Raw genomic sequence first — 216,702 nt, forward strand, 5'->3', positions numbered from 1 at the left:
TTGTGTCTCTCTCCTTCTCTGCTCTGCCAGCTTACGACAGGCTGGACATGTAGTCGTTGTAGCCAAATTCACGAACCACCTCGACGCTGCCGTCGAGCTGCTTCACCACGATGGACGGCATTTTCAAGCCGTTGAACCAGTTTTTCTTGACCATGGTGTAACCCGCTGCGTCGATGAACGACAGCCGGTCACCGATCGCCAGCGGACGATCGAATTGATACTCACCGAAGATATCCCCGGCCAGGCAGGATTTGCCGCAGACCATGTAGGTGTGCTCACCGGCGCTTGGCGCAAGCTTGGCGTTCAGGCGATAGATCAGCAGATCGAGCATGTGCGCCTCGATGGAGCTGTCGACCACGGCCAGGTGCTTGCCGTTGTAGAGGGTATCGAGCACGGTGACTTCCAGCGATGCGCTCTGGGTGATCGCCGCTTCGCCCGGTTCCAGGTAAACCTGCACGCCGTACTTCTGCGAAAAGCCCTTGAGGCGCTCGCAGAATGCGTCCAATGCATAGCCTTCGCCGGTGAAATGGATACCGCCACCCAGGCTGACCCACTCGACCTTGTGCAACAGATGACCAAAGCGCTCTTCGATGGTGCACAGCATCTTGTCGAACAGGTCGAAATCACCGTTCTCGCAATTGTTGTGGAACATGAAGCCCGAGATCTGCTCGATGACCTGCTCGACTTTAACCGGGTCCCACTCGCCCAGGCGGCTGAACGGGCGCGCCGGGTCGGCCAGCAGGTAATCGGAACTGCTCACTTGCGGGTTGACCCGCAGACCGCGCACTTTGCCCTGGGAGGCTTCGGTGTAGCGCTGCAACTGCCCGATAGAGTTGAAGATGATCTTGTCGCAATTCTCGAGCATCTCTTCGATTTCATCGTCGGCCCAGGCCACGCTGTAGGCGTGGGTCTCGCCGGCGAACTTCTGGCGACCGAGCTTGAGCTCATAGAGCGACGAGGACGTGGTGCCGTCCATGTATTGCTCCATCAGGTCGAACACCGACCAGGTGGCGAAGCATTTGAGCGCCAGCAGGGCCTTGGCGCCCGACTGTTCGCGCACGTAGGCGATCTTCTGCAGGTTGGTCAGAAGCTTCTGTTTATCGATGAGGTAGTACGGCGTTTTGATCATTTCGAGGCCCCAGGCCTGGCCAGCCAAAAAAAGGACACGCATTGTGCCCGCACTTACTACAGATCGGAAGCACAAAGCGCATTTCTGTAGGAGCCAGCCTTGGCTGCGATGGCCGCACCGCGGTGCATCAGGCAAACCGCGGAGATGCCATCGCGACTAAAGTCGGCTCCTACAGGGGCGGGGTGCGCGGTGGGATCATGCGCCTGGAACCTGTCGACTCGAACGCCGAGGCATAGGTCAACAGCGACGAATCGTCGTAGGCACGGCCTGCGAAGGTTAGCCCCACTGGCATACCGATGTCCGGCATGATGCCCATCGGCACGGTGACGGTAGGAACGCCCAGGTGACGGATGGCAAGGTTGCCATTGGCGACCCATACCCCATTGCTCCAGGCAATATCGGCAGCCGCCGGGTCAATATCGGCATTGGCCGGGGCCACATCGGCGACCGTCGGGAACAACACGGCATCGAGACCCAAGCGTTCCATCCAGTCTTCAAGGTCGATCTTGCGCGTGTGCTCAAGCCCTCGAAGGCCATCCGGCAGCGTAGCGATTTCGTTCCAGGGCGTGATGCCGCGCTCGGCCATGCGCACATATTCATCCATGCCAGCGGCCAGGTCGCCTTCCCGATTCGGTAACGTACCAGGATCATGAGGGAAGATCTTTGCCCCCTCCACATCAACCAGACGGTTGAGCTTGGGGTCGCCATTGGCTTGCAGGAAATCGTCGAACGCCCAGGCGGTCAGATCCCACAGCTCATGATGAAGGAATTCTTTGGAAACAATTCCGCGATTAAACACCGTAGGTGCACCGGGACGATCACCCTCGCAATTGGACACCAACGGGAAATCGACCTCGATGACTTCAGCGCCAGCACCTTCAAGTGCCTTGCGCGCCGCTTCCCACAGCCCTATGACCGAGTCACGGGTGATGATGCGTTGGCCGGTGGGGCCGCCAATGCCCGGCTCATCGGCCGTGCCCGCTTGCGGGTCGGCATTGATGTACATGCGCGGTATGCCGAAACGCTTGCCCGCCAAGGCAGATGAGTCGGCGGCAAGCGCAGGATAGGAAGCCGGCCGCACTGAAGCGACGCTGGGAATGGGAACCCAGGGCTGCAACCGCCACAAGTCGCCGCGGGTGTCGGGATCTTCCGCCACCACCACATCGAGCACTTGCAGCAAGTCCGCCATGGTTCTGGCAAACGGCACCACCACGTCCATGGTCGGTGTCAGCGGCCAATTGCCGCGCACCGATATCACGCCGCGCGATGGGGTATAGGCACACAGGCCATTGTTCGAGGCAGGGCCCCTGCCGCTCGACCAGGTTTCCTCCGCCAGGCCAAAGGCTGCGAAGCTGGCGGCCGTTGCGGTCCCTGCACCATTGGAAGAACCTGAAGCAAAAGGCGCCGTGAGAAAGTCTGCGTTGTACGGGCTCTCTGCACGACCATACACCCCACGCTGCATACCGCCGTTGGCCATGGGCGGCATATTGGTCTTGCCCAGGCAGATCGCCCCGGCGGCGCGAAGCCGTTCGATGGTGAAAGCATCGCGGTAAGCGATCAGGTTGGCGAAGGCGGGGCTGCCCGAGGCGGCCGTCAGCCCTTTGACCAGATAACTGTCCTTGGCTGTGTAGGGAATGCCATCAAGCGGGCCCAACGCCTGGCCCTTGGCACGACGAGCATCCGAGGCCCGCGCCTCCTCAAGTGCATCGGGGTTGCGCACCACGACCGCATTAAGTGCAGTGGACGTGTCGGCGCCGTCATAGCCGTCGATCCGGGCAAGATAGGCCTGGGCAAGCTCGAGCGCCGTGACCTGGCCGGATTCGAGCGCAGCGCGTAGCTGGGCAATGGAGACTTCGGTGACTTCAATCATGCGGTTGCCTGGGTATTCATATTGATTCTCGTTCTGCAGGAGCAGACCTTGGTCGCGATGGCATCACCGCGGTGCCCGTGGTATCGGTGGTGTCCGCGAGGAACCGAGATGTTCACGATGAACCGCGGTGATGCCATCGCGACCAAGGTCTGCTCCTACGGCCTGTCAAGCCATCACCCCTTCGCCCTGACGAATCCGCTCCATGAAACTCCCAGCGGGCAGCGGGTGCCCCAACAGGTAACCCTGCAGCGAGTTGCAACCCAGCTCGGTAAGAAAGCTTTGCTGACGGTCGGTCTCGACCCCTTCGGCAACAATACGCAGGCCCAGGGCCTGACCCAGGGCGACGATGGCCGAGACGATGGCGGCATCGTCGCTGTCCTGTTCCAGGTCTCGCACAAAGCCGCGGTCTATTTTCAGTTCGTTGGCCGGCAAGCGCTTGAGGTACATCAGGCTAGAGTAACCGGTGCCGAAGTCATCGATGGAGAGGTCCACGCCCATTTCCGACAGGCGCTGCAGCACCGTCATGCTGGCGTCCGCATCGCTCATGGCGGTGGACTCGGTGATCTCCAGGGTCAGGCTGTTGGCCCGCAAGCCATGCGTCGCCAGCGCGTTGGCCACGCCGTCGACCAGGCCGATGTGGCAGAACTGCAAGGCCGACAGATTAACGGCGATGCGCCAATGACCATAGCCTTGGTCGACCCAGATGCGCATTTGCCGGCAGGCCTCATTAAGCACCCAATCGCCGATGGGGATGATCAATCCGGTTTTCTCGGCCAGCACGATGAACTTGTCCGGCTGCAACAGCCCCAGTGTCGGGTGCTCCCAACGCAGCAAGGCTTCGGCGCCGATCGGCTGGCCGCTCAGGGCATCGAACTTGGGTTGGTAATGCAGCCGCAATTGGTTTAGCGATTCGGCGGCGCGCAAATCCTGCAACAGCTGCAACTGCTTGCGCGCATTGGTGTTCATGGAACCATCGAAAAAACTGTAGCCGTTCTTGCCCGCGCTCTTGGCGTGATACATGGCGGCATCGGCGTTCATCAGCAGTTCGTGCTGGTCGGTGCCATTGCCAGGGTACAAGGCAATGCCGATGCTGGCCGAGACTTGCAGCTTGTGCTCGCCGACCTGAAAGGGCTGCGAGACCAGATTGACCTGGTTGGCGGCAAGGCTTGGCGCGTCGTTGGGCTCGTCCATGCGAACCAGCAGGACGAATTCATCGCCGCCGATGCGCGCCAGGGTATCGAGACCACGCAGGTGTTCGCGAAGCCGCGCAGCAACCGCTCGCAACAGTTCATCGCCCATATGATGGCCAAACGCGTCGTTGACCGGTTTGAAGCCATCCAGGTCGATAAACATCAAGGCAAAGCAGCCGCCCGCCTCGTCAGCCTTGTGGATGGCCTGATCGATGCGGTCAGCCAGCAGGGTGCGGTTGGGCAGCCCGGTCAAGGTGTCATGCAGCGCCAGCTTGGTCAGTTCCTGATTGGCCAATGTCAGGGAGTTGGCCAAGGCGGCGGTGCGCACTTCAAGACGCGCATCCAACACGGAGGTGAGCAAGGCGATCAACAACACCGAAAGGCTGGTGATCAACACCAGATAGTCCAGGCCGTCGCCGCTCAAGCCACTCAAGCCCGCGCCACAAAAGCTGCCCTCGGGGAACTGGGCCGCCGCCATGCCAGTGTAGTGCATGCCGACAATGGCCACGCCCATGATCACCGCTGCCCCGCCCCGCACCAGCCGCACATAAGGCATCTGCTTGCGCAGCCTCGATGCGATCCACAGCGCCACCGCGGAGGCACCGCCGGCTATCAGCAGCGAAGCCACGAACAGCGCGGGGTCATACTCGATGCCGGGCTGCATCTGCAGCGCCGCCATGCCGGTGTAGTGCATCGAGCTGATGCCGGTGCCCATGATCAAGGCGCCAAACCCCAACTGGGCTACCGGCAACTTGGGTTGATTGACCAGCCACAAGGCAAACCCGCAGGACATCACGGCGATCAGCAAGGACAACAGGGTCAGGGTCAGGTCGTATCCGAGCTCGAACGGCAAACGGAAGGCCAGCATGCCGATAAAGTGCATTGACCAGACGCCCACGCCCATCGCCAAGGCGCCGCCAGCGGTCCACAACTGGACGGCTCGCCCGCTCGCGGTGGCGATACGCCCGGTCAGATCCAGAGCGGTATACGAGGCCAGGATAGCCACGCACAGAGAGATAAAAACCAATGAGGGAGAGTAGCTGCCGATCAGCATGAGGCATTCCGCGGGAAAAAACGTCGAACGGCAATCCATGCCAGAGATAAGGCAATAATTGTACTCAAGCTTTCAGGAAACGCACGTAAATCTCATTTGGCCATCACCCGGAATTCTCGCCCTCAGTCTTGCTTGGCGAACGCAGTTTCAGCCTCCCAGCCGCCACCCAATGCCGCAATCAACTGCACGCTGGCAATCAACCGGCCTTGCAGCAAGGTCAATACATTGCGCTCATTGGAGAGCGCAGTGGTCTGCACATTGACCACATCCAGGTAAGCGATCAGGCCCGCCTTGTATTGGTTGTTGGTCAGGCGCAGGGATTCACGGGCCGCGTCCAGCGCCTCCTGGCGAATACCCGCCTCCTGCTCGTAAACCTTCAGTTGCACCAGGTAATCCTCGACCTCACGAAACCCATCCAGCACCGTCTGGCGGTATTGGGCCACGGTCTGATCGTAGGCGGCCTCGGTACGGTCGACTTCGGCCGAGCGCTGGCCGCCATCGAACAAGGTCATTGCCAACTGCGGGCCGACCGACCAGAAGCGGTTCGGCAGGCTGATCAGGTTCTGGAAGGTGCTACTGCTGTAACCACCGCTCAGGCTCAAGGTCAGGTCTGGGAAATAGGCGGTCTTGGCCACGCCGATATCAGCGTTGGCCGCCATCATCGAACGCTCGGCCGCGGCGATATCCGGTCGACGCTCGAGCAACTGCGAAGGCAGCGCCAGCGGAATCTGCGGCAAGGCCGGGATGTCTTCACGCGCCACCAGGCTGAAATCGGCCGGCGCCTTGCCCAACAGGACGGCGATGGCGTTTTCCAGCTGCGCCCGTTGCCAGACCAAGTCGATCAAGTCAGCCTGGGTGCTCTTGAGCTGGGTTTGTGCCTGGGCCACTGCATCTTTGCCGGCCACACCCGCTTTGTACTGGTTCTGGGTCATCGTCAAGGAACGCTGGTACGCCTGCACGGTGGCTTCGAGCAGGCGCGTCTGTTCGTCCATCACCCGCAGCTGCAGGTAGTTCTGCACCAGCTCCGACTGCAGGCTCAGGCGCACGGCGGCCAAATCCGCAAGGCTGGCCTGGGCGCTGGCCTTGTCGGCCTCAAGGCCCCGACGCAGCTTGCCCCAGATATCGGCCTCCCAACTGACCCCCAACTGGGTGCTGTAGGTATTTTGGATGCCACTGCTGGAGCTGCTCAGGCTCGAACTGCTACTGCCGGTCCCCTGGCTTGAACGGGTTTTGCCCGCACTCAGATCCACGGTAGGCCAGAACGCCCCGCGAGCGCTGCGCACCAGCGCCTGGGCCTGGCGGTATTGGGCTTCTGACTGTGCGACCGTCTGGTTGGCGCTGTTGAGCTGTTCGATAAGGCCATTGAGCTGGGCATCGCCATACAGCTCCCACCAGGCACCGCGGGCCAGTGAGTCGGCCGGCTGGGCCTGGCGCCAGCCTTCGGCCTGCTTGAACTGCGCGGGCGTGGTGACTTCAGGGCGCTGGTAATCCGGGCCGATGGCGCAGGCGCTGAGCATCAGCACGCTCAGGCTCAGACTCAACAGGCGCGAGCCACGGGCGCAGAACAAGCGCTGCAGGGGCTGGCTGGCTACAGAAGGCAGGCGTTCGGTCATAGCGGGGTTTCCAGAGAAGCATCGGTGCGCACGCCACGCCAAAGATTGAAACGATGGCGCAGGCGGTCGAGGTAGAGGTACACGACGGGGGTGGTGTAAAGGGTCAGGACTTGGCTGAAGACCAGGCCGCCGATAATGGTCAAGCCCAATGGCCTGCGCATTTCGGCGCCCTCGGCGCTGCTGAGCAGCAGCGGCAAGGCGCCCAGGATGGCCGCCAGGGTGGTCATCAGGATCGGTCGCAGACGCAACAGGCAGGCTTGGCGGATCGACTCTAACGGCGAAAGGCCGTCGTGACGTTCCAGTTGCAGCGCCAGGTCGATCATCAGGATGGCGTTTTTCTTGACCACCCCAATCAGCAGGAACAATCCCAGCAACGAAATCAGGCTGAATTCGCTGCCCAGCACATAGAGGGTCAGCAAGGCCCCCACTCCGGCGGACGGCAAGGTCGAAAGGATGGTCAAAGGATGGATATAGCTTTCATACAGGATGCCCAGCACCAGATAGACCACCAGCAAGGCACCGAGGATCATGAACGGCTGGCTTTTCTGGGTGGCGGCGAACGCATCGCTGGTGCCGGCGACCTTGGCGATCACTTCTTCGGGCAAACCCACCTGGGCAATGGCACGCTCCACCGCGACCATGGCCTTGTCCAGGCTGACGCCCTCGGCCAGGTCGAAGTTGATGCTTTCGGACGCGAACTGGCCTTCATGGCTGACGCGGTCATTGGCCAAGCTGTTTTCGTAGCGGGCAAAGGTCGATAACGGCACCCTGGCGCCATCCGCGGTAATCACCTGCACCTGTTCCAGGGTCTGCGGGTCCTGGGCGTATTTGGGGTTGATTTCCATCACCACCTGATACTGGTTCAGGCTGTCGTAGATGGTCGAAATCTGCCGCTGGCTGTAGGCGTTGTTGAGCACGGTTGTCACCATGCTCATGTCGATACCCAGGCGCTTGGCCTGATCGCGATCCACCACCAGGGTGACTTGCTGGGTGCCGCCACCCTCACGGGCATCGATGGCCGCCAACTCCGGCAATGCTTTAAGCGCCGCGACCACTTTCGGGTACCAGAGCCTCAGGGAGGCCAGGTCACCGCTTTGCAGGATGTACTGGAACTGCGAAGTGCTTTGCTCGCGGCCACCGCCAAACTGCAAGTCCTGGTCGGCCATGAGGAACAACCGCCCCCCCGGCACCTTGGGCATCGAGTCACGCAGGCGTTCGATCACCTTCTGCGCCGACATCTTGCGTTCCTTGATGGGTTTGAGCCGCACCAGGATGAACGCGTTATTGGTACCGCTGCTACCCCCAATGAAGCCGGCAACGCTTTCCACCGCAGGGTCTTTGAGGATGGCCTTGCGGTAGATTTCCATTTTTGGCTGCATCACCGTGAATGACAGCCCGTCGTCACCGCGGGCAAAGCCTATCAACTGGCCGGTGTCCTGCTGGGGCATGAAGGTCTTGGGCACGACGACATAGAGGGCGACGTTGACCACGACGGTGACCAGCAGGGTGAACAGGGTCAAGCGCCGGTGTTCCAACACCCAACCCAGGCTGTGATCGTAGGCGCGCATCATGCGTTCGTTGAGAGTACGGCTCCATTGCTGCAAGCGGTTCTCGGTGCCCGGCACATGAGGCTTGAGCCAGCGTGCGCAGAGCATCGGGGTCAGGGTCAACGACACCACCAGCGAGACGATGATCGCCGCCGCCATGGTGATGGAAAATTCGCGAAACAGGCTTTCGACGATGCCGCCCATGAACAGGATGGAGACAAACACCGCCACCAACGACACGTTCATCGACAACAGCGTGAACCCCACCTCCTTGGCGCCCAGATACGCCGCGCGCATGGGCTCGATGCCTTTGTCGATGTGCCGGGAAATGTTCTCCAGCACCACGATGGCATCGTCCACCACAAGCCCCGTGGCCAGGATCAGCGCCATCAGCGACAGGTTGTTCAAGGAGAACCCGCACAAGTACATCACCGCAAAGGTGCCGACCAGCGACACCGGTACGGCCAGGCTCGGTATCAACGACGCTCGGAAATTGCCCAGGAACAGGAACACCACCAGGATCACCAGCGCCACGGCGATCAGCAGCGTCTGCTCGGCTTCGTGCAAGGTGGCCTTGATCACCGGCGAGCGGTCCATGGCGAGGTCCAGCTTGACGCTGGCCGGCAGCACCGCTTCAAGGGCCGGCAATTGCGCCTTGATCTGGGCCACGGTCTCGATGATGTTGGCGCCCGTCTGGCGGTTGATCACCAGCAGCACCGCGTCCTGGTCATTGAAGAACCCGGCGTTGTAGCGGTCTTCCACTGCATCGCTGACCTTGGCCACGTGGCTCAGTCGCAACACCGAGCCGTCGGTGTAGCGAATCACCAGCGGTTCGTAGTCCTTGGCCTTTTCCAACTGGTCATTGGCCTGCACCTGCCAACTGCGCTCGGCGTCTTCGACAAAGCCCTTGGGCCTGCGCACATTGGAATCGGCAATGGTCTGGCGAACTTCATCCAGCGAAACACCGTACTGGTTGAGCAGTTGCGGCTCCAGCTCGATGCGCACCGCGGGTAACGAACTGCCACCGATCTGCACCTCGCCCACGCCCGGCACTTGGGACAGGCTCTGGGACAAAATGGTCGAGGCCAAATCGTACAATTGACCTTTTTTCAAGACATCGGACGTCAGCGACAGCACCATGATCGGTGCCTGGGACGGGTTGATTTTCTTGTAGGTGGGCATGCTGCGCATCCCACTGGGCAGCAGGTTGCGCGAGGCATTGATGGCGGCCTGTACCTCGCGGGCGGCACCGTTGATGTCCCGGCCCAGGTCGAACTGCAGGTTGACCCGCGTCGAACCCTGGCTGGAACGGCTGCTCATGGTCGTGACCCCGGCGATATTGCCGAATGCGCGCTCCAGCGGTGTGGCGACGCTGGAGGCCATGACTTCGGGGCTTGCACCGGGCAAGCTGGCCGAAACCACGATGACTGGGAAGTCCATCTGCGGCAACGGCGCCACCGGCAACAGATTGAAACTCACCCCGCCCAATAGCAGGATCGCCAGGCTCAGCAGCATGGTCGCCACCGGGCGACGGATAAACGGGCCGGAGAGATTCATGCCGATGCCTGTTCGTTGCTCTGTGACTGACGCCCCCAGCGCCGCCCGAGTCGGTCAAAGTACAGATAGATGACCGGGGTGGTGAACAGCGTCAGCACCTGGCTGACCAGCAGGCCGCCGACCATGACCAGGCCCAGGGGTTGGCGCAGTTCAGCACCGGAACCGGTGGCGAGCATCAACGGCACGGCACCGAACAAGGCCGCCAGGGTGGTCATCAGAATGGGCCGGAAGCGCAGCAAAGCCGCCTCATAGATGGCCGTCTGCGGGTCCAGCCCACGCGTGCGTTCGGCCTCCAGGGCAAAGTCGATCATCATGATCGCGTTTTTCTTGACGATACCGATCAGCAGGATAATCCCGATAATCGCGATCATTCCCAGGTCGTTGCCACTGATCAGCAGGGCCAACAAGGCGCCCACCGCCGCCGATGGCAGGGTCGAAAGGATCGTCACCGGGTGGATATAGCTCTCGTAGAGCACCCCCAGCACGATGTACATGGTCACCACCGCCGCCAATATCAGCAGCAACGTGCTCGACAGCGACGCCTGGAAGGCTTCGGCGGCGCCCTGGAAGCGGGTCTGTACACCCACGGGCATGCCAATGTCCTGCTGCACCTGCTCGATGGCCTCAACGGCTTGCCCCAGTGCCACGCCGGGCGCCAGGTTGAACGACATCATCACGGCCGGGAACTGGCCGATATGGGCAATCGCCAACTGCGCCTGCTTTTGCTCGATCCGCGCCAGGCTCGACAGCCGCACCTGGCCGCCATCGGTGGTCTTGACATGAATCTGCTCCAGCGCCTGGGCGCCAAGCGTGGTCGATGCGGCCGCCTGTAGCACCACGCGGTACTGGCTGGCCTGGGTGTAGATGGTGGAAATCTGTCGTTGGCCAAAGGCGTCGTACAGGGCATTGGTGATATCGGACACCTGCACGCCCAGACGGCTGGCGGCGTCCCGATCAATGGCCAGGTACACCTGCAGGCCCTTGTCTTGCAGGTCGCTGGCCACATCAGTGAGTTCCGGGCGTTGCGCCAGGGCATCGGCCAGCTTGCCGCTCCACAGGGCGAGCAGGTCGGCATCCGGTGACGACAGGCTGAACTGATACTGGGTGCGACTGACCCGGTCTTCAATGGTCAGGTCCTGCACCGGCTGCATGAACAGGCGCACCCCTACCAGCTTGTCGACCTCCGGCTGCAGTCGGGCAATGATCTGCGTAGCGGTCAGGTCGCGTTCGGCATGAGGCTTGAGGTTGATCAGGAAGCGGCCGCTGTTGAGCGTGGCGTTGTCGCCATCCACGCCGATGTAGGATGACAGGCTGACCACGGCCGGGTCTTGCAGGATAACCTTGGCCAATGCCTGTTGACGCTCGCTCATGGCCGCGAACGACACCGATTGCGGTGCTTCTGAAATGCCCTGGATAACGCCGGTGTCCTGCACCGGAAAGAAGCCCTTGGGCACGACCATGTACAAAATCACCGTCAGCCCAAGCGTCGCAACGGCCACCAGCAGGGTCAGCGGCTGGTGCTTGAGAACCCACTGCAACTTGCGCCCGTAGGCTTGGATCATCCAGTCGATCCAGGCGCCGCTGGCACGGTAGAAACGACTCTGCTCGGCTTCTTTGGGCTCACGCTTGAGCAAGCGTGCGCACATCATCGGCGTCAGGGTCAGCGACACCACCAGGGAAATCAGGATGGCCACGGCCAGGGTAATGGCGAATTCGCGGAACAACCGGCCGACCACATCGGCCATGAACAACAGCGGGATGAGCACCGCAATCAACGAGAAGGTCAGCGAGATAAGGGTGAAACCTATCTGCCGGGCACCCTTGAGTGCGGCTTGCAGCGGTGTTTCGCCCTCCTCGATATGCCTGGAAATGTTCTCCAGCATGACAATGGCGTCATCGACCACAAAACCTGTAGCGATGGTCAAGGCCATCAAGGTCAGGTTGTTGACCGAAAACCCGGCCAGGTACATGACCCCGAAGGTGCCGACCAATGACAGCGGCACGGCAATCGACGGAATGATCGTGGCGCTGAACCTGCGCAGGAACAGAAAGGTCACCATCACCACCAGGGCAATGGCGATCAACAGCTCATGCTGCACATCCTTGACCGAGGCACGAATGGTCTGGGTGCGGTCGGTCAGTACCGTGACATCCAGCCCGGCAGGCAGGTTATCGGTGATCGAGGGCAGTAGCGCCTTGATGCGGTCGACCACCTCGATGACGTTGGCCCCCGGCTGGCGCTGAATATTGAGCAGTACAGCCTGGTTCTGGTTGGCCCACGCCGCCAGGCGTTCGTTTTCGGCGCCATCGACGATTTGCGCGACGTCCTTCAGGCGCAGTGGCGCACCGTTTTTATAGGCCAGGATCAGGTTGGCGTATTCCTCGGGGGAACGCAGCTGATCGTTGGCATCGAGCATCGAGACCCGGGTCGGGCCGTCGAAATTGCCCTTGGGCTGGTTAACGTTGGAGGCACCGATCAAGGTGCGTACATCGGAAAGGTTCAGGCCATTGGCCGCCAATGCGTCGGGGTTGACCTTGATCCGCACGGCCTGGCGTTGGCCACCGGCAATGCTGACCATGCCCACGCCGCTGATCTGGGCGATTTTCTGGGCCATGCGGGTGTCGACCAGATCGTTGAGCTTGGGCAACGGCATGGTCTTGGAGCTGATGGCGACGGTGAGCACCGGCGTATCCGCCGGGTTGACCTTGTTGTACACCGGCGGTGCCGGCAGGTCGCTGGGCAACAAGTTGCTCGCGGCATTGATGGCGGCCTGCACTTGCTGCTCGGCCACATCCATATTGATGTCCAGGCTGAAGCGCAGGGTCAGCACCGAAGCACCACCGGAGCTGGTGGAGGCCATTTGCGTCAGGCCGGGCATTTGCCCGAACTGGCGCTCAAGGGGTGCGGTGACGGCGCTGGTCATCACTTCCGGGCTCGCGCCAGGATAAAGCGTCATGACCCGAATGGTCGGGTAATCGACCTGGGGCAAGGCCGAGACGGGCAACAGCCGATAGCCAATCAGGCCGGCCAGGACAATGGCCAGCATACTGAGCGTGGTCGCCACCGGGCGCAGGATGAACAGCCGCGAGAGATTCATGCGCCCGCCTTGTCCTGTTTCGTCACTGCCGCTGAGTCGCCCTGCCCTTGCAAATGCTGGCCAGGGGTTGAGGGCACTTCGGAGCTATCGTTGACGATCTCGACATCACTGCCATCGCGCAGGCGGTCGGTGCCTTCCAGCACCAGGCGATCACCTGCAGCCAGGCCCTGAGTGATGACGGTGTGAACGCCATCGCTGGCACCCACGGTCAGCTTGCGAATCTTGACCTTCTTCTCGCCGTCCATCACATAGGCGAAGGTGCCATCGTTACCGAACTGGATCGCCGCCGTTGGGGCCAGCACCACGCCCTTGAGGGTGTCGGCCAGCAGTTTGACGTTGACGAACTGGTTGGGGAACAGTGCTTCGTCCTTGTTCTCAAAGCGCGCCTTGAATTTCAGCGTACCGGTGGTGGTGTCAATCTGGTTGTCGATGCTGCGCAGCACGCCGCTGGCCTGCTGCTTCAGATCACCGCGATCCCAAGCCTCCACTGGCAGAGCGGCACCGCTGCGATAACGCGCCAGCACCGGGCTCAGGCTGGCTTCGGGCAAGGTAAAACTGACCGTAATCGGCTGGACCTGCGTGATGACAACCAGTGCGGTCGCATCGTTGGCGGCGACCAGGTTGCCGACATCCAGCTGACGCAAGCCCACACGCCCGGAGATCGGCGCGCGAATACGGGTGAACTCAAGGTTAAGCTTGGCATCGCCTACCGCGGCCTGGTTGGTCTTGATCGTGCCTTGGAACTGACTGACCAGGGCGGCCTGGGTATCCAGGGTCTGTTTGGCAATGCTGTCTTCGGCATACAGGCCGCGATAGCGCTCAAGGTCCAACTGGGCGTTTTTCAGCTGCGCCTGGTTTTGCAGCAGCGTGCCTTCAGCCTGTTGCAGGGCTATCTGATAGCTGCGTGGGTCAATCTCGACCAGCAAGTCCCCCGCCTTGACCATCTGACCTTCCTGGAAGGCTACCTTGACCAGCTCCCCTGCTACCCGGCTACGCACGTTGACCGTATTGGTGGCGGTAACGGTTCCCAACGCCTTGTAATACACCGGAAAGTCCCCCTGGGTGGCTGCTGCCACGCGCACAGGGACTGCGCCGGCAAAGCCGCCGAAACCAGGACGACCACCGGCGCCTGGGCCTCTGCCCGAACCACCGGCCCGATGGGAGGGTGCCGCGGACGATGCAGCAGAGGTAGATGACTGGGTGGCCTTGGAAGCCGGCCAAAACCACCAGCACACGGCAGCCACAATCAACAGGATCAGCAGGCCAAACAGCCAGCGAGGGAATTTTCGGGTACCGGACGATTGCATGGAAGGGTCAACCATTGTGCGCGAGAGGCTTTTTCTGGGGGAGGCTGAACGATAAGCAGTTGGGCGGGATTAGCAAAGCGCCTTTACCGGCAATTTACGTATTGCTGACGCAGGCTAAGCATCTGAACTACAAATAAAAACGGCCTGGACAATGCCAGGCCGCCACAACTTGTATCACTTCAAGGGCTCTGTAGCCCTTTCGCGAAGCCTTACTTCAGAACGGCGATCGCTTCATCGTAGTTCGGCTCTTGGCCGATTTCCGACACCAGCTCGCTGTGCAGCACAGTGTTGTTCTCGTCCAGTACCACCACCGCACGGGCAGTCAGACCTTTCAGTGGGCCGTCAGCAATGGCAACACCGTAGTTTTCGATGAACTCACTGCCACGCAGGGTGGACAGGTTTTGAACGTTGTCCAGGCCTTCGGCACCGCAGAAGCGCGCCTGGGCGAACGGCAGGTCAGCCGAGATGCACAGCACGACGGTGTTGTTCAACTCATTGGCCTTGACATTGAACGTACGAACCGAAGTCGCGCAGGTCGGGGTGTCTACGCTTGGGAAAATGTTCAGCACTTTGCGCTTGCCGGCAAAATTCTCCAGCGACACGTCGGCCAGGCCTGCGCCCACCAGCGAAAACGCAGGCGCCTTGGCGCCGGGCTGTGGCAATTGACCATTGACCTGAACCGGAGTGCCTTTAAGAGTCACTTGAGCCATGAACGAAATCCTTGTGAAGGTTTTTGTAAGGGATCGGAAGTTAAACACAAATTATTCCGCCCCACCTATGGGAGCGGAATAATTTGTTGAACACGAGGCAATGTGGGCTTTGCGCGGCGCTGTCGATCAGCGGCCGGTGGCACGCAGCAGCTCACGCGCAGGCATCCTGGGGTGTTCCAGGCGCACGCGCAATTCAGCGATCAAGTCGGAAATATCGCGACTGCTGGCCAGGCGATCGGTGGAAATACCCTCGGCTCGCAACTGGACGCGGCCAGTCACAGGGTCCGAAATCTGGACGGTGAGCGTCTCATTCGGGCCGACCTCACAAGTGCAGTGTCGCGGCAGAAATGCGCATTCGATGATATTGCGAAGTTCGAGCGAACAAAGACCCAGGCACATCATGGTTCACTTCCTCAGGCAGAGAGACAGTAAAGGGGATGTCGTCTCTCTGTATATACCTGCCCAAACGGGCTCGCCAATACCCGTTGGGATGATTGATTCAATCAAAAGAAATATCGTGATTACTGCAAGCCATCATGCAAAGAATTAAACGATTCAGCCAAGACAGTTCCGTCGAACGCCCATCCCGACAGACCAAACCGCCCGTCGTTTTCTGTAGGAGCAGAGCTAGCTCGCGATGAGATCGACGCGGTCTACCTGTAAAACAGCGGCGCATTCATCGCGAGCAAGCTCTGCTCCTACCCGCGAGAGGTAATTCCAGATCGCCGCTGTTTCGGTCAGGCAGACAGGGAGTAGATCAACGCAGAAAGGGCGATCAACCCGATGACGACCACGAACAGGTTCGACATAGGCCCCGCGTACTGCTTCATCGCTGGCACCTTGCGGATGGCGTACATCGGCATCAGGAACAGCAACACCGCAATGATCGGGCCGCCGAGCGCCTCAATCATGGTGAGAATGTTCGGGTTCAAGGTTGCCACCGCCCAGCACACCACCAGCATAAAGCCTGCGGTCCAGCGGTCCAGGACTTTGGCCGATGGGCGTTTGCCGCTCTTGAGCACCAGGCCCTTGAGGCCTTCGCTGGCGCCGATGTAATGACCCAAGAACGATTTGGCAATGGCCACGAAGGCAATCAAGGGTGCGGCAAAAGCGATGGTCGGATTGCTGAAATGGTTAGCCAGGTACGAGAGGATCGACAGGTTCTGAGCCTTGGCTTCAGCCAGTTGCGCAGGCGAGAGGGTCAACACGCAACTGAACACAAAAAACAGCACCATGACCACCATCAGGCCGTGGGCCCGGCCCAGGATCTGGCTGCTGCGCTGCTCGGCATGCTCACCGTAGCGGCGCTTCTGATCCACCGCAAACGCCGAGATGATGGGCGAATGGTTGAAGGAGAACACCATGACCGGAATCGCCAACCACAAGGTATGCAGCAGCGCCGAGGACGATGGCACAGTGCTGGCGGTGGCCAGAATGCCGCCGGTCCAGTGTGGCACCAGGTACACCGCCAGAAACAGCAAGGCCACGATGAAGGGATAGACCATCATGCTCATGGCCTTGACGATGACCGTTTCCCCGCAACGAACCACAGCCAACAGGCCCAGGATCAGCACAAAGGCCAGCAGCGCACGCGGCGGGGGCTGGATGTGCAGTTGATGCTCCATGAAGCTGCCGACCGTGTTGGTCAGGGCAACGCTATAAATAAGCAGGATGGGGAAGATCGCAAAGAAATACAGCAAGGTGATCAGCGCGCCGGCCTTGATGCCGAAATGCTCCTCTACAACCTCGGTGATATCAGCACCTTCACGCCCAGACAACACAAAGCGGGTCAGGCCACGATGTGCGTAATAGGTCATGGGGAACGCCAGCAGCGCCAGGATCATCAGCGGCCAGAAACCGCCCAAACCCGCATTGATGGGAAGAAACAACGTACCGGCACCGATGGCGGTACCAAACAGGCCCAGCATCCAGGTGGTGTCATGACGACTCCAGGCACTCAGCTGCGCAGGTGTGGCTTCAAAGCGTTGTTCAACGCTTTGGGCTTGCTCATTCATCCGGTCGAATCTCCGCTTGCCGGTCATTGCCACCAGGGCCGGGAGCGGTCACAAACCGTAACAATCAAGCCCCCACCCTGAAGAGGGGCGCGATTGTCCGGGATTATGTAACAAAATTAAAGGCTTGGCTGAGGAGCGGTCGCGTCGGAACGTGCGCTGATCGCACACATGGGCGCACCGAGCGCTTTTTTTCAGCGCGCAGCTGCCATCAGCCTATTGACTTCACTGCGGACCATGTTGGCGTATTCAGGCGGCGACATGGCATCCAGCTCGGTACGCACCCACTCAGCCCATTTGCCCTTGCGCTTGGCCTTCTCGCCGATCAATCGCGCCGCATCGCCCTTGGCCTTGCCCAGGTTGGTTTGCCATAGCTCGAACAGACGGGACTTCTCGTCTTCGATCGTCGCCCGCTCTGCGAGGCTCTTGTTGGCCAGATTGAAGCTCATCGGTAACACCTGTTACTGGTAATTGGGCGATATCTTACACTGTCGTCGGCCATTTCCATGCCCCAAGGCAACGCAACTTTCTTCCCCCCGCGCTTTCCACTGAACAGTACCTTTCATAACCCACGGGAGTTTCAGCATGGCCAGGAAATCGGTTGCAGCAATGGAAGATCAAATGAAAGACCAGGCCTTCAGCGAATTGCAGGCGCTGATCGAGGAGTCGGAAAAACTGCTCAAGGACAGCGCCTCGCTGGTCGGAGATGAAGCCGAGACCCTGCGCGAACAGATGGCCCTGAAACTCAAGCAAGTCCGCGAATCGGCTTCAAACCTGGGCGCCCGCGCTCAACCTGTAGTCACCGCCACCCAGGACTACATAGGTGGGCACCCTTGGCAAACCGTCGCCATTTCGGCAGGTTTCGGGCTGGTGGTTGGCCTGCTGCTGGGCCGTCGAAACTAAGCGTTACCCTCCTTGCGAGCGGCTTTTGCCGCTTGCACCGCTCTAAATCAAGCCTACCTATGCGCCTACACACTTATTGAGGGTGTGAGCGCGCACCCGTAACAAGCTATTTGCATACAAAAGTAACATTTAACGCACCATTATGGTGCTCTTGGAGTAAAAATGGATCGGCACTACATGGCCAGATTCGCCTTCAAAAATTTATTCCTGATCAAGTAATCAGCTTAAAACTCTTTAAATTTAGTCACTTAAGAAAAATTACTTAAAAATCAAAAGCTAGTGACATTTGTGGGTGATTGAAACTGGCACACATATGGCTTTAGTCGATGAGCGTTTTGTATACATAATCCAACCACAATAAATACAAATGCTTTGCTGCCTTCACGTTCAGTGCGGGTAAGCAAGGGCCAAATCGACAAACCCCTGCTTCGGTGACAGCAGGGATCAGGAGCCAGCCGGCATGCCCATACAAAGTTCTGCGACTTCACTTGTAGGCAATACCACCGCTCTCACCCCCTCTCCTGTCAGCTCTCGCCAGGCGGCCTTGCCGTTGAGCCCGCGGCTGCACAACAACGACCTGGCACCTACCAAAGCGGAAGGAAGACGATGGGGCTTCTACAGCCTGTTCGCACTCTGGACCAATGATGTACACAACATTGCAAACTATTCGTTCGCAATGGGCTTGTATGCCATGGGGCTGGGTGGCTGGCAGATCGTCATGTCACTCGCCATTGGCGCGATGCTTGTGTACTTGTTCATGAACCTGTCCGGCTACATGGGCCAAAAGACGGGCGTGCCCTTCCCGGTGATGAGTCGCATCAGTTTCGGCATCCATGGCGCGCAAATCCCCGCCCTGATCCGTGCGGTCATTGCCATTGCATGGTTCGGTATCCAGACTTACCTGGCCTCTGTGGTGTTGCGAGTACTGGTGACCGCGGTGGCGCCAAGCTTGGGCGCCTTTGACCATGACTCCATTCTGGGCCTATCCAGCCTGGGTTGGGCCTGCTTCGTCAGCATCTGGCTGGTGCAACTGGTGATCATGGCTTATGGCATGGAAATGGTCCGCCGCTACGAAGGCTTCGCCGGCCCCGTTATCCTTTTGACGGTCGCAAGCCTGGCAGCCTGGATGTACTTCAAGGTCGATGGGAACATCACTTGGGCCAGCCGCGACCCGCTGACCGGGGCAGCCATGTGGCGCAGCATTCTCGCAGGCGGTGCACTGTGGCTTGCGATCTACGGCACGCTGATTCTCAACTTCTGTGACTTCGCCCGCTCCTCGCCGTGCCGCAAGACCATCCGGATTGGGAACTTCTGGGGCCTGCCAGTCAATATCCTGGTGTTTGCCACCATTACCGTGATGTTGTGCGGTGCTCAGTTCTCCCTCAACGGGCAGATGATCGAAAGCCCGACCGACATTATCCGCGCCATCCCCAACACGTTCATGCTGGCCCTGGGATGCCTGGCGTTTCTAATCGTAACAGTGGCAGTGAACATCATGGCCAACTTCGTGGCCCCGGCGTTCGTGTTGAGCAACCTGGCACCACGCGTCCTGAGCTTCAAGCGTGCCGGCCTGATCAGCGCCATGATCGGCGTGCTGATCCTGCCGTGGAACCTCTACAACAGCCCACTGGTGATCGTCTACTTCCTCTCGGGCCTGGGCGCCCTGCTCGGCCCACTGTATGGCATCATCACCGTTGACTACTGGCTGGTGCGCAAAGGCCGGGTCAACGTACCCCAGCTTTACACCGAAGACCCCAATGGCGCGTACTACTACTGCCGCGGCGTGAATCTGCGGGCCGTTGCCGCCTTTGTTCCCGCTGCCGTGATTGCCATTGCCCTGGCGCTGATGCCGATGTTCGAGCAGGTGTCCCCCTTCTCCTGGTTGTTTGGCGCTGGCATCGCCGGGGCGATCTACTACAGCATCGCTGACCGTCGCCGCGCCTTTGAAGAGCTGGACGGCGAATCCATCGCAGTCGCCAACGCCGCCCACTGATACGTGCCAGGGCCCTCGGGCCCTGGCTTACTTGTTTGTAAAGGATCATTTGCATGAGAATTCTGGTCGTTAACGTCAACACCACCGAATCGATCACTCAGGCTATCGCCGAGCAAGCCCGTCGCGTAGCCGCTCCCGGCACTGAAATCATCGGCCTGACACCGCATTTTGGCGCCGAGTCCGTAGAAGGCAATTTCGAAAGCTACCTGGCCGCCATCGCGGTCATGGACCGGGTAATGTCCTACGACGAACCTTTCGATGCGGTCATCCAGGCGGGCTATGGCGAACACGGTCGTGAAGGGCTCCAGGAGCTGCTCAACGTACCGGTGGTGGACATCACTGAAGCCGGCGCCAGCCTGGCGATGCTGCTGGGCCATGCCTATTCGGTGGTCACCACGCTGGATCGCACTGTTCCCTTGATCGAAGACCGGCTCATGCTGGCCGGGCTCTCGCAGCGCTGCGCTTCGGTGCGGGCCAGCGGGCTGGCCGTGCTTGAGCTTGAAGAGGATCCGCAACGGGCCGTGGAAGCGATCGTCACTCAGGCCGAGCTTGCGGTCAAAGAGGATCGTGCCGAAGTCATTTGCCTGGGCTGCGGCGGCATGGCGGGACTGGACGAGAAGATCCGCGAGCGTACGGGTGTGCCCGTGGTCGATGGGGTCACGGCTGCCGTGATGCTCGCCGAATCACTGGTGCGCCTGGGGCTTTCGACCTCCAAGGTCAGGACCTACGCTCAACCGCGTCCCAAGCAAATCCTGGGTTGGGCTAATCGCTTCGGGCGCTGATCGGCGCTCGCCCATTCGCGCGTAGCCAGGCTACGCGCGAATCACTCAAGGCTCAGTCTTTCTGGTCGCGCAAAACATTGCCCGACTGGCCATCAATCCGAAATTCGTATCTCAAACCGTCGGCCTTCTTCCCCTCGCCCTTCCAATAGCCATTGTGGTCCGCTTCGATTCCATGAATCGTGACGTAGCCCTTGGATTTGGCCGCTTCAATCGCCTTCTCGATAGAAATCCAGCCGGCACCCGGCTCATCGGCCAACACCACGCCCGCGCCTCCGACCGCCGCACCAATGTACAGATCAGGGAATTACTCAAGCATTTTGGCTTACGCACCAGCCTGATCCGCCTGAAGGTCATCGATGCACTGCTGCACGCCTCTCGGGAGGGCCGCTCGATTGGCGTGCGTGGCGTTCATAGTCAGTTGGCGGAGCTGGACATCCCGGTGTCATTTCTAAGCGTGCGTGAAGCGCTCAAGCGACTCAGCGCCGAAGGCGTCATCAGCCTGGGCAACGACAAGGCCTACAGCCTCAACCCGCAAGCGCGGGCGATGCTGGATGCCAGCTGAGCGCATCACCCGAGCCGCCTTCGACGAGGCGGCTCAAGGCTTCACTTTACGCCGCATGATGCCGTTGATGACCACCACCACTATCGCCACGCCAATGGCAATGTACTGGAAAACTTTTTCGCTGATCACACCCGCGGTCTGCAGATAGGAGAGCCCGAACATCATCCCCAGTACGATCAGGGAGATGAGGATGGAGTATTTCAGGCGTTGAGACTGATTCATTAAGGGTTTCCTGCTTGACGATTCAAAACGCACATATTACCTGAGCCTTGCCACTGAATCCTTTCCGGCTGTAGGGCAACATTTCAAGCATGCAAACATGCTTCTTCAAACCCTGAAGGAGTCCACCCATGCCCAGACACTTAATGGCCGCTGTTTTGGCCCTGCTGATCAGCCCAGCGCAGGCCATGCAAACCGAATCCGTCGACCCCGACACTTTATCTGCCTTTGCAGCAACGCTGGCAGCCAATGCCAGCGCCAGCCAGTGGCAGCAGCTTTGGCAGCGCACTCGTCAGGCGGGCCATTTCACATCGACGTCCAACCAGCCGTTTTTCAGCACAGCCTCCCATGAGCTGCCTGCCCTGGTGGCAACCACACTGGGCCAGGCTCAAAACGTGACCCCCCTCAAACGCACGCAGGCCCGCTACCGGCACGATTTCACCCCGCAAATCGTCGGCCAGCATCACGATCAACCGTTAACGGCTATTTGCATTTGGGTCGACTGGCGATCGGTGGCCGAAGGCGCTAACAGCCATGATGCGACGGCACTCAGCCAGGCCAGCCTGCTACTGACCAAACCCTGCACATGAGCCCTTCAAACTTTGCCTACCCGCACATGCAGGAAAAATTTCCCCTATCAATAAAACCAAGGCTTGCGCCGCCAATCAGCACCCAGGGACTTCGCGCACTTTGCACATTGCCTACCGGCTGAATGCCAAAACGGCTACTCACCGCAAGTCGCTTGCAGCCTAGATCTGCAAACAGGGCTTGGTCGAGAATCGACTCAGGGCCTCAGCCTGTTTTTGAGGGTGGAGGCAACCACGCCCGCGGCGCGAAACCGTTTGCAGGCCAATCATCGATACAGGAAGTCAACATGGACGTCACAGACCTCAAGCGAGTCGATATCTCCCAACTCCCGCACACTCTGCAAATGCTGGTCGACTGTATCGGCCTGGAACATGCCTACCGCCTGACCTGCATCTATGGCGGGCGCCCCAAGTACATCCCCAAACACGCTGAGCGCACCTCCCTGGCCGAAATCCTGCCCCAGGACGAACTCAAGGCCCTGATCAAGCGCTGCGCCGGAATGGCACTGGAAATCCCCAAGGCCGATCACTTTTTCCGGCAACTGCGAAATCAGCAAATTCAACAGGAGAGCTCCGACGGCTATTCACGAAGTGTACTGGCAGACAAGTACGGGCTTAGTTTGCGTCAGATCGGGAATATCCGCAGGCTGGCGTAGGCTGTCTGAGCGCTGTGTTACTGCGTGAAGCCTTGCGCAGTAACGCTCGCTACCGATCAGCGCAACGGTGCGACTGCCCCAATGCTCGCGAACAATCGATGTTGGGGTTCTGCTTTCATTTTGCATGTGCGCTGAGCGATTGCCTGGGTGATCCCTTCCTGCTGATAGTCCCTCTCTCGATGCTTGATCATGCGCTGGCTGAATTCTCAGACACAGACAAGGACATCTCCCATGGCAACAATCGATAACGGCTTGATCGGCTCGGTCATGAACGCATTACCGCTGGATCGCATGATCGGCGGCCCACTGCAAGCGATGATCACGGCGCAGATTTCGGCGAGCAAGTCATACGCCGACTTCCTGATGGGCGTGTGTATCCAGGATGGCAAAGCTGTCGCGATCCAGTTCGATTACGATGAAACCATCACCGATGAGCAAGGTGTCTATAAAGGCACTGTCTCCAAGAAAATGCAGATCCCGCTATTGGCGGCGATTACTCACCCCAACATTTGCATCGAAGAAGGCAATATCGAGTTTGAGCTGACCATCAGCCAACAAGCCGAGAGCATGTCTGAAACCGCAGGCGAAGCCTCGTTCCAGGCATCGTTGGGCTGGGGCCCGGTGCGTGTTTCGGTCAAGGGTCAGGTCAGCCATAAATCCAGCCAGACCCGCAAGACCGACACCCGCGCCCGATACGCCTTCAATACCCGCGTCGTACGCCAGGACCCACCGGAAGCCTTGCAGCGAGTGATCGAGTTTTTGACCGACGCCGCCACCAAGCCGACCATCATGAAAGATGCCGCGCCGCAAAACACCGAAGCCTTACCGCCGTCGGCGCTGCCGATGCCCGACCAAGAGCAACCGGCAGCCTCTTCCTGACCTCCACCTTCACCCCGCCCTGTTCAATGCCTCGCCCTTTGGCGGGGCTTTCTCGTTAGTTCAAGGAGCCGACTTTCGTGGCCTTCTATTCCCGCAAGAAAGAGCCGATGACCGCCAGCGACCTGCGTGATATCACCCGAGGCCTGCAAGAAGCCGCCGCCGCCACCAATAACCTGATTGCCCAGCAGTACATCAAGCTGTTCGATCAGTTTTTTGACTACGACGCTGATGACCTCGGCACGCCGATGAAAGCCAAGATGGTGGAGGTCGCACTGGATGATCACCACCATATGCGCATCCCGCTGGTGGCGCTGGTGGCGCCTCGCGGCCTGGCGCTGGAGCAGATGCAAGTGGATTTGTCGGTGCGAATTCAAGCCACGGAGCTGGCCAGTGCCAGCCATGAACTGGAAAACGGCAGCCTGCAAAGTGAACGCTTTTTCGTGACCGTTGGCGCCGATAAGCGCCGAAGTGATGATCGGGACCCCGACGAAGTACAGATCAGCCTGGTGTTCAAGGCGTGCGAGCCACCGGAAGCCGTGAACCGGCTGATCGAGGAATACACCAACCTGATCAGCCCCATTCGCATAGCACCGCCGCCTGCACCCACTGACGACTCCAACGAATTCATTGAAGCCGCCAAGGTTCGCTCAAACGATCAGAAGTCGCGCTTGTAAAAGATGTCCAGCGAGCTTGCCAGGCCGCTGGCCGCTTCCAGATACAGGCGCTTGCTCAACAGATAGCGCAGCGCGATGGTGTTGGCCGGCTCAAAGACGCCAACGCCATAGCGCAGGCTCAAGCGTTCGGACAGGTTACCGCTGGCCACCACGCTGGTGCTGTTGCCAGCCCCCTCGGTGTCCAATTGGAAGTCTTCGATACCGAGCCGGTTAGCCACCGCGCTGGTGAGGCCGGAGCTACCGGCCAACCCCAGGCCGAGAGCCGCCTGGGCCAACATGTTGTTATCTTCGCCGCTGCTGGCCAGTGGACGCCCCAGCACCAGGTACGACAGCGCCTGCTCCTGGCTCATGGCAGGCTCGGAAAACACTTGGGTGGTGGGTTGCTCGGCACTGCCCGTCAAACGAATACCGGCCACCACGTCGTCGGTTTTGCGAATGGCTTCAATGTCCAGGTAGGGCTGATCGATCGGGCCTGCAAACAGCAAGCGTGCACGGCGAATGGTCAGGCGCTGGCCATAGGCCCGGTAGCGACCATCATTGAGGTTCAGCTCACCGCGGGTATCCATGTTGTCGCCGATATGCACCTGACCTGCCAGGTTCGCGGTCAGGCCAAAGCCCTTGAACGACAGTTTTTCCTGGCCGACCTCGACGTCGATATCCATGGCCATCGGGATCGGCTTTTTGCCCTCTTCGGTTTGATGACCGACGATAACCGTGTCCTCTGAAACCTTGACCGTCGAAGGTGGCAACTCGCGAATGACGATCTCCCCCTTGGGAATCAGAACCTTGCCGGCAATGGCGATGCGTTCGCCATTGACCTGAATCGTCAGGTCCGGGGTGGCTTCAAGCACCGCGTAAGGTTCGACACTCACCGGCAGGCGGGTGCCTTGCACGCGCAGGTCCACATCCAGGGCTTGGGCCCAGCTGATTTGCCCGCTCACGTTGCCCTGGCCGGTTTCCCCGCCATTCCAGTGACCTTGCAGTTGCACGCTTTCACCGGCAATCAAGGCCTGGACTTGCAAGTCGTGCAGGGCGGTCGGCAACTCTGCGCCACTGATTTCGCCATCTTTCAAGGTCACGCTGCCGTTCACCAGCGGCGCCAGCAGGCTGCCGGACAAACGCCCCGCGCCATCGAGCTGGCCATTGAGGCGTTCGACCATCGGCACAAACGGTCTGGCGATGGCCAGGTCCAGCCCGCTCAGGCGGAAATCACCCGTCAGGGGTTTGTTTTTCTGCAATGGGCTGATCTGGGTGTTGACCACCAGCTCACCCAAGCGCGCGCCGATGAAGTCGAGCCGCGTGTCGATGCGTTTGGGCCCAAGCTTGCTGTCCAGACGCAGGGTCTGATAGGGGAAATCCAGCCACTGGCCTTTCTCGCGCAGGCGCAGGGTGCCACCACTGGCATCCACCAGCACTTGCCCCTTGGGGCCAGCGGCCGGCAGGTCAAGTTGCACATCGGCGTTCAGGCGACCCTGCCAGGCGAAATCCTTGGGCATCCATTGCGCCAGGCTTTCCAATGGGAATTGCTTGAGGTGCCAGCGCAGTTTCGGCCCCGGCAGCAGGCGCTGATCGTCACCACACAGGGTGGCGGTGCCTGCGGCCCAGCAGTGGGCCCCCAGGTCCACCTGCCCGTTGGCCAGCCGCGCTAGTTTTGCCGGGCCTTGAAGGCGCCAGTCCTGGCCACCGGTCTGTACATCGCCGCTGGCCAGGCGCCCGCGCCAATCGCCCTTGTCCAGGCGGCCATCAAACCCCAGGTCGAGCTTCAGTTTTGGGCCCTGCAGCGCCAGTGTCAGGGCCTGCTGGCGAATATCGCCCTGGCCTTTGGCGATGAGCGTCCCAAGGGAGGTGTCGCCGACGCGAATGCTGTTGGCGTCCAGATCAACCTTGGCCTGTTGGGCAGCATCCAGGATGGCCGACAATTGAAGGCTTTGAACACGGTTCTCCTGAAAGGCCAACTGGCTGCCTTGCAGCTTCAACTGCCCTTCAGGCTTGTCGAGGCTGCCAGCGACATCCAGGCGTCCTTTGACCTGGCCTTGCAGGCCGGGCCATAACTGGCCCAGGCGTGCCAGCTCAATATCGATCTGGCCCGCCAGCCGCTGCTGCAGGCTGCCGCTGCCATGAATACGATTGGCACCCAGGCTGATTTCCAGCGCAGCCAAGGTCCAGTGCTGGTCAGCGCCCTGGGCCTTGGCCTGCAGCACCGCCGGCTGACCGCGCAAACGTCCCTTGAGGTCCAGGTCGGCGTCGAGCTTGAGCTTGCCATCCTTGAATTCACCGCTGCTGCGCAAGGGCCCGGCCAGCGTGCCGGGCAGTTCGGCAAGCCAATAGGCTGGATTCAAGGCGCTCAGTTCCAGCGCTGTGTCCCAACCGATACCGTCGGCAAATTTCACATTGAGGTGCCCCGCCGCCTTGCCCTGCCCTGCATCGAGCTCCAGTTGCGGCAGGAAGACCTGGGTCAGATCGCCACTGACCGGGCTTTTGAGACTGAATGCGCCCGCCGGCCCCTGCAGATCGCCGCTGAAATTGCCCAGGTACTGGCCGTCTCGGTAATCCACTTGGGCGTTAAATCGCTTGACGCTGACGCCCGGCTCCTCGATCACCGGGTACAGTCGATGCCAGGGAAAGTCGAGCCAGTCAACCTTGGCCTGGGCAGCGAAGCCCTTTTCCCAATCAAGTTTGCCGATGACATTCAGGCGCTGCTCGGCACTGGCCGTCAGGTCCAGGGCGGCGATATCCGCCCCCTTGGCATCCACCCGCCCGCGTAGTAGCAATGCAACAGGCCCTTGCTCGGCGGGAAGGCTGGCCTTGCCATTGAGGATGTAACCGGCAGCCAAATCGCCTTCGGCCGTCAGTTCAAGCTGATTGAGTTGCAGGGTGTCAGGAAGGCTGGCTTCAGGCTTGAAGCCATCGGCTGTCAGGCGCAGGTGCGCCGGCAAATTTTCGGCCAACGGCTTGAGATCACCCTTGAGCTGACCCTGCAGATAACCGCTGCTGTCGGCTTGCAGGTGCAGGGTGTCGAGCAGATCGCCTGTTATTTTCAACGCTAATTGCCAGGACTGCTCGCCCATGGCCGGCAACTGCAATTGGCCGCTGGCTTCCAGTGGCCAACGACCGCCAGGTTTCAAGGTGCCGCGCAGGTCCAGGCGCAGGTCATCGCGTTGCAGGGTCAGCGATTCGAGTTGCAACCCCGCCACTGTCCAGGCGGCCGCCAATTGCAGCTGGCTCAACTGCTGGTTGCCGTCCAGGCGCAGGCTGCCAATACGCACATCCCCCAGTTCAATAGCCAAGGGCAGTTGCAGGTCGGGCAATTGCAGCGGGCCTTTGTCTGGCTGCGCCTCGGAGGGGGCCAGATCAAGGCTGATCTGATCCACATGCAACTGATCGATGCACAGGGTCATGCGCAACAGGCACCCCGGCGACCAGGCCAACAACGGCTTGTTCAGCTCAACCCGATTGGCACCTTGCTCCCAGAGCAGATGATCGGCCTGCCATTGGCCGCCCAACCGGCCGCTGTAACCTTCCAGCTGCAAACCTGGCACTCGGGCCAGTGCCCAGCGGCTGCCGGTTTCGGTGCCCAACACCAGGGCCAGGCCGACAGCCACCAGCACTACAAGGCCCACAAGCCCCAACAAAACAATCTTCAAACCCCGCTTCACAGCTCTGGCCCCATGGAAAAGTGCAAACGAATGCCACCCTCGTCATCCAGCGCATGGGCCAGGTCCAGGCGCAGCGGCCCGACCGGCGACACCCAGCGCAGGCCAATACCGACACCGGTATTCAGGCTTGGCAGTTCAAGCGTGTTGAAGGAGTTGCCCTGATCGACAAAAGTCGCCACCCGCCATTTTTCGGCGACTGAATATTGGTATTCGAGGCTGCCGGTCAGCAGATAACGGCCGCCGATCTTGTCACCGTCGGAGTTCTCCGGCGACAGGGATTGGTAGTCATAGCCACGCACGCTCTGGTCACCACCGGCATAAAAACGTAGGGATGGGGGGATTTTCTTGTAGCCATTGGTGGCGCTGCCGCCGAACTGCACCCGCCCCAGGAAACGATGATTCTGGCCGATGGTGGTCAAGCCCTTGACCAGCACGTTGCCGTGCAGCAGGTTGGTGTCCGACAACAGCCCTTCCTTGGCCACTTGCGCGTCGAATTGCAACCGATAGCCGTTGTGCGGATCGATTCGATTGTCGCTGCGCAGGTATGAGTAGCTAACACCCGGCATCAACAAGGTACTGAGGCCCGAGTCATCGCCCAGCTTGTACTCCTCGTGCTGCCACTTGAGGGAAATCACCCGCTGCCAGCCGCTGGGCAACTTGCTGTGCCATTCAGGGCCCAGGGTCAGTAATTTACTGACGCTGTCGGTGTTGGCAATTTCTTCATATTGATAGCCACCGGCAAAACGCAGCTTGTCGGTCAGTGGCGGGTCCAATGGAATGTCATAGAACAGGCCGACGTTCTGGCGCGGCGCCGACAGCTCCATTTCAGTGCCGTAGCTATGGCCTTGCGGGTTGGCCCAGTGCCGGGTCCAGTTGGCCTTGCCGCGCGGGCCGACGTCAGTCGAGAAGCCCAGCCCCAGCCCCATGGTCCGTGGCTTGCGAGTCTGCAATTGAACACTGACCGGAATCGTCTGGGCAGAGGCCGCAGTGGGCGCTGCATTCACGCGCACGCCCTCGAAATAGCCACTCGATTGCAGGGCCTGAGTCAGCTCGGCGATCAGTTGCGAGTCGTAGGGGGTGTTTTCCTTGAAGGGCACCATGCGTTGCAGCAGGTCTTCGTCGAACGGCGTGTCACCCTCGAAGCTGACTTTGCCCAGGGTAAAGCGCGGGCCGCTGTCGTAGATCAATTCGATATCCGCGACACCGGCCTGGGGATCGACGGCCAGCCGCTGGCGCACAAAACGGCCATTGAAAAAGCCGTAGCGCGAAGCCTGGCTCTGGATCAGATGCTTGGCATCCTCGTAATGACCATGGTTGAGCACAACGCCAGGTCGCAGGTCCTGGCTGTTGGGGATCCGAAAAGATTTAAGCTCGCTGGCAGGGCCCTGGATACGGAGGGTCACCTCGCGCAAGCGCACGGGCTCACCGGGCTCGATTGTCAGTTCCAGGTTAAGGTGCTTCTTGTCCTTGGAGGGTTTGACCTCGCTTTCTATATGCGCCTGGTAATAACCCAGCGCCTGGGCGGCTTTGCGCGCCTGCTCCTCGGCGCCGCGGCTAAACCGCAGCAACGCTTCTTCGTCTCGCTCGCCGAGGCTGCCGATGTACCCTTCGACATTGGTCTTGAGTTCCTTATTGGCAGGCTTGATCCGTACCACCAGCTCGCTTTCGGCATGGGCCGCCAGACTGCTGAGCGACAGGATAAGCGCGCTGAAAAATCGTCCTGAACATTTCATAGGCGCGGATGCTAACACGAGCAAAGGGCCGAAATAGAGCCCGAATTGACTGCAGCCTAGACCGCAACCTGTGGGTTGGGATGAAAAAACACATGCTCGCGTATCGGGCCGATGGCCACCTCACCGATCTCTTCATAGCCTTGGCGCTTATAGAACGCCAGGTATCGTGGGTTACCGGTATCAATCACGACCCCGTCGGAATGGGGATCCTGGGCACACCAGTTGTGAACCGCCGCGAGCAACAGCTCGCCGTAGTGCTGCCCCTGGAACTGTGGATGAATGCCCAACAGCGGCAATTGATGCACCGCGTCGGACGGCAGGCACGCCAAAACAGCCATGTGGTAATCCAGGTAACGCCGTGTGCAACGAAGGCCCGTGCTGAGCAACATCCGCAGGCGCCACGCCCAACTTTCAGTCACCTCCAGGCGCCGCTGCGGTGGCGCAATCAGGGCGATTCCGATCAGGCGATCATCGATCATCAGGCCCAAGGCCGGCAAATCCTGCAGAAAGTGCTGCTTGACGAGTTCGCGTACCGTGGCCCTCACCCGCTGTTCATAGCCGGACTTCTGGGCGTCGAACAAGTAGGCGAAGGTCGGTTCATGGCGGTAAGCGTTATAGAGCAGCGAGCGCGCCTCTCGGCTGTAGCCGCCATCGAGTAGGTGAATCGTGGCGACGGCATCAACAGTAGCAGTTTCGGACATGCACATGACTCCTCGATCCACAAGCGTGCGCTCGGTCGGCGCCTGAGCGCTCCTGCGACGTTAGCAGGCGATCCACTGGCCCGCCACGCTGGCAGGCGCCATCGATGTCGGCTAGCATCGTTTTTTTTGCACCAGGATTGCCGCCCCATGAAGATTGTCTCGTTCAACATCAACGGCCTGCGTGCCAGGCCTCATCAGCTCGCGGCGCTGATCGAAAAACACCAACCCGACGTGATTGGCCTGCAGGAAACCAAGGTCAGCGACGAGCAGTTCCCGCTCGCCGACGTCCAGGCCCTGGGGTATCACGTTCATTACCACGGCCAAAAAGGTCACTACGGCGTTGCCCTGCTGTCGCGCCAACCGCCCCTGAGCCTGGTCAAAGGCTTTAGCAGCGACGAGGAAGATGCCCAGCGTCGGTTTATCTGGGGCACCTTTGCCGACCACAACGGCCAGCCCGTGACCATCATGAATGGCTACTTCCCCCAGGGTGAGAGCCGTGCTCATCCGACCAAGTTCCCGGCCAAGGAACGTTTCTACCGCGACCTGCAAACCCTGCTCGAATCCGAGTTCAGAAATGACCAGGCGCTGATCGTGATGGGTGACGTGAACATCTCCCCTGAAGACTGCGACATCGGCATCGGCCCGGACAACGCCAAGCGTTGGCTGAAAACTGGCAAATGCAGTTTCCTGCCTGAGGAACGCGAATGGATGGCGCGCCTGAAAAACTGGGGCTTGGTGGACAGTTTCCGCCACCTGAACCCACAGGTGAGCGACCGCTTCAGTTGGTTCGATTACCGCAGCCGCGGATTCGAGGACGAGCCCAAGCGCGGGCTGCGCATTGACCTGATCATGGCCTCGCAAGCGCTGGTGCCACGGATCAAGGACGCTGGTGTGGATTACGATCTACGGGCCATGGAAAAACCAAGCGACCACGCCCCGATCTGGCTGGAACTGGCCTGATTCCATCTCCTTGAACTGGCCTGATGCCTATCCCTTTGTACCGCTCTGATGCCAATCCCTTTGTACCGGTCTGATGCCATCGCCTGTAGGAGCAGACCTTGGTCGCGATGGGATCGCCTCGGTGTCTGCTATGAACCGCGGCGATCCCATCGCGACCAAGGTCTGCTCCTACAACAGCCACGGCGATACCATCGCGATGGTCCGGCATTCCGGCAAGGTCGGTATCAGCTGTAACCCTTCGGTCATCTGACTGACTTATTCTCCCGGCACATCCTTCGAAGGTGCTGCCGCATGCTCCGCCCTCCGCTGCTTCCGTTGATTTTCATGCTGGCCGTGTCGTTGCTGACAGCCTCGGCAAACGCGGCATTGCCGCTCGCGCGGGGCGATGCGCCGGTGCTGCGGATTCAGGGCTCGAACACCATCGGTGCAGTACTGGGCCCAGCCCTGGTGAAAGGCCTGATGGAACAGCAAGGGCTGAACAATGTGCAGGTACTCCCTACCGAAGCCTTCAACGAGGTCAGGGTTCAGGGCACCACCGCTAAGGGCGAGCCCGTCTGGGTGGAGGTTGATGCCCACGGCTCCAGCACCGGCTTCCAGGCGCTGGAGCACGATCAGGCAGACCTCGCCGCCTCGTCGCGGCCGATCAAAAACAGTGAGCGCGATGCCCTGCTGGGCCTGGGCGACCTGCAAAGTCGCCAGGCCGAGCAGGTCATCGCCATCGACGGCATCGCCATCATCCTGCACCCGGACAACCGTCTGGCGCAGCTGGATACGCTGCAACTGGCCCGGATCTTTGCAGGCGAAGTGACCGACTGGAGCGAGCTTGGCGCCCCCCGAGGGCCGATTCACCTGTACGCTCGAGATGACCGTTCCGGCACCTTCGACACCTTCAAGTCGTTAGTACTGGACCCGCAGCAACAACAATTAAGCAGTAGCGCCAAGCGCTTCGAGTCCAGCGAAGCGTTGTCCGACGCGGTGGCCAATGACCCACAAGGCATCGGTTTTATCGGCTTGCCTTATGTACGCCGAGCCAAACCCATCGCCGTGTCCGACGGTGAAGGCCAACCACTGGCGCCCACCCCGCGACTGATCGCAACCGAGGATTATCCGCTGTCACGCCGGCTGTATTTCTACCTGCCGCAAACCACCCACAACCCTTGGGCGCAGGCCTTGGTGAGCTTTGCCCAAAGCCCGGCAGGCCAGGCGCTGGTCGCTGACGTGGGGTTTGTGTCGCAGACGGTACAGGCCATGAAGGTAGAGCCCCAGGCACAGATGCCCGTCGCCTACCGGCAACTGGCCCGTGATGCGGTGCGCCTGTCGGTGAACTTTCGCTTCGCCGAAGGCAGCGCCGAGCTGGACAACAAAGCCTATGCCGATCTGCAGCGAGTGGTGGACTACCTGCAGGCTCATGACAAGTCGGCCAGCCAAGTCAGCCTGGCCGGTTTCGGCGATGCCAAGAGTGACCTGGCTCGCGCCACGTTGCTGTCGAAATTGCGCGCCCTGACGGTGCGTCGCGAACTGGCTCGCCATGGACTGATCGTAAGCGACATTCACGGCCTTGGCGCCCATTTGCCGGTGGCCGACAACGACGGCGACGAGGGCCGGATAAGGAATCGTCGCGTCGAAGTCTGGGTCCGCTGATCAATGCTCGCTGCGCTGCATCTCCTTGGGCAGGTACTTGCCGATCTCGTACTTGCCAATAGCGGCGCGGTGCACTTCATCCGGGCCGTCGGCCAGGCGCAAGGTGCGCTGCATCGCATACATGTAGGCCAACGGGAAATCGCCGGAAACCCCGGCGCCGCCATGGATCTGGATCGCACGGTCAATCACCCGCAAGGCCACGTTCGGCGCCACCACTTTGATCTGGGCGATTTCGCTGCGGGCAACCTTGTTACCCACGGTGTCCATCATGTAGGCGGCCTTGAGCGTCAGTAGCCGGGCCATGTCGATCTCCATCCGCGAATCGGCGATCTTGTCGACGTTACCGCCCAAGCGTGCCAGCGGGCGACCGAATGCGGTGCGCGCCACCGAACGCTTGCACATCAGTTCCAGGGCGCGTTCAGCCATGCCGACCGAGCGCATGCAGTGGTGAATACGGCCTGGCCCCAGGCGCCCCTGGGCAATCTCAAAACCACGGCCTTCACCCAACAGCACGTTCTCGTAGGGCACTCGCACATTCTCGAACACCACTTCGGCGTGGCCATGAGGTGCATCGTCGTAACCGAACACTGGCAAGGGGCGAACAATCTTGACCCCAGGGGTATCGACCGGCACCAGAATCATCGAATGTTGCTGATGGCGCGGGCCATCGGGGTTGCTCAAACCCATGAAGATCAGGATCTTGCAGCGCGGATCACAGGCGCCCGAGGTCCACCATTTGCGCCCATTGATGACCCACTCATCACCTTGGCGCTCGGCCCGCGCCGCCATATTGGTGGCGTCCGAGGAGGCGACATCCGGCTCGGTCATGGCAAAGGCGGAGCGAATCTCACCCCGCAGCAACGGCTCCAGCCACTGGCGCTTCTGCGCTTCATTGGCGTAACGCACCAGTACCTCCATGTTGCCGGTGTCCGGGGCCGAGCAGTTGAACGGCTCGGGACCCAGCAGGGAGCGACCCATGATTTCCGCCAGGGGCGCGTACTCAAGGTTGGACAGCCCTGCTCCCAGCTCCGACTCGGGCAAAAACAAGTTCCACAAACCCTCAGCCCTGGCCTTTTGCTTGAGCTCTTCCATGATCGCCGTGGGCTGCCAGCGGTCGCCTTCGGCCACTTGACGCTCAAACACCGGCTCAGCCGGATAGACATAGGCATCCATAAACGCGGTGACACGTTCACGCAGCGCCTGAACCTTGGGGGAATACGCGAAATCCATGGCAGTTACCTACTCGAAATGAGGGAAGCGGGAGACATGGAAAAGAGGCTAGTGCAGTGATCTGGATTTACCTAGCCTATTCTCGGCGTGTATAAACATTCATCACCGATATATGATCGGCCAATAACACAACAAGAGGCGCCGCCCGTGAACCTGAGCAAGGTTGACCTGAATCTGTTCATCGTCTTCGATGCTATCTATACCGAAGCGAACCTCACCCGAGCCGGGCAGATCATCGGCATTACCCAGCCAGCCGTGTCCAACGCCCTCGCCCGCCTGCGCGAAACCTTCAACGACCCGCTGTTCGTGCGCACCGCCCAAGGCATGGTGCCCACCCCCATGGCGCAGAACATCATCGGGCCAGTGCGCAATGCGCTGTCGTTGCTACGGGTGTCGGTTCAGGAAAGCCGCATCTTCAATCCACTGCAAGCCAATAAGACGTTTCGCATCAGCATGACCGACCTCACCGAGGCCGTGGTGCTGCCGCCCCTGTTCCAGCGCCTGCGCCGGCTGGCCCCGACGGTGGCGATTGAAAGCTTTTTGTGCAAACGCCGAGAAACCACCAAGGAGTTGGCCGCAGGCCGCCTGGACTTTGCCGTTGATGCGCCGCTCAACACAGACCCGCAGGTACGTCACGTCAAGCTGATGCAAGATGCCTATGTGTGCGCCATGCGCCAGGGCCACCCACAGAACAAAGGCACGCTCAGCCTCGATGAATACCTGGCCCTGACGCATATTCACATTTCCAGCCGACGCAACGGCCTGGGTTATGTCGACCTGGCGCTGGGCAAAATGGGCTTGAAGCGCAAGATCGCCCTGCGTTCGCAACACTACATGATGGCTTCGCAAGTGATTGCGCACACCGACATGGTCATGACCGTGCCGGAGCGCTTTGCTCGTCACCACGGGCTGGCCTACGCGACGCTGCCAGTCAACGACGTACCCGCCGTTGAAACCCACCTGTACTGGCACGAAAGCACCGACCAGGACCCGGCCAACCGCTGGATGCGCGAGCAGATAATCGAGTTGTGCCAATGGGTGACCGCCCAGGATGACAAAGCGATCAAGGCGGCCGCGCCGGCTTGAATCAACGATGCGCCTTGACGTAAACGTCAAGCTGCAATTAGGTTAGTGCCACGCCTCTTTTCGAGCATGCCCATGAGCAGCCAGACCTACAGCATCTCCGATTTGTCCCGCGAGCTGGACATCACCACCCGGGCCATCCGCTTCTATGAAGAACAAGGCCTGCTCAGCCCCGAACGCCGAGGCCTTGAGCGCATCTACTCGGGCCGCGACAAAGTCAGCCTGAAACTGATCCTGCGCGGCAAGCGCATCGGTTTCTCGCTGGCCGAGTGCCGCGAACTGATCGAGCTCTACGACCCCACCAGCGGTAACCAGAAGCAACTCAACAGCATGCTGGCAAAAATCGCCGAACGGCGTGCCCAGCTCGAGCAGCAGTTGCTGGACATCCAGCACATGCAGCTGGAACTGGACACCGCCGAAGAGCGCTGTGTGATGGCGCTGGCCGAAACCGTGAAAAATCAGAACAACGGCCAGTAATGGCCCCTGCCACAGGAACCCCCGCAATGTCATTGCCCAGCAAGGTACGCCTGGTTGAAGTCGGCCCCCGTGACGGCCTGCAGAATGAAGCCCAACCCATCGCAGTCGCCGACAAGGTGCGCTTGGTCGATGATCTGACCGATGCTGGCGTCAGCTACATCGAGGTGGGCAGCTTCGTGTCGCCCAAATGGGTGCCGCAGATGGCCGGATCCGCCGAAGTGTTCGCCGGCATCAAGCGCAAGCAGGGAGTGACGTATGCCGCGCTGGCCCCCAACGTGCGCGGGCTCGAGGATGCCCTGGCATGCGGGGTGAAAGAGGTGGCCATCTTCGCCGCGGCGTCCGAGTCGTTTTCGCAACGCAATATCAACTGCTCGATCAGCGAAAGCCTGGAGCGCTTCATGCCCATCATGGACGCGGCGAAGGTCCATGGCCTGACGGTACGCGGCTACGTGTCCTGCGCGCTGGGGTGCCCATACGAAGGTGAAGTGAGCCCGGCACAAGTGGCCAGCATCGCGCGCGAGCTGTTCGCCATGGGTTGCTATGAAGTGTCGCTGGCCGACACCATCGGCACCGGTACGCCAGGGGCTACCCGCACGATGTTCGAAGCCGCGGCCGCCTTTGTGCCACGAGAAAAGCTGGCCGGGCACTTTCACGACACCTATGGCCAGGCGCTCGCCAACACCTATGCCAGCCTGCTGGAAGGTATTTCGGTGTTCGACAGCTCCATCGCAGGCCTGGGCGGATGCCCCTACGCCAAAGGCGCTACGGGCAATGTTGCCACTGAAGACGTCGTTTATATGCTCAACGGCCTGGGCATCGACACTGGCATTGATCTGGATCGCCTGATCGCCGCGGGCCTGCGTATCAGCGAGGTGCTCGGCCGCCCCAGCGGCTCACGCGTGGCCCGTGCGCGCAGCGCCGCACACTGAAACCTGCGGGGGTAACAGTCTGATTGCGTCAGAGTGTTACCTCATACCGACATGCCGAGTCATGCGGAAACAAATCGTCAGGATTTTTTTGCGTCGGCTGCGGAACTTTTGGCTGAAACCCCCGTTTTCATTGGGTTTTTAAAAGTTGGCACGGGACCTGCTATAGGTTCTGTACAACAAAAACAATAAATGCGACACACCAATAAAAACAAGATGAAACGACTCTGACATAACAAGAACAAGCACGACAGAGACGAAGCTAACAGATTTTTTTGGAGAGGATGTGCGTTCCAGGGGCTTGCCCCGCAGCCGGACAGAGAACAACAAAACTACCCCAAGGTAGCTCCCGAGTCGGTTGGACCAGCAGTGGTGAAGGCAGATCAGCGATCAAAAAAATACGTTTGCTCTTGACCCCGAATGGGGGTCACCAAGAACGCGGTAAAGGGTCACGGCCTACAAAAACAACAACAGACCGCCCCTCAATAAAAATAAAGAGCACGCGACAAATTTTGAGGGGAGCCTAGGCTCCCCTCAATGCTTTGCGGGATTTGTAGGAGCCCGGCTTGCCGCCGACGGTGATTTTCCGGGCGCCATCGCCGCGGTCCGGCGTTCCGGCAAGCCGTGCTCCTACAGGGTGACGCGTCTGTTACCGCAGGCTGTCACCTCCCCCGCGCAAACCGAGTCATGCGGAAACAAATCGTCAGGATTTTTTTGCGTCGGTCGCGGAGCTTTTGGCTGAAACCCCCGCTTTCATTGGGTTTCTAAAAGTTGGCACGGGACCTGCTATAGGTTCTGTACAACAAAAACAATAAATGCGACACACCCAATAAAAACAAGATGAAACGACTCTGACATAACAAGAACAAGCACGACAGAGACGAAGCTAACAGATTTTTTTGGAGAGGATGTGCGTTCCAGGGGCTTGCCCCGCAGCCGGACAGAGAACAACAAAACTACCCCAAGGTAGCTCCCGAGTCGGTTGGACCAGCGATGGTGAAGGCAGATCAGCGATCAAAAAAATACGTTTGCTCTTGACCCCGAATGGGGGTCACACAGAATGCGGTAAAGGGTCACGGTCGACAAAAACAACAACAGACCGCCCCTCAATAAAAACAAAGAGCACGCGACAAATTTTGAGGGGAGCCTAGGCTCCCCTCAATGCTTTCCGGGATTTGCTGCGCCGTTTTCCACACGGCAACTGGCTGACCTTGGCGCCCTTGTTATTAAGGTCGAGCGACCCGGTAGCGGCGATTTTGCGCGGGGATACGACCCTCACGCAGTTTCTATAAAGGCTTTATTGAAAACCACCTCAAGTCCTCCTGAATGGGCGCAGCCTTCGGCAGCGGCTATGGAAACCATCGAATCAAGGAAGGATTTTTCTCATTGGCTTGAAATCAGGGCATAAATGGAAAAATCTTTCTTCCCCTTCTACATACACTATTTTCGTTAACAGCGACTTCATCGTTGGATCTCGATCATAACTTCAAAAAGGGGCGGTCCATGTCTTACTCCAGCTACCACAAGAAAACCATCGGCAGCCATACGCTGCACCCCGAGACATTGATGATGTCTTATGGCTACGACCCATTCCTCTCGGAAGGCGCCGTCAAACCTCCGGTTTTCCTGACCTCTACCTTTGCGTTTCGCACGGCCGAGGACGGCGCTGAATTCTTCGATGTCGTGTCCGGTCGTAAACCGGTTCCGCAGGATTCGTCTGCCGGCCTGGTCTACAGCCGCTTCAATCACCCCAACCTCGAAATCGTCGAGGATCGCCTGGCGCTGCTGGACGGTTCGGAAGCGGCCGCCGTCACCTCCAGCGGAATGGCCGCCATCAGTGCTGTGCTGTTAGCCTTTCTGCGTCCCGGTGATCAGCTGGTGCAATCGGCACCGTTGTACGGTGGCACCGAGACTCTGATTGCCAAGATTCTTCCGCAATGGGGTATCGGCTCTCACGGCATTGCTGACGGCCTGTCCAGAGAATCCATGGCCGAGGCACTGGAAACGGCTGCCGCCAAGGGACCGGTTCGCCTCTGCTTTATCGAGACTCCAGCCAACCCGACCAATGCACTGTTGGATCTGCAGGGGCTACGCCTGGAAATCGACGCTTTCGAGACGCGCCATGGCTACCGGCCCATCACCGTCTGCGACAACACGCTGTTGGGGCCGATTTTCCAGAAGCCCATTGAGCATGGGGTCGACCTGTGCGTGTATTCGCTGACCAAGTACGTGGGCGGGCACAGTGACCTGGTTGCGGGGGGCATCACCGGCAACAAGGAGCTGATCGGCAAAGTACGCAGCATTCGTAGCGCGTTCGGTTCGCAACTCGACCCACACTCCTCATGGATGATCTCGCGCTCGATGGAAACCCTGGTCCTGCGCATGAAACAGGCCGCCAGAACCGGTTCTGCGGTCGCCCACTGGCTGGCCAGCAACCCCCATCAGAAAGTCGTCGTTCTGCATCCCGAGTTGATCCAGGATGACACCTACCAAGCGGTCTACCGTCGGCAATGCAGTGGACCTGGCTCGACCTTTTCGTTCGTGCTGGACGGTGGTCGCGAACGGGCCTTCCGCTTCATCAACGCCCTGCATCTGTTCAAATCGGCGGTCAGCCTGGGCGGCACCGAGTCCCTGGTCTGCCATCCGGCCTCAACCACGCAATCGGGCGTGCCGGAGGAACTGCGCAGCCAGGCCGGAGTGTCCGAAGGGCTGATCCGAATCTCGATCGGCCTCGAACATGAGGACGACCTGATCGCCGACCTGGACAATGCTCTGCGCCTTTGCTGAGTACGCGAGATCACCAGGAAAGGGCACTCGGCACGCTGCCGAGTGCTTTCCTCCAGCGCGCCTCATCGAGGTAATGGCAGCGCCGTGGTGTATTTGATCTGCTCCATCGCAAAGCTCGATGTGATGTTGGACAGCCCCTCGGTAGAGGTAATCAGTTTCTTGTAGAAGCTGTCATAGGCTCCAATGTCCTTGACCACTACCCGCAGCATGTAGTCCCACTCGCCAGACATCCGGTAGAACTCCACCACCTCCTCGAACTGCATCACAGTCTCGGCAAACTTCTCCAGCCAGGGACTGTCGTGACGCTGGGTCTTGAGCTGCACGAACAGCGATAACCCCAGGCCCAATCGGACCGGATCCAGCAAGACCACCTTGGCCCGGATATAGCCCTCCTCCTCTAGCTTCTTCACGCGTTTCCAGCAGGGAGTCGTTGAGAGGTTGACGGCTTCGGCGAGATCCTTGAGGGAAATGGAGGCATCGCGTTGCAAGAGCGAGAGGATCTGGCGATCGAAACTATCCATTCTTGTTATGGCCTATTTTGTAGGAAATTTTTCTACAAATTAGCGTGAACACTAGAAAAATGGAAATTCTTTTTCCCGCTGCCGGCAGTAATATTTATCCCCACAAGACCTGTCCGGAGACCCCCGAGATGAACAAGAAGATCATCGACACCCCTGCCGCGCCCACGGCGATTGGCCCTTATTCGCAAGCAGTGAAGTGCGCAGATACCCTTTATGTTTCCGGCCAGATCGCCCTCGACCCGAAAAGCATGCAAATGGTCGAAGGCATCGAAGCGCAGACCCGACAAGCCTTCGCCAACCTCAAGGCAATTCTCGAAGAAGCCGCGATGAGCTTCGCCGATGTGGTCAAACTGAACATCTACCTGACTGACCTGAGCCACTTCGCCCTGGTCAATGGGGTGATGGAAGAGCTATTTGTCAAACCCTATCCGGCGCGCGCGGCGATCGGTGTGAGCAGCTTGCCGCGAGCAGCGCTGGTAGAAGTGGATGCGATCGCGGTGGCCGCATGCTGAGCCAAGGTCCGACCATGATGAATGACTGGATCCGCATGGCCATTGGCAGTATTTCCTGCGACCTGCAACGCTCCGCCGACACCCATATCCACAAGCTGGACATCCCGGGCTTGAAGGGCGTCGACATCTATCTCAAGGACGAAAGTACCCATCCCACTGGCAGCCTCAAGCACCGACTGGCACGCTCGCTGTTCCTGCACGCCATCTGCAGCGGCAAGATCCGCGAGGGCACCCATGTGGTCGAGGCCTCCTCGGGTAGCACGGCCGTGTCTGAAGCCTATTTCGCCAAATTGCTGGGCCTGCGTTTCACCGCGGTCATGCCGCGCAACACCGCAAGCAAGAAAATCGAACAGGTCGAGCAACTCGGCGGACACTGCCATTTCGTAGATCACTCGTCCCATGTCTATGCCGAAGCAGAGCGACTGGCGCGCGAGAGCGAGGGCCACTACATGGACCAGTTCACCTACGCCGAGCGGGCGACGGACTGGCGCGGCAACAACAATATCGCCGATAGCATCTTCCAGCAGATGGCTGGCGAGCCGCACCCGGTTCCCCACGTGATTGTCATGAGCGCGGGCACCGGCGGCACCTCCTCGACCCTCGGTCGTTACATTCGCTACAAGGGCCACGACACCCGGCTGATCGTCGTCGATCCCGAAAACTCGGTGTTCTATGAAAGCTATCGTACAGGCGACTCGAGCCTGACCAGCCCCCATGGCAGCCGCATCGAAGGCATCGGGCGGCCCCAGGTGGAGCCGTCCTTCCTGCCGGACGTGATCGACGACATGCTCAAAGTGCCCGACGCGGCCAGCATCGCCACCCTCTACTGGCTTGAAAAACTGCTTGGCAAGAAACCCGGTGGCTCCACCGGGACCAATATGTGGGGTGCGCTGAGTGTTGCGCTGCGGATGCAGGAGCAAGGTCTACAGGGTTCTATCGTGACCCTGATGTGCGACAGCGGCGAACGCTATCTGGACACCTATTACGACCGTGATTGGGTCGCGCGCAATATCGGCGACATCACCCCGTATACCCAACAACTCAATCGCTTTCTTTAGCCCGCGCGAGGCATCCCCGACATGAGCAAGAACAACTTCTCGACCCAAGTGATCCACGCGGGCGAACAGTCGACCTACGCGGACAATACGCTTTTCCCGGCGATCGTCACCTCCAGCTCGTTCATCAAGCGTAGCCTCGACGACAGTCCAGACTACGCCTACGGGCGGGTCGGCAACCCCACCCGCCATGCCTACGAAACCTGCATTGCCCAGCTGGAACAGGGATGTGGCGCGGTAGCCTGCGCCTCGGGTATGGCCGCCACCGCTACTGTGCTTGAGCTCCTGCCCAAGGACTCCCATGTGATCGTGATGGCTGGCGTCTACGGTGGCACGTTCCGCCTGATGGAGGACTATCGCAGCAAGACCTCCGGGTTGAGCGCCAGCTACATCGACCTCAACGACCTTGAGGCACTGGCTGCCAGCCGTCGCGAAAACACCCGACTGATCTGGATCGAGACGCCAACCAACCCACTGCTGCAGCTGGTGGACATCCAGCGCGTCACTGACTTTGCCCGTGACCACGGTATCCTGACCTGCGTCGACAATACCTTCTGTTCGCCCTGGAACCAGCGCCCCATAGAGTTCGGCGTCGACCTGGTGATGCACTCGGCGAGTAAATATATCGGCGGGCACTCCGACCTGATCGGTGGTGTTGTTGTGGCGGCCGATGAGCACGTGTTCAACCGCCTGCGCGCCATCAGCATGGCCATCGGTGCAGTCCAGGGCCCATTCGACTGCTACCTGGCCCTGCGCGGGTTGAAAACCCTTGATGTGCGCATGGAGCGCCAGTGCAGCAATGCGGCGCAGATCGCGCACTACCTCAGCACCCACCCGCAGGTCGAGGCCGTGTTCTACCCGGGGCTGGAAAGCCATCCGCAGCACGCACTGTGCAAAAGCCAGATGCGTACCGGCGGCGCGGTGGTCTCGCTGAAATTGAAGGCAGACCGCAAGGCAATGGCCCCGTTCATCGAGCAGCTGTCGATCTTTGTGCTGGCTGATTCCCTGGGCGGGGTGGAAAGCATGATCAATCACTCCTACAGCATGTCGCACAACTCCTTGAGCCATGAACAGAAAATCAGCCTCGGCATCAGCGAGAACCTGGTCCGGCTATCCGTTGGCCTTGAGCACATCGACGACCTGATCGCCGACTTGAATGCAGGCTTCGAGCGGCTGCGCGACACCCGCGTCGACTAACAGAAATTTCCGATCCAACTACGAGAGGCCCCTGAAGTTCGTTCCACGCACACCCCGCTAAAACTGGCGTTCCGTTTCTCAAACAATAAGGTCAAAAAATGCAAACGAACGGCGTACTCAAAAACCACTGGAAAACTGCAGCACTGGCCCTGGCGCTTGCCACAAGCGTCTCGGCTTCCGCCGACCAACTCAGCGATATCAAGGCAAAGGGGGAGTTAGTCTGTGGCGTGCTAGGCACCGACGAGCCATTCAGCTTCATGCAGAACCCGGCGACTCGCGAAATCGTCGGTTATGACGTGGATATGTGCAACGCCATCGCCGCGAGCATCGGCGTCAAGCCGGTGCTCAAGCAGTTGGCGGTCTCGGCCCGCATCTCCGAGCTGCAGCAGGGTCGCGTCGACCTGCTGGCCGCCTCCTTGACCCATAACAAGGAGCGCGAGGCCTTGATCAACTTCTCGATCTCGACCTTCGTTACCGGCCAGAAGGTCATGGTCAAGGTTGACAGCGGCATTAGCCAGCTCGACCAGTTGGAAGGCAAGAAGGTGCTGACAATCAAGGGCTCGACGATGGAGCAGAGCGTCAGATCGGCTATCCCTGGCGCCCAGATCGTCTCGTTCGACAGCAACCCTCAGGCCTTGCTCGCCCTGCAACAGGGCAAAGGCCTGGCTTACGCCAACGACGAAACGTCATTGGCCGGTAATTTCGCCAAGCTCGGTGATGCGGCCAAGGAATATCAGCTTCTTGCCCAGTCCCTTTCCACCGAGCACATGGCGCTGGGCCTGAGGAAAGGCGAACCGGCCTTCCAGGAACAGGTGAACAAGGTCTTGCGCGAGCTGGAAACTTCCGGCAAAGCCAATGCGCTCTTCACCCAGTGGTTTGGCCCGGATACCAAAATGAAGTTCGCCAGCCGCTCGTTCAAGATCGAAACCGACAACATCAACTAACTTCGTTGGGGGCCCGACCTTCGGTCGGGCCACGGAGCTACTTATGAATATGTTTGATTTGTCGATCGTGCTCTCCGGGGAGTATCACGAATGGCTGGTCAGTGGCTTCCTGCTGTCCATCCAGCTCGCCCTGATCTCTCTGGTCATCGCCCTGCCGCTGGCGATTCTCATCGCCGTCTTGCGGCTCGCCCCCTACGCCCCGCTACGCGGCATCGCCATGACCTACGTGGAAGCGATCCGCAACGTGCCGCTGCTGGCGCACATGCTGTTCTGGTATTTCGGCGCACCGGAGCTGTTGCCGGCCGGCATCAAGGCATGGGTTTACCAACACAATATTGAAGCGATCAGTGCTGTGATCGCCTTGGTGCTGTACACCGCCGCCTATATGGCCGAGGACATCCGCAGCGGCTTGCGCTCCATTCCCAAGGAGCAGATGGAGGCCGGCCGCACCCTCGGCTTCGGTTTCATCAGCACCATGCGCCTGGTGATCCTCCCGCAGTCGCTGCGGGTGACGGTGCCACCGCTGATCAGCCAGACGCTGAACCTGTGGAAGAACACCAGCATCGCCATGGTGATCGGCGTCGCTGAAATGATGTATCAGGCCCAACAGGTGGAAAGCGCGACCTTCCGGGGGTTCGAGTCGTTCGCCGTGACCACTGCAGGTTACGTCAGCGTTTCGATCTTCATCACCTTGCTGTCCAGCTGGTACCAGCAACGCTATCCCGTGAGGAGTGCCTGACGATGCTCGATATCATCCAAACCTATGGGTTGTACTACCTGATCGGCCAGTACCCGAACGGCCCCTTGGGTGGCCTGTTGATGACCCTGATCCTGGCTGCGTCGGCTCTGGTACTGGCCTTCCCGGTCGGGGTGCTACTGGCGCTGTGCCGCATCAGCCCGTACGCGATCTTGCGGGTGCCGGTCACCGGCCTGGTGCATGTACTGCGCGGCACCCCCTTGTTGATGGTGATCTTCTGGGCCTATTTCCTCCTGCCGACTATTACCGGTCAACGCACCGATCAATTCGGCACCATGCTGGCTGCCCTGGTGATTTTCGATGCGGTCTACCTCGCCGAAATCATCCGCGCCGGGATTCTTGGCTTGCCCCGCGGACAAATGGAAAGCGCCCGTTCGCTAGGCTTTTCGTACCTGGCCGCGATGCTGCTGGTGATACTGCCCCAGGCCTTTCGTAACATGCTGCCCTCGCTGGTGAACCAGTTTGTCTCCACCATCAAGGAGACCTCGCTGGGCTACATCATCAGCCTGTCCGAAGTTTCGTTCGTCGCATCGCAGATCAGCGCTCAACTGCTGACCAGGCCCGTCGAGATCTATGCCGTGCTCGGCCTCACTTACTTCGTCATGTGCTTCAGCCTGTCGCGCTTCGCCTTTTGGCTGGAAAAACATCTCGCCGTCCGTTCTGCAAAGGTTTAATCCCATGATCGAACTGAAAAACGTCAATAAGTGGTACGGCAGCTACCATGCTCTGGCCGACATCAACGAAACCGTCGCCAAGGGTGAAGTCGTCGTGGTATGCGGCCCATCGGGCTCAGGTAAATCGACCATGATTCGAACCCTGAACCGGCTGGAAGCCATCCAGAGTGGCAACATTTTTATCGACGGCGTGGACATCCATGCGCGCGGCATCAGCGTGAACGCATTGCGCAGCCGAATTGGCTTCGTGTTTCAGCAGTTCAATCTGTTTCCGCACCTCACCGTGCTCGAAAATTGCACCCTGGCACCACGCCGCCTGCGCAAACTCCCCGCCAAAGAAGCCAACGACTTGGCCATGAGCCTGCTGGAACGCGTAGGGCTGGCCCACAAGTCTTGCGCCTACCCGGCCGAGCTATCGGGCGGCCAGCAACAGCGCGTGGCCATTGCCCGGGCACTGGCCATGAACCCGCCGGTGATGCTGTTCGATGAACCCACCTCCGCACTGGACCCGGAAATGGTCGGTGAAGTGCTGCAAGCGATGAAAGGTCTGGCCAAGGAAGGCATGACCATGGTGTGCGTCACTCACGAAATGGGCTTCGCCCGCGAAGTGGCCGACCGGGTCATTTTCATGGATCAGGGCAGGGTGCTCGAACGAGCGACCCCCGAGTCGTTCTTCCAGACACCGGAACACCCGCGCGCGCAGCGTTTTCTGTCCGATATTCGCTCCCCATGGGCCGGGGGTCTGTCACAGGCCTCTTGAACGACAAGGCAGAAATCAGTTCGACTATCGATTCAAATAGCCACAAGTCCCGAGGTTCAGCGAACCTCGGAGTAAGGCCTTAAAAACCAACAATAAATAACTCAATACGAGTGTAAGCAATATGTTTGATTTCGGTGTTTGGACCCTTATGCCCCCGATCGTGACCATTTGCCTGGCGGTGTTCACCCGTCAGGTTATCTTGTCGCTGCTCGCAGGGGTGGTCGCTGGCTTCCTGGTGCTTTCGAATTTCCAGGTCGGACATGGCTTGGGAAACTCGGTACAAGGCATGGTGGATGTGTTCAAGTCCGAGGGCGCGGTGAAAACCATTCTCTTCGGTCTGATGGTGGGTGGGGTCATCCACCTCGCCCGCATAACAGGCGGCATGGAAGGCCTGGTCAGGCTGCTCACCGAAAAGGCACGCATTGTTAAAGGCCCGGTCAGCTCACAGTTGCTTGGGTGCGCGATCGCCGGGCTGATCTTTATCGAGAGTAATCTGGCACTGCTCACCTCGGGCACCGTGACCGGCGGCCTGTCGAGCAAGTATCGGGTTTCCCGTGAGCAGATGGGCTACGTTATCCAGAACACCGGCCTGAGCGTGTGGTCATCTGTCCTGTTCAACGGTTGGGGCGCAGCAATGATGGGGGTGATCGCGGTGCAAGCCGGCAAGGGCTTCATCAGTGGAGAGCCCTTCAGCATCCTGGCTCACTCCATCGTCTACAACTTCTTCGCCTGGGTCACCCTGGCCTTCGTTCTGCTCAGTATCTTCACCCGTTTCTCCTTTCCCGCCATGCGCCGCGCCAATGCGCGTGCAGCCCAGGGTATCGAGTTGCGCGAAGGCGCCACACCATTGGTGACAGAGCTCGACGAAAGCCCAGTACAGCAAGGCCGTGCCCCTTGCACCTCAAACCTACTGCTGCCGTTGCTGGCGATGATTGTCAGCGTGCCAGTGGGTCTGTATATCACCGGTGACGGCAGTCTCAGCAAAGGCTCGGGCTCCACTGCAGTGCTCTGGGCCGTACTGGTGGGCCAAGTGGTCGGGGCGCTCCATTACATCCTGGTCAAACGCGTGTTGACCGTGGACCAGTATTTCCGCGAGCTGCTGATTGGCTACCAGTCGATGGTCCCGCTGGGTGTGGTCATGACCCTGGCATTTCTGATCGGCAATGTGTGCGGCGAATTGAACGTTGGCGGCTACCTCTCGGAGCACATCAATGGCTATGTGCCGGTGAGCCTGTGCGCCGCCTTTGTGTTTATCGTTGCCGCTGTGATTTCCCTGTCCACCGGGACATCCTGGGGCACCTTCTCGATCATGATTCCAATTGGTATCCAGATCGCCGCGGCCTCAGGGGCCGATCCCTACTTGATCATCGGTGCGGCCATCTCAGGCTCGATTCTCGGCGACACCATTTCACCGATCAGTGACACCGGTATCGTGACCTCAATGGCAACTCGCAACGACCACATGGACCACATGAAAACCCAGCTGCCGTACTGCCTGGCTGCGGGGCTGGTTGCGCTGCTGCTGTACATCGCAGTAGGCGTGACCCAAACGATTTGAGATTGGAAAAATGACTATGCCGTTTAACGTTGAACCTGTCTTCGACCCGCAGAGCTGCACCTATAGCTATCTGGTCAGCGACCCACTGACTCGCAGTTGCGCGATCATCGACCCGGTGCTCGACTACGACGCCGCCGCCGCGCGCATCTCGTACGCGAGTGCCAATCGCCTGATTGAGCATGTGCGCGACAACGGGCTTGTACTCGAATGGATTCTGGAAACCCACGTGCATGCCGACCACCTCTCGGCCGCCCGTTATCTGCAAGGGCAACTGGGCGGACAGATCGGCATTGGCGATCGCATCCCTCAGGTGCAGGACACCTTTGCCAGGCTGTTCGACGCCGAAGACGGGTTCAGGGTAGACGGCAGTCAGTTCGACCGTCTGTTCGCCGACGGCGATATATTCCATATAGGCGCGCTGTCCGTCCGGGTGCTGCACACTCCCGGCCATACACCGGCTTGCGTGAGCTACCTGATCGAAGATGCGGTGTTCGTTGGCGACACCTTGTTTATGCCCGACTGCGGCACCGCCCGCTGCGACTTTCCCGGTGGCGACGCTCATCAGTTGTACCGTTCGATTGGCCGGCTGTTCGAGCTGCCAGACGATACCCGCCTGTTCATGTGCCACGACTACAAATCACCCAGTCGTGACCACTACTGTTACCAGACCACGGTGGCCGAAGAGCGTGCGCACAACATCCATGTTGGCCAAGGCGTCGGCGCGGCTGATTTCGTTACCCTGCGCACAACGCGAGACAAAACCCTGAGCCAGCCCCGGCTACTGCTGCCGTCAGTGCAAATCAATATGCGGGCCGGCGGGACACCCGCCGCAAAGGCCACGGGTATCAGCTACCTGAAGATCCCGCTCAATATGTTCTGAATAGCTTCATGGCATTCAGGCAGAGCGACATGGATAACCTCTTTCAAGAGTCGAATTGGCATGCAAGTCACCACCCACAGCACAGAATTTTCAACAACCGCTCAAGTCACTCCGGAAGATCTGCACGAAGCAGCCAAGCTAGGGTTTCGCTCAATCATCTGTAACCGACCCGATCATGAAGGTGGCGCGGATCAACCTGCCAGCGCGACCATTCAAGCCGAAGCCAAACGGCTGGGCCTTGAGTTTGCCTATCTCCCGGTTCAGCCCAATGCCATCAACGACCGTGACGTACTAGGTTTTGGTCAACTATTGGACAGCTTGCCAGCACCGGTATTGGCCTTCTGCCGCACCGGTAATCGCTCAACCCAGCTCTATCAAAAAGCGTCCGCGAGCACCACTGCGGCCAACGCTACGCTTGGCGTCCCCGATATCACTGCCGACATCCTTGTTATTGGCGCTGGGTCGGCGGGCATCGGCGTCGTGGCCAGCCTGCTCAAGCGGGCTCCGGACCTACGGATCACCTTGATTGAGCCCAATGACCAGCATTACTACCAACCGGCCTGGACGCTGGTGGGCGGTGGGGCATATGACGTGCGCAAGACCGTCAGGCCCATGTCGCAAGTCATTCCGCGCGGCGTCACCTGGATCAAGGCCGCGGTGGTCGAGGTCCTGCCGGACAACAAGCGCTTGACGCTGAGCAACGGTCAAAGCGTCGCCTATCAAAACCTGATCGTCTGCCCGGGGTTGAGGCTGGCTTGGGAGAAGATCGAAGGGCTGGAAGAAACCCTGGGCAAGCATGGAGTGACGTCCAACTACCGCTATGATCTTTGCGCCTACACCTGGCAGTTGGTGCAGGGCTTACGCCGCGGCAAAGCGCTGTTTTCCCAGCCCGGCATGCCGATCAAATGTGCTGGCGCTCCACAAAAGGCGCTGTACCTGTCCTGTGATCACTGGCAAAAGGCAGGCGTCCTGCAGGATGTGGACGTCGAGTTCAATCTCGCCGGCGCAACGTTGTTCGGGGTAGCGGCCTTCGTCCCCCCATTGATGAAGTACATCGAGAAGTATCAGGCGCAGCTGGTATTTGGCTCGAACCTGGTCAAAGTCGACGGCCCGGGTAAAACCGCCTGGTTTGAAAGCCGGGACGAGCAGGGCAACCTCACTCGGCACGCCAAACGCTTCGATATGCTCCATGTGGTGCCACCTCAGGTAGCCCCCGAGTTCATTCGCTCAAGCCCCCTGGCGGACTCTGCCGGCTGGTGCGAGGTGGATCCGGGGACGCTGCAACACAGCCGCTATCCGGACGTATTCGCTCTGGGAGATGTCTGCTCCACCAGCAACGCCAAAACCGCTGCCGCCGCCCGCAAGCAAATCGTCGTGGTAGCCGAGAACCTCCTGGCTGTGCGCGGCCATCAGCTCATGCCGCTGCGCTACGATGGTTACGGGTCATGCCCACTCACGGTTGAAAAAGGCAAAGTGGTGCTGGCCGAGTTCGGCTACGGCGGGAAATTGCTGCCCTCATTCCCCCTGGACCCGACGGTCGCCCGGCAATCCGCCTGGTTCCTGAAAGCCAGATTCCTGCCCTGGTTTTACTGGAACGGCATGCTCAAAGGCCGTGAGTGGCTGACTCGTCTCTCACAGCCTGAGTGAGGGACGAACATGCTATTGGGTGGAATGTTCGGAATAGTCATCGGCATCATTCTTGGCCTTACCGGTGCAGGGGGCGGCATTCTGGCCATACCGGCGCTGGTGATCGGTCTGGGCTGGACCCTGACGCAATCAACCCCCGTTGCGCTGTTTGCCGTCTGCGCCGCCGCCACTGTCGGGGCCATGGATGGCCTGCGCAAAGGCCTGGTCCGCTATCGTGCCGCCCTGCTGATGGCGCTATTGGGGACGGTATTCGCGCCCCTGGGCGTGTACCTTGCCCATTCGCTACCCAACGCCGTACTGATATCCCTGTTCAGTCTGGTGATGGTCATCGTGGCGATGCGCATGATCCGGCAGGTGTGCGGCAGCCAGGCTAAAACCGCAGACGATGAACAGCCCTGGCAACACAAAAACTGCATGCTCAACCCCCAGACCGGCCGACTGCGCTGGACCCTGAAATGCTCAACCACCCTGGCCGCCGTCGGCTCAGTCTCAGGGGTGCTCACAGGGATGCTCGGCGTGGGGGGCGGGTTCTTGATCGTGCCGGCCTTTCAACAGCTTTCAGACATCAGGATGCATGGCATCGTGGCGACCTCGCTCATGGCCATTGCCCTGATCTCAGCCACTACAGTGACGGGCGCTATTCACGCCGGCGCACACATCACGGCGACCGGTGGCGTGTTTATCGCCGCCAGTGTCGGCGGGATGTTGTTGGGCAGAATTCTCTCCCCGAGGATTCCCGCCAAAGCGATACAACTCGGTTTTTCCGCAGTGTGCATTGGGGTGGCCTGCTACCTCATGCTCAAAACTTGGATGTAGAAAGCTTGCCGGGGTTTGGCCGTGTTCAGCCTATTAAGGAGTTTGAGTGTGTTGAACCGCTATGGATGGGAAATGGGGCAATAGTTGATTGCCCCCCATCCTGATGTGAGGAACCTCACCTTTGGCCTAAGCCAAATAGTCCTCCACCCACGCCACCCAGCAATCCGACCCCACCTTCACCAGCTCATCATTGAAATCGTAATGCGGGTTGTGCACCGAGCAGCCATGAAACTCGCCCGTGCCGTTACCCAACATGAAATAGCACCCCGGCCGGGCCTGCAGCATGTAGGCAAAATCTTCAGTGCCCATGACTTTCTTCGGCATCTGCGAAAGCAGTTCGCCGTCCTTGAACAGCGGCCGCAGGCTTTCACGCAGGAACTCGCTTTCCCGCTCCTTCCACCGCCTAGTTACGCGATTTGGTGATCTGGATGCTACTGATCAGGCTGTTGAGCGCCGAGATCAGGTCGACCCACAGCCCCGGCATCACGTCATGCCCTCCCTTGCCCAAGCCCATGAACCGAAAAATTACGCAAGAAACCCATCGCCTCAGGCTAATTATTGGATAAACCTGTAGGAAATTTGAATCTATCGCGCAGGAAATTTCGGAAGTTTCTGAAAATCGTACGGATCCCTTGATTTAAAAAAAACGACTTGAGGTAGTATCCCTGACGCACCTGATTTAAAAATAAAAATTAACAACCCATTAACAGCGGCCGAAAATTCTTAAACAAGAAAGGAATGCTCCGTCGGCCACAAAAAGCGCAGTTTAATTGAACACCTAGACAGAAAATATACCGCCTACACATTTTAGAAAAACCGAAGGTTTATCTTTAACACGGCACCCGCACAGCTGCCAAAAACACACACCACACGGACTTATATGAAATTTCCTCACGTCGAGTTTTCTGGAAAACACGCATTTAGTGAGCTTTACAATATTGACCCTCACACACTCAATGACATTAACTTCTTGACCGAACTTCTTTGCGCCGCCGCTAGCGAAGCGGGTGCAACTGTATGCGGAACCCTATCAAAAAAATTCTCACCTCAGGGAGTGACAGTTTTGGTTTTACTTGAGGAGTCACACGCCTCATTTCATACATACCCGGAGCTGGGATCCCTGTTTCTTGACATTTTCACCTGCGGGAGCAAGTGCGACCCAGAAAAAGCTTTTAACTATATACATGAATCACTCAACTGCATAGAACATCATACCAAAACCATAAAAAGAGGAATTCAACAGGACCAATAAAAGCATCACGGATGCACACTATAGAAAAACAATACATCAACGAGAAAGCATCATGCCTATAGAAAACCTTATCAAACTTCAAAAAAAATTAGAACTATTTAGCGACGACCTACACTTTCTCAACGCCCAAGTAGCGATAAAAAAAGGGTCGCCCAGTATAACGCCCGTACTGCTGGCGCAGTTTGAAAAATTTCAATTGGACTTTGAAAATTTACCTCTCGACCAATACATGAAAAATGGAGATACATACAGACAAAGACGCTTCAGTGAATATTTGCTAACGGAGTCAGAAGTCGACATAACCCTGCAGCTCCAACCACAGCAAGGCTTTTACCAATCCTCCGATATAAACAATTACTCGGGCGACTTGATACGAAACTACGAGCCACTGGAACAACAAACATTAAGGAGACGCTGAACAAATCACCGATTCATACCGAGCCCCATTTTCAAACCGGTTTTTTCGCCCTACCGGTCTTATTCCACGTTTCTGGGGCCGATTTCAGGCCCCATTTTGCTAATTAGCGGGCCAACCCCGCCTTTCAGACGGATTTATCCCGCCATGCGCTGGAAATACCGCTTGGCCAGCATCAGATTGGCCAACCCGAACAGACTAAACAACTGCGCGGTGTTCTTTTCCAGCCCGCGGTAACGCACCTTGCGATGATTGAAGCGCACTTTGATCACTTGGAACGGATGCTCTACCTTGGCACGCAGTTGCGCCTTGGCGTATTCGATCTTGCGCTTGGCCCTGTACAGCACGCTGTCTTTGCCGTGATGCTGGTAGCTGCTTGGCCGTGCTGCAATCGACCAGATAACGTCCCGTTCAGCATGCTCCGCTCGCTTGTCCGCACCGGTGTATCCAGCATCTCCCGAGACATAGGTTTCGGCACCGTGTAGCAGCTTGTCGACCTGGGTGACATCGGCCACGTTGGCCGCCGTCCCCACCAGGCTGTGCACCAGCCCCGACGTGGCGTCGACGCCAACGTGGGCCTTCATCCCAAAGTGCCACTGATTGCCTTTTTTGGCCTGATGCATCTCAGGGTCGCGCTTGCCTTCTCGGTTCTTGACCGAGGGCGGTGCGGCGATCAGGGTGGCATCGACAATGGTGCCTTCCTTGAGCAACAGACCACGATTGGCCAGATGCTGGTTGATCGTTTCAAACAGCACCCGTGTCAGCTGATGGGTTTCCAGCAAGCGGCGAAAACGCAGCAAGGTAGTGGCGTCCGGTGCCGACTCGCGGCCCAGGTCAATGCCCATAAATCCACGAATGGCCTGGCTGTCGTAAACAGCATCTTCGGTACCTTCATCGGAGAAACCGAAACACTGCTGCACGACATACATGCGCAGCATGCGCGACAACCCAATCGCGGGGCGCCCGCGCCTGCCTGTGGTGTCGCCGTAAAACGGCGCCACCTGCGCCTCCAATTGCGCCCAGGGCACCAACTGCTCGATATCAGTCAGGAAACGATCGCGGCGAGTTCGCTTTTTCTTGCCGGCGTATTCGAGTTCGGAGAAGGTCTTCTGCATGTCGGGTAACGAGGCTCACGAAGAGGATGGCTGGCTGAAGGTGTGCAGTGTGCCAAGGGTCGGGGGCGGTTGGCTATTTATGCAGCGTCTCCTTAAGCAACCTGTTTTTCAAACAATTAATTGTGGACATGTACCTCTTACTACCCTCCGACCAAAAACGATTGACAAACAGGTGGGACGTAGGGGTTCATCTTTATCGAATCACTGCAAAACAAGGGCAGCCGGGATTACCTGTACCAGAGGGTGCACACCGCGACGGGCATGCCTTCACAACGATTACGCTGATAAATAGAGTCAATGTCAAAGGAGGCGAAAGCTCGTTTTTAAACTTAGAACGCAACACACTGATAAAACATACTTTGCTAGCACCGCTTGAAAGCGCAATTTTTGACGACACAAAAGGGTTGCACGACGTCACGCCAATTTACTGTATTAATGATAAAAAAGATGGACACCGTGACATTTGCGGATTCTCCTTCAACCCTTCCTGTTAACACAATGATCCGCTGGGTCACGTAGGCATCTCATGAAAAACCCTCATCATTCGCATCATATGAATCATGTGTATGAATCCCTCTGGATCGGAGAGGTATGGAACAAAGGAAATACAAAACTAGTCGATTCTATTTTTTGTAGCAACTTTGAGGATCATAAACCAATCCCCCAGTTTCCTGGAAATATTGAGGGCCACAAAAAGATGGCAGCTGACTGGCACCAAGCTTTTCCCGATATGATTTTCAAAATACAAAAAACAGTCATTGAAAACAACACACTTGTCGGTCGATATATCGCTCAAGGTACTCATACTGGAGTCATTCTAGGGATTGAAGCCACCGGCGCAAAGGTCATTCTGACAGGTATAGATATTTTCGAATTTCAAGAGGGTTTGGTCCGACACTGGTGGCATGAAGAAGACTTTGACTCATTCATGGCCCCTATCATCAAGGCCGATGCCGATAGAAAAGCCAAAATTCAAACCTCATAAAAAGGTATTCCGCATGTCCATCCAGCCGTTGAAGCTTGCAAGCTTTAGGAAAAATGATTTTTCGATACCTGAAGACCTTATCTATCTTACCGGCAATTCACTTGGCCCCTGTCCTGTAAAAACGATGGCGCGGTTGCATTCAGCATGCACTAACGAGTGGACCGACAACCTCGCAGGGGCCTGGAAAAAAAACGACTGGCTCGGCACCCCAACATCCGTCGGCAAAAAAATACAACAGCTATTTAACGCTGAAGTCAATACAATCACCGTCTGCGATAACACATCAACAAACCTGTTCAAGTTATTGAGCGCCGGCCTTACTCTAAACAGCCCCAGAAAAATAATTCTTACCGACATTGCAAACTTCTCTACTGACATCTACATCGCCCAAGGACTAACGCTAGCCAACCAACACATTGAGGTCAGAATAGTACCTAGCGAGCATATAATCTCCACTATCAGCAACGATGTTGCCATTGTCCTGTTATCCCATGTGAACCATAGAACGGGTGAAGCTCATAGCATTGACTCCATCAATCAAAAAGCTCGAAATGAAGGCGCACTGACATTGTGGGACTTATCTCATAGCGCTGGAATTATGAATTTAGACTTCAACAGGCTGGACATGGACATGGCGGTAGGCTGTGGTTATAAATATCTCTGCGGAGGACCCGGCGCTCCGGCCTTTATTTACGTAAATTCCCGCTTGCAGAGTCAATTGAAAAATCCAATACAAGGTTGGCTGGGGCACGCCGAACCATTCAGCTTTAGTCCCACCTATGTACCGGCATCAGGAGTGACTCAATTCCAAGTTGGTACTCCGCCAGTGCTTTCTCTTATTGGATTAGACGAAGGCATGAATACGCTAAGAGAAAGCAGAATTACAGATATCGAAACGGACAGCAGAACGCTACAAAAAATATTTCTAGAGGAAATAAATACGATACTCCACAGAGGCAATGCTCGACTTCCCTTTCAGCCACATGACAAAAACATGAGCGGTCACATTGGACTGGAGCTGAACAACGCCCAAAATACACATTTAGTATTAAGCAATAAAAATATTGCCACCGAGTATCGCCACCCCAACTTAATAAGAATTTCGTTCAACCCACTATTTACTTCAATCGAAGACATCCTAATAACGGCAGCCACAATAACCAAATCAACAAACTGATAGAGGCATACACCATGGATTACGAAATGTTCCGCGATGCCCCTTTGCGCAAAAAAGAGGTATTGGAAGCTGACGCCTTTCTAAAGAAAAGTGGAATCGAATATATTTACCTGCAATTCGTATCCATAACAGGACGCTTGCAAGGGAAAGGTATTCCGACGAAACACTTTATGAATATTTGCGAAAAAGGGTTTTCCATGGTTTATGGAGCCACTGTGAATGTCAGCCTAGATAGATTTGGAAATCACTTGGGGTATCCTCCAAACGCGTCAGAGCTAATCGCTTTTCCTGATCCTGCCACTTTGGTGCAGCTGCCATGGGACAGACGGATTGGACGCGTATTTTGCACGTTATTCAAGAATCCAAACGACGTTTTACTACCAGGGTCTAGGTTGACCGCTGACTGCCGCGGTAACCTTTCTAGTGCGCACTGTGAGTTTATTAAAAAGCACAATCTAAACATGCGCATTGGCATGGAGCCAGAAATGATGTGGCTAAAAAAATCGCAGGGCGCTCACCAATATCATGGCGCGTCAGATCCATTGTGCTACCACATCGGTCAATTCGAAAAACTAAGGCCGGTTTACATGAAGGTTCTAGAATATGCTGAGTTGATGGGACTGGACATGATCCAAGGCGATCATGAAGATGCTCCTGGGCAATTAGAACTCAATTTTTCATTTGATGAACCATTGAGAAGTTGTGACCGCCTGCTCACATACCGACAAATATGCACTCAAGTCGCAAAAGAATTTGATCTTACTGCTTGCTTTCTACCCAAGCCCTTTACTGGCATTTCAGGTTCTGGATGTCATTTCAATATTTCGCTATGGGAAGGCGGCGAAGATGCTTTCCGTGAACAAGCTTTCAAAAGAATATGCGGAATGGAAAGCATTTATAGTTATCGCGAAAACGGCATAAATAAATTTTTATCCGCTGAAAATCAAACAATGCTGACAGCAATAGGCAGCCATACTGTTGCCGGGATTCAAAAAAACCTGGACGCATTGACAGCTATTGCGGCGCCCACCGTCAACTCTTATAAACGTTTGTGGGAAAAGGGCTTCTGGGCCCCCATACTCGCCAACTGGGGTTTCCAAAATAGAACCTGCGCCATTCGGGTACCTTCATGGGAGCGTATTGAATACCGAACACCCGATGCATTAGTGAACCCATACCTGATGTCATCCGCCCTACTTAAAGCAATAGACGATGGACTGTCTAATCAATATATTCTTGACGAGCCTATAGACTCAAACAGCTACGCAACAGACGCTGAAAGGAAATTTATTCCACACAATTTAAGCGATGCCTTGAGGAAGCTTCAAAAAAATGACGTCATTCTTTCATCGCTCCCCGGCGAGATGGAAAATTTATTCATCAGCATTAAGACCAACGAGTGGGACGACTTCCTTTCACAAATAACCAACTGGGACTTTGAGACCTATTTAAACCACACACCCTGAACATGAAAACTCTATCGACTCGACTCATACCTATAAGCAAAATAGTTAGACAGAAAAATTATTACCCCCCCTAGAAAAACCCAACCACTCAAATTTTCGCCGTAACAAAAATAGCCGATCACAGCTATTAAAGGCACTCTGAAAAAATCGATAGGCATGGCGACTGAAGCATCCATGATCTTCAGTGCTTTCGCCATGGCAAAATGAGCGCTTAATCCAGTCACCCCCAGACAGACTATCCAAGGCACAGACAATAGCCCCGGGACTCGCCAGTCGGCAAATGAAAATATCAACCCCAGCGGCAACTGCAACATCACCATCCAAAACACAATAATGGTAGGGGATGTGACCAGCACCAGACGCTTAACTATTACAATCGAAGCGGCATAAGCGACCGCCGCGAAAAGCACAAAATAAGTAGCCACCTCAATCGAATCAAATCCAGGCCGCAGCACAACCAAAACACCAACAAACCCACACAGCGAAGCTATCACCCTAGCGATATTCATTTTTTCATTTAGAAAACAAATCGCCAGCAAAGCGACCCAAATAGGTGTTGTGAACTCCAAAGCAAAAACCATCACTAGCGGCAAATGCGTGACACCCACAGTCCACAAGTACTGGCCCGCAAAATGAAAGCCATTTCTCAGCACATGAAAATAAAAATCAACCCCTTTCAAAATATTTTCCCGCATCCCCCACACAAAGGGACTGATGACTATCGCTCCGACAAGGGATCTAAAAAACAACATCTGAGGTATGCTCAACGACTCGGCCAACTCTCTGGATGAAACCGCCATACCCACAAATGATAACAAGCTCACACTCATCCAAGACACGCCAACCAAAAGTCCATTTGCTTTCACTTAATCTCCTCCCTCCCTCGTCAAGCCGCACAAGTATGACGGACTATTCCCTTTGCGCCACCATCCATAGCCGTTTTCAGAAGAATCCTACATCTATGGTGCAGCAGCCAACCTTCCACTTCTAATTAAAGTTACCACGCTCCGCTCTTGGGCGTCGTGTGAAGCCTAGGCATTCAGAATGTTATCCAAGTGCAGTATTGTGTGACTTATAGATACGTGTGGCTGTTTCGAAAGCTGTTTGAAAATGACGCCGGCGCGCATTTGAAAGAGCAATTCGTGGGCGTTGCAGGGGCTGAAGGGGGATTGAGTCATTTGCAAGATGGTGGTGGGACGCAACGGTGTAGTTGATTACCCACCACGAAGGGGAACCGCCGTCGACGGGTTAAATCAAATAGTCCTCCACCCACGCCACCCAGCAATCCGACCCCACCTTCACCAGCTCATCATTGAAATCGTAATGCGGGTTGTGCACCGAGCAGCCATGAAACTCGCCCGTGCCGTTACCCAACATGAAATAGCACCCCGGCCGGGCCTGCAGCATGTAGGCAAAATCTTCAGTGCCCATGACTTTCTTCGGCATCTGCGAAAGCAGTTCGCCGTCCTTGAACAGCGGCCGCAGGCTTTCACGCAGCAGCTCGCTTTCCCGTTCGCTGTTGACCAGCGCCGGCGCCAGTTGAGTGAAGTCCAGGTCGATCTTTACACCGAAGCTCAAGGCATGGCCTTGCACCAGTTCTTCGATCCGGCGGTTGATCTTCTGCTGGGTCTCAGAGGTGTCGGTACGCACGCTGATCAGCATGCTGGCCTCATCGGGAATGATGTTGTAAACCGTGCCGGCCTGGATCATGCCAATGCTGATGACGGCATATTCTTCCACCGCCAGGTTGCGCGACTTGATGGTCTGGATGCCGCTGATCAGGCTGTTGAGCGCCGGGATCGGGTCGACCGACAGCTCCGGCATCGCGCCATGCCCACCCTTGCCGGTAATGCGAATGCTGACCCGCTCACTGGAAGCCATGGTCGGCCCGGACTGGACCACGCAGGTACCCACCGGCAGGCCGGGCATGTTGTGCAAGGCAAACACTGCATCGCACGGGAAGCGCTCGAACAGGTCGTCGTCGATCATTGCCTTGGCGCCGGCCAGGCCTTCTTCGTCGGGCTGGAAGATCAGGTTCAAGGTGCCATTGAAAGTGCGGCTGGCCGCCAAGCGCGAGGCGGCCGCCAACAGGATGGCGGTATGGCCATCGTGGCCGCAGGCGTGCATGCGACCGGGAATTTTACTGGCGTGAGCGAACGGGTTTTTCTCGCTCATGGGTAGTGCGTCCATGTCGGCGCGCAGGCCCAGGCAGCGCGGGCCATCGCCCACTTTCAAGACACCGACCAAGCCATGGCCACCGATGTTGCGGTGGACTTCATAGCCCCACTGCTCGAGCTTTTCGGCCACCAGCGCAGCGGTGTCCGGGGTCTCGCCGCCCAGCTCCGGGGCGGCGTGGATCTGCCGGCGAATCTGCACGAAGGTTTCCATGTCTTCAGTGACAGGGTGCAGGTTCTGGGTCTTCTCGAAATGGCTCATTTCACTCGCATCCTTTGTTTTCAGGAAAGTACTTCAAGCACACCAGGCTCAAGGCGCCGCCCACCAGGAAGTAATAGGCAGGGGCCAGTGGTGTCGCCAGTGCAGAGGTCAGCCATGTGGCGATCAGCGGTGAGAAGCCGCCGAACAACGTGACACCAAAGCTGTAGCTGACGGAGGTGCCAAAAGCGCGCTGGGCCTTGGGGAAGCCCTCCATGATCATGGAGAAAAAGGCACCCGCGCCAATGCAGGTGGGCAGGATCATGACCGCCACCAGCATCATTGCCAGCCCCAGGCTCTGGACCTGGCCCAGCAGGTAGAACGCAGGGAATGTCAGCAACACCGGGGTGGCCACGGTCCAGATCACCAGACGCTTGCGCAATTGGTGCTTGTCGGCAAACTTGCCGGCCAGCGGGCAGATGATCGCCATGCACGCGCTGCTGACGCAGGCAATGGCCATGGCACTGCTTTGCGGGTAATGCAGCACGGTGATCAGATAGGTCGGCATGTAAAACACAAACAGGTACATGCCGATGGTGGAGCTGGCCATCAGCCCGATGCCCAGGGCAATGCGCTTATACAGCTGGGCATCGGCCGCAGGCGCTGCATGCGACGCAGGCTCGGCCTCATGGGTCTCCGGCAGGCGATTGCGGATGTACAGACCGACCGGGCCAATCAACAGGCCGAAGATAAACGGAATGCGCCAGCCCCAGCTGTCGAGGCTGGCAGGGTCGAGAACCTGACTCAGGCTGAAGCCGAACGCTGCACCGACCAACGCTGCATAGCCTTGGCTGGCAGCCTGCCAACTGACGCTCTGGCAGCGCTTGGCGGTGCTGCTGGACTCCATCAAAAACACCGAGGCGGTACCAATCTCCCCGCCGGCAGACAGGCCCTGTATCAGTCGCCCGGTGACCAGCATCAAGGTCGCGAAAATACCGATCTGCTGGTACGTCGGCGCAAACGCAATCAGCGCCGTGCCCAAGGTCATCAACCCGATCGTCAGGCTAAGCGCCGCCTTGCGCCCACGGCGGTCGGCAAAACGGCCGATCACCATGGCCCCAACCGGGCGCATCAAAAAGCCCACGCCAAAGGTCGCCAGCGACATCAACAGCGATGCTATTGCCGAGTCCGAGGGAAAAAAGTGGTGGCCGATCAGGACGGCAAAGAAGCTGTAGATGGTGAAGTCATACATCTCAAGCGCATTGCCCAATGAGCAGGCAATGAGCGTTTTTCGCGAGGATGAGGGCTGGGCTGCGGCAGACGGCTGCGTGTGGGTGATCGGTGCGGGCACGGGTGTAGTCATTATTATTCTCCGGTGTCGAGTTCACGGCTTGCATTGACTATCAGCCAATCTTGCGCTCAACACACTTGCGGTTTATGCAATCAATTAACCTATTGTTAATTTTTGCAGCCCCGTGGCTACCGCTTTGCCTCAAGCCAGAGCACACATGACCTCAGAATCCTTAGGCGCTCTACCTTCACCCGTTCCGAGACGTTATTGACGACGTGCCAGCCGTTATCTTGCAAGCATTTTTCAGGGTGGTTTTTCCTGAAAAAGGCAGTTCTAACCCCCTTATTAACCAATCGGCATAGCAGTGCCGAACAAGCAATCAATGTTCCGCCGTCTTGAACAACCGAGTGCGCAGGCCGTGGAACAACTCTTCGGCCGGCGCCGTCAGACTGTGTCGATCGATACAGACCAGATTGATCGGGTAATCGGGCACTAGCTCCTGCACCGGCACCTGGAAAAATTCCGGGCTGGCGTTAAATGACAACACGTCATCAACCGCCAGCTCGCTGATGGTCATCAACGATTCAGTGTTCTTGAGCAGCTTGAGGGCCATCATGATCGAGGTGCATTCCACTGCGCTCTGCGGCACCTTGAGGTTATTGACCTCGAACAGCTGATGAAACTGCGACGCCTGGTCCGCCAATTCATCCAGGCTGATCCAGTGGGCGTACTGCAGCGAGCGCAGCGACTGGGAAAACTTGTGCTGATTGGAGACATGGCAGATGACCTTGCCCTTGATGCTGCCCACCGCTTCCCAATCCAGGTTCATGCGGGTCAGCGGTTGCTGGGAGGTAATGGCAAAATCCAGGCTGCCGTCGCGAAGCCGTTGCAGGATTTGGCTGGGCCGCAAATCGGTGATGGTGATCTTGACCCGCGGGTATTTGCGCCGAAACGCCAAGATGCTTTCATCGACGCCATCGAGAATGGCCGTCAGCGACGTCACACCAATGGACACCGCGCCCAAGGCCGCATCCTGGATATTGGCCGCCTCGATCTGCAAGCGGCGGATGCTTTCCACCACCAGGTTGGCGTGGCGGATGATGCGCTTGCCTTCATCGGTCAGGGCCATGCCCTTGTACGAGCGTTGCAACAACACAAAACCCAATTCGCGCTCCAGCTCCTTGATCGCCCGGCTCAGGGCAGGCTGGGTGATGTGCAGGATCTTCGAGGCCTCAAGGATGCTGCCCGACTGATGGATGGCGACCAGCGCCTTGAGTTGATGAAGTTTCACCCGCTATGGCCTTATCACTGAAAGGTAAAGGGAACCGCTTGCACTGCGAAGGGTGCAGAAGCTAACACGTCAGGGCTTTTTAGGTAGACTGCCGGCCTTTGACAAGGATCACACATGCACTCTCCTGCTACCGCAATCGACTGGCCCGTACATGATTGAGCATCCATTGCTGGGCGCCGCCCTGGGCGCCATCATTGGTGCCGTGCTGGCCTTGACGGGTGCGGGCGGCGGCATTCTGGCCGTACCGTTGTTGGTATTCGGCCTGGGCCTGTCGATGGTGCAGGCCGCTCCGGTTGGTTTGCTGGCGGTCGGGCTGGCCGCAACGGTGGGCGCCATTCTGGGGCTGCGCCAGGGTATCGTCAGGTACCGTGCCGCCGCGCTGGTGTCCGTCATGGGCGTTTTGACTGCGCCCTTGGGTCTTTACCTGGCGCACAGGCTACCCAACCCGCCGCTTGCCCTGGTGTTTTCGGCCGTCATGCTCTACGCCTGTGGGCGCATGCTGCGACAGGCAATGCTCGAGGGCCGTGCGGGCCAGGCGCCCGCCCCGCGACTGATGCTCCCCTGTGTCCTCAACCCCGCCCAAGGGCGCTTGCGCTGGACCCTGCCCTGCGCTCGAGCGCTGGCGTTTATCGGCATGCTGTGCGGGTTGCTGTCCGGGTTGCTCGGGGTGGGCGGTGGCTTTGTCATTATTCCCGCGCTCAAGCGCTACACGGACCTTGAGCTGAAAAGCATCATGGCGACCTCGCTCGCCGTGATCGCCTTGGTATCGATTGGCAGCGTGACCACGGCCACGCTGACGGGGGTCATGTACTGGCAGGCGGGAATCCCGTTTGCCCTGGGCGCCGTGGCCGGGCTGGTCGCGGGCAGGCAGATCGCTCATCGCCTGGCCGGACCAAGGCTGCAGCAAGGCTTTGCGATCACTGGCATCATCGCAGCGCTGTTGATGGCGGCCAAGGCAATGGGGCTCTAGGCTTGGCGCTGTCGTATGTGTTGGGCGGCTGCGAGCGGATCAAGGGCACACCTATCCCCTATCCCTATATCCTGATGCTGCACCGCGTGGTGCACGTGTACTGCTTTTTGCTGCCGCTCTGCCTGGCGGACAACATCGGTTGGTTCACCCCGTTTGCCGTCTGTGTATTGGCCTACACCTTCTTCGGCCTGGACGCCCTGGGCGATCAGATCAGCGACCCGTTCGACACCCAGCCCAACGACCTGCCGCTTCAAGCGATGTGCCGCAACATCGAGATTGCAGTGCTGGAGCTGCTCGATGAGCCAGCCCCGGCCGCGATACAACCCATCGATGGCGTGTTGATGTAGGTTTGGGGTAGGAGCTGGGTTTACCCGCGAGAGGCCTCACCTGACACACCGCGGTGGCTTTATCGCCGGCAAGCCGTGCTCCTACAGGCAATTCCTACGCACACCAGATAGAAATCTTTCAGTCAGCTTCCGAGAGTCTGTAACGGCCAACTAAGGGTTGGAAATATCCTACGAACCCTGTTGCCTGTCATCACCTTGCCCCCGGGAAGCACGATCCCTAGTCTTTCTCGGCCGCTGAAGGTTCAGCGGTCGGGTGTGGAAACCCGGTTAAACAAAGTGAATTCAAATAACAGCTGTTTTATGGCAGCTGTACGTGGGAGGGCCTTGTGTCCTGCCGGGTTTTCGCTTTGTTCCTCCCGGTTTTCCACCCCGCGTACAGTTGCCACCCAATCCTGTGGAAACGATCGGGGGCGACTTCATCAGGAATAAAGTCATGACAAAAGCCCTTCCCGATCCGCCGTTCGATACGCTTAAAACCCAACACCTCCCCTTTGGCTGCAGCGACGTCCCGCACGGTCCGTTGTTTGCCGTTGTCGAGGGAATCCCCGTTGAAGATGCGCTGATCCACGCCTCCTTGCATCTGCAAACGGTCCTTTCCATGGCCCAGCACGCTGTTGAACACACCAGCGATGCAGGGCTGGGCATGTTGTGGGCGGCGGTGCATTCGACCGAAATGGCCAAGGCGCTGGTGGACAGTTTGCTGGATGCCCGAGCGTAACGTTTTCAAAATCTGTAGCCGCTGCCGAAGGCTGCGATCGACCGTAATGCGGGCGCCCCTTACGGGCCGCATCGCAGCCTTCGGCAGCGGCTACACGGCTGAAAACTCAAGCCTGGCGCGCCAACACCGGCTCCTCCAGGCTCGCTTCCTCTGCCAGAAATCGGGCTCGCCCCACACCCCAGGCCAGGGCCCGCGATAGGGACTCTTTGGGCCTGGCGTCATAGAGTTCTTCATACAAGGCCATGCCGCACGAGGCATAAACGCCGATAAACAACTGAGTTGCGCCCGTCCTGGATAGCCTGACTTGCACGTCGAGATTGGTGCCGTCCTGGCGCGTCTCGTCATGGGTGCGGCAGTGCAAGACTGGGTCGGCCCATGCCCAGTAGCGTTCACCTCGTTGCCTCATACGCACCTCTGTATCGTGATGGTTAACCATCCAGATTATTTGGCCGCAGGCGGTTAGCAAGTTGGCGAGGTCAAGGATTGGGCTGAATCAGACGAGCGGCAACCCGCTCAGTCATGACCAGCCCGTGTGATCAGTCGGTCAGTTGCGCCAGGACGTCTCGTATTGCATCAGGGATGCGCGCCGAACGGTTGCTGGCGCGGTCGACGTACACGTAGACGATATGAGCCGCCGCAGAGGCTTGCTGTTCATCGTTGCGAAACAATGCCAGCTCGTAGCGCGCGCTGCTGTTGCCCAGGTGGGTGATCTTCATGCCGACGTCGATCTGGTCAGGAAAGACAATCGGCGCAAAGTAGCTGCAACCCGATTCGACGATCAGCCCGATCACCGGGCTGCTGTCGATCTCGAGGGTGCCCCCTTCGACCAGGAACGTGGTGATTGCCGACTCGCAGTAGGAGTAATACACGACGTTGTTCACATGACCATAGGAGTCGTGATCACCCCAGCGGGTCGGCATCCGGGTGAAGCGACGAAAGTCTTCCCGGCTCGGCCGCTCGTTTTTGGTGCTCATAGAATTTCCCGGTAGATCGCGCGCACGTCGTCCAGGCTCAGGGGACGTGGGTTGTTGCCAAGCAGGCGGCTTTGTTTCATGGCATCGACGGCCAGGTCTTCAAGGTCGGCCTCGGTGATGCCCAGTTGGCTCAAGCGGGTTGGCAGGCGCAGTTCGCCGGCCAGGGCGCCGAGGTAGTTGGCCAGGGTGCGGGCTTTTTCTGCGTCTGTGCCGCTGATGCCGGGCAGGACGATGTCGGCCAGTTCTGCGTACAGCGGGGCCGCCACCTCCAGGTTATGGCGCATCACCGGGCCCAGTACCAGGGCGTTGGACAGCCCGTGTGGGATATGGAAGCGAGCACCCAGAGGGTAAGCCAGCGCATGCACGGCGGCGACCGGCGCGTTGGCGAAGGCCATGCCGGCCAGGCACGCACCGAGCAACATGTTTTCCCGTGCGGCCAGGTTGCTGCCGTCTTCGCAGACCTGGAACAGGTTAGCGGACAACAGGCTCAGGGCTTCACGTGCGAGGCAGTCGGAGATCGGGTTTTTCAGGTGGCGGGTGGTGTAGGCTTCGATGGCATGGACCATGGAGTCGATACCGGTCGCCGCCGTGACGTGGGCTGGCAGGCCCAGGGTCAGCTCGGCGTCCAGCAGGGCCACGTCAGGTAGCAATATCGGTGAGATAACCACGTTCTTTTGGCCGCTGCCGGTGGTAACCACGGAGACAGCGGTGACCTCGGAGCCGGTGCCGGCGGTGGTCGGTATCAGGATCATCGGCAAGCGCGGGCCCTTGGCCTGGTTGATGCCGTAGACCTCACTCAAGGACTCGCCACTGCGCGCGAGCAGCGCTGCAAGCTTGGCCGCGTCAAGCGAGCTGCCGCCGCCCAGCCCCACCACGCAATCGGCGCGGCAAGCGATGGCCGCACCCACTGCGGCCTCGATCACCGACTCAGGTGGGTCTGCCTGGACCTGCGAAAAGACACTGACCGCAACGGCCGAGTCCTTGAAACTGGCGAGCACGGCATCCAGCAATCCGGCCGCAATGACCCCTGCGTCGGTCACCAGCAGCACCGAAGAGCAACCCATGGTTTGAACTTGGGCGGCGAGTCGCTTGGAAGCTCCAGGTTCGATGATCAGAGACGGGGTGGTCTGAAATACCATTTTCAACATGAGAGCCTCGCGAATAGATGGTTTGACTTATTGTTATCAGGCTATTTCCCGCTGCATTTTTGCGGGCGGACAACTGATTCTATGCCAGCGAAAGCCCTGCATAGGCGCTGAATCGAGCGCTTTGCAGCGAATCCGGAACAGTGTTTGAAGCCAGGCACCACGCGTTATTTTTTATGTTATTAATCAGTTACTTATGTTTTTTTTCGATGATCTGAATGCGGAACACATTGTTCATCCAGAACGATATGCTATGCACCACCGGCTGTACCTCAAGCATTGAACGGACACAAATCCAAATGTGGGGGCCGCTCGATTTAGGCAACAGCACAAAACCCAAGACAAGCGCTTGGAAGCCTTGATACGGTCTTCTTCCCTTCATTCTCAGGGTGAACCGCAGAGTGCCTGTCAACAGATCGCATGAGCCCCACGAGGTGCCTGCCTTGGTTGTTCCTTTGCTCTTGAGATCGAGCGCCGCCCGCGCGGCGCATTCGCCGGCGAAAGCCGGCTCCCACATTGGTTGCAACGTGCCATGGCCTGTGAGATTGGAGTTGCCAGTCACGCGCAATCCCACCGAAACCCAAAAAGATCCAAAACCGAACCACCAAGGCTAACAACCCCTACCCCACAGGCCATGGCACGTTGCAACCAATGTGGGAGCCGGCTTTCGCCGGCGAATGCGCCGCGCGGGCGGCGCTCGATCTATGCAACAGCACAAAACCCAAGACAAGCGCTTGGAAGCCTCGATACGGCCTTCTTCCCTTCATTCTCAGGGTGAACCGCAGAGTGCCTGTCATCAGGAAAAGTCCTTGTGGCCGTCGAGGATTTTTTTCGAAAGGCTCATGCGATGCACTTCGCTCGGGCCGTCGTAAATGCGGAACGGACGGATGTCGCGGAAGATGCGCTCGACCACCGTTTCGCCCGTCACCCCGCGCCCACCCAGAATCTGCACACAGCGATCCACCACCTGCCACAAGGCTTCGGCACTGAGCACCTTGGTCATGCTCGACTCGACATTGCCCCGCCCGCCTTCGTCCAGCACCCAGGCGCAGTGCCAGATGGCCAGGCGTGTGCTGTGCAGGGCCATCTGGTTGTCGGCCAGCATGAAGCCAACGCCCTGGTGTTCACCCAGGGTCTTGCCGAACGAATCGCGGGTGCTCGCATAGTCGCAGGCGATATCGTGTGCGCGGCGGGCAGCACCGAGCCAGCGCATGCAGTGGGTCAGGCGAGCCGGTGCCAGTCGCACTTGGGCGTAGCGAAAGCCCTTGCCGATTTCGCCCAGCACATCGGTGGCCGGAATCCGTACGTTCTCGAAACGCAGGATGGAGTGGCCGCCAGCAAAGCAGCTGTCCAGGGTATCGAGTAGCCGTTCGTGGATGATCCCGGGGGTGTTCATGTCGGCCAGGAACATGGTCGCCGAGCCGTCTTCCATGCGCGCCATGATGATCGCAAAACCCGCACCGTCGGCACCGGTAATCAGCCATTTGCGGCCATTGATGACGTAGTGGTCGCCATCGCGCACGGCCATGGTTTTCATCATCGAAGGGTCGGACCCTGCGCCTGGCGAAGGCTCGGTCATGGCAAAGCAGGAGCGAATCTGGCCATTGACCAGCGGGCGCAGCCAGCGGTCTTTCTGGGCGTCGGTGGCCACCTCGTCCATCAGGTGGATATTGCCTTCATCCGGGGCGTGGATGTTCAGGGCTATGGGGCCCAGCGGTGAATAACCGGCTTCCTCGAAGACGATCGCCTTGGCGACATGGCTCAAGCCTGCACCGCCCATTTCGTGACTGGCATGGGGGCACAGCAAACCAGCTTGACGCGCTTTTGCGATCAGCTCCTGGCGCAAGTCTTCGCTGGGGCCGTGGGAGGTGTTGCGCGCATCGGTTTCCAGCGGTATCACTTGCTCGGCGATAAAAGCGCGGGTTTTTTCGCGCAGCTCCAGCAATGGCGCGGGGATCGTGAAGTTCATGCTAATCCTTGATTCTGGGGGCGCGAGGGCTCATGAAGCCAACGCCTTCGGGTTACTGATCGCCAACTGCGCCTGGGTGATGGCCGAAAGCGCCATGAACAGATGTTCCTGATCACTGCCGAGCTTGTCGAACTGGCCATGGCGAATAGCCCGGCACAGCGCTTGGCGGGCATCGGTGAGCGAAGGCTCACGCGTGCCGAGCATTTGTTCCAGCAACTGCGCCTCGACGGTATCGGCCGCTTCCCCACCGTGGTATTCGCGAGTGGCAATCGCCATGGCATTGGCGACCATCAACGCCTTGTAGCGCAGGCCGGCCGGCAGCTCCGGGAGCAGGTCATCGAGCAGCGTCTTGCGGGCGATTTGCAACAGATCGCCTGCATCGGGACGGATCATCATGGGCGCAGCCCTCCGGTCAGGTTGAGGATGTCCCGCTCAAGCTCAGGCACCAGCCTGCCCGTCAGCGCCAGCTCCAGCGAAGGCTCCTCGCCAGACAGATGCCGCTGGGCTTGCTGCAGGGCAATCACGGCCCAGCGCAAGGTGCCCATGACCTGCCAGAACACCCGCTCATTGGGCTCGATCTCCAGCGGGGAAATCTCGTTGTAGCCGCGCATGAAGTGTTCGAGGGTGCTGATCCCCCCCGCTTCCAAGTCCGGTCGGGCGAAGCGCCAGCAACGGGCGGTGAACCAGCCGATGTCTTCGCGCGGGTCACCCCAACCGGTGAACTCCCAATCCAGTATCGCTTGTAGCTTGCCAGGCTTGGCCAAGTAGTTGCCGGTGCGAAAGTCACCGTGCAGCAGGCAAACCGAGGCGGTTTTCGGCGCTTTCAATTCACACCAGCGCAGCCCCCACTCCAGCACCGGGTGGAAGACCTGCAACTGATCCAACGCGCTGCGGCGGGCGTCAATCGACGCCTGCACCGACACCTCGCTCGGGTCACCGAGAAATTTCAGGCGGGCCGCGGGCGGAGCAATCTTGTGCAGGCGCGCAAGGTTGGCACCCAGGTCGGCCGCCAACTGCGGGTCTCCCTCGCCTTCCAACTGGGCGGTCAGGCGGTGGCCGGCCGTGACACCGGCCACCCACTCCATGACGAAAAACGGTCGGCCGTACACTGACAGGTCTTCACACAGCCAGAGCGGGCGCGGCACTTTTACGCCCGCCCCGTGTACGGTCTTGAGTACGGCAAATTCCTGGGCACGGCTCAGGCTGACCGTCACGGCCGACTGGGCATCGGTGCGCAGCACCCAACGCTGGTTACCGGCCAGCCGGCCACCCTCAATGCGCACTTCCAGCAACCAGTTTTCCTGGATTGCACCACCTGACAAACGCAACTGCTGTTCGATCGTGACGCGCTCCGCCCCCGCCTGCTGGCATAGAAAGGCTTCCAGCCGAGCGCGCGAGCGCGGTGGCTGGGAAGACGGCCGGCTAATGGAAGCTACGACACTCACCGGAACACCTCGAACAACCCCGCGGCGCCCATGCCGCCGCCCACACACATGGTCACGACCACATATTTCACGCCACGACGTCGGCCTTCGAGCAGGGCATGCCCGACCATGCGCGCGCCGCTCATGCCATAGGGGTGGCCGATGGCGATGGCGCCGCCATTGACGTTCAGTTTGTCTGGATCGATACCCAGCTTGTCGCGGCAGTACAGCACCTGGCAGGCGAAGGCTTCGTTCAACTCCCACAGGCCGATGTCGTCGACGGTCAGGCCGTGCTGCTTGAGCAACTTGGGTACCGCGAGTACCGGGCCGATGCCCATTTCTTCCGGGGCCAGGCCGGCCACGGTCATGCCGCGATACAGGCCCAGTGGGTTGAGGTTGCGCTGTTCGGCCAGACGCGCATCCATCAACACGCAGGCGCTGGCGCCATCGGACAGCTGGCTGGCGTTGCCAGCGGTGATGCAGCCACCCTCGATCACGGTCTTAAGGCTGGTCAGGTCTTCAAGGCGGGTTTGCGGGCGGTTGCCTTCGTCGGCACGCAGGGTGACCGACTCCAGGCGCGCAACGCCGGTCAGCTTGTCGATCACTTTACGGGTGCTGGTGACCGGGATAATTTCCGCCGCGAACAGGCCAGCCTCTTGCGCAGCAGCGGTGCGCATCTGCGATTGCAAGGCATACAGGTCTTGCGCTTCGCGGCTGATGCCGTAGCGCTTGGCGACCAGCTCGGCGGTCTGCAGCATAGGCATGTAGGCGTGGGCGGCATTGCGTTCTACCAGTGGGTCGCACTCGGCGAAAGCCAACCCGGTATTGCGCTGCTGCTCGGCGCTGATGTTGTCTTGCCCGGCACCGATGGCGACCTGCATGCCATCGACCATGATCTGTTTGGCCGCGGTGGCGATGGCCATCAGGCCCGAGGCGCACTGGCGATCCAGGGTCTGGCCACTGACCGACAGCGGCAAGCCCGACGCCAGCGCCGCCATGCGCCCCAGGTTCCAACCGGCGGTGCCGCTGGTCAGGGCCGTGCCCATGACCAGGTCTTCGATTTCACCGGCTTCGATCCCGGCCCGCTCGACCGCCGCGCGAATGGCGTGGCTGGCCAGGGTCGGCGACTTGATGTTGTTGAAGGCACCACGAAAGGCTTTGCCAATGGGGGTACGGGCGGTGGAGAGAATGACGGCTTCTTTCATGAGGATTGTCCTTGAGTAGTCGGGTGCAGGTCAGATTCGCTCGATTCGGCTTTGGCCATTGGCGACCAGGCGTTCCAGCAGCGGCGCCGGCTGGAACCACATCTGGCCATAGGCACCCAGCGCTTCGCGGTAATGGCTGATGCGCTCGAGCACATGCTCAAGCCCCAGATCTTCGCCGTAGTGCAACGGGCCGCCGCGCCAGGCCGGGAAGCCGTAGCCATTGATCCACACCAGGTCGATGTCGCTGCTGCGCTGGGCGATGCCTTCGTCGAGCAGCTGGATGCCTTCGTTGACCAGCATCAGCAGGCAGCGGTCGTGAATTTCCTGATCGCTGATTTCGCGCTGCTCAATTCCCAGCTCCAGGGCCAGACGCTTGGCCACATCGACCACCAGCGGATCATCCAGGCGCTCGCGGCCTTCATAGACGTAGGCGCCACGCCCGTTCTTTTGCCCATAGCGGCCCATGGCATACAACTCATCGGCCAGCTTGCAGTAGCTGGGGTCATGGCTGATGAGCTCACGACGTGATTCACGCACCAGGTAGCTGACATCGATACCGGCCAGGTCGTGCATGGCGATTACGCCCATGGCCAGGCCAAGGTCGGTCAGCACGCGGTCGATCTGCGCAGGCGTTGCGCCTTCGAGCAGCAAGCGGTGGGCTTCGCGCGAATAGGGTTCGAGCATGCGGTTGCCGATAAAGCCGAAACACACCCCCGAAACCACCGGGATCTTGCCGATGCGCTTGGCGATCTTCAGGGTCGTGGCCAGCACGTCGGGGGCCGTGGCGGTGCCGCGCACCACTTCCAGCAGGCGCATGACGTTGGCCGGGCTGAAAAAATGCAGGCCGACGACGTCTGCTGGGCGATTGGTCACAGCAGCAATGGCGTCCACGTCCAAGGTGGAGGTGTTGCTGGCCAGGATCGCGCCCGGCTTGCACACCTCATCGAGGGTGCGGAACACCTGTTGCTTGATCGGCAAGCTCTCGAACACGGCCTCGATCACCAGGTCTGCCTGGGCGAGGTCGGCATAGTCGAGGGTGCCTTGGATCAGCGCCATGTTCTGCTCCAGCCGTTCGGCTGTGAGCTTGCCGCGCTGCACGCTGGTTTCGTAGTTCTTGCGGATCTGCGCCAGGCCGCGCTCCAGGGCGTCGGCCTTGAGTTCCAGCAAGGTGACGGCCATGCCGGCATTGGCGAAGTTCATGGCGATACCGCCGCCCATGGTGCCAGCGCCGATAATCGCGACTTGGGTAATCGGACGGATCGGCGTGTTGGCATCCAGGCCCGGCAGTTTGCCGACCTCACGCTCGGCGAAGAACACATGACGCAGGGCCTGCGATTCGCTGGACGCCTCGGCCTCATTGAACAGCTCGGTCTCTTTGGCCAGGCCATCGGCCAGGGACAGGCTACAGGCCGCCTCGACGGCCTTGACCACACGCTCGGGCGCGTTCTGGCCTTTCCAGCGCCGCTGGTTAGCCGCACGGTAGGTCGCAAAGTAATTGGCCGGAAGTTCGGCGCCCGGGCTCACGTATGCGCTGACTGGGTAAGCGGGTGCCTGGCAGGCAATCAGTTCCTGGGCCAGGCTGCGAGCCGTGTCGAGCAAGCTGGCGGCATCGGCTGCCACGCGGTCAAGCAGGCCCAGTTCCAGTGCGAAGGCTGCGTCAATCGGTTGCCCCGTGGCGATCATGTCCAGTGCCGCCGCAGCACCGATCAGGCGTGGCAGCCGCTGGGTGCCACCGGCGCCGGGCAACAGGCCCAGCTTGATTTCCGGCAGGCCCAGGCGCGCACCGGCTTCGGCCACGCGGTAGCCGCAGGCCAACGCCAGCTCAAGCCCGCCGCCCAGGGCCAGACGGCCAATGGCGGCGATCAGGGGTTTGTCCAGTTCGCTCAAGCGCACCAGCAGGCTCGGCAAATCGGTTTGGGCAAGCGACTCTGGGTTGCCAAACTCCGAGATGTCGGCGCCTGCGCTGAACGCCAGGCCTTCGTCGCCGTGCAGGATAATGGCGTGGATCGCAGGGTCGGCAGCGGCACGCTCGCAGGCGGCCAGCAGTTGCTCACGCAGAGCCTGGCCCAGAGCATTGACCGGGGCGTTGGCCAGGCCGATCAGGGCCAACGGCCCTTCGCAGCGGTAGTGGATCAGGCTGTTCATTGTGGGCTCGCCTCAGTCTCACGGATGAGTTTCTTGTTGATTTTTCCGACGCTGGTCTTGGGAATCTCAGCGACAAACTTGAACTGCTTGGGAATCGCCCACTTGTTGATGCGGCCACTGGCCACGAACTGCTGCAAGTGCGCTTCGAGTGATTGGCGATCCAGCTGTTGCCCCGGTTCGCACACCACCAGGGCCATGGGGCGTTCTCCCCATTGATCATCGGGAATGCCGACCACCGCGACGGCAGTCACCGAGGCGTGCTCGCTGATCAGGTTTTCCAGGTCCAAGGAGCTGATCCACTCTCCTCCGGTCTTGATCACATCTTTGAGGCGGTCCTTGATTTCCACCACCCCAAACGGGTCGATGGAGGCCAGGTCGCCGGTGTGTAGCCAACCGTCTTGCCACAGTTCGGCGCCCTTTTCCGGCTCCTTCAAATAGCCTTGGGTCAGCCAAGGCGCGCGCACCACGATTTCCCCCAGCGACTCGCCGTCCTGGGCCACCTCGTTGCCGCTGGCGTCGACGATTTTCAAGTCGACCATCGGGATCGGCTTGCCCGTCTTGATACGATTGACCAACTGCTCCTGCGCCGGTTGCTCGAGCGCTTCGGCAGACAGGTAAGCCTTGCACAGCATCGGGCAGGTTTCGGACATGCCGTAGCCACTGTGCACGCGAATACCACGGGCACTGGCTTGGCTGGCGATGCCCAGGGTCAGGGCGCTGCCCCCCAACAGCATTTTCCAGCCAGACAGGTCGGTGTGGGTCGCCTCTTCGCAGCTCAGAATCATCTGCAAAATGGTCGGCACGCAGTGGGAGAAGGTGACCTTCTCTTCGCGATACAGCTTGACCAGGGTGTTGGGCTCGTAGCGGCCGGGGTACACCTGCTTGATGCCCATCAACGTCGCCACATACGGGACGCCCCAGGCGTGTACATGGAACATCGGCGTGATGGGCATGTAGACGTCGTCGGAGCGCAGTAGCGGCAGGCTCTGGTAGACGCCCAAGGAGCCCACGGCATTGAGGGTATGCAGCACCAACTGGCGGTGAGTGAAGTACACCCCTTTCGGGTTGCCGGTGGTGCCGGTGGTGTAGAACAGGGTCGCCACCGAGTTTTCGTCGAAGTCCGGGAACTCGTACTCGGTCGCTGCCTGGGACAGCAGGTTTTCGTACTCGCCCAGCACCGGCAAGCAGGTCTCGGTCGCGTCGCCATCGGTGAGCTGGATATAACTTTTAACAGTGGTGAGGCCGTCATGGATCTGTTCGAGCATGGGCACGAAATCGTCATGCACCAGCACCACGTCATCTTCGGCGTGGTTCATGGTGTAGCGCACCTGGTCGGCAGACAGGCGGATATTCACCGTGTGCAGCACCGCACCGATCATGGGCACGGCGAAGAAGCATTCCAGGTAGCGGTGGCTGTCCCAGTCGAGCATGGCCACGGTATCCCCGGCCTTCACGCCGGCTGCCGTCAGGGCGTTGGCCAGCCTGCAAATTCGCTCGTTGAGGGTGCGATAGTTGTAGCGCAGCTTATCGGCGTAGACGATTTCCTGATCGGGCTCGAAACGCACGCCCGACAGCAGCAAACGCTTGATCAGCAGTGGGTAGGTATACGCGCCGGGTGCAGGTGGAATTATTTTTGTCTTCAGCATGGACGACTCCAGAAGCGTTGAAGGATGGCGATCAGAACTGCTCGGCATCCAGCAGGTAGAGGCTTTCGCTACCGGCCTTGGCCGACTCGCTCAAGGAGTGGATACGCGGCAACAGACGGGCAAAATAGAAACGCGCTGTGCCCAGTTTGATGGCGTAGAAGTCTTCCTCGGCCTGCTTTTCCAGCGCGACCTTGGCCATTTTTGCCCACATGTAGGCGTAGGCCGTGTAGCCGAGCACCTGCTGGTAGTCGACTGACGCCGCGCCGATTTCGTTAGGGTTATTGCGGGCTCGATCCAGCAGCCAGGCGGTCAGTTCATCGAGGGTATCGATCGCAGCGCCCAATGGCCGGGTGAACTCGACCAGCTCGCCCTTGGCGCTGTTGATGAACTCACGCATTTCGTCGGCAAACAGGCGATACAGTGCCCCACCGCTGCCCACGGTCTTGCGCCCGGCCAAGTCCAGCGCCTGGATGCCGTTGGTGCCTTCGTAGATCTGGGTGATGCGCACGTCACGCACCAACTGCTCCTGGCCCCATTCGCGAATGTAGCCATGGCCGCCAAAGATCATCTGGCCGTTGAGGGTGACTTCCAGCCCCATGTCGGTCATGAACGCCTTGGCCACCGGGGTCAGCAGGGCTACCAGGTCTTGTGCGCGCTGACGCTCAGTGTCGTTTTCGCTGTACTTGGCGGTATCCAGTTGCAGTGCCACGTAGCTGGAAAAAGCCCGACCGCCTTCATTCAGGGCTTTCATGGTCAGCAACATGCGCCGCACATCCGGGTGCACGATGATCGGGTCAGCCGCTTTTTCAGGAGCCTTCGCGCCCCCTGGCGCCCGGCTCTGGATGCGCTCGCGGGCGTATTCGACAGCGCTCTGGTAGGAGCGCACGCCCTGGGCCAGGCCTTGGATGCCCACGCCCAGGCGCTCGTAGTTCATCATGGTGAACATCGCCGCCAGGCCCTTGTTCGGGGCATCGATGATCCAGCCGGTGGCCTGGTCGAAGTTCATCACGCAGGTGGCCGAGGCCTTGATGCCCATCTTGTGCTCGATGGAGCCGCAAGACAGCGAGTTGCGCTCGCCCAGCGAGCCATCGTCGTTGACCATCACCTTGGGCACCAAAAACAGCGAGATGCCTTTTGGCCCGGGCGGTGCATCAGGCAGTTTGGCCAACACCAGGTGGATGATGTTTTCGGTCAGGTCGTGTTCACCACCGCTAATGAAGATCTTGCCGCCGCTGATCTTGTAGCTGCCATCGGCCTGGGGCTCGGCCTTGGTGCGGATCATGCCAAGGTCGGTGCCGGCATGGGCCTCGGTCAGGCACATCGAACCGCTCCAGACGCCGGAATACAGGTTCGGCAGGTACTTTTGCTTGAGCGCTTCACTGGCGTGGGCAACCAGCGACAGGCAGGCCCCGGCCGTCAGCATCGGGTAGGTGCCGAACGACAGGTTGGCCGCGGTGACCATTTCCTCGACCTGGGCCGAGACCGCCTTGGGCATGCCCATGCCACCGTACTGCGAGTCGCCACCGACCCCCACCCAACCGCCTTCGGCAAAGGATTGATAGGCTGCGACATAACCCTCTGGGACCGTCACCACACCGTCGTTCCAGGTGCAACCTTGCTCGTCGCCGCTGCGGCGCAGCGGGCTGATCAAACCGGTGCTGATCTTGCCAGCCTCTTCCAGGATCGCCGCCGCCGTTTCCTCATCGACCACTTCGGCAAGGCCGGGCAACTGCGCCCAAAAGTTGGCGACGTCGAAGACTTCATTAAGCACGAAACGCATGTCGCGCAAGGGGGCTTTATATTCAGACATGATGGGCTTACTCGGTCGTTGTGAGGGCATGACAGATGCCCGATTCTTGGAATTTGTTCATGCGCCGACGGTTCTTGCCTGATGCGCCTGGGTGGCTCCATCGCCTGTAGGAGCTGGGCTTGCCCGCGATGAATTCACCGCCGTAACTCAGCAATGACGTGTCATCGTTCATCGCAGGCAAGCCTGGCTTCTACAGCGACCACACCCAGCACACCACGCCGCGGCCAGCAGTCGCCAGGGTCATCTACAGCATGAATAGCAGGTGATCACTGAGCACCAGCGGCTCAGCGAATAGCGGTAGCGGCCATCGTTTCAGGCGACCAGCGCACCCTGGACATAAGGTTGTTGTACTTGATGCCACCATGCGGCCCCACTACACCGTTGATGTTGTAGGAACCGTTCGCCAGGTCGTAGATCATGAACGGCGTGGAGTCCGGGGTTTCCTTGTCGTAACTTTGGCTGACGAAGGCAAAGGAGCCGCGGTAGAGCTTGCCGCTGGCGTTGTATTGATCCGAGGCCAAGGCGATCCAGCTGTCTTCATCCAGATAGATGCGACGCTTGTGGTAGATGTGTCGTGCGCCGGGCTTGATCGTGCCTTCCACCACCCAGACGCGATGCTTTTCCCAACGAACGAAGTCAGGCGAAAGATGGTTGGGGGTGACCAAGGGCTCGGCGTCTTTGGCGTAAGTCACTCTGTAGGTGTTGTACGGCACGTACATTTCCTGCTTGCCAACCAGCTTCCAGTCGAACCGGTCCAGCGCGCCGTTGAAGACAAACAAGTCATCAAAGGTACCGGCGCCGCCAGTGCCGGGGTTGGCCGTGTCGTAGCCCACGTTAGGTGCCCGCTTGACCCGGCGCTGGCCGGCAATGTATCGCCAGGCACGGCGCGGATGGGTCAGCGGGTTGGCCGAGTCCTTGAGTATGACCGCCTCACCCACACGGCGAGCGGGGCCGGTGTAGTCGAGTTTCATCTGGTAGAAAATGTCGTCACTGGTAATCAGCTTGGACATGTTTTCGTAGACGGGGTAGTTCAGGTACGACAGCGCCGTGGTGGTCAAGGTCGGCACTCCGGCCGAATCAACGTTCCAGGAGTCATATTTGGTGTTGATGTCAACGCCCAGATAGCGAAGCAAGTGGTTCCACATGGCCTCGTTGCCAGACTTCGGAATCGGGAATGGCACGCCGGGCAGTACGTTGTTGATAGCCAGGCCGCCGTTCAGAGACTGGGCATCGGTGGCGTTCTTGCGGCTGTTTTCCAGCACCGCCTCAGGCATGGCTACGGAGCGGTGGGTCGGGTAGACATCGATGCGAAAACTGGGAAAGCGCTTGGCAAGTTCCACCGTGGTGGCCGTCAACTGACCCTTGTATTGATCGACGTTTTTGCCATCGATCACCAGCACAGGCTTCTCGTCGACAAATGGGTCCGGGCGCATGCTGTCGCCGGCCTTGAAACTGGCCGGTGGGGTGGTCAGGCCGCCGTTGTACGCAGGAATGGAGCCATCCTTGTTGGCCGCCTTTTCGGCGCCCACCAGGGTCAAGCTATCTCCAAGCTTGGCCGCTTCTTGAGTCGGTACGCCGGCTTGGGCGTGCGCGACCATCAAGACTGCCAGCGGGACCGCCAGCATGCTTTCCAAGAATCTCATCAGAACCTCTTATTTTTGTAATTCGCGTGTCTATCAGAACGTGATCTTGAATGAGGCTGTGACCATGCCGCGGTCCTGGCAGCGGCAGGTTGAGGTTAACTGCGTCGGTGTAGGGGTCTGTATCGACCTGATCTACACCGCCACAGCAGGGCATTGACTATCAGGTGTCTTTTCAGCGATCCAGCGTTTGGACAAAGTCCTGGGCTTGCGGCCAGTCACCGAAACCGGACGCGGGGTTCAGGTGGCCCACAGCGCCAAGGTTGACCAGTTCGCTGCCCCAGTCTTGTGCCATCTGAGTCACTGCCTGCAGGCTGGCCAAGTGGTCATTGGTGCTGGCGGCGACAATCGAAGGGAACGGCAATGCCCCCTTCGGCAAGGGGTCCCAACCATGGTTGCGCAGGCTCTCTGGCGTCGGATAACTCTCAGGCCACTGGGCGGCGAGGTCCGGTGGCGCGGCCAGCAGTGCGCCCTTGATCGGACGGTTATGGCGGGCGGCCCAATGCACGGTCATCAGTACGCCGGCACTGTGAGCCACCAGGATCACCGGCCCGTCAATCTGCTCGATCTCGCGCTGAATGGCCTCGACGCGCGCATCCAGGCTGAGCTTGTTGTGCTCAAGAGGCGGGACCGAGCGTACGTTTTCAAGCTTCGCTGCCAGCAATGTTTGCCAATGCTCGGGCACGTGATCGCGCAAGCCGGGAACAATCAGAATCGTGGTTTCACTCATTGAATTATCCATCTTCAGACTATCGGTTGAACGGTCCGCCAACGCCTCGAACCCCTCGTAGTAGCACAGTAGATTTAGCCCCTTCGCGGCGCTTCACATTTAGCGTCAGACAATTCACTTTTGACGACAGCCATCCAACTGGATGCTTTTCATTTAACGACCAAGGCTCTATAACTGCAGCCAGTTACGCCAGTCAGACTCAAATTGTCACTCAATGGAATATGTGCACGTCATGACCGCTCTCTCTCGCGCCGCCGTACTGACTAACTATCTGGAAGTGAGTCGCCACCTGCGTTTGAACACCACGACGCTATTGGCCGAAGAGGGCCTGAGCGCAGCCATGCTCAAGGACCCCAACCACCGTATCCCGGCGATTGCGGGGGTCAACTTGCTGGAGAAGTCCGCGCAACTGAGCGGCTGTGACACCTTCGGCCTGCGCATGGCCGAACTGCGTCAACTGTCGGATTTTGGTGAAGTGAGCCTGTTGCTCAGCCACCAGAACAACCTGCGCGATGCCCTGCAGGTGATCGTGCAATACCGCCACCTGCTCAACGATTCGCTGGCCATCTACATCGAGGAAACCGGCAAGACGGTGATCATCCGCGAGGAGCTGGTCACCGAGGCCGTTCACAACCGCCAGTCCATTGAGCTGGCCATCGCCGTCATGCATCGCTTCTGCGCCGCCCTGCTCGGCGCCCACTGGCAACCGATGCAAGTCTGCTTCACCCATGAGGCACCGGCAGATTTGGCCGTGCATCGGCGAATTTTCGGTTGCAAGGTAGAGTTTGGTTGCGAGTTCAATGGCATTGTCTGCCACGCGGCTAACCTGGACACCGCCAATCCGCTGGCCAACCAGGCGATGGCCCGGCATGCGCAACGCTACCTGGACTCGCTGCAAGACAAGAACGACCGCTCCCTGGCGTTCGATGTGCGCAAATCCATTTACCTGCTGCTACCCATGGGCCGCGCCACCATTGAGCAGATCGCCCTGAGCCAGGGCATGAACGTGCGCACCCTGCAACGCCGCCTGGGCGAAGAAGGGGCAAGTTTCAGCGACCTGATCAACAGCGTGCGCAAAGACCTGGTGATTCGCTATCTGGAGAACCCGGATTATTCGCTGGGCCGGATTGCCGACATGCTCAGTTACTCCATGCCCAGCTCATTCACCCGCTGGTTCATCTCCCAGTTCGGCATGCCGCCGGCTGCCTGGCGCACCGAACACAAGATCGCGCCACGCCAGTAGGAGCAGAGTTTACCGGAATGCCGGACCATCGCGATGGCATCACCTCGGTCAGAGCATTGCGGTGCTCATGCTGGCCTCATCGCGAGCAAGCTCTGCTCCTACAGTGGTTTGGGCGCCATTGGTTGGGTCGCCAGTGGTTGGGTCGCCAGACGGTTGGTCGCGTGAGTTACAACCCCCAATGCATCAGCAAGAGCACCAGCACCACCAGGAAGACCGTCTCCCCTACCATCAACAGGATCGGCTTGATACCCACCGCTGCCAGTTCCCGCAGTTGAGTCTTCATGCCCAGCGCGCTGATGGCGACTACCAGGGCCCAACGCGACAAATCGTTGGTGAAGCTCTGTACGGCCGGGGCGACCCAACCGGTGCTGTTGACGCACGCCAGCACGATAAAAGCAACGGCGAACCACGGCAGCAAGGGTGGGCGTTTGCCGGTCGGGTCGACACCGTGCTTGCGCGCCACCATCGCCGCGCAGACAATCACCGGCACCAGCATGGCCACACGCATCAGCTTGACCACCGTGGCGGTGTCACCGGTTTCGGTCGACATGCTGTAGCCAGCCCCCACCACCTGGGCCACATCGTGGATGGTGGCGCCGAGGAATACCCCAGCCGCTTGAGGAGATAACTCAAGCCAGTTGGCGATCATCGGGTAAACGATCATGGCCAGGGTCGACAGCGCCGAAACACCAATCACCGTGAACAGGGTCGCCCGCTCCTTCTGAGGGTGGTTGGGCAAGGCCGCCGCGATGGCGAGTGCCGCCGACGCTCCGCAAATGGCCGTGGCGCCGCCCGTGAGCAGGCCGAACAGGCGCTGAAAGCCCAAGGCCTTCGCCGCCACCATCGAGGTGATGATGGTCACCGCCACCAGAATCACCACCAGCGCCACCGGCTTCCAGCCAAGCGCCTGGATCTGCTCCAGTGTGATGCGCATCCCGAGCAGCGCCACACCGATGCGCAAGACCGTGCGTGCGGTAAACTCGATGCCCGCCTTGCATTTGCCCTCACCGGCAAGAAAGTTGAGCGCCATGCCCAGCAGCAACGCGAACAACATCACCGGGGCACCGTAGTGCTCAGACAGAAAGCTGGCCGCGGCCGCGACGATCAGGCTGACGATAAAGCCCGGCGCCAGCTCGCGCACGCGGCTCTGCACAGAAGTCAGGGCGATGGCAGTCATGATACGGATTCCTCGCAAGCGACAACGATAAACACCTGGCCGTCGACTTCCTCGACCGGGTAATTGCCAACCTTAAGTTGAGTCGAATTGAGCATGTAGCCGCTGGCCAGGTCAAAACGCAGGCCATGGGCGCAGCACTGGATCACGCGGCCTTCCAACTTCCCTCCACACAACGAGGAGCCCTGGTGCGGGCAGCTGTCATCAATGGCATACAGCTTGCCGGCAACGTTGAACAACGCCACGCTCTTGCCCTCGGCGTCGAATAAGGCACGCATGCCTACTGCAGGAACTTTCTGGGCCGGTACTTCAATGCGACGACTCATGTCGCTGTCCTCATGTCGGATTTTTTTTGCGCGGGCTCGATGGCCTCGCCTTGGGGCCGAGCCAGGTCAGCCAAGTAGTGATGCCGGATATAAAAGAACACCGCCGCCGCCGCGATACTGATCAGCGGCACCAGCTGGAACGCCCCGTGCAGACCAATAATATCGGACACCTTGCCGGTCAGCAAAGGCCCCGGCGCCAGGCCGAGCAGGTTGTTGGCCAAAGTCAGGGTGGCGAACGCGGTGCCATGCACCGACGAATGGGCCAGGTTTGCCACCATGGCACCACTGGTGCCGTTGGTGCCCGCTACAAGCAATGCACCCAGGCCGATCAGCACCAACTGAAGGGGCCCTGTCGGCAGGGCAAACGCCAGCGACAGTAACAAGCAACTGCCCAGGCAGTAGGCAATCGACAGGTCGATCTTGCGCAGCGGTGCATGCCGGCTCAAGCGATCGCTGAGCATGCCGCACAGCACAGTGCCGACGCCGCAGCACAGCACGATGATCGCCGCGGTGCCGCCAGATTTGGCCTCGTCCATGCCGTAATAGCGGTTCAGGTAGCTGGGCAGCCAGACCATCAGGGTGGCGGTCACGAACATTTGCAGGCCGCTGCCCATATACGCGCCAATCACCGAACGGGTGTTGTACAAGCTACGCAGGGGACGTTTGACCGTCGCTTGTTTCTTGTTGGCAGTCAGTGCCGGGCGCTGCGGGGAAATCCGTGCTTCCTTGACGATCAGCGGATACAACGCCGCGAGCAACAAGCCAAACAGCGCCATGCTGGCGAACGACCAGCGCCAACCCAACTTGGCCGCGATCGCGCCGCCCAGGGCGATGCCCAGCACGGAGCCGACGATACCGCCCGCCATAAAGGCGCTGGCCAGGGTGGCGCGCATGCTGCGAGGGAATACCGACACCACGACCGCGATGCCGACGCTACCGTAGGCCGCTTCGCCGACGCCGACCATAAAGCGCGCAACCAGCATGTGCTGGTAATTTTCTGCCAGGGCGCAGCCCAACGTCGCCAGGCTCCAGAGCAAGGCCATCAGTGCCAGGCTCTTGACCCGGCCATAGCGGTCGGCCATCAGTGACAGGGGGAAAGTCAGAAGCCCAACCATCAAGGCGACAATGCCGCTGAGCAAACCCAGCTGGCTGTCGCTCAGTGCCCACTCGCCCTTGAGAATCGGGAACACGGCATTGAGCACCTGCCGTGACATGTAATCGGAAATCAACAAGCCAAAGGTCAGCGCAAACACGATCCAGGCGTACTGCCTGGGAATGCCGACAGACGTGTCCTCGCCATCGTCCACAGGGCTGTGGTGATAGGCCATGCAGCCTCCTCGGTGTCTTGCACCAGTTCTTGTTGTTTTTTTCGGGTGTTGCCGTGCAGCCTGCGAGGCAAGAGGCGTCACGCCCCCTGCCCCGCTTTACTTCATCCGCGTTGTGGCACGCCCTTCTCACCGGCGGCGCGGTTTGGCGCCATGCCGTTGGCCAGCAGGGTTTCTTCAACCGTTTCGTACTGCACGCCGATCCGGTAGATGTCGCGTGCTTCTTTACCGGTGGCGATCTCGCGGCCCAGCTCGTGTGCGATGCGCACGGTTTGCTGGATCTGCTGCACGGACGAGATGCGCTTGCCGTGCTGGTCGATCAGGGTGTCTTCGGTACCCAGGCGTGGGTGCAAGCCCATGGCCATGGCGATGGTGTTCAGCGGCAGCACGTTCTTGAGCAGCGATTCAGCGGTCAAGGTGCAACGATCCGGAACGCGGTTGATGAAGTTCATCATGTTCATCGGGTTCGGGCCGTCGAAGCCACCGGCGATGCCGATCCAGGTCAGGTTCATCGGGCCCTTGTAGATACCGCGGCGCACCAGGCGCTCAAGGGTTTCCAGGGCATGGATACCGGTCAGCTGGAAGTGCGGCTGGATATTGCTGGCCTGCAGGCGCTTGAGGTGCTCGGCGACCCAGGCTGGGCCGGCCGGTACGGTCATTTCGCTGTAGGCAGCCTGGAAAACAGGGTCGGCCAGGGTGGTGCCTTCGACGAACTCAGGGTAGAGAATCTCCATGATGTTCATCTGGATGGTGTTGATGGCAATCGTCACCTGGTCCGGCTTGGGCGTCAGGTCCGCCAGCATGTGGCGGGTGTCGTCGGACAGCCACAGGGCTTCCGCGCCTTCGCCTTCAGGGGCAAAGGAAATCGAGCCACCGACCTGGATGATCATGTCTGGCACCGCTTCACGCACACCGGCAATCAGCTCGTTGAACTTGGACAGGCGCTTGGAGCCCTTGCCGTCCAGTTCACGTACGTGCAAGTGCAGCACGGTGGCGCCTGCTTCATAGCAGTCGACCGCTTTTTGCACGTGCTCGTCCATGGTCACCGGAATGTCTTCCGGGAAGTCTTCCGGCATCCACTGAGGCGCGTAAGGCGCGACGGTGATGACGACCTTGTCCATGTTTTCCGGGTGCAGCGAATCGTCGAAAAATTGCATTTTCGTCTCCAGTTCTTATTTTATTTTGAGCACCCGCCTCACGGGGGCGGGGGTTCGGGCTCAGTAAGTTTTTTCGCCGATAATCCCGGCGCGCTCTATCTTGCGATGGCACGGGGGGTAATCCATCACGGCGTAATGCTGAGTACTGCGGTTGTCCCAGATGGCGATGCTGTTGGGCTTCCAGCGCCAGCGCACCTGATACTCAGGAATGCTGGCCTGGTTGATCAGGTAGTGCAGCAGCTCAGAAGAGCCCTGGGTGTAGTCCTGGCCGTAACGCACCCGATCCGCGGTGTGGTAGTTGGTGAAGTGCGTGGCGAAGCTGCAAACGAACAGTATCTTCTCACCGGTTTCCGGGTGGATGCGCACCACCGGGTGCTCGGCATCCGGGTACTGGGCCTTGAGCGCCAGGCGCTTCTCGATCGGCATGGCCGCACCGAAAGTAGCCTCGATGCTGTGGCGAGCCCGCAGGCCTTCGATCTTGGCCTTGACGTCCGCAGGCAAGCGCTCGTAGGCCAGCACCATGTTGGCCCACATCGTATCGCCGCCCACCGGCGGGCACTCGACACAACGCAGCACGGCCCCCATCGGCGGCGCGTCGCGCCAGGTGGCGTCGGAGTGCCAGGAATTCTCGTAGCGATCGATCGGGCTGTCCGGGTTCTTGTAGATCTGCACCAAGCCTGGATGATCGGGGTGGCTGCCGGCCACGGGGTGGTCCTGCAGATCACCAAACAGCTGGGCAAAGGCCACATGCTCGGCGCGACTGATGTCCTGGTCGCGCAAGAACAGCACACGGTGCTTGAGCAGTTGCGCGCGGATCTCGGCGAACAGGCCGGCGTCATGGATGGCATCGGCCAGGTTAACGCCGGTCAGCTCTGCGCCAATGCTGCAGGTAAGTTGTTCGACTTGCATGACCGCAAGCCTCCTTAGATGACGAAGATCGACGAGCCAGTGGTCTTGCGCGATTCCAGGTCACGGTGGGCCTGAACGGCGTCCTGCAAGCTGTAGTGCTGGTTGATCTCGATCTTGATCCGGCCGCTGCCGACGTGGTCGAACAGCTCACCGGCCAGGTCTGCTTTCTCGGCAGGGTCGGCGATGTAGTCGGCCAGGGCTGGACGGGTCATGAACAGCGAGCCTTTGGCCGCCAGTTGTGCCGGGCTGAACGGCGGGATCGGGCCGGATGCAGTACCGACGCAGACCAGCAGGCCACGACGCTTGAGCGAGTCCAGCGAGCCTTCGAAGGTGGCTTGGCCGACACTGTCGAACACCACGTTGACGCCGACACCGTCGGTCAATTCACGTACGCGCTTGGCCACATCTTCATGGCTGTAATTGATCACATGTTCGCAACCATGAGCCCGAGCGATTTCGCCCTTGGCATCGCTGGACACAGTGCCGATCACCTTGACACCCAGCAGCTTGGCCCACTGCGAAACGATCAGGCCAACGCCGCCGGCAGCGGCGTGCAGCAACACGGTGTCACCGGCCTTGAAGTCGTAGATGCGGCGCATCAGGTACGCCGAAGTCAGGCCGCGCATGGTCATGGCCGCGGCGGTTTCGAACGAGATGTTTTCTGGCAGTTTGATCAGCGGTGCGGCCGGGATCAGGCGCTCGGTGCTGTAGGCGCCCAGGGTATTGAGGAAACCGGTGTAGGTAACCCGATCACCGACGGACACATTAGTGATGCCCTCGCCCACCGCCTCGACGACACCGGCGGCTTCCACGCCCATGCCATTAGGCATCGGGACCGGGTACAGGCCAGTGCGGAAATAAGTGTCGGCATAGTTCAGGCCGACCGCGACATGGCGCAAACGAACTTCACCCGGACCAGGATCGCCAACTTCTACTTCTTCAAAGCGAAGGACTTCGGGACCACCGGCTTCATAGAAACGGACTGCTTGAGCCATGCTTGTATTATCTCCAATCAACGATCTAGGCGAATTGCGTTGATTGAACTCTAAGCGGATGGTTGCAGGGGTGCTTCGCATCAGACGACAGCGACTTCTCTTTTCATGACAAGGCAGGCGTGACTTATGGCCTGCCGCCCGATACGCTCGTTCATATCCTTTCCAAAGAGCCTGCCATGAAGCCCCCTGCCGGCCTGCTGCTGTCTGGTATCGAGCTGGACCGTACCAGCACCACGCCTCTCTATCGCCAGCTTTACCTGCAGATTCGCAAGCAGGTCTTGACCGGCCGTCTTCAAGGAGGAATACGCCTGCCCTCGACCCGGACCTTGAGCCAAGAGTTGGCCTTGTCGCGAATCACCATTCTCAACGCCTTCGACCAATTGATCGCCGAAGGTTTTCTGGTGTCGCGTACCGGTGCCGGGACTTATGTAGGGGATGAATGGGAAGATCGCGGCCACCAGGACGCGGATGCGCCTCGCCAACCACCGCGCCTCTCGGACTTGAGCCAGTCGATGCTGTCGATGCGCAGCCACCATTTCCAGGGCGTCTCCTATACAGACTGGAACCCTGCCACCCCGACCTCGTTCCTGCCCAGCCACAGCACCTATGAGGCGTTTCCACAGCACATCTGGAAGCGCCTGATGAACCGTCACCTGCACAAGCCAAGCAAGGCCATGCTCGGTTACGGCGAGCTGCAAGGGCTGATGGCATTGCGCAAGGCCATTGCCGAGTATGTCTTCGACGCTCGCGGTATCGACTGCAACGCCGAGCAGGTGGTGATCGTCTCCGGCGCCCAGCAAGCCTTCAACCTGCTGGGCATGCTGCTGGTCAACCCAGGCGACAGCGTATGGATGGAAGACCCGGGCCATATTGCGGCGCGGATCGCCTTCCAGGCACTGGGCGCACAATTGGTGCCGCTGCGTATCGACGATCAGGGTATCGACCTGCAACAAGGCCTGAGTCAATGCCCTGATGCCCGACTGGTGTTTACTACGCCATCGCGCCAGCATCCGCTGGGCGTCACCATGAGCCATGCGCGGCGCCAGGGGCTGATTGACTGGGCCGCCAGCAACCACAGCTGGATCATCGAAGACGACTGCGACAGTGAATTCCGTTACAGCGGCCGCCCGCTGCCGGCACTCTATGCCATGGACCCGTCGCAGCGGGTCATTTACGTCGGCACCTTCAGCAAAGTGCTCTACCCCTCCTTGCGACTGGGGTACGTGATTCTGCCGCCCGTGCTGGTGGAACCCTTCTGCACCATTCGCGCGGTCATGGACCGCAGCCCGCCGACGTTGCTGCAAGCGGTCACAGCGGACTTCATGCGCGAAGGCCACTTCCTTGGCCATATTCGCCGCATGCGTGCCCTTTACCAGAGCCGCCAGACGTGTCTGGCCGCGGCCCTGCAACGCCAGCTCGGCGGTTTTTTCAACCTCCAGCCTGCGCAATCGGGTATGCACCTGATCGCCTGGCTGCCACCCGAACTGAACGATCAGGCCATCGCCCAACAGCTTGCGCAGCGCAATATCCACACCTATCCCTTGAGCGACTACTGTCTGGAACTTCGCCAGCCGCCAGCGCTGCTGATGGGTTTTGCCGGCACTCCAGAAGATCAGGCCGAGGAAAAAGTCCAAGCACTGGTCCAAGCCTTGCGCTCAATGGGTCACGACGTCTGAGGCCGCGCACAGTGGTCTTAATATTTAAACCATAATGGATCTATCGAGAGTTCCTGTCTGGCGCGATAAAGGTTGCACCGGTAGACCCGGTGCCTGAACCAGGAATGACTCGAATGAATAATATCCAAGAACGATTTCATGCCTTGCTGAGCCACAAGGCTGTCCAAGCCCAAACGCCTCCTGTCCTGACCGTGCCACTGGCCAGTCGGCTGCTTGAACGGCTCGGATCAATCCGTCTGTTTGCCCATGGCTATCCGCTGCTGACCAACCTGACCCATGGCCGCATTACACCTGCGGACATGCTCGACTTCGCCTACCGTCACGAACTGCAGGGCCTGAGCCTGCACTTGCTTGATGGCGAGCAGAACAGCCTGGGCCAAATGAGCCCCACACAACTCCAGGCCTTCGCGGACAAAGCCGCTCATCTTGGCCTGGACGTCCACCTGGAAATCAGCAGCACGTTGAAAAAGGACGTGGATCAGGTGGTCGCCATCGCCAAGGCCATCGGCACTCGCAATATCCGCGTCTACTCACGCTATGAGGGCAGTCTGTCGCGGGTCATGGACCTGATCGAATCCGACCTGCACTACCTGGCCCAGCAAGCTGACGAACATGATCTGTTCTTCGACTTTGAACAGCACGAGGAACTCAAGAGCGGCGAAATCGCCCAATTGCTGAACCGCCTGAACCACCCTCGGCTGCATGCACTGTTCGACTTCGGCAATATGATCAACGCCTGCGAACAACCGCTACAAGCCCTCGCCACGCTCGGCCCGCATATTCGCCAGACCCACCTCAAGGGCGTGCGCATCGTCGCCGAGCAGAACGGCTTTGGCCATTACGGTGTGCTGCAGGGCAGCGAGCAGGACGATCTGCCGGGTGCACGCATGATGTTCGAACTCCTGATGCTCGGCGAACAGTCCCCGCAAGTCATCGCATTCATCCTGGAACAGGAAAACCACTACATCGCACCGGCCTTCCGCCAGTCGGATGAGGCGGCCGATCCGTTTATCCCTTACCGGGAAATGAGCGAAACAGCGCTGCCGCCGGGGTTCTCACTGGAACGGATGATGGATGAAGAACATCAGTGGGCTCATAACCAAGTCAGCTATGTGCGCAGGCTGCTGGGCGAACTGCGCACGCTTGCCGAATTGACGCTGGCCACCCGCGCCAACGCGTAAGCCTGATCTCACCCCCCGCATCGCTTATCCCTGACGGACAATAAAAATGACAGCACGTGATAAGGCCAAATGGCTCAGATTTCTGATTCTGATCATCGGTGGCGGCACCATCTATAAACTGGCGAACCTCAAGGACGCCTTTTATGTACCCATGCAGCAGTTCATGGGCCTGACCCATACCGAAATCGGCCTGCTGCTAAGCGCCAACGCCATCATTGCCACGGCGCTGTTCGTGGTCGGCGGCATGCTCGCTGATCGCTTCGACACCCGCAGGCTCATCCCCATCGGTTTGATTGGCACCGGCAGCCTGGGCCTTTATCTGGCTACCTTTCCACCGTTCAGTAACTTGCTGATTGTCTTCAGCCTATTGGCCGTTTGCGCCGACTGCCTCTTTTGGCCATCGCTGCTCAAAGCCATTCGCAACCTGGGTGATGACAAAGAGCAAGGCCGACTGTTTGGTTTGCTGGAGGGAGGCCGCGGAGTCATCGACACGCTGGTGGCCTTCTCGGCCCTGGGTGTGTTCATTGCCATGGGTTCGGGCGAGGATGGCTTGAAATCGGCCATCGTCTTTTACTCGGCCATCGATATCCTGGCCGGGACCCTGACCTGGCTGCTGCTCAAGAGCAGCAACGCCGCACCGGGTGCACAGCCGCGTAACGGCATGGCCAATTTGCTGGAAGCCATCAAGGTACCGGGCATTTGGCTGGTCAGCCTCAACGTGTTCATGGTCTACATCGTCTACTGCGGCCTGACCTACTTCATCCCCTACCTCAAGGATATGTATGAACTGCCCGTGGCCCTGGTCGGCGCCTACGGCATCATCAACCAATATTTCCTGAAGATTCTGGGTGGGCCTGCGGCGGGCTTCATTGCCGACAAACACCTCAAAAGCCCCAGCCGCTACCTGAAGTGGGCATTCCTGGCCCTGTTGCCGACGATGGCGGTGATCATGCTGATCCCCAAAAGCCACACGTTCATCTACGCCGGCATGGCCGCCACGCTTTCCTTTGCGTTGATCGTGTTCTCCATGCGCGGCGTGTTCTGGGCGCCGATGGGCGAAGTGGGCATTGCGCCTCATATCACAGGTTCCGCGTTCGGCATCGGCTGCTTGATTGGCTATGCGCCGGGGATGTTTGCCTACGTGATCTATGGGTCGATCCTCGATCGCTTCCCAGGGCAGGAGGGCTACAACTATGTCTTCAGCTTGATGAGTGTGTTGGCGATCATTGGTTTTGGCGTTTCCAGCCTGTTGTGTCGGGCCGTGCGCAACAAAGCGCCCGTGCCCCAGCCTAGTGCTGCAACGCAGTCCTGAGTGCCTTCTGGTGTAATCAAGGCCCGTGTTGCAGATTGCACACGGGCTTTTTTTCAGGCGGCTTGTTCCAGAACGTTGAACAACTCTTTGAACTCCAGGGTCAACTTGTGCCGAGGCTCAAGATGAATCAGCGGCGATGAGGCCTGATGGGACTCACGCATCTTCACCGACTGGCTCAGGTAGATCGGCAATAACGGCAGCTGCTCTGCCAGCAATTCATCCACCATGTCTTGATGCAGGCTCGTTCGGTTCAGGAACTGGTTGACCACGATACCCTCCACCTCCAACGACTCATTGTGGTCGGCCCGAAGTTCAGCCACTTGGGCGATCACGCTGTACAGCGCCTGCCGGGAAAAACTGTCGCAGTCAAAGGGAATCAATACCCGATCGGCCGCTATCAGGGCACTGTAGGAGTAGAAATTCATCGCCGGTGGCGTATCGATGTAAATGCGCTCGTAATCTTCAGACAACTCCAGCAGCAAGCGGCGCAGCTTCTTGATCTTGAACTTGGCTTCAAGCTTGGGTTGCAGCTCCGAGAGTTCGGCGCTGGCGGTGATCAGGTGCAAATTGTCAAATCGGGTCTGAACGACACCCACCCGGCTGTTCTTGCTGGCTGGGCCGCTGGATAAGGTGAGTTTGAAAAAATCAGCCATTCCCACGGGTACATCATCGCCTGTGAGCCCTGTCAGGTAATGGGTGGAGTTGGCCTGGGCATCCAAGTCCACCAGTAGCGTGCGGTAGCCTTCGGCAGCACTCACGGCGGCAAGATTGCAGGCGATGCTCGATTTACCCACGCCTCCCTTTTGATTGAACACAGCTCGGCGCACGGAGGTTATCTACCCAAAATGGAAATCATATGAAATACAAATGACCATTTTGTTACACATTTACTACCGCTGTATTTCGCTTGGCGTAGGAGCCGGGTTTACCCGCGATGAACATAGGTATCTACACATCTTTTGGTGTACTGCATTTCGTAGCAGTGGCCGAGTAGAACGAGGCCACGTCCGGCTGCGCAGCAGTCGTAAAACCTGGCACTTCAGTATTCAGATACACCGCGAGTACAGGCTTTGCGAGGACTACGTCCCCGGACCTGGCCTCGCTGAACTCGTCTACTGCTACGAATGTAGCCGCTGACGAGGTACGAGGCTGCGATCGGCAGCGAAGCGGCCGTAAAACCTGAGACCGTAATCCATCAGGCACACCGAAGGGCCTGAATTTACGACGGCTTCGCCGCCGATCGCAGCCTCGTACCTCGGCAGCGGCTACAAGAGCCGCGCTGCCCCAGAATTGTGTAGATACCTATGCCGCGATGAATGCACCGCGTTTTTGAGTCAGGCTTGCCTGCGATGAATTCAGGCGCGGCAGCGGCTTCGGGGTTTGTCTGCAGCCTGCCAGCGCATGGTGTTGGGCATTGTCGATTTCGCAAAGTCTGGTTCGACTATTGATCAGGGAATGATGTTCGAGCCTATTGATCAAGACGAATCAGGAGAAGGTCATGCGCACACTCACCGTTGCTGCTTTCATGAGTCTGGATGGCATTATTCAAGCGCCCGGCGGGCCTGATGAAGATACCAGCGGCGATTTCCGCCTGGGGGGCTGGATCGTGCCCTATGCCGACCCCGTGTTCGGCCAGGCCATACAGGATTTGTTCTCGCAGCCGTTCGAGCTGCTGTTGGGGCGTCGCACCTACGATATTTTTGCAAGCTATTGGCCGCATCAACCCGCCGATTCAAGCCACCACGTCATCGCTGAGCTGTTTAACCGTGTACCCAAGCACGTGGCCACGCACCGTGGCGATAACCTTGATTGGCAGAACAGTCATGCGCTGGCAGGAAACCTTACCGACGCGATCCGCGCGCTCAAACAGGGGGACGGCGCCCCGCTGTTAACCCAGGGCAGTAGCGAGCTGGTACGCCAACTGCTGGCGGCGGGGTTGGTGGACGAACTTCGGCTGATGATTCACCCGCTGATACTGGGGCACGGCAAGCGCTTGTTCGACGACCAGGCTCAAGCGGCGGCCTTCACCTTAGTGCACTCCACCAGTACGCCTTCCGGTGTGCTGATTGCCCGTTACGCCCGTAGCGGCGAGGTGCGCACGGGAACGTTCGAGTAATACACAACATCGCGAGCTGTGATGGGCATGGCTACAATCTGACCGTCGTCTGAATCATGCCACTGATTTCCACATAGACCCTGTCGACCTGCTCTTGACGTTGCGCACGTAGCACTTCGACAGGCGCTCGTCATTCACTGTAGGGGAAGCATCATAGTGATTGCCGACAGGTAGGGGCTTCGGATGAAGCCAGCCTTTTCATAAAACTGCACCAATTGCTCATTTAGGGGATGGACGACCAGAGCAGTTGAACCGACCTGGCTTGAGGCACTAATCGCTCGAATGACGGCATCTCTGAGTAAATCACGAGACAGCCCTGTGCCCTGTACTGTTTTGCATACACCCATTCGACCCAAAATCGTAATGGGATGCTGGTCAGGCGAATTACGTTGAGCACTTCTGGGCACTACCGCTGAGCGCATGATCATGCCGCTTGAAAGCGTGTAATAACCGACGACAGTCCTGCTGCCCTTGATGCAGGTGACGAATACGCTAGCGTACTTAGCGATTTGGGCTTTAGAAGCCCTTTTCGACAGGTACTCGTTGATCGAGTTATCACCACAATCGAATGCACTGAGGTCGTGGGACTCGTTCAGTTTTTCGGGAGCCGTTAGCTCCAACGGTTCGGCCTTTCCAACAAACGGCGCAGACATTCGTTATTCCCTATAGAACCCGACTGCAAGGCTTGCTCAAAGGCGTCAAAGTCGCTGTCAGCAAGGACAAAAAGGCGCTGATCAAGGATGACTTCCTCAGCCTTTTTGCAAGCAGCATCCAAGATGAAGCTTGTTCGATCGCTTCCCGACAGTGCTGCCGCCACATCAATCAAGTCACGCTTTTTGAAGTCGACACGCATGTTGATTGGGACGGCTTTGGGTTTTTCCGGTACTGCACTAGATGTTTCTCTGGTCATTTGATGGTCCTTGATGCCGCGTGCTGTCGTGGTCCCCTGACGAAAATCATAGATGCTCCGTGTAGCTAACGTCTACACGCAACGCATTTAGCTACACAACTTCCGATGAGGGGGCGAGGGTGCCGCCTTCCACCTCTGGCTCAAAATAAATTGAGTTGAAAAACCGTTTCAAAAACGCATAGACGATCGAATAACCATCGAAAAACCCGAGGCTTTCAATTCGTAGCCGGCTGACTGTCATGCTGACTGAACGCAGGGTGCATAACCCACTCCAAGCCCTTTTCCAGATGAGATTTGCGACATTCGCCGCATATGACGATAAAAAAGCGCCGGCTGGATGGTGGAGCGGCCTCACACTGCTATGGTTGAAGCTTCACAGCCGATAAGGAGATCAAGAATATGGCAACTCGTATTCTAGAAGTGGGTCGCTTTGACGCAATCGATACCTCAGGGCAGCGCTACACGATCCTTGAATCTGTCAGTCAAACGTCATTGGCAACCATGCATGGGGCAACCCAATGGATTACCAAGTCGACTTACTTCAGAGCGTTAGGCTTTGGCCCTGTCAGTCAGATCAGCGAATTTGAATTTGAGATTTTTCTCAATGGGGAAAGATTGAAACGCGTGTGATCGTCACGCAGGTGGAGCAACACCCATGTGGCATGCGGTAGTGGTGACCGATCATCCGTCGGAAAAAAGAAAGCTTGAACCCCACATTCGGCGCTTGAATCCATAGCAGTAGAGGGTTGTTTCCCCCGGAGGCCGCCATGAAACCGCATGTGATCAAACTCTTCACCGACCCCAGCGATGCCTGGACCGATATCCGCACCGAGGAAGACCAGCATCCGCGTCACTATCTGCCGCACTTGCTGCTCTGGGCGTTATTACCCGCTGCCTGCCTGTATATCGGGACGACTGGCGTCGGCTGGAGCCTGGCCGGGGAAGAGAACGTCAGGCTCAGCGGCGCCAGTGCCTTGCAACTCTGCATCCTGCTCTATTTGACATCGGTGATCGGCGCAGTCTTGATGGGGATGTTTATTCGCTGGATGTCGCGCACGTTTCACGCCCGCCCTACCCTTAACCAATGCATCGGCTTTGCCGCCTATACCGCCACACCGTATTTCCTGGCGGGCATCACCGGGCTTTACCCCAGCCGCTGGCTGGCTGTCGCGGCCTTGCTCATTGCCAGTCTTTACGCCACCTATTTGCTGTTCGTCGGCCTGCCCCGGTTCATGCGCGTGACGCAAGACCCCGGCGTGCTCTACAGCGCGTCGGTTTGGGGTGCGGGGTTGCTGGTGGTGGTGACGATCCTGGTGGGGATGATCCTGTTTTGGTTCAACGGGCTCACGCCTGGGTACCTGCGCCCCTGAGTCCTCCTCGACTTAATGCATCCTCGCCGTTGAAGACACCAAGACCGATTCGCTCCGCTCAGTTCGGTCAGACGTCTTGAGTTCGAAGCCCTGTTCTACCCAGATCTACGTGGGTTGGCATGGACTGGAACTGTACGACCTCAACAAGGACCCTGCCTTCAGTCATGAGCTGTCCAGCCAGCATCCTGACAAGGTCGCTGAACTGTCGGCCGACTGGCAGGCCTACGCCCGGGATAAAGGTGTGGTTCCGGCACCGATCCGCTACAAATACGGGCAGATGACCTGCCTGTTCACGACCTGCATCCAGTAACCCCTTCGCCAGGATCAAACCACCCGTTCTTTCCCCGCCGACCTCCCTCGCCCATCGGGTCGGATGGAGGTTGGCGACAGAAGATCGGGCCCGCTCACGCCTTTGATCCCTGTTCTTCAGCGCTCAATAAACATCGGCTTACCTTTCGTTCAGGTCCGGGCCGGAGCGTGTTCGTCGACAAAAAATACAAAAAGAGAGCCTTTACCATGCGCCCATCGCCTGCCTTACCCTTCACGAGCCGTTCAAGCGGCATCGTACTGACGGGTTTGTTCGCGACATTGCTCCTGGCCACCGATAACGCTATCGCCCAAGCTAACCCACTGGAACAGCAACGCCCTCTGCGCCCCGGCCTGCCACGTTGGCTGGAGGACTACCGATTCCTCGACGCACCTCACGAAACAGCGCCGTTCGACGCGTTTCGCTATCACCGGCTGTCCGACTCGGCCTGGCTGCACCTCGGTGGCGAGATTCGCTATCGCGCGGATGTGCTCGACGAGCCGTTTTTTGGACTGCGAGGCGTCGAAGACGATTCCTATTTCATGCAACGACTACAATCCCATGCCGACCTGCATGTGCTGGACGGACGCTTGCGAGCGTTCATACAGCTACAGAACACTCGCACGTGGGGTAAGGACCTCTATTCGCCTACCGACGAAAGCGGCAACGATGTGCATCAGGCGTTCATCGACAGTCGTGTCGATTTCTCATCTGCCAGCCTGACCGCCCGGATAGGGCGCCAGGAAATAGCCTACGGCGCGCAAACCTGGGTCACCTATCGCGATGTGCCCAACATACGCTTGGCCTTCGATGGCCTGCGGCTTAGCTTCAATTGGCAGCAAGGCGCCAAGCTGGATGCCTTTGCGGTGCGCCCCGTCCGCACCGACGTCGACGCCTTCGATGACGGCCCAAACAACGATGTGAAATTCTACGGCCTCTATGGAACGCTGCCGCTCGACAAGACTTGGAACATCGATCTCTACGCCTTTGGTCTTGAGACCCAAACGCGCCGTCTTGCAGGGCTGAGCGGTTCCGAGGATCGCTATACCCTGGGCACGAGGATTTTCGGCAAACAGGGACCCTACGACTGGAGTTGGGACCTGGCGGGGCAGTTCGGTGAGATGGCCGGTGCCAGTATCCGCGCCTGGGGACTCTCCACCGATACCGGCTATAGCTATGCGGGGCCCTGGCGCCCACGCCTGGGTCTGCGGGTCGACCTGGCCAGTGGCGACCGAAACGCTGGCGACAATCGCGTGGAAACCTTCGACCCCCTGTTCCCACGCAATGGCGTCTATGGCGAGGCAGCATTGGTCACTTTGTCCAACGTCATCATCGTGGGGCCCGTCATGGCGTTTTCGCCCTGGCAGGATGTGCGTATCGAACCGGGCGTATTCAAAGTGTGGAAACAAAGCCCCGACGATGCAGTGTACTTCCCCAACATGGTTGTCGCCGCGGATCCCGGGCAAAGCTCGGGCCGGGACATCGGCACTATCTTGCGGGCCAACGTGCGGTGGCTGGCATCGAGCAATCTGACCCTTGATGTCGACTACAAGTATTACGACGTTGGCAAAGCCATACGTACTGCTGGAGGAAAGGACAGCCAGTTCATTTCCTTGCGCAGCACATTCCGTTTCTAGGACCAGAATCAGCAAGCTGCCCAAGCGGTGCGGTTGCACGGCATCGAGCGCTCGGGTAGTTTGATGGGCGCGCTGCGGACTCAAGAGCACATCCAGGGAAAAGGGGTATGGAAACGGATTTCGCATTGCAAGAACGGATGGTCGGCTGGCGTCGCTGGCTACATAGACATCCCGAGGCGGGCTTCGCCGAGACCAAGACCAGCGCCTTTATCACCGAGAAGTTGCGCAGTTTCGACCTGCAACCGCATATCGGCATCGGCGGTACCGGTGTCGTCGCCACCATCGAGGGCGAGCAGCCCGGCATCGAGATTGCCCTGCGCGCCGACATGGATGCACTGCCTATCCAGGAAGAGAACACCTTCGCCCACCGTTCCGTCCATGACGGCTGGATGCATGCCTGTGGCCACGACGGGCATACCGCGATGCTGCTAGGCGCGGCCAGCTGCCTGGCGGCAGATCGCAACTTCGCGGGAAAGGTGCATCTTGTCTTTCAGCCGGCTGAGGAAATCGGTACGGGCGCCAAGGCGATGATGGCCGCGGGACTTTTTGAAAATTTTCGGGCCGAATGCGTGTATGGCCTGCACAACTGGCCGGGCTTGGATGTGGGCCGGTTCGTCGTGCACCACGGCGCGGTGATGGCCGGGGCCAGGCCATTCGAAATCGTAGTCAGCGGCTGCGGCTGCCATGCGGCGATGCCCCATCGGGGCTCCGACCCGCTGCTGGCGGCAGCTCACCTCGTGACAGCGCTGCAAAGCATAGTCTCGCGCAATATCGACCCGGCCGATGCGCTGGTCCTCAGTGTCACTCAATTCCACGCCGGCGACACCCATAACGTCATCCCCGACTGCGCCCGGCTGGGTGGCACCATGCGCTACTTCCGCCCCGAGGCCGGCGAGACCGCTTCCCAACGAATGGTCACGTTGGTCGAGCAATTGGCTGCCGGGATGGGAGTTCACGCGTCGTTGAAGTTCTTCGAGTTCGGCTCACCGCCGCTGATCAACAGCGCCGTTCATGCCGACCATTGTGTTGCTGCCGCCAGCGCCGTGGTGGGGCGGGAAAAGGTCGGCACCGGGCTGGCTCCGAGCATGACCGGCGAAGACTTCGCATTCATGCTCGAGCGCAAGCCCGGTGCCTATGTCTGGATCGGCAACGGCTCCGCCGAAGGCGGTTGCTCGTTGCACAACCCCCGCTACGACTTCAACGACAAGGTTATGCCGCTGGGGGTTGCGTACTGGATCGCCCTTGTCCGGCAGCACCTGCAGCCAGCGGGCGGTAACCTCGCCATCGGCGACAGCTAGCCACAAGAAGAATCCGGCCTGGGCGCGGCGGTAACCAGGCTCGCCCAGGTAGTTATCGTCCAGGTCCCAGTTGCGTAGCAGCGCCTGCTATTTTGCTCTACATGTGCGTCGTCCTGCCAGAGCGCGGCAGAGGCGGCGGGGGTCATCGGCTGAGTTCTCTGACCAGGACGTTGAGCGCGGTTTTCGAACGGGTGCGGTCATCGACGTATTTTACGATTACCGCACAAGCCAGCGACACTCCTGGCAATTTCGGGTCGGCGCGATTCCCGGCGATCACCACCGCATTAGCTGGGACCTCGCCAAAGTGCACCTCTCCGGTCTCGCGGTCGACGATCGGTGTTGAGGCGCCTAGGTAGACACCCATGCCGATCACCGCCCCGCTACGCACGATCACCCCTTCGGCAACCTCGCTGCGGGCGCCGATGAAGACGTTGTCCTCGATAACCACCGGATTGTCGCCGATGGGTTCGAGCACACCGCCCAAGCCCACGCCACCGGAGATATGGCAGCGTGCCCCGACCTGGGCGCAGGAACCGACTGTCGACCAGGTATCGATCATTGTATCTTCGCCGACATAGGCCCCGATGTTGACGAAGCAGGGCATCAGCACGGCGCCCGGGGCGATGTGAGCACCGGCCCGGACCACGGCACCGGGTACCACGCGGATGCGCGCATCACGGAACGCGCCATCGTCCCAGTGCTCGAATTTCAGCGGCAGCTTATCGTAGCTTTTCGGACGGTCAGGGCGGGTTTCGCCCAAGGCATTTTCGCGGGTTAGGAACAACAGCAGGATGAGCTTCTTGACGAAGGTATCGGCGACCCACTGGCCGCCCTCCAGACGAGCGGCCCGCAGTCCGCCGCTGTCCAGCGCGGCAAGGCCGGCTTCGATCATCGGCACCAGGGCCTGCAGCTCTGCCGACGTCAGTTGCGTGCGCCGTTCAAAGACTTCTTCAATCAGTGCGCGATTGTTCATTTAACGATCCTTGTGGGGCTAAAGACGGAGACCGGTTGCCATTGAACCGGTCCGGTATGGTCATCAAAGGTCTCAGCCCGACGGATTTCCAGGACATCGCCGTCGTCGGTCAGCATCAGTTCTGCCGGACGCAGGCGGCCGTTGTAGTTAAAGCCCATGGCATGGCCGTGGGCGCCGGTGTCATGGATCAGCACCAGGTCGCCGATGGCAGGTATCGGCAAGGTGCGATCGACGGCGAACTTGTCGAAGTTCTCGCACAGTGCTCCGACCACGTCGAACACTCCCTCGGGACGCTGGTCTGCAAAAGGCAGTGTCAGGTGGTGATAGGCACCGTACAACCCCGGTCGCATTAGGGCGGACATCGAGGCATCCAGGCCGACAATTTCCCGGCCTTTGCTACAGCGGTTGATCACCTGGGAAACCAACACCCCGTGCGGGCCAGTGATGTAGCGCCCTAGTTCCATCAGCAACTTCGGCATGTGCCGGGGGAACGCTTGCTTAAGCGCCTGTTTCAGCGCGTCGGCATAGGCAGTTAGGTCTAGGGCCTGGTCATCGGTCCGATAGGGAATGCCCAGGCCACCGCCAATATTGATGTACTCGAGTTCGATGCCCGCTTCCCGGGCGACCCTCGCCCCCATTTCTATGACCTGCACCCCGGCCTGTACTGCTCGCTCCAGTGACAGTTCGTTCGCACACATCATGCCGTGGATACCGAAGCGTCGGCCCCCCAGGTCGCGTGCATGGCGGTAGCTCTGGACTAGGTCGGCCTCGGGTACGCCGAATTTCGATTGTTGCGCATTGCCCATTTGCGACGAGCGGGCGATGACCCCATGGGGAGAGACCCGGAAAGCGACGATATTGGGTAAGGTCGTCACCCGGTCGAGCATGCTGCGGTCATCGAAAGTAATGAGGGCGCTGGCGTCCAGGGCCGTCTGGTACTCTCCGAGCGCAGTGTTGTTGGAGGTGAAGACGATGTCGTCGCCCCGCGCGCCCAGCCGTTTGGCCAGCATCAGCTCGACCGGCGATGAGCAGTCCAGGCCGCTCCCCTCCTTGAGCAGAGGGGCCAGGATTGCTGGGGTTGGGAGCGCCTTAACCGCGAAGTATTGACGAAACGCAATGCCGGCAAATGCTTGAGCCACTCGTCGGTGAGTCTGGATGATGGCGCGTTCATCGTAGAGATGAAAGGGCGTCGGGTAACGTGCCGCCAGATCATCTAGCAGAGGTAACAAACGCTGGGCGAAGCTTTCGGATATAGGCACAGCAGGTTTCTCCTCGCGGCGCAGGAACGGGTTGACTCAGGGCACCAGGGCGACGCACATAGTGCGATTGCGCAGGCCGCTGATTGGTCGCTTGTAAGGGAAGTAGTACGACTCCAGGAGCTGGAAGCCGGAGGCGCTCAGGGCATCACGTAGGTAGTCCTTGGAGATGAACCAGAAGTCCTCGACTTTCTCGTGGGGCGCGAAAGGCGCCTCGGGGTCGCGTGGCGAGTCATTGGAGAACACCAAGCGTGCGCCGGATTTAAGGCCCAGCTCCTTGAGCTTGGCGAAGGTCGGCTTGAGCTCCTGCTCGGGGTGAAAGAGGTGGCCCAGCAGGCCATCGGCGTAGACCACGTCGACGTCGGCCAGGGAGCCGGGCTCCAGCGCGAAGAAATCGGCCTTGTAGGCGGTGATTCCCTTTTTGCGGGTCAGGACCACGGCTTCATCGTTGCAGTCGATGGCCAGCACCCGGCGATTGGTCTCGGCCAGGTCGCCCTCGACGAATCCGTTGCCACAGCCAATGGAGAAGATCGTTGCTCGTTCCGGGCTGAGGGAGATCAGCTTGAGACCCATGTGCGAGCGGTACTCAGGGCTGTAGGTGGACGGCGTGATGGAGTCGTTGAAGGCACCACCCTGTTCCCAGATGGCGTAGATGGTTGCATTGCTATCGCCAGTCTCGCGGTCGGTGCAGTAGTAGTTTTTTACCTGATCAAGGTTCTGCATTGATTTGGTCATCTCTGTCTCTCCTTGTTTAGAGGGGGCTTCAGCGAGGTCGCGCCGCAATCCGTTGGTGCACGCACAGGCTCTTGTACGTATTCGATGGACTGCCCTGGCGCTTTGGCCAGCGCAGCGACCAGAGGCTGCAACGACAGGGGCCGTGCAGGGCCGTAGAACTGATAAAGGGCGACGGCGGTATCCGGGTCGTCACCGAGCAGGGCATCGGCCAGGACCCTGGCCAGCGAGCGCAAGCCAGCCAGCAGGGCGCCATGATCAACCACCAGTTGCGGTTGTTCCGTGCTGTCCTGGCTCAGCGTCAGGGCACCGAGCTGGACGAAATACGACAATTGCAGGTACATCCCGTCGCAGTCCGGAAATAGCCCGAGCCCGCGGTTCAAGTAGCGAAGGCATTCCGCCAAGTAGTATTCGAGTACCAGCTCGGGCGGAATCTGCAAGGCAGGCGCCCACACCTGGGCGAGGATCAGGATGCCATATACATCCGCTGCCACCTCTTGCAGTACTACCGAAGCCCAACGGCTGGCTGTGTTCAAAGAGGCGTATTCGGTGGCCGGGCGATGAACGAAATGGCCCAGTTCATGGCCGAGCACGCCTAGGGTCGGAATGCGTGTTAGGTGCTCGCTGGTCGGGTCATAGTATTTTCCGGTCGACAGGAACTGCCGGGCCAGGGGCGCAGCTAGTGTGCTGTCTGCGAAATAGCTTTTCTAATTTTTCACCTACACTTCAGGTGTCATTTCCCCCTTGGAGAGCTTCAGGTGAGCGCACTGGACATTACGCTTAGCTCCGAAGAAAAGGCCGAACTGAACCGGCGCGTTCGCTCCGCCACCATTCCCCAGCGTGAAGGTCGTAGAGCACGCATTGTGCTGCTTGCAGCACAGGGCGAAACACGGGAAGAGATTGCACGACTGACTGGGTTTTCTCTCCCGACAGTCACCAACTGGTGCCAACGCTTTCAGTTGCTCCGGCTCGACGGATTGATTGATAAACCAGGTCGTGGACGCAAGTCGTCGCTGCCTGCCGATACTGTCCGCCGCGTCTTGGAGCAGGTCACGAAACCTCGCATTGGCGAGTCGCGATGGAGCTGCAGGAGTATGGCGAGAGCGGTCGGGATTTCTTCGAGTACGGTCCATAAGTTATGGGCTGCCAATGACTTGAAGCCTCATCTGACTCGCACCTTCAAGCTCTCAAACGATCCGCAGTTCGAACAGAAATTCTGGGATGTTATCGGCCTTTACCTGGCCCCGCCGGACAAGGCATTGGTGCTGTGTTGCGACGAAAAAAGCCAGGTGCAGGCCTTGGAACGCACGCAGCCTGGATTGCCTCTGGGCATCGGCCACATCCAGACGAAATCACATGATTACACCCGCCACGGCACGGTTACATTATTCGCTGCGCTGGATTATCTGCAGGGAAAATTGATCAGCAGCATCGAACGTCAACACCGTCATCAAGAGTGGTTGTCCTTCCTCAAGAAGATCAACAAGCAGACCCCCAAGAATCTCCAGCTTCACCTGATCGTCGATAACTATGCGACGCACAAGCACGCCGCCGTGAAAACCTGGCTGGCGAAGCACCCGCGTTTCCATATGCACTTCACACCGACGTCCAGCTCTTGGATGAACATGGTCGAACGATTTTTCCGAGACATCACGGTGTATCTACGAGACGGTAGCTTTGCCTCGGTGCGCGAGTTGGAATCCTCGATAACAACGTTCATGGCACTAAGAAATGCTCAGCCGACCCGGTACGTTTGGAACGCGAAAGGCGAGGAGATTTTGAGCAAAATCCAACGAGCTCGCGAGGCACTTGAGGCCGTACCATAGGGATAAATTATTTCGAAGACAGCACACTAGCTGCTCGACCATGGCCTTGTGGGTATTAGCGAAGTAGTACGTTTTCTTGAACGGGGAACGTTTGACGCCTTCGTCTTCCGGGAGGAAATATGCCACGTGCTTTGGGTGCAGGTTGCCTTCGCCGGCCATGAAAAATAGGTCGGTCGCGGCGAATGCAGGTAACTCTCCCAGGCGCAGGTCGGTATGCAGTTGCTTGAGGTAGGCTGGCACCTGGTCAACCAGACCCATGGCGTGTTCCACGTCTTGTTGCCGTGCCTGATTGTGTCGGCAGCCGAAGGCTGTTGGCAGCCCACCCGGTTGCTTTCCGTACCAAGTGGCAATCTGCCCGGCGATTAGTGAGACATCCTCTTGCAAACCGGCCAGGGTCTTGAGTATCTCGTCGTTGTAGCCGTGCTCGATGGCCTTGGCCCTGAGGAGCACGGCCTGGCGGTCATGATCGTGCTCCAGCTCGTCGCCGAGTGCACGCAAGGCCTGGGCCACGGCGGCCGGTTCGCTGAAGCGGGTGCTTTCTGCCATGCCGTGAGACTTAGCACTGCGCCATTGAGCATCAATCGCGGCCTTGAGCGCGTCCAGGCGTTCGCTCCAGGTGTCGTCGTGGCGAGGGCTGGCCGTGACCAGGTCAAGCAGGGTCAGGTTGTAGCTGTTTGCCGGTGGCCAGAAAAGACTGCGATAACCACGGTAGGAGCTGGCTTTGGAAAGATTACTGGAATAGTCGAACCGATTCATATCTATTACTCCCTCTACATGATGTACGGCAGCGTACGTCGCCACCAAACAGGCGCGAGCATGAATGCGGAAACTGCAACTGAACGGTGTTTTGGACGACCGTGGTTTATAGTGGCGGCAAATACCACTGATGGCACTCTAAGCTAGCTAATTAATTTAGTGCTACCTAGTGGGCTTGACTATTAGATAGTCGCGCTGGCATTGCAGCCCAAAGCCAAAGCAACTAGGACTGTGCAGAAAAACGGATGTGCAGTAACGGACAGATGAACATCCACACACTCCTTAAATCACATTTCCAGGTGAAGTCGTGACACACGAAGAGCCACGTTGCTTGCTGGCCAGCATAACAGCGAATTTTTTGACGACAAGTAATTAGGTGGTGTACGAAAAGTAATGTCGTAAATACCTCATGGTGCATATCAGAGAGACCATTGCCCCAAAACTTTTTGCCAGTTTGTCCTATAGGGTACCGATCCGTCGGCTCCCCGAATCGCAGAGCATATGAATCTTGGTCGTGAGGCCACCGCGACTGTGCCCCAGAGAATAGTCTAACGGTTCTTCAGTCCCCCATTTTTTCCGGCGCCGGAGGAGGCTCGGGTTGTGCCACTGCGGTGGAGTCGATCATCCAGGTGTCCAGATCGATCAGCCCTTGCTCATTGAGCTTGATGTGCAATCGCTTGAGCGTCTGGTCAAGCGTGCCTCGATTTCGCCAGTCGCGAAAGCGCTGATAAACCGTCGACCAAGGACCGAAGCGCTCAGGCATATCGCGCCATGCGGCCCCCGAGCAGAGCACCCAAAGGATGCCGTTGAGCATCAATCGGTCGTTGCTGCGTGGACGTCCGGTTTTCTGATGCTGGCTGATCAAATCTTTGATCAGTTCCCAGGATGCATCGCTGAGTTCGTATCGTTTGGCCATCAGGAGCTCCTGCCTTTAATGGCGACGATTTTAACCATTTCGGTGTTTCAAGGGTTTTCGTACAGAACCTAGGCGAAATATCTGCAAACGATCAATTCATAAGCAGCTTGATCGATAAAAATATAAATCTATCAATTGCTTAGTATTTTTATGATGCCATTTTAGCGCTCTCGTGATACTGCTGAAATACGTGACCAGCAAGCATTGAAATGTAAGCGATAGTTACATGGCATGTTCAAGTGCGCACTTGTTTGGTGCATTGCTGGAGCTGTTTTGGCGCACCTCCAATTTGTCTTGCTGTTTGCGCAAATTACTCTGGACGATAAGGTTTAAGCTGTCGGACTATCGTTTGCCGGATAGGCGCTTGTCATTGATGTGTTGTTTGAAGTAGTGTTTGTTAAGACTGAGGAAGCGCACTTCAAGAAATCAGTAATTAACCTGTTTTTCCGTACTTCAGGTCATTGAACTACAGGGGCCGCCGCCAATTAAGGCGTTGCAAATAGATAATTTGACACGGAGTGTTATATGAGCGGCATGGCCGGTTGGGTCGACCTGCTTCATGGTGTTGGGCAGCAAGCGGCGGTACCTCATTCGATGGTCGCAGCGATGGCCGGACGGGGGCCCGATGGGCAGGCGGTATGGTTGTGTCCCGAGGCTGCGCTGGGGCATTGCTTGAGGAACACGTCGCGCTATGACTGTGACGAGCAACCCTGGATTGGCGAGATCAACGGCGCCACCGTTGCGATCATGTACACGGGGCAGCTCTATAACGCGCCGCAGCTGCAGCAGCAGCTCAAAGGCCATGGCCCGAGGCCCGACAACTGGTCCTACGCCGAGATCATTCGCCGTGCCTATGCCCAGTGGAGCCTTGGCTTCGTTGAGCGGCTCGAAGGCATGTTCGCCATTGCGATTTGGGACAGCCAAAAGCGCCAGCTACTGCTGGCACGTGACCGCCTTGGCCTGCAACCTCTGTACTACAGCCTCTATGACGGTGGGATTATTTTCGCCAGCGTGCCTACGGGGATACAGGCCCATCCGAAATTCACCGCGAAACTGGACACGAGCGCACTGGCCATCGTGCTTCAGCCGCGAATGGCGCTGCCTGGCGAAACTCCCCTGCAAGGGCTGCGCGAACTGCCACCAGCCACTGTTCTGAGCTTCGGCGAGCAGGGCCATGATCTGCATCGTTACTGGAAACTGGAGAGTGCCCCGCATACTCATGGCTTTGAGCAAACAAAGGACCATATCCGTGAGCTGCTCGAAGCCATCGTGGCGCGCCAGTTCGCCCGCGAAGTGCCCTGCGGGGCGATGCTTTCAGGCGGCATCGACTCCACCTCGGTGGCCGCGCTGGTGATGAAGCTGCTGGCGAGCCAGGGCTCCCAGGCTGCACTCGATACCTTTTGCTTAAAGTTCGACAGTGACGAGGGCGCTTTCACTTCCACCGAACTGCGGCCCGACATCGATGCTCCGTTTGCCGCGTTGGCCGCCAAGTACATGGGCACGCACCATACGACCCTCAGCGCCACCATGCAGGACCTGCTCGGCGTCATTCCGGCCACGCGCAAGGCCCGGGGCTTGCCCGGTTGGGGGCAGTTTGATGCCTCGATGTATCTGCTGTTCGAACGCATGCGCGGCAGTTGCACCGTGGCGTTGACCGGCGAGGCCGCCGACGAGATCTTCGGTGGCTACCCCTACTATTTCAAACCCGAGCTACTAGCCCGTGCGCAATTTCCCTGGTTGGGTGACGGTCCAAAGCTGGTCGATTACCTGTCACCGAGCCTGATCTCCGCGCAGCGCGTGGCCGAGGACGAACGCGCCCGCTATGACTACTGGCTGAGCCAAGTACCACGCCTGCCTGGAGAGGACACCGAGGCGGCACGTATGCGCGAGGTCCTGTTCCTCGGCATGGCCGGCCCGTTGTCGGTGATCCTCGAACGTAAGGAACGCATGAGCATGGCCCAGGGGCTGGAAGTGAGGGTGCCGTTCTGCGATCCGGAATTGATCCAGTACATGTGGAATGTACCTTGGGAAATGAAATCCCATGGCGGCGTGAAGGGGCTGCTTAAAGCAGCCATGTGCGACATCCTGCCGCCGAGCACCTTGTCGCGGAAGAAAAGTGCCTACCCGCACATCCAGGATTCGGAGTACGACCTGGCACTGATTCGCGAAGCGCGGTGGATCGCAACGGCCCCGGATTCGCCGATCGCCTGGATGTTCGATACCCCTCGCCTCAGCGCACTGATCGAGCAGATCGCGGCGCATCAGCTCAAGGCTTCAATGCTGCCGGGCGGAGCAAGCCCGGCGCACCTGTTGATCCAGCTGGTGGAGATGCATCGCTGGATTGTCGATAACAGGGTCGCGGTGTGAGGCACTGTCAGAACGGAAGTCTGATCCCATGGATAACAAGGAGGCTGCATGCTTGAACTAATCCCCATTACCGATTCAATCGGCACCGAAGTGCGTGGCATCGACGCCAATGCCAGGCTCAGTAACGATACGATCGAAGCACTTTACAATGCATGGATCGGCACCACCATCCTACTAATTCGTGGCCAGTCCATGAGCCCCGAGCAGCAACTGGCTTTCAGCCGCAAGTTCGGCGAGCTGGTGAGCTATACACGCTCGCAGTTCAGCGAGAAGTCTCAGCCGGAAATCCTCATCCTGTCTAATATCACCCAGGACGGGAAGCTGATCGGCTCGCCGATCAGCGGCCGGGTCTGGCACACCGACGGCCACTATCTGGACATGCCACCTGCGGGCTCCATGCTGCATGCGCTGCAAGTACCGCCGGTAGGTGGCGACACCTGGTTCGCCAACATGTTCGCGGCCTACGAGGCACTGCCGGAGGCGATCAAAGAACGCATCGAAAACCTCAAGGTGGTGATTAGTCGAATCCAGTCGCGGCCTTACAACTACCCCGACCGGCCTGCGCCATCGGCGCGTGAACTGGCCGAGTGGGTCGACGTGCCGCAACCTCTGGTGCGTACCCATGAGGTAAGTGGGCGCAAAGCGCTCTATTCCGGCGGCAACGTGCCGTGGCATATCGAGGACTTGCCGCTGGAGGAGAGCGCGCCGCTAGTCACGTTCCTGCAAGAGTTCTCGGTGCAGCCGCAGTTCACCTATCGGCATCGCTGGAGGGCGGGCGACATCATCCTCTGGGACAACCGCAGCGCCATGCACAAGGCCACGGTATACGACCAGTTGGCACATCGTCGCCTGTTGCACCGCACCACCATCGGCGCACGCACCACCGATGATCAGGGCAGGAGTCCTCGGGCATGAACGAGTACGACTACATCATCGTCGGCGCCGGTGCAGCCGGTTGCGTGCTGGCGTCGCGCCTGAGTGAAAACCCAGCCGTCCAGGTGCTGCTGCTCGAGGCCGGCGCCGAACGCCGCAGCCCCTTGCTGTCAATACCGATGGGCGAGGTGTTGCTGATGGGCAACCCGAAGTACGATTGGCGCTTCGAGACCCAGCCGGACCCGACGCTGTGTGGGCGCACGCTGCAGATTCCCCGTGGGCGCCTACTCGGCGGGTCTAACCTGATCAACGGGATGATCTTCGTCCGTGGTCAGCGTGAGGACTTCGACGAGTGGTCCAGCCAAGGCAACCCTGGCTGGACCTGGGATGAGGTACTGCCGTACTTCCAGCGCCTGGAGTCGAGCGTGGAGGTGAGCGGCAGCAGCCGTGGCCAGGACGGTCCAATCCACGTGGCCCTACCACGGGAACGCGACGAGCTGTGTGATGCCTTTCTCGCGGCCGCCGGAGAAGCCGGATACGCCCGCAACCCCGACTACAACAGCGGCGACCAAGAAGGCTTCGGCTATTACCAAGTCAACCATGACCAAGGGCGTCGGTCCTCGGCATACGAAAGGTATCTGTTGCCTGCGCGCGAGCGTGCAAACCTGACGGTGATCACGGAGGCGCCGGCGCAGCGCCTGCAGTTCGAGGGCAAGCGCTGCATCGGCGTCGAGTACCTAAAGGGCGCGCTGCGGCTCGCTAAAGCCCGCCGTGAAGTGATCCTCAGTGCCGGGGTCATCCAGTCGCCGCAACTGCTGGAGGTGTCCGGCGTTGGCGCGCCAGCGGTGCTGGAAAAGGCCGGCGTCACCCTGCGACATGCACTGCTTGGCGTAGGTGAGAACTTCCGCGACCACTTCGCGTCCCGCCTGAAATGGCGTATCCGCCAGAGGATCACCTTCAACGAGCGCACCCGTGGTTTGGCGTTATTCAAAGAAGTGCTCCACTACCTCACCCACCGTCGCGGGGTGCTGAGCCTGCCGATTGCCCTAGGTCATGGCTTTGTCAAGTCCCGTGCGCAGGAGCCGCGGCCCGACCTGCAATTCCATTTCGCCCCGGCCAGTTACGGCCCGGGATCCAGTCGTCGGCTTGACACTTTACCCGGCATGACCGTGGGGTTGTACCCCTTGCGTCCAGAGTCCCAGGGTAGCATTCACATCCGCTCCAACGACCCCAGCATGGCGCCGGTCATCGAGTCGCGCCTTCTCGAGCATGAAGAAGACCGACGGAGGATGATTGCCGGTATGCACATCATCCGCTCGATCGCTGCGCAGCCGGCGCTGGAGGCTTACTGTGACTATGAGTTGTCGCCAGGGTCCAAGGTGGCCTCCGATGAAGAGTTGCTGGCATTTGCTCGCAGTCAGGGCGATACCTCCTATCACCCCATCGGCACCTGCCGTATGGGCAACGACGCCCTGGCCGTAGTCGACCACCGCCTGCGAGTTCGCGGCCTTTTAGGTTTGCGGGTGATCGATGGGTCGATTATGCCAACCATGGTCTCGGGCAACACCAACGCTGCCACCCTGATGATCGCGGAGAAGGGCGCGGACATGGTGCTGCAGGACTATGAGCTGATGATCCGGCCATCGACGGCTAATCTGGGCACGTTCAGCATCAATCAGGGCGACCCCGAGGAGATGCAGACTGCCTTGCTTCTGCAACGCTCCGAAGACTACGCGCGCTCCCTGTACCCGGATGAACGTGTACACATGCTCGACGTGGCTCAGCTCAAGGCACCGGGGGTGAGCTTCGTGGTCGCCCGCGACCTGCACACTGGCCAGGTCCTGGGTTGTGGTGCCGTCGTGGTCATCAGCGTCGGCCAGGCCGAAATCAAGCGCATGTTCGTCGACGACAATGCCCGTTGCCGGGGCGTGGGCGCGCGACTGCTCAAGCAGCTCGAACATCTCGCCCATCACAGCGGAGTTACTACCCTCTTGCTGGAAACCGGGGTCAGCCAGCCGGAGGCACTTTCCTTGTACCGTCGCTTCGGCTTTCGTGATCGCGGTCCGTTCGCCAATTACCGGGAAGATCCGCTGAGCGTGTTCATGGAGAAGACCATCAATGGGCAAGCCTGAGGTGAGCTTGGCCGGCACCGTCACCCCCGTGAGTCAGGGGCTGGCTCGGGCCGGCATCCTCTATGTGGCGGCCTTTCTAGTGCTGGCCAATGCCAACGCGGTGTTCTCGGGCAACCTACTGCAGCAGTTGCACCCGTTCACCTTCCTGTTCTGGAGTTTCGCTATCACCAGCGGCTTCTTTCTGGCGCGGTTATTGCTGATCGCCGGTACCCGGGGGGTGGCAATCGGTGTCGATGCCGCGGGCCCGCTTACAGTTCTGAACATCACCAGCGCCTTGAACTGGATCGGCTACTTCTATGCACTGCGCTATATCGAGCCGGCCATCGTCAGCGCGATCATGGGCGGGCTCGGACCATTGAGCACTATCCTGCTGGAGCGGGTAGTGCGTCGGCGGCAGTTACCTGGATACACCTATGCGGTGGCGGTGGGCGTTCTATCCGGCACGGCGTTGCTGGCCTGGGCGTCACTGGTTGGGCTGTCGGGAATTCGCCCGATCAACTTCGGCGACACCCTTATTGGCCTCGCGGCGGCGGCATTGGGCGGCACGTCCCAGGCGCTGAACACCATCGCTACCAAACAACTAGGCGAGCGTAGCTGGACCGCCGCGCGGATCATGGCCCACCGGTTCTATCTTCTGATCTTCGTCGCGGCAGTGCTTGCCTACAGCGGCCCCGGCTTCGCGTTCGCCTCGAGCACCCAGGTCGGTGGTTTGGCGATTGCGACCTTGCTTGGTGTAATCGTTCCGTTGTGGTTGCTGCAGCGCGGCATCCTGCTTTCGGAGCCCTTCACCGTGGCGGCGTTGCTGGCTTGGGCGCCGCTGCTCACATACGTCTTTCAGGTATTCGATGCTCGAATCCAGTGGTCAATGACCTCTGCGCTGGGCTGTTCAGTGATCGCCCTGGTCACTGTTTTCGGTACATGGATGAAATTCACGAGAGATAGAAAATGACGCAAACCATAGAAAAAGTCCTCGTCGTGGTCGATGGTTATTCGTCGGGCTCGCAGCTGCCAACGCTGATGGCCGAGTCCGGCTGGAAGTGCATTCACGTGCGCGGGACGGCCAACCCGCCGGACTACTACCTTCGTACCTTCCACAAGGATGAGTACATTGCTCACTTCGAGTACCACGGTGACATCCAGCGCCTCGCGAACGACGTCAAAGCCTTCCATCCAACCGCCGTACTGCCGGGTACCGAGAGCGGGGTAATTATTGCCGACCTGCTGGCTGCCGCCTTGCAACTGCCGGGGAATGACCCGGCCACTAGCCACGCACGACGTGACAAGTACACCATGCACAATCGCCTGAAGGCTGCTGGCCTGCGCAGCATGGATCATTTTCTGGCCCGTGACCGGGCGGTCCTGAGCGAATGGGCCGCCAGTGGCAGTTGGCCGGTGGTGATCAAGCCCCAGGCTAGCGCGGGCACTGATTCGGTGACCTTTTGTGCCGATCAGCGCGAGCTCGAGAAGAGCTTCGACAAGCTTTTCGGCACAATCAATCAACTGGGCGAGCGCAACGACGCGGTGCTGGCGCAACGCCTGCTGGTGGGGCCGGAGTACTTCATCAACGGTGTCAGCGGCCATGGCAAGCACGTGATCACCGAGATCTGGCGCGCCGACAAGCTGCAGGCGCCGAATGGTGGCTGGATCTATGACCGTGCCGTGCTGCTCGACCCTACCTCCCCCGAGATGAAGGAAATTGTCGAGTATGTTCACGGTGTGCTGGATGCCTTGGGTATCCGCTACGGTGCCAACCATACTGAGTTGATCGTCACCGAGGCCGGTCCGACCCTAATCGAGTGTGCTTCGCGCTTATCCGGCGGGCTGAACCGCCCGGCGGCCAACTACGCGGTTGGCGCCAGCCAGCTGGACTTGGTCGGTAAGCTGGTCAGGGAGGGGGAGTCGGCCATCGACGCCATCGTCGAAGCGCAGCAGGGGCACCATTACCCGTTGTGGCAGGTGCAGTTTATCTCGAACCAGGAAGGTGTGGTGACCCGCTCTTCTTACGATGAACTGCTCAAGACATTGAAGAGTAAGGCGTGGCTCCAACGTGCGCCGCAGGCCGGGGATACTGTGGTCAAAACCGTCGACCTTTTCTCCAGTCCGGGTATCGTCTTCATGAGCCATGCCGACACCGATGTGCTTAAGGCTGACTACCAGATCGTGCGGGAGTGGGAGCGTGCCGTGCGCCTCTTCAGCGTCCAGTAGCCCTGCGCCTTCGCCCCAGCACATGGTCTAGCGGTTCTTCAGCCCCCCTTTTTCCGGCGCCGGAAGAGGCTCGGGTTGCGCGCGCTGCCGGGGTCGCCATGAACAGGCGACGCACGGTGAAGAGTTTGCGTTCGATCAGCGTCTCAGCCTGGGCGGAAACATCTGGAAAGCGATGTCGAAGCCTTCCTCGATCGGATCGACAACACGATCATTGACGACGACATCGACTTCGATGTCCGGATAGAGCTCAGTGAACTCGGCCAGCAACGCGCCAAAGCGATTGATTGCAAAACCGGGCAACATTTGCACCCTGAGTTTCCCGACCGGCTTGGCTCGTTGATTGCGCATCGGTTCGGTCAGTGCGTTGAACCCAGCCACCATGTCAGCACACTCTCGATAGTACGAGGCGCCCACCTGACAGCCTGACGTGCCGTGTACTACGATGGAAGAGTGGCGAATTGATAAAGGCTTCCAGTTGCTGGATCCGATGGGTGACCACGGAGCGAGTGACGCCAAGCTGCTGTGCGGCACGGGCAAAATTGCCTGTCTCGGCGACCCTGACGAACGCCTCGATACTCAACAGGCGATCCATACAGACACCTCTCTTTTATTGTATAGCGCTACCCATTCAGGTCTGCGCGCGACTTTGGCGCGAGCAAGTATCTCGGCAGCTCAATCGAGCTTTGAAACGCAAAACGGGGAAGCCCTTTTCAGGTGCTTCCCCGCTGCGTTATTCCCAGTTTGTTCCCACATCGTTCCCAAAACGGTTTTCGCTTTGAGAAACTCCTATGAAAACAAGGAGTTAGGTGGCGGAAGCGTAGAGATTCGAACTCTAGGATAGTTGCCCATCGACGGTTTTCAAGACCGATACGAAGATCCCCGCGCGGCGCACGCTCCGCTCGGATTTCGGTTCCAAAACTTTTGAATTACCGCCCCGCTACAGGGCGCATTCCTCAAGGATGCTGCCGTCTGGTTTTGGAACTGATTTTTGCCACCTCTTCGAGTGGCTTCCCACCCCCAGCACGGCTGGACAGTACTTCTGATACGCCGTAGCTTTGAGTCTTAAAACTAAGCGAGCGAGGAGTCGCGATGACCCAACACATCTCTGCAGATGAGGCCACCCACATTATCGCGTCAGCATTTTCTCCGCTCCGCTGTGTGGCCGAGCCTTGGGATTATGGCCATCGGGTGAAATTCCGAATATTTGATGACGACGACCAGCCTGTGCTTACAGCAGAGGATCTGGTCAAGAGGCAGTTTTCCAATCCGGCCAGGCTTAGAGAAGCGATTATCGCCGCCCGTGAAAATTTGGTGCAGCGGGGGTTCGAACTCGACGAATGGAATTTCTAACAGAAGGAAGCCTTCCTTACTGCAGCAGTAGTGTGGCGATTAGACCGAAACCCATACAGAGCAAGGCTTTCGTCCGAACGTTGTCTAATTCAGAACTGCCAGATTGGCCCGCTTGGGCCAATAAAACCGGGACAGACCTAGGTAGTTTTAGACAGCTATTTCCTCCCAGCGGCGTCCTGCCGACCGAACACAATCCCCATCGACACGCTCCAACTGCTGTTAGCAACTCCTGCTCGTAACCGATCCGCTCCCGGCGCTAGACGGTTAGAAATTCATCTGGAGGTTCCAATTCGGTATGCTGAGACCTGGGCATAGCAAAGGGTCGCCCAACCCACAACTCGAGGAAGACGCCATGAGCCAGAGGCAAGAGGAACTAAGGGAGCAGCTTATGTCGGAATCCAAAGAGGAGCTTGATGCAGAATTGGCCCCCCATCACCAGCGAATTAAGGAGCTGCAGGATGAGATCGCAAAAGAGCAAGACACCATAAAAAGCAAGATGGAGGGCTCGCATTACTACCGAATGATGATGAAAGACTGACGAGTAATTCCTACTCTGCTCGACTACTTGTTACTGACAGGCAAGCTTGGGCGACACCAGCAGGGGGCAATGCTGATCAGGTCCGCCTGACGCGCTGATTTTTTTGGCTGTCCAGCTCGGTGCCTAACTTGTTAGCCTGCCAGCGCTGTCGCCCACTTCGCGGAAATCATGCCAGCACCTGCGCTGCCCGATCGCGCAACGCCAGCCGTTCGACCTGGCCGGTGAGCCCTCCGTTGATCTTGCGGGTGATCTTGGCGAACAACCCGGCATCCCCCAGTTCGTTCAGGCCATTGGCCGACCAGAACCACGCCGCCGACATCGCAGCATGCTCCGGCTGCTCGAGCAGTTCTGGGCGGGCGACCAGATCGAGGCCCAGCGCTACGCCGGCATCCCGATAATTCGTTTTTCCGGTGATTTGAATTAGACCCCTTCCCCGGTACCGCCAGCCATCACCCGGCGCGGTGTTGCCCATGCGCGAGTTGTAGACCACCGCGGCGATACGCTCCGGTTGACGGGCGTACTTCGCAGCCAGCTCGGCGTCAAACCGTGCCGGCCATGTCGCAACCAACCCTTTGGCGCTGTAGTTCAGGTTCTCTACCAGACGCGTCAGCTGCGCCGACTCGTGGCCCACTTGTGCCAGGAAAGCCGCCATGCGCACTGCAGAGTCAATCTGATACCGGGCCATGGCCGCGTTAAGCGCAGGAACAAAAACGGCCGCAACTGAGCGGGCGTTCGGGAGGATTTGCAGTAGTTGCTGCTGGATGATCGGCATTTTTTCTCCAGGCGAAAAAATGCCCGCTCAATGGCGGGCCTCGATGATCAGCTGACTCAGGTGGGGCTATTGGTTATCCATGGCTGCCAAACGCCTGCGGCATAACTCATCGAGTAAATGGCCCCGTTTGACAGCTGACGTACTACGAGGGCGGCATAGCCTGGCGATGTCCACTCGGTATCAAGGTGACATGGGCCAATTGCCCCCGGTGGCCCGTTCGTCCATACGGTAATGTCCTGAATATGCACCTTTCTGGATATCGAGGTTTCCGCCTTGAAGTTGCCCGTAGCTGCCGGCAGTCTGTTGTTACTGGTCTGATGCCAGATCGAGCCGTCGCTGAACCACTGAGCACCACCTTGAGAGATGCTCTTCCCGCGGTACAGAGCAGCGCTTGGAAGAACTGCCAGGGGCAGCTCAAACTTGAACGACCCGGTTATCTCATGGAACAGATCGCGGTTTGTGATAGAGGCGTCGGTGTACACATTGGTGAATCCAACTTCCCCGCCGATGCTCGACGATGGAAATAGAGGCTTTCCAGCCAGGATCACCGGCGGCGCGATATTCGCTCGCACAGCCCCCGTCTTGGGCGCATTGGCCGAGCGCATATGGGTATTATTGATGTTGACACCATACAGGTCCGGAATATCAATGTCAGCAATTCCGACATCGCCGGAATCGCAATCATCACACACGTTCATCGCGATTTGGCCGCCATAGAAATGCGCGGCATTGATGGCACCACGGTTCAAGTGCCAGAAAGTGTTGCCCAGGATTATGGCTCGCTCGATGGCGATACCCGGTGCCGTGCGGATACCCCAGCCAGTGAAGTTCAGCGGATCAGTGTTTCCGTCGAAGTAGACGCCCAGAACCTTCAGCGTGCCAATGTTGAACCCGACGTCGCTGAACAGGTAAAGACCTGCCTCGCGCCCTGGTACGACTTGCAGGCCCGGCGCCATTGTGCCACCTCCGCTGGCCATGACGGAATGGTCGCGGCCTAGCGACCAGATCTGACTGTCTCCATCTATTGCCCAGTCAGTGGTGTTGAGCAGAACCGTCCCGTTTACAAGCCGGGTATTTTGAAGTGCAGGTACAAACGTCGTGCCCGCATAGGTTCCGCCCCGAGCCTTACCCAATGCGACTCCACTCTTTGAGGTGCGCAATGTACCTACCGGAAAGTCCAGATGGCAGTTGTAGAGCGAGCAGGAGTTTCCGTTGGTCAAGTCAATCGACCAGTTCGTCACCCGGTCGGCTTTCAGGTCCGTGATCCTAAGGTCATAGATGCGGATATTGTGCGAGCCCTCCGCGTCCAGGTCGGCATAGTTCGACCTGGCAATGATCGGCTCGTCACCGCCCACCCACAGCAAGCCGTTGGCCTCCTTGCCTGCGCCGTGAATCCCCATTCTCGATGGCGAAGGAATCAGGATAGGACTGTTGATAGACCGAGTGAAGTCGTCGAGCTCATAACTGGTGCTGCCACTGGCGAGCATACGATTGATGGCTGCTGCGTTTGCCGAAGCCGCAGCAGGATCATCGGTGTCGATGATGGGCGACCCCCAGTAAGGGTTTCGGATATTTGCGCGGCCAGTAATGACATAAGGTGCATTAAGCGGCCCGCCATGGCTGAAGAGATCCTGGCGCAGCGCCGCATCGCCAACAGCCACGAACTTCGTGACGTCAGTCACCCAATCGGTGGTAGTGAATGGCAAGCTCGCGTCTTTTGCCCTGTACAGTTCGCCACTAAATCTCACGGTCTGCGTTGGTCGTGTAATTTCCAGGTCCGCAACATACTCGACTGGAGCTTCGAAGCCACTTGCTTCAAGAAACGATGAAAACTCGCCTACTCTTGTAAATTGATCAGCGTCGAATTCAGCAATCATCCCTGGGATGCTTTTTCGATTTACCCCAAGCCGATCTTTGTACGTGGCCGCCGGACCATTGGCGAAGTTATCGAGGCACTTTGCGTTATCGAAAAGATCCTTCGGATTGGTACTGCCGATCGGGTTGCCGGTGTTGTAGCTCATGGTCATCTCACTCACGGAGTATGCCGTCGGCGCCGCAAACGATGCGGTACCAAGTGCGCTGAGTTTTATCAATTGCCGGCGATTTACCATTACGACCAACCTCAAAACAGGATCGGTCGGCAGTGTACCGGCGGAGACTTTGTAGGCCGAATGAAGAATGTGTCAGTCGTCGGAAAGGCCGACGTAGACGTGTTTGCGCATGACTAGCCCGCAGGCCACTCGCGGTTGATTGCACGGTCGAAAATGTCGGAGTGCAGCACGTAGTCCGGCGCGATCACCATCCAGTCCTTGTCGATCAGCGGACGCTTGAACAGATCAAGGCTGGCGGTGAATCGCCACTGGCTGACGCCGACAAGATCAGGCCCGCTGTACATGCCCTTGAACCGCGCTCGATGCGGCTCTATTCCCAAAGGGGTCTTGAGCGGACACTCAAACCACTCGCTTCCTGAAATCAGAATGTGCTCGAACCAGCCCTCAAAGAACTGAGCCTGGGCGTCCGACAACAGCCAAGTAACCGTGGCAACGGTTGGAGTGCTCCGAAAGGCTCGGCGCTGAATTGCCCGCCCATTAACCAGCGGCGTTCGCGCCATGGGGCTAACTGGCTCAAAGCCGTAGCCCTCTCTCTGGGGCATCGGCAGAGCGTCAGGGAATGCAAGCATGTGCCGGGCGTCCTTCTGTGTGCAGCGCCAGCATCAAGCCGGCGCCACGGCGTTGTCGTAGGTGTAAACACGGTCGTCGTAGGGCATCCCTTTCATGGACACGTTTCCGTTCGACGGGTCGGACCTGGTCACCAGCACCGGATAGGCCCACTTGCTCTCTGGGCCAAACAGGATCTGAGGCAGGCTGATTTCCATGCTGGTGTCAGGGCTGAAGTCGAGCTCAGCGATTAGCACGCGGACCTCATCAATCAGGGTCGCGTCATAAGGGCCAGACAAAGAGCCGTCAGGACGACTGAAGGCGATCTTGTGCACGCCGCCGGCCGTCCAATCCAGCGGCTCGGTGGACTCAACCACAAACCCACCGCCCGCCGCCTCGACGCTGATGAGCTCAGCGCTCTGGCACTGTCCCGGAGTGTCGCTGGCCACCGCGCAAAAGCTCAGATAACCGGAGTTGAGCCCGGCCAGCTCGGTCTCCCAGGCATATACGTCTTGCCTGAATTTCTGATGCCCCCGTCGGCGCATCCCAAACCGATACGCCCGGTCCCGGTCACCGACACCCGGAAGTTTGATTTTCTCGACCTTGTTGCCCGCATCGCCCGGCCAGCGGCACGGCACGGTTTCCCATGCCCAGGTCACGTTTGAGTAGTACTCCACGTCGACGCCGTCGAAATCGTTTGTCGATGCCATGGGGCCGTTGATGCTGAGCGCCTTGGTCATGTTCTGCGGCGAATAGGTCTGGGTCTTGGGGCCGTACTCGCGATCGAAAACATAGCGCGGCTCGTCACGCACCAGGCTGACCAATCCGTCCTTGATCACAAGCTCGGCGAATCCGCAGGCCAGTGCGTCATTCAGCCGGTCTTTCATCGTGCTGCCGGCGTCGATGGTCTCGTCGTAATACTGGCCAGCCGCCGCGAAGATGTCGTGATGGCGATCCCACTCCGCCAGATCGATATCCGCATCGGTGTAGCCGCTCGATGTGAGGACATTCAGGCACCAGGGCACGATGTGCCGGGTTGGCTGCGCCGGCTGCCACGCCCCGCCACTGCGGACCGGAAGTACGCGGGTACCCTCCAGGCTGACCTGGCTTTCGGATTGCGACGAGAGCCGGTCACCGCCGCGAATCTTGGCCGAAATAATGGTCATGCCTGGATAGCTGGCCGGCCGTACCTGGCGCAGGCCGCGAAGCCCGTACCACATCATGTCGTCGATAACTTCGGCCGAATTCACGCCGCCAATTTTCGGCAGGCGCTTGATCCGGCATTCAGGCCGCATCGGATATGGCAGCGCATGGCGGAAGGTGAAGCCCTGGGCATCCCGCGAATGACCGCTGACTGTCTGCGGCAACACCGTCCAGGCCCCGGCCGCGTCCATGTCGCGGTACTCGAACTGGTGCGAGGACGTCACCGCATACTCATAGCCGGTACGACCAATGCCTATCAGACCGTTCTGGGCGAACACCGAATACTCGATGTGCGTCACCAGTTCATTCTCTGGGCTGCAGGCGAACGGGCCGCGGTATCCGCCCTCCAGGCTGGAGGGATCGAGATTGATCACGCCGTTGACCGTTTCCATCACATTGAAACCCGGCCATGTAGCATCCACCGCGCCCGCCGAGGTCAGCCGCTCAACCGTCATGATCGACGATCCAAAAGCGGTGATCCGGTAGCGCAGCCCGCGCGGACCAATAGTGGCCAGCCCGGAGCCCAGCGCAAGCCCGCTCACCGGTGCGCCGCCGTCGTAGTTGAGCGTCATCTGCGCCTGCTGCTCTGGTGTCCCGCTGCTGGCCGCTATACCAGTCGTATTGGTTGGGCTGGAGCCGAGGATGTCGGTAGCGCCAGTGGCCACCATGGCCAGCCCCATAAATGTGCCGGTCTCGGTGATCAGCACGCGTCCAGACGAGGCGCTGGCAACAAACGGAGCGGCGCCCTTCGCCGTATTGAATGCGGCCACTAATCCAGCCAGGTCCGTGGCGTCGGTGTTCAGCGTCACCGAATAAGGCGTTGAACCGCGAGTCACCGTAAACGTCAGAGGGGTGACGTCGAAGTCGTAGCGCGAGGGAATGCTCGAGCCCAGAATCGTCGACGCGGTACCGGCAGTGGGTGGAACTGGCGCCACGTAGGGGGTGTAACTATGAACCACATAGTTACCGGCATTGGACCCCTGCACTTCGATCAACATGCCCACCGTGGGGCTCAGCATGGACAGCGGCCCCTGGACGATATCGCGTCCTGCCCCGCCATCGAGCACGGTGTATTCGTAGGGGGCCATGACACGAATGATCAAGCCGCTCGCCCAGTCAGCCGGAAAGCTGCCAGCACCAGCGGGGATTGAAATCGCATCGCCGTTGAACTGGTAGGCCGCTGCCGTGGCCGACGGCGTAATGCTCGTCGACACCGTCAGTTCAAGGCCCGCTGATCCGCTGGAGCTCGCGCCTACCTCGCCAACGTTGTACCAAAGCATCGAGGCGGTATCGCCCAGCACGCTTGCACCAGGTGGATAAATCGTCACCTCCGCATCGGCACCCAGCGAGATCAGCGGCGTATCGCCGACCTTGATTTTGTTGAGGGGTATATCCACCTCGCCCGCCGACACATACAGCAGCATCTCAACCCACTGCTCGCGCGGCGCGGCGAACCAGGTGCGCGGCTCGGCCAGATACGACGGGAACACCTTCTGATGCCCGGCGATATGTCGGATGGTTTCGCCCAGCTTGACCTTGTTACCCTTGGCGCTGGCCTCATCGAGCGGGTTGCCCTGCTGGGTGCCGACCGTGGATGGCGTGCCGGGCATCTTCGGCATGAGCCATTTACTGACCGCCTGGATGCCCTTGAACATCGCAATCGCCATCGAGAACGGGTCAGTACCCTTGGGCTCCCGCCAAATCTGGACGTGGTCAGACGGCTTGAATTTGACCTTGTGCCACAGGTGCGAATCGATCAGCTCGTCATTGATGACAATACTGATGGGTGGACTCTCGCGGCGCTCATAGGCCGGCGACTGCAACATCAGCCATTCTTCAAGGCTCATCCGCCGATTGGTCGTATAGGTCGCCAGCGGCATCGAGTCGGCGATCTTGTTCGGGAAAAATTCGATCACGATAGTAAATCACTCTGGGGTAGTCGGATTCGAAGTCGCGCGCGGGGCGTAGCCGCGGGCCACCAGGGTTGGTGTCGAGCACTTTCAACTGGTTGTCGACCTCGACCACCACGCCGATATGCGCCAGATAATCACCTCGAAACACTGCGGCAATTGCGCCGGGCTCTGGCTGGCACTCTTCCATGCCGGCCTTGATGTCGTGGTAGGCCGCGGTGTTCTCGCGCAGCCGGTTGCGACCAACATTGCCCAGGCTCGGCAGCAGTCCCAGGCCGAACACCTGGTGCCGGACGGCGATGCACAGGCCCCAGCAATCAAACGCCATAGGCCCTCGGCCGCCATCTCGGTACGGTGCGCGCATGTACTTGGCGATCGCGCTCATACGAAGATCAACCCTGGCGCGATGTTGGCCGTCAGTTTCTGTCGTGGGTATTCGGTACTGAGCAAGTCGAACAGGCCGCATGTGAGCGTGGCCAGCATGCCTTCGTACTGTCGACTGAGCAGTGACAGGTGAAAGCGCTCCTGGGGATAGCTCAGGTCGCTTTCCAGGTACCGTCGATAGGTGATGGTCACTCGCGCTTCAGCTACCCGGGCTTCTTCAAGCTTCTCCTGGACCCGGCCATTGCCGTTGTCCATGACGATGGTGAGGTTCTGCGAGCCACTGTTGTCGCGCTTGGGCAATGATTCCTCAAAGCCCATGGCGGGAAACGTCAGAGTTCGGCCGTCCTCGGTGCCGCAGGTGTAGTCATCGAATCCTGCACAGATGAGCACAGGCTCTGTCCAGATCGGACAGACCGCCTCCAGGGTGCTGATGAGCATGTCGTTGCCTGCGGAGGCGTAGCAGACGTTGATGGGGTTCATGAGGCTCTCCATTGATCAGCTGCCTTGGGATTTCCAGCCGTATTTCTGCGTGCCAAGTTGATGCAGATCGCCCTCTCCATAGAAGCTGTCCGCCACAATATCGATCACCCATTGCCCATCTTGCTGGCGAGTGTTGACCTGGCCAGCTCGGCTCTTGTCCTCGTAAACATTGATAATTGGCGCATTCCCTGAGCCGCTTCCGTTGGAATCCTTGGAAACGCGGTCAAGCGTACGATCAAGCTTCGCGCTGGTTTCAGCAGTGGTAACGCGCTCGCCTTTCTGCAGGAGCCAGGTGCCGTCCTGAGGAACAGAGTCGATACCGTCGTGCGCCATGCCCGCGACAGAGTTGATCATGCCCATGAAGCTGCCGGCGGACCCCAGGGCCGAAGCTGCCGCGGCGGGTGCAGCGAAAGGGCCGACAATGGGGATGGCAGCCGTTGATGTGAAGGCGTTCAAAGCGGCCATGGCCACCTGAGCCGTACCCCATTGAATGAGCATTCGTAGGGCGGTTTGAGCGAAGGTTGCTGCCATATCCGAAAACGAGAGCTTGCCCGTGGTTACGAAGTTGTAGAGCGCATCGTTCATTCCTGAGAAGGCGGTCGAAAACATGCCGTTGGTTTGGCCGGAAATATTCCGAGCCTGATCCAGATAGTCGTTCCAGGCAGCGCCCACGCCATCCATCCAATTGACCTGGGCGTCATCGAGCTGGTTGTAATAGTCCTGCTGGATAACCATGCGCTCGGCGAGAGCCTCGCTGAGCATTTCAGTTTCCTGGTCGTACAGCTCCTGACTGATATCGCCCGCGTTGCGCTGCTTAAATAGGTCTGCGACCTGCTTGTCGTAATCCTGCTGGATTTCTAGGTCGGCCTTCAGACGCTCCTTGAGCTTGTCGCCTGATCCCGCGCCAGCCAGCTCAACTTCAAAGCCCTGTCTGATCGTTTGATTGCTATCTTTCAGAGTGGCACTGAATGCCGCCAGCTTGGCGGCGTCTTCGTTGGCCTGTTTCAACTTCTTCAGACTGTCTAGCTCGGCGGCCAGGCTCTCAAGTCGCTTTTGCTGCTGCGCATTGATGCCGACAACCTTGCCGCTTTCTATCTCGAACTGCAGCTTGGCAACTTCCGTCGCGTTCTTTCGCGCATCGGTCGTGGTATTGATCAGCTCGATCTGACGCTGATAGTTCTCTTCTGCTGTGTCGAATGCTTTCTGATTGGATGCGTCTGATTTTATGCCGGATTTTTGAGTCTTTAACGCAGCGTTCGCCTTATCGATAATTGCCGCTTTCTTCTCCGCGTCAGCCAGATCTTGCGGGCTCATTTTCAGGATGCCTGCCTGGACTTGCGCCCGAAGCTTTTCGGTCTCGGTCAACTTTCCAGCCAGCACAGCCTGCTTGCTCAGGCTGTCGAGGTAACTTGACCCGCTTTTGCTTGATGCGAACTCGTTACCATTAAGAACCTTCTGAACATTCTGGATTGCCAGTCGAATTGCTTCTGCTTTTTCCTTGGCGGAATCAAGAGACGACTCAAATGGCACATCACCTTTATCGTCAACCCCTTTTTGGAATTGAACCTGCTGCGCTTCGGCCTCTTTCAGCTGACCCTGCAAGCCTTTTAGCTTTTCCCGCAATTGGTCATACGACTGCCCTGAAAGATTGTCCGGGAGCATGTTGCGGGAGGCCTGACGAATGCGCGTTGATGCATCCTCGAATGCATCAGCCGCCTTTCCAGACCCTGCTTCTGCCTTGTCGCCGAAATCAATAAACGAAAAAGCCAACGCACCAACAGTAAGAATTAAGCCAGGCCAGCCGGCAGCCATACGCAATACGCCAGCACCAGCCGTTCGAAGAGCTACCAGCCCGGCGCCCAGCGCGGTACTAGCAGAGAACCAAGCTCCCATCGCTGCAGTCGTAGCGGTGGTCGCAGCCAGTTGCGTCGCTGTGACGTGACCATTGGCAACTGCCAGCGCCTCGGTCGCGGCAGTGCGTTGCGCCAATGCAGCGGTCATTTGTGCAGAGCCTGCGACAGTTACCGCAGCCAACTGAGCCTCAGCAGTCGTGAGCTGTTTGGTGATCGCCAACTCCGCCAGGCGCAGCTCGGCCATGCGAGCAACAGATTGCTGCCGCCCCAAATCGGTTATCTGCGCCTTGAGACGTTGAGACTCAAGAAGCTTTTCTGCAGCAATCGCACCTTGAACCGCCTGAATTCGGCCAACCTCGGAAGCCATCACTTGACGATCTGCTGCCACCTTCGCCTGCGCAGCAGTAACAGCTTGCCGAGCGGCTGCCAGATCGGCGCTAGCCGCGACCTGAGCAGCCTCGGCGCGACGCAACTCTCCGGAAGCAGCAACCGAGCTAGCGAAGGCTTGTTCTTTTGCGGCTACGCTTGTGGCTCGCCATGCTTGCAATGAGCTGATCAGCGCTGCGCCAACTCTAGCCAGGGCGACGTAGAGCCCGGTCTGCAGGATCTGCACGATTGTCTGTAGGCCGGCCTCGTCTAGGGATCTTGACAGGCCAAGCATTGCTTCGGTAAATGCCTTGGTTGCGCCGAGCGAATCATCCAGTGTGCCGATCGCCTTCGAAGCACTGTTTTCAAGAACCTGAAAAGCACCAGCGATAGTCGTTTGAGCGCGAGCGAATTGATCATCAATTGCCTGCGTCTGGCTCAAGATCGCGTCAAAAACCGCCTTCGAAGCAAGCTTGCCGGCTTCACCTAGCGATCGGAGATCACCAACAGCAACCCCCATTCCATTGGCAATTGCCTGAGACAATCCGGGCGACTGCTCGAGGACGGAGTTCAACTCTTCTCCGCGCAAAGTTCCAGAGGCGAATGCCTGGCCAAGTTGAATCAGCGCACCCTTTGCCGCCTCGGCGGAGACACCACTTGCCGACATGGCCTTGCTGATATTTTGCGTCACCTGAGTAACTTTTTCTTGGCTGGCACCAAGTACATCCGCGGAAGAGGCAATACGCTGATAAAGCTCGGCAGTCGCATCTAGGGCCGAATGAGAGTTTTGAGCAACCTGATAAACGTTAGCCAGTGATGTCGAGAACTGCTCTTGCGATACGGATACCTGCTTGATCCGGTTTTGCACGTCCACCCAAATTTGTGAGTACTCTGCTATTTCTCGGGTGCCCAAATAGGCCGCGGCCGCCGCGCCCAGCGCCTTGATAGAAGCGCTTGCCGCCGAGCTGGCACGCTGAACACTTTGCTCGATCTGGCTCATACTGCGCTGGGCGTCACGCGCGGCGCGGTCCATGCCCTGCTGAAAACCTCCGATCCTGGCGATTAGATCGAGCGTCAAAGTGCCAAGAGACCGGGATGCCATTCAGTTTTCTCCAGGTATAAAAAAACCCGCCGTGGCGGGTTTATATTGAAAATGACAGCTATTTAATTCGTCCCGACAGACGAGCTTACCGATCGATTGAAATCGAGCAGCGCCTGCCACGAATCTGGTTGGCAGCCGAAAATATTGTCGCACCAAAGCTTTGCTACGATCCGATACTTGCCCGAACCAATAGCTTCTTTAGAGACCTGCGCTGCAAGCCTTGGGCTATTTGCCATGGGATTGTATGTATCAAAATAATCAACGCCGTAATTTTGAATTTTTGTCCCAGCATTATTCAATACCCACCTTCTCGCTGCAGACCACATCACCTGACATTCATCTTCTGAAAGGCAATGCGGCGTGGTTCGTTGTGCCTCCGCCCTAAGCGCCTCCGTCTGCTGGCTGTTTGCGCAGCCAGCCAATAGAACAGCGCCTGCGACTAACGAAAGAATTGCCCGCATTATTTCACCTCCATTGAAAGTGAAGGCAATTTACCATCATTACGTATAGCTGTACTCCGATCGCATCAGGGAAGACGTTAGATCCACTCTGCCATCGCAGTATCCAGACTGACGCCCGGCTGGGTGACCTCACCACTGTAAATCATGAAGTCATCGAGGTCTGCGGTGCCACCTGAAATGCGATTTGCCTGGGCGAGTAGCATTGCAAACCCACGCTCAAGCCTGCGGTTTCGATCCAGAGTTCCATATTTTGCCCTGTACGCGATCCAGCCCAGATACTCGTCATAGCTGAGCCGCTCCTTGGCTTCAGCAACTGTTGCCCCGCCGATGTTGTTCAGCACCAACTCATGCCAGAACTCATCGACGGTCGTTAGTTTTTTTCCTGCACCTTCCCGGTGCCGTTAACTTCATTGATTGCGGACAGCATTGCGAAGCCAAGCGAGGGCTCAAGGGCAAAAGCGTCCTCGTAAGAAATGGATTCCTCGCCAGACAGGCCCAAGGTGACGCTGGCCGAAATGTACTTGGCATTCCGGCTTTCCTCGGCCTCGCCGGGCGCAAACAGACGCTCGATAACGCCGAATGACTGGCGACGAATGTGCACAGCGAACTTGTCAGTCACCTGCTCGCCACTCTTCGGATCCGGGTGAACCCAGGTCACATCCTTTTTGATCAGGACGCCATCAACAATCCCGCCTTTTTCTTTCAGTTGCTTGAGATTCATGGTTTGTCCTTATGGCGTTTTAACGATCCAGGTCAACTTGCCTGAGCGCTGAATGGTGGCCGCTGTGCTGACCAGTGCGTTACTTGCGAAGTCGAAAGGGAAGTCCGCGACATAGCCTTCGAACAAGCACCAGGTGCGAGTGGCCGGCAGCTCGAAATCGTCGCCCTCAGTGTTTACGGTGGGCGGGATGTCTTTCCCGTCAGACCAGCCCAGTGCCCACTTGATGTCGTCATCGCCATCATCCTGCGAAAGCTGGAACATTCGGACGTGACTGGCGTTGCGGGAGTCGGCCAAGATTGTTGCGGTGGCTTGGCCAGGAGTTCGCAATCCCTTCTTGTACTTCCGGTCCAAGTCGGACAAGCAGGTGTCGTCGATCTGATCCGCAGGCGACCCGCCAGGGCTGAATGCGGTGAGGCATTCGATCTCCAGAACGGTCATCGGACCGGTACCGCCTGGCGGGGGCAGCAAAGCGTAAAGCTGGGCACCCTGAGCTTTCTGAGACATGGTTTTCTCCATTGTCGGGCAAAATAAAACCCGCACAGGGCGGGCTTAGTTGAATCAGCGGTGGACTATCCAGTCGACATCGAAACTTCGGTGGTAGTCCTTCGTTTTCGGGTCTCGATCAGACGCCCCCCAGCGCACGACGTAGGCTTGCGGCTCGATGGCATCCCGAAGTGCCTTGGTAACCGCTATGGCAGATCCGCCAGTCGCTGCATATACGTCCACCTGCAAAGTGACCCCATCAGCATCAGGGCGGCCGGCCAGGTAGTTTTCAGGATTGCCAGTAATCACGCTCCAGACCGCATAAGGTTTTGCGGTCTTTTCCGGGGCTTCGCCGTATGAGTAGAGGCGGCAGTTGCCGCCGGATCCAAGCAGCGCGGCGACTTCTGACTGAGTAGAGCAAACCAAGAAAATAGGCGCGTCCATCAAGACCCCCTCAGGACGGAATCTATCTCCTGGCTCAACACAGAAGCAAACCGGTCAGTGACCGCCATGACGTTTTGCGAGAAGGCCGGCCGCATGAAGGGCGCAGGCGGCGTGTGCTGGGTACCAAACTCGATATAGCGCCAGTGCCTGGTGTCGCCGCCCGGGTTACTGCTGGCATCCTTGCTGTGCTGGTTCGCGCCAGCCCCGCCGCGCACCCCGACACGCATTACCACGCCGCCCTCAAGGCGGGACTGTTTAGCGGACTCCTGGGTGACGATGTTCTTCCAGACTTTTTCGTTGGTTTTTGGATCGTCCAGCGCCCTGGCGCGAGCTTTAGCCTCATCGCGAACAATGTTCATCGCCTGCCTGGCCGCTTTTCGCAGACCCTTGCGTCGTAGCTTCGGTGCCAAGCTACGCATGTTTTCCAAGGCAGGACCGAGGCCTTGAAGCCTGGATGAGATTGCGTCAGCCATCGTTGACCCCCTCGCCCACTGGGAGCGTCAAGTAATCAAGGCCGCTACCTTTGTCGGCCAGCACCCCCGCGATGTTGTAGATTTTTCCCCGATGTAAAATGCGCAGGGTCGAATCAATGCCGGTACGGTAACGAATAACGATCCGTGCCGACGTCTCTGCCTGGATAGCGGATGCCGCAATGAATTCACGGGCCGATAACGGCTCAACGGACGCCGGCACCTTTAGCCACAGGTCGACCCAGGTCTTGATCACTTCCCCGGTCACTTCGTCCTGCTCGTAATGGGGCTTCTGGAAAGTCACCCGATGCCGAAGCTTACCGGCGCGCATCACACACCCATCCGGATGCGGTATGGCATCAGCAATGACTTCGAAGCGAGCGGCAGTTCCATAGCTAAGCCCTCGGTAACCACCTCTTCTCGGTTGGCAAACAGGTGGCCCAGCTTCAGCAGGCAGGCTGCCTGAGTTGCTGGGTTGATAACCAGGCCGTAGGCCTTAGCGTCGATTTTGTCATAGGCATCCGCGAGGGATTGACGGGCATGCTCGAGCATCCTGCAGCGCACGCCGTGATCCTGCTGGGCGTTCGCCTCTTCTACCGCTGCAGCGCTGGTGTCGAGGGCGGTCTGGATCTCAAGGCCCACCCCCGCCTTTGCTGCGTCCAGCGCTTCCTGATCAGCATAAAATCGACGGTTCAGAAACTGCATCGCAGCCTCTTCCGCTGCGTCCAGTTGAGCTTGGACCAACGCCTGATCTTCTGGCTCTGCAAGCAGGTGGTGCATAGCCAAATTGATGGAGATCACACTCATCTTCAGCCAGCCTTTTTATTGGCGGATGTCTTTGGCTTGGCATTGGCGTCGACCGAATCAGTGGTCAACGCTTCAGCAGGTGCATCGGCCTCGGTCAAATCGACCGCTGCATCTTCCTCGCCGTCATGCTCTTCCGCGAACCCCTTCTTAATGAGCTGCCGGCCGTGCTGTTCGTCTGTGATGAACGGCGTACCTTCAGTGAGGGTTTTGCCGCCCAGATACAGCGGTTTGAGAGTCTTCAATTTCATGACTTCCTCCGGTGGGCCGCCACGTGGGCGGCCCTTTCAGGTCAAGGCGTAGGAACGGTGAAAGTGCCGTAAATGAAGGCTTCAGGGCGTTTTACCGCCAGGGCCAGGCGCTCTTCGCAACGAATCGAAATCATGTTTTTCTCGAAATCGTCAGCGTTCTCAGTCGAGATCACCACGTTCGCCTCTTCACGATCGAAGATTTGTGCGCCGGTCTGGAAGGCGCCAGTCAGGAACTTGCCCTGGAAGGCGGCGATTTCGGTGGCGACCACCGGAAGGCCCCACAGCACAGGACCGGCCAGGCCCAGTGGGTTGGCCAAGATATAGCGGCCCAAGGTGTCCTTGGTGAGCTCGATCTTCGCCCAATCGATGAAGTGCAGCACGTGGCCAGAGGCTGGCAGGCGAGCGAGTTGGGCTTGCAGCATCGCCAGGCGCAGATCATCGATACCGGTCTGTTGATCCACAGCGAAAGCCGCGCCGAAGGCGGTGGCCTGCGGCACGATACCGTCCAGGTGTGCGCCAGTGCCGTCACCGAACAGAATTTCTTGCTCTTCGACGTACTTCAGGCCGAAGCGCATTTCGGTGTCCAGAGTGGACGACAGTTGCGCAAAATCGTCGAGAATTTGTTTGGACGCCTTGAACATGTGCGCAATGGTGCGCACCGGCGTGATTTTTTCAGCGAAGGCGATATCGCTGTAAGGCTTCGCGGTGTTTTCCGCGACCACCCGCGCAGCATTGGTGAAGCCGGTCTGCTGCACCCAATAGATGGTGTTCGAAGTGGTTCGACCTGGTGCAATCAGGTCGCGGATGAACAGACGCTGTTTCGGCATCACGTCGATACCAGGCAGGCGATCAGGAGCAACGATGGTACCGGGCACGTTTGCAGTCAGCAGCGCTGCACTCACCGGAACGCTGAGACGCTTCGAAGCTTCGATGTTCTTGGCGAAATCTTTCAGGGCCTCGCTTTTGATCACCACGCCACCCAGGGAGTCCTGAGCTCCGGGGCGCGATTGCGAAGGCAGGCGAGCGAATTCCTGTTCCAGCTCACCCAGTTGAGCCTTGAGCTGCTTTTCGGCTTCGGTGAGGCTATTGAACTTGGTGGCCAGTTCGTCGACAGCGGCCTTGGTTTCACTGGATAGGCTGCCAGCCTTCTTGGCCTCGTTCAGGGCGTTTTCGGCTTGCTTGCTGAAGTCATCGGTGGCTGTCTTCAGTTCGGCCGAGACTTTCTTCAGCAAGTCAGCGGTGGTATCGCTCATGGTTTTACTCCGGTTTGGATGGCTGCAGCCGAGAACCGCGATAGCGCGGCCTGTAGCTCGGCAATTGGGGTGGCCAGTTCGGCCGGTGTTTCGGCAGCGTTTTGCTTGCCGGAGCGGGTAGCGCCAGGCGTACCAGCCTTGAGTTCTTGAATCAGTGAGCGGCGCTCAGAGCGGGTCATACCCTGCTGCGCCAAGATGGCGTCGAGGCGACGCGCCGCAATCTGATGCGGAGCTGAGGCGCTGGCGTCCTCCTTGGTGGCGTCGGAGTCAAGCAGTGAGTCGGCGAATCCGGCATCGATTGCGGCGCTGCCACCCATCCAGGTCTCGTCGTCCATCAGCTTGCTCATGGTCTCGATTGAGTCGCCGGTTCTGACCGCGTAGATGTCGGCCAGGGTGCCGTCGATCTGCTCGAGGAAATCAGCTACCTCTCGAATCTCGTTTCGGTCCCCTGCAACGCCGGTCCAGCTGTTGTGAATCATCAGGAGGCCGGCCCGGGCGATCTGCACTTCATCGGCCGCCATCGCAATAAACGAAGCGGCAGACGCAGCGAGCCCTAACACCTGTACCGTGACTTTGCCCTTGTGCTCTCGCAGCAGGTTGTAGATCGCCAGCCCTTCGAATACATCACCGCCTGGACTGTTGATCTTCACGATCACATCGTTGTCGCCGATATTCCGCAACGCCGCGCTCACGCGCTTCGCCGTGACGCCATCTCCAGTCCACCAGTCGTATCCGATTGGGTCATACATGGTGATGGTGTTGTCGTCCGTGGCTGCGGCCTTGATCGCCGGGTTCCATCGCTCCAGAGCCTTGACGCTCAAGTCGCACTGGATCTGCGCGCGCGGCCGGGCCACCGGAGCCTCCGGAATGGTCTTCAGGGTCATGAGTTACTCCAGGTGTCAGGCTGCTTTGAGCAGCGGCAGAGAGATCAGCGCATGGGCCATCATCGGGCCGTCAGGGTTGCCGCTTTCCAGTGCTTCGGTGGCCAGAGCCATCGCTTGCTTGATGGCATTGCGATCGCCACTTTCGTTGGCCGATACCAGGCGCAGCATGAAGGCAGTCGCGGCCGGTGATACCCCGGCCGCCGGCGCGCCAAGCTGGTCGAGCGGCACCAGGGCGGACTGCACTGTGTAAGTATCGCCACCCGGGATAGGCGCCATGTTCTCCAGCCGGCGAACCTCGTTTCGACTCATCCAGCCATTTTGCAAGGCCGTGTTGTACCAGGCACCGCGGCCGGCGCTGTCGGCGCGCAACAGGCCTTCCACCGAAAACTCGGCGAAAAATTCGTCGGCATCAGCTTCGCCGATCAGACAGCGTGTGATTTCCTGCTCGATGTTCACTAGTAGCGGACGAAGGCTGTTGGTCAGGAAGTGGAGGTTTTGCGCTTCCACCGAGCTCGCCCAACTGGACTGCTTGTCCATGTGCCCGACCATGAACGGCGGCACACGGAACCAGCGACACATTTCTTCAATGTTGAACGACCGCGACTCCAGCATCTGGGCCGCTTCAGGGTTCATGGTGATGCCCTGATACTTCAAGCCTGCCTCGGCCACCATGATCTTACCGGCGTTCTTTGAGCCCATGAAGGCGCCCAGGCTGGCCCGAAGCTGCTCGCGCTGTTCTGGCTTGAGCGCGGTGTCGCTGGTCAAGATGCCGGAGGCCTGCATGCCCTGGGCGAATACCTTAGCCGCAGCCTCCTCCACGGCCATGGCCGAACCAAAAATCTCCCGCCCAGTGGTGACTGGCAGCATTCCGCAGACACCATCCAAGCCAAAGCCCCGGATGTGCATCAAGTTCTTCTCGGGAATGTCCCGCTCGGCGCCGTTTTCGGTATACGTGTACTTGAGGCGTCCGTTGTCCTGGCGTTTAACTTTCATGCACTGCGGCAGCAACGGGACCAGGGCGACGATCCTGCTGCCGATCATTTTTTTCTCAACGAACGCATTTCCCCGCAAGCAAATGCTGGCCACCACCAGCAGCATAAAGCGCTGAGGGGTCATTTCCGCATTGGGAACCCTGCACAGCAGCCGATACAGCGGATGATCGGTGGCAGACTTGCGTGATCCGTCAGGGAGGCGACGATAAAGCTTGAGCGGCAGGGTCGATACCGACTCCGAAAGCAGTCGCACGCACGCCCATACCGTGGACAGCTGCATGGCCTTGTCGACAGTAACGTGCTTACCGCTGGTAGAGCTGCCGAACCACTCTTGCCAGAATGCTCCATCCTTCAGGCCAATGGGCACGCCCAGCCAGTCCTGCAGCGCGGCTTTGATCCGACCTGGTTTCTTGTTGGCCATCAGATTCCTACCATGATCGGGTTGTCGAAAAAGCCCTGCAGGTCACCGCTGCCAGCAGGGTTGAGGGCCATCAATGAAACAGCATCAAAAGTGGACATGAGCGGATCGATCTTTGCCGACCCGCTCGCCTGCTTGGTGATAGAAATGGCATTGCCCTGGGGCACGATGCGAGCGTTACCGACACACCAATTCATCAGGCCGGAACCGCAATGCACCATTTCTCCACCAGCCAGCTTGCGCTCGGTCGTCTTGATTGCTCCGTTGAGCTTCCAGCCCTGAGAAATGGAAACGATTTGTTCCATGGTGATTCCGCGGTCCTCAGTGGTCAGCTCATCGACAATATCGCCAATGCCGGCAGCATCTACGCCGACAGCCAGCTTCTCAGGAAGCAGGCCGCGATCACGGATGTCGCAAATGATGTCCGCTACTTGCTGAACGTCATCACCAGGTCGCTCTACTACAGTCAGATCGCCGGCGCGCTGGAAATCCTCGAGCGCGGTAGCGATGTCCTTCCGGCGCTCGAAAACGATTTTGTGAGCCCAGGCGTGCGCCCAGTGCAGCCACTTTCGCGTGCCGATCTCTCGACCTATCACGGTGAGCCCAAGAAGGTCGTCGAGGCCGCCGCCGTCAATGCCCACCGTCACAACCTCAGATCGTTTCAGTAGGCTTTCCAGCGTCATGCCTTTCTCAGCAGCAGGCTCCCAGTGCTCGGTACCTGCCCAGCGGTCGGACCGCAGTGCCAGGCCGATCTCCACGTTCAGGTGCTTGGCTAGAAAGCCACGTACCGATTCTTCCCCGGCCTCGGTGGCCTTCCTGAATTCGCGCTCCAGAAAAAGACGATCCACGGAGTACCCCATATTGGGGTTCACCATCGCGAAATTCTCAGGCTTGCGGTGGTCGCCGGCCTTGATCATGTCCTCGGGGAACTCGTAAATCACGGGAACGAAGTTCACGTCCTCGATGATCCCGTCGCGCACATCCCGGGCGTACTGCAGTTTCTGCCGGAACACGCCGGCGGGCGGGTCGTCCGACTGGGTTGTGAGATAAATCACGAACCCTTCGGGCCGCGAGGCCAGTCCGCCGATTGCTTCGCGCAGCATGTTCTCGGCCTGGGGCATTTTGCCGAATAGCCAGATCTCATCGACCAGGGTGCCAACGGCTTTCTTTCCGCCGACAGTGTTGCTGTCCGCTGCAACGACTTTCAGCGAAGCGCCTTTGCCACGGTGAGTAATCGTTTTGACGTGAGTCTGAACGTGCATCAGCGCATCCAGGTCTTCGTCCCGCTGGGCCATGTCCCGCGAAGGCGCGAAGCTGTTGTTCGCGATCTCGATGGTGGGGGCAAGGATGCTGAACTCGGCGGACTCACGCCAATTCAGGATCAGCGCGGTCATCATGATCCCGGCCGCGATTGTTGATTTTGAGTTCTTCTTCGGTAGGCAGACAAACCACTCAGTGATCAGGCGCCGGCCGGTAGATGCGTCATAGGCACCAAAAATGGATGCCACCAGGTCAAAGACCCACTGCGCGCAAGCCTCGCCAAAAGTTGGGCTGCCAGGCGCATCGACGATTTTCAGCTGCCTGAAAACCTCAAGGGCTTCCTCGGCAGCCGCTGGGAAAATGGGTGGAGGGATGATGGATTCGCCTGCCCGCAGGCGCCTGGCCCAGTCCGGGCACGATGTCGTCCACTCCATCTATTTCACCGACCGGAGCGGCGGCGCCGCGCTGGCTCCGAATCGGCTGGCGGCGCGCTGGGCGGCCTGGTCCTTCTCGTCCTTTTTGCTGCCCTCGCCTTTACGTGGATGAACGAAAGGCATAAGCGCTTTCGCAGCATCGACGCGCAATTTCGGTTCAGCCTCATAGTCGTTCATGGTGGCCATGAGAAACGCTTTTGGGTCCGAGAATGTCATCGCCTTGGCGAGGTCGAACCCTAATTCGGCGGGCTCAGCGGCTGGCTGCTCACCATGTGGCCTCTTCTTTTCTGCAGGCTCGGTGGCTTTAACTTTTTTGTTAAAGCCTTGCTTGGCCAGCTCGGCAAGCACATGAGGATCCTTTGCCAGCCTTGCGCCGGCCTGCGATGCGCTGGAGGCCGCATATCCTGCGGCTATGGCTGCGTCTTTATTGGACGCACCTCCCCTCAAAGCGTCTGCAAAAGCACGCTTTTTAGGTGTTAAAGCCATTAACAAAAAACTCCACAGGGAGAAAAAATCCGCGCGTGCGGGAGTGGGTGGTCTAGGACGCAAAAGGCTTGAACTCTCGACCCACCCCTCCCCCTAAAGTTAGGGGATTTGGCGTGCCGCACCATTTCAGTGCCAATTGTGGACCGCGACGGGCGTGCTGGTCAGGCATTGCGCGGAGCTGCTTCCTCGCGCTGCTTCACCGAGGAGTGGCAGGTGGTGCAGAGCGACACCCAGTTGGAGTGATCCCAGAACAGATTCATGTCCCCGCGGTGTGGTGTCGCATGGTCGACGACCGTTGCTGCCGTGACACGTCCAGAACGTTCGCAGTAAACACACAGCGGATGAATTTTCAGGTGGGCTAGTCGCGCCTTCTGCCACTTGTAGTCATAGCCACGCTGGGCGGCCGTCTGTTTGCCCGCGCGCCATGAATCCGGGTTGATGGTGGCAAGCCTGTTAGGCTGGACCTGCAATTTGGTCTTGAGGCTGGTCAACTTGGCCATCAGTCACTCCCGTCGATGGGCGTGCCATCCATATAGGTAAGCGGTTCGCCATCCTCGTCTTCAATCTGTTCGTCAGCCAGCGTCTCGATCAGGGCTGTCAGCAATGCGTTCGTCTTGACCTGCTCCTGGAGCATCTGCTGGAAGATCAACATAAACTGCCGCTCCATCCCCTCGATCCGCTGCATCTGCTCCGGGCTTAGTCGTGTCAGAACCGACAATTCGCTGCGCTCGCTCATAGGCCACCTTGCTCCACTTCTTGATCCACTCGCGCCGGGCGGCGCATCCGGTGCACGCCATTACTAACCCCCTACTTGCTCAGTTTCCTCTGGACGATGACGCGGAAGATCATCACCAGGGCGCCCAACACGGTGTAGGCCACTGGCGGCAATACCGCTTGGAGCGATGGCATCAACTGCTCAGCGATACCCAGCGCCGCGATGGCGCCGCCCGCTTGAACGCTGGTCATGCTCAGCGCTTGTTTCCAGTTATCGATCAGTTGCATGGTCACTCCTGCCGTTTGGGCAATTTGAAATCGGTGAATCGGTCGGCGATATCGGCAATCTTCTTGACGCCCAAGAAGCCAGTCCAGATGCCCGCCGGAGTTGCAAGGCTGGACGGTAGTCCGAAGTACTCAAGCACCGAGATCAGGCTGGTCGTAAGCAGCATGCAGATCGTCGCCTCAAGCAGTGCCTGGCGCCGAGTTCCTCCGCCGTAGATGATTCGCAGCACGGCCATCAAGGCAGAGGCCAGTGCCGCATAGATAGTCGGCGAATGCTGGCTCAGCCACGTAATCGCGATCACCCAGTTCGAGGGATCTTTTTCCGGCATGGTCGCCATTCTCGATGGCCCTCTCGGGGCTGATGAAAGGTTCGGCTGCAACAGCACTCCCAGCTCGGGGCGATGGGCGTGGTTGAGACGAATACGAAAAAGCCCCGCACGATGGCGAGGCTTGAATTGAAGGCAACAAAAAGCCCGACTCAATGGCCGGGCTTTTTGGGTCACTCCTCAACACGCGCAGGAATGACAGGATGGGGATAATTTCTCTCACTCTCTCACTAATGTCAACTAGCAATCACGCGGCCTCTTTGATGAGCAGGCCTTCCTCCTCCAGAATCGATTTCACCTCGGCCAGAGCATCGTCGATCATGCCATTCAGCTTTTCCTTGATGCCATCCCTCCAGCGGTAGCGCGTCGACTCCGGGACAGCATCAAGGTCCCAGGTGTTCATGTCATAGAAGCCATCGGGAAGAACGATCACCTCGGTATCGAGCGCTTCGATCTTCCGCTTTTCAGCATTGCCCGCGGCGATCGCGGAGTTCACCAGGGCTTCGCGCCGCCACGCCGGAGCCTCCAGAGGGATCTCGACTGAAACGGAGCGAGGCCCTTTGCGCCGTGCTCCCTTGAGCTTCGGAATAGCCCAGGCCGTCACCGCCTTGTAAATGAACAGCGCCGGGGCTGGGCTGGCGACCAAGGGTGTGATTGCTGCTATGGCTTGGAGCCTCTTCGCCTTGTTCGTGCTGTATTTGGCGGCCAGGGCATCCCAGTGGCGCGGGATTAGCATGTGATGCAGCCGCGCGGATAGCCAGTAGTCGACCTGAATACGCTCCAGCCCACTGGTATTCCCGCCCAATGAAGCCAGGCACTTGCTGTCCTCCTCATGCGGGCTGTACAGCTTCTGCCAGGCCTGCCCCTTTGCAGCGCCCTTCTCACCTGCCGCCAAGGCCGAAACAACTGCTGCCGATACGCTCGAATAAATCATGTCCTTCCCCTCAATCCCCGGTGTAGTTCGAACCGCCTGCTCCGAGGCGGTTGTTCCTTTCGTAGTGCTGCTCGAGGCCGGTAGCCGGCGCCGGGCGCTTCAGTGCATCAATTTGCTGCTGTGCTGCCTGTAGCTTGAAACTCAGCTGGGTCACCAGCTCGCGCTCCTCCAGTGCATCGCCGGTACTTGCCACAACCCAGCCTGAGCCATTGCACTGGTCGCAGGCCCGCTCGTAAAACACCCCCAAAACAACGGCCTTACCGCGGCACGCCGGGCACTGGGCCAGCTCGATCAATTGCTTGTGGAGGGTCGGGCCGTGGCTCTTTTCCACGCTATTGAACCTCCTCATTTACAGTTTCGTGATTGGGCTGGAGGCTTCGGATTGATTGGCCTCGACGGGATTATGCGAATTTCCGTTTCCATCCATGATCGACCCGTGAATAGCGGTAAATCCCTTCCCATCTAGCCAGCCGTGCCACTTCTCCAGCGCCTCGCGCTTCAGCTGCTCGGCCGAGGTGTGGATGTAGGTCTGCACGTTGCGGGTCAGCGTGTGATTGACCAGCATCTCGCCGATCAGGAAGTCGACGCCCAGGTCAGTCCAGCCAGTGCGGGCCACCTTGCGCAGGTCATGGCTGGTCCACTCGCCACGCCCCAGCCGAGTGAACACCGCGCAGGCCTGGCTGTCGGTCATGGGCCGGCCATTCTTGAACGGAAACAGGTATGCACCCTGGTAGCCCTTCCCCGCCTGCCACTCGCGGTACCGGCTCAGCAGCCCCAGTACCTGGACGGTCAGTGGCAGCCGATGCTCGCAGCGGGTCTTGGTGTTCTCGGCCGGAATGAACCACTCGGCTTGTTCGCCCTGATTAAAGTGAGCCCAGCGGGCCATGCGGGTTTCGCCAATGCGGGTGCCGTGGCACAGCATCAGCAGGGCCAACATGCAATCCACCGGCGCGTCATCGAAGCCAGCCCCCAGTTGCTCGAGCACCTCCTCCAACTGGACCGAGCGCAGGCGCGCTGGCTTGGGCTGAATACGGGCCTTGGTGAAATCGGTGAACTTGAACCCGGCGATCGGATTCGTGCTGATCAGGTGTAGCTTCTCAGCCTGGCGCAGCGCGACGACCAGTACGCCCCACATCAAGCGCACATAGGACAACGAGACCTCGGCCTGCAGCGGCCACATGACCAACTTGTCCAGGCTGGAGCGATCCACGCTAGCCACCGGCAGGTCGTTGAGTCGAGGCTTGAGGTGGCAGGAGATGATTGAGCTGGTGGTGCCGCGGCGCTTCGACGACAGACTGCGGTCCTTGCTCTGGCGATCGGCGAACCAATCTAGCAACTGGCCCATAGTGTGCAATGTGCCGGCGGCGGCCGAGGCCTTGGGGTCGCCCGCCAGGCGCTCGCGGATCTTCGGCAGAACATTGATCAGGCCTTTAGTCGGCAGGTCCGGGAACTTAGCCACCTTATGCCACCTGGAGCCAGTGACCAGGTACCAGGATCCTCGCTCGCGGTTCTTGTTGAACCGAAAGTAGACACCCGGATAACGAGCATCGCGCAGGTTGAGTACATGCGGCTGCGTGGCCTGGCGCCGAATTTCGGCGTCGGAGAAAGTGGTGAGGGCAGTCTGGCTCATGCGGCCACCACTGTCGGCGCCAGGCGCAGGTAGGCACGCAGCTGCTCCATGGCATCGAAGTGCCCGCGACACACCACCGCCAGATAACCCTGCTCGTTGAGACGGCGCAGGCAGGATGACTGACTTGGCGACACCGGCGCTGGCTCGACGGTCGCCTTGAATTCAATGTACAGGCCGAAAAACCCGCCTCGCGCCATCGGCAGCACCAGGTCAGGAATACCGGCCTTCACACCTTGGGCCTTCAGCTTGGCGGCCACGGCCTTGATGCGGTGGCCGCCGTTCGGCACGTGGTAGATCAGCTCGAAAACCTGCGGATAGCGCAGTTCGATTTCTTGCATGAGGGCGGCCTGTTCCTGCCCCTCTCGGTCTACAGGTTTGGTACGGGTTTGTTTCGGCTTGAACAGCTTTGGAGTAACTGGCTTCATGCGGCAACAACCCCCTCGCTAATCAGAATGGCCTGGGTGCGCATGACTCCCTCGGCGTGGTGTTGGCGGGCATCGGCCCGATTGATGACCTTGCTACGGCCGTCGCAAGCGTCGTGGCAGGCACTGCACGCCCAGGCGCCCTGCAGGTCGTTCGGCTTCATGCCGACGCCGCAGGTCCCAGCCATGCGGTAATGGGCAAGGACGGTGGTTTCGGGGTCACCGTTGCACAGGCCGGGAATGCGCACCTGGCACTCGCGGCCGTGGGCGGCCTTGGTCAACTTGGATTGCTTCATGGGCGATCGTCCTTGTGCAGGTCAACAACGACGAAGGTGCCTGGCCACATTTTGTGGCCGTGGGCAGTCGCGAACTCTCTGTTGTGGTACAGGGCAATCGGGGGCTCGGGCTTTTCAGTAAGTCCCCACAGATAGCCGCGGCAATACAGGGCATAGCGGTACTCGGTCGCATCGGGCGCGAGCAGCATCGGGTCCATCAGAAGCTCTCCTTTCTTGCGTAGCGGCCAGCCAGGCTGGTGACCTTTTCGGGTTTCGGCGATTCAACCCAAGCTGAAGCCAGGTTCTCGAATCGGTTGTATTGCCCCAGGAACGCAGCCCGCACGGTGCCGGTCTCGACGTCACGACCCTTGCCAATGATGATTTCGGCAATGCCCTTGGCTTCGGTGTTTTCGTGATAGACCTCGTCGCGATACACGAACAGGATCACGTCGGCATCCTGCTCGATGGCTCCGGACTCGCGCAGGTCTGAAGGGATCGGGCGCTTGTTGGGGCGCTCCTCGCATTTGCGGGAAAGCTGGCTGAGCAGCACCACGGGGATGCCGAGCTCTTTGGCGAGCAGCTTGCAGCCACGGCTGATGCTGCTGATCTCCTCGGTTCGGTTACCGCCCTCCCCGTCAACGAGCTGCAGGTAGTCGATCATCAGCAGATCCAGGCCATAGCGAAGCTTGTGCCGACGAGCCAGAGCGCGAATGCGGCTCATGCTGGTACCGGCGCGGTCAGCGATGTACAGCGGGGCAAACTGGATGGCGTTGGCCGCATAGCCGAGCTGTGTGCCGTGGTCCTGGCAGGCGGTGCCGTTCTTGACCAAGGCAAGCGGTACCCGTCCTTCGGACGCGACCAGCCGGTCGATCAGCTGCCCCTTGTTCATCTCCAGACTGATCACCAGTGCCGACTTTTTCTGGCGAATCGCCGCCTCGGCAACGAAGCCCATCGCGAGCGTCGTCTTGCCCATCGCTGGGCGGCCGGCAACGATGTACAGGTGGTCTGGCTGAAGGCCTCCCAACTTCTCGTCCAGGTCCTTCAGGCCGGTGGAGATCCCGATCAGCGTTTCGCCGCGGGCATGGCGATCGTGGCGCTCTTGCCAGACGTCAATCTGATCGGCCATGACGTCGCCGGCCTTGACGATGTCGTCATCGCCGGCGCCGCAGTCGATCGCCATGGCGGCGGCCTGGATGGCGGCGATCTTGGCCTGTACGTCCTGAGTGCCCTGGGCGATCTCCATGGCCTGGCCGCCGAGGTCGTACAGTGCGCGCTCAATGGCTCGCTCGCGGACAATGCCGGCATACGTCTTCGCGCTGGCCACGCTTGGGGTGTTGTCGACGATCTCGGCGCAGTAGGCCAAGGCGCGGTCACCATTCGACAGGGTTCCGATCTGGTCTGCGACCGTCAGGAAGTCCACCGCCTTGCCGGCAGCCCGCACTGCCATGATCCCGCGGAACACTTCAGCGTTCTCGGAGAAGTAAAACGATTCTGGGGACAGGTCGTCACTCAGGGTGTCGATCAGTTCCGGGCGGATCATCATCGCGCCCAACAGGCCGTGCTCGGCCTCAACGCTATACGGATCACGCACTGTAATTGCCCTCCACGACCTTCACGAAGTTGCTCGGGGCAATCAGCCAATCGAAGCTGGCACGAAATGGTGCGGAGCCGTTTTTGCCAGCGGCTCGGCCCATCAGGAAGTCCGATTGGGCGATGGTCGCGAAGTACTCAGTCCAGAACTCAAGGTCCTGGTGAACCTCGCTCTGATTCCAGCGGGCCTTGAGTTGCTTCTTGCGTGCCTCGGAGACGAGTACGACCGCTGGAAGGGTTGGCGAGAGCAGCCGGTTGAACAAATCAACGATGTCCTGAACCGGGCATGACGGTGAGCGCGAAGTGCGATCGCCACCTTGTGACGGTTCACTTTGCGGTTCCTTTACGGTTCTGGGGGCATCTGGTGCCGGGGTATCCGGCATATCCTGCCGGGGTGATGGGGCATCTGGTGCCGGGGGGCATTTGCTGCCGGGGGCATATCGTGCCGGGGTAATCGAGTACCAGGTTGAGCGACCAAACCGCTGATTGCTCTTCACTGCGCCCGCCTCTTCCAGCCAGCGCAACGCATTGCGAATAGCTCGCTCAGAGAGGCAGGTGCGAACCCCGATAGTCGAGATGGACGGCCAGCAAACGCCTTCATCGTTGGCGTTGTCAGCCAGTGAGATCAGGACAGACTTTTGCGCAGGACTCATGCCCTGCAGGGGCCAGCAAGCGCTCATGATGATGGTGCTCACACGACACCTCGCGCGACTTGCAGGGGCGCCGAATCTAGCTTCAGCAGAGTGCTGACCCAAGGGGTTGAGCTGCGGATAAAAAACTGAGCATTTGCCACGAAGAAAGGAGAGGACTCGCATGCTACGATTTCGGGGCTACCAAGCACCCTAACCATACGCAAGGAGTCCTCATGAACGCAGGTGATGTAGAACACAAAACGCAGGTGCCGCCGTATCGAAACCCGCCGCCCGAGCCGATTCCGTCTCAGGTGCCAAACGAGGTAATTTGAAGAATGAGCTATAGCCGCACACCCTATGAAGCAGGCTTGGATATCGACTACGCCATCGAGCTGAATGCTCGTCACCTGAAGCTTTTCCGGCATATGAAGTGGATTTTCAGCTTCATTTTTCTGGTCAGCGGGACCGCCGTATTCAGCAAAATGGACGCCATCCAGGAATATGGCGCATGGCTGGGGGCGGCTATTGCTCTTGCTGCAATCATCGACCATCTCCTCGCGCCAGGAGATAAAATCGCAAAGCACGCAGACATGAAGCGTCGCTGGTGCGAGCTTCGTGCCGAGAAAGATTCGATCTCGCTTGAAGAGGTCGAAAAACGTATGAGCACTCTTTATGGAGAAGACGTCCACATCGTCAGTGCGCTGGAGAAGCCCAGCTTTAATGCGAACCTCCGCCGCCATGGCAGAGAAGATAGGATCCGCAAACTCAATGCTTGGGAATGGCTTGTATCTGCCCTTGCTTAAAATTGATTCCGCCTGACGCGCTAGATTCTTAGATGGCTCAGAATCTGACGCGCTAGGGGTGTTGATCGTGGGGGATGCTGTATGCATAATCGTCCCTGTTCTGTGCTTTGAAGAAACCACCCTGTCCGGTGGTTTTTTTATGCCTGGAATTCAGGCGTTAATGGTGTCCGGCGCATCCGTGATAGCTTTTTGCTTCCACACGAAAAGGCCTCGGAGGCCGGACATGACAATCTGTAGAAATCTGCAGGGGCAAATCCTTGAGCATCTTCGAGATGCGTACCCCGATAGCTCTGAAGACCTTGAAGGCCTGGGGGATTGGGATGACTGCGTTAAGAATCTTTACTACCTGGACGAACTCGGCCTCATTTCCCTGGATGCTGAGATATTCCTCAGTGGCTTGCATGACGTAAGACAAGCGAGGATCACGGCCAAAGGAATCGACTTTCTCGAGCAGGACGGAGGGGTGAGCGCGATTCTGAGCACCATCACCGTTAGGCTTCATGAGGACACCCTTCTGCGCCTGGTAGAGGCGAAGCTGGAAGCTGCAGATCTTCCCGAGGCTGAGAAAACTGGGATTTTGCAAGCACTCCGAGAAGCTCCCGCCGAGGCCACAAAACAACTGATAACGAAACTAGTGGACCTGGGCATGGAGAATTCGGGGAAAGCAATTCCGCTACTTCAAACGTTGATATCTGGCGGCCCTTTCTGACCTCGCAACCAGAGTGAGCACGGGCAAGACGGGCGTATCCAAGCAGTCCGCCTTGCCCCCAAAGCTCAATAAATAGCTCATCTGAATCCATCTCTGACTCAATGAATAGCTCAGTGGATGAAGCGGATTTCCGCCCACCCATCACCACTGCTGCAACGACTTCAAGGCGGTTCATCCCTTCCCCTTACTGGTTAAATTCACAGCTGTAGCTCAGTACTACTGGCGCAATGCCAAGTGGCGGATAATTTGAACCTCGGTCAGGCGACAAGCTCATCCCAAGGAAACGAAGGGCAAAGCACCTCCTTCTTGAAAGCGCCTGCCGTGATCGCTTCCGCTTTTTTTGCCACCGCAGGAGACATACCGTGCTTGCCTCGAACCCACCCGGACACAGTGCTCTGGTCAACACCGAGCTTCTCGGCAGTGGCCTCTTGCGTTCCGAAGAAGGCAACGAGGTCCTTAAAAATGGCGTTCATGCTGCCCCTCCATATGTGAATACCCATATCGTAGATTATAGGTATACCACTTTGCAACAATATGGGAGCACCAGTAATAATCGATGGATGGAATACAAAGACCGAGTTAAAGCTGCACGCAAACACGCCAAGCTCACCCAGGTGGAGCTGGCACGCCTGGTCGGCATTGACCAGGCATCGATTTCAGACCTTGAGCGCGGCCGCTCCGGGCGATCTTCCTATAACGCCTCCATTGCACAGGTATGCGGTGTTTCAGCGATATGGCTTGAGAGTGGCACAGGAGAAATGCTTGCCGCGGCCACATCTAACGAACCGAGCAACGTTGGGCCTGCACTGCAGCCGAAAATGTCCTACCGCTACCCGGTTATCAGCTGGGTTGCCGCGGGCGCGTGGGCTGAAGCAATTGAGCCTTTCCCCCCCGGGTTCTCTGATCGCTACGAGCTCTCAGAATATGAGGCCAAGGGCCCGGCCTTCTGGCTGGAGGTAAAGGGCGACTCCATGACCTCCCCTGTCGGGCAGAGCGTCGCCGAAGGGACGTTCATCCTGGTTGACACTGAGGCTGATGCGTACCCAGGCAAGCTGGTGATCGCCAAGCTGTCCAGCAGCAATGAGGCGACCTTCAAAAAGCTGGTTGAGGATGGTGGCCGGCGATACCTGAAGCCACTGAACCCCGCCTACCCTACCGAGGTGTGCGCGGAAGACTGCCGTATCGTTGGGGTAGTCGTGCGAGCCCTGATGAAGCTTTGATTGGTAGGGGAAATCCGCCCGCTGGCAGATTTGACCTTTATTGATAAAATATACCTAGGTCGATATAGTGTACGAACTTATCCCCCATGATGATCTGGAGGAAGACCTTGAAAGGCTGATGGGGGTGGACCCTAAAATTGTCTACCAAGCGTCTCAGCTGATCAGGCAGATTTCTGACGATCCAGACCTTCTCGATGACCTACTACGCGATGGCTACGGGGGGTCGCCCAGAAGGCCTGCGCCTGGAGCTATATTCAATGTCAGGGCTTGGGGGCAGGCCCAGGCGAAGAACATGAATCTCTGGGCGCTACGAGATTTTGAATTATCCAGAAAAGGTTTCGAATTCAGGATTGTGTACGCAGTGTTTCCGCGCGCCGAGCTGATCTACATCCTGGCAATCATTGAAAGAGAATGGAATTATGACCCTACTAGCCCTGTCTCTCGACGCATCTTCGCCAGCTATAGAGCAATCGAAGAAGAGCTATAGGGAGGCACCCTCAACCGCGTCTGGCTATGCACCGAAGGTGTTTAACCTAAACCCTCCCGCAAAGAAATCCAAAGCGGCTGCAAAGCATTCAAAATTTTCAGCCTTCATCGAGCGCTTGGAGCGGGACCCTGCGCACGCAAAAGGTTTATCTGAAAGCCGAGCACTCATTGCTGATGCGCTCTATGCAGAAGACGGGATAACACTGAAAACGTTGCGCCTGAAGGCCGGCTTGACTCAAACCCAGCTCGCAGCACTCCTTGAAACAAGCCAGCCGCACGTCGCCCGAATGGAAATGGGCCGACAAGAACCAGTTATGTCAACCTGCCGCAAGCTGAGCAACGCGCTGGGTGTATCGCTTGATGTGATTGGCGAGGCTCTTGAGAGGCAGGCCGAGATCAACGAAACCAAGGCTAGAAAATGATCAGATATGCTCACGCGATCTTTTGTGACGACATTCGCCAGGAGCTCGGGGGAAAGACAACGCTTGTGGGAATTTATGCGGGCCAATGCCTGGTACCTTCAATTCCTTGCGCCCTTCCCAAGCTTTGCTTGGCGCTGAGCATCTCCGCGCCACGAGCCACACCAATAACCTCCGTCACAGTTTCTGGGGTATACGCAGGGAGCGAGGTATTCAATATGTCTTTGAATCAGGAACAGATTGAAGAAATCATGGCCCCGAGCCTCAAGGCTCGACCAGACGGCAAAAATATGACCATGGTTCTTATGGGCGTCATGGCTCCATTTGCCGTACCAACTGCAGGCAAACTTTCATTGTCGGTCATTGCGGATGGCGAAGACGTGTTTTGCGAAGGCTTGAATATCTCGGAAGCCCCACATGGTACGCAATTTGGCATCTGAGACCCTCGACAGTTCAGCAATCACAGCACCTGACTTGCACAAGCCCGCCACTGAGCGGGCTTTTTTACGCCTGCCTTCCAAGCAATAGGTACCGAAAGCTTACAGATGGCCCGCCTTAGACTACCGGCCTATTGCCATTTTCCTACGGCGCAAATACTGTATATCCATACAGACACCCCATGGAAGAGCAGTATGTTGGTACAACCAGACTTCACCAGATCGAGCCCTCAGTCCTACGAACAGATTGGCCATCGAATCCGCTCACTGGTGGCGGACCCCAAGGTGCAACGAGTTATGGCAGTCACTGTCCGGCGCCGCGACGATGAAAACCTGAGCGACTGGCGGCGGCTGATAGACGAAATATCAGAAACGGCAGGCATTCACGTTAACGAACTGGAGGACGGGGCGGTACGAATAGCCTGGAAGGATTACTGCGAAGCCTGACCGAAGCCCGCTCGATGCGGGCTTTTTATCGGCAACACTAAAAATTATGTGTTTACCCATAGACTTTAAATATGTGCTCCCCTATATTTCTCCCAAGCCAACAGCAACACGGCCACCGCTCTTTACACAACATGACGTGACCACCGCGACGTACCCAGGCAAACACCTGGGTCGGGACAAGCTAAATCGTCGCCCACGCAGCCTCTGGATAGCTGCCGGTCTCGCCAAATCGCGAGGACGCCAAACCATGCAAGCCAGCCGGAACAGAACACCGAACACGAAATGTGTGACGCCGGCCAGTGATACGAATCGGGCGCAGCGCATGGAGCGGAACAAACACCACAGGAGGAAACACGCCATGAAGTAGGAAGCCCAGCGGGTATTCGGACCCGCAGCCCACGACGAACTGCCCATACCCAGCCGGCCGCCGAGCTGCAGGTAGTCGTGTAGCGAACCAGTACCCGATGACCACTGCGATAAGCCGACCAGGTCGCAGCGAACAGGGAAGCTCAAGGCCAACCAAATCGAGCGTGAACGCCGTCGGAGGCAGTAGCGCGGAAAGCATCACTGAAGCACCTGGGCAACCGGGTGCTTTGGGATGACAACCAAGGAGCAGGACATGTTGATACTCACCCGCCGTCGCGGCGAAACGATCCGAATCAACGATGACATCACCGTGACGGTGCTCGAAGTGAACGGCCAGCAGGTACGCATCGGGGTGGTAGCGCCGAAGGAAGTAACGGTGCACCGCCAAGAAATCTACAAGCGCATCCAGGATGAGCAGGTCAAGGAAGCAGCGGCCTGACCGGAAAGCATCACTGAAGCGCCTGGGTGACCGGGCGCTTTAGGATGACAAGCGCCCAACAGTATCAGGAGCAAAAGATGAACAAAGAACAGGTTTACGACAGCTTGATCAGCCCGCTGATGCTCCAAATCATCAGCATCTGCAAGGATCAAGGCATCGCAATGATGGCGAGCTTTGCCATTGCGCACGACGGCGAAGGCCCGAACGGCGAGGACTGCTCTGGCCTGGTATGCAGCTCTCTGCTTCCAGATGGCGACGGTGAGCACAACCAGGTGTTTACGCAAGCGAATGCCATCATCCGGCGCGGCCGACGGCCCTCCCCGATGATGATCACCACCGAGCATGGCGACGGCTCCAAGACCATGACGGCAATTATCTGATTTCACTGGCTGGCCTTGGCGACAGGGCCAGACGGGAAATCAACCAAACAAGGATGGATCACTTCATGAGCCAGCAAACCCTTCAAGAACTATTGGCCGAGCGAGTCACCGCATATGCCCTGTCAGATCGCCCGCGCGAGCTGATCGACGAAGGCATCGAGAAGCTGTTCAAGGAAGTCGTGAGCGATACGTTCCGGTCCTATGGCGATTTCGGCGGGGCGATCAAGGAGGCGGTCAAGGCCGCACTGCCGGCCAACGTCTCTGACGTATTCGAGCTTCAGCGTTACAACGCGCTGATCGCCAACGCACTGCGCGAGCGCTGGGAGGCTGCCGCTGTGCACTCCTCCATCATCGAGCAGGCCGACAAGTCCATTGCCGAAGTGCTGACCGGCAAAGGTCTGATCACTGGCGAGGTGTCTCTGTACAAACTGCTCTCGGCCTTCATCGAAGACCACAAAGAGCGGGCCGCCGAGGAGCACTGGGAGCGCCCAGAGATCCGCATCGAAGAAGGCGACAACTACGGAATGGACGCCAAGTTCATGCATATCTACTTGGATGAGGAGCCTGAAGATCGAGACCGCACCGGCCGCCGCCGCGAGAACTACCAGCTGAAGCACAGCATTCACATGAAGATCACTGGCAAGCGCGATGCTGAAAACCACTGGCGCAAGTGTGACGAGTTTGGCGATGTGTATTCGGCCCAGCTCGACGACAAGAAGGTGGCAATCAACATGCGAATCCGGTCGGACTGGGAACGCATGATCGCTTCGCTGTACTTCGGCAATGCAATTCTGGTCATTGACTGCGCCCCGGACGACCTGAACTACGGCCTTTACGACTGAACAACCAGCGCCACGGCAGCCTGCCGTTAACTGCCCAATCACCTGGTACCCCCCATCACCAGGCTGCATTGGCCGTGACGTTTACCCTCCCCTGGTCCGGGTGCTTCACGGCTCGGGCGAGCGTCACGACCAATGCAGCCAACCTCACTGAGAACACCGCATGGAATCGATGATCAAGAACGGCAGCTGGACTGGCTATCTCGGCCGGGGCCTGGCGCCGCGCGAACTGGAATGCACCCTCTTTGTTGCCCAGGGCCTGACCGCCAAGGAAATCGCCCGAATGATCGGCATCGCGCCGGGCACCGTCGCTAAGCGGCTAACCAGCGCCATGTTCAAACTCGACGTGAACCGCCAGGCCGCGCTGGTGGCCGAGGCCATGCGTAGGCAAATCATCTGCCCGATCTGCATCCTGCTGGCCAGCCTGATCGCCATGCACGCCGTCATCGACGACACCGACCCGCTGCGCCGCGATCGCCGCGCGCCGGATCGCCGCACCGCTCAAGTCCGAATCGTCCGCAAGGCCGAAGCGGTTGAGCTCCACGCATAGGCGCCACTGCCTTCCCAGTGGCGACACCGGAGGATGCAGCCATGTAAACGACAGCCACCGGCACCGCCCAATGCGCGGTCGGACATTGCTCGCATACGGAGGCGTTTGTGAGTCGAGAGCCCGGGTCGCCGGGCTTTCTTTTGCCTGCCTTTATCCGCCAGCACCTGGCTCGGGTGCTGACGAATGAACGCAAACCACAATGAGGACGTGCCATGAACCAGACCATTCGCCAACAACGCAACTTGCTCGACGTCGCTCGCCAGCAATTGAGGGTGGCCACAGCAGACTTCTACCAGAAGATCAGCACACCGGCTCCCGGCCAAGCGCTGCGCTTTAGCGTGGTGCCCAAGGGCGCGAACACCTTCGAGATCGTCGACCGCCATACCGGCGTCATCCGTGGTCCGCGCTTCGGCCATCTCAACGCCTGCGGCTACGCTCAGCAGCTGGAGCGCAAGACGTGCGCAATCGGCAACACCGCATCTGCAGCGAAGGTGCTCAGCAAGAACATGCTGCGCTTCGCAATGGTAGCCGGCGCGATCATGGTCCTATTCGCGTGGTACGGCGCCAAGCAATGAGCGACGACATTCCCAACGCTTACTACGCCGGGCGCTCTGGTCGTGAAAGCGGCTGTAGCCGACTGGCCTGCCCGTTCAGTCCTATCAGCGTCATCGGCGCATGGTGGATGGCCGGCTGGCACGACAAGGACATGGAGCTTTCGTCTTGAAACGAATCTCCCACCAGGTGCAGAAGCGGCGCCGGCAACACATCAACATCCCGCCAAGCGGTATCGGAGGTAACGGCGATGGCCGAGGCGATTACACCAGCAGCAAAGCACTCAAAGACGTATCGCAAAAAGAAGGATGCCGAGCGCGAGAAGCTGGGCATAGAGACACTGAAAATCGATGTTCCCACTGGCATTCGCCAGGGATTGCGAAAGGTGATGCTGCTGCACGGATTCACCAACGCGCAGGAGGTCTGGCAGAGCCTGGCTCTTCACCTGATCAACGCAAGCATCGAGGACCAGGCTTCGATCCTGCGCCCTGACACGTCAGGTTTTGAAGTAACTCCAAAACTAGCGCGTCAGTTCAGGAATGCCAGCCTGGCCGAGATCAAGCGTGACCCAGGCGACGATATCCTGGGGCCGGAAATCACTCAGTACGACTAAGACGCAGGTTCTGCATGGTGCACTCAGTGGTGCTCACGGTGCTCATGAACGCATTCAGCTCCACGGAGCACTTCTCGATGTTCAGGCCGTTGCGGCCATCGCTCGAAATGTTCGTGACATACGGGCCAGCAGAGCTACAGCCAGCCAAGGCGGCGATAAAGCCCAGCGCAACGATCTTCAGTTTCATGTGAGTCCCTTCTGTTTTAGGCCGCAGCCATCGGTAAGCGGTGAATCATATAGCAACACGCCATCACTAAACCATCTGCCGCATCCAGCCACGGAGCGCGGTGCATGCATGGAGAAAACCATGACCGAATTCACCGACAAGCAGCTCGGCCTGCTTTGGCACACCCTAGGCATTTGCCCGGAACACCGCCACCGCCGCACCATCACGCGCAACCACTTCCTGACAAGCCCAGGCTACGACGACGCGAACAACCTCGACGTTCTGGTCGCCTCAGGCCTGATGACCTGCGGTAAGCCGCCGGCCTTCTGTTCACAGGATGAGGTCGTTTACCGGGCAACTGCCGATGGTGAGCAATTCGCCCTGGCCAAGATGCCGCCTTTGCCTGCTCCACCCAAACGCACCAAGTTTGATGCCTACCTGGATGAGTGCGAGTGCTACGACGGGTTCGCCCACTTCCTCGGTATCAACCAGCCGAAATTCCAAGATCGCGGCGAGTACGGGAAGCGCGAATATCGCATGGTCCGCTATCCACGCGGCAGTGCTTGGCGCCATTCCAGATCCTCTTACTGGCCGCCATACGAACCACTTGAGGTCGCGGGTGAATGGGCCTCGACCATGAAAGCAGCCAAGGCCAGCTACAAGGCAGCGCTGAAGGAGTTTCGTCAGCGGCCGCGCCATTCAGCGAGCGACTTCGACCGGGCCTACATGGCCTGACCCTCCTGCGCAGCCCGCCAGCGCCTTTTCCTACCTCGGCTATTTGGCAGTCGCTCGAAACTGATCATCGGAGGTTAAGGGTACGAATTAGTAGTCGGGCGTCATCGATGCTACGAATATCGACGGCCCAATGCTCGTCATCCTTATGCGATGAATCGTAAAAGCTATCGAAGATCCTCCTGATCTCTTCCTTCTGGTAAATCCCGTCCCTCAACACCGGAGGGCGGAAGTGGAAGTTGATCTTTTGCTGAGACGGCATCAGGGAAAAATACCGTTTCCCATCTTGGTAGACGCGAAAAGATCGGACCACACCCTGATTTTTCACAGTCCAGCTGACTGACCGAAGACAGGTGAACGCGCCAACTAAGTAAATGAACGCCTCTCGTACCTCCGCATCCTGGATGTACTCGAAGAATTCATTCACAAGCTCTGCATCGATATCAGACTCAAGCATGGGTATCTCCCAAGTCGGCGCCATGTCGAGCCTTAAGCAATAACCCACTTCAACGAATCACGCCACTCCGGCGAGGCCACCATGACCCCAATAGCTCAACAAGCGCTGGACAGCGCGTGGGCGCGCCTCAGTAGCGTGCCAGCGCGAAAGACCAAGGACCGCAAACCTTGGTCGCCAGAGGAAGAGCAGCGACTGACCCAGCTGTACCCAGACACGCCAATGCCTGAGCTGCTCAAGGTGTTTGAGCGGCCGTACTGGGCGATCTACAACAAGGCATACGCACTCGGCCTGAAGCGAAGCGAGAGCTATCTCGCCAGCGAACACGCCTGCCGGCTCAGGCGCGACAACAATCCCGGGATCGGCTCTCGATTCCAGAAAGGTCAAGAACCCTGGAACAAAGGCACCAACTTCGTTTCCGGCGGCAGGTCGGCCGAGACTAGGTTCAGTCCTGGAGCGATGCCCCACAACCATGTGCCAGTTGGCAGCGAGCGCGTCACGGCAGACGGTATCAGGCAGCGCAAAACGCACGACGACGGGCCAGCACACCGCCGGTGGAAGTCGGTGCACATGATCATCTGGGAAGAAGCCCACGGCCCTGTCCCCGCCGGCCACATCGTGGTCTTTCGCGATCGTAACACTGCCCACATTGAAATCGACAACCTTGAGCTCGTCACCCGGGCCGAGAACATGCGTCGCAACACCATCCACCGCTACCCGCCGGAATTGAAAGACACCATTCGCCAGCTCGGGAAGCTGAAAAAGGCTATCAGGGAGGTAACCAATGAAAAACAAGATGACTGATCTGCGGAATCACTTGTTCGCAACGCTGGAGGCCCTGCAGGACCAGGACAAGCCAATGGACATCGAGCGCGCCAAGGCGATAGCTGATGTGGCCAAGGTGCTGGTGGACTCGGCCAAGGTTGAAGTCATGTTCATCAATGCAACGGACGGGGAGGCAAAGAGCACGGGCTTCATCGAGTCGGAGCGCGACGCGCTGCCACCCAAAATTGCTGCAGTGCCGCGGCCATGACCCACAAGTGCTACCTGCGCGACCCGAGCGTAAACGCCGTCACCGACCTTGTGACCGACGAGCAGATGCAGTGTGCATTCCAGGGCACCAACTTCGGCCACACCGATTACCGTGGCCTGCTGGCCCAAGGCTGCATCAAGGCCCTGGCCGCCTGGCACCAGGGCCACACGTTGACCACCATCCTGGAAGAGCTTCGCCTGATCAGCTGGAACAAAAAGACCGGCAAGATCAAGGTCACCGCCAAAGGGCGCCACTACATTTGGCTAGCCTTCAAAGGCTGCCCGGGCGCCTAGGAGTACATTTGTACTCCAGCATGCGTAAACCCCTCTCCCCTCTATTGAGCAGATCGAATAGCCGCAGCCGCGGCAGGAGTAGTCATGCCTGAAGAAATCAAGCTGATACAGCCCGTAGCAGTTGTCCGCGACGAAAACGGGATGTTCTGGCATCCCGACCTGCCGACCTTCGATGAAGGCGACGACGACAAGAGCAAAGCGTGGATCGCGGAGCAGCGCCTGGAGGTTGACATGGTCAGCCTTGAGTTTGCTGACGAAGCAATCGCCGATCGCTACTTCGAGAGCCAGGACCCGGACTGCAGCTACTGGGAGCCGGCACGACCAAGTGGCGAAGGCTGGTTCTGCCTTTCGATCAACGACACCGACGACGGCCCGGTCTGCTGGTGGGCGCGGCGCGAGGTGAAGTCATGAAGACACTTGGCGAAATCATTGAGGCCGCGAGATCGGGCGAGCGCCCGGACTACGACGAGCTCCGCCTCGCCGTTTGCGCGATGGACATGCTCATGACCTTCGACCGCCAGGCTATCTGGAAGCTAGCCGAGGCCGAGACACAGGGCAAGAAGCCGTTCTTGGTGTACAGCGGGGCCTGGCAGCGAGACGAGAACTTCCAGCGCGTGAAACGCGCCATGGAAAAGGACCCAAAGACCTACTTGGGACCGAGCTATGACCCTGACAGAGCTGAAGTCCAAGAGCGGCGCCGCAAGTCGATAGCCCTGATGGACAGGGCCATGGCCCGTTCACAGGGGACGAAGCCATGATCGCCCTCACCTACATGGCCTACCTGATCTACAGGGGGCCTCGATGAGTAAGCCATACGGTCGAACAACCACAGGCGCCAAGGTAACGGTGACCCTGGAGCTTTCCAACTTGGGCAGCTGGGGGCCCGACTGCACCACCGGCCAAGTCCATGACCAAGCGCGGGAGGCAGCAATCGGCCGCCTCAATCGCCTGTTCAAAGATCACATCGACAGCACCAAAATCATCGGCAAGGTGAAGGTCGAGGCTGTCACCACCACGCTCGAGCAGCGTTAACCCCCTACAACAAATCAAGCCTGCCGGTAGGCGGGCGAGGATCAACTATGTCCGCAAACAAAACTATGTGTATCTATCACGGCAACTGCGCTGACGGCTTCGGCGCCGCCTGGGTTGTTCGCAAGGCTCTTGGTGACTCTGTCGAGTTCGTGGCCGGCGTCTACGGGGAAGAGCCGCCAGATGTGGAAGGCAAAGACGTCATTATCGTGGACTTCAGCTACAAGTACGACGTGCTGGTATCGATGAGCTGGAAGGCCAGCAGCATTATCGTGCTCGATCACCACAAGTCTGCCGCCGAGGACCTGCAACGATTCCCGCCATTCCACGCGGGCGTCAGGATTGACGGACGTAACGCCGACGGCTCCGTCTCGCTGGGGTGTGTAAGCGCTCATTCCTTCATGGCTTCGCAGAACTCCCCGGCCATTGCGTGCTGCTTCGACATGGAGCGCAGTGGAGCCATGCTGGCCTGGGATCACTTCTTCCCCGGCCAAGAGCCACCGCAGTTGCTGCGTCATATCGAGGACCGGGATCTCTGGCTGTTCAAGTTGGACGGAACGCGTGAGATCCAGGCGAACCTGTTCAGCTACCCCTACGACTTCGAAGTTTGGGATCACTTGATGGCGGCCGACGTAGAGACCCTCCGGTCAGACGGCGCCGCCATTGAGAGGAAGCACCACAAGGATATTGCCGAGCTGGTGGCCGTCACAAAGCGCCGCCTGGTAATCGGCGGGCACGACGTACCGGCCGCCAGCCTGCCCTACACCCTAACCAGTGATGCCGGCCACCTGATGGCGCAGGGCGAGCCGTTTGCAGCCTGCTACTGGGATACCCCAACCGGCCGGGTGTTCAGCCTGCGCAGCACAAATGAAGGGATGGATGTTTCTGCGATCGCCAGCCAGTACGGCGGCGGCGGGCACCGAAACGCCGCAGGTTTCCGAGTGCCTTTCGGGCACGAACTCACCTTATAACCCCCTCCCCACTACAACAACTCAAGCCTGCCAGTAGGCGGGCAGGAGGACCTATGGCTGAAAATACCGAATACAGCATGTCGGCTGACGATGCACTAATCATCGCCGCCATTGGGCAGCACGACCTGAGTTGGCGGCGAACAATGATACGGGCCGTATTGGAACGACATGGGTCGGACCGGCTGGTAGAGCTTCTCGCCCAATTCATCGGCATGGCCAACTCAGTCGCGGCAAACTGCGCCGAAATGAGCGATGCAGTGCTCATCAATGAGTGCGGCGTCCATCCCGATAAGTTCGATAGCGTGAACCTGCCAACCATTTTTGGCGCATGCCAGGGCGTTCAGCTGGCAAGCAAGTGCGACCCTGACGGAGCTTGTCACGGGTGTGCTTACCGCCTTGGTTCAATTGCCAATCAATCCCCGATTACCACCTGCGACGCCGAGTTTATGGCTTACGACCACAAGGGCTTCATGTGTCACGCCCACTTCAATGACCGAGGCGAGCCGACCAAGGTTTGCATTGGTCACGCCAAAGCAGCCAAGTCCACCGCCTAAACCCCTCCCCACCTCTGCCGCCACGCGCGGCGCGGAGCCTATCCCATGGAAACCGAAATCCTTTCGGACGAAGAACTGGCCGACCTGACCGGCTACAAGGCCAGGGGCTGGCAGCGCCGCTGGCTGGATGAGCGCAACTGGCACTACATCTTGAGCCGCGGCGGCCGACCACTCGTTGGCCGCCAATACGCGCGGATGAAGCTGGGCGTGACCCTTGAAGTGATGCCGGTCGCCCCGCCATCTCTGCCGACACCGACATGGACACCTGATTTTTCCCGAGTGAACTGAATGCGACCGCGCAAAACCGAAAACCGAGACCTGCCGCCGAACGTCTACCGCCGCAAGCGAAAGCGCAAAACCGGCAAGGTCTGGGTGGGCTACTACTACCGCGACGCCCTGGGCAAGGAAATTGCGCTGGGGTCGGACCTGGACCTGGCCAGAATGAAATGGGCCGAACTGGAGGCCAAGGAAAAGCCTCAGGACCTGCGAGTGATGAAGGCGATCTTCGACCGGTACGAGCGCGACATCATTCCCAAGAAAGGTGCGCGCACGCAGAAGGACAACCTTTCGGAGCTACGCCAGCTTCGCCCAACCTTCGACAGCGCCCCGATCGATGCCATCACGCCGGCAATGATCGCTCGGTACCGGGATGCCCGGACGGCAAAGGTTCGGGCAAACCGCGAGATCGCCACCCTGTCCCACGTATTCAACATGGCCAGGGAATGGGGGCTCACCGCAAAAGAGAACCCATGCCAGGGTGTGCGCAAGAACAAGGAGACGCCGCGCGACTATTACGCCAACGATGCGGTGTGGAATGCGGTGTACAAGAAGGCAGTGCCTGAACTGAAGGACGCCATGGATCTGGCGTATCTGACGGGCCAGCGTCCGGCGGACGTGCTGGTGATGAGGCGGGATGACATCGAGGGTGAATACCTGGTGGTGCAGCAGAACAAAACCCAGAAGAAGCTTCGGATCATGCTGACGATCGATGGCATGGATAACAGCCTGGGGGTGCTGATCAAGCAGATGGCCGCGCGCAATGCGCAGCATACATCGAGCTACTTGATTGTCAGCGAAAGGGGCAAGCGTATGTCGGCGCCGATGCTCCGCAACCGCTGGGATGATGCCAGGGAGCTGGCCAAGGCGGCAGCTTTGGACAATGGCGATACGCTTCTGGCAGCCAGGATCACACAGTTCCAGTTCCGCGATATACGGCCTAAAGCGGCATCTGAAATCAAGGACATCGAAGACGCCAGCCTGCTGCTTGGGCACACCAAGGGCGACATCACTGAGCGCGTTTATCGGCGAGTGGGCGCCATCGCGAAACCGTCCAAATAGGCTTAGTTTCGGAACTGATTCCGAAAAGTTTCGGAACCCCATGCTCTAAAGATGCTTCTGGAGCGGAATTTCTTTGCCCCCAGAAACGCAAAAAGCCCTGAATAATCAGGGCTTTGAAATTGGCGGAAGCGTAGAGATTCGAACTCTAGGATAGTTGCCCATCGACGGTTTTCAAGACCGTTGCCTTAAACCACTCGGCCACGCTTCCAGCTGTATTGCGGCCGCCATAATACCGAAATGAAACACACTGTCAAACTCTCTGTGTAGCCTGATTGAAATCAGCTGTTATGATCTTTGCATCTGAACGTTTCAAAACCCACAGGAGTGTCGCCATGCGCGAACAGGATTACGCCGTCAACCACGGCCAGCAGGTCGAACAGCAAGAAGTCAGCCGGGTCCTGCGCAACACATACGGCCTGCTGGCCATTACCCTCCTCTTCAGCGGCGTCATGGCTTATGTGGCGCAGCAGATGCGGGTCGGTTACCCGAACATTTTCGTGGTGCTGATTGGCTTCTACGGCCTTTTCTTCCTCACCAATAAGTTGCGCGATTCGGTCTGGGGCCTGGTGTCCACGTTTGCCTTGACCGGTTTCATGGGCTTCCTGCTGGGCCCGATCCTCAACCGTTACCTGGGCATGCAAGGCGGCGCTGAAGTCGTCAGCTCTGCGTTTGCAATGACGGCGCTGGTATTCGGCGGCTTGTCCGCTTATGTACTGATCACCCGCAAGGACATGAGTTTCCTGGGTGGCTTCATCACCGCTGGTTTCTTTGTGCTGATGGGCGCTGTCCTGGCCAGCCTGTTCTTCCAGATCAGCGGCCTGCAACTGGCAATCAGCGCAGGCTTCGTACTGTTCTCGTCGGTCTGCATTCTGTTCCAGACCAGCGCGATCATTCACGGTGGCGAGCGTAACTACATCATGGCCACCATCAGCCTGTATGTGTCGATCTACAACCTGTTCGTCAGCCTGCTGCAGCTGTTTGGCCTGATGAGCCGCGACGACTGATCGATAGAAGGTGCAAAGAAAGCCCGCTTCGGCGGGCTTTTCTTTGCGTGTTCGCTGGGCTATCCGTAGAATTGCGCCTTTTTTTCCAAAGGCACCCCCCATGAGTTCCCTCGAAAAGTCGCCTGACACTCCCGTACAGGACCATGAATTGGTGCTGGGCCTGGAGGATCGGCCTCCCCTCCTGATTGGCCTGCTAGCTGCACTGCAACATTTGCTGGCGATCATCGTGCCAATCGTGACGCCAGGGCTGTTGATCTGTCAGGCGCTCGGGGTTTCGCCGCGTGATACCAACCTGATCGTCTCCATGTCGCTGGTGATTTCCGGTATCGCCACCTTTGTGCAATGCCGTCGTCTTGGGCCTTTTGGCGCGGGCTTGCTGATTGTCCAAGGCACCAGCTTCAACTTTGTCGGGCCGCTGATCGCAGGCGGCGCGCTGATGGTCAAGCAAGGCACGCCCGTGGAAGCGGTGATGGCGGCCATTTTCGGTGTGGTGATCGCGGGCTCCTTTGTGGAAATGGGGATTTCGCGCATCCTACCCTTCGTCAAACGCCTGATTACCCCGTTGGTGACGGGGATCGTGGTGCTGATGATCGGCCTGACCCTGATCAAAGTAGGCCTGATCAGCATGGGCGGCGGATTTTCGGCAATGGCTGACGGCACCTTCGCCAATGGCGAAAACCTGATGCTGTCCGGCATGGTGCTGGCCATTATTGTGGTGCTCAACCGCATTCCAGTGGTCTGGATGCGCAGCTGCGCCATTGTCATCGCGCTGGCGGCAGGTTATGCCTTGGCGGCCTGGCTGGGCCGCTTGAACTTCACCGGCATGCATGAGGCGGCTATCTTCCAGGTGCCGATGCCACTGCATTTCGGCTTGAGCTTTTCCTGGTCGCTGTTTATCCCGATGCTGGTGATCTATCTGGTCACCTCCTTGGAAGCCATTGGTGATGTCACGGCTACCAGCAAAGTCTCGCGCCAGCCGGTAGAAGGCCCTCTGTGGATGCAGCGCATCAAGGGCGGCGTGCTGGTCAACGGTGCCAACTCGCTATTGGCCGGTGTGTTCAATACCTTCCCAAGTTCGATCTTCGCCCAGAACAATGGCGTGATCCAACTGACCGGCATCGCCAGCCGCCACATCGGTATCTGGATCGCACTGATGTTGGTACTGCTGGGCCTGTTCCCGGCCGTGGCGGGGGTCATCCAGGCGGTCCCGGAGCCGGTGCTGGGCGGCGCAGCCATGGTGATGTTCGGTGCGGTGGCGGCCTCGGGGATCAATATCCTGGCGAGCATCAATCTGGATCGCCGTGCATTGCTGATCATCGCCGTGTCGCTGGCGCTGGGGCTGGGCGTTGCGCAGGTGCCGGAGTTCCTGGCTCATATGCCGTCGGCGCTGCGTAACGTACTGGAGTCTGGCGTTGCTACCGGCGGCATTTGTGCGCTGGTGCTGAACTGGTTTCTGCCCGAAACCCACAAGCCCCAAGCCGCCTGATTGACGCGGGCGCGGGCTTTTTGCGGCGGCTGGCTTTATCATTCCGGAAGATTTGCTGACAGAGTCAACCATGAAATTTGCCATCGCCGTTTTTGCCCCCGCTCATGCGCCTTCTTCCCGCCGCGCTTTGCTATTTGCTCAAGCAGCGCTGGCGGGCGGGCATGAAATTGTCCGTCTGTTTTTCTACCAGGACGGCGTGCACAGCGCCTCAGGTAATATCGTCAGCCCCCAGGATGAGCAGGACACTGCGGCGCTTTGGCGTGACTTCGTCAGCCAGAACGGTCTCGATGGGGTGGTCTGCATCGCCGCTGCTCTTCGCCGCGGCGTGCTCGATGAGCAAGAAGCACAACGCTATCAACGCTCCGCCGTGAACTTACCTGCGCCCTGGGAGTTGTCCGGCCTTGGCCAATTGCATGAAGCGGCGCAAATCGCCGACCGGCTCGTTTGTTTTGGAGGGCACTGAGATGGCTAAATCGATGCTATTGATCAGCCGTCAGGCGCCATGGTCTGGCCCTGGCGCACGTGAAGCGCTGGATATCGTGCTGGCCGGCGGTGCTTTTGATTTGCCGTTGGCCATGTTGTTTCTCGATGACGGCGTGTTCCAACTGCTGAGCAACCAGCAGCCCACCCAAGTGCAGCAAAAAAACCTCGCCGCTAATCTTCAGGCTTTGCCCATGTTCGGCATCGAAGACCTCTATGCCTGCAATAGCAGCCTGCTGGAGCGCGGTATTGACCCGCAGAAATTGAGCCTGCCCGTGCAACTGCTTTCTGATGACGCGCTCAAAGCCCTTGTTGGCCGCTACGACCAGGTGATTACGCTCTGATGACTACCTTGCATGTATTGTCCCATTCCCCGTTCGGTGACAATCGCCTGGACAGCTGCTTGCGCCTGCTGGGCGCTGACGATGCGATTCTGCTGACCGGCGACGCCACCTATGCTTTGCAAGCTGGCAGCGAGCCACTGCGCAAGCTCAGCGCACTGGGCACTCGGCTGTTTGCCCTTGCGGAAGACCTGCAAGCGCGGGCAATCCAAAGTGATGTACAACAGGTCGATTACCCAGGTTTTGTCGAGCTGTCCATTCGCTTCGATAAGGTTAATAGCTGGCTATGAATACCTTGATGATCGCCGAGCGCCAGATACCGCTGGATAAAGACGGCTACCTGGCCGACCTCAACGACTGGTCCCCCCAGGTTGCACAAGCGCTGGCTGTCCGCGAAGATCTGACCCTGAGCCCTGCTCACTGGGAAGTGCTGGAGCTGTTGCGCCAGTTCTATCAGGAGTTCCAGCTGTCACCAGCCACTCGTCCCCTGATCAAATACACCGCCCTGAAACTCGGGCCGGAAAAAGGCAATAGCCTGCACCTGAACCGCCTGTTCAATGGCACCCCCGCCAAACTTGCCGCCAAGCTGGCGGGCCTGCCCAAGCCGACCAATTGCATATGACCGACCATCCTGCGCTGATCACCGAAACCCCGGAAGAACACCCGTTCGCCCAGTTCGTCCGCATTCTTGGCAAGGGCAAACGCGGTGCGCGCAGCCTGACCCGTGAAGAAGCGCGTGAAGCCATGGGCTTGTTGCTCGACGACAAGGTTGAAGACACCCAACTGGGCGCCTTCCTGATGCTGCTGCGCCACAAGGAAGAAAGCCCGGACGAACTCGCAGGCTTTACCGAAGCCCTACGCGTGCGCCTGAACGCGCCTGCCATCGCTGTAGACCTGGATTGGCCCACCTATGCCGGCAAAAAACGCCACCTGCCCTGGTACCTGCTGGCCGCCAAATGCCTGGCTGGTAATGGCGTACGAATCCTGATCCACGGTGGCGGCGCCCATACGGCTGGCAGGATGTATACCGAGCAACTGCTTGAAACCCTGAATATCCCGCTATGCCGCGATTGGGCCAGCGTCGCTCAGGCGCTAGACAAGCAACACCTGGCGTTCCATCCGTTGATGGACTGGGCGCCCCGCCTGCAACGCATGATCGATTTGCGCAACACCCTGGGCCTGCGCTCGCCCATTCACTCGCTGGCTCGCGTGCTTAACCCCTTGGGGGCTCGCTGCGGCCTGCAAAGCATATTCCATCCCGGTTACCAGGCCGTTCACCGCGCGGCCAGTACGCTGCTGGGCGACACCGCTATCGTCATCAAGGGTGATGGCGGCGAGATCGAAGTAAACCCCGACAGCCCAAGCCATCTCTACGGTACAACGGGCGGACAGGACTGGGACGAAGAATGGCCAGCACTCGCCACACAGCGCCACGTAAAACCCGCAAGCCTTGATCCTTCACAATTGCTGGCGGTATGGCGCGGTGAACAAAACGACAGTTATGGCGAAATGGCCCTCATCTCGACGATGGCATTAGCGCTCCGAGGCTTGGGGGCGACGCGTGAAGAGGGCTTTGAGACGGCGCGCAGCTACTGGGAAAACCGCAACAAATCGATTTAATCGATGATAACGCCCCAGCCTTTGCGCTGTTTGTTCGAACGGTTCTCTTTACACTGGACTCCAACGATCAAATGACCGGAGGCGTTCAGAATGGGCTTGCTGATTGAAGGACAGTGGCGCGACCAGTGGTACGAAAGCAGTCAAAAGGGTGAGTTCCAGCGCGAGCAGGCACAACGGCGCAATTGGCTGACGGCAGATGGGTCGCCCGGTCCCAGTGGCGATGGCGGCTTTGCGGCCGAGCGGGGTCGCTATCACCTGTACGTCTCACTGGCCTGCCCTTGGGCTCACCGCACATTGATCCTGCGCAAGCTCAAGGGCCTGGAAAGCCTGATCGATGTGTCGGTAGTCAGCTGGCTGATGGGCGAGAACGGCTGGACCTTCAATCAAGCGCTAGGCTCTACCGGCGACAAGCTGGATGATCTGCAGTTTCTCCATCAACGCTACACCCGTGATGATCCGTACTACAGCGGCCGCGTCACGGTGCCGATGTTATGGGACAAACAACGACAACGGATCGTCAATAATGAATCCTCAGAAATCATCCGCATGTTCAACAATGCATTTGATGAGCTGACCGGTAATCACCTGGACTTTTACCCTGAGCCGCTTCGCACCACGATCGATGAGGTGAACGAGCGGGTTTATCCGAACATCAATAACGGCGTGTACCGGGCAGGTTTCGCCACTTCGCAAGGCGCCTACGAAGAGGCGTTTGATTCACTGTTCGCCGAACTGGGTCACCTTGAGCAATTGCTCAATGAGCGTCGCTATTTGGCCGGCGAATACCTGACCGAAGCCGATTGGCGCCTGTTTACCACCTTGATTCGCTTTGATGCCGTGTACTTCGGGCATTTCAAGTGCAACCTGCACCGCATTGCCGATTACCCCAACCTGTCGAACTGGCTGCGCGAGATGTACCAGTGGCCGGGCGTGGCTGAAACGGTCGATTTCGAGCATATCAAGCATCACTATTACGCCAGTCACCTGACGATCAATCCAACCGCGATCGTGCCCAAAGGCCCCCAGCAAGACTTCACCGCGCCCCACGATCGGGAGCGGTTGCCAGGCAAGGGGATTTGGAGGATGTAGGAGCCAGCCTCGGCTGCGATGAATGCACCGCGGTTTGCCTGATGCACCGCGGTGCATTCATCGCGGCTAAAGCCGGCTCCTACCCCAAAGTAAAAACCCCTCTGCATTGCGCAGAGGGGTTATCGCCGAATCAGCTCTGTGCCTGAGCGCCTTCGAACCAGGCAAGCTTCTCACGCAACTGCACCACTTCACCCACTATCACCAGCGTGGGTGCGTGCACCTCATGCTCGGCGACCAGTTCGGGCAGATCCGCCAGCGTGCCGGTAAAGACCCGTTGATTGACCGTGGTACCTTGTTGGATCAACGCTGCCGGCGTATCAGCAGCGCGACCGTGCTTGATCAACTGCTCACAAATAATCGGCAAGCCCACCAACCCCATGTAAAACACCAGGGTTTGTGCCGGCGCCACTAAATCATCCCACGGTAGGTCACTGGTACCGTCCTTGAGATGGCCTGTGATAAACCGCACTGACTGGGCGTAGTCGCGATGAGTCAACGGGATGCCTGCGTAAGCCGCGCAACCGCTGGCAGCGGTGATACCGGGAACGACCTGGAACGGGATGCCATGGGCAGCCAGTTCTTCGATCTCTTCACCGCCTCGACCGAAGATAAACGGATCGCCGCCCTTGAGGCGCACCACCCGCTTGCCCTGCTTGGCCAGGCTCACCAACTGCTGATTGATCTGATCCTGCGGAACAGCATGATCAGAGCGACGCTTGCCCACATACAGGCGCTCAGCATCGCGTCGGCACAGCTCCAGGATTGCCGGGGCTACCAGGCGATCATAGAGGACCACGTCAGCCTGCTGCATCAGCCGCAATGCGCGAAAGGTCAACAGATCCGGGTCACCAGGGCCCGCACCCACCAGATACACCTCACCTTGAGCCTGGGGCGGTGCACCGTCGAGTTTTGCCTGAAGCAAGCGTTCGGCCTCAGCCCCCTGCCCCGACAGCTGGCGGTCAGCAATCGGCCCTTGGAACACCTCCTCCCAAAATGCCCGACGCTGCTGGACATCGGGATACAAACCCTTGACCCGTGCGCGAAAGCGCGCCGCCAAACCGGCCAACTCACCGTAAGCGGACGGAATCCAGGTTTCCATCTTGGCGCGGATCAGGCGCGCCAGCACCGGAGCATCACCGCCACTGGAGACCGCCACCACAAGGGGTGAGCGATCGACAATGGCGGGGAAGATCACGCTGCACAAGGCCGGCGCATCCACCACATTGACCGGCACACAGCGGCGCTTGGCATCACCGGAAACCTGGGCGTTGAGCGCCTGATCGTCAGTGGCGGCAATGATCAGCTGGCAGCCGTCCATGTCCGCTTCGACGTAGCCACGCAAGAGGGCTTCACCGCCGCTGCCATCGACCAACTGGGCCAATTGGGCCTCGATCTGGGGCGCCACCACGCGCAATACGGCACCGGCATCGGCCAACAGGCGCGACTTGCGCAAGGCGATTTCGCCTCCCCCCACGACCAGCACTCGGCTGCCCCGCAGGTTATGGAACAGCGGCAGAAAGTCCATTTAGCCGATGACCTCGAGGCCGCCCATGTACGGTTTCAATACTTCTGGCACGCGGATGGAACCGTCGGCCTGCTGATAGTTTTCCAGCACGGCGACCAGGGTACGGCCAACGGCCAGGCCCGAGCCATTGAGTGTGTGAACCAGTTCAGGCTTGCCGGTTTCCGGGTTGCGCCAGCGGGCTTGCATGCGGCGGGCCTGGAAGTCGCCACAGTTGGAGCACGAGGAAATCTCGCGGTATTTGTCCTGGCTCGGGACCCACACTTCCAGGTCATAGGTTTTGACGGCGCTGAAGCCCATGTCACCGGTGCACAGCGCCAGGACGCGATACGGCAGTTCCAGGGCCTGCAGAACGCGCTCGGCGTTGGCGGTCAGGCTTTCCAGCGCTTCCATCGACGTGCTCGGCTCAACCACCTGGACCATCTCGACCTTGTCGAATTGGTGCTGGCGAATCATGCCGCGGGTATCACGACCAGAAGCACCCGCTTCACTGCGGAAGCACGGCGTGTGGGCCACGAACTTGATCGGCAGTTCCTTGGCGTCCAGGATCTCGCCGGCAACGATGTTGGTCAGCGACACTTCAGCGGTCGGAATCAGGTAGAAGTCGGCCTCGCCTTCACGGCTGATCTTGAACAGGTCTTCTTCGAACTTCGGCAATTGACCAGTGCCTTGCAGCGCCGGTGCTTGAACCAGATAAGGCGTGTAGGCCTCTTCGTAGCCGTGCTCGGTGACGTGCAGGTTGATCATGAACTGGGCCAGCGCACGGTGCAGGCGGGCGATAGGGCCGCGCAGCAGAGCGAACCGGGCACCGGACAGTTTGGCGGCGGTTTCAAAGTCCAGCCAACCATTCTTTTCGCCCAAGGCCACGTGGTCCTGGACCGGGAAGTCAAACGCGGCAGGGGTGCCCCAGCGACGAACTTCGACGTTGCCGTCTTCATCATCACCGACTGGCACCGAAGCATCCGGCAGGTTGGGAATACCCAGCAAGATCGCGTCCAGCTCGGCCTGGATACTATCCAGCTCGACCTTGCCGTTGGCCAACTCGCCAGCCATGCGATCAACGTCTGCCATCAGCGGCGCAATGTCTTCGCCACGGGCCTTGGCCTGGCCGATGGATTTGGAACGGGCGTTACGCTCGGCTTGCAATTGTTCAGTGCGGGTCTGCACGACCTTGCGCTGGTTTTCCAGCGCGTCGATGCGCGCCACGTCCAGGCTGAAGCCACGGGAGGCAAGGCGATCCGCTACGTCCTGGAGTTGGCTACGTAACAGTTTGGAATCGAGCATATCGGTTTCTCGTCTATCAGAATTTGGTCAGGGACAGGCCGGCCCAGGTCGCGAGCAGCCCGCCAATTACACTGAGCCCCACGTACCCCAGCGCCAACGGCACTTGCCCGCTATCCAGCAGGCGTACGGTGTCCAGTGAAAAAGATGAAAAGGTCGTCAGCCCCCCAAGGAAACCGACTATCAGGCCCGCCCGCAACTCCACCGGTGCGATCGGGCGCTGCAGAAACAGCCCGTACAACACACCGATCAGCAGGCAGCCGACAAGATTGACGGCCAGCGTACCGGCATAAAAGTGGCGTGGCCAGTGGGCAGAGACCCAATTGGCTGTTGCAAACCGCAACAGGGTCCCTGCAATACCGCCAGCACTGACAGCGGCAACCACCAAAATCATGGTTTTCTCCGCTGTCGCGGGCTCAATCGGTCCAGCTCGGCCAAGTGGCTGAGCTTCTCGCGAATCTTCAACTCCAACCCGCGAGGTACCGGCTGGTAATAGGGGCGCGGCTCAAGTTGGTCGGGGAAATAGTCCTCGCCAGCGGCGTAGGCATCGGGTTCATCGTGGGCATAACGGTATTCATCGCCGTAGCCCAACTGCTTCATCAACTTGGTCGGTGCATTGCGCAGGTGCAGCGGCACCTCCAGCGAACCATGCTCGGCCGCTTCACGCATTGCCGCCTTGAAGCCCATGTACACCGCGTTGCTCTTTGGCGCACAGGCCAGGTAGACAATGGCCTGGGAGACGGCCAACTCGCCTTCGGGGCTGCCCAGGCGTTCTTGCACGTCCCAGGCAGCCAGGCACAGGCTCAAGGCGCGCGGGTCGGCGTTACCAATATCTTCACTGGCCATCCGTACCACGCGCCGGGCGATGTACAAGGGGTCGCATCCGCCATCGAGCATCCGCGCAAACCAATACAGCGCGGCGTCCGGATTGGAACCGCGCACCGACTTGTGCAGGGCGGAAATCTGGTCGTAAAAGGCTTCGCCGCCCTTGTCAAAGCGGCGGCGCGTATCACCCAGCAGGCTTTGCAGCAGCTCGATGCCTATTTCGCTGTTGTCTTCAGCCAGGTCCGATGCGTTTTCCAGAAGATTCAGCAGGCGACGGCCATCGCCATCGGCGGCGGCCAGCAGCATCTTGAAACCTTCCACGCCGAGGGTCAGGTGACGCTTGCCCAAGCCGCGCTCTTCGCTAAGGGCACGTTGCACCAGTTTATGCAGCGCCGCTTCGTCCAGGCTCTTGAGCACGTAGACCCGCGCTCGCGAAAGCAAGGCGTTGTTCAATTCGAATGAAGGGTTTTCGGTCGTCGCACCGATAAAGATCAGGGTGCCATCTTCCACGTAGGGCAAGAACGCATCCTGTTGAGACTTGTTGAAGCGGTGGACTTCATCGACAAAAAGGATGGTGCGCCGACCGTATTGGGCAGCCTGCTGCTTGGCGATTTCGACCGCCTGGCGAATTTCCTTCACGCCCGCCAGCACTGCAGAAACCGTTTCGAAGTGTGCATCTGAAACCTTCGCCAGAAGCCGCGCCAAGGTTGTCTTGCCCACCCCAGGCGGCCCCCAGAAGATCATCGAATGCAGGGCACCCTGCTCAAGCGCTTCGCGCAGGGGCTTACCGCGCCCGAGCACATGCTCCTGGCCAACGTACTCGTCCAGGCTGGCCGGGCGCAAGCGCGCTGCCAACGGCTGGGCGAGGGGTTCACTACGAAACAGATCCATGGGCGTGCGGCTAGCCTCGATTACTCTTGAATGACATCAGCCCCTTTGGGGATGTCGAACTTGAACTTGCTGGCAGCGATCGGCTCGTTGGCCTTGACCCCGGTAAAGAGAATGTTGGTGCGTTGACCCACACTGTCGATAAGCTGCATATCGTTGATCATCCCGTTGCGAAAGGACAGGCGCAGCGAGTCAAACAGCGTGTCCTTGGTCTTGGGCTTGAGGGTAAAGTCGATCACACCGCCCGCTTCCTTGGCGCTGACATCGAAACTCTGGCTGATTTTCGACACATCACCGGACAGCAGCAGCGCTGGCGTCTGGTTCAAGCGCTGGTCGAGCTTCTTGATGGTGACTTGCTCAAGGTCCGGGTCCCACAACGAGACTTTCTGGCCGTCGGAGACCATCAACTGCTCTTGTGGTGCATCGGTGTGCCAGTAGAAAAGGCCTGGACGCTTGACTGACATCTCCCCGGCCGTTTCCTGCAACTGGGTACCGCTGCCATCAAGGGTCAACTGGGAAAACCTCGCGCTCAGTGTCTGGGACTTCTCCAGCAACTGGGTCAAACGGGCCACGTCTTTTTCATCGGCATGAGCCGGCAGTACGGCGAACGTCAGTGCAGAAACCAACAACATGCGGATCAGGCGCATGGGAATCCTCATCAAAAATCAATAAACCGGCCGCTGTTGCAGCGCCCGGTACTTTTTCATCAATCGCGCATCGGCGCCGGCGCAATCACTTCACGCGAGCCGTTGGTATTCATGGCAGTCACCACACCGGCCATTTCCATGGATTCGATCATACGCGCCGCACGGTTGTAACCAATCTTGAGCTTGCGCTGCACCGCAGAGATGGAGGCTCGGCGGCTCTCGAGCACGAATTGCACGGCTTCGTCGTACAACGCATCCGTTTCGGCATCGTCGCCGCCCTCGCCGCTACCGCCACCTTCGAAACCGCTACCGGCTTCTTCGACACCATTGAGAATGTCGTCGTTGTAATCCGGGGCGCCACGCAGCTTCCAGGCCTCTACAACCCGGTGAACTTCTTCGTCGGAAACGAACGCACCATGCACCCGAATCGGAAGGCTGGTACCCGGTGGCATATACAGCATGTCACCATGGCCCAATAGTTGCTCGGCACCGCCCTGGTCGATGATGGTCCGCGAGTCGATCTTGCTCGACACCTGGAACGCCATGCGCGTGGGAATGTTGGCCTTGATCAGACCGGTGATCACATCCACTGAGGGGCGCTGGGTAGCGAGGATCAGGTGGATACCGGCCGCTCGGGCCTTTTGTGCGATACGGGCAATCAGTTCTTCGACCTTCTTGCCAACGATCATCATCATGTCGGCAAATTCGTCAACCACTACCACAATGGTCGGCAAGGTTTTCAGCAGCGGCGCCTCGTCGTGCATGCTCTCGCGCTTGTACAGCGGATCGCTGAGCGGCGCGCCCTCCTCCTCGGCATCCTTGACCTTGCGGTTGAAGCCCGCCAGGTTACGCACGCCCATGGCCGCCATCAACTTGTAGCGACGCTCCATCTCGGCCACGCTCCAACGCAAGGCGTTGGCGGCGTCCTTCATGTCGGTAACGACCGGGCATAACAGGTGGGGAATGCCTTCATAGATCGACAACTCGAGCATTTTCGGGTCGATCATGATCAGCTTGGCATCTTCGGGGCTGGACTTGAACAGGATCGACAGGATCATCGCGTTCACGCCCACCGACTTACCGGAGCCGGTCGTACCGGCCACCAGCAGGTGCGGCATCTTGGCAAGGTCGGTGATAACCGGCTTGCCGCCAATATCATGCCCCAGCGCCAAGGTCACCGGCGACTTGGCCTCGTCATACTGTGGCGAAGACAGCACTTCGGAGAAGCGCACCATCTGCCGGTCTTCGTTGGGGATCTCGATACCGACCGTGGTCTTGCCCGGGATCACCTCCACCACCCGCACACTGGTTACCGCCAATGAACGTGCCAGGTCCTTGGCCAGGTTGGAGATACGGCTGACTTTCACACCGGCCGCTGGCTGAATTTCATAACGGGTAATCACCGGGCCCGGATGGATGGAATCCACCGCGACTTCGACGCCGAACTCCTTGAGTTTGATCTCCAGTAACTGACCGACACCGGCCAGGGATTCAGGCGAGTAATTGACCTGTTTTTTCTCGGCAGGGTCAAGGATGGAGATCGGCGGCAAGGTGCCTTCGACCGCGCTGTCCACGAACTGCGGAGTCTGCTTTTCTTTCTGCACGCGCTTGCTGGGCTCAGGCGCCTTGGCGGCTGCCGGAGGAATGATGACCGGTGCGCTCTGCGGTTCACGGGCAATAATGGGCTTGGCCAGTGATGGCTCGATGATGCGCTCACGCGCCTTGGCCGGCTCACGGCGCTCAGGCACAACTGGTGCCCCCCTATCAACGACACGCTCATCCACTTCACGCAGTTGCGCAACCAGTTGCTTGCGCTCGTTGCGCGCCGCCCACCAACGATTGGCGGAGCCCTGGATCAGTTCGAAGAGGTCCAGGGTGATCTTGCCGGTCAGGTCCATCACCTTGAACCAGGACAGGTCGGTAAACACGGTCAGGCCGCAGAGAAACAGTGCAATGAACAGCAGCGTGCTGCCCTGCACGTTCAAGGCATTGCGCGCCCATTCACCCAGGCTTTCGCCCAGCGCACCGCCCGCGGAAGCCGGCAGGCTGGAAGCCGAATGGAAATGGATATGCGCCAGCGCAGCACCTGACAAGACCAGGAAAACCAGCCCGATCATGCGCCAGGAAATCAACCAGCCACTCCACTGCCAGGGCTCATGGCGCTGGCGGAAAATCTGAAAGGTTTTGACCGCCAGCAGCAGCGGGAAGATATAGGCGAAATAGCCGAGCACCATGAACAGCACATCGGCAAACCAGGCGCCCGCACGGCCAGCGGCGTTCTGCACCTGATCGACATTACTGGTATGGCTAAAGCCAGGGTCAGCCTGATCGTAGGTCAGCAGCGCCATCCACAGGTACAGGCACAACGCGCCCATGGCGATCAACGCACCTTCCTTGAGCCGGTAGTGCAGTTGCTGGCGCCAGAGCGGCACGGGATTGGATGTTGCGGTGGATTTCTTCAAAACGCGTCTTTTCCTGCGCTCGTAGCGCGTCCAACAAATGATTGACTACGAAAAACTGACCGTTTGGGCCAGGTGGAAAGTTGATGTCCAACTATTTTTAACATACTGCCAAGTCCATTGTGCCCGAAGGCCCCTGGCCCGACGCAAGGCCACCCGGCATTGTACGGGTTTGCAACGCCGATGCCACGCCTCAATGGCTTCGGACCAGCATAGCCGACAGCACTTTCATATCGCTTAATTTGAGCACGCATTATCTTTTGTGACAAAGGCTTATGAGGTGTTTTTATGAAGCACGCACAGCAAGCTGCCGATTGGACCTACGACCACATTCGTACCGTAGAGTTGCAAAGGTACCAGCGTGACCGAATCGCTCTGGATTGATACGCTCAGCGATGCCGCTGGATGTAAACCTGTTCCTCGACAACAATTGAATGAACCGCGCACAGTAGCCGTTCACGGCTATCGCGCCCTCCCCTTCTGACTCGAACATCACCATGCTGACCTGGCTTAACCGCGACACCCTGACATTTCCTCCGCTGGAAAAAGCCCTGCGCGAACCCAACGGGCTGCTGGCTGCCGGTGGCGACTTGAGCGCGGAGCGCCTGGTACAAGCCTACCGCCATGGCTGCTTTCCCTGGTTCGAGGAAGGCCAGCCGATACTCTGGTGGTCACCCGATCCTCGCACTGTGTTGTTTCCTGAAGAACTGCACGTGTCGCGCAGCCTGCGCAAAGTGCTTCGCCAGCAGCGCTACCAGGTCAGCTTTGACCAGGACTTCGCCGCAGTGATTCAAGCCTGCGCCGCCCCGCGCGACTACGCTGGCGGCACTTGGATCACCAGCGCCATGCAGGCCGCCTACCTCAAGCTGCATCAGCAAGGCTTTGCTCATTCGGTCGAGGTGCGCGATGGCAACGAGCTGGTCGGCGGTCTCTATGGGCTGGCAATGGGAAAGCTGTTCTTTGGCGAGTCGATGTTCAGCCGCTCCGACAACGCCTCGAAAATAGGCTTTGCGACGCTGGTGGAGCACCTGCGTGAGGCAGGTTTTGTTCTGATCGATTGCCAGATGCCAACCCATCACTTGCAAAGCCTTGGCGCCCGCTCCATTTCTCGCGCCGAATTTGCCGATTACCTCAAGCGCTACCTGGATGAACCCAATGGTGCCAGCTGGATGACTGGGCGAGATTGCGCGACTGGCTTACACTTATCAAAAGACTTAATCCATAGGGGTTGATCATGACAGAGCTGGCGCGCTTGAAGTTTTATGCCACTCAACCCCATTCGTGCAGCTATCTGCCCGAAGAGCAGGCAACCACCCTATTCCTCGACCCCAGCCAGCCGATGGACGTCAACGTGTACGCTGACTTGTCGGAAATGGGCTTTCGGCGCAGCGGCGATCACCTCTATCGCCCCCACTGCCAGAACTGCAACGCCTGCGTGCCCGCACGAATCCCAGTCGGCCGCTTCTTACCCAGCCGTCAGCAAAAACGCATTCTCAAACGTAACGCCGACCTTGAGGTCCTCGCCGCACGCCCGACATTCAGCGAAGAATATTTCGAGCTGTACCGCCGCTATATTGAGCAGCGGCATGCCGATGGTGACATGTACCCACCCAGCCGTGATCAATTCGCAACTTTTCTGGTGCGCGACCTGCCTTTTTCACGCTTTTACGAGTTCCGTTCAGAGGGAAAGCTGCTCGCGGTGGCCGTGACCGACCTGTTGCCCAATGGCCTTTCGGCGGTTTATACCTTCTATGATCCTGATGAAGAACGGCGCAGTCTTGGTCGTTTTGCCATCCTTTGGCAGATCACCGAAACCCTTCGTTTAGGGCTCGACGCCGTCTATCTCGGGTATTGGATCAAGAACTGCAAGAAAATGAGCTACAAGACCCAATACCGCCCCATTGAGTTGCTGATCAACCAGCGCTGGGTCACCCTGAACTGAAGCCCTTGGCGTTATCCCCATTTTTCGGGCACAATGCACGCCACTTTTTAGCCTGGCGCAGTTGCACCGGGCCAATAACTGGACACCGAGGGCTTTACTGCATGTCGAAAGAAGACAGCTTCGAAATGGAAGGCACTGTCGTCGACACCCTGCCCAACACCATGTTTCGTGTGGAGTTGGAAAATGGGCACGTCGTAACCGCGCATATCTCCGGCAAGATGCGCAAGAACTACATCCGTATTCTGACCGGTGACAAGGTGCGTGTTGAGCTGACGCCCTATGATTTGAGCAAAGGGCGGATCACTTACCGCGCTCGCTAAGCAACACCAACGAAAACGCCCGGCATCTGCCGGGCGTTTTTTGTTTGATGACAAACCCCACATTTGCGCTTTGGAATGAACTGTAGGAGCCGACTTTAGTCGCGATGGCATCACCGCGGTCTACGATGAACCGCGGTGATGCCATCGCGGGTAAACCCGGCTCCTACAGGGGGAGTGTCAGCAACCTGGAACGCCCGGCATCTGCCGGGCGTTTTTTGTTTGATGACAAACCCCACATTTGCGCTTTGGAGTGAACTGTAGGAGCCGACTTTAGTCGCGATGGCATCACCGCGGTCTACGATGAACCGCAGTGATGCCATCGCGGGTAAACCCGGCTCCTACAAGGGGAGCGCCAGCAAACTGAAACGCCCGGCATCTGACGGGCGTTTTTTGTTTGATGACAAACCCCACATTTGCGCTTTGGAGTGAACTGTAGGAGCCGACTTTAGTCGCGATGGCATCACCGCGGTCTACGATGAACCGCAGTGATGCCATCGCGGGTAAACCCGGCTCCTACAGGGGGAGTGTCAGCAACCTGAACGCCCGGCATCTGCCGGGCGTTTTTTGTTTGATGACAAACCCCACATTTGCGCTTTGGAATGAACTGTAGGAGCTGGCTTTAGTCGCGATGGCATCACCGCGGTCTACGATGAACCGCGGTGATGCCATCGCGGGTAAACCCGGCTCCTACAGGGGGAGTGTCAGCAAACTGAAACGCCCGGCATCTGCCGGGCGTTTTTGTGTGGGCTAATGAAAAGCGCTACCTCATGCCATTTCGGCAGTGGTTTCGAACTCGAAAGTCAGCTCACCATCGACAATGTCGATATGAACCACACCACCGTGTTCGGCCAACTCGCCAAACAGGATCTCTTCAGCCAGAGGACGCTTGATCTTGTCCTGGATCAACCGTGCCATTGGCCGCGCACCCATCTGCGCATCATAACCACCGGCTGCCAGCCAGCTACGCGCCGCATCTGTCACCTCAAGCAGCACACGCTTGTCTTCCAACTGCGCCTGAAGCTCGATAAGGAACTTGTCCACCACGCTCTTGATAACCTCATGACTGAGGCGACCAAATTGAATGATGGTGTCCAGACGGTTGCGGAACTCAGGCGTGAAGCTCTTCTTGATGACTTCCATCGCATCGGATGAGTGATCCTGGTGCGTGAAGCCGATCGAAGCACGCGCCGCGGTTTCAGCACCGGCGTTGGTGGTCATGATCACGATCACATTGCGAAAGTCCGCCTTGCGCCCGTTGTTGTCGGTCAGGGTCCCGTGATCCATCACCTGCAGGAGCAGGTTGAAGACTTCAGGGTGAGCCTTCTCGATTTCATCGAGCAGCAGTACGCAATGCGGCTGCTTGGTGATCGCTTCAGTCAACAGACCGCCCTGGTCGAAACCGACGTAGCCCGGAGGCGCACCGATCAGACGAGAAACGGTATGTCGCTCCATGTACTCCGACATGTCGAAGCGCAGCAGCTCAACACCCAAAGCCTTGGCCAGTTGCCGCGCCGCTTCGGTCTTGCCCACGCCGGTGGGGCCTGCGAACAAGAACGAACCCACCGGTTTGTCAGGTGATTTCAGGCCTGCTCGCGACAGTTTGATAGCTGTCGCAAGGGAATCAATCGCAGCGTCCTGACCAAACACGGTCAGTTTCAAATCGCGCTCCAGGTTACGCAGCAGCTCTTTGTCGGAGCTGGTGACGTGCTTTGGAGGAATACGCGCAATTTTCGCGACGATGTCTTCAACCTGTGGCACTTCGATGCGTTTTACCCGCATCTCAACCGGCTGCAGGCGCTGGTAGGCACCCGCCTCGTCGATCACATCAATAGCCTTGTCGGGCATGTGCCTGTCATTGATATAACGGGATGCCAGCTCCGCAGCGGCACGCAGCGCCTCATCGCTGTACTCGATATTGTGATGCTGCTCGAAACGCCCCTTGAGGCCTCGCAGGATGCTCACGGTGTCTTCCACCGATGGCTCGGAGACATCCACTTTCTGGAAGCGCCGCGCCAACGCCCGGTCTTTTTCGAAAATGCCGCGAAATTCCTGGAAGGTAGTCGAACCGATGCAACGGATATCACCCGAGGACAACAGCGGCTTGAGCAGGTTCGAGGCATCCATCACCCCGCCCGATGCGGCACCGGCACCGATGATGGTATGGATTTCATCGATGAACAGGATGGCTTGCGGGCGTTTTTTCAGTTCATGCAGCAGCGCCTTGAAGCGCTTCTCGAAATCGCCGCGGTATTTGGTACCGGCCAGCAAGGCGCCCAGGTCGAGTGAATAGACCACGCTGCTGGCGAGCAGATCCGGCACCTGATTGTCGACGATACGCTTGGCCAAGCCCTCAGCGATGGCGGTTTTACCCACCCCGGCCTCACCGACCAGTAGGGGGTTGTTCTTGCGCCGGCGGGCAAGAATCTGCGCCACCCGCTCAACTTCCATTTCACGCCCCACCAGCGGATCTATACGACCCTGGCGCGCCAGCTCATTGAGGTTGCTGGCATAAGCGTCCAGTGGATTGCCTGAAGAGGAAGACTCACCGCCCTCGTCGTCCTGCATATCTTGCTCGCCCTCAGAGTGATCGCCGTGCCCCGGCACCTTGGAGATGCCATGGGCGATGTAGTTGACGACATCAATACGCGCCACGCTTTGTTGCTTGAGCAGAAATACCGCCTGGCTTTCCTGCTCACTAAAAATGGCCACCAGTACGTTGGCACCCGTGACTTCACGCTTGCCGGAGCTCTGCACATGGAATACAGCACGTTGAAGCACCCGCTGGAACCCCAGGGTAGGCTGGGTTTCACGGTCCTCATCATGAACGGGGATCAACGGCGTGGTGGAGTCGATGAACTCTTGCAAGTCGTGCTTGAGTTTGTCGAGGTTGGCGCCGCAGGCACGCAGTACCGTGGCGGCAGCCTCATTGTCCAATAGAGCCAGCAGGAGGTGCTCCACGGTCATGAATTCATGACGCTTGGAACGAGCCTCCTTGAAGGCGAGATTGAGGGTGACTTCGAGCTCGCGGTTTAACATAGCTTCACCTCATACCCAACTGGTCGGCGTTAACCGTCCTTCTCGATTTCACAGAGTAGCGGATGCTGGCTTTCCCTTGCGTACTGGTTAACCTGCATGGCCTTGGTCTCGGCGATGTCGCGGGTAAACAATCCGCATACTGCCCGTCCTTCTGTATGGACGGCCAGCATGACCTTGGTCGCCAGCTCGCGGTTCAGGTTAAAAAACACCTCGAGCACTTCGACGACGAAATCCATCGGTGTGTAGTCATCGTTAAACAAAACCACCTTGTACATAGGCGGAGCCTGTAACGCCGGCTTGGCCTCCTGCAAGGCCAGCCCCGAGGAGTCGTCCTCATGCGATTGCGGGCGATCCTGATTGAATGTTAGTCGAATCTGGCTGTGTGCATGCATGGAAAGATAGTTTCATCGTTGGCAAACAGAATGGTGGGTTCCGTATGGGCGATGGTACAAGGCCATCGCATGACCTTGACTATCGGCAAAACGGTGTTACAAACAATAGAACCCACATTGGGTAATAAAGATCCGCCCAGTCAACCACAATTTCGTCGGTCGCGATGATGCGGATGTAGTGGATGATACTCCAGTGATGGAGTCCTTTGCAGAGGGATATGAGCATGGCAAGCGGTAAAGTCAAGTGGTTCAACAATGCCAAAGGCTACGGGTTCATCAATGAAGAAGGTAAATCCGAGGACCTCTTCGCCCACTACTCAGCCATTCAGATGGACGGTTACAAGACGTTAAAGGCTGGGCAGGCTGTCACCTTCGAAATCATCCAGGGCCCCAAGGGGCTGCACGCGGTGAACATCTGCGATCCTCTCAAGGCGCAGACTATCGCCCCGGCTGCACCCGCTGCAGAGCAAAACAAAGTGATCGCCTGACCGCTGGCGCTCCTTTCGCAAAGGTGTAAAAAAACCGGCTGCTTATTAAGGCAGCCGGTTTTTTAGTACTCGCTCACCTTACATATGCTTGATCACTGCCTCGCCAAAACCGGAACACGACACCAGCTTGGCGTCATCCATCAGACGCTCGAAGTCATAAGTCACGGTCTTGGCCGAGATCGCACCATTGGTGCCCTTGATGATCAGGTCGGCCGCCTCGAGCCAGCCCAGATGGCGCAGCATCATTTCGGCCGAGAGAATCACCGAGCCCGGGTTGACCTGATCCTTGCCGGCATATTTTGGCGCGGTGCCGTGGGTGGCCTCGAACATCGCCACGGTATCGGACAAGTTGGCGCCCGGTGCAATGCCGATCCCACCCACCTCTGCCGCCAAGGCGTCGGACAGGTAGTCACCATTGAGGTTCAAGGTAGCGATCACGTCATATTCGGCCGGACGCAACAGGATCTGCTGCAGCATGGCATCGGCGATAGCGTCCTTGACGATGACCTCTTTGCCAGTCTTTGGGTTCTTGAACTTCATCCAAGGGCCGCCATCGAGCAGTTCGGCGCCGAATTCGTTCTTGGCGATTTCGTAGCCCCAATCCTTGAAGGCACCTTCGGTGAACTTCATGATGTTGCCTTTGTGGACGATGGTCAGCGAATCACGATCATTGTCGACCACATATTGCAGCGCCTTGCGCACCAGGCGCTCGGTGCCCTCCTTGGAAACAGGCTTCACACCAATGCCGCAATCCTGGTCGAAACGGATCTTGGTGACGCCCATCTCTTCTTTCAGGAACTTGATGACTTTCTGCGCTTCAGGCGAGCCGGCTTTCCACTCGATGCCGGCATAAATGTCTTCGGAGTTTTCACGGAAAATGGTCATGTCGACATCACCCGGCTTTTTCACCGGGCTCGGCACACCTTCGAACCAGCGCACCGGGCGCAGGCACACATACAGGTCCAGCTGCTGGCGCAGGGCAACGTTCAGGGAGCGAATGCCGCCACCGACCGGCGTGGTCAGGGGGCCTTTGATCGAGACGACGTAATCTTTGACAGCGTCGAGGGTTTCTTGCGGCAACCAGGTGTCCTGGTCGTAAACCTGGGTGGCCTTTTCGCCGGCGTAGACTTCCATCCAGGAGATTTTGCGCTTGCCGCCGTAGGCCTTCTGCACGGCAGCATCCACCACTTTGATCATGACCGGGCTGATGTCGACACCAATGCCGTCGCCCTCAATGAATGGAATGATCGGATTATCAGGAACGTTGAGTGAATGGTCTGCATTGACGGTAATCTTGTCGCCGACTGCTGGTACCTGGATTTTCTGGTATCCCATGCTGCACTCCGCTTTGCTGGTGTGGTTTGTCATCCGCAATTCCCTGAGCGTAACCCAGTTGGCTGGCAACGGGAACCTCATGCACGGCTCTACACCTTTGGTCTATAAGACACGCGACATTCTCTTACATAGCGTTGATGATTAAGTGCCATGTTTTGGTATAATGCGCGCCGTGACCAGTAGGTCACTGGGGCAAAAGCGCCAGAAATCAGGCATTTAGCTCCGAAGGGCCGGGTTGTTACCGCACCCCGGCCGCACGGCACTCGACTGATGCAACCACCATCACGGCACAGAAACCCTCGACTTTCTGCTCATAGATGACTTTGGGCAAAAGCACATACCCTGCACAACTCGAGATTCTGAGCACGCTCAGCAAAACAGAGAGTTAACCCGAATATGCCCACTCGCTCTAAGATCATCTACACCCTGACCGACGAAGCCCCTGCACTCGCCACCTATTCACTTCTGCCGATCGTCGAGGCCTTTACCGCCACCGCCGACATCGCCGTAGAAACGCGGGACATCTCTCTGGCCGGCCGCATCCTTTCTGCCTTCCCTGAACAGCTCGGCGCCGACAAGCAAGTGGCCGACCACCTGGCAGAACTGGGCCAACTGGCAACGACGCCAGAAGCCAACATCATCAAGCTGCCGAACATCAGTGCTTCGGTACCCCAGCTCAAGGCCGCCATCAAAGAACTGCAAGCCAAGGGCTTCAATGTCCCTGACTACCCTGAAGCCGTCGCGACCGATGCCGAGAAAGAAGCCAAGGCACGCTACGACCGCATCAAGGGCAGCGCCGTGAACCCGGTACTGCGTGAAGGCAACTCCGACCGCCGCGCCCCTCTGTCGGTCAAGAATTATGCGCGCAAACACCCGCACAAAATGGGCGCCTGGGCCGCCGACTCCAAGTCGCACGTGGCTCACATGTCGTCGGGCGACTTCTACGGCAGCGAAAAAGCAGCGCTTATCGAAGCCGCTGACGCCGTACGCATCGAACTGCTGGACAAGAACGGCAACACCACCGTTCTGAAAGAAAAGACCTCGGTCAAGGCTGGCGAAATCATCGACTGCGCCGTGATGAGCAAAAGCGCGCTGCGTGCTTTCATCGCCGAACAGATCGAAGACGCCAAGGCACAAGGCGTTCTGTTCTCCGTTCACCTGAAAGCCACCATGATGAAGGTCTCCGACCCGATCATGTTCGGCCAGATCGTTGCCGAGTTCTACCAAGAGGCCCTGGCCAAGCACGCTACCGTGCTGGAGCAGATCGGCTTCAACCTGAACAACGGCATCGGCGACCTGTACGCTCGCATCAAGGCACTGCCAGCTGAGCAGCAAGCCGAAATCGAAGCAGACATCAAGGCGGTCTACGCCGTGCGCCCAGCGCTGGCGATGGTCAACTCCGACAAGGGCATCACCAACCTGCACGTACCGAGCGACGTGATCGTCGACGCCTCGATGCCAGCGATGATCCGTGACTCGGGCAAGATGTGGAACACCGAAGGCCAGCTGCAAGACACCAAGGCCATCATCCCGGACCGCTGCTACGCGACCATCTACCAGGCCGTCATCGAAGACTGCAAGCAACACGGCGCCTTCGATCCAACCACCATGGGCAGCGTACCGAACGTTGGCCTGATGGCGCAGAAAGCCGAAGAATACGGCTCGCACGACAAGACCTTCCAGATCAAGGCCGACGGCGTTGTCCGTGTGGTTGACGGCCAAGGCAATCTGCTGTTGGAACAGAACGTTGAAGCGGGCGACATCTTCCGCATGTGCCAGACCAAAGACGCGCCGATCCAGGATTGGGTCAAGCTGGCCGTCAACCGTGCCCGCGCCAGCAACACCCCGGCGCTGTTCTGGCTGGACCCACAGCGTGCCCACGACGGCGTGCTGATCGAGAAAGTCCAGAAGTACCTGAAGGACCACGACACTTCCGGCCTGGACATCCGCATCCTGGCTCCGGTCGAGGCCATGGCAGTCTCCCTGGATCGCATCCGCAAGGGCCAGGACACCATCTCGGTGACCGGCAACGTGCTGCGCGACTACCTGACCGACCTGTTCCCAATCATGGAACTGGGCACAAGCGCCAAGATGCTGTCGATCGTACCGCTGATGAACAACGGCGGCCTGTTCGAAACCGGCGCCGGCGGCTCGGCTCCGAAGCACGTTCAGCAACTGGTCGAAGAGAACTTCCTGCGCTGGGACTCGCTGGGCGAATTCCTGGCACTGGCAGCATCCCTGGAGCACCTGGGCACCGCCTACGCCAACCCTAAAGCCAAGGTTCTGGCCAACACCCTGGACCAGGCCACCGGCCAGTTCCTGGACAACAACAAGTCGCCTGCGCGCAAAGTCGGCAACATCGACAACCGCGGCAGCCACTTCTACCTGGCAATGTACTGGGCTCAAGCCCTGGCTGCCCAGACTGAAGACGCTGCACTGCAAGCTCACTTCGCCCCGCTGGCCAAGGCACTGACCGAGAACGAAGCAACCATCGTTGCCGAGCTCAACGCAGTCCAGGGCAAGCCTGTCGAAATTGGCGGTTACTACTACCCCGATGCCGAGCTGACCAGCAAGGTCATGCGCCCAAGCCAGACCCTCAACAACGCGATCAACGCTTTGTTGGCCTAAGGTCCGCTTGAAGTAACACCAGAACCCCCGGCCACGCACCGGGGGTTTTGCTTTTTACCCTGTCAAAAGGACACACCACCATGTCTTGGCAACCCCATATCACTGTCGCCACCATCGTCGAAGACCAGGGTCGCTTTCTGCTGGTCGAAGAATTCAAGGGGGGGCGCAATGTGCTCAACCAACCGGCCGGCCACCTAGAGGCCAACGAAACCCTGCGCGAGGCAGCGATTCGCGAAACCCTGGAAGAAACCGGCTGGGATGTCGAGCTGACCGGCGTGGTTGGCATCTACCTGTACACCGCCCCCAGCAACGGCGTGACCTACCAGCGCGTGTGCTTTGCCGCCCGCCCGCTCAAGCACCACCCACAACGCCCACTGGACACCGGCATACTCGGCGCGCACTGGTTCGAGCGCGATGAACTGGCCACGCAACCCGAGCGCTGGCGCAGCGAACTGCTGCTGCGCTGCATCGACGACTACCTGGCTGGCCCCCTGCACAGCCTTGAGCTGATCCGCGATTAAGCACGGCTTTCGCCTTGGCGCCCGCAGCCTGATAGAATCGTTTCCTTTTTCCCAGATACTCATCCTATCCCTATGTCTGATTCCGCTCTCATCGAACCCGGCAAGCTGCGCGTCATCGTCGGCATGTCCGGCGGCGTAGACTCTTCCGTTTCCGCTCTCCTGCTGCTCGAACAGGGCTACCAGGTCGAAGGCCTGTTCATGAAGAACTGGGAAGAAGACGACGGCACCGAATACTGCACCGCCCGCGAAGACCTGGCCGACGCCCAGGCTGTCTGCGACAAGATCGGCATCAAGCTGCACACCGCCAACTTTGCCGCCGAATACTGGGACCACGTCTTCGAACACTTCCTGGAAGAGTACAAGGCCGGGCGCACCCCCAACCCGGACATCCTCTGCAACCGGGAAATCAAGTTCAAGGCTTTCCTGGACTATGCCCTGGTGCTGGGCGCCGACCTGATCGCGACCGGCCATTACGTGCGTCGCCGCGACCTCGACGGTCGCACCGAACTGCTCAAGGGCCTGGACCCGAACAAGGACCAGAGCTACTTCCTGCACGCTGTCGGCGGCGAACAGATCGCCAAGACCCTGTTCCCGGTCGGCGAACTGGAAAAGCCGGAAGTACGCGCCATCGCCGAAAAATATGGCCTGGCTACCGCCAAGAAAAAAGACTCCACGGGCATCTGCTTTATTGGCGAGCGACGCTTCAGCGACTTCCTCAAGCAGTACCTGCCCGCCCAGCCCGGCGAGATCCAGACCACCGACGGCGAGGTCATCGGCCGCCATCACGGCCTGATGTATCACACCATCGGGCAACGCCAGGGCCTCGGCATCGGCGGCCTGAAAGACGCTGGTGATGAGCCGTGGTATGTCCTGGAGAAAGACCTGGCGCGCAATGTGTTGGTGGTCGGCCAGGGCAATGAACACCCTTGGCTGTTCTCCCGCGCCCTGCTTGCCTCGGATATTTTCTGGGTCAATCCGGTCGATTTGACCAGCCCTCGCCGCCTGACCGCCAAGGTCCGTTACCGCCAGAGTGATCAGGACTGCACGCTGGAGCGCACCGAACACGGCTATCGCGCCGTGTTCGACGAGCCACAGCGTGCTGTCACACCCGGCCAATCCGTAGTGTTCTACGACGGTGAAATCTGCCTGGGTGGCGGCGTGATTGAAACCGCCGAACCCTGGAGCAGCCACTGATGAATGCCTTGCAAGAGCAACTGATCGCTCTGGGCGGTGTATTCCAGGCCGCCGTGCTGGTTGACCGCATCGCCAAGACCGGCAGCGCCAGTGAAGTCGACCTGGGCTGCATGCTCGGCAGCCTGATGGTCATTGACCCAAAGAATACCCTCGAAGTGTTCGGCGGTGACGACCTGAACCTGCGCGATGGCTACCGCGCACTGGTCAGCGCCCTGGAGCGTGACCCGGCCAGCCTGCAGCGCGAGACGCTGCGATACGCCCTGTCGATGCTGGGCCTGGAGCGGCAACTGGCCAAGCGTGGCGACCTGCTCGAAGTGATCGGCAAGCGTTTGCCGCAGATCCAGCAGCAGGTCGAACATTTCGGCCTGGTACACGACAACGTCATCGCTGCCAGCGGCGCACTGTACCAGGACACCCTGAGCACGCTGCGCCAGCGCATCCAGGTACACGGCGACATGCGCCACCTACAACAAACCAGCAATGCTTCCAAGATTCGCGCCCTGCTACTGGCCGGTATCCGTTCGGCGCGCCTCTGGCGTCAACTGGGCGGCCACCGTTGGCAATTGGTGATCAGCCGGCGCAAGCTGCTCAAAGAGTTGTACCCGATGATGCGTGGCTGACCGCCCGCTCGTCCAGATTTCACCCTTCATGGCAGTCGGCCATTGGTCCGACTGCCAACCCGGGCGCTTTTTTCATGTATGATATGCGCCCTTTTCGTTGCCCGACTGTCCGAGAACACCCCATGCAGCTCTCTTCGCTCACTGCGGTTTCCCCTGTTGACGGCCGCTACGCCGGCAAAACCCAGGCCCTGCGCCCCATTTTCAGCGAATACGGCCTGATCCGTTTCCGCGCCCTGGTCGAGGTACGCTGGCTCCAGCGCCTGGCCGCTCACCCGCAAATCGGCGAAGTGCCGGCGTTTTCCGCCGAAGCCAACGCCCTGCTCAACACCCTGGCCGAAGACTTTGCCCTCGAGCATGCCGAGCGCGTCAAGGAAATCGAGCGCACCACCAACCACGACGTCAAGGCGATCGAGTACCTGCTCAAGGAGCAGGCTGCCAAGCTGCCTGAACTGGCCAAGGTCAGCGAGTTCATCCACTTTGCCTGCACCAGCGAGGACATCAACAACCTGTCCCACGCCCTGATGCTGCGCGAAGGCCGTGATAGCGTGCTGCTGCCGCTGATGCGCCAGACTGCCGAATCCATTCGTGAACTGGCTCACCGCTTCGCCGACGTGCCGATGCTGTCGCGCACCCACGGCCAACCGGCCTCGCCAACCACCCTGGGCAAAGAGCTGGCCAACGTCGTGTACCGCCTGGAGCGCCAGATCGCCCAGGTCGCTGCCGTGCCACTGCTGGGCAAGATCAACGGCGCCGTAGGCAACTACAACGCCCACCTGTCGGCCTACCCACAGATCGACTGGGAAGCCAATGCCCGCGCCTTCATCGAAGACGAGCTGGGCCTGGGCTTCAACCCGTACACCACGCAGATCGAACCGCACGACTACATTGCCGAGCTGTTCGATGCCATCGCGCGCTTCAACACCATCCTGATCGATTTCGACCGTGATATCTGGGGCTACATCTCCCTGGGATACTTCAAGCAGCGCACCATTGCTGGCGAAATCGGCTCCTCGACCATGCCACACAAGGTCAACCCGATCGACTTCGAAAACTCCGAAGGCAACCTGGGTATCGCCAACGCACTGTTCCAGCACCTGGCCAGCAAATTGCCGGTTTCGCGCTGGCAGCGTGACCTGACCGACTCCACCGTGCTGCGCAACCTGGGCGTGGGCTTTGCTCACAGCGTGATTGCCTACGAAGCCAGCCTCAAGGGCATCAGCAAGCTGGAAATCAACACCCAGCGCATCGCTGCCGACCTGGATGCCTGCTGGGAAGTCCTGGCCGAGCCAATCCAGACCGTCATGCGTCGGTTCGACATCGAAAACCCGTACGAGAAGCTCAAAGAGTTGACTCGTGGCAAGGGCATCAGCCCTGAGGCACTGCAAACGTTCATCGACGGCCTGGAAATGCCCGACGATGCCAAGGCAGAGCTGAAAAAACTGACTCCAGCCAGCTACATCGGTAACGCCGCGGCTCAAGCCAAGCGCATCTGACGCTGCCTACACCGCCTGAACGCCCGGCAGTGCCGGGCGTTTTTATTCCTGAAAGAAAATTACTTTTTTTCAATAGGTTACAAATGAATCCTGATACTCCACTCCAACTCCTCGGCGGTTTGACTGCACGCGAATTCCTGCGTGACTACTGGCAGAAAAAGCCGCTGCTGATTCGCCAGGCTTTCACCGACTTCGAGAACCCCATCGAGGCGGACGAACTGGCCGGCCTCGCCCTGGAAGAAGAAGTCGAATCGCGCCTGATCATCGAGCACGGCGAGCGTCCGTGGGAAATGCGCCGTGGCCCGTTCGCCGAAGACGAGTTCAGCAAACTGCCGGAGCGCGAGTGGACGCTACTGGTTCAGGCGGTCGACCAATTCGTACCGGAAGTCGCCTCGCTGCTGGAGAACTTCCGTTTCCTGCCGAGCTGGCGCATCGACGATGTCATGATCAGCTTCGCCGCCCCCGGTGGTAGCGTTGGCCCGCACTTCGACAACTACGATGTGTTCCTGCTGCAAGGCCAGGGCAAACGCAATTGGAAAATCGGCCAGATGTGCGATTCCGACAGCCCACTGCTGCCCCACGCCGACCTGCGCATTCTCGCCGACTTCCAGCAGACCGATGAGTGGGTCCTGGAGCCCGGCGACATGCTCTACCTGCCACCGCGCCTGGCCCATTGCGGTGTCGCAGTCGATGACTGCATGACTTACTCGGTAGGCTTTCGCGCCCCCAGCGCCGCCGAAGTCCTGACCCATTTCACCGACTTCCTCAGCCAGTTCCTGCCTGACGAAGAGCGCTACAGCGACGCTGACGTACAGCCTGCCGCCGACCCGCATCAGATCCAGCATGACGCCCTTGATCGCCTCAAGCGCCTGCTCGCCGAGCACATGAGCGACGAACGCCTGCTGCTGACCTGGTTCGGCCAGTTCATGACCGAGCCACGCTACCCGGAACTGGTCAGTGGCGATGAATCCGATCTGCACGAACAGGACTTGATCGACAGCCTGGAACAAGGCTCGCTGCTGATTCGCAACCCAAGCGCGCGCCTGGCCTGGTCGGAAGTCGACGACGACCTGTTACTGTTTGCCAGCGGTCAAAGCCGCCTGCTGCCAGGCGCGCTGCGCGACCTGCTGAAACTGATCTGCTCGGCCGACGCCCTGCACATCGAAAACCTCGAACCATGGCTGAGCGACGAAGATAGCCTGACCCTGCTCTGCCAACTGGTCAAACAAGGAAGCCTGGGGTTTGCTGCTGATGAATAAGATTCGTGTCCGTGTTGCCGATTGGCAAAAAGACAACGCTGAGATCCGCCGCATCCGCGAAAGCGTGTTTGTGGCCGAGCAATCGGTACCCCCGGAACTCGAATGGGATGCCGACGACAATGACGCCGTGCATTTTCTCGCCCTGGAAGGCGACTACCCGATCGGCACCGCTCGCCTGATGCCAGACGGCCAGATCGGCCGGGTATCAGTACTCAAGGACTGGCGCGGCTTGAAAGTCGGCGATGCACTGATGAGCGCCGTGATCATCGAGGCCCAGAACCGCGACCTCAAGCAGCAAATGCTGAGCGCCCAGGTCCATGCCACTCCGTTCTACGAGCGCCTGGGCTTTCGGATCGTCAGCGAGGAATTCCTGGAGGCAGGTATTCCGCACGTCGACATGGTTCGCGACTCGCGCGCCTGATTCATCGTTTTCAGCAGGAGTGACCCTGGTCGCTCCTGCTGCGACTGAAAATTTGCCATCATGTCCTCTCCACTCGCGGAGATTATGGACATGCCGCTACGCCACCTCCTCGCCGCCCTCCTGCTCAGCTTGAGCCTCCCCGTGCTTGCCGACACGCAAGTACTCCCCCTGAATCATCGCCCGAGCGCAGAATTGCTACCCATCGCGCAGCAGTTTCTGGGCACCGAAGGCAAGGTCAGCGCCTATGGCAATCAACTGATCGTGAATGCCGATCCTCGCAAAATCGATGAACTTCGCACCCTGATTGCGCAACTGGACCATCCTGCGCGCCGATTGCTGATCAGCGTCGACACCCGTGACAGCAATACCCAACAAGGTGGGCCCGGCAACGCCCGGATCATTACCTACAGCACCACCAACCGCAGCGGCGGGGTCCAGCAGATTCAGGCGACCGAAGGCTCTCCCGCGCTGATTCAGATCGGCCAGAGTGTGCCGCTCACCAGTGTCCAGACCGACCCCTATGGCCAGATCCAGGCCCAGACTCAATACCGCAACGTCACCCAGGGTTTCTACGTGACCGCCAGCGTCACCGGGCAAACCGTACACCTGAGCATCAGCACCAACAACGACCGCCTGAGCCAGGAACGCCCGGATGTAGTGAACGTGCAAAGTACCGACACCAATGTCAGCGGCAGAATCGGGGAATGGATCACGCTTGCCGGGATCAACCACCAAAGCCAAGGCAATCAGCAGAGCTATTGGCACAATTACTCGACCCAGGGCCGCGATGACATGACCTTGAGGGTCAAAGTCGACGCATTGGACGCAGCCCAATGAAATCAAGGCCTCGACCAACGGTATTGAAACTGACTGATAAGTCGCACAAGACCAAAGCTGTAGTGCCAAAAAAAGTAAATATGTAGTGCCAGTAAAAAACCACTACAAAACATTTGACGGCGAAAAAACACGAAGGCATGATGGCCTCGCTCCCGCTAATCAGAGGCCCTGGCAAAGGCCTTCGGATCGCCGCTCTAACCTACCCACCTGAGCCGATTCGTGTCTGTACCGCCCACAAGGCAGTTTGACGAGGTTGCGACTGGAACGAAGTTGTCCTGAGGGACGGAAGCATGCAAGAGGTTCACGGCAAGATCCTTTCGGTTGCACACCGGCATCCACGAGCCACAGTGCGCCCGCAAGTCTCGCCCGACACCCGCCGACTTCCACCTCGACTACATCGTTCAATCGTCGCCACCCCGCAACACCCCAACTAGAGTGCCTAGGCATCTGGTCAGCGAGAAGTCACCGGTATGCTGTCGAGTACAGCTACCTGACAGAGCAAAGAATTTTTCACCCAAGACCTATGCGACGAGGTTTATCTCCATGGCACTGACACGCGAACAGCAAATTGCAGCCCTTGAAAAAGACTGGGCCGAAAACCCGCGCTGGAAAGGCGTGACCCGTACCTACTCCGCCGCTGATGTCGTACGTCTGCGTGGCTCGGTCCAACCTGAGCACACCCTGGCCCGCATGGGTGCAGAAAAGCTGTGGAATCTGGTAACCCAGGGCGCCAAGCCTTCCTTCCGCCCCGACAAGGACTTCGTCAACTGCATGGGCGCCCTGACCGGCGGCCAGGCTGTACAGCAAGTCAAGGCCGGTATCCAGGCCATCTACCTGTCGGGCTGGCAAGTCGCTGCGGACAACAACTCCGCCGAGTCCATGTACCCTGACCAATCGCTGTACCCGGTGGATTCGGTTCCGACTGTGGTCAAGCGCATCAACAACTCGTTCCGTCGCGCCGACCAGATCCAGTGGAAAGCCGGCAAGAACCCGGGTGACGCTGGCTACATCGACTACTTCGCACCGATCGTGGCCGACGCTGAAGCCGGTTTCGGCGGCGTCCTGAACGCCTACGAGCTGATGAAAAGCATGATTGAAGCTGGCGCTGCCGGCGTGCACTTCGAAGACCAACTGGCTTCGGTGAAAAAATGCGGCCACATGGGCGGCAAGGTACTGGTGCCAACCCAGGAAGCCGTCCAGAAGCTGACCGCTGCTCGCCTGGCGGCCGACGTTGCCGGTGTACCGACCATCATCCTGGCCCGTACCGACGCCAATGCCGCTGACCTGCTGACCAGCGACTGCGACCCGTACGATCAGCCGTTCGTGACTGGCACCCGCACCCAGGAAGGCTTCTACAAAGTACGCGCCGGCCTGGACCAGGCGATTGCCCGTGGCCTTGCCTACGCGCCATACGCCGACCTGATCTGGTGTGAAACCGCCAAGCCAGACCTGGACGAAGCCCGTCGCTTCGCCGAAGCCATCAAGAAGGAATACCCGGACCAGCTCCTGTCCTACAACTGCTCGCCTTCTTTCAACTGGAAGAAGAACCTGGACGACGCCACCATCGCCAAGTTCCAGCGCGAACTGTCGGCCATGGGCTACAAGCACCAGTTCATTACCCTGGCGGGTATCCACAACATGTGGCACAGCATGTTCAACCTGGCGCACGACTACGCCCGCAACGACATGACTGCCTACGTCAAGCTGCAGGAACAAGAGTTCGCTGACGCGGCCAAGGGTTACACCTTCGTGGCGCACCAGCAGGAAGTGGGCACCGGCTACTTCGACGACATGACCACCGTGATCCAGGGTGGCTCGTCTTCGGTGACCGCGCTGACGGGTTCGACTGAAGAAGAGCAGTTCCACTGATTAGAAACTGCCGAAGCAAAAACAGGCCACCGTTGAGTGGCCTGTTTTTTTTCAGTGAGACGCGTGTGGCGAATATTCCTCCCAGAGACTACGCACTCTATTTTCTTTTTCTTAGCCTGCTGGCTTCCTGGTGGCGCGTAATATCTATTTGTATACCCTGGCACGGGCTGCGGCTTCGAGGGAGTGACATCTTTACGCTCCGCTACATATGTAGGAGCTGCACTGGTTTTTCCGACCACCTTTTCGGTTTTGCCGCCGACACGATAATCTTCACTAAAACCGGTCGAACTTCCCGAACTTTGACCATTGCCTGCCTTGACTGTAAACCGATTCCGCACGGCACTAACAAACCGACCTGACATATCACGAACGTCCATCATGCTCCCCAGCGCCCCACCTCCCGCAACACCCGCGGCTGCGGCGATCCTGACAGGAGGAGCCCTGAAGAACCGAGCAAAAATATGCCCACTTGGGTCCATGTAATTGATTGGATCCCCCGCGCAATATGCAAAAGCGTTCACCCCTCCCTGACCAAAAGGGCTCCAATTATCTGCACTTTGAAAGCGCATCAATATTGGGTTGTAAATTCGAAAGCCATTACCCAGCAAATACGAACCAAAACCTTCTACCGGCTCTCCATTGAATCCTATCCGCCCCACCGCCTGCGCCGTCGACGATTTCAATCCGTATGGGTTATAGCCGATAAATTGCCTCCCTGAAGGGATCAGCTCCGCGAGCGTCGTGCTCTGTCTGTCGGTTGCCAGGAACAAGGCTATACGTGCATAAATTTTGTCGGCAGCGCCCGCATCTGAATGGTTCATAAGAAACCTTTGACGGTAGGGGATCAGAAATTGAGAATCTACAGAGCCGGGCAAGAATTAGTAACTCACAGAACTGATAGGGTGGCCCGTTCCTGGCACAGCAACGCCTCAACGACATCACTGCCTGCACGAAGCTGCGCCGCAGCCATGCTGGGGGAGTTGGGCGACTCGATGGACTACAGCGGCCATGTGCCCTCATCGCCCTTGCAGGCTTGAACCCTTCTCCCGCTGCTACGCCAATCGGGGTAGGAGCAAGGCTTGCCCGCGATGGGCTGCGAAGCAGACCCGGGGGCCGCTGGGCGACCCATCGCAGGCAAGCCTGACTCCTACCTAAGAGCCGCGTTGCACCGAGAATTCTCAACACTAAAAACGGCATCCTCAGAAGCATTGATGCAACTCACCCGCCAGGCACCAGAAAGTCCGCTACAATCGTGCAAGTGCGCGCACCTACGCCGCAAGAATCCACATATGAACTTGACCGTTTAATGGGATGCGAACATAAGCAACACCTGTAGATGATATTAATTATCATTCAAATATGAAGGTGCTTCATTACGGCGACCAAGAAACATAATTGACAAAAATGGCGCTAATCCACGGTCTACGGGGCTTGCGTCGCATCCATGACCGAATATGTACTTAATCCTACGAATAAATTTGCTGTAGAAAATTTACTTGCACCCGCTTTACCCATAAAATCAGCGCGATAGATTCCGCTGCGACATATCGTCACTGCTCTACTTCTTTTTCAAGCTCAGAGACCTTGCTCTCTGTTAAGGATTTCCAGCATGCCCGATTCGACAGGACTCATTGCCCACAACTGGGGCTTTGCCATCTTCCTCCTGGGTGTCGTTGGCTTGTGCGCCTTCATGCTCGGCCTGTCCAGCCTTCTCGGCAGCAAGGCCTTCGGCCGCGCCAAGAACGAACCCTTTGAATCCGGCATGCTGCCTACCGGCGGCGCGCGTCTGCGTCTTTCCGCAAAATTCTATCTGGTCGCGATGCTGTTCGTGATCTTCGATATTGAAGCCCTCTTTCTCTTTGCATGGTCTGTGTCCGTCCGCGAAAGCGGCTGGACCGGATTCGTCGAAGCTCTCGTTTTCATAGCAATTCTGTTGGCAGGTCTTGTCTACCTTTGGCGGGTCGGGGCGCTCGATTGGGCTCCCGTGGGTCGTCGCATGCGGCAAGCGAAGCTGAAACAATGAGGCTTTGGCAATGCAATACAATCTCACTCGAATCGACCCGGATGCGCCTAACGAGCAGTATCCAATCGGTGAACGCGAAACCGTTTCCGATCCGCTAGAAGACCAGGTTCACAAGAACATCTTCATGGGCAAGCTCGAAGATGTGCTTAACGGCGCCGTCAACTGGGGTCGCAAGAACTCCCTGTGGCCGTATAACTTCGGCCTCTCGTGCTGCTACGTGGAAATGACCACCGCCTTCACGGCGCCCCACGACATCGCGCGCTTTGGCGCCGAGGTTATCCGGGCATCGCCGCGCCAGGCCGACTTCATGGTTATTGCCGGTACCTGCTTTGTGAAAATGGCCCCGATCATCCAGCGCCTGTACGAACAGATGCTGGAGCCCAAGTGGGTCATCTCCATGGGTTCATGCGCCAACTCCGGCGGCATGTACGACATTTACTCGGTCGTTCAGGGGGTCGACAAATTCCTCCCCGTGGACGTGTATGTGCCTGGCTGCCCGCCTCGCCCTGAAGCTTTCCTGCAAGGCCTGATGCTGTTGCAAGAATCGATCGGCAAGGAGCGTCGTCCTCTTTCATGGGTCGTAGGCGATCAAGGCGTTTACCGCGCCGAGATGCCCTCGCAGAAAGAACAGCGCCGCGAACAGCGCATTGCAGTCACCAACCTGCGCAGCCCCGACGAAGTCTGATCCAGCTGTAAGTCGCCTGCTTCGGCAGGCAAGTACCCTGGCTTCATTCTTTACGTTGACCCAAAGCGACCGAGACCATGACAGCGGACAACGCTATTTATATCCCGCCTTACAAGGCTGACGACCAGGATGTGGTCGTCGAATTGAACCAACGTTTTGGCCCCGAGGCGTTCACCGCCCAGGAAACCCGCACCGGCATGCCGGTGCTGTGGGTTGCCCGTGCCAAACTGAAAGAGGTCCTGACCTTCCTGCGCAACGTCAGCAAGCCGTACAGCATGCTGTATGACCTGCATGGCGTGGACGAGCGCTTGCGCACCCAGCGCCGCGGCCTGCCGGGCGCCGACTTCAGTGTGTTCTACCACCTGATGTCGATCGAACGTAACAGTGACGTGATGATCAAGGTGGCCCTGTCCGAAGGCGACCTGAACCTGCCGACCATCACTGGCATCTGGCCCAACGCCAACTGGTACGAGCGTGAAGTCTGGGACATGTTCGGCATCGACTTTGCCGGCCACCCGCACCTGACCCGCATCATGATGCCGCCCACCTGGGAAGGCCACCCGCTGCGCAAGGACTACCCTGCGCGCGCCACCGAGTTCGATCCGTACAGCCTGACCCTGGCCAAGCAGCAACTGGAAGAAGAAGCCGCGCGCTTCAATCCAGAAGACTGGGGCATGAAGCGTTCCGGCACCCACGAGGACTACATGTTCCTCAACCTGGGCCCGAACCACCCTTCCGCTCACGGTGCATTCCGTATCGTGCTGCAGCTGGACGGTGAAGAGATCGTCGACTGCGTACCCGACATCGGCTACCACCACCGTGGCGCCGAGAAGATGGCCGAGCGTCAGTCCTGGCACAGTTTCATTCCCTACACCGACCGTATCGACTACCTCGGCGGGGTGATGAACAACCTGCCTTACGTACTGGCTGTCGAGAAGCTGGCCGGCATCAAGGTACCGCAGAAGGTCGACACCATCCGCATCATGATGGCCGAGTTCTTCCGCATCACCAGCCACCTACTGTTCCTGGGCACCTATATCCAGGACGTGGGCGCCATGACCCCGGTGTTCTTCACCTTTACCGACCGCCAGCGCGCCTACATCGTGATCGAAGCGATCACCGGTTTCCGCCTGCACCCGGCCTGGTACCGCATCGGTGGTGTCGCTCACGACCTGCCACGCGGCTGGGAGAAACTGGTCAAGGACTTCGTCGACTGGCTGCCCAAGCGCCTGGACGAATACGAAAAGGCCGCCCTGCAGAACAGCATCCTCAAGGGCCGTACCGTCGGTGTCGCCGCCTACAACACCAAGGACGCCCTGGCCTGGGGTGTTACCGGTGCCGGCCTGCGTTCCACTGGTTGCGACTTCGACCTGCGTAAAGCGCGCCCGTACTCCGGCTACGAGAACTTCGAGTTTGAAGTACCGCTGGCCCACAACGGCGATGCCTATGATCGCTGCATCGTCCGTGTCGAGGAGATGCGCCAGAGTATCCGCATCATCGACCAGTGCATGCGCAACATGCCGGAAGGCCCGTACAAGGCGGATCACCCGCTGACCACGCCGCCGCCCAAAGAGCGCACGCTGCAGCACATCGAGACCTTGATCACGCACTTCCTGCAAGTTTCGTGGGGCCCGGTCATGCCAGCCAACGAATCCTTCCAGATGATCGAAGCGACCAAGGGCATCAACAGTTATTACCTGACGAGCGATGGCGGCACCATGAGCTACCGCACCCGGATTCGCACCCCGAGCTACCCGCACCTGCAGCAGATCCCTTCGGTGATCAAAGGCAGCATGGTCGCGGACCTCATTGCGTACCTGGGTAGTATCGATTTCGTTATGGCCGACGTGGACCGCTAAGTATGAACAGCCCACTTATTCAGACTGACCGCTTCGCCCTTAGCGAAGCCGAGCGCTCGGCCATCGAGCACGAGATGCACCACTACGAAGACCCGCGCGCGGCGTCCATCGAAGCCCTGAAGATCGTTCAGAAGGCTCGCGGTTGGGTCCCGGATGGCGCGGTCTATGCCATTGGCGAGCTCCTCGGCATCCCCGCCAGCGACGTTGAAGGCGTGGCGACTTTCTATAGCCAGATCTTCCGCCAGCCGGTCGGCCGCCACATCATTCGCGTGTGCGACAGCATGGTTTGCTACATCGGTGGCCACGAGTCCGTGGTTGACCAGATCCAGAGCGAATTGGGCATTGGCCTGGGCCAGACCACCGCAGACGGTCGCTTCACCCTGCTGCCGGTGTGCTGCCTGGGCAACTGCGACAAGGCACCTGCCCTGATGATCGACGACGACACCTTCGGCGACGTGCAACCTGCCGGTGTAGCCAAATTGCTGGGGGACTACGCATGACCATCACTTCCTTCGGCCCGGCCAACCGCATTGCCCGCAGCGCTGAAACGCACCCGCTGACCTGGCGTCTGCGTGACGACGGCGAGCCGGTATGGCTCGACGAATACCAGGCCAAGGACGGCTATGCCGCCGCGCGCAAGGCATTCGCCGACCTGTCCCAGGACGACATCGTCCAGACCGTGAAAGACTCCGGCCTCAAGGGCCGTGGCGGTGCGGGCTTCCCGACCGGCGTCAAATGGGGCCTGATGCCCAAAGACGAATCCATGAACATCCGCTACCTGCTGTGCAATGCGGATGAGATGGAGCCAAACACCTGGAAAGACCGCATGCTGATGGAGCAACTGCCCCATCTGCTGGTCGAAGGCATGCTGATCAGTGCCCGCGCACTGAAAGCCTATCGCGGCTATATCTTCCTGCGTGGCGAATACACCACGGCCGCCCGCCACCTCAACCGCGCCGTTGAAGAAGCCAAGGCCGCAGGTCTCTTGGGCAAGAACATCCTGGGCAGCGGTTTTGATTTCGAGCTGCTCGTCCACACCGGTGCCGGTCGCTACATCTGCGGTGAAGAAACCGCACTGATCAACTCCCTCGAAGGTCGCCGCGCCAACCCGCGCTCCAAGCCGCCCTTCCCTGCCGCCGTTGGCGTCTGGGGCAAGCCGACCTGCGTGAACAACGTAGAAACCCTGTGCAACGTGCCAGCCATCGTTGGCAATGGCGTTGACTGGTACAAGTCGCTGGCCCGCGAAGGCAGCGAAGACCACGGCACCAAGCTGATGGGCTTCTCCGGCAAGGTCAAGAACCCAGGCCTGTGGGAACTGCCATTCGGCGTGCCTGCTCGCGAGCTGTTCGAAGACTACGCAGGCGGCATGCGCGACGGCTTCAAGCTCAAGTGCTGGCAGCCAGGCGGTGCCGGTACCGGCTTCCTGTTGCCCGAGCACCTGGACGCCCAAATGTACGCAGGCGGCATCGCCAAGGTCGGCACCCGGATGGGGACAGGCTTGGCCATGGCGGTAGACGACAGCGTCAACATGGTGTCCCTGCTGCGCAACATGGAAGAGTTTTTTGCCCGTGAATCCTGCGGCTTCTGCACCCCGTGCCGTGACGGCCTGCCGTGGAGCGTCAAGCTACTGCGCGCGCTGGAGAACGGACAGGGGCAACAAGGTGATATCGAGACCCTGCTGGGTCTGGTGGGGTTCCTTGGCCCAGGCAAGACCTTCTGTGCTCACGCACCCGGTGCCGTGGAGCCTTTGGGCAGCGCGATCAAATATTTCCGTCCAGAGTTCGAGGCCGGCATTGCTGCCACCAGCAGCGTGCGCCCGGACCTGGCGCGCCCGATCGTCGTCGGCGCGTAAAAGAATCGACAGCGGGTGGTCCGTGCCATCCGCTACTTGCACCGCTCGCCCGGGTACGCCTGAGGCGAGCTGCAAGCACACAGCTTTCCATTAGCCACGCCCGCCCATGCGGGCCAACGAAGAACTTTGAACAATGGCCACTATCCACGTAGACGGCAAAGCGCTCGAAGTCAACGGTGCAGACAACCTGTTACAGGCGTGTCTGTCGCTAGGCCTCGACATTCCGTATTTCTGCTGGCACCCGGCGCTCGGTAGCGTTGGCGCCTGCCGCCAGTGTGCGGTCAAGCAGTACACCGACGAGAACGACACCCGCGGTCGGATCGTCATGTCCTGCATGACCCCTGCCTCCGATGGCAGCTGGATTTCCATCGAAGACGAAGAAGCGAAAGTGTTTCGCGCCAGCGTCATCGAATGGCTGATGACCAACCACCCGCACGACTGCCCAGTCTGCGAGGAAGGCGGTCACTGCCACCTGCAAGACATGACGGTGATGACCGGCCACAACGAGCGCCGCTACCGTTTCACCAAGCGTACCCACCAGAACCAGGAGCTGGGGCCGTTCATCGCTCACGAGATGAACCGCTGCATCGCCTGCTATCGTTGCGTGCGTTACTACAAGGACTACGCCGGCGGCACTGACCTGGGCGTGTTCGGTGCTCACGACAACGTCTATTTCGGCCGTGTCGAAGATGGCACGCTGGAAAGCGAGTTCTCCGGCAACCTGACCGAGGTCTGCCCGACCGGTGTCTTTACCGACAAGACCCACTCCGAGCGCTACAACCGTAAATGGGACATGCAGTTTGCCCCGAGCATCTGCCACGGTTGCTCCAGCGGCTGCAACATCAGCCCAGGTGAGCGCTACGGTGAACTGCGCCGTATCGAGAACCGCTTCAACGGTTCGGTCAACCAGTACTTCCTGTGTGACCGCGGCCGTTTTGGCTATGGCTATGTCAACCGCGAAGACCGTCCTCGCCAGCCGCTGCTGGCCGGTGGTCAGAAGCTGGGCCTGGACGCGGCGCTGGACAAGGCGGCCGACCTGCTGCGCGGTCGTACCATCGTCGGTATCGGCTCGCCACGTGCCAGCCTTGAAAGCAACTACGCCCTGCGCGAGCTGGTGGGTGCCGATTATTTCCACTCCGGCATCGAAGCCGCTGAGCTGGAACGTGTCCGCCTGGCCCTGCAAGTGTTGAAAGACAGCCCGCTGCCGATTCCGACAATGCGCGAAATCGAAGACCACGACGCCGTGTTCGTGCTCGGCGAGGACCTGACCCAGACCGCTGCCCGTATGGCGCTGTCGATTCGTCAGTCGGTCAAGGGCAAGGCCGAAGCCATGGCTGATGCCATGCGCGTTCAACCCTGGCTCGATGCCGCGGTGAAGAACATCGGCCAGCACGCGATGTACCCACTGTTCATTGCCAGCCTGGCCGAAACCAAGCTCGACGACGTTGCCGAAGAGTGCGTACACGCCGCTCCCGACGACCTGGCCCGCATCGGTTTTGCCGTGGCACACGCCATTGACCCGAGCGCGCCTGCCGTCGAAGGCCTGGATACCGAGGCACTGGAACTGGCCAAGCGCATCGCCGATGCCCTGGTCAACGCCCAGCGTCCACTGATCGTTGCCGGTACCTCGCTGGCGTCCAACGCCCTGATCGAAGCGGCTGCCAACATCGCCAAGGCTCTTAAACTGCGCGAAAAAGCCGGCTCCCTGAGCCTGGTGGTACCAGAAGCCAACAGCCTGGGCCTTGCCATGCTTGGCGGCGAATCCGTCGAAGCTGCGCTGGACGCGGTGATCGAAGGCCGTGCCGACGCCATCGTGGTGCTGGAAAACGACTTGTATACCCGTGTCGACGCCGCCAAGGTCGATGCCGCGCTCAAGGCTGCGAAAGTCGTGATCGTTGCTGATCACCAGACCACCCGCACCACTGAGCACGCCCACCTGGTGCTGCCAGCCGCGACCTTCGCTGAAGGCGACGGCACCCTGGTCAGCCAGGAAGGCCGCGCCCAGCGCTTCTTCCAGGTGTTCGACCCGACTTACCTGAACGCCGATATCCTGGTTCACGAAGGCTGGCGCTGGCTGCATGCCCTGCGCGCGACCCTGCTGAACAAGCCGGTGGACTGGACCCAGCTGGACCACGTCACCAATGCCTGCGCCGCCAGCAGCGCGCAATTGGCTGGCATCGTCGACGCCGCGCCTTCAGCATCCTTCCGCATCAAGGGCATGAAGCTTGCCCGTGAACCGCTGCGTTACAGCGGCCGCACGGCCATGCGCGCCAACATCAGCGTGCATGAACCACGTACTTCGCAAGACAACGACACCGCGTTCTCCTTCTCCATGGAAGGTTACTCGGGCTCGGCCGAACCGCGCCAACAGGTGCCGTTCGCCTGGTCGCCGGGTTGGAACTCGCCGCAAGCCTGGAACAAGTTCCAGGACGAGGTCGGTGGTCACCTGCGCGCAGGCGACCCAGGCACTCGCCTGATCGAATCCCAGGGCGACAACCTTCAGTGGTTCACCACGATCCCGGGCGCGTTCTCACCCGCTCGTGGCACCTGGCAGGTTGTGCCGTTCTATCACCTGTTCGGCAGCGAAGAGAACTCTTCGCGCGCAGCACCGGTGCAAGAGCGCATTCCGCAAGCCTATGTGGGCCTGGCCAAGTCCGAAGCTGATCGCCTGGGTGTCAACGACGGCGCGCTGCTCAGCCTGAATATCGCGGGCACCACCCTGCGTCTGCCACTGCGCATCAATGAAGAGCTGGGCGCAGGCCTGGTGGCCCTGCCCAAAGGCCTGGACGGCATTCCGCCAGCCATCTTCGGGGCATCCGTCGACGGTCTGCAGGAGGCAGCACAATGACCTGGTTTACACCTGAAGTGATCGACGTGCTCCTGACCGTGATCAAGTCCGTGGTCATTCTGCTGGCCGTGGTGGTCTGCGGTGCCCTGCTCAGCTTCGTCGAACGACGCCTGCTGGGCTGGTGGCAGGACCGTTACGGCCCGAACCGGGTCGGCCCCTTCGGCATGTTCCAGATTGCTGCGGACATGCTGAAGATGTTCTTCAAGGAAGACTGGAACCCACCCTTCGTCGACAAGGTGATCTTCACCCTGGCGCCGGTGGTGGCCATGAGCGCCTTGCTGATCGCCTTCGCGATCATCCCGATCACCCCGACCTGGGGTGTGGCGGACCTGAACATCGGCCTGCTGTTCTTCTTCGCCATGGCGGGCCTGTCGGTTTACGCCGTCCTGTTCGCCGGTTGGTCGTCGAACAACAAGTACGCGTTGCTCGGCAGCCTTCGGGCCTCGGCCCAGACCGTGTCCTACGAAGTGTTCATGGGCCTTGCGCTGATGGGCATCGTGGCTCAGGTCGGCTCGTTCAACATGCGTGACATCGTCGAGTACCAGGCCCAGAACCTGTGGTTCATCATTCCGCAGTTCTTCGGTTTCTGTACCTTCTTCATTGCTGGCGTGGCCGTGACTCACCGTCACCCCTTCGACCAGCCAGAAGCGGAGCAGGAACTGGCCGACGGTTACCACATTGAATATGCCGGCATGAAATGGGGCATGTTCTTCGTCGGTGAGTACATCGGCATCATCCTGATCTCGGCGCTGTTGGTGACCCTGTTCTTCGGTGGCTGGCACGGCCCGTTCGGCATCTTGCCGCAACTGTCGTTCGTCTGGTTCGCTCTGAAAACCGCGTTCTTCATCATGCTGTTCATCCTGCTGCGCGCCTCTATCCCGCGCCCGCGCTATGACCAGGTGATGGACTTCAGCTGGAAGTTCTGCCTGCCGCTGACCCTGATCAATTTGCTGGTGACCGCTGCGCTCGTGTTGTTGAACACGCCAGCTGTTGCGGCCCAGTGAGGATTTGACCCATGTTCAAATATATTGGTGACATCATTAAAGGCACGGGCACTCAGCTGCGTAGCCTGGTAATGATTTTCGGTCACGGCTTTCGCAAGCGTGACACCCTGCAATACCCCGAAGAGCCGGTCTACCTGCCGCCACGCTACCGTGGCCGTATTGTCCTGACCCGCGACCCGGATGGCGAAGAGCGCTGTGTAGCCTGCAACCTGTGCGCGGTCGCGTGCCCGGTGGGCTGCATCTCGCTGCAGAAGGCTGAAACCGAAGACGGTCGCTGGTACCCGGACTTCTTCCGTATCAACTTCTCGCGCTGCATTTTCTGCGGCCTCTGCGAGGAAGCCTGCCCGACCACCGCGATCCAGCTGACACCGGATTTCGAGATGGCCGAGTTCAAGCGTCAGGACCTGGTGTACGAGAAAGAAGATCTGTTGATCTCCGGCCCCGGCAAGAACCCTGACTACAACTTCTACCGTGTTGCAGGTATGGCTGTTGCCGGCAAGCCGAAAGGCGCCGCGCAGAACGAAGCCGAGCCGATCAACGTGAAGAGCTTGCTCCCTTAAGGAAGAAAGATGGAATTCGCTTTCTATTTCGCATCCGGTGTCGCTGTGGTGTCCACCCTTCGGGTGATCACCAACACCAACCCCGTGCACGCCCTGCTCTACCTGATCATTTCGCTGATCTCGGTGGCGATGACTTTCTTCAGCCTCGGCGCTCCATTTGCCGGGGTTCTGGAAGTGATCGCCTACGCCGGCGCCATCATGGTGCTGTTCGTCTTCGTGGTGATGATGCTGAACCTGGGCCCGGCCTCGGTTCAACAGGAACGCACCTGGCTGAAGCCGGGAATCTGGGCTGGCCCCATTTTCCTCGCCGCCCTGCTGCTACTCGAACTGTGCTATGTGCTGTTCGTAGCGCCAAGCGCTGGCGGCATTGGTCACACCACTGTGGACGCCAAGGCCGTCGGCATCAGCCTGTTCGGCCCTTACCTGCTGGTGGTGGAACTGGCCTCGATGCTGCTGCTCGCGGCAGCCGTCACCGCCTTCCACCTAGGCCGCAACGAGGCGAAGGAGTAACGACATGCCTGCAATTCCTCTCGAACACGGCCTGGCCGTCGCCGGCGTTCTGTTCTGCCTCGGGCTGGTTGGCCTGATGGTGCGTCGTAACATTCTCTTCGTACTGATGAGTCTGGAAATCATGATGAACGCCTCGGCGCTGGCGTTCATTGTGGCGGGCAGCCGCTGGGCGCAGCCGGATGGGCAGATCATGTTCATCCTGGTGATCAGCCTGGCAGCCGCCGAGGCCAGTATTGGCCTGGCGATCCTGCTGCAGTTGTATCGCCGCTTCCACACTCTCGATATCGATGCAGCCAGTGAGATGCGCGGATGAACCTACTCTTTCTGACTTTCGTATTTCCCCTGATCGGCTTCTTGGTGCTGTCGTTCTCGCGCGGGCGGTGGTCCGAAAACCTGTCGGCGTTGATCGGTGTCGGCTCCATTGGCCTGTCGGCCATTGTTGCCGCTTACGTGATCTGGCAGTTCAATGTCGCGCCGCCTGAGGGTGGCGTCTACACCCAACTGCTGTGGCAGTGGATGTCGGTCGACGGCTTCGCCCCCAACTTCACCCTGTACCTGGATGGCCTGTCGCTGACCATGCTCGGTGTGGTTGTCGGCGTGGGCTTTCTGATCCACCTGTTCGCGTCCTGGTACATGCGTGGTGAAGCCGGTTATTCGCGCTTCTTCGCCTACACCAACCTGTTTATCGCCAGCATGCTGTTCCTGGTGCTGGGCGATAACCTGCTGTTCATCTACCTCGGCTGGGAAGGCGTGGGCCTGTGCTCGTACCTGTTGATCGGTTTCTACTACAGCAATCGCAACAACGGTAACGCGGCGCTCAAAGCCTTTATCGTCACCCGAGTCGGCGACGTGTTCTTGGCCATCGGCCTGTTCATCCTGTTCCAGCAACTGGGCACCCTGAACGTTCAGGAACTGTTGGTGCGGGCGCCAGAGCACTTCAAGGAGGGTGATTTCTGGATCGTTCTGGCGACCCTGATGCTGCTCGGTGGTGCGGTCGGTAAATCGGCACAGCTGCCGCTGCAAACCTGGCTGGCGGACGCCATGGCGGGCCCAACCCCGGTTTCGGCACTGATCCACGCCGCAACCATGGTGACCGCAGGCGTCTATCTGATCGCCCGTACTCACGGCCTGTTCACCCTGGCGCCCGACGTGCTGCACCTGGTCGGTGTGGTCGGCGGCGTGACCCTGGTGCTGGCCGGTTTTGCCGCGCTGGTCCAGACCGACATCAAGCGTATCCTCGCCTACTCGACCATGAGCCAGATCGGCTACATGTTCCTGGCCCTGGGCGTTGGCGCCTGGGAAGGCGCAATCTTCCACCTGATGACCCACGCCTTCTTCAAGGCCCTGCTGTTCCTTGCTTCCGGTGCGGTGATCGTTGCCTGCCACCACGAGCAGAACATCTTCAAGATGGGTGGCCTGTGGAAGAAACTGCCGTTGGCCTATGCCAGCTTCATCGTCGGTGGTGCCGCGCTGGCTGCCCTGCCGCTGCTGACCGCCGGTTTCTACTCCAAGGACGAGATCCTCTGGGAAGCCTTCGCCAGCGGTAATCAGAACCTGCTGTACGCAGGCCTGGTCGGTGCATTCATGACTTCGCTGTACACCTTCCGCCTGATCTTCATTACCTTCCATGGTGAAGCGAAAACCGAAGCCCACGCTGGCCACGGGATTACCCACTGGCTGCCACTGGGTGTGCTGATCGTGCTGTCGACCTTCGTCGGTGCCTGGATTCATCCACCGCTGGCGGGCGTGCTGCCGCAGAGCGTCGGCCATGCCGGTGGCGAAGCCAAGCACAGCCTGGAAATCGCCTCCGGCGCCATTGCCATTGCCGGTATCCTGCTGGCGGCCATGCTGTTCCTGGGCAAGCGTCGCTTCGCCACCGCGGTCGCCAACAGCGCGCCGGGGCGTGTGCTGTCGGCCTTGTGGTACGCAGCCTGGGGCTTCGACTGGCTCTATGACCTGTTGTTCGTCAAACCTTATCTGCTGATCATTCGCCTGCTGGGCCGTGATCCGGTCGATCGCACCATGGGTTTGATCCCACGACTGGCCAAGGGCGGCCACAACACCATGAGCCGCACCCAGACTGGTCAGTTGCGCTGGTACACCGCTTCTATCGCCGCTGGCGCCGTGCTGGTGCTCGGTGCTGTGTTGCTTGCGGTCTGATATGAACCTTGCGAATTTGCGAAAGGAAACGAGCCCGTCATGATTTTGCCTTGGCTGATCCTGATCCCCTTTATCGGCGGCCTGCTGTGCTGGCTGGGTGAGCGCTTCGGCGCCACCCTGCCGCGCTGGATTGCGCTGCTGACCATGTCCCTGTTGCTCGGTATCGGCCTCTGGCTGTGGGCAAACGGTGACTACACCCTCGCACCTGCTCCGGGTGCGGAACCTGCCTGGGCACTTGAATTCAAAGTGCTCTGGATCGAGCGCTTCGGTATCAGCGTGCACTTGGGCCTTGATGGTCTGTCGCTGCTGATGATCCTGCTCACAGGCCTGTTGGGTGTGCTGTCGGTCCTGTGTTCCTGGAAAGAAATCCAGCGTCACGTCGGCTTCTTCCACCTCAACCTGATGTGGATCCTGGGCGGCGTGGTCGGGGTGTTCCTGGCCCTGGACTTGTTCCTGTTCTTCTTCTTCTGGGAAATGATGCTGGTGCCGATGTATTTCCTCATCGCGCTCTGGGGCCATAGCTCGGCAGACGGCAAGAAGACCCGGATCTACGCCGCCACCAAGTTCTTCATCTACACCCAGGCCAGCGGCCTGATCATGTTGGTGGCGATCCTGGGCCTGGTGCTGGTCAACTACAACGCGACCGGCGTGCTGACGTTCGACTACTCGCAGCTGCTCAAGGCTGAGTTGCCAGCTGGCACCGAGTACGTGCTGATGCTGGGCTTCTTTATCGCCTTCGCGGTCAAGCTGCCGGTTGTTCCGTTCCACTCCTGGCTGCCTGATGCTCACGCGCAGGCACCAACCGCGGGTTCGGTTGACCTGGCCGGTATTCTGCTGAAAACCGCTGCCTACGGCTTGCTGCGCTTTGCCCTGCCGCTGTTCCCGAATGCGTCTGCGGAATTTGCGCCGATCGCCATGACCCTGGGCCTGATCGGGATTTTCTACGGTGCGTTCCTGGCCTTCGCTCAAACCGACATCAAGCGCCTGATCGCGTTCTCCAGCGTCTCGCACATGGGCTTCGTGCTGATCGGTATCTACTCCGGCACCCAGCAAGCTTTGCAAGGCGCGGTGATCCAGATGCTGGCACACGGTCTGTCGGCCGCCGCACTCTTTATCCTCAGCGGCCAACTGTACGAGCGCCTGCACACCCGTGACATGCGCCAGATGGGTGGCCTGTGGCACCGCATCGCCTACCTGCCGGCGATCAGCCTGTTCTTCGCAGCGGCATCGCTGGGCTTGCCGGGCACCGGTAACTTCGTGGGTGAGTTCCTGATCCTGATCGGCAGCTTCGTGGCCTCGCCGTGGGTGACGGTCATCGCCACCTCGGGCTTGGTATTCGGTTCGGTCTACTCACTGATCATGATCCACCGCGCCTACTTCGGCCCGGCGAAGTCCGACGAAGTCCTGGCTGGCATGGACGGTCGGGAAATGATCATGGTGCTGGGCCTGGCTGGCCTGCTGATCCTGCTCGGGATTTATCCGCAGCCGTTCCTCGATACCTCTGCCGCCACCATGAGTGGTGTACAGCAGTGGCTCGGTTCCGCTTTCACTCAACTCGCTTCGGCCCGGTAAGAGCGCTATGGACCTGACGATTCAACACTTTATTGCGCTTGCGCCACTGCTGATCACCAGCCTCACCATCATCGTGGTGATGCTGGCCATCGCCTGGCGTCGCAATCACTCGCAAACCTTCCTGCTTTCGGTAGCAGGCTTGAACCTGGCATTGCTGTCGATCATCCCGGCGCTCAAAGTCGCACCGCTGGCCGTTACCCCGCTGCTGCAGATCGACAACTTCGCCTGCCTGTACATGGCCCTGATCCTGGTTGCCACCCTGGCGTGCGTGACCCTTGCCCACGCCTACCTGGGCGATGGCGGTTCAGGCTATCCGGGCAACCGTGAAGAGCTGTACCTGCTGATCCTGATGGCCGCCGCCGGTGGCCTGGTCCTGGTCAGCGCGCAGCATCTGGCGGGCCTGTTCGTAGGCCTGGAACTGCTGTCGGTTCCGGTCTATGGACTGGTGGCTTATGCCTTCTTCAACAAGCGCTCGCTGGAAGCCGGCATCAAGTACATGGTGCTCTCGGCGGCAGGCTCTGCGTTCCTGCTGTTCGGCATGGCCTTGCTGTACGCCGATGCCGGCAGCCTGAGCTTCAGCGGTATCGGTGCCGCCCTGGCTGCCACTGGCATGCCAAGCCAGCTGGCACAGCTGGGTCTTGCGATGATGCTGGTAGGCCTGGCGTTCAAACTGTCGCTGGTGCCTTTCCACCTGTGGACACCGGACGTCTACGAAGGTGCTCCAGCACCGGTGGCTGCCTTCCTGGCTACCGCCAGCAAGGTTGCAGTGTTCGCCGTGGTCGTGCGTCTGTTCCAGCTCTCCCCAGCGGCGAGCAGCGGCGTACTGCACGATGTGCTGGCAATCATTGCCGTGCTCTCGATCATTGTCGGTAACCTGCTGGCACTGACACAAAGCAACCTCAAGCGCCTGCTGGGTTACTCCTCGATCGCTCACTTCGGCTACCTGCTGATCGCTCTGGTAGCGAGCAAAGGCCTGGCGCTGGAAGCCATCGGCGTTTACCTGGTCACCTACGTGATCACCAGCCTGGGTGCCTTCGGGGTAATCACCCTGATGTCCTCGCCGTACAACGGCCGTGACGCGGATGCACTGTACGAATACCGTGGCCTGTTCTGGCGCCGTCCGTACCTGACCGCCGTCCTGACCGTAATGATGCTGTCGCTGGCGGGTATTCCGCTGACCGCGGGTTTCATCGGCAAGTTCTACATCATTGCCGCCGGTGTCGAATCGCAACTCTGGTGGTTGGTCGGCTCCCTGGTTATCGGTAGCGCCATCGGCGTGTTCTACTACCTGCGCGTGATGGTGACCCTGTACCTGATCGAACCGAACCTGCGTCGCCACGATGCTCCGTTCAACTGGGAACAACGCACGGGCGGTGTGATGCTGCTGGCGATTGCCATCCTGGCGTTCGTGCTGGGTGTCTACCCACAGCCGCTGCTGGACATGGTGCAACACGCAGGCTTTCAACTGATCGGTTGATACTGCGCTCCACCCAAAGACACCTCGCTTCGGCGGGGTGTTTTTTTATCGGGCGAAATAAGCGCTGGTGCTAAAGATTGCCGTGCTTTGTCCGTCACTTAGAACGTCTGACCTCTCATTGTCCGCCGTTCTGGAGCCTGCTCGATGCGATCCCCCCTGCCCTTCTCTTCATCCTTCGTCGTGCTTGGCGTGGCATTGGCTTGCGCGCCCGCCGAGGGTGTCGAACTGGGCCAGGTCGTGATCAACGACAGCGAACAGTCGGAACTCGAAGTTGCCAGCGAGCGCCTCAAGCAGATACCCGGCGCCAGCAACCTCATTGACCTGTCCCGTGTAGAACAGGGCCGTGTTGCCACCAACCAGGACGTACTGGCCTACCAGCCGGGCGTGTATGCGCAATCGGCCGGTAACGAGGGCGTCAAGTTGTCGATTCGAGGGTCGGGGATCAACCGGGCGCCGGGCAGTCACGGCTCCGGCGTGTTCGTCATGCTCGACGGCCTGCCGTTGACCGGGCCGGGTGGCACGCCCTATGAGCTGCTCGAACCTCTGTGGCTCAGCCGCGCCGAAGTGCTGCGCGGCGCCAACGGCTTCGACAAGGGCTCACTGGCTCTGGGCGGCGCCATCGATTATGTGACCCATACCGGTTACGACGCAGCCCCCCTGCAAGTGCGTTATGAAATGGGCAGCCATGGTTACCAGAAGCGTCAAGTCAGCTCGGGGCAAGTGCTGGGTGACCTCGATTACTACGTCGCCTTGACCGACTCCGACTACGACGGTTTTCAGGATCATACCCAAGGCAACAGCCAGGGCATCGCGGCCAACGTCGGCTACCGCTTCAACCCGAACCTGGAAACCCGCTTCTACCTACGTTACCGGGAAACTGACAACGAACTGGCTGGCCGGGTGACCAAAGATTCGATCGAGCATCACCCCCGCGCCGCCAACCCGATCTACGTCGCGCGTGACTACAACCGCCCGCAACCCGGTAGCACCTGGCTGGCCAACAAAACCACCTTTTACCTGGATGATGACTCGCAACTGGAAACAGGGCTGGTCTACCACGACTACCCGATGGATCTGCGAGAGGGCACTAACCGTTTGAAGGTGGCCTACACCGACGTCAGCGGCTCGCTGAACTATCACCGACGCGATACCTTGCTGGGCCACGAAAGCAAGACCACCCTGGGCTGGCGCACCACCAAGCACCTGCCCAACAGCGGCTCTTCCGAGTATGTGCGAATTCCGGTCGGCAACACCGCAGCCTTCGCCCCCGGTACCAAGACCCGCGACTTCAGCTATCAGGGCTCGGATTCCACGCTGCACGCCAGCAATGACCTGGAACTGGCACCGGACCTGTGGCTCACCACAGGCCTGGCGCTGATCTATACCCGCCGGGAAAGTGATTTGACCTACCCTGCCAGCGGCGGCAAGGTCAGCCAGCACGACTGGGACTATGCACCTCGGGTTGGCCTGCGCTACGACTTCACACCGCAACTGCAGGTGTATGGCAATATCAGCCGCTCGGTAGAGCCGCCTCATCCATGGGCGCTGATCTGGAGTTCCAACCGCTACTTCCCGGCCGGCAGCGGTGCGGCCACCGGCCTGCAGAGCACCCCGGTCGAATTGCAGAACCAGACCGCAACCACTTTCGAGATCGGCAGCCGGGGCGAAAGCGCTGTCGGCCGTTGGGACCTGGCCTATTACTATTCGGCCGTACGTCATGAGTTGCTCACCATCGAAACCCAGGCAGCCACCGCCACCACCTCGCAGATCGTCGGTGAAGTCAATGCCAGCCCCACCGTGCACCAAGGCATCGAGGCTGGCCTGGACAGCCTGCTCTGGGAGCGTGCCGCCGTGGGCAAGGTGTCGCTGCGCCAAGCCTACACATTCAGCGACTTTCACTACCGTAATGACGACACCTTCGGCGACAACCGCCTGGCCGGCATCCCTCGCCATTACTACCAGGCTGAGCTGCGCTTCGACCACCCGCTGGGCTTCTACGCTGGCATCAACACCCAGGTGGCCTCGAAAATCGCCGTGGATTACGCCAACAGCTTTTACGCCGACCACTACACCCTGTTTGGCGCCACGTTCGGCTATGCCTCACCCAAGCACGACTGGGACACTTGGCTGGACCTGCGCAACCTGACCAACACACGCTACGCCGCCACCGTCACACCGGGCTACAACGACAAGGGCCTGGATGTGGCCCGCTCGACGCCAGGCGAAGGCTTCGGAGTGTATGCTGGGGTTTCCTATAGTTTCAGGTGATACCCAAGGAGGACGCATGCACGGCCCCAGCCCGGACAACAAACACCCCATGGAAGGGTTCCCACAAGTCTGCTTCATCAAGAACACCGTCACCCGTCCGAACATTCAGGTGGGTGACTACAGCTACTATGATGACCCCGACGATTCGGAAAACTTCGAGCGAAACGTCCTCTACCATTTCGATTTTATTGGCGACACGCTGCGGATCGGTAAATTCTGCGCGATCGCGCGTGGCGTCAAATTCATCATGAACGGCGCCAATCACAAGATGAGCGGCGTCTCGACTTACCCCTTCCAGATCTTCGGCAATGGCTGGGAAAAGGTGATGCCCCAGCTCAATGAATTGCCCTACAAGGGTGATACTGAAATAGGCAACGATGTCTGGATTGGCTATGAAGCCTTGATCATGCCCGGCGTGAAGGTAGGCAATGGCGCGATTATCTCGGCGCGCTCGGTCGTTACCCACGATGTGCCGCCCTATACCATCGTTGGCGGTAATCCGGCACGAGCTATCAAAGCCCGCTTCGAGCCCGAACAGGTGGCAGCACTGGAAGCGCTGGCTTGGTGGGACTGGCCCATCGAACTGATCAGCGAACACTTGGCGATGATCGTTGGCGCTGATATCAGCGCCCTGCAATCAGTGTCCAGGCAATCACGCTAAGGCAACTGCACCTGTTTGCGAGTACCGACGAAAATATCCCAGGTCGACATGAACAGCGCGGCGATCAATGGCCCTATGACAAAGCCGTTGAGACCGAAAATGGCCAGGCCGCCCAGCGTCGAAATCAGCACCAGATAATCGGGCATGCGCGTATCTTTGCCGACCAGAATGGGCCGCAGCACGTTGTCTACCAGGCCGATCACGAAGACGCCAAACAGTGCCAGCACTGCACCTTGCCACACCGCGCCGCTGACCAGTAAAAACACCGCTACCGGCGCCCAGACGATCCCCGCGCCAATCGCCGGCAATAACGAAAGAAACGCCATCAGCACCGCCCAGAGCAAGGCGCTGGGAATGTCCAGGAACCAGAAAATGGCCCCGCCCAGAGCGCCTTGGGTGATAGCGACCAACAGGTTGCCTTTCACTGTAGCGCGCACTACTCGATTGAACTTGAGCTGCAGGAGGCGCTTCTGGTGCTCAGCCAAGGGGATAGCTGTGCGTACCTTGCGAGCAAGCTCGGCGCCATCGCGCAAGAAGAAAAACAGCAAGTACAGCATGCCCCCGAAACTCACCAGGAAATCAAAGGTCCCCTGGCCAAAGCTGAAGGCTTGTGAGGCGAGAAACTGGCTGCCTTGAGTTGCGCTCTTGGTAATGGTTTGTCGCAAACTCTCCAGGTTACCCAAGCCCATACGATCGAGCAGATGTTGGAAATAAGCTGGCAACGCGTGTTTGAATTGGCTGATATAGCTGGCAATGTCCAGTTCGCCACTCTCGATCCGCTTGTAGAGCGTAGCGAACTCCTGGACCATCAAGCCGCTGATCACAATCACGGGCAGAACGGCGATCACCACACAAATCGCCAGCGTCAGCAGTGACACCAGATTGCGCCGAAAACCGAACTTGAGCAGCAACTGCCGTTGCAGCGGCGCAAACATGATCCCGAGGATCACCGCCCAGAACACGGCGCCATAGAAGGGCAACATAATCCAGATAAACGCTAGCGTGACCAGGATCAGCAATAGCAGCAAGCTGCGGTGGTGCAGCGACGATTCACTCATGTCGATCCCTGCCAGTGCGCAAAAGCGTTGAGTACCGAGGGTTAGTCCACCGAACTGCGGCCGAGTGCCATGAGTGTAGATCCTGGTTGATGGGGGACGGGCTACAGCACCATGGCAGCGACCCAGCCAAACGCCAACAGTGGCAAGTTGTAGTGAATAAAGGTCGGAACCACCGTGTCCCAGATATGGTGATGCTGGCCATCGACGTTCAAGCCCGAGGTCGGCCCAAGCGTCGAGTCCGACGCGGGTGACCCCGCATCGCCCAGTGCGCCGGCAGTGCCGACAATGCACACAATCGCCAGCGGTTCGAACCCCAGCTGCAAACATAACGGTGCGAAGATCGCCGCCAGGATTGGCACGGTGGAGAATGAAGAACCGATCCCCATGGTGACCAGCAGCCCCACCAACAGCATCAGCAGCGCCCCGACGCCCTTGCTGTGATTGATCCAACCGGCCGCTGCTTCGACCAGGCTACGAACCTCACCCGTGGCCTTCATCACTTCGGCAAACCCGGAAGCTGCGATCATGATAAAGCCGATCATGGCCATCATCTTCATGCCTTCGGTGAACAGGTCGTCGGTCTCGCGCCAACGGACGATGCCCGATAACGAAAAGATCAAGAAACCGGCCAATGCCCCGATAATCATTGAATCGAGCCAGATCTGAATGATGAAAGCGGCGCCAATGGCAGCCAGGGCGACCAGCAACGTAACCGGGTTGTAACTCACGGCCACTTGCTCGACTTGTTCGATTTTCTCCAGATCGTAGACGCGCTTTTTGCGATAGCTGAACAATACGGCGACCAACAGACCAAACACCATGCCGGCAGCGGGAATGGCCATGGCGTGGGTGACGTTCACGCCGCTCACATCCACACCGCTACTGCTGACGTTGGCCAGCAGAATCTGATTGAGGAAGATATTGCCGAACCCCACGGGCAGGAACATATAGGGCGTGATCAGGCCGAAGGTCATGACACAGGCGATCAGGCGCCGGTCAATGTGTAAACGCGTCAGCACATACAGCAGCGGGGGTACCAGCAGTGGTATGAACGCGATATGGATAGGCAGAATGTTCTGAGAGGCGATGGCGACACTGAGCAGCAAACCAATCAATAGCCATTTGACCTTACCGCCGGCACCCGAGGCGCTGCGATCTACCAAGGCCAGTGCACGATCAGCCAAGGCATGAGCCAGACCTGATTTGGCAATGGCAACGGCGAAAGCACCCAGCAAGGCATAGGACAAGGCAACTGTCGCACCACCGCCCAAACCGCCATTGAAGGCCTTGAGCGTCGCTTCGATGCCCAAGCCGCCCACCAGTCCACCTACCAGCGCCCCGATGATCAGTGCGATCACCACATGCACGCGGGAGAGACTCAGGATCAACATGACCCCGACCGCGGCAATGACTGCGTTCATTTATGTACCTCTTGCGCACCTGAAACCTGAAAAAGCCTTTTCCATAGCTCGGCAACGGCAACCAGACTGCGCAGGCAGCGACCGGAACGAGGGGGCTTTCATGAAGGGCGCACACTCTGAAGCAGTGATACCGCGATGTCAAAGCGCAGGGGCGCTCCTGACAGCGCAAGTCGCACCGTTGACCATAAACGACGCATCTGAATTGAGCGCTTGAATAAAATCAGCCCCCCACGCGTCGCGGTAACTCAATCACCACACGCAGCCCCCCTAGCGGGCTGCCAAGCAAGCTCAGGCTACCATCCCAGGCTTCGACGATGTCTCGCACGATGCCCAAGCCCAAGCCATGACCGTCAATTTGCTCATCCAGACGCATGCCGCGCTCCAACACTTCTGAACGCGCCGCTTGCGGTATGCCGGGGCCGTCGTCGTCGACCAACAGGCAGTAATGCTCATGGCGCGTCTCGATGCTCAGCAGCACCTGAGCGTCCGCCCACTTACAGGCGTTGTCCAACAGATTACCCAACAACTCCAGCAGGTCTTCCCGGTCCCAGGGTAACTTCAAACCTGGCGGCACTTCATAGGCAAGGTTGAGTCCTTGACCATGAATCATTCCCAGCGTCGAAAACAAACCGGGTAACTCCGTGTCGCAGTCGAATCGCGCACCGGGCAGCGCATCGCCCGCCAGGCGAGCGCGATTGAGCTCACGGGTCAGGCGTTGCTGGATCTGCTCGAGCTGCTCCTGAAGTTGCGCCCGAATCCTTGGATGGTCCTGCAGCCGATCACTGCTGGCCAAGCTGAGCAGCACTGCAAGTGGCGTCTTGAGGGCATGCCCAAGATTGCCCAGTGCATTGCGCGAACGCTTGAGACTGTCCTCAGTGTGCGCCAGCAGATGGTTAATTTGTGCGACCAAGGGTTCAAGCTCTGGCGGCACCTGATCGTCGAGCTGCGAACGCTGGCCCTGTTGCAACTGCGCGATCTGCTCACGAACTCGCTCAAGCGGTCGCAATGAATGCGTTACCGTCAAACGCTGCAGAACCAGGATCACCACCAAGGCCCCCAGGCCAATGCCAAAACCCATCGTCTGCATACGCTGAAAACTGGCACGCACGGGCGTGTAGTCTTGAGCGACGCTGATAGAAATGGTTTCACCGAACCGTCGGTAGTCGGCACGCAGGCTCAACAGTTGTTGCCCCTTTGGGCCTGTCAAATCCGAATGCAACCCCACGGTGTCCGGGCGCGGCATGTCCAGATCCCACAAGGAGCGAGACCGCCAACTGCCAGTACTGAAATCGATTCGGAAATAATGACCTGAAAACGGTCGCTGGTAAGCAGGAGACAACCGGCGCTCTTCAAGCTCAAGCCCCGTAGGACCACGAGCCAAAGCAACCAGAATGTTCTCGCTTTCGTTTCGCAGACCCGATTCCAGATAGCGCTGCAAGCCGACTTCGAACAACCATAGGCTCAACTGCACGACAGCCAGCCCCACGACTATCAGCACCGTGATCAAACCAAGGCTGAGCCGCGCCTGAATCGATTTCACTCACTCCCCCCACCGAACAGGTAACCTTGACCCCGACGCGTTTCGATCACGCTGCGCCCCAGTTTGCGACGCAGATGATTGACATGCACTTCAAGCACATTGGAGTCGCGCTCTGTTTCACCATCATACAGGTGCTCGGCCAAGTGGCTTTTGGACAGGATCTGCCTGGGATGCAACATGAAATAGCGTAACAAGCGAAACTCTGCAGCAGTGAGCTGGGTTTCGATCCCATCCTGCAAGACGCATTGACGGCTCTCGTCCAGTTGCAGGCCCGCTGCACTCAAGGTTGGCTGGTTGGCCAGGCCCCGCGCTCGGCGCAGCAACGACTGAATACGCAACTGCAGCTCTTCGGGGTGAAAGGGTTTGGTCAGGTAGTCGTCAGCGCCGGCCTTGAGGCCTTCGATACGCTCAGCCCAGGAGCCGCGCGCGGTCAGGATCAGCACGGGTGTCGCAAGGTTAGCCGCCCGCCATTGTGCCAGTACGTCTAAACCTGGGATACCTGGCAGCCCCAGATCGAGAATGATCAAGTCATAGGGCTCACTGTTGCCTTGATAGACAGCGTCACGGCCATCGGCGAGCCAGTCGATGGCATAGCCCTGGCGTGTCAGGCCCGCAACCAGCTCATCGGCCAAGGGAACGTTGTCCTCTACCAACAACAGGCGCATCAGTCGTCTTCCTTGTCTTTGAGCAAATGGCCGGTGGTGGCATCGAGTTCGATCTCACGCACCACTCCTTCAACCGTCAGCAGTTCGACTTCATATACATAGGTATCGTGTTCCTCTTCCAGCTCTGCTTCCAGCAGCCGCGCCCCGGGATATCGCGCCAGCGCCTGCTGCATGAGTTGCTCAAGTGGCAAGATCACACCTTTCTGGCGCAACAGCAGGGCCTCGTCCTGATCGAGGTCGCGAGCGACCGCCAACGAGCAAAAGGCAAGCAGGCCAACGATCAGAAAGTGCGCAGGCCGCGACGAACACTTCATTATTTGTCCTGGTGATCCTTGAGAATCAGGGCATTGCTAGCATCCAGTTCGACATCCCATTCCACGCCCTGGGCATCACGCATGTCGACTTGGTACACATACTTGCCATATTCCTGCTCAAGTTCGGTCTCGTGAATGATTGCCCCAGGATGCTTGGCAATAGCGGCGGCATTGAGTTTATCGAACGGCATGATGGTACCGGCATCACGCAACTTGAGCGCCTCGTCCGGGCCCAGGTCGCGTGCCTGAACCAAGCCTGCAGTCAAGGTAAGGGCTGCGGCAGTGATCAAAGCTGTAAAAGTTTTCATGGGTAAGCCTCCGTCAGGCGTTGTTGATGTCTACAGCGCCTACAGTAGCGAAGACAACTTAATTCAAACTGAACATGACACGCGCCATTGACCGGAGCCGACCGCTTGCAAGCCTTGTAGCGGCCAAGGGGGGCAAGGCGGTGCCCTAACTGATAAACTGGCGGTCGGCATTACCTTTCAGAGTCCAGCATACCGTGGAAATTTTCAAAGAGTTCACCTTCGAAGCAGCCCACCGCCTTCCCCACGTCCCTGATGGGCACCAGTGCGGTCGCCTGCATGGCCACTCGTTCAAGGCCGCCATCCACCTGACCGGGCCCGTAGACCCTCATACTGGTTGGATTCGCGACTTTTCCGAGATCAAGGCCATCTTCAAGCCGTTCTATGATCAACTCGATCATAACTACCTGAACGACATTCCTGGGCTTGAAAACCCCACCAGCGAAAACGTTGCCAAGTGGATCTGGGATCAGCTCAAGCCTTTGCTGCCTGAACTGTCCAAGGTCCGTATTCACGAGACCTGCACCAGCGGTTGTGTGTACTGCGGCGAGTAAGCGCTGGCCTCTTTAAAACCACCCTTGGGGTGGTTTTTTAGGCGTGTAGTTTTACGAGCGCAAAAACAAAACCCCTACCTGCGTACGCAGATAGGGGTTTCGGAATTTAATCTTGACGATGACCTACTCTCACATGGGGAAACCCCACACTACCATCGGCGATGCATCGTTTCACTGCTGAGTTCGGGATGGGATCAGGTGGTTCCAATGCTCTATGGTCGTCAAGAAATTCTGTAGCCAGCGCGTCAACCTTCGGTCGACGTTCCAGCGAATCGGGCATGTGATGTTTGTGAGTTGCAAACTTTCGGTTCGTTTCGTCTTCACAACACCGCAATCTGCTGCTCATTCGAGCGAGTCAAATTGCTTGGGTGTTATATGGTCAAGCCTCACGGGCAATTAGTATTGGTTAGCTCAACGCCTCACAGCGCTTACACACCCAACCTATCAACGTCGTAGTCTTCGACGGCCCTTCAGGGAGCTCAAGGCTCCAGTGAGATCTCATCTTGAGGCAAGTTTCCCGCTTAGATGCTTTCAGCGGTTATCTCTTCCGAACATAGCTACCCGGCAATGCCACTGGCGTGACAACCGGAACACCAGAGGTTCGTCCACTCCGGTCCTCTCGTACTAGGAGCAGCCCCTCTCAAATCTCAAACGTCCACGGCAGATAGGGACCGAACTGTCTCACGACGTTCTAAACCCAGCTCGCGTACCACTTTAAATGGCGAACAGCCATACCCTTGGGACCGGCTTCAGCCCCAGGATGTGATGAGCCGACATCGAGGTGCCAAACACCGCCGTCGATATGAACTCTTGGGCGGTATCAGCCTGTTATCCCCGGAGTACCTTTTATCCGTTGAGCGATGGCCCTTCCATACAGAACCACCGGATCACTAAGACCTACTTTCGTACCTGCTCGACGTGTCTGTCTCGCAGTCAAGCGCGCTTTTGCCTTTATACTCTACGACCGATTTCCGACCGATCTGAGCGCACCTTCGTACTCCTCCGTTACTCTTTAGGAGGAGACCGCCCCAGTCAAACTACCCACCATACACTGTCCTCGATCCGGATAACGGACCTGAGTTAGAACCTCAAAGTTGCCAGGGTGGTATTTCAAGGATGGCTCCACGCGAACTGGCGTCCACGCTTCAAAGCCTCCCACCTATCCTACACAAGCAAATTCAAAGTCCAGTGCAAAGCTATAGTAAAGGTTCACGGGGTCTTTCCGTCTAGCCGCGGATACACTGCATCTTCACAGCGATTTCAATTTCACTGAGTCTCGGGTGGAGACAGCGCCGCCATCGTTACGCCATTCGTGCAGGTCGGAACTTACCCGACAAGGAATTTCGCTACCTTAGGACCGTTATAGTTACGGCCGCCGTTTACCGGGGCTTCGATCAAGAGCTTCGCGTTAGCTAACCCCATCAATTAACCTTCCGGCACCGGGCAGGCGTCACACCCTATACGTCCACTTTCGTGTTTGCAGAGTGCTGTGTTTTTAATAAACAGTCGCAGCGGCCTGGTATCTTCGACCGGCATGAGCTTACGGAGCAAGTCCTTCACCCTCACCGGCGCACCTTCTCCCGAAGTTACGGTGCCATTTTGCCTAGTTCCTTCACCCGAGTTCTCTCAAGCGCCTTGGTATTCTCTACCCAACCACCTGTGTCGGTTTGGGGTACGGTTCCTGGTTACCTGAAGCTTAGAAGCTTTTCTTGGAAGCATGGCATCAACCACTTCGTCACCCAAAGGGTAACTCGTCATCAGCTCTCGGCCTTAGACTCCCGGATTTACCTAAGAGTCCAGCCTACCACCTTAAACTTGGACAACCAACGCCAAGCTGGCCTAGCCTTCTCCGTCCCTCCATCGCAATAACCAGAAGTACAGGAATATTAACCTGTTTTCCATCGACTACGCTTTTCAGCCTCGCCTTAGGGACCGACTAACCCTGCGTCGATTAACGTTGCGCAGGAAACCTTGGTCTTTCGGCGTGGGTGTTTTTCACACCCATTGTCGTTACTCATGTCAGCATTCGCACTTCTGATACCTCCAGCAAGCTTCTCAACTCACCTTCACAGGCTTACAGAACGCTCCTCTACCGCATCATCCAAAGGATGATACCCGTAGCTTCGGTACCTGGTTTGAGCCCCGTTACATCTTCCGCGCAGGCCGACTCGACTAGTGAGCTATTACGCTTTCTTTAAAGGGTGGCTGCTTCTAAGCCAACCTCCTAGCTGTCTAAGCCTTCCCACATCGTTTCCCACTTAACCAGGATTTTGGGACCTTAGCTGACGGTCTGGGTTGTTTCCCTTTTCACGACGGACGTTAGCACCCGCCGTGTGTCTCCCATGCTCGGCACTTGTAGGTATTCGGAGTTTGCATCGGTTTGGTAAGTCGGGATGACCCCCTAGCCGAAACAGTGCTCTACCCCCTACAGTGATACATGAGGCGCTACCTAAATAGCTTTCGAGGAGAACCAGCTATCTCCGAGCTTGATTAGCCTTTCACTCCGATCCACAGGTCATCCGCTAACTTTTCAACGGTAGTCGGTTCGGTCCTCCAGTTAGTGTTACCCAACCTTCAACCTGCCCATGGATAGATCGCCCGGTTTCGGGTCTATACCCAGCGACTAAACGCGCTATTAACACTCGCTTTCGCTACGCCTCCCCTATTCGGTTAAGCTCGCCACTGAATATAAGTCGCTGACCCATTATACAAAAGGTACGCAGTCACAGAACAAAGTCTGCTCCCACTGCTTGTACGCATACGGTTTCAGGATCTATTTCACTCCCCTCTCCGGGGTTCTTTTCGCCTTTCCCTCACGGTACTAGTTCACTATCGGTCAGTCAGTAGTATTTAGCCTTGGAGGATGGTCCCCCCATATTCAGACAAAGTTTCTCGTGCTCCGTCCTACTCGATTTCATGACCAAGAGATTTTCGCGTACAGGGCTATCACCCACTATGGCCGCACTTTCCAGAGCGTTCCGCTAATCTCAAAGCCACTTAAGGGCTGGTCCCCGTTCGCTCGCCACTACTAAGGGAATCTCGGTTGATTTCTTTTCCTCAGGGTACTTAGATGTTTCAGTTCCCCTGGTTCGCCTCATGCACCTATGTATTCAGTGCAGGATACCTAACTTATGTTAGGTGGGTTCCCCCATTCAGAGATCTCCGGATCAAAGTCTGTTTGCCGACTCCCCGAAGCTTATCGCAGGCTACCACGTCTTTCATCGCCTCTGACTGCCAAGGCATCCACCGTATGCGCTTCTTCACTTGACCATATAACCCCAAGCAATCTGGTTATACTGTGAAGACGACATTCGCCGAAAATTTGCAATATCACTCACAAATTTTACCTTAGCCTGAACAAACACCAGTGAAAGTGCTGTCCAGTCTATCTTTCTATCACATACCCAAATTTTTAAAGAACGATTCTGAAAAAGTTCAGAAATCAATATTCGAGGCGAATATTCATTTCTAAGCTTTTACGATAATGGCCATCTGTAATGGTGGAGCCAAGCGGGATCGAACCGCTGACCTCCTGCGTGCAAGGCAGGCGCTCTCCCAGCTGAGCTATGGCCCCGTATCGCTACAGGGTGCACCACGTAATTGGTGGGTCTGGGCAGATTCGAACTGCCGACCTCACCCTTATCAGGGGTGCGCTCTAACCAACTGAGCTACAGACCCAATCGTCTTCTTCAATGAATCAAGCAATTCGTGTGGGTGCTCATGAGCAGCTGATGTCTGTCGATTAAGGAGGTGATCCAGCCGCAGGTTCCCCTACGGCTACCTTGTTACGACTTCACCCCAGTCATGAATCACACCGTGGTAACCGTCCTCCCGAAGG

Annotated in this window: 215 protein-coding genes, 3 tRNA genes, 3 rRNA genes and 7 pseudogenes (1 of these 228 only partly in view); 117 read left to right on the forward strand and 111 right to left on the reverse strand. The window is 58.9% G+C overall.

Going from position 1 to position 216,702, the window contains the following annotated elements; translation table 11 throughout:
- Nucleotides 1-31: 31 nt before the first annotated feature.
- From nspC to AC3IX4_RS19405, 11 genes are all read right to left on the reverse strand, one after another.
- Nucleotides 32-1,129, reverse strand: coding sequence for a carboxynorspermidine decarboxylase (nspC, locus tag AC3IX4_RS19355; RefSeq protein WP_489261319.1), 1,098 nt, complete (start codon nt 1,127-1,129; stop codon nt 32-34).
- Nucleotides 1,130-1,298: 169 nt separating this feature from the next.
- Nucleotides 1,299-2,999: an amidase gene (locus tag AC3IX4_RS19360; protein ID WP_489257013.1), complete on the reverse strand. Its 1,701-nt coding sequence runs from the start codon at nt 2,997-2,999 to the stop codon at nt 1,299-1,301.
- Between the two features lie 165 nt (nt 3,000-3,164).
- Nucleotides 3,165-5,243, reverse strand: a complete 2,079-nt coding sequence (locus AC3IX4_RS19365; protein WP_489257014.1) for a putative bifunctional diguanylate cyclase/phosphodiesterase — start codon at nt 5,241-5,243, stop codon at nt 3,165-3,167.
- A 122-nt stretch (nt 5,244-5,365) separates the two neighbouring features.
- Entirely contained in the window at nt 5,366-6,856 is a 1,491-nt protein-coding gene (locus AC3IX4_RS19370) for an efflux transporter outer membrane subunit (RefSeq protein ID WP_489257015.1), read from the reverse strand.
- On the reverse strand, nt 6,853-9,960 hold the full coding sequence (locus AC3IX4_RS19375; protein ID WP_489257016.1) for an efflux RND transporter permease subunit: 3,108 nt from the start codon (nt 9,958-9,960) through the stop codon (nt 6,853-6,855). The genes AC3IX4_RS19370 and AC3IX4_RS19375 overlap by 4 nt, the downstream gene beginning before the upstream one ends.
- A complete protein-coding gene (locus AC3IX4_RS19380) occupies nt 9,957-13,058 on the reverse strand; it encodes an MdtB/MuxB family multidrug efflux RND transporter permease subunit (RefSeq protein ID WP_489257017.1) in 3,102 nt (1,033 codons plus the stop codon). Before AC3IX4_RS19380 ends, AC3IX4_RS19375 begins: the two co-directional genes overlap by 4 nt.
- Entirely contained in the window at nt 13,055-14,380 is a 1,326-nt protein-coding gene (locus AC3IX4_RS19385; RefSeq protein WP_489257018.1) for an MdtA/MuxA family multidrug efflux RND transporter periplasmic adaptor subunit, read from the reverse strand. Before AC3IX4_RS19385 ends, AC3IX4_RS19380 begins: the two co-directional genes overlap by 4 nt.
- A 194-nt stretch (nt 14,381-14,574) precedes the next feature.
- On the reverse strand, nt 14,575-15,075 hold the full coding sequence (gene tpx, locus AC3IX4_RS19390) for a thiol peroxidase (RefSeq protein WP_489257019.1): 501 nt from the start codon (nt 15,073-15,075) through the stop codon (nt 14,575-14,577).
- A 126-nt stretch (nt 15,076-15,201) separates the two neighbouring features.
- On the reverse strand, nt 15,202-15,477 hold the full coding sequence (locus AC3IX4_RS19395; protein ID WP_489257020.1) for a DUF1652 domain-containing protein: 276 nt from the start codon (nt 15,475-15,477) through the stop codon (nt 15,202-15,204).
- 335 nt (nt 15,478-15,812) lie between these two features.
- Nucleotides 15,813-17,090 carry a serine/threonine transporter gene (locus tag AC3IX4_RS19400; RefSeq protein WP_489257021.1) on the reverse strand — a complete coding sequence of 426 codons (1,278 nt, stop codon included), beginning with the start codon at nt 17,088-17,090 and terminating at the stop codon, nt 15,813-15,815.
- A gap of 191 nt (nt 17,091-17,281) precedes the next feature.
- Nucleotides 17,282-17,536, reverse strand: coding sequence for a hypothetical protein (locus AC3IX4_RS19405; protein ID WP_489257022.1), 255 nt, complete (start codon nt 17,534-17,536; stop codon nt 17,282-17,284).
- A gap of 136 nt (nt 17,537-17,672) precedes the next feature.
- Here AC3IX4_RS19405 and AC3IX4_RS19410 point away from each other — a divergent pair, with 136 nt between their 5' ends.
- The 3 genes from AC3IX4_RS19410 (at nt 17,673) to AC3IX4_RS19420 (ending at nt 20,765) form a co-directional block, all read left to right on the forward strand.
- Nucleotides 17,673-17,990: an ElaB/YgaM/YqjD family protein gene (locus tag AC3IX4_RS19410; protein ID WP_489257023.1), complete on the forward strand. Its 318-nt coding sequence runs from the start codon at nt 17,673-17,675 to the stop codon at nt 17,988-17,990.
- A 460-nt stretch (nt 17,991-18,450) separates the two neighbouring features.
- The gene (locus AC3IX4_RS19415) at nt 18,451-19,983 is read left to right on the forward strand and encodes an NCS1 family nucleobase:cation symporter-1 (RefSeq protein ID WP_489257024.1); all 1,533 of its coding nucleotides are present in this window, start codon (nt 18,451-18,453) and stop codon (nt 19,981-19,983) included.
- 53 nt (nt 19,984-20,036) lie between these two features.
- Nucleotides 20,037-20,765: an aspartate/glutamate racemase family protein gene (locus AC3IX4_RS19420; RefSeq protein WP_489257025.1), complete on the forward strand. Its 729-nt coding sequence runs from the start codon at nt 20,037-20,039 to the stop codon at nt 20,763-20,765.
- Nucleotides 20,766-20,817: 52 nt separating this feature from the next.
- Here AC3IX4_RS19420 and AC3IX4_RS19425 read toward each other — a convergent pair whose 3' ends face one another.
- Nucleotides 20,818-21,060, reverse strand: a complete 243-nt coding sequence (locus AC3IX4_RS19425) for a PepSY domain-containing protein (protein ID WP_489261320.1) — start codon at nt 21,058-21,060, stop codon at nt 20,818-20,820.
- Here AC3IX4_RS19425 and AC3IX4_RS19430 point away from each other — a divergent pair, their 5' ends adjacent.
- Nucleotides 21,061-21,327 carry a fe2+ zn2+ uptake regulation protein gene (locus AC3IX4_RS19430; protein WP_489261321.1) on the forward strand — a complete coding sequence of 89 codons (267 nt, stop codon included), beginning with the start codon at nt 21,061-21,063 and terminating at the stop codon, nt 21,325-21,327.
- Nucleotides 21,328-21,360: 33 nt separating this feature from the next.
- Here AC3IX4_RS19430 and AC3IX4_RS19435 read toward each other — a convergent pair whose 3' ends face one another.
- Nucleotides 21,361-21,549 (reverse strand): hypothetical protein, encoded by a 189-nt coding sequence (locus AC3IX4_RS19435; protein WP_489257026.1) that lies wholly within the window; start codon nt 21,547-21,549, stop codon nt 21,361-21,363.
- 128 nt (nt 21,550-21,677) lie between these two features.
- Here AC3IX4_RS19435 and AC3IX4_RS19440 point away from each other — a divergent pair, with 128 nt between their 5' ends.
- The 4 genes from AC3IX4_RS19440 to AC3IX4_RS19455 all read left to right on the forward strand — a co-directional run bounded on the left by AC3IX4_RS19440 (nt 21,678) and on the right by AC3IX4_RS19455 (nt 24,342).
- Entirely contained in the window at nt 21,678-22,136 is a 459-nt protein-coding gene (locus AC3IX4_RS19440; RefSeq protein ID WP_489257027.1) for a hypothetical protein, read from the forward strand.
- A gap of 284 nt (nt 22,137-22,420) precedes the next feature.
- Nucleotides 22,421-22,789: a Mor transcription activator family protein gene (locus AC3IX4_RS19445; RefSeq protein WP_489257028.1), complete on the forward strand. Its 369-nt coding sequence runs from the start codon at nt 22,421-22,423 to the stop codon at nt 22,787-22,789.
- A 231-nt stretch (nt 22,790-23,020) separates the two neighbouring features.
- Nucleotides 23,021-23,668 carry a DUF2589 domain-containing protein gene (locus tag AC3IX4_RS19450; RefSeq protein ID WP_489257029.1) on the forward strand — a complete coding sequence of 216 codons (648 nt, stop codon included), beginning with the start codon at nt 23,021-23,023 and terminating at the stop codon, nt 23,666-23,668.
- A gap of 107 nt (nt 23,669-23,775) precedes the next feature.
- Nucleotides 23,776-24,342, forward strand: a complete 567-nt coding sequence (locus tag AC3IX4_RS19455; protein WP_489261322.1) for a DUF2589 domain-containing protein — start codon at nt 23,776-23,778, stop codon at nt 24,340-24,342.
- On the opposite strand, the gene AC3IX4_RS19460 is transcribed toward AC3IX4_RS19455, so the two are convergent.
- Genes AC3IX4_RS19460 through AC3IX4_RS19470 form a run of 3 tightly spaced genes read right to left on the reverse strand, consistent with a single transcriptional unit; the run spans nt 24,324 to nt 30,432 of the window.
- Nucleotides 24,324-27,998: a translocation/assembly module TamB domain-containing protein gene (locus tag AC3IX4_RS19460; RefSeq protein WP_489257030.1), complete on the reverse strand. Its 3,675-nt coding sequence runs from the start codon at nt 27,996-27,998 to the stop codon at nt 24,324-24,326. The two genes, AC3IX4_RS19455 and AC3IX4_RS19460, sit on opposite strands and share 19 nt — an antisense overlap.
- The gene (locus tag AC3IX4_RS19465) at nt 27,995-29,731 is read right to left on the reverse strand and encodes an autotransporter assembly complex protein TamA (protein ID WP_489257031.1); all 1,737 of its coding nucleotides are present in this window, start codon (nt 29,729-29,731) and stop codon (nt 27,995-27,997) included. The genes AC3IX4_RS19460 and AC3IX4_RS19465 overlap by 4 nt, the downstream gene beginning before the upstream one ends.
- A gap of 56 nt (nt 29,732-29,787) precedes the next feature.
- Nucleotides 29,788-30,432: a GNAT family N-acetyltransferase gene (locus tag AC3IX4_RS19470; protein WP_489257032.1), complete on the reverse strand. Its 645-nt coding sequence runs from the start codon at nt 30,430-30,432 to the stop codon at nt 29,788-29,790.
- Between the two features lie 147 nt (nt 30,433-30,579).
- On the opposite strand from AC3IX4_RS19470, the gene xthA reads away from it, so the two are divergent.
- The 3 genes from xthA to AC3IX4_RS19485 all read left to right on the forward strand — a co-directional run bounded on the left by xthA (nt 30,580) and on the right by AC3IX4_RS19485 (nt 33,033).
- A complete protein-coding gene (xthA, locus tag AC3IX4_RS19475) occupies nt 30,580-31,392 on the forward strand; it encodes an exodeoxyribonuclease III (protein WP_489257033.1) in 813 nt (270 codons plus the stop codon).
- A gap of 121 nt (nt 31,393-31,513) precedes the next feature.
- The gene (locus tag AC3IX4_RS19480; RefSeq protein WP_489257034.1) at nt 31,514-31,642 is read left to right on the forward strand and encodes a hypothetical protein; all 129 of its coding nucleotides are present in this window, start codon (nt 31,514-31,516) and stop codon (nt 31,640-31,642) included.
- A 41-nt stretch (nt 31,643-31,683) separates the two neighbouring features.
- Complete coding sequence (locus AC3IX4_RS19485; protein WP_489257035.1) at nt 31,684-33,033, forward strand: substrate-binding domain-containing protein; 1,350 nt, start codon at nt 31,684-31,686, stop codon at nt 33,031-33,033.
- Here the strand turns inward: AC3IX4_RS19485 and AC3IX4_RS19490 are convergent, their stop codons facing one another.
- Complete coding sequence (locus tag AC3IX4_RS19490; RefSeq protein ID WP_489257036.1) at nt 33,034-34,263, reverse strand: acyl-CoA dehydrogenase; 1,230 nt, start codon at nt 34,261-34,263, stop codon at nt 33,034-33,036. It abuts the gene before it with no gap.
- A 147-nt stretch (nt 34,264-34,410) separates the two neighbouring features.
- Here AC3IX4_RS19490 and AC3IX4_RS19495 point away from each other — a divergent pair, with 147 nt between their 5' ends.
- The 5 genes and pseudogenes from AC3IX4_RS19495 to AC3IX4_RS19515 all read left to right on the forward strand — a co-directional run bounded on the left by AC3IX4_RS19495 (nt 34,411) and on the right by AC3IX4_RS19515 (nt 39,536).
- Nucleotides 34,411-35,349, forward strand: a complete 939-nt coding sequence (locus AC3IX4_RS19495) for a LysR family transcriptional regulator (protein ID WP_489257037.1) — start codon at nt 34,411-34,413, stop codon at nt 35,347-35,349.
- A gap of 72 nt (nt 35,350-35,421) precedes the next feature.
- Nucleotides 35,422-35,823, forward strand: a complete 402-nt coding sequence (locus AC3IX4_RS19500; protein WP_489257038.1) for a MerR family transcriptional regulator — start codon at nt 35,422-35,424, stop codon at nt 35,821-35,823.
- Nucleotides 35,824-35,849: 26 nt separating this feature from the next.
- Nucleotides 35,850-36,752, forward strand: coding sequence for a hydroxymethylglutaryl-CoA lyase (locus tag AC3IX4_RS19505; protein ID WP_489257039.1), 903 nt, complete (start codon nt 35,850-35,852; stop codon nt 36,750-36,752).
- A gap of 1,174 nt (nt 36,753-37,926) precedes the next feature.
- Nucleotides 37,927-38,022 (forward strand): annotated as a pseudogene (locus tag AC3IX4_RS19510) (CoA transferase); the annotation flags it as partial.
- Between the two features lie 230 nt (nt 38,023-38,252).
- Nucleotides 38,253-39,536, forward strand: a complete 1,284-nt coding sequence (locus AC3IX4_RS19515; RefSeq protein ID WP_489257040.1) for a cystathionine gamma-synthase family protein — start codon at nt 38,253-38,255, stop codon at nt 39,534-39,536.
- A gap of 62 nt (nt 39,537-39,598) precedes the next feature.
- Here the strand turns inward: AC3IX4_RS19515 and AC3IX4_RS19520 are convergent, their stop codons facing one another.
- Nucleotides 39,599-40,057 (reverse strand): Lrp/AsnC family transcriptional regulator, encoded by a 459-nt coding sequence (locus AC3IX4_RS19520; protein ID WP_489257041.1) that lies wholly within the window; start codon nt 40,055-40,057, stop codon nt 39,599-39,601.
- A 128-nt stretch (nt 40,058-40,185) separates the two neighbouring features.
- Here AC3IX4_RS19520 and AC3IX4_RS19525 point away from each other — a divergent pair, with 128 nt between their 5' ends.
- From AC3IX4_RS19525 to AC3IX4_RS19580, 12 genes and pseudogenes are all read left to right on the forward strand, one after another.
- On the forward strand, nt 40,186-40,569 hold the full coding sequence (locus AC3IX4_RS19525) for a Rid family detoxifying hydrolase (protein WP_489257042.1): 384 nt from the start codon (nt 40,186-40,188) through the stop codon (nt 40,567-40,569).
- 14 nt (nt 40,570-40,583) lie between these two features.
- Nucleotides 40,584-41,627, forward strand: a complete 1,044-nt coding sequence (locus AC3IX4_RS19530) for a PLP-dependent cysteine synthase family protein (RefSeq protein ID WP_489261323.1) — start codon at nt 40,584-40,586, stop codon at nt 41,625-41,627.
- 21 nt (nt 41,628-41,648) lie between these two features.
- Nucleotides 41,649-42,821 carry a trans-sulfuration enzyme family protein gene (locus tag AC3IX4_RS19535; protein ID WP_489257043.1) on the forward strand — a complete coding sequence of 391 codons (1,173 nt, stop codon included), beginning with the start codon at nt 41,649-41,651 and terminating at the stop codon, nt 42,819-42,821.
- 98 nt (nt 42,822-42,919) lie between these two features.
- Complete coding sequence (locus AC3IX4_RS19540; protein WP_489257044.1) at nt 42,920-43,765, forward strand: ABC transporter substrate-binding protein; 846 nt, start codon at nt 42,920-42,922, stop codon at nt 43,763-43,765.
- A 43-nt stretch (nt 43,766-43,808) separates the two neighbouring features.
- On the forward strand, nt 43,809-44,504 hold the full coding sequence (locus tag AC3IX4_RS19545) for an amino acid ABC transporter permease (protein ID WP_489257045.1): 696 nt from the start codon (nt 43,809-43,811) through the stop codon (nt 44,502-44,504).
- A complete protein-coding gene (locus AC3IX4_RS19550) occupies nt 44,501-45,196 on the forward strand; it encodes an amino acid ABC transporter permease (protein ID WP_489261324.1) in 696 nt (231 codons plus the stop codon). Before AC3IX4_RS19545 ends, AC3IX4_RS19550 begins: the two co-directional genes overlap by 4 nt.
- Before the next feature lie 4 nt (nt 45,197-45,200).
- The gene (locus AC3IX4_RS19555) at nt 45,201-45,956 is read left to right on the forward strand and encodes an amino acid ABC transporter ATP-binding protein (protein WP_489257046.1); all 756 of its coding nucleotides are present in this window, start codon (nt 45,201-45,203) and stop codon (nt 45,954-45,956) included.
- Nucleotides 45,957-46,104: 148 nt separating this feature from the next.
- The gene (locus tag AC3IX4_RS19560) at nt 46,105-47,514 is read left to right on the forward strand and encodes a Na+/H+ antiporter NhaC family protein (protein WP_489257047.1); all 1,410 of its coding nucleotides are present in this window, start codon (nt 46,105-46,107) and stop codon (nt 47,512-47,514) included.
- A 16-nt stretch (nt 47,515-47,530) separates the two neighbouring features.
- Complete coding sequence (locus AC3IX4_RS19565) at nt 47,531-48,394, forward strand: MBL fold metallo-hydrolase (RefSeq protein ID WP_489257048.1); 864 nt, start codon at nt 47,531-47,533, stop codon at nt 48,392-48,394.
- Nucleotides 48,395-48,454: 60 nt separating this feature from the next.
- Nucleotides 48,455-48,775: pseudogene (locus AC3IX4_RS19570) on the forward strand (protein tyrosine phosphatase family protein); the annotation flags it as partial.
- A 48-nt stretch (nt 48,776-48,823) separates the two neighbouring features.
- Nucleotides 48,824-50,041 carry an NAD(P)/FAD-dependent oxidoreductase gene (locus AC3IX4_RS19575; protein ID WP_489261325.1) on the forward strand — a complete coding sequence of 406 codons (1,218 nt, stop codon included), beginning with the start codon at nt 48,824-48,826 and terminating at the stop codon, nt 50,039-50,041.
- 9 nt (nt 50,042-50,050) lie between these two features.
- Entirely contained in the window at nt 50,051-50,857 is an 807-nt protein-coding gene (locus AC3IX4_RS19580) for a sulfite exporter TauE/SafE family protein (protein ID WP_489257049.1), read from the forward strand.
- A gap of 126 nt (nt 50,858-50,983) precedes the next feature.
- Here AC3IX4_RS19580 and AC3IX4_RS19585 read toward each other — a convergent pair.
- A pseudogene (locus AC3IX4_RS19585) lies at nt 50,984-51,250 on the reverse strand (M20/M25/M40 family metallo-hydrolase); the annotation flags it as partial.
- A gap of 487 nt (nt 51,251-51,737) precedes the next feature.
- Here AC3IX4_RS19585 and speD point away from each other — a divergent pair.
- A complete protein-coding gene (gene speD / locus AC3IX4_RS19590; RefSeq protein WP_489257050.1) occupies nt 51,738-52,109 on the forward strand; it encodes an adenosylmethionine decarboxylase in 372 nt (123 codons plus the stop codon).
- Between the two features lie 52 nt (nt 52,110-52,161).
- Nucleotides 52,162-52,527, forward strand: a complete 366-nt coding sequence (locus tag AC3IX4_RS19595) for a 2OG-Fe dioxygenase family protein (RefSeq protein ID WP_489257051.1) — start codon at nt 52,162-52,164, stop codon at nt 52,525-52,527.
- Nucleotides 52,528-52,661: 134 nt separating this feature from the next.
- Here the strand turns inward: AC3IX4_RS19595 and AC3IX4_RS19600 are convergent, their stop codons facing one another.
- Nucleotides 52,662-53,639 carry an IS5 family transposase gene (locus AC3IX4_RS19600; protein ID WP_489256167.1) on the reverse strand — a complete coding sequence of 326 codons (978 nt, stop codon included), beginning with the start codon at nt 53,637-53,639 and terminating at the stop codon, nt 52,662-52,664.
- 47 nt (nt 53,640-53,686) lie between these two features.
- Here AC3IX4_RS19600 and AC3IX4_RS19605 point away from each other — a divergent pair, with 47 nt between their 5' ends.
- Genes AC3IX4_RS19605 through AC3IX4_RS19620 form a run of 4 tightly spaced genes read left to right on the forward strand, consistent with a single transcriptional unit; the run spans nt 53,687 to nt 57,267 of the window.
- A complete protein-coding gene (locus AC3IX4_RS19605) occupies nt 53,687-54,133 on the forward strand; it encodes a 2OG-Fe dioxygenase family protein (RefSeq protein WP_489257052.1) in 447 nt (148 codons plus the stop codon).
- 32 nt (nt 54,134-54,165) lie between these two features.
- On the forward strand, nt 54,166-54,624 hold the full coding sequence (locus AC3IX4_RS19610; protein ID WP_489257053.1) for an ester cyclase: 459 nt from the start codon (nt 54,166-54,168) through the stop codon (nt 54,622-54,624).
- A gap of 13 nt (nt 54,625-54,637) precedes the next feature.
- Nucleotides 54,638-55,801 carry an aminotransferase class V-fold PLP-dependent enzyme gene (locus tag AC3IX4_RS19615; protein ID WP_489257054.1) on the forward strand — a complete coding sequence of 388 codons (1,164 nt, stop codon included), beginning with the start codon at nt 54,638-54,640 and terminating at the stop codon, nt 55,799-55,801.
- A 14-nt stretch (nt 55,802-55,815) separates the two neighbouring features.
- Nucleotides 55,816-57,267, forward strand: coding sequence for a glutamine synthetase family protein (locus tag AC3IX4_RS19620; RefSeq protein WP_489257055.1), 1,452 nt, complete (start codon nt 55,816-55,818; stop codon nt 57,265-57,267).
- A gap of 11 nt (nt 57,268-57,278) precedes the next feature.
- On the opposite strand, the gene AC3IX4_RS19625 is transcribed toward AC3IX4_RS19620, so the two are convergent.
- The 4 genes from AC3IX4_RS19625 to AC3IX4_RS19640 form a co-directional block, all read right to left on the reverse strand.
- Nucleotides 57,279-58,133, reverse strand: coding sequence for a DMT family transporter (locus tag AC3IX4_RS19625; RefSeq protein ID WP_489257056.1), 855 nt, complete (start codon nt 58,131-58,133; stop codon nt 57,279-57,281).
- A 382-nt stretch (nt 58,134-58,515) separates the two neighbouring features.
- A complete protein-coding gene (locus AC3IX4_RS19630; RefSeq protein ID WP_489261326.1) occupies nt 58,516-59,655 on the reverse strand; it encodes a M20 aminoacylase family protein in 1,140 nt (379 codons plus the stop codon).
- A 49-nt stretch (nt 59,656-59,704) separates the two neighbouring features.
- Entirely contained in the window at nt 59,705-61,003 is a 1,299-nt protein-coding gene (locus AC3IX4_RS19635) for an MFS transporter (protein ID WP_489257057.1), read from the reverse strand.
- 307 nt (nt 61,004-61,310) lie between these two features.
- On the reverse strand, nt 61,311-62,222 hold the full coding sequence (locus AC3IX4_RS19640) for a LysR family transcriptional regulator (RefSeq protein ID WP_489257058.1): 912 nt from the start codon (nt 62,220-62,222) through the stop codon (nt 61,311-61,313).
- Nucleotides 62,223-62,373: 151 nt separating this feature from the next.
- On the opposite strand from AC3IX4_RS19640, the gene AC3IX4_RS19645 reads away from it, so the two are divergent.
- From AC3IX4_RS19645 to AC3IX4_RS19655, 3 genes and pseudogenes are all read left to right on the forward strand, one after another.
- Complete coding sequence (locus tag AC3IX4_RS19645) at nt 62,374-63,192, forward strand: sulfite exporter TauE/SafE family protein (protein WP_489257059.1); 819 nt, start codon at nt 62,374-62,376, stop codon at nt 63,190-63,192.
- 8 nt (nt 63,193-63,200) lie between these two features.
- Nucleotides 63,201-63,539, forward strand: a pseudogene (locus AC3IX4_RS19650) (bestrophin family protein); the annotation flags it as partial.
- A 433-nt stretch (nt 63,540-63,972) separates the two neighbouring features.
- Nucleotides 63,973-64,257, forward strand: a complete 285-nt coding sequence (locus tag AC3IX4_RS19655; protein ID WP_489257060.1) for a DUF3077 domain-containing protein — start codon at nt 63,973-63,975, stop codon at nt 64,255-64,257.
- 106 nt (nt 64,258-64,363) lie between these two features.
- On the opposite strand, the gene AC3IX4_RS19660 is transcribed toward AC3IX4_RS19655, so the two are convergent.
- The 13 genes from AC3IX4_RS19660 to AC3IX4_RS19720 form a co-directional block, all read right to left on the reverse strand.
- Complete coding sequence (locus tag AC3IX4_RS19660; RefSeq protein ID WP_489257061.1) at nt 64,364-64,663, reverse strand: hypothetical protein; 300 nt, start codon at nt 64,661-64,663, stop codon at nt 64,364-64,366.
- A gap of 130 nt (nt 64,664-64,793) precedes the next feature.
- Nucleotides 64,794-65,231, reverse strand: a complete 438-nt coding sequence (locus AC3IX4_RS19665; RefSeq protein ID WP_489257062.1) for an acyl-CoA thioesterase — start codon at nt 65,229-65,231, stop codon at nt 64,794-64,796.
- The gene (locus AC3IX4_RS19670) at nt 65,228-66,379 is read right to left on the reverse strand and encodes an iron-containing alcohol dehydrogenase (protein ID WP_489257063.1); all 1,152 of its coding nucleotides are present in this window, start codon (nt 66,377-66,379) and stop codon (nt 65,228-65,230) included. Before AC3IX4_RS19670 ends, AC3IX4_RS19665 begins: the two co-directional genes overlap by 4 nt.
- Before the next feature lie 187 nt (nt 66,380-66,566).
- Entirely contained in the window at nt 66,567-66,938 is a 372-nt protein-coding gene (locus tag AC3IX4_RS19675; RefSeq protein ID WP_489257064.1) for a hypothetical protein, read from the reverse strand.
- Between the two features lie 234 nt (nt 66,939-67,172).
- Complete coding sequence (locus AC3IX4_RS19680) at nt 67,173-68,345, reverse strand: acyl-CoA dehydrogenase family protein (RefSeq protein WP_489257065.1); 1,173 nt, start codon at nt 68,343-68,345, stop codon at nt 67,173-67,175.
- A 30-nt stretch (nt 68,346-68,375) separates the two neighbouring features.
- A complete protein-coding gene (locus AC3IX4_RS19685) occupies nt 68,376-68,741 on the reverse strand; it encodes a DUF6285 domain-containing protein (RefSeq protein ID WP_489257066.1) in 366 nt (121 codons plus the stop codon).
- Nucleotides 68,738-69,790 (reverse strand): phosphotransferase family protein, encoded by a 1,053-nt coding sequence (locus AC3IX4_RS19690; protein WP_489257067.1) that lies wholly within the window; start codon nt 69,788-69,790, stop codon nt 68,738-68,740. Before AC3IX4_RS19690 ends, AC3IX4_RS19685 begins: the two co-directional genes overlap by 4 nt.
- Nucleotides 69,787-70,974 carry an acetyl-CoA C-acyltransferase gene (locus AC3IX4_RS19695; protein ID WP_489257068.1) on the reverse strand — a complete coding sequence of 396 codons (1,188 nt, stop codon included), beginning with the start codon at nt 70,972-70,974 and terminating at the stop codon, nt 69,787-69,789. Before AC3IX4_RS19695 ends, AC3IX4_RS19690 begins: the two co-directional genes overlap by 4 nt.
- A gap of 30 nt (nt 70,975-71,004) precedes the next feature.
- The gene (locus AC3IX4_RS19700) at nt 71,005-73,119 is read right to left on the reverse strand and encodes a 3-hydroxyacyl-CoA dehydrogenase NAD-binding domain-containing protein (RefSeq protein ID WP_489257069.1); all 2,115 of its coding nucleotides are present in this window, start codon (nt 73,117-73,119) and stop codon (nt 71,005-71,007) included.
- Complete coding sequence (locus AC3IX4_RS19705) at nt 73,116-74,765, reverse strand: fatty acid--CoA ligase (protein WP_489257070.1); 1,650 nt, start codon at nt 74,763-74,765, stop codon at nt 73,116-73,118. The genes AC3IX4_RS19700 and AC3IX4_RS19705 overlap by 4 nt, the downstream gene beginning before the upstream one ends.
- Nucleotides 74,766-74,796: 31 nt before the next feature.
- Nucleotides 74,797-76,575 carry an acyl-CoA dehydrogenase C-terminal domain-containing protein gene (locus tag AC3IX4_RS19710; RefSeq protein WP_489257071.1) on the reverse strand — a complete coding sequence of 593 codons (1,779 nt, stop codon included), beginning with the start codon at nt 76,573-76,575 and terminating at the stop codon, nt 74,797-74,799.
- A gap of 284 nt (nt 76,576-76,859) precedes the next feature.
- Nucleotides 76,860-78,218, reverse strand: coding sequence for a DUF1329 domain-containing protein (locus AC3IX4_RS19715; RefSeq protein WP_489257072.1), 1,359 nt, complete (start codon nt 78,216-78,218; stop codon nt 76,860-76,862).
- 172 nt (nt 78,219-78,390) lie between these two features.
- Nucleotides 78,391-78,957: an RBBP9/YdeN family alpha/beta hydrolase gene (locus AC3IX4_RS19720; RefSeq protein WP_489257073.1), complete on the reverse strand. Its 567-nt coding sequence runs from the start codon at nt 78,955-78,957 to the stop codon at nt 78,391-78,393.
- 220 nt (nt 78,958-79,177) lie between these two features.
- On the opposite strand from AC3IX4_RS19720, the gene AC3IX4_RS19725 reads away from it, so the two are divergent.
- Nucleotides 79,178-80,188, forward strand: a complete 1,011-nt coding sequence (locus tag AC3IX4_RS19725; RefSeq protein WP_489257074.1) for an AraC family transcriptional regulator — start codon at nt 79,178-79,180, stop codon at nt 80,186-80,188.
- Between the two features lie 166 nt (nt 80,189-80,354).
- On the opposite strand, the gene AC3IX4_RS19730 is transcribed toward AC3IX4_RS19725, so the two are convergent.
- The 6 genes from AC3IX4_RS19730 to AC3IX4_RS19755 form a co-directional block, all read right to left on the reverse strand.
- On the reverse strand, nt 80,355-81,365 hold the full coding sequence (locus AC3IX4_RS19730) for a YeiH family protein (RefSeq protein WP_489257075.1): 1,011 nt from the start codon (nt 81,363-81,365) through the stop codon (nt 80,355-80,357).
- Nucleotides 81,362-81,688: a Rieske (2Fe-2S) protein gene (locus tag AC3IX4_RS19735; RefSeq protein WP_489257076.1), complete on the reverse strand. Its 327-nt coding sequence runs from the start codon at nt 81,686-81,688 to the stop codon at nt 81,362-81,364. The genes AC3IX4_RS19730 and AC3IX4_RS19735 overlap by 4 nt, the downstream gene beginning before the upstream one ends.
- On the reverse strand, nt 81,685-83,016 hold the full coding sequence (locus AC3IX4_RS19740; RefSeq protein ID WP_489257077.1) for an MFS transporter: 1,332 nt from the start codon (nt 83,014-83,016) through the stop codon (nt 81,685-81,687). Before AC3IX4_RS19740 ends, AC3IX4_RS19735 begins: the two co-directional genes overlap by 4 nt.
- Before the next feature lie 101 nt (nt 83,017-83,117).
- Nucleotides 83,118-84,170 (reverse strand): beta-keto acid cleavage family enzyme, encoded by a 1,053-nt coding sequence (locus AC3IX4_RS19745; RefSeq protein ID WP_489257078.1) that lies wholly within the window; start codon nt 84,168-84,170, stop codon nt 83,118-83,120.
- Nucleotides 84,171-84,230: 60 nt separating this feature from the next.
- The gene (locus tag AC3IX4_RS19750) at nt 84,231-85,079 is read right to left on the reverse strand and encodes a TauD/TfdA dioxygenase family protein (protein ID WP_489257079.1); all 849 of its coding nucleotides are present in this window, start codon (nt 85,077-85,079) and stop codon (nt 84,231-84,233) included.
- 14 nt (nt 85,080-85,093) lie between these two features.
- The gene (locus tag AC3IX4_RS19755; RefSeq protein WP_489257080.1) at nt 85,094-86,074 is read right to left on the reverse strand and encodes a quinone oxidoreductase family protein; all 981 of its coding nucleotides are present in this window, start codon (nt 86,072-86,074) and stop codon (nt 85,094-85,096) included.
- Between the two features lie 176 nt (nt 86,075-86,250).
- Between AC3IX4_RS19755 and pdxR the strand changes: the two genes are divergently transcribed.
- From pdxR to AC3IX4_RS19770, 3 genes are all read left to right on the forward strand, one after another.
- Nucleotides 86,251-87,750: a MocR-like pyridoxine biosynthesis transcription factor PdxR gene (pdxR, locus tag AC3IX4_RS19760; RefSeq protein ID WP_489257081.1), complete on the forward strand. Its 1,500-nt coding sequence runs from the start codon at nt 86,251-86,253 to the stop codon at nt 87,748-87,750.
- 113 nt (nt 87,751-87,863) lie between these two features.
- The gene (locus AC3IX4_RS19765; RefSeq protein ID WP_489257082.1) at nt 87,864-88,931 is read left to right on the forward strand and encodes a sugar phosphate isomerase/epimerase family protein; all 1,068 of its coding nucleotides are present in this window, start codon (nt 87,864-87,866) and stop codon (nt 88,929-88,931) included.
- Nucleotides 88,932-88,977: 46 nt separating this feature from the next.
- On the forward strand, nt 88,978-90,243 hold the full coding sequence (locus AC3IX4_RS19770) for an MFS transporter (RefSeq protein WP_489257083.1): 1,266 nt from the start codon (nt 88,978-88,980) through the stop codon (nt 90,241-90,243).
- A 53-nt stretch (nt 90,244-90,296) separates the two neighbouring features.
- Here the strand turns inward: AC3IX4_RS19770 and AC3IX4_RS19775 are convergent, their stop codons facing one another.
- A complete protein-coding gene (locus tag AC3IX4_RS19775; RefSeq protein ID WP_489257084.1) occupies nt 90,297-91,070 on the reverse strand; it encodes a ParA family protein in 774 nt (257 codons plus the stop codon).
- Between the two features lie 671 nt (nt 91,071-91,741).
- Between AC3IX4_RS19775 and AC3IX4_RS19780 the strand changes: the two genes are divergently transcribed.
- Complete coding sequence (locus AC3IX4_RS19780; protein WP_489257085.1) at nt 91,742-92,359, forward strand: dihydrofolate reductase family protein; 618 nt, start codon at nt 91,742-91,744, stop codon at nt 92,357-92,359.
- Between the two features lie 134 nt (nt 92,360-92,493).
- On the opposite strand, the gene AC3IX4_RS19785 is transcribed toward AC3IX4_RS19780, so the two are convergent.
- Nucleotides 92,494-93,012, reverse strand: coding sequence for a GNAT family N-acetyltransferase (locus AC3IX4_RS19785; protein ID WP_489257086.1), 519 nt, complete (start codon nt 93,010-93,012; stop codon nt 92,494-92,496).
- Complete coding sequence (locus tag AC3IX4_RS19790) at nt 92,970-93,269, reverse strand: type II toxin-antitoxin system TacA family antitoxin (protein ID WP_489257087.1); 300 nt, start codon at nt 93,267-93,269, stop codon at nt 92,970-92,972. The genes AC3IX4_RS19785 and AC3IX4_RS19790 overlap by 43 nt, the downstream gene beginning before the upstream one ends.
- A 399-nt stretch (nt 93,270-93,668) precedes the next feature.
- On the opposite strand from AC3IX4_RS19790, the gene AC3IX4_RS19795 reads away from it, so the two are divergent.
- The 5 genes from AC3IX4_RS19795 to AC3IX4_RS19815 all read left to right on the forward strand — a co-directional run bounded on the left by AC3IX4_RS19795 (nt 93,669) and on the right by AC3IX4_RS19815 (nt 97,881).
- Nucleotides 93,669-93,899: a hypothetical protein gene (locus AC3IX4_RS19795; RefSeq protein ID WP_489257088.1), complete on the forward strand. Its 231-nt coding sequence runs from the start codon at nt 93,669-93,671 to the stop codon at nt 93,897-93,899.
- Nucleotides 93,900-94,036: 137 nt separating this feature from the next.
- A complete protein-coding gene (locus AC3IX4_RS19800; RefSeq protein ID WP_489257089.1) occupies nt 94,037-94,639 on the forward strand; it encodes a Yip1 family protein in 603 nt (200 codons plus the stop codon).
- 76 nt (nt 94,640-94,715) lie between these two features.
- The gene (locus tag AC3IX4_RS19805) at nt 94,716-94,949 is read left to right on the forward strand and encodes a hypothetical protein (protein ID WP_489257090.1); all 234 of its coding nucleotides are present in this window, start codon (nt 94,716-94,718) and stop codon (nt 94,947-94,949) included.
- Nucleotides 94,950-95,155: 206 nt separating this feature from the next.
- On the forward strand, nt 95,156-96,583 hold the full coding sequence (locus AC3IX4_RS19810; protein WP_489257091.1) for an alginate export family protein: 1,428 nt from the start codon (nt 95,156-95,158) through the stop codon (nt 96,581-96,583).
- Nucleotides 96,584-96,690: 107 nt separating this feature from the next.
- Nucleotides 96,691-97,881 carry a M20 aminoacylase family protein gene (locus AC3IX4_RS19815; protein ID WP_489257092.1) on the forward strand — a complete coding sequence of 397 codons (1,191 nt, stop codon included), beginning with the start codon at nt 96,691-96,693 and terminating at the stop codon, nt 97,879-97,881.
- A gap of 142 nt (nt 97,882-98,023) precedes the next feature.
- Here the strand turns inward: AC3IX4_RS19815 and AC3IX4_RS19820 are convergent, their stop codons facing one another.
- The 4 genes and pseudogenes from AC3IX4_RS19820 to AC3IX4_RS19835 all read right to left on the reverse strand — a co-directional run.
- Nucleotides 98,024-98,854 (reverse strand): 2,3,4,5-tetrahydropyridine-2,6-dicarboxylate N-succinyltransferase, encoded by an 831-nt coding sequence (locus AC3IX4_RS19820; protein ID WP_489257093.1) that lies wholly within the window; start codon nt 98,852-98,854, stop codon nt 98,024-98,026.
- Nucleotides 98,851-100,113 carry a diaminopimelate decarboxylase gene (locus AC3IX4_RS19825; RefSeq protein ID WP_489257094.1) on the reverse strand — a complete coding sequence of 421 codons (1,263 nt, stop codon included), beginning with the start codon at nt 100,111-100,113 and terminating at the stop codon, nt 98,851-98,853. The genes AC3IX4_RS19820 and AC3IX4_RS19825 overlap by 4 nt, the downstream gene beginning before the upstream one ends.
- A gap of 36 nt (nt 100,114-100,149) precedes the next feature.
- Complete coding sequence (locus AC3IX4_RS19830; RefSeq protein ID WP_489257095.1) at nt 100,150-100,845, reverse strand: class I SAM-dependent methyltransferase; 696 nt, start codon at nt 100,843-100,845, stop codon at nt 100,150-100,152.
- Nucleotides 100,842-101,516 (reverse strand): annotated as a pseudogene (locus AC3IX4_RS19835) (hypothetical protein); the annotation flags it as partial. The pseudogene AC3IX4_RS19835 and the gene AC3IX4_RS19830, both read right to left, overlap by 4 nt.
- An 84-nt stretch (nt 101,517-101,600) precedes the next feature.
- Here AC3IX4_RS19835 and AC3IX4_RS19840 point away from each other — a divergent pair.
- Entirely contained in the window at nt 101,601-102,668 is a 1,068-nt protein-coding gene (locus AC3IX4_RS19840; RefSeq protein WP_489256307.1) for an IS630 family transposase, read from the forward strand.
- Here AC3IX4_RS19840 and AC3IX4_RS19845 read toward each other — a convergent pair.
- The gene (locus tag AC3IX4_RS19845) at nt 102,567-103,424 is read right to left on the reverse strand and encodes a hypothetical protein (RefSeq protein ID WP_489257096.1); all 858 of its coding nucleotides are present in this window, start codon (nt 103,422-103,424) and stop codon (nt 102,567-102,569) included. The two genes, AC3IX4_RS19840 and AC3IX4_RS19845, sit on opposite strands and share 102 nt — an antisense overlap.
- Before the next feature lie 486 nt (nt 103,425-103,910).
- Nucleotides 103,911-104,340, reverse strand: a pseudogene (locus AC3IX4_RS19850) (IS5 family transposase); the annotation flags it as partial.
- A gap of 525 nt (nt 104,341-104,865) precedes the next feature.
- On the opposite strand from AC3IX4_RS19850, the gene asnB reads away from it, so the two are divergent.
- Genes asnB through AC3IX4_RS19875 form a run of 5 tightly spaced genes read left to right on the forward strand, consistent with a single transcriptional unit; the run spans nt 104,866 to nt 111,917 of the window.
- On the forward strand, nt 104,866-106,707 hold the full coding sequence (gene asnB, locus AC3IX4_RS19855) for an asparagine synthase (glutamine-hydrolyzing) (protein WP_489257097.1): 1,842 nt from the start codon (nt 104,866-104,868) through the stop codon (nt 106,705-106,707).
- Between the two features lie 48 nt (nt 106,708-106,755).
- A complete protein-coding gene (locus tag AC3IX4_RS19860; RefSeq protein WP_489257098.1) occupies nt 106,756-107,622 on the forward strand; it encodes a TauD/TfdA dioxygenase family protein in 867 nt (288 codons plus the stop codon).
- A complete protein-coding gene (locus AC3IX4_RS19865) occupies nt 107,619-109,712 on the forward strand; it encodes a GNAT family N-acetyltransferase (RefSeq protein WP_489257099.1) in 2,094 nt (697 codons plus the stop codon). Before AC3IX4_RS19860 ends, AC3IX4_RS19865 begins: the two co-directional genes overlap by 4 nt.
- Nucleotides 109,699-110,661, forward strand: coding sequence for an EamA family transporter (locus tag AC3IX4_RS19870; protein ID WP_489257100.1), 963 nt, complete (start codon nt 109,699-109,701; stop codon nt 110,659-110,661). Before AC3IX4_RS19865 ends, AC3IX4_RS19870 begins: the two co-directional genes overlap by 14 nt.
- Nucleotides 110,658-111,917, forward strand: coding sequence for an ATP-grasp domain-containing protein (locus tag AC3IX4_RS19875; protein WP_489257101.1), 1,260 nt, complete (start codon nt 110,658-110,660; stop codon nt 111,915-111,917). Before AC3IX4_RS19870 ends, AC3IX4_RS19875 begins: the two co-directional genes overlap by 4 nt.
- Before the next feature lie 88 nt (nt 111,918-112,005).
- On the opposite strand, the pseudogene AC3IX4_RS19880 reads toward AC3IX4_RS19875, so the two are convergent.
- Nucleotides 112,006-112,509: pseudogene (locus AC3IX4_RS19880) on the reverse strand (LysR family transcriptional regulator); the annotation flags it as partial.
- A gap of 497 nt (nt 112,510-113,006) precedes the next feature.
- Between AC3IX4_RS19880 and AC3IX4_RS19885 the strand changes: the two are divergent.
- Both AC3IX4_RS19885 and AC3IX4_RS19890 read left to right on the forward strand, forming a co-directional pair.
- Nucleotides 113,007-113,267, forward strand: a complete 261-nt coding sequence (locus AC3IX4_RS19885; protein WP_489257102.1) for a hypothetical protein — start codon at nt 113,007-113,009, stop codon at nt 113,265-113,267.
- A gap of 388 nt (nt 113,268-113,655) precedes the next feature.
- Entirely contained in the window at nt 113,656-113,805 is a 150-nt protein-coding gene (locus tag AC3IX4_RS19890) for a hypothetical protein (protein ID WP_489257103.1), read from the forward strand.
- Nucleotides 113,806-113,971: 166 nt separating this feature from the next.
- Here the strand turns inward: AC3IX4_RS19890 and AC3IX4_RS19895 are convergent, their stop codons facing one another.
- From AC3IX4_RS19895 to AC3IX4_RS20055, 33 genes are all read right to left on the reverse strand, one after another.
- Complete coding sequence (locus tag AC3IX4_RS19895; protein WP_489257104.1) at nt 113,972-114,577, reverse strand: glycoside hydrolase family 19 protein; 606 nt, start codon at nt 114,575-114,577, stop codon at nt 113,972-113,974.
- 56 nt (nt 114,578-114,633) lie between these two features.
- Nucleotides 114,634-116,598 carry a hypothetical protein gene (locus AC3IX4_RS19900; protein WP_489257105.1) on the reverse strand — a complete coding sequence of 655 codons (1,965 nt, stop codon included), beginning with the start codon at nt 116,596-116,598 and terminating at the stop codon, nt 114,634-114,636.
- Between the two features lie 203 nt (nt 116,599-116,801).
- A complete protein-coding gene (locus tag AC3IX4_RS19905) occupies nt 116,802-117,257 on the reverse strand; it encodes a hypothetical protein (RefSeq protein WP_489257106.1) in 456 nt (151 codons plus the stop codon).
- A gap of 33 nt (nt 117,258-117,290) precedes the next feature.
- Nucleotides 117,291-120,353 carry a host specificity factor TipJ family phage tail protein gene (locus tag AC3IX4_RS19910; protein WP_489257107.1) on the reverse strand — a complete coding sequence of 1,021 codons (3,063 nt, stop codon included), beginning with the start codon at nt 120,351-120,353 and terminating at the stop codon, nt 117,291-117,293.
- Entirely contained in the window at nt 120,274-120,732 is a 459-nt protein-coding gene (locus AC3IX4_RS19915; protein ID WP_489257108.1) for an NlpC/P60 family protein, read from the reverse strand. The genes AC3IX4_RS19910 and AC3IX4_RS19915 overlap by 80 nt, the downstream gene beginning before the upstream one ends.
- Complete coding sequence (locus AC3IX4_RS19920; protein WP_489257109.1) at nt 120,729-121,211, reverse strand: DUF1833 family protein; 483 nt, start codon at nt 121,209-121,211, stop codon at nt 120,729-120,731. Before AC3IX4_RS19920 ends, AC3IX4_RS19915 begins: the two co-directional genes overlap by 4 nt.
- Nucleotides 121,212-121,226: 15 nt before the next feature.
- Nucleotides 121,227-124,532: a phage tail tape measure protein gene (locus tag AC3IX4_RS19925; RefSeq protein ID WP_489257110.1), complete on the reverse strand. Its 3,306-nt coding sequence runs from the start codon at nt 124,530-124,532 to the stop codon at nt 121,227-121,229.
- Between the two features lie 62 nt (nt 124,533-124,594).
- Entirely contained in the window at nt 124,595-124,993 is a 399-nt protein-coding gene (locus AC3IX4_RS19930) for a hypothetical protein (RefSeq protein ID WP_489257111.1), read from the reverse strand.
- Between the two features lie 77 nt (nt 124,994-125,070).
- On the reverse strand, nt 125,071-125,334 hold the full coding sequence (locus tag AC3IX4_RS19935) for a phage tail assembly protein T (protein WP_489257112.1): 264 nt from the start codon (nt 125,332-125,334) through the stop codon (nt 125,071-125,073).
- Nucleotides 125,335-125,363: 29 nt separating this feature from the next.
- Nucleotides 125,364-125,714 carry a phage tail assembly chaperone family protein, TAC gene (locus AC3IX4_RS19940; RefSeq protein ID WP_489257113.1) on the reverse strand — a complete coding sequence of 117 codons (351 nt, stop codon included), beginning with the start codon at nt 125,712-125,714 and terminating at the stop codon, nt 125,364-125,366.
- A 9-nt stretch (nt 125,715-125,723) separates the two neighbouring features.
- The gene (locus AC3IX4_RS19945; RefSeq protein WP_489257114.1) at nt 125,724-126,218 is read right to left on the reverse strand and encodes a phage tail tube protein; all 495 of its coding nucleotides are present in this window, start codon (nt 126,216-126,218) and stop codon (nt 125,724-125,726) included.
- Between the two features lie 54 nt (nt 126,219-126,272).
- Entirely contained in the window at nt 126,273-126,641 is a 369-nt protein-coding gene (locus AC3IX4_RS19950; protein ID WP_489257115.1) for a DUF3168 domain-containing protein, read from the reverse strand.
- Nucleotides 126,641-127,114 carry an HK97-gp10 family putative phage morphogenesis protein gene (locus tag AC3IX4_RS19955; RefSeq protein WP_489257116.1) on the reverse strand — a complete coding sequence of 158 codons (474 nt, stop codon included), beginning with the start codon at nt 127,112-127,114 and terminating at the stop codon, nt 126,641-126,643. Before AC3IX4_RS19955 ends, AC3IX4_RS19950 begins: the two co-directional genes overlap by 1 nt.
- Nucleotides 127,107-127,442 (reverse strand): phage head closure protein, encoded by a 336-nt coding sequence (locus AC3IX4_RS19960; RefSeq protein WP_489257117.1) that lies wholly within the window; start codon nt 127,440-127,442, stop codon nt 127,107-127,109. The genes AC3IX4_RS19955 and AC3IX4_RS19960 overlap by 8 nt, the downstream gene beginning before the upstream one ends.
- Nucleotides 127,442-127,918, reverse strand: a complete 477-nt coding sequence (locus AC3IX4_RS19965) for a head-tail connector protein (RefSeq protein WP_489257118.1) — start codon at nt 127,916-127,918, stop codon at nt 127,442-127,444. Before AC3IX4_RS19965 ends, AC3IX4_RS19960 begins: the two co-directional genes overlap by 1 nt.
- 2 nt (nt 127,919-127,920) lie before the next feature.
- Nucleotides 127,921-128,166 (reverse strand): hypothetical protein, encoded by a 246-nt coding sequence (locus AC3IX4_RS19970; protein WP_489257119.1) that lies wholly within the window; start codon nt 128,164-128,166, stop codon nt 127,921-127,923.
- A 41-nt stretch (nt 128,167-128,207) separates the two neighbouring features.
- Nucleotides 128,208-129,419: a phage major capsid protein gene (locus tag AC3IX4_RS19975; protein ID WP_489257120.1), complete on the reverse strand. Its 1,212-nt coding sequence runs from the start codon at nt 129,417-129,419 to the stop codon at nt 128,208-128,210.
- Nucleotides 129,416-130,303: a head maturation protease, ClpP-related gene (locus AC3IX4_RS19980; protein ID WP_489257121.1), complete on the reverse strand. Its 888-nt coding sequence runs from the start codon at nt 130,301-130,303 to the stop codon at nt 129,416-129,418. Before AC3IX4_RS19980 ends, AC3IX4_RS19975 begins: the two co-directional genes overlap by 4 nt.
- 15 nt (nt 130,304-130,318) lie before the next feature.
- On the reverse strand, nt 130,319-131,716 hold the full coding sequence (locus AC3IX4_RS19985; RefSeq protein ID WP_489257122.1) for a phage portal protein: 1,398 nt from the start codon (nt 131,714-131,716) through the stop codon (nt 130,319-130,321).
- Complete coding sequence (locus AC3IX4_RS19990; RefSeq protein WP_489257123.1) at nt 131,716-133,407, reverse strand: terminase large subunit; 1,692 nt, start codon at nt 133,405-133,407, stop codon at nt 131,716-131,718. The genes AC3IX4_RS19985 and AC3IX4_RS19990 overlap by 1 nt, the downstream gene beginning before the upstream one ends.
- Nucleotides 133,408-133,893, reverse strand: coding sequence for a terminase small subunit (locus AC3IX4_RS19995; RefSeq protein ID WP_489257124.1), 486 nt, complete (start codon nt 133,891-133,893; stop codon nt 133,408-133,410).
- Nucleotides 133,894-134,054: 161 nt separating this feature from the next.
- Entirely contained in the window at nt 134,055-134,393 is a 339-nt protein-coding gene (locus tag AC3IX4_RS20000) for an HNH endonuclease (RefSeq protein ID WP_489257125.1), read from the reverse strand.
- Nucleotides 134,393-134,629 (reverse strand): hypothetical protein, encoded by a 237-nt coding sequence (locus tag AC3IX4_RS20005; protein WP_489257126.1) that lies wholly within the window; start codon nt 134,627-134,629, stop codon nt 134,393-134,395. The genes AC3IX4_RS20000 and AC3IX4_RS20005 overlap by 1 nt, the downstream gene beginning before the upstream one ends.
- 71 nt (nt 134,630-134,700) lie before the next feature.
- Nucleotides 134,701-134,895 (reverse strand): DUF7940 domain-containing protein, encoded by a 195-nt coding sequence (locus AC3IX4_RS20010; RefSeq protein ID WP_489257127.1) that lies wholly within the window; start codon nt 134,893-134,895, stop codon nt 134,701-134,703.
- Between the two features lie 2 nt (nt 134,896-134,897).
- Nucleotides 134,898-135,230, reverse strand: a complete 333-nt coding sequence (locus tag AC3IX4_RS20015) for a phage holin, lambda family (RefSeq protein WP_489257128.1) — start codon at nt 135,228-135,230, stop codon at nt 134,898-134,900.
- 235 nt (nt 135,231-135,465) lie between these two features.
- Nucleotides 135,466-136,152: a hypothetical protein gene (locus tag AC3IX4_RS20020; protein ID WP_489257129.1), complete on the reverse strand. Its 687-nt coding sequence runs from the start codon at nt 136,150-136,152 to the stop codon at nt 135,466-135,468.
- A gap of 10 nt (nt 136,153-136,162) precedes the next feature.
- A complete protein-coding gene (locus tag AC3IX4_RS20025; RefSeq protein WP_489257130.1) occupies nt 136,163-136,483 on the reverse strand; it encodes a hypothetical protein in 321 nt (106 codons plus the stop codon).
- An 18-nt stretch (nt 136,484-136,501) separates the two neighbouring features.
- Entirely contained in the window at nt 136,502-137,782 is a 1,281-nt protein-coding gene (locus tag AC3IX4_RS20030) for a tyrosine-type recombinase/integrase (RefSeq protein ID WP_489257131.1), read from the reverse strand.
- Complete coding sequence (locus AC3IX4_RS20035; RefSeq protein WP_489257132.1) at nt 137,779-138,207, reverse strand: VRR-NUC domain-containing protein; 429 nt, start codon at nt 138,205-138,207, stop codon at nt 137,779-137,781. The genes AC3IX4_RS20030 and AC3IX4_RS20035 overlap by 4 nt, the downstream gene beginning before the upstream one ends.
- Nucleotides 138,204-138,500: a DUF1364 domain-containing protein gene (locus tag AC3IX4_RS20040; protein WP_489257133.1), complete on the reverse strand. Its 297-nt coding sequence runs from the start codon at nt 138,498-138,500 to the stop codon at nt 138,204-138,206. The genes AC3IX4_RS20035 and AC3IX4_RS20040 overlap by 4 nt, the downstream gene beginning before the upstream one ends.
- Nucleotides 138,497-138,697, reverse strand: a complete 201-nt coding sequence (locus tag AC3IX4_RS20045) for a hypothetical protein (protein ID WP_489257134.1) — start codon at nt 138,695-138,697, stop codon at nt 138,497-138,499. The genes AC3IX4_RS20040 and AC3IX4_RS20045 overlap by 4 nt, the downstream gene beginning before the upstream one ends.
- Nucleotides 138,697-140,070, reverse strand: coding sequence for a replicative DNA helicase (gene dnaB, locus AC3IX4_RS20050; protein WP_489257135.1), 1,374 nt, complete (start codon nt 140,068-140,070; stop codon nt 138,697-138,699). Before dnaB ends, AC3IX4_RS20045 begins: the two co-directional genes overlap by 1 nt.
- Entirely contained in the window at nt 140,063-140,764 is a 702-nt protein-coding gene (locus tag AC3IX4_RS20055; RefSeq protein WP_489257136.1) for a helix-turn-helix domain-containing protein, read from the reverse strand. The genes dnaB and AC3IX4_RS20055 overlap by 8 nt, the downstream gene beginning before the upstream one ends.
- Before the next feature lie 272 nt (nt 140,765-141,036).
- Between AC3IX4_RS20055 and AC3IX4_RS20060 the strand changes: the two genes are divergently transcribed.
- Nucleotides 141,037-141,504 (forward strand): hypothetical protein, encoded by a 468-nt coding sequence (locus AC3IX4_RS20060; protein WP_489257137.1) that lies wholly within the window; start codon nt 141,037-141,039, stop codon nt 141,502-141,504.
- Nucleotides 141,505-141,571: 67 nt separating this feature from the next.
- Nucleotides 141,572-142,213 (forward strand): hypothetical protein, encoded by a 642-nt coding sequence (locus AC3IX4_RS20065; RefSeq protein ID WP_489257138.1) that lies wholly within the window; start codon nt 141,572-141,574, stop codon nt 142,211-142,213.
- Nucleotides 142,214-142,470: 257 nt separating this feature from the next.
- On the opposite strand, the gene AC3IX4_RS20070 is transcribed toward AC3IX4_RS20065, so the two are convergent.
- Nucleotides 142,471-142,686, reverse strand: a complete 216-nt coding sequence (locus tag AC3IX4_RS20070; protein WP_489257139.1) for a YdaS family helix-turn-helix protein — start codon at nt 142,684-142,686, stop codon at nt 142,471-142,473.
- 87 nt (nt 142,687-142,773) lie between these two features.
- On the opposite strand from AC3IX4_RS20070, the gene AC3IX4_RS20075 reads away from it, so the two are divergent.
- From AC3IX4_RS20075 to AC3IX4_RS20130, 12 genes are all read left to right on the forward strand, one after another.
- On the forward strand, nt 142,774-143,433 hold the full coding sequence (locus tag AC3IX4_RS20075; protein ID WP_489261327.1) for a LexA family protein: 660 nt from the start codon (nt 142,774-142,776) through the stop codon (nt 143,431-143,433).
- A gap of 67 nt (nt 143,434-143,500) precedes the next feature.
- Nucleotides 143,501-143,920 (forward strand): hypothetical protein, encoded by a 420-nt coding sequence (locus AC3IX4_RS20080; protein WP_489257140.1) that lies wholly within the window; start codon nt 143,501-143,503, stop codon nt 143,918-143,920.
- A complete protein-coding gene (locus AC3IX4_RS20085) occupies nt 143,853-144,341 on the forward strand; it encodes a helix-turn-helix transcriptional regulator (protein ID WP_489257141.1) in 489 nt (162 codons plus the stop codon). Before AC3IX4_RS20080 ends, AC3IX4_RS20085 begins: the two co-directional genes overlap by 68 nt.
- Nucleotides 144,338-144,778, forward strand: coding sequence for a DUF6941 family protein (locus AC3IX4_RS20090; protein WP_489257142.1), 441 nt, complete (start codon nt 144,338-144,340; stop codon nt 144,776-144,778). Before AC3IX4_RS20085 ends, AC3IX4_RS20090 begins: the two co-directional genes overlap by 4 nt.
- Before the next feature lie 192 nt (nt 144,779-144,970).
- Entirely contained in the window at nt 144,971-145,222 is a 252-nt protein-coding gene (locus AC3IX4_RS20095; protein ID WP_489257143.1) for a DUF1654 domain-containing protein, read from the forward strand.
- A gap of 619 nt (nt 145,223-145,841) precedes the next feature.
- Nucleotides 145,842-146,027, forward strand: a complete 186-nt coding sequence (gene csrA / locus AC3IX4_RS20100; RefSeq protein WP_489257144.1) for a carbon storage regulator CsrA — start codon at nt 145,842-145,844, stop codon at nt 146,025-146,027.
- Nucleotides 146,028-146,104: 77 nt separating this feature from the next.
- Complete coding sequence (locus AC3IX4_RS20105; RefSeq protein ID WP_489257145.1) at nt 146,105-146,407, forward strand: hypothetical protein; 303 nt, start codon at nt 146,105-146,107, stop codon at nt 146,405-146,407.
- Between the two features lie 65 nt (nt 146,408-146,472).
- Nucleotides 146,473-147,249 carry a hypothetical protein gene (locus tag AC3IX4_RS20110; RefSeq protein ID WP_489257146.1) on the forward strand — a complete coding sequence of 259 codons (777 nt, stop codon included), beginning with the start codon at nt 146,473-146,475 and terminating at the stop codon, nt 147,247-147,249.
- 160 nt (nt 147,250-147,409) lie between these two features.
- Complete coding sequence (locus AC3IX4_RS20115) at nt 147,410-147,796, forward strand: response regulator transcription factor (protein WP_489257147.1); 387 nt, start codon at nt 147,410-147,412, stop codon at nt 147,794-147,796.
- Between the two features lie 212 nt (nt 147,797-148,008).
- On the forward strand, nt 148,009-148,371 hold the full coding sequence (locus AC3IX4_RS20120; RefSeq protein WP_489257148.1) for a hypothetical protein: 363 nt from the start codon (nt 148,009-148,011) through the stop codon (nt 148,369-148,371).
- Nucleotides 148,368-148,520, forward strand: a complete 153-nt coding sequence (locus tag AC3IX4_RS20125) for a ribosome modulation factor (protein ID WP_489257149.1) — start codon at nt 148,368-148,370, stop codon at nt 148,518-148,520. The genes AC3IX4_RS20120 and AC3IX4_RS20125 overlap by 4 nt, the downstream gene beginning before the upstream one ends.
- Before the next feature lie 78 nt (nt 148,521-148,598).
- On the forward strand, nt 148,599-148,961 hold the full coding sequence (locus AC3IX4_RS20130) for a hypothetical protein (protein ID WP_489257150.1): 363 nt from the start codon (nt 148,599-148,601) through the stop codon (nt 148,959-148,961).
- Here the strand turns inward: AC3IX4_RS20130 and AC3IX4_RS20135 are convergent.
- Nucleotides 148,945-149,148 carry a hypothetical protein gene (locus AC3IX4_RS20135; RefSeq protein ID WP_489257151.1) on the reverse strand — a complete coding sequence of 68 codons (204 nt, stop codon included), beginning with the start codon at nt 149,146-149,148 and terminating at the stop codon, nt 148,945-148,947. The genes AC3IX4_RS20130 and AC3IX4_RS20135 overlap by 17 nt on opposite strands.
- A gap of 120 nt (nt 149,149-149,268) precedes the next feature.
- On the opposite strand from AC3IX4_RS20135, the gene AC3IX4_RS20140 reads away from it, so the two are divergent.
- Nucleotides 149,269-149,862, forward strand: coding sequence for a hypothetical protein (locus AC3IX4_RS20140; protein WP_489257152.1), 594 nt, complete (start codon nt 149,269-149,271; stop codon nt 149,860-149,862).
- A gap of 64 nt (nt 149,863-149,926) precedes the next feature.
- On the opposite strand, the gene AC3IX4_RS20145 is transcribed toward AC3IX4_RS20140, so the two are convergent.
- Nucleotides 149,927-150,316 carry a hypothetical protein gene (locus AC3IX4_RS20145; RefSeq protein WP_489257153.1) on the reverse strand — a complete coding sequence of 130 codons (390 nt, stop codon included), beginning with the start codon at nt 150,314-150,316 and terminating at the stop codon, nt 149,927-149,929.
- Between the two features lie 81 nt (nt 150,317-150,397).
- Between AC3IX4_RS20145 and AC3IX4_RS20150 the strand changes: the two genes are divergently transcribed.
- From AC3IX4_RS20150 to AC3IX4_RS20195, 10 genes are all read left to right on the forward strand, one after another.
- Complete coding sequence (locus AC3IX4_RS20150; protein ID WP_489257154.1) at nt 150,398-151,117, forward strand: HNH endonuclease signature motif containing protein; 720 nt, start codon at nt 150,398-150,400, stop codon at nt 151,115-151,117.
- On the forward strand, nt 151,098-151,346 hold the full coding sequence (locus AC3IX4_RS20155) for a hypothetical protein (RefSeq protein ID WP_489257155.1): 249 nt from the start codon (nt 151,098-151,100) through the stop codon (nt 151,344-151,346). Before AC3IX4_RS20150 ends, AC3IX4_RS20155 begins: the two co-directional genes overlap by 20 nt.
- Entirely contained in the window at nt 151,343-151,639 is a 297-nt protein-coding gene (locus tag AC3IX4_RS20160) for a hypothetical protein (protein ID WP_489257156.1), read from the forward strand. The genes AC3IX4_RS20155 and AC3IX4_RS20160 overlap by 4 nt, the downstream gene beginning before the upstream one ends.
- A gap of 84 nt (nt 151,640-151,723) precedes the next feature.
- Nucleotides 151,724-152,050, forward strand: a complete 327-nt coding sequence (locus AC3IX4_RS20165) for a hypothetical protein (RefSeq protein ID WP_489257157.1) — start codon at nt 151,724-151,726, stop codon at nt 152,048-152,050.
- Nucleotides 152,047-152,397, forward strand: coding sequence for a hypothetical protein (locus AC3IX4_RS20170; protein WP_489257158.1), 351 nt, complete (start codon nt 152,047-152,049; stop codon nt 152,395-152,397). The genes AC3IX4_RS20165 and AC3IX4_RS20170 overlap by 4 nt, the downstream gene beginning before the upstream one ends.
- A gap of 43 nt (nt 152,398-152,440) precedes the next feature.
- Nucleotides 152,441-152,671: a hypothetical protein gene (locus AC3IX4_RS20175; RefSeq protein ID WP_489257159.1), complete on the forward strand. Its 231-nt coding sequence runs from the start codon at nt 152,441-152,443 to the stop codon at nt 152,669-152,671.
- A 47-nt stretch (nt 152,672-152,718) separates the two neighbouring features.
- Nucleotides 152,719-153,639 (forward strand): phosphohydrolase, encoded by a 921-nt coding sequence (locus AC3IX4_RS20180; protein WP_489257160.1) that lies wholly within the window; start codon nt 152,719-152,721, stop codon nt 153,637-153,639.
- Between the two features lie 53 nt (nt 153,640-153,692).
- On the forward strand, nt 153,693-154,193 hold the full coding sequence (locus tag AC3IX4_RS20185; protein ID WP_489257161.1) for a hypothetical protein: 501 nt from the start codon (nt 153,693-153,695) through the stop codon (nt 154,191-154,193).
- Nucleotides 154,194-154,238: 45 nt separating this feature from the next.
- Nucleotides 154,239-154,481, forward strand: coding sequence for a DUF4224 domain-containing protein (locus AC3IX4_RS20190; protein WP_489257162.1), 243 nt, complete (start codon nt 154,239-154,241; stop codon nt 154,479-154,481).
- A complete protein-coding gene (locus tag AC3IX4_RS20195; protein WP_489257163.1) occupies nt 154,482-155,531 on the forward strand; it encodes a tyrosine-type recombinase/integrase in 1,050 nt (349 codons plus the stop codon).
- Nucleotides 155,532-155,651: 120 nt separating this feature from the next.
- Here AC3IX4_RS20195 and AC3IX4_RS20200 read toward each other — a convergent pair.
- Nucleotides 155,652-155,739: transfer RNA gene (locus AC3IX4_RS20200), tRNA-Ser, on the reverse strand.
- A gap of 124 nt (nt 155,740-155,863) precedes the next feature.
- On the opposite strand from AC3IX4_RS20200, the gene AC3IX4_RS20205 reads away from it, so the two are divergent.
- The 8 genes from AC3IX4_RS20205 to AC3IX4_RS20240 all read left to right on the forward strand — a co-directional run bounded on the left by AC3IX4_RS20205 (nt 155,864) and on the right by AC3IX4_RS20240 (nt 161,551).
- Nucleotides 155,864-156,535, forward strand: coding sequence for a Bax inhibitor-1/YccA family protein (locus AC3IX4_RS20205; RefSeq protein WP_489257164.1), 672 nt, complete (start codon nt 155,864-155,866; stop codon nt 156,533-156,535).
- Between the two features lie 100 nt (nt 156,536-156,635).
- Nucleotides 156,636-158,021, forward strand: coding sequence for a nucleobase:cation symporter-2 family protein (locus AC3IX4_RS20210; RefSeq protein ID WP_489257165.1), 1,386 nt, complete (start codon nt 156,636-156,638; stop codon nt 158,019-158,021).
- A 70-nt stretch (nt 158,022-158,091) separates the two neighbouring features.
- Nucleotides 158,092-158,484 carry a sulfurtransferase complex subunit TusD gene (tusD, locus tag AC3IX4_RS20215; RefSeq protein WP_489257166.1) on the forward strand — a complete coding sequence of 131 codons (393 nt, stop codon included), beginning with the start codon at nt 158,092-158,094 and terminating at the stop codon, nt 158,482-158,484.
- A gap of 1 nt (nt 158,485) precedes the next feature.
- Nucleotides 158,486-158,845: a sulfurtransferase complex subunit TusC gene (gene tusC, locus AC3IX4_RS20220; protein WP_489257167.1), complete on the forward strand. Its 360-nt coding sequence runs from the start codon at nt 158,486-158,488 to the stop codon at nt 158,843-158,845.
- Nucleotides 158,845-159,132 carry a sulfurtransferase complex subunit TusB gene (gene tusB, locus AC3IX4_RS20225; RefSeq protein ID WP_489257168.1) on the forward strand — a complete coding sequence of 96 codons (288 nt, stop codon included), beginning with the start codon at nt 158,845-158,847 and terminating at the stop codon, nt 159,130-159,132. The genes tusC and tusB overlap by 1 nt, the downstream gene beginning before the upstream one ends.
- Entirely contained in the window at nt 159,129-159,464 is a 336-nt protein-coding gene (locus tag AC3IX4_RS20230; protein ID WP_489257169.1) for a TusE/DsrC/DsvC family sulfur relay protein, read from the forward strand. Before tusB ends, AC3IX4_RS20230 begins: the two co-directional genes overlap by 4 nt.
- Nucleotides 159,461-160,462 carry a glycosyl transferase family protein gene (locus AC3IX4_RS20235; RefSeq protein ID WP_489257170.1) on the forward strand — a complete coding sequence of 334 codons (1,002 nt, stop codon included), beginning with the start codon at nt 159,461-159,463 and terminating at the stop codon, nt 160,460-160,462. Before AC3IX4_RS20230 ends, AC3IX4_RS20235 begins: the two co-directional genes overlap by 4 nt.
- A 90-nt stretch (nt 160,463-160,552) precedes the next feature.
- Nucleotides 160,553-161,551 (forward strand): glutathione S-transferase family protein, encoded by a 999-nt coding sequence (locus tag AC3IX4_RS20240; protein ID WP_489257171.1) that lies wholly within the window; start codon nt 160,553-160,555, stop codon nt 161,549-161,551.
- 130 nt (nt 161,552-161,681) lie between these two features.
- On the opposite strand, the gene cysG is transcribed toward AC3IX4_RS20240, so the two are convergent.
- Genes cysG through AC3IX4_RS20270 form a run of 6 tightly spaced genes read right to left on the reverse strand, consistent with a single transcriptional unit; the run spans nt 161,682 to nt 169,215 of the window.
- Nucleotides 161,682-163,076, reverse strand: a complete 1,395-nt coding sequence (gene cysG, locus AC3IX4_RS20245; RefSeq protein WP_489257172.1) for a siroheme synthase CysG — start codon at nt 163,074-163,076, stop codon at nt 161,682-161,684.
- On the reverse strand, nt 163,077-164,357 hold the full coding sequence (gene serS / locus AC3IX4_RS20250; RefSeq protein ID WP_489257173.1) for a serine--tRNA ligase: 1,281 nt from the start codon (nt 164,355-164,357) through the stop codon (nt 163,077-163,079).
- Nucleotides 164,358-164,373: 16 nt separating this feature from the next.
- Entirely contained in the window at nt 164,374-164,748 is a 375-nt protein-coding gene (crcB, locus tag AC3IX4_RS20255; protein ID WP_489257174.1) for a fluoride efflux transporter CrcB, read from the reverse strand.
- A complete protein-coding gene (locus tag AC3IX4_RS20260) occupies nt 164,745-166,070 on the reverse strand; it encodes a replication-associated recombination protein A (RefSeq protein ID WP_489257175.1) in 1,326 nt (441 codons plus the stop codon). The genes crcB and AC3IX4_RS20260 overlap by 4 nt, the downstream gene beginning before the upstream one ends.
- Nucleotides 166,071-166,090: 20 nt before the next feature.
- A complete protein-coding gene (gene lolA, locus AC3IX4_RS20265) occupies nt 166,091-166,714 on the reverse strand; it encodes an outer membrane lipoprotein periplasmic chaperone LolA (RefSeq protein ID WP_489257176.1) in 624 nt (207 codons plus the stop codon).
- 59 nt (nt 166,715-166,773) lie between these two features.
- The gene (locus AC3IX4_RS20270; RefSeq protein ID WP_489261328.1) at nt 166,774-169,215 is read right to left on the reverse strand and encodes a DNA translocase FtsK; all 2,442 of its coding nucleotides are present in this window, start codon (nt 169,213-169,215) and stop codon (nt 166,774-166,776) included.
- A gap of 455 nt (nt 169,216-169,670) precedes the next feature.
- Here AC3IX4_RS20270 and aat point away from each other — a divergent pair, with 455 nt between their 5' ends.
- The 3 genes from aat to infA all read left to right on the forward strand — a co-directional run bounded on the left by aat (nt 169,671) and on the right by infA (nt 171,435).
- Nucleotides 169,671-170,405, forward strand: coding sequence for a leucyl/phenylalanyl-tRNA--protein transferase (gene aat / locus AC3IX4_RS20275; RefSeq protein WP_489257177.1), 735 nt, complete (start codon nt 169,671-169,673; stop codon nt 170,403-170,405).
- A gap of 2 nt (nt 170,406-170,407) precedes the next feature.
- A complete protein-coding gene (locus AC3IX4_RS20280) occupies nt 170,408-171,115 on the forward strand; it encodes an arginyltransferase (RefSeq protein ID WP_489257178.1) in 708 nt (235 codons plus the stop codon).
- A gap of 101 nt (nt 171,116-171,216) precedes the next feature.
- Nucleotides 171,217-171,435, forward strand: a complete 219-nt coding sequence (infA, locus tag AC3IX4_RS20285; protein WP_002553999.1) for a translation initiation factor IF-1 — start codon at nt 171,217-171,219, stop codon at nt 171,433-171,435.
- Nucleotides 171,436-172,200: 765 nt separating this feature from the next.
- Here infA and clpA read toward each other — a convergent pair.
- Both clpA and clpS read right to left on the reverse strand, forming a co-directional pair.
- Nucleotides 172,201-174,471, reverse strand: coding sequence for an ATP-dependent Clp protease ATP-binding subunit ClpA (gene clpA, locus AC3IX4_RS20290; RefSeq protein ID WP_489257179.1), 2,271 nt, complete (start codon nt 174,469-174,471; stop codon nt 172,201-172,203).
- Between the two features lie 29 nt (nt 174,472-174,500).
- Entirely contained in the window at nt 174,501-174,863 is a 363-nt protein-coding gene (gene clpS, locus AC3IX4_RS20295; protein ID WP_166570255.1) for an ATP-dependent Clp protease adapter ClpS, read from the reverse strand.
- A gap of 224 nt (nt 174,864-175,087) precedes the next feature.
- Between clpS and cspD the strand changes: the two genes are divergently transcribed.
- Nucleotides 175,088-175,351, forward strand: coding sequence for a cold shock domain-containing protein CspD (cspD, locus tag AC3IX4_RS20300; protein WP_489257180.1), 264 nt, complete (start codon nt 175,088-175,090; stop codon nt 175,349-175,351).
- Between the two features lie 78 nt (nt 175,352-175,429).
- Here cspD and icd read toward each other — a convergent pair whose 3' ends face one another.
- On the reverse strand, nt 175,430-176,686 hold the full coding sequence (gene icd / locus AC3IX4_RS20305; RefSeq protein WP_489257181.1) for an NADP-dependent isocitrate dehydrogenase: 1,257 nt from the start codon (nt 176,684-176,686) through the stop codon (nt 175,430-175,432).
- Between the two features lie 396 nt (nt 176,687-177,082).
- Here icd and AC3IX4_RS20310 point away from each other — a divergent pair, with 396 nt between their 5' ends.
- The 9 genes from AC3IX4_RS20310 (at nt 177,083) to aceA (ending at nt 187,528) form a co-directional block, all read left to right on the forward strand.
- Nucleotides 177,083-179,314, forward strand: a complete 2,232-nt coding sequence (locus AC3IX4_RS20310) for an NADP-dependent isocitrate dehydrogenase (protein WP_489257182.1) — start codon at nt 177,083-177,085, stop codon at nt 179,312-179,314.
- Nucleotides 179,315-179,394: 80 nt separating this feature from the next.
- Nucleotides 179,395-179,835 carry an NUDIX hydrolase gene (locus tag AC3IX4_RS20315; protein ID WP_489257183.1) on the forward strand — a complete coding sequence of 147 codons (441 nt, stop codon included), beginning with the start codon at nt 179,395-179,397 and terminating at the stop codon, nt 179,833-179,835.
- A gap of 72 nt (nt 179,836-179,907) precedes the next feature.
- Nucleotides 179,908-181,029, forward strand: coding sequence for a tRNA 2-thiouridine(34) synthase MnmA (mnmA, locus tag AC3IX4_RS20320; protein ID WP_489257184.1), 1,122 nt, complete (start codon nt 179,908-179,910; stop codon nt 181,027-181,029).
- Nucleotides 181,029-181,649, forward strand: coding sequence for a high frequency lysogenization protein HflD (hflD, locus tag AC3IX4_RS20325; protein ID WP_489257185.1), 621 nt, complete (start codon nt 181,029-181,031; stop codon nt 181,647-181,649). The genes mnmA and hflD overlap by 1 nt, the downstream gene beginning before the upstream one ends.
- Nucleotides 181,650-181,771: 122 nt before the next feature.
- Nucleotides 181,772-183,142, forward strand: a complete 1,371-nt coding sequence (purB, locus tag AC3IX4_RS20330; protein WP_489257186.1) for an adenylosuccinate lyase — start codon at nt 181,772-181,774, stop codon at nt 183,140-183,142.
- Between the two features lie 83 nt (nt 183,143-183,225).
- Complete coding sequence (locus AC3IX4_RS20335) at nt 183,226-184,401, forward strand: ribosomal protein uL16 3-hydroxylase (protein WP_489257187.1); 1,176 nt, start codon at nt 183,226-183,228, stop codon at nt 184,399-184,401.
- A complete protein-coding gene (locus AC3IX4_RS20340) occupies nt 184,394-184,822 on the forward strand; it encodes a GNAT family N-acetyltransferase (protein ID WP_489257188.1) in 429 nt (142 codons plus the stop codon). Before AC3IX4_RS20335 ends, AC3IX4_RS20340 begins: the two co-directional genes overlap by 8 nt.
- Nucleotides 184,823-184,912: 90 nt before the next feature.
- Nucleotides 184,913-185,659, forward strand: coding sequence for a secretin N-terminal domain-containing protein (locus tag AC3IX4_RS20345; protein ID WP_489257189.1), 747 nt, complete (start codon nt 184,913-184,915; stop codon nt 185,657-185,659).
- Nucleotides 185,660-186,202: 543 nt separating this feature from the next.
- Complete coding sequence (gene aceA, locus AC3IX4_RS20350) at nt 186,203-187,528, forward strand: isocitrate lyase (protein ID WP_489257190.1); 1,326 nt, start codon at nt 186,203-186,205, stop codon at nt 187,526-187,528.
- Here the strand turns inward: aceA and AC3IX4_RS20355 are convergent.
- Nucleotides 187,438-188,349: an RHS repeat-associated core domain-containing protein gene (locus AC3IX4_RS20355; protein ID WP_489257191.1), complete on the reverse strand. Its 912-nt coding sequence runs from the start codon at nt 188,347-188,349 to the stop codon at nt 187,438-187,440. The genes aceA and AC3IX4_RS20355 overlap by 91 nt on opposite strands.
- 788 nt (nt 188,350-189,137) lie before the next feature.
- On the opposite strand from AC3IX4_RS20355, the gene AC3IX4_RS20360 reads away from it, so the two are divergent.
- The 15 genes from AC3IX4_RS20360 to AC3IX4_RS20430 all read left to right on the forward strand — a co-directional run bounded on the left by AC3IX4_RS20360 (nt 189,138) and on the right by AC3IX4_RS20430 (nt 207,007).
- On the forward strand, nt 189,138-189,551 hold the full coding sequence (locus AC3IX4_RS20360; RefSeq protein ID WP_489257192.1) for an NADH-quinone oxidoreductase subunit A: 414 nt from the start codon (nt 189,138-189,140) through the stop codon (nt 189,549-189,551).
- Nucleotides 189,552-189,561: 10 nt separating this feature from the next.
- Complete coding sequence (locus tag AC3IX4_RS20365) at nt 189,562-190,236, forward strand: NuoB/complex I 20 kDa subunit family protein (RefSeq protein ID WP_489257193.1); 675 nt, start codon at nt 189,562-189,564, stop codon at nt 190,234-190,236.
- Nucleotides 190,237-190,313: 77 nt separating this feature from the next.
- Entirely contained in the window at nt 190,314-192,095 is a 1,782-nt protein-coding gene (gene nuoC / locus AC3IX4_RS20370; protein ID WP_489257194.1) for an NADH-quinone oxidoreductase subunit C/D, read from the forward strand.
- A 2-nt stretch (nt 192,096-192,097) separates the two neighbouring features.
- Complete coding sequence (gene nuoE, locus AC3IX4_RS20375) at nt 192,098-192,595, forward strand: NADH-quinone oxidoreductase subunit NuoE (RefSeq protein WP_489257195.1); 498 nt, start codon at nt 192,098-192,100, stop codon at nt 192,593-192,595.
- Nucleotides 192,592-193,947, forward strand: a complete 1,356-nt coding sequence (nuoF, locus tag AC3IX4_RS20380) for an NADH-quinone oxidoreductase subunit NuoF (protein WP_489257196.1) — start codon at nt 192,592-192,594, stop codon at nt 193,945-193,947. The genes nuoE and nuoF overlap by 4 nt, the downstream gene beginning before the upstream one ends.
- A gap of 133 nt (nt 193,948-194,080) precedes the next feature.
- Nucleotides 194,081-196,795, forward strand: a complete 2,715-nt coding sequence (nuoG, locus tag AC3IX4_RS20385) for an NADH-quinone oxidoreductase subunit NuoG (RefSeq protein ID WP_489257197.1) — start codon at nt 194,081-194,083, stop codon at nt 196,793-196,795.
- Nucleotides 196,792-197,799, forward strand: a complete 1,008-nt coding sequence (gene nuoH, locus AC3IX4_RS20390; protein ID WP_489257198.1) for an NADH-quinone oxidoreductase subunit NuoH — start codon at nt 196,792-196,794, stop codon at nt 197,797-197,799. Before nuoG ends, nuoH begins: the two co-directional genes overlap by 4 nt.
- An 11-nt stretch (nt 197,800-197,810) precedes the next feature.
- Complete coding sequence (nuoI, locus tag AC3IX4_RS20395; RefSeq protein WP_085712394.1) at nt 197,811-198,359, forward strand: NADH-quinone oxidoreductase subunit NuoI; 549 nt, start codon at nt 197,811-197,813, stop codon at nt 198,357-198,359.
- A gap of 9 nt (nt 198,360-198,368) precedes the next feature.
- The gene (nuoJ, locus tag AC3IX4_RS20400; RefSeq protein WP_489257199.1) at nt 198,369-198,869 is read left to right on the forward strand and encodes an NADH-quinone oxidoreductase subunit J; all 501 of its coding nucleotides are present in this window, start codon (nt 198,369-198,371) and stop codon (nt 198,867-198,869) included.
- Nucleotides 198,870-198,873: 4 nt separating this feature from the next.
- The gene (nuoK, locus tag AC3IX4_RS20405; RefSeq protein ID WP_166362950.1) at nt 198,874-199,182 is read left to right on the forward strand and encodes an NADH-quinone oxidoreductase subunit NuoK; all 309 of its coding nucleotides are present in this window, start codon (nt 198,874-198,876) and stop codon (nt 199,180-199,182) included.
- Nucleotides 199,179-201,029, forward strand: a complete 1,851-nt coding sequence (gene nuoL, locus AC3IX4_RS20410; RefSeq protein WP_489257200.1) for an NADH-quinone oxidoreductase subunit L — start codon at nt 199,179-199,181, stop codon at nt 201,027-201,029. Before nuoK ends, nuoL begins: the two co-directional genes overlap by 4 nt.
- A gap of 39 nt (nt 201,030-201,068) precedes the next feature.
- Nucleotides 201,069-202,601 (forward strand): NADH-quinone oxidoreductase subunit M, encoded by a 1,533-nt coding sequence (gene nuoM, locus AC3IX4_RS20415; protein ID WP_489257201.1) that lies wholly within the window; start codon nt 201,069-201,071, stop codon nt 202,599-202,601.
- Nucleotides 202,602-202,608: 7 nt separating this feature from the next.
- Complete coding sequence (gene nuoN / locus AC3IX4_RS20420) at nt 202,609-204,078, forward strand: NADH-quinone oxidoreductase subunit NuoN (protein WP_489257202.1); 1,470 nt, start codon at nt 202,609-202,611, stop codon at nt 204,076-204,078.
- A 144-nt stretch (nt 204,079-204,222) separates the two neighbouring features.
- Nucleotides 204,223-206,346 (forward strand): TonB-dependent receptor family protein, encoded by a 2,124-nt coding sequence (locus AC3IX4_RS20425; protein ID WP_489257203.1) that lies wholly within the window; start codon nt 204,223-204,225, stop codon nt 206,344-206,346.
- Nucleotides 206,347-206,362: 16 nt separating this feature from the next.
- Entirely contained in the window at nt 206,363-207,007 is a 645-nt protein-coding gene (locus tag AC3IX4_RS20430; RefSeq protein WP_489257204.1) for a Vat family streptogramin A O-acetyltransferase, read from the forward strand.
- On the opposite strand, the gene AC3IX4_RS20435 is transcribed toward AC3IX4_RS20430, so the two are convergent.
- The 6 genes from AC3IX4_RS20435 to AC3IX4_RS20460 form a co-directional block, all read right to left on the reverse strand.
- Complete coding sequence (locus AC3IX4_RS20435) at nt 207,004-208,065, reverse strand: AI-2E family transporter (RefSeq protein ID WP_489257205.1); 1,062 nt, start codon at nt 208,063-208,065, stop codon at nt 207,004-207,006. The two genes, AC3IX4_RS20430 and AC3IX4_RS20435, sit on opposite strands and share 4 nt — an antisense overlap.
- 101 nt (nt 208,066-208,166) lie before the next feature.
- Nucleotides 208,167-209,486 (reverse strand): Na+/H+ antiporter family protein, encoded by a 1,320-nt coding sequence (locus AC3IX4_RS20440; RefSeq protein ID WP_489257206.1) that lies wholly within the window; start codon nt 209,484-209,486, stop codon nt 208,167-208,169.
- Between the two features lie 220 nt (nt 209,487-209,706).
- A complete protein-coding gene (locus tag AC3IX4_RS20445; RefSeq protein ID WP_489257207.1) occupies nt 209,707-211,026 on the reverse strand; it encodes a sensor histidine kinase in 1,320 nt (439 codons plus the stop codon).
- The gene (locus AC3IX4_RS20450) at nt 211,023-211,691 is read right to left on the reverse strand and encodes a response regulator transcription factor (protein WP_489257208.1); all 669 of its coding nucleotides are present in this window, start codon (nt 211,689-211,691) and stop codon (nt 211,023-211,025) included. The genes AC3IX4_RS20445 and AC3IX4_RS20450 overlap by 4 nt, the downstream gene beginning before the upstream one ends.
- Nucleotides 211,691-212,005 carry a PepSY domain-containing protein gene (locus AC3IX4_RS20455; RefSeq protein ID WP_489257209.1) on the reverse strand — a complete coding sequence of 105 codons (315 nt, stop codon included), beginning with the start codon at nt 212,003-212,005 and terminating at the stop codon, nt 211,691-211,693. The genes AC3IX4_RS20450 and AC3IX4_RS20455 overlap by 1 nt, the downstream gene beginning before the upstream one ends.
- Complete coding sequence (locus AC3IX4_RS20460) at nt 212,005-212,313, reverse strand: PepSY domain-containing protein (protein WP_489257210.1); 309 nt, start codon at nt 212,311-212,313, stop codon at nt 212,005-212,007. The genes AC3IX4_RS20455 and AC3IX4_RS20460 overlap by 1 nt, the downstream gene beginning before the upstream one ends.
- 194 nt (nt 212,314-212,507) lie before the next feature.
- Between AC3IX4_RS20460 and queD the strand changes: the two genes are divergently transcribed.
- Nucleotides 212,508-212,864, forward strand: coding sequence for a 6-carboxytetrahydropterin synthase QueD (gene queD / locus AC3IX4_RS20465; RefSeq protein WP_489257211.1), 357 nt, complete (start codon nt 212,508-212,510; stop codon nt 212,862-212,864).
- Nucleotides 212,865-212,974: 110 nt separating this feature from the next.
- Here queD and rrf read toward each other — a convergent pair.
- The 5 genes from rrf to AC3IX4_RS20490 form a co-directional block, all read right to left on the reverse strand.
- Nucleotides 212,975-213,090: ribosomal RNA gene (gene rrf, locus AC3IX4_RS20470) — 5S ribosomal RNA — on the reverse strand.
- A gap of 149 nt (nt 213,091-213,239) precedes the next feature.
- Nucleotides 213,240-216,134 (reverse strand): 23S ribosomal RNA (locus AC3IX4_RS20475).
- 228 nt (nt 216,135-216,362) lie between these two features.
- Nucleotides 216,363-216,438: transfer RNA gene (locus AC3IX4_RS20480), tRNA-Ala, on the reverse strand.
- Nucleotides 216,439-216,465: 27 nt separating this feature from the next.
- A tRNA-Ile gene (locus AC3IX4_RS20485) sits at nt 216,466-216,542 on the reverse strand.
- Between the two features lie 65 nt (nt 216,543-216,607).
- Nucleotides 216,608-216,702: ribosomal RNA gene (locus AC3IX4_RS20490) — 16S ribosomal RNA — on the reverse strand; it runs 1,442 nt beyond the window's last position.
- Together the 16S, 23S and 5S rRNA genes with 2 tRNA genes alongside form the textbook arrangement of a ribosomal RNA operon.

This window comes from Pseudomonas sp. KH_021 (assembly GCF_057838865.1).

Coding starts and splice junctions, on each gene's coding strand:
- nspC (WP_489261319.1), bottom strand. CDS start 1,129: ATGATCAAAACGCCGTACTACCTCATCGATAAACAGAAGCTTCTGACC.
- AC3IX4_RS19360 (WP_489257013.1), bottom strand. CDS start 2,999: ATGATTGAAGTCACCGAAGTCTCCATTGCCCAGCTACGCGCTGCGCTC.
- AC3IX4_RS19365 (WP_489257014.1), bottom strand. CDS start 5,243: ATGCTGATCGGCAGCTACTCTCCCTCATTGGTTTTTATCTCTCTGTGC.
- AC3IX4_RS19370 (WP_489257015.1), bottom strand. CDS start 6,856: ATGACCGAACGCCTGCCTTCTGTAGCCAGCCAGCCCCTGCAGCGCTTG.
- AC3IX4_RS19375 (WP_489257016.1), bottom strand. CDS start 9,960: ATGAATCTCTCCGGCCCGTTTATCCGTCGCCCGGTGGCGACCATGCTG.
- AC3IX4_RS19380 (WP_489257017.1), bottom strand. CDS start 13,058: ATGAATCTCTCGCGGCTGTTCATCCTGCGCCCGGTGGCGACCACGCTC.
- AC3IX4_RS19385 (WP_489257018.1), bottom strand. CDS start 14,380: ATGGTTGACCCTTCCATGCAATCGTCCGGTACCCGAAAATTCCCTCGC.
- tpx (WP_489257019.1), bottom strand. CDS start 15,075: ATGGCTCAAGTGACTCTTAAAGGCACTCCGGTTCAGGTCAATGGTCAA.
- AC3IX4_RS19395 (WP_489257020.1), bottom strand. CDS start 15,477: ATGATGTGCCTGGGTCTTTGTTCGCTCGAACTTCGCAATATCATCGAA.
- AC3IX4_RS19400 (WP_489257021.1), bottom strand. CDS start 17,090: ATGAATGAGCAAGCCCAAAGCGTTGAACAACGCTTTGAAGCCACACCT.
- AC3IX4_RS19405 (WP_489257022.1), bottom strand. CDS start 17,536: ATGAGCTTCAATCTGGCCAACAAGAGCCTCGCAGAGCGGGCGACGATC.
- AC3IX4_RS19410 (WP_489257023.1), top strand. CDS start 17,673: ATGGCCAGGAAATCGGTTGCAGCAATGGAAGATCAAATGAAAGACCAG.
- AC3IX4_RS19415 (WP_489257024.1), top strand. CDS start 18,451: ATGCCCATACAAAGTTCTGCGACTTCACTTGTAGGCAATACCACCGCT.
- AC3IX4_RS19420 (WP_489257025.1), top strand. CDS start 20,037: ATGAGAATTCTGGTCGTTAACGTCAACACCACCGAATCGATCACTCAG.
- AC3IX4_RS19435 (WP_489257026.1), bottom strand. CDS start 21,549: ATGAATCAGTCTCAACGCCTGAAATACTCCATCCTCATCTCCCTGATC.
- AC3IX4_RS19440 (WP_489257027.1), top strand. CDS start 21,678: ATGCCCAGACACTTAATGGCCGCTGTTTTGGCCCTGCTGATCAGCCCA.
- AC3IX4_RS19445 (WP_489257028.1), top strand. CDS start 22,421: ATGGACGTCACAGACCTCAAGCGAGTCGATATCTCCCAACTCCCGCAC.
- AC3IX4_RS19450 (WP_489257029.1), top strand. CDS start 23,021: ATGGCAACAATCGATAACGGCTTGATCGGCTCGGTCATGAACGCATTA.
- AC3IX4_RS19455 (WP_489261322.1), top strand. CDS start 23,776: ATGACCGCCAGCGACCTGCGTGATATCACCCGAGGCCTGCAAGAAGCC.
- AC3IX4_RS19465 (WP_489257031.1), bottom strand. CDS start 29,731: ATGAAATGTTCAGGACGATTTTTCAGCGCGCTTATCCTGTCGCTCAGC.
- AC3IX4_RS19470 (WP_489257032.1), bottom strand. CDS start 30,432: ATGTCCGAAACTGCTACTGTTGATGCCGTCGCCACGATTCACCTACTC.
- xthA (WP_489257033.1), top strand. CDS start 30,580: ATGAAGATTGTCTCGTTCAACATCAACGGCCTGCGTGCCAGGCCTCAT.
- AC3IX4_RS19485 (WP_489257035.1), top strand. CDS start 31,684: ATGCTCCGCCCTCCGCTGCTTCCGTTGATTTTCATGCTGGCCGTGTCG.
- AC3IX4_RS19490 (WP_489257036.1), bottom strand. CDS start 34,263: ATGGATTTCGCGTATTCCCCCAAGGTTCAGGCGCTGCGTGAACGTGTC.
- AC3IX4_RS19500 (WP_489257038.1), top strand. CDS start 35,422: ATGAGCAGCCAGACCTACAGCATCTCCGATTTGTCCCGCGAGCTGGAC.
- AC3IX4_RS19505 (WP_489257039.1), top strand. CDS start 35,850: ATGTCATTGCCCAGCAAGGTACGCCTGGTTGAAGTCGGCCCCCGTGAC.
- AC3IX4_RS19515 (WP_489257040.1), top strand. CDS start 38,253: ATGTCTTACTCCAGCTACCACAAGAAAACCATCGGCAGCCATACGCTG.
- AC3IX4_RS19520 (WP_489257041.1), bottom strand. CDS start 40,057: ATGGATAGTTTCGATCGCCAGATCCTCTCGCTCTTGCAACGCGATGCC.
- AC3IX4_RS19525 (WP_489257042.1), top strand. CDS start 40,186: ATGAACAAGAAGATCATCGACACCCCTGCCGCGCCCACGGCGATTGGC.
- AC3IX4_RS19530 (WP_489261323.1), top strand. CDS start 40,584: ATGATGAATGACTGGATCCGCATGGCCATTGGCAGTATTTCCTGCGAC.
- AC3IX4_RS19535 (WP_489257043.1), top strand. CDS start 41,649: ATGAGCAAGAACAACTTCTCGACCCAAGTGATCCACGCGGGCGAACAG.
- AC3IX4_RS19540 (WP_489257044.1), top strand. CDS start 42,920: ATGCAAACGAACGGCGTACTCAAAAACCACTGGAAAACTGCAGCACTG.
- AC3IX4_RS19545 (WP_489257045.1), top strand. CDS start 43,809: ATGAATATGTTTGATTTGTCGATCGTGCTCTCCGGGGAGTATCACGAA.
- AC3IX4_RS19555 (WP_489257046.1), top strand. CDS start 45,201: ATGATCGAACTGAAAAACGTCAATAAGTGGTACGGCAGCTACCATGCT.
- AC3IX4_RS19560 (WP_489257047.1), top strand. CDS start 46,105: ATGCCCCCGATCGTGACCATTTGCCTGGCGGTGTTCACCCGTCAGGTT.
- AC3IX4_RS19565 (WP_489257048.1), top strand. CDS start 47,531: ATGCCGTTTAACGTTGAACCTGTCTTCGACCCGCAGAGCTGCACCTAT.
- AC3IX4_RS19580 (WP_489257049.1), top strand. CDS start 50,051: ATGCTATTGGGTGGAATGTTCGGAATAGTCATCGGCATCATTCTTGGC.
- speD (WP_489257050.1), top strand. CDS start 51,738: ATGAAATTTCCTCACGTCGAGTTTTCTGGAAAACACGCATTTAGTGAG.
- AC3IX4_RS19595 (WP_489257051.1), top strand. CDS start 52,162: ATGCCTATAGAAAACCTTATCAAACTTCAAAAAAAATTAGAACTATTT.
- AC3IX4_RS19600 (WP_489256167.1), bottom strand. CDS start 53,639: ATGCAGAAGACCTTCTCCGAACTCGAATACGCCGGCAAGAAAAAGCGA.
- AC3IX4_RS19610 (WP_489257053.1), top strand. CDS start 54,166: ATGAAAAACCCTCATCATTCGCATCATATGAATCATGTGTATGAATCC.
- AC3IX4_RS19615 (WP_489257054.1), top strand. CDS start 54,638: ATGTCCATCCAGCCGTTGAAGCTTGCAAGCTTTAGGAAAAATGATTTT.
- AC3IX4_RS19620 (WP_489257055.1), top strand. CDS start 55,816: ATGGATTACGAAATGTTCCGCGATGCCCCTTTGCGCAAAAAAGAGGTA.
- AC3IX4_RS19630 (WP_489261326.1), bottom strand. CDS start 59,655: ATGGAAACCTTCGTGCAGATTCGCCGGCAGATCCACGCCGCCCCGGAG.
- AC3IX4_RS19635 (WP_489257057.1), bottom strand. CDS start 61,003: ATGACTACACCCGTGCCCGCACCGATCACCCACACGCAGCCGTCTGCC.
- AC3IX4_RS19645 (WP_489257059.1), top strand. CDS start 62,374: ATGATTGAGCATCCATTGCTGGGCGCCGCCCTGGGCGCCATCATTGGT.
- AC3IX4_RS19655 (WP_489257060.1), top strand. CDS start 63,973: ATGACAAAAGCCCTTCCCGATCCGCCGTTCGATACGCTTAAAACCCAA.
- AC3IX4_RS19660 (WP_489257061.1), bottom strand. CDS start 64,663: ATGAGGCAACGAGGTGAACGCTACTGGGCATGGGCCGACCCAGTCTTG.
- AC3IX4_RS19665 (WP_489257062.1), bottom strand. CDS start 65,231: ATGAGCACCAAAAACGAGCGGCCGAGCCGGGAAGACTTTCGTCGCTTC.
- AC3IX4_RS19670 (WP_489257063.1), bottom strand. CDS start 66,379: ATGTTGAAAATGGTATTTCAGACCACCCCGTCTCTGATCATCGAACCT.
- AC3IX4_RS19680 (WP_489257065.1), bottom strand. CDS start 68,345: ATGAACTTCACGATCCCCGCGCCATTGCTGGAGCTGCGCGAAAAAACC.
- AC3IX4_RS19685 (WP_489257066.1), bottom strand. CDS start 68,741: ATGATGATCCGTCCCGATGCAGGCGATCTGTTGCAAATCGCCCGCAAG.
- AC3IX4_RS19695 (WP_489257068.1), bottom strand. CDS start 70,974: ATGAAAGAAGCCGTCATTCTCTCCACCGCCCGTACCCCCATTGGCAAA.
- AC3IX4_RS19700 (WP_489257069.1), bottom strand. CDS start 73,119: ATGAACAGCCTGATCCACTACCGCTGCGAAGGGCCGTTGGCCCTGATC.
- AC3IX4_RS19705 (WP_489257070.1), bottom strand. CDS start 74,765: ATGCTGAAGACAAAAATAATTCCACCTGCACCCGGCGCGTATACCTAC.
- AC3IX4_RS19710 (WP_489257071.1), bottom strand. CDS start 76,575: ATGTCTGAATATAAAGCCCCCTTGCGCGACATGCGTTTCGTGCTTAAT.
- AC3IX4_RS19715 (WP_489257072.1), bottom strand. CDS start 78,218: ATGAGATTCTTGGAAAGCATGCTGGCGGTCCCGCTGGCAGTCTTGATG.
- AC3IX4_RS19720 (WP_489257073.1), bottom strand. CDS start 78,957: ATGGATAATTCAATGAGTGAAACCACGATTCTGATTGTTCCCGGCTTG.
- AC3IX4_RS19725 (WP_489257074.1), top strand. CDS start 79,178: ATGACCGCTCTCTCTCGCGCCGCCGTACTGACTAACTATCTGGAAGTG.
- AC3IX4_RS19730 (WP_489257075.1), bottom strand. CDS start 81,365: ATGACTGCCATCGCCCTGACTTCTGTGCAGAGCCGCGTGCGCGAGCTG.
- AC3IX4_RS19735 (WP_489257076.1), bottom strand. CDS start 81,688: ATGAGTCGTCGCATTGAAGTACCGGCCCAGAAAGTTCCTGCAGTAGGC.
- AC3IX4_RS19740 (WP_489257077.1), bottom strand. CDS start 83,016: ATGGCCTATCACCACAGCCCTGTGGACGATGGCGAGGACACGTCTGTC.
- AC3IX4_RS19745 (WP_489257078.1), bottom strand. CDS start 84,170: ATGCAATTTTTCGACGATTCGCTGCACCCGGAAAACATGGACAAGGTC.
- AC3IX4_RS19750 (WP_489257079.1), bottom strand. CDS start 85,079: ATGCAAGTCGAACAACTTACCTGCAGCATTGGCGCAGAGCTGACCGGC.
- AC3IX4_RS19755 (WP_489257080.1), bottom strand. CDS start 86,074: ATGGCTCAAGCAGTCCGTTTCTATGAAGCCGGTGGTCCCGAAGTCCTT.
- pdxR (WP_489257081.1), top strand. CDS start 86,251: ATGAAGCCCCCTGCCGGCCTGCTGCTGTCTGGTATCGAGCTGGACCGT.
- AC3IX4_RS19765 (WP_489257082.1), top strand. CDS start 87,864: ATGAATAATATCCAAGAACGATTTCATGCCTTGCTGAGCCACAAGGCT.
- AC3IX4_RS19770 (WP_489257083.1), top strand. CDS start 88,978: ATGACAGCACGTGATAAGGCCAAATGGCTCAGATTTCTGATTCTGATC.
- AC3IX4_RS19780 (WP_489257085.1), top strand. CDS start 91,742: ATGCGCACACTCACCGTTGCTGCTTTCATGAGTCTGGATGGCATTATT.
- AC3IX4_RS19785 (WP_489257086.1), bottom strand. CDS start 93,012: ATGTCTGCGCCGTTTGTTGGAAAGGCCGAACCGTTGGAGCTAACGGCT.
- AC3IX4_RS19790 (WP_489257087.1), bottom strand. CDS start 93,269: ATGACCAGAGAAACATCTAGTGCAGTACCGGAAAAACCCAAAGCCGTC.
- AC3IX4_RS19795 (WP_489257088.1), top strand. CDS start 93,669: ATGGCAACTCGTATTCTAGAAGTGGGTCGCTTTGACGCAATCGATACC.
- AC3IX4_RS19800 (WP_489257089.1), top strand. CDS start 94,037: ATGAAACCGCATGTGATCAAACTCTTCACCGACCCCAGCGATGCCTGG.
- AC3IX4_RS19810 (WP_489257091.1), top strand. CDS start 95,156: ATGCGCCCATCGCCTGCCTTACCCTTCACGAGCCGTTCAAGCGGCATC.
- AC3IX4_RS19815 (WP_489257092.1), top strand. CDS start 96,691: ATGGAAACGGATTTCGCATTGCAAGAACGGATGGTCGGCTGGCGTCGC.
- AC3IX4_RS19820 (WP_489257093.1), bottom strand. CDS start 98,854: ATGAACAATCGCGCACTGATTGAAGAAGTCTTTGAACGGCGCACGCAA.
- AC3IX4_RS19830 (WP_489257095.1), bottom strand. CDS start 100,845: ATGACCAAATCAATGCAGAACCTTGATCAGGTAAAAAACTACTACTGC.
- AC3IX4_RS19845 (WP_489257096.1), bottom strand. CDS start 103,424: ATGAATCGGTTCGACTATTCCAGTAATCTTTCCAAAGCCAGCTCCTAC.
- asnB (WP_489257097.1), top strand. CDS start 104,866: ATGAGCGGCATGGCCGGTTGGGTCGACCTGCTTCATGGTGTTGGGCAG.
- AC3IX4_RS19860 (WP_489257098.1), top strand. CDS start 106,756: ATGCTTGAACTAATCCCCATTACCGATTCAATCGGCACCGAAGTGCGT.
- AC3IX4_RS19865 (WP_489257099.1), top strand. CDS start 107,619: ATGAACGAGTACGACTACATCATCGTCGGCGCCGGTGCAGCCGGTTGC.
- AC3IX4_RS19870 (WP_489257100.1), top strand. CDS start 109,699: ATGGGCAAGCCTGAGGTGAGCTTGGCCGGCACCGTCACCCCCGTGAGT.
- AC3IX4_RS19875 (WP_489257101.1), top strand. CDS start 110,658: ATGACGCAAACCATAGAAAAAGTCCTCGTCGTGGTCGATGGTTATTCG.
- AC3IX4_RS19885 (WP_489257102.1), top strand. CDS start 113,007: ATGACCCAACACATCTCTGCAGATGAGGCCACCCACATTATCGCGTCA.
- AC3IX4_RS19890 (WP_489257103.1), top strand. CDS start 113,656: ATGTCGGAATCCAAAGAGGAGCTTGATGCAGAATTGGCCCCCCATCAC.
- AC3IX4_RS19895 (WP_489257104.1), bottom strand. CDS start 114,577: ATGCCGATCATCCAGCAGCAACTACTGCAAATCCTCCCGAACGCCCGC.
- AC3IX4_RS19900 (WP_489257105.1), bottom strand. CDS start 116,598: ATGAGCTACAACACCGGCAACCCGATCGGCAGTACCAATCCGAAGGAT.
- AC3IX4_RS19905 (WP_489257106.1), bottom strand. CDS start 117,257: ATGCTTGCATTCCCTGACGCTCTGCCGATGCCCCAGAGAGAGGGCTAC.
- AC3IX4_RS19915 (WP_489257108.1), bottom strand. CDS start 120,732: ATGAGCGCGATCGCCAAGTACATGCGCGCACCGTACCGAGATGGCGGC.
- AC3IX4_RS19920 (WP_489257109.1), bottom strand. CDS start 121,211: ATGAACCCCATCAACGTCTGCTACGCCTCCGCAGGCAACGACATGCTC.
- AC3IX4_RS19925 (WP_489257110.1), bottom strand. CDS start 124,532: ATGGCATCCCGGTCTCTTGGCACTTTGACGCTCGATCTAATCGCCAGG.
- AC3IX4_RS19930 (WP_489257111.1), bottom strand. CDS start 124,993: ATGCGGGCAATTCTTTCGTTAGTCGCAGGCGCTGTTCTATTGGCTGGC.
- AC3IX4_RS19940 (WP_489257113.1), bottom strand. CDS start 125,714: ATGAATCTCAAGCAACTGAAAGAAAAAGGCGGGATTGTTGATGGCGTC.
- AC3IX4_RS19945 (WP_489257114.1), bottom strand. CDS start 126,218: ATGTCTCAGAAAGCTCAGGGTGCCCAGCTTTACGCTTTGCTGCCCCCG.
- AC3IX4_RS19950 (WP_489257115.1), bottom strand. CDS start 126,641: ATGGACGCGCCTATTTTCTTGGTTTGCTCTACTCAGTCAGAAGTCGCC.
- AC3IX4_RS19955 (WP_489257116.1), bottom strand. CDS start 127,114: ATGGCTGACGCAATCTCATCCAGGCTTCAAGGCCTCGGTCCTGCCTTG.
- AC3IX4_RS19960 (WP_489257117.1), bottom strand. CDS start 127,442: ATGCGCGCCGGTAAGCTTCGGCATCGGGTGACTTTCCAGAAGCCCCAT.
- AC3IX4_RS19965 (WP_489257118.1), bottom strand. CDS start 127,918: ATGAGTGTGATCTCCATCAATTTGGCTATGCACCACCTGCTTGCAGAG.
- AC3IX4_RS19970 (WP_489257119.1), bottom strand. CDS start 128,166: ATGAAATTGAAGACTCTCAAACCGCTGTATCTGGGCGGCAAAACCCTC.
- AC3IX4_RS19975 (WP_489257120.1), bottom strand. CDS start 129,419: ATGAGCGATACCACCGCTGACTTGCTGAAGAAAGTCTCGGCCGAACTG.
- AC3IX4_RS19980 (WP_489257121.1), bottom strand. CDS start 130,303: ATGACCCTGAAGACCATTCCGGAGGCTCCGGTGGCCCGGCCGCGCGCG.
- AC3IX4_RS19985 (WP_489257122.1), bottom strand. CDS start 131,716: ATGGCCAACAAGAAACCAGGTCGGATCAAAGCCGCGCTGCAGGACTGG.
- AC3IX4_RS19990 (WP_489257123.1), bottom strand. CDS start 133,407: ATGGAGTGGACGACATCGTGCCCGGACTGGGCCAGGCGCCTGCGGGCA.
- AC3IX4_RS19995 (WP_489257124.1), bottom strand. CDS start 133,893: ATGGCTTTAACACCTAAAAAGCGTGCTTTTGCAGACGCTTTGAGGGGA.
- AC3IX4_RS20000 (WP_489257125.1), bottom strand. CDS start 134,393: ATGGCCAAGTTGACCAGCCTCAAGACCAAATTGCAGGTCCAGCCTAAC.
- AC3IX4_RS20005 (WP_489257126.1), bottom strand. CDS start 134,629: ATGAGCGAGCGCAGCGAATTGTCGGTTCTGACACGACTAAGCCCGGAG.
- AC3IX4_RS20010 (WP_489257127.1), bottom strand. CDS start 134,895: ATGCAACTGATCGATAACTGGAAACAAGCGCTGAGCATGACCAGCGTT.
- AC3IX4_RS20015 (WP_489257128.1), bottom strand. CDS start 135,230: ATGGCGACCATGCCGGAAAAAGATCCCTCGAACTGGGTGATCGCGATT.
- AC3IX4_RS20020 (WP_489257129.1), bottom strand. CDS start 136,152: ATGATTTATTCGAGCGTATCGGCAGCAGTTGTTTCGGCCTTGGCGGCA.
- AC3IX4_RS20030 (WP_489257131.1), bottom strand. CDS start 137,782: ATGAGCCAGACTGCCCTCACCACTTTCTCCGACGCCGAAATTCGGCGC.
- AC3IX4_RS20035 (WP_489257132.1), bottom strand. CDS start 138,207: ATGAAGCCAGTTACTCCAAAGCTGTTCAAGCCGAAACAAACCCGTACC.
- AC3IX4_RS20040 (WP_489257133.1), bottom strand. CDS start 138,500: ATGAAGCAATCCAAGTTGACCAAGGCCGCCCACGGCCGCGAGTGCCAG.
- AC3IX4_RS20045 (WP_489257134.1), bottom strand. CDS start 138,697: ATGGACCCGATGCTGCTCGCGCCCGATGCGACCGAGTACCGCTATGCC.
- AC3IX4_RS20060 (WP_489257137.1), top strand. CDS start 141,037: ATGAGCTATAGCCGCACACCCTATGAAGCAGGCTTGGATATCGACTAC.
- AC3IX4_RS20070 (WP_489257139.1), bottom strand. CDS start 142,686: ATGAACGCCATTTTTAAGGACCTCGTTGCCTTCTTCGGAACGCAAGAG.
- AC3IX4_RS20075 (WP_489261327.1), top strand. CDS start 142,774: ATGGAATACAAAGACCGAGTTAAAGCTGCACGCAAACACGCCAAGCTC.
- AC3IX4_RS20085 (WP_489257141.1), top strand. CDS start 143,853: ATGACCCTACTAGCCCTGTCTCTCGACGCATCTTCGCCAGCTATAGAG.
- AC3IX4_RS20090 (WP_489257142.1), top strand. CDS start 144,338: ATGATCAGATATGCTCACGCGATCTTTTGTGACGACATTCGCCAGGAG.
- AC3IX4_RS20095 (WP_489257143.1), top strand. CDS start 144,971: ATGTTGGTACAACCAGACTTCACCAGATCGAGCCCTCAGTCCTACGAA.
- csrA (WP_489257144.1), top strand. CDS start 145,842: ATGTTGATACTCACCCGCCGTCGCGGCGAAACGATCCGAATCAACGAT.
- AC3IX4_RS20105 (WP_489257145.1), top strand. CDS start 146,105: ATGAACAAAGAACAGGTTTACGACAGCTTGATCAGCCCGCTGATGCTC.
- AC3IX4_RS20110 (WP_489257146.1), top strand. CDS start 146,473: ATGAGCCAGCAAACCCTTCAAGAACTATTGGCCGAGCGAGTCACCGCA.
- AC3IX4_RS20115 (WP_489257147.1), top strand. CDS start 147,410: ATGGAATCGATGATCAAGAACGGCAGCTGGACTGGCTATCTCGGCCGG.
- AC3IX4_RS20120 (WP_489257148.1), top strand. CDS start 148,009: ATGAACCAGACCATTCGCCAACAACGCAACTTGCTCGACGTCGCTCGC.
- AC3IX4_RS20125 (WP_489257149.1), top strand. CDS start 148,368: ATGAGCGACGACATTCCCAACGCTTACTACGCCGGGCGCTCTGGTCGT.
- AC3IX4_RS20130 (WP_489257150.1), top strand. CDS start 148,599: ATGGCCGAGGCGATTACACCAGCAGCAAAGCACTCAAAGACGTATCGC.
- AC3IX4_RS20135 (WP_489257151.1), bottom strand. CDS start 149,148: ATGAAACTGAAGATCGTTGCGCTGGGCTTTATCGCCGCCTTGGCTGGC.
- AC3IX4_RS20140 (WP_489257152.1), top strand. CDS start 149,269: ATGACCGAATTCACCGACAAGCAGCTCGGCCTGCTTTGGCACACCCTA.
- AC3IX4_RS20145 (WP_489257153.1), bottom strand. CDS start 150,316: ATGCTTGAGTCTGATATCGATGCAGAGCTTGTGAATGAATTCTTCGAG.
- AC3IX4_RS20150 (WP_489257154.1), top strand. CDS start 150,398: ATGACCCCAATAGCTCAACAAGCGCTGGACAGCGCGTGGGCGCGCCTC.
- AC3IX4_RS20155 (WP_489257155.1), top strand. CDS start 151,098: ATGAAAAACAAGATGACTGATCTGCGGAATCACTTGTTCGCAACGCTG.
- AC3IX4_RS20160 (WP_489257156.1), top strand. CDS start 151,343: ATGACCCACAAGTGCTACCTGCGCGACCCGAGCGTAAACGCCGTCACC.
- AC3IX4_RS20165 (WP_489257157.1), top strand. CDS start 151,724: ATGCCTGAAGAAATCAAGCTGATACAGCCCGTAGCAGTTGTCCGCGAC.
- AC3IX4_RS20170 (WP_489257158.1), top strand. CDS start 152,047: ATGAAGACACTTGGCGAAATCATTGAGGCCGCGAGATCGGGCGAGCGC.
- AC3IX4_RS20175 (WP_489257159.1), top strand. CDS start 152,441: ATGAGTAAGCCATACGGTCGAACAACCACAGGCGCCAAGGTAACGGTG.
- AC3IX4_RS20180 (WP_489257160.1), top strand. CDS start 152,719: ATGTCCGCAAACAAAACTATGTGTATCTATCACGGCAACTGCGCTGAC.
- AC3IX4_RS20185 (WP_489257161.1), top strand. CDS start 153,693: ATGGCTGAAAATACCGAATACAGCATGTCGGCTGACGATGCACTAATC.
- AC3IX4_RS20190 (WP_489257162.1), top strand. CDS start 154,239: ATGGAAACCGAAATCCTTTCGGACGAAGAACTGGCCGACCTGACCGGC.
- AC3IX4_RS20195 (WP_489257163.1), top strand. CDS start 154,482: ATGCGACCGCGCAAAACCGAAAACCGAGACCTGCCGCCGAACGTCTAC.
- AC3IX4_RS20205 (WP_489257164.1), top strand. CDS start 155,864: ATGCGCGAACAGGATTACGCCGTCAACCACGGCCAGCAGGTCGAACAG.
- AC3IX4_RS20210 (WP_489257165.1), top strand. CDS start 156,636: ATGAGTTCCCTCGAAAAGTCGCCTGACACTCCCGTACAGGACCATGAA.
- tusD (WP_489257166.1), top strand. CDS start 158,092: ATGAAATTTGCCATCGCCGTTTTTGCCCCCGCTCATGCGCCTTCTTCC.
- tusC (WP_489257167.1), top strand. CDS start 158,486: ATGGCTAAATCGATGCTATTGATCAGCCGTCAGGCGCCATGGTCTGGC.
- tusB (WP_489257168.1), top strand. CDS start 158,845: ATGACTACCTTGCATGTATTGTCCCATTCCCCGTTCGGTGACAATCGC.
- AC3IX4_RS20230 (WP_489257169.1), top strand. CDS start 159,129: ATGAATACCTTGATGATCGCCGAGCGCCAGATACCGCTGGATAAAGAC.
- AC3IX4_RS20235 (WP_489257170.1), top strand. CDS start 159,461: ATGACCGACCATCCTGCGCTGATCACCGAAACCCCGGAAGAACACCCG.
- AC3IX4_RS20240 (WP_489257171.1), top strand. CDS start 160,553: ATGGGCTTGCTGATTGAAGGACAGTGGCGCGACCAGTGGTACGAAAGC.
- cysG (WP_489257172.1), bottom strand. CDS start 163,076: ATGGACTTTCTGCCGCTGTTCCATAACCTGCGGGGCAGCCGAGTGCTG.
- serS (WP_489257173.1), bottom strand. CDS start 164,357: ATGCTCGATTCCAAACTGTTACGTAGCCAACTCCAGGACGTAGCGGAT.
- crcB (WP_489257174.1), bottom strand. CDS start 164,748: ATGATTTTGGTGGTTGCCGCTGTCAGTGCTGGCGGTATTGCAGGGACC.
- AC3IX4_RS20260 (WP_489257175.1), bottom strand. CDS start 166,070: ATGGATCTGTTTCGTAGTGAACCCCTCGCCCAGCCGTTGGCAGCGCGC.
- lolA (WP_489257176.1), bottom strand. CDS start 166,714: ATGCGCCTGATCCGCATGTTGTTGGTTTCTGCACTGACGTTCGCCGTA.
- aat (WP_489257177.1), top strand. CDS start 169,671: ATGCTGACCTGGCTTAACCGCGACACCCTGACATTTCCTCCGCTGGAA.
- AC3IX4_RS20280 (WP_489257178.1), top strand. CDS start 170,408: ATGACAGAGCTGGCGCGCTTGAAGTTTTATGCCACTCAACCCCATTCG.
- infA (WP_002553999.1), top strand. CDS start 171,217: ATGTCGAAAGAAGACAGCTTCGAAATGGAAGGCACTGTCGTCGACACC.
- clpA (WP_489257179.1), bottom strand. CDS start 174,471: ATGTTAAACCGCGAGCTCGAAGTCACCCTCAATCTCGCCTTCAAGGAG.
- clpS (WP_166570255.1), bottom strand. CDS start 174,863: ATGCATGCACACAGCCAGATTCGACTAACATTCAATCAGGATCGCCCG.
- cspD (WP_489257180.1), top strand. CDS start 175,088: ATGGCAAGCGGTAAAGTCAAGTGGTTCAACAATGCCAAAGGCTACGGG.
- icd (WP_489257181.1), bottom strand. CDS start 176,686: ATGGGATACCAGAAAATCCAGGTACCAGCAGTCGGCGACAAGATTACC.
- AC3IX4_RS20310 (WP_489257182.1), top strand. CDS start 177,083: ATGCCCACTCGCTCTAAGATCATCTACACCCTGACCGACGAAGCCCCT.
- AC3IX4_RS20315 (WP_489257183.1), top strand. CDS start 179,395: ATGTCTTGGCAACCCCATATCACTGTCGCCACCATCGTCGAAGACCAG.
- mnmA (WP_489257184.1), top strand. CDS start 179,908: ATGTCTGATTCCGCTCTCATCGAACCCGGCAAGCTGCGCGTCATCGTC.
- hflD (WP_489257185.1), top strand. CDS start 181,029: ATGAATGCCTTGCAAGAGCAACTGATCGCTCTGGGCGGTGTATTCCAG.
- purB (WP_489257186.1), top strand. CDS start 181,772: ATGCAGCTCTCTTCGCTCACTGCGGTTTCCCCTGTTGACGGCCGCTAC.
- AC3IX4_RS20335 (WP_489257187.1), top strand. CDS start 183,226: ATGAATCCTGATACTCCACTCCAACTCCTCGGCGGTTTGACTGCACGC.
- AC3IX4_RS20340 (WP_489257188.1), top strand. CDS start 184,394: ATGAATAAGATTCGTGTCCGTGTTGCCGATTGGCAAAAAGACAACGCT.
- AC3IX4_RS20345 (WP_489257189.1), top strand. CDS start 184,913: ATGCCGCTACGCCACCTCCTCGCCGCCCTCCTGCTCAGCTTGAGCCTC.
- aceA (WP_489257190.1), top strand. CDS start 186,203: ATGGCACTGACACGCGAACAGCAAATTGCAGCCCTTGAAAAAGACTGG.
- AC3IX4_RS20355 (WP_489257191.1), bottom strand. CDS start 188,349: ATGAACCATTCAGATGCGGGCGCTGCCGACAAAATTTATGCACGTATA.
- AC3IX4_RS20360 (WP_489257192.1), top strand. CDS start 189,138: ATGCCCGATTCGACAGGACTCATTGCCCACAACTGGGGCTTTGCCATC.
- AC3IX4_RS20365 (WP_489257193.1), top strand. CDS start 189,562: ATGCAATACAATCTCACTCGAATCGACCCGGATGCGCCTAACGAGCAG.
- nuoC (WP_489257194.1), top strand. CDS start 190,314: ATGACAGCGGACAACGCTATTTATATCCCGCCTTACAAGGCTGACGAC.
- nuoE (WP_489257195.1), top strand. CDS start 192,098: ATGAACAGCCCACTTATTCAGACTGACCGCTTCGCCCTTAGCGAAGCC.
- nuoF (WP_489257196.1), top strand. CDS start 192,592: ATGACCATCACTTCCTTCGGCCCGGCCAACCGCATTGCCCGCAGCGCT.
- nuoG (WP_489257197.1), top strand. CDS start 194,081: ATGGCCACTATCCACGTAGACGGCAAAGCGCTCGAAGTCAACGGTGCA.
- nuoH (WP_489257198.1), top strand. CDS start 196,792: ATGACCTGGTTTACACCTGAAGTGATCGACGTGCTCCTGACCGTGATC.
- nuoI (WP_085712394.1), top strand. CDS start 197,811: ATGTTCAAATATATTGGTGACATCATTAAAGGCACGGGCACTCAGCTG.
- nuoJ (WP_489257199.1), top strand. CDS start 198,369: ATGGAATTCGCTTTCTATTTCGCATCCGGTGTCGCTGTGGTGTCCACC.
- nuoK (WP_166362950.1), top strand. CDS start 198,874: ATGCCTGCAATTCCTCTCGAACACGGCCTGGCCGTCGCCGGCGTTCTG.
- nuoL (WP_489257200.1), top strand. CDS start 199,179: ATGAACCTACTCTTTCTGACTTTCGTATTTCCCCTGATCGGCTTCTTG.
- nuoM (WP_489257201.1), top strand. CDS start 201,069: ATGATTTTGCCTTGGCTGATCCTGATCCCCTTTATCGGCGGCCTGCTG.
- nuoN (WP_489257202.1), top strand. CDS start 202,609: ATGGACCTGACGATTCAACACTTTATTGCGCTTGCGCCACTGCTGATC.
- AC3IX4_RS20425 (WP_489257203.1), top strand. CDS start 204,223: ATGCGATCCCCCCTGCCCTTCTCTTCATCCTTCGTCGTGCTTGGCGTG.
- AC3IX4_RS20430 (WP_489257204.1), top strand. CDS start 206,363: ATGCACGGCCCCAGCCCGGACAACAAACACCCCATGGAAGGGTTCCCA.
- AC3IX4_RS20435 (WP_489257205.1), bottom strand. CDS start 208,065: ATGAGTGAATCGTCGCTGCACCACCGCAGCTTGCTGCTATTGCTGATC.
- AC3IX4_RS20440 (WP_489257206.1), bottom strand. CDS start 209,486: ATGAACGCAGTCATTGCCGCGGTCGGGGTCATGTTGATCCTGAGTCTC.
- AC3IX4_RS20450 (WP_489257208.1), bottom strand. CDS start 211,691: ATGCGCCTGTTGTTGGTAGAGGACAACGTTCCCTTGGCCGATGAGCTG.
- AC3IX4_RS20455 (WP_489257209.1), bottom strand. CDS start 212,005: ATGAAGTGTTCGTCGCGGCCTGCGCACTTTCTGATCGTTGGCCTGCTT.
- AC3IX4_RS20460 (WP_489257210.1), bottom strand. CDS start 212,313: ATGAAAACTTTTACAGCTTTGATCACTGCCGCAGCCCTTACCTTGACT.